Origin of the sequence: Pseudomonas syringae pv. tagetis, from assembly GCF_022557255.1 — a bacterium.
In the GTDB taxonomy this organism is placed as follows: domain Bacteria; phylum Pseudomonadota; class Gammaproteobacteria; order Pseudomonadales; family Pseudomonadaceae; genus Aquipseudomonas; species Aquipseudomonas caricapapayae.
In genome coordinates this window covers 1257361-1488046 of record NZ_CP092923.1, presented here as the reverse complement: position 1 = coordinate 1488046, position 230686 = coordinate 1257361, and the positions used below count along the sequence as shown (strand labels likewise).

210 protein-coding genes, 1 tRNA gene and 4 pseudogenes (2 of these 215 running past the window's edge) are annotated in these 230686 nt (G+C 58.4%); 84 read left to right on the top strand and 131 right to left on the bottom strand.

Features of this window, described 5'->3' with window-relative positions; genetic code table 11:
- The 3 genes from plsB to MME58_RS06640 form a co-directional block, all read left to right on the top strand.
- Positions 1-1216, top strand: the end of a protein-coding gene (plsB, locus tag MME58_RS06650) for a glycerol-3-phosphate 1-O-acyltransferase PlsB (protein WP_055005334.1). The gene continues 1274 nt to the left of window position 1, outside the view; only the last 1216 of its 2490 coding nucleotides appear in the window; its start codon lies off the left edge, out of view; the stop codon is at positions 1214-1216.
- 125 nt (positions 1217-1341) lie between these two features.
- On the top strand, positions 1342-1692 hold the full coding sequence (locus MME58_RS06645) for a YbaY family lipoprotein (protein ID WP_055005333.1): 351 nt from the start codon (positions 1342-1344) through the stop codon (positions 1690-1692).
- A 196-nt stretch (positions 1693-1888) separates the two neighbouring features.
- Positions 1889-2578 carry a DUF4197 domain-containing protein gene (locus MME58_RS06640; protein WP_054986707.1) on the top strand — a complete coding sequence of 230 codons (690 nt, stop codon included), beginning with the start codon at positions 1889-1891 and terminating at the stop codon, positions 2576-2578.
- A 76-nt stretch (positions 2579-2654) separates the two neighbouring features.
- Here the strand turns inward: MME58_RS06640 and MME58_RS06635 are convergent, their stop codons facing one another.
- On the bottom strand, positions 2655-3464 hold the full coding sequence (locus MME58_RS06635; protein WP_055005332.1) for a class I SAM-dependent methyltransferase: 810 nt from the start codon (positions 3462-3464) through the stop codon (positions 2655-2657).
- A gap of 96 nt (positions 3465-3560) precedes the next feature.
- On the opposite strand from MME58_RS06635, the gene MME58_RS06630 reads away from it, so the two are divergent.
- Positions 3561-4184, top strand: coding sequence for a hypothetical protein (locus MME58_RS06630; protein ID WP_055005331.1), 624 nt, complete (start codon positions 3561-3563; stop codon positions 4182-4184).
- Between the two features lie 51 nt (positions 4185-4235).
- On the opposite strand, the gene MME58_RS06625 is transcribed toward MME58_RS06630, so the two are convergent.
- The 6 genes from MME58_RS06625 to ppc all read right to left on the bottom strand — a co-directional run bounded on the left by MME58_RS06625 (position 4236) and on the right by ppc (position 10811).
- Positions 4236-4925, bottom strand: coding sequence for an extensin-like domain-containing protein (locus MME58_RS06625; protein ID WP_055005330.1), 690 nt, complete (start codon positions 4923-4925; stop codon positions 4236-4238).
- Between the two features lie 141 nt (positions 4926-5066).
- Positions 5067-5930, bottom strand: coding sequence for a DUF72 domain-containing protein (locus MME58_RS06620; protein WP_055005344.1), 864 nt, complete (start codon positions 5928-5930; stop codon positions 5067-5069).
- 2 nt (positions 5931-5932) lie between these two features.
- The gene (locus tag MME58_RS06615; protein ID WP_054986703.1) at positions 5933-6244 is read right to left on the bottom strand and encodes a hypothetical protein; all 312 of its coding nucleotides are present in this window, start codon (positions 6242-6244) and stop codon (positions 5933-5935) included.
- 233 nt (positions 6245-6477) lie between these two features.
- A complete protein-coding gene (gene tsaB / locus MME58_RS06610; RefSeq protein ID WP_055005329.1) occupies positions 6478-7152 on the bottom strand; it encodes a tRNA (adenosine(37)-N6)-threonylcarbamoyltransferase complex dimerization subunit type 1 TsaB in 675 nt (224 codons plus the stop codon).
- Between the two features lie 92 nt (positions 7153-7244).
- Complete coding sequence (gene adk, locus MME58_RS06605) at positions 7245-7892, bottom strand: adenylate kinase (protein ID WP_054986701.1); 648 nt, start codon at positions 7890-7892, stop codon at positions 7245-7247.
- Between the two features lie 282 nt (positions 7893-8174).
- Positions 8175-10811, bottom strand: a complete 2637-nt coding sequence (gene ppc / locus MME58_RS06600) for a phosphoenolpyruvate carboxylase (RefSeq protein WP_055005328.1) — start codon at positions 10809-10811, stop codon at positions 8175-8177.
- 380 nt (positions 10812-11191) lie between these two features.
- Here ppc and MME58_RS06595 point away from each other — a divergent pair, with 380 nt between their 5' ends.
- Together MME58_RS06595 and lptF are read left to right on the top strand one after the other, a co-directional pair.
- The gene (locus MME58_RS06595; RefSeq protein WP_054986699.1) at positions 11192-11605 is read left to right on the top strand and encodes a DUF4398 domain-containing protein; all 414 of its coding nucleotides are present in this window, start codon (positions 11192-11194) and stop codon (positions 11603-11605) included.
- 58 nt (positions 11606-11663) lie between these two features.
- A complete protein-coding gene (gene lptF, locus MME58_RS06590) occupies positions 11664-12446 on the top strand; it encodes a lipotoxin F family OmpA-related lipoprotein LptF (protein ID WP_054986698.1) in 783 nt (260 codons plus the stop codon).
- A gap of 80 nt (positions 12447-12526) precedes the next feature.
- Here lptF and MME58_RS06585 read toward each other — a convergent pair whose 3' ends face one another.
- The 13 genes from MME58_RS06585 to MME58_RS06525 form a co-directional block, all read right to left on the bottom strand.
- Complete coding sequence (locus MME58_RS06585) at positions 12527-12847, bottom strand: PA3694 family proteiin (protein WP_055005327.1); 321 nt, start codon at positions 12845-12847, stop codon at positions 12527-12529.
- Entirely contained in the window at positions 12844-13740 is an 897-nt protein-coding gene (locus MME58_RS06580; protein ID WP_055005326.1) for an alpha/beta hydrolase, read from the bottom strand. The genes MME58_RS06585 and MME58_RS06580 overlap by 4 nt, the downstream gene beginning before the upstream one ends.
- A 316-nt stretch (positions 13741-14056) precedes the next feature.
- On the bottom strand, positions 14057-15334 hold the full coding sequence (locus tag MME58_RS06575; protein ID WP_054986695.1) for a flavohemoglobin expression-modulating QEGLA motif protein: 1278 nt from the start codon (positions 15332-15334) through the stop codon (positions 14057-14059).
- A gap of 130 nt (positions 15335-15464) precedes the next feature.
- Positions 15465-16244, bottom strand: coding sequence for a TetR/AcrR family transcriptional regulator (locus tag MME58_RS06570; protein ID WP_054986694.1), 780 nt, complete (start codon positions 16242-16244; stop codon positions 15465-15467).
- 24 nt (positions 16245-16268) lie between these two features.
- A complete protein-coding gene (gene lysS / locus MME58_RS06565) occupies positions 16269-17771 on the bottom strand; it encodes a lysine--tRNA ligase (protein ID WP_055005325.1) in 1503 nt (500 codons plus the stop codon).
- A gap of 69 nt (positions 17772-17840) precedes the next feature.
- Positions 17841-18936, bottom strand: a protein-coding gene (gene prfB, locus MME58_RS06560) for a peptide chain release factor 2 (protein ID WP_122239444.1) whose coding sequence is annotated in 2 segments (ribosomal slippage) — positions 17841-18863 and positions 18865-18936 — 1095 coding nt in all. Because the reading frame shifts where the segments join, the coding sequence is not laid out codon by codon here.
- A gap of 126 nt (positions 18937-19062) precedes the next feature.
- Positions 19063-20067, bottom strand: a complete 1005-nt coding sequence (locus tag MME58_RS06555) for a response regulator (RefSeq protein ID WP_054986692.1) — start codon at positions 20065-20067, stop codon at positions 19063-19065.
- A 45-nt stretch (positions 20068-20112) separates the two neighbouring features.
- Complete coding sequence (gene cheB / locus MME58_RS06550) at positions 20113-21123, bottom strand: chemotaxis response regulator protein-glutamate methylesterase (protein ID WP_055005324.1); 1011 nt, start codon at positions 21121-21123, stop codon at positions 20113-20115.
- Entirely contained in the window at positions 21120-23507 is a 2388-nt protein-coding gene (locus MME58_RS06545) for a hybrid sensor histidine kinase/response regulator (RefSeq protein WP_054986690.1), read from the bottom strand. Before MME58_RS06545 ends, cheB begins: the two co-directional genes overlap by 4 nt.
- The gene (locus MME58_RS06540; protein ID WP_054986689.1) at positions 23504-24193 is read right to left on the bottom strand and encodes a chemotaxis protein CheW; all 690 of its coding nucleotides are present in this window, start codon (positions 24191-24193) and stop codon (positions 23504-23506) included. The genes MME58_RS06545 and MME58_RS06540 overlap by 4 nt, the downstream gene beginning before the upstream one ends.
- A complete protein-coding gene (locus tag MME58_RS06535) occupies positions 24193-25470 on the bottom strand; it encodes a CheR family methyltransferase (RefSeq protein WP_054986688.1) in 1278 nt (425 codons plus the stop codon). Before MME58_RS06535 ends, MME58_RS06540 begins: the two co-directional genes overlap by 1 nt.
- Positions 25467-26003, bottom strand: coding sequence for a chemotaxis protein CheW (locus MME58_RS06530; RefSeq protein WP_054986687.1), 537 nt, complete (start codon positions 26001-26003; stop codon positions 25467-25469). Before MME58_RS06530 ends, MME58_RS06535 begins: the two co-directional genes overlap by 4 nt.
- A gap of 7 nt (positions 26004-26010) precedes the next feature.
- Positions 26011-27633, bottom strand: a complete 1623-nt coding sequence (locus MME58_RS06525; protein ID WP_055005323.1) for a methyl-accepting chemotaxis protein — start codon at positions 27631-27633, stop codon at positions 26011-26013.
- Positions 27634-27923: 290 nt separating this feature from the next.
- On the opposite strand from MME58_RS06525, the gene MME58_RS06520 reads away from it, so the two are divergent.
- Positions 27924-33899, top strand: coding sequence for an NEL-type E3 ubiquitin ligase domain-containing protein (locus MME58_RS06520; RefSeq protein WP_055005322.1), 5976 nt, complete (start codon positions 27924-27926; stop codon positions 33897-33899).
- Between the two features lie 60 nt (positions 33900-33959).
- Here the strand turns inward: MME58_RS06520 and MME58_RS06515 are convergent, their stop codons facing one another.
- Entirely contained in the window at positions 33960-34706 is a 747-nt protein-coding gene (locus MME58_RS06515; RefSeq protein ID WP_055005321.1) for a tellurite resistance TerB family protein, read from the bottom strand.
- A gap of 301 nt (positions 34707-35007) precedes the next feature.
- On the opposite strand from MME58_RS06515, the gene MME58_RS06510 reads away from it, so the two are divergent.
- The gene (locus MME58_RS06510; protein WP_055005320.1) at positions 35008-37095 is read left to right on the top strand and encodes a hybrid sensor histidine kinase/response regulator; all 2088 of its coding nucleotides are present in this window, start codon (positions 35008-35010) and stop codon (positions 37093-37095) included.
- Positions 37096-37154: 59 nt separating this feature from the next.
- Here MME58_RS06510 and MME58_RS06505 read toward each other — a convergent pair whose 3' ends face one another.
- From MME58_RS06505 to MME58_RS06495, 3 genes are all read right to left on the bottom strand, one after another.
- Positions 37155-38261, bottom strand: coding sequence for an NADH:flavin oxidoreductase/NADH oxidase (locus MME58_RS06505; RefSeq protein ID WP_055005343.1), 1107 nt, complete (start codon positions 38259-38261; stop codon positions 37155-37157).
- A gap of 112 nt (positions 38262-38373) precedes the next feature.
- Positions 38374-40089 (bottom strand): single-stranded-DNA-specific exonuclease RecJ, encoded by a 1716-nt coding sequence (gene recJ / locus MME58_RS06500; protein ID WP_055005319.1) that lies wholly within the window; start codon positions 40087-40089, stop codon positions 38374-38376.
- Between the two features lie 63 nt (positions 40090-40152).
- A complete protein-coding gene (locus tag MME58_RS06495; protein WP_054988425.1) occupies positions 40153-40695 on the bottom strand; it encodes a YaeQ family protein in 543 nt (180 codons plus the stop codon).
- A gap of 324 nt (positions 40696-41019) precedes the next feature.
- Between MME58_RS06495 and MME58_RS06490 the strand changes: the two genes are divergently transcribed.
- Complete coding sequence (locus tag MME58_RS06490) at positions 41020-41859, top strand: TIGR02285 family protein (RefSeq protein ID WP_054988424.1); 840 nt, start codon at positions 41020-41022, stop codon at positions 41857-41859.
- Between the two features lie 170 nt (positions 41860-42029).
- Here MME58_RS06490 and MME58_RS06485 read toward each other — a convergent pair whose 3' ends face one another.
- On the bottom strand, positions 42030-42326 hold the full coding sequence (locus tag MME58_RS06485; RefSeq protein WP_054988423.1) for a DUF3509 domain-containing protein: 297 nt from the start codon (positions 42324-42326) through the stop codon (positions 42030-42032).
- Between the two features lie 288 nt (positions 42327-42614).
- Here MME58_RS06485 and MME58_RS06480 point away from each other — a divergent pair, with 288 nt between their 5' ends.
- A complete protein-coding gene (locus MME58_RS06480; RefSeq protein WP_055005318.1) occupies positions 42615-43277 on the top strand; it encodes a response regulator in 663 nt (220 codons plus the stop codon).
- On the opposite strand, the gene MME58_RS06475 is transcribed toward MME58_RS06480, so the two are convergent.
- The 11 genes from MME58_RS06475 to ffh form a co-directional block, all read right to left on the bottom strand.
- Positions 43250-44530 carry an EAL domain-containing response regulator gene (locus MME58_RS06475; protein WP_082427199.1) on the bottom strand — a complete coding sequence of 427 codons (1281 nt, stop codon included), beginning with the start codon at positions 44528-44530 and terminating at the stop codon, positions 43250-43252. The two genes, MME58_RS06480 and MME58_RS06475, sit on opposite strands and share 28 nt — an antisense overlap.
- A gap of 123 nt (positions 44531-44653) precedes the next feature.
- The gene (locus tag MME58_RS06470; protein ID WP_055005317.1) at positions 44654-48229 is read right to left on the bottom strand and encodes an ATP-binding protein; all 3576 of its coding nucleotides are present in this window, start codon (positions 48227-48229) and stop codon (positions 44654-44656) included.
- 174 nt (positions 48230-48403) lie between these two features.
- On the bottom strand, positions 48404-49813 hold the full coding sequence (gene thrC / locus MME58_RS06465; RefSeq protein WP_055005316.1) for a threonine synthase: 1410 nt from the start codon (positions 49811-49813) through the stop codon (positions 48404-48406).
- 132 nt (positions 49814-49945) lie between these two features.
- Positions 49946-51250, bottom strand: coding sequence for a homoserine dehydrogenase (locus MME58_RS06460; RefSeq protein WP_055005315.1), 1305 nt, complete (start codon positions 51248-51250; stop codon positions 49946-49948).
- Positions 51251-51385: 135 nt separating this feature from the next.
- On the bottom strand, positions 51386-52126 hold the full coding sequence (gene dsbC, locus MME58_RS06455) for a bifunctional protein-disulfide isomerase/oxidoreductase DsbC (protein ID WP_055005314.1): 741 nt from the start codon (positions 52124-52126) through the stop codon (positions 51386-51388).
- Positions 52127-52271: 145 nt separating this feature from the next.
- The gene (xerD, locus tag MME58_RS06450) at positions 52272-53168 is read right to left on the bottom strand and encodes a site-specific tyrosine recombinase XerD (protein WP_055005313.1); all 897 of its coding nucleotides are present in this window, start codon (positions 53166-53168) and stop codon (positions 52272-52274) included.
- A gap of 102 nt (positions 53169-53270) precedes the next feature.
- A complete protein-coding gene (gene rplS / locus MME58_RS06445) occupies positions 53271-53621 on the bottom strand; it encodes a 50S ribosomal protein L19 (RefSeq protein WP_002552524.1) in 351 nt (116 codons plus the stop codon).
- Between the two features lie 44 nt (positions 53622-53665).
- On the bottom strand, positions 53666-54418 hold the full coding sequence (gene trmD, locus MME58_RS06440; protein ID WP_002552523.1) for a tRNA (guanosine(37)-N1)-methyltransferase TrmD: 753 nt from the start codon (positions 54416-54418) through the stop codon (positions 53666-53668).
- Positions 54419-54423: 5 nt separating this feature from the next.
- Positions 54424-54963 carry a ribosome maturation factor RimM gene (gene rimM, locus MME58_RS06435; RefSeq protein WP_003314225.1) on the bottom strand — a complete coding sequence of 180 codons (540 nt, stop codon included), beginning with the start codon at positions 54961-54963 and terminating at the stop codon, positions 54424-54426.
- Positions 54964-54968: 5 nt separating this feature from the next.
- Entirely contained in the window at positions 54969-55226 is a 258-nt protein-coding gene (gene rpsP / locus MME58_RS06430) for a 30S ribosomal protein S16 (protein ID WP_002552521.1), read from the bottom strand.
- Positions 55227-55473: 247 nt separating this feature from the next.
- On the bottom strand, positions 55474-56850 hold the full coding sequence (gene ffh / locus MME58_RS06425) for a signal recognition particle protein (RefSeq protein ID WP_055005312.1): 1377 nt from the start codon (positions 56848-56850) through the stop codon (positions 55474-55476).
- A gap of 213 nt (positions 56851-57063) precedes the next feature.
- On the opposite strand from ffh, the gene MME58_RS06420 reads away from it, so the two are divergent.
- The 3 genes from MME58_RS06420 to MME58_RS06410 all read left to right on the top strand — a co-directional run bounded on the left by MME58_RS06420 (position 57064) and on the right by MME58_RS06410 (position 60592).
- Positions 57064-57876, top strand: coding sequence for a cytochrome C assembly family protein (locus MME58_RS06420; RefSeq protein ID WP_054988413.1), 813 nt, complete (start codon positions 57064-57066; stop codon positions 57874-57876).
- Positions 57877-57888: 12 nt separating this feature from the next.
- On the top strand, positions 57889-59136 hold the full coding sequence (locus MME58_RS06415; protein WP_055005311.1) for a CNNM domain-containing protein: 1248 nt from the start codon (positions 57889-57891) through the stop codon (positions 59134-59136).
- A 145-nt stretch (positions 59137-59281) separates the two neighbouring features.
- Entirely contained in the window at positions 59282-60592 is a 1311-nt protein-coding gene (locus tag MME58_RS06410) for an MFS transporter (protein WP_055005310.1), read from the top strand.
- Between the two features lie 49 nt (positions 60593-60641).
- On the opposite strand, the gene purT is transcribed toward MME58_RS06410, so the two are convergent.
- The 5 genes from purT to MME58_RS06385 all read right to left on the bottom strand — a co-directional run bounded on the left by purT (position 60642) and on the right by MME58_RS06385 (position 64067).
- Complete coding sequence (purT, locus tag MME58_RS06405; protein WP_055005309.1) at positions 60642-61823, bottom strand: formate-dependent phosphoribosylglycinamide formyltransferase; 1182 nt, start codon at positions 61821-61823, stop codon at positions 60642-60644.
- A 103-nt stretch (positions 61824-61926) separates the two neighbouring features.
- Entirely contained in the window at positions 61927-62394 is a 468-nt protein-coding gene (locus MME58_RS06400) for a preQ0 transporter (RefSeq protein WP_054988410.1), read from the bottom strand.
- A gap of 264 nt (positions 62395-62658) precedes the next feature.
- A complete protein-coding gene (locus tag MME58_RS06395) occupies positions 62659-62877 on the bottom strand; it encodes a DUF1289 domain-containing protein (RefSeq protein ID WP_055005308.1) in 219 nt (72 codons plus the stop codon).
- Positions 62877-63401, bottom strand: coding sequence for a gamma carbonic anhydrase family protein (locus MME58_RS06390; protein ID WP_055005307.1), 525 nt, complete (start codon positions 63399-63401; stop codon positions 62877-62879). The genes MME58_RS06395 and MME58_RS06390 overlap by 1 nt, the downstream gene beginning before the upstream one ends.
- 69 nt (positions 63402-63470) lie before the next feature.
- On the bottom strand, positions 63471-64067 hold the full coding sequence (locus MME58_RS06385) for a CoA pyrophosphatase (RefSeq protein ID WP_055005306.1): 597 nt from the start codon (positions 64065-64067) through the stop codon (positions 63471-63473).
- 149 nt (positions 64068-64216) lie between these two features.
- Between MME58_RS06385 and MME58_RS06380 the strand changes: the two genes are divergently transcribed.
- Together MME58_RS06380 and MME58_RS06375 are read left to right on the top strand one after the other, a co-directional pair.
- Positions 64217-64768 (top strand): NUDIX hydrolase, encoded by a 552-nt coding sequence (locus MME58_RS06380; protein ID WP_054988406.1) that lies wholly within the window; start codon positions 64217-64219, stop codon positions 64766-64768.
- Positions 64769-64972: 204 nt separating this feature from the next.
- Positions 64973-65395, top strand: a pseudogene (locus tag MME58_RS06375) (L,D-transpeptidase family protein); the annotation flags it as partial.
- Positions 65396-65476: 81 nt separating this feature from the next.
- Here MME58_RS06375 and MME58_RS06370 read toward each other — a convergent pair.
- Both MME58_RS06370 and purL read right to left on the bottom strand, forming a co-directional pair.
- Positions 65477-65788: a YqfO family protein gene (locus tag MME58_RS06370; RefSeq protein ID WP_054988404.1), complete on the bottom strand. Its 312-nt coding sequence runs from the start codon at positions 65786-65788 to the stop codon at positions 65477-65479.
- A gap of 5 nt (positions 65789-65793) precedes the next feature.
- A complete protein-coding gene (gene purL / locus MME58_RS06365; protein WP_054988403.1) occupies positions 65794-69690 on the bottom strand; it encodes a phosphoribosylformylglycinamidine synthase in 3897 nt (1298 codons plus the stop codon).
- Between the two features lie 213 nt (positions 69691-69903).
- On the opposite strand from purL, the gene mltF reads away from it, so the two are divergent.
- Positions 69904-71400, top strand: coding sequence for a membrane-bound lytic murein transglycosylase MltF (gene mltF / locus MME58_RS06360; protein WP_055005305.1), 1497 nt, complete (start codon positions 69904-69906; stop codon positions 71398-71400).
- On the opposite strand, the gene tadA is transcribed toward mltF, so the two are convergent.
- Together tadA and MME58_RS06350 are read right to left on the bottom strand one after the other, a co-directional pair.
- Positions 71397-71906, bottom strand: coding sequence for a tRNA adenosine(34) deaminase TadA (tadA, locus tag MME58_RS06355; protein ID WP_055005304.1), 510 nt, complete (start codon positions 71904-71906; stop codon positions 71397-71399). The genes mltF and tadA overlap by 4 nt on opposite strands.
- A complete protein-coding gene (locus MME58_RS06350; RefSeq protein WP_054988428.1) occupies positions 71906-73279 on the bottom strand; it encodes a multicopper oxidase family protein in 1374 nt (457 codons plus the stop codon). The genes tadA and MME58_RS06350 overlap by 1 nt, the downstream gene beginning before the upstream one ends.
- Before the next feature lie 302 nt (positions 73280-73581).
- Here MME58_RS06350 and MME58_RS06345 point away from each other — a divergent pair, with 302 nt between their 5' ends.
- The 3 genes from MME58_RS06345 to MME58_RS06335 are packed head-to-tail and all read left to right on the top strand — an operon-like array spanning position 73582 to position 77662.
- Positions 73582-74400, top strand: a complete 819-nt coding sequence (locus MME58_RS06345) for a hypothetical protein (RefSeq protein WP_055005303.1) — start codon at positions 73582-73584, stop codon at positions 74398-74400.
- Between the two features lie 5 nt (positions 74401-74405).
- A complete protein-coding gene (locus MME58_RS06340) occupies positions 74406-75494 on the top strand; it encodes an AAA family ATPase (protein WP_158506043.1) in 1089 nt (362 codons plus the stop codon).
- Positions 75491-77662 carry an alpha-ketoglutarate-dependent dioxygenase AlkB gene (locus tag MME58_RS06335; RefSeq protein ID WP_082427175.1) on the top strand — a complete coding sequence of 724 codons (2172 nt, stop codon included), beginning with the start codon at positions 75491-75493 and terminating at the stop codon, positions 77660-77662. The genes MME58_RS06340 and MME58_RS06335 overlap by 4 nt, the downstream gene beginning before the upstream one ends.
- Positions 77663-77726: 64 nt before the next feature.
- Here the strand turns inward: MME58_RS06335 and guaA are convergent, their stop codons facing one another.
- From guaA to MME58_RS06320, 3 genes are all read right to left on the bottom strand, one after another.
- Positions 77727-79304 (bottom strand): glutamine-hydrolyzing GMP synthase, encoded by a 1578-nt coding sequence (guaA, locus tag MME58_RS06330; RefSeq protein WP_054988624.1) that lies wholly within the window; start codon positions 79302-79304, stop codon positions 77727-77729.
- Between the two features lie 105 nt (positions 79305-79409).
- Positions 79410-80879 (bottom strand): IMP dehydrogenase, encoded by a 1470-nt coding sequence (gene guaB, locus MME58_RS06325; RefSeq protein WP_003433443.1) that lies wholly within the window; start codon positions 80877-80879, stop codon positions 79410-79412.
- A gap of 94 nt (positions 80880-80973) precedes the next feature.
- A complete protein-coding gene (locus MME58_RS06320) occupies positions 80974-81522 on the bottom strand; it encodes a hypothetical protein (RefSeq protein ID WP_054988623.1) in 549 nt (182 codons plus the stop codon).
- Between the two features lie 131 nt (positions 81523-81653).
- On the opposite strand from MME58_RS06320, the gene xseA reads away from it, so the two are divergent.
- From xseA to MME58_RS06300, 4 genes are all read left to right on the top strand, one after another.
- A complete protein-coding gene (xseA, locus tag MME58_RS06315) occupies positions 81654-83033 on the top strand; it encodes an exodeoxyribonuclease VII large subunit (RefSeq protein ID WP_162491440.1) in 1380 nt (459 codons plus the stop codon).
- A 7-nt stretch (positions 83034-83040) separates the two neighbouring features.
- Positions 83041-83865, top strand: a complete 825-nt coding sequence (locus MME58_RS06310) for a M23 family metallopeptidase (RefSeq protein WP_054988621.1) — start codon at positions 83041-83043, stop codon at positions 83863-83865.
- Positions 83866-84235: 370 nt separating this feature from the next.
- Complete coding sequence (gene leuA / locus MME58_RS06305) at positions 84236-85906, top strand: 2-isopropylmalate synthase (protein ID WP_054988620.1); 1671 nt, start codon at positions 84236-84238, stop codon at positions 85904-85906.
- A 354-nt stretch (positions 85907-86260) separates the two neighbouring features.
- Positions 86261-87130 carry an isocitrate lyase/PEP mutase family protein gene (locus MME58_RS06300; RefSeq protein ID WP_002552494.1) on the top strand — a complete coding sequence of 290 codons (870 nt, stop codon included), beginning with the start codon at positions 86261-86263 and terminating at the stop codon, positions 87128-87130.
- Between the two features lie 134 nt (positions 87131-87264).
- Here MME58_RS06300 and MME58_RS06295 read toward each other — a convergent pair whose 3' ends face one another.
- From MME58_RS06295 to trmJ, 22 genes are all read right to left on the bottom strand, one after another.
- Positions 87265-87702: a hypothetical protein gene (locus tag MME58_RS06295; protein WP_054988619.1), complete on the bottom strand. Its 438-nt coding sequence runs from the start codon at positions 87700-87702 to the stop codon at positions 87265-87267.
- 58 nt (positions 87703-87760) lie between these two features.
- Entirely contained in the window at positions 87761-88552 is a 792-nt protein-coding gene (locus tag MME58_RS06290) for an amidohydrolase (RefSeq protein ID WP_054988618.1), read from the bottom strand.
- Positions 88540-89688, bottom strand: coding sequence for a pyridoxal phosphate-dependent aminotransferase (locus MME58_RS06285; RefSeq protein ID WP_055005299.1), 1149 nt, complete (start codon positions 89686-89688; stop codon positions 88540-88542). The genes MME58_RS06290 and MME58_RS06285 overlap by 13 nt, the downstream gene beginning before the upstream one ends.
- 110 nt (positions 89689-89798) lie before the next feature.
- Positions 89799-91271: a ribosome biogenesis GTPase Der gene (der, locus tag MME58_RS06280; protein WP_055005298.1), complete on the bottom strand. Its 1473-nt coding sequence runs from the start codon at positions 91269-91271 to the stop codon at positions 89799-89801.
- Positions 91272-91409: 138 nt separating this feature from the next.
- Positions 91410-92564, bottom strand: coding sequence for an outer membrane protein assembly factor BamB (bamB, locus tag MME58_RS06275; protein ID WP_054988615.1), 1155 nt, complete (start codon positions 92562-92564; stop codon positions 91410-91412).
- Positions 92557-93198 carry a YfgM family protein gene (locus MME58_RS06270; RefSeq protein WP_054988614.1) on the bottom strand — a complete coding sequence of 214 codons (642 nt, stop codon included), beginning with the start codon at positions 93196-93198 and terminating at the stop codon, positions 92557-92559. The genes bamB and MME58_RS06270 overlap by 8 nt, the downstream gene beginning before the upstream one ends.
- A gap of 38 nt (positions 93199-93236) precedes the next feature.
- Positions 93237-94526, bottom strand: coding sequence for a histidine--tRNA ligase (hisS, locus tag MME58_RS06265; protein WP_055005297.1), 1290 nt, complete (start codon positions 94524-94526; stop codon positions 93237-93239).
- 22 nt (positions 94527-94548) lie between these two features.
- Positions 94549-95658: a flavodoxin-dependent (E)-4-hydroxy-3-methylbut-2-enyl-diphosphate synthase gene (ispG, locus tag MME58_RS06260; protein WP_054988612.1), complete on the bottom strand. Its 1110-nt coding sequence runs from the start codon at positions 95656-95658 to the stop codon at positions 94549-94551.
- Between the two features lie 3 nt (positions 95659-95661).
- Positions 95662-96663 carry a RodZ domain-containing protein gene (locus tag MME58_RS06255; protein WP_054988611.1) on the bottom strand — a complete coding sequence of 334 codons (1002 nt, stop codon included), beginning with the start codon at positions 96661-96663 and terminating at the stop codon, positions 95662-95664.
- Entirely contained in the window at positions 96663-97421 is a 759-nt protein-coding gene (gene pilW / locus MME58_RS06250) for a type IV pilus biogenesis/stability protein PilW (RefSeq protein ID WP_055005296.1), read from the bottom strand. Before pilW ends, MME58_RS06255 begins: the two co-directional genes overlap by 1 nt.
- Positions 97422-97447: 26 nt before the next feature.
- Positions 97448-98596, bottom strand: coding sequence for a dual-specificity RNA methyltransferase RlmN (gene rlmN / locus MME58_RS06245; protein WP_054988609.1), 1149 nt, complete (start codon positions 98594-98596; stop codon positions 97448-97450).
- 33 nt (positions 98597-98629) lie between these two features.
- Positions 98630-99055 (bottom strand): nucleoside-diphosphate kinase, encoded by a 426-nt coding sequence (ndk, locus tag MME58_RS06240; protein ID WP_002552482.1) that lies wholly within the window; start codon positions 99053-99055, stop codon positions 98630-98632.
- Between the two features lie 96 nt (positions 99056-99151).
- Positions 99152-99352, bottom strand: coding sequence for a Fe-S cluster assembly protein IscX (iscX, locus tag MME58_RS06235; RefSeq protein WP_054988608.1), 201 nt, complete (start codon positions 99350-99352; stop codon positions 99152-99154).
- Positions 99353-99366: 14 nt separating this feature from the next.
- Complete coding sequence (gene fdx, locus MME58_RS06230; RefSeq protein ID WP_054988607.1) at positions 99367-99708, bottom strand: ISC system 2Fe-2S type ferredoxin; 342 nt, start codon at positions 99706-99708, stop codon at positions 99367-99369.
- A gap of 3 nt (positions 99709-99711) precedes the next feature.
- Positions 99712-101574, bottom strand: coding sequence for a Fe-S protein assembly chaperone HscA (gene hscA / locus MME58_RS06225; protein ID WP_055005342.1), 1863 nt, complete (start codon positions 101572-101574; stop codon positions 99712-99714).
- A gap of 44 nt (positions 101575-101618) precedes the next feature.
- Positions 101619-102140, bottom strand: a complete 522-nt coding sequence (gene hscB, locus MME58_RS06220; protein ID WP_054988605.1) for a co-chaperone HscB — start codon at positions 102138-102140, stop codon at positions 101619-101621.
- A gap of 10 nt (positions 102141-102150) precedes the next feature.
- Positions 102151-102474 (bottom strand): iron-sulfur cluster assembly protein IscA, encoded by a 324-nt coding sequence (gene iscA, locus MME58_RS06215; RefSeq protein ID WP_003365093.1) that lies wholly within the window; start codon positions 102472-102474, stop codon positions 102151-102153.
- A gap of 59 nt (positions 102475-102533) precedes the next feature.
- On the bottom strand, positions 102534-102920 hold the full coding sequence (gene iscU / locus MME58_RS06210; protein ID WP_002552476.1) for a Fe-S cluster assembly scaffold IscU: 387 nt from the start codon (positions 102918-102920) through the stop codon (positions 102534-102536).
- Between the two features lie 82 nt (positions 102921-103002).
- The gene (locus MME58_RS06205; protein WP_055005295.1) at positions 103003-104217 is read right to left on the bottom strand and encodes an IscS subfamily cysteine desulfurase; all 1215 of its coding nucleotides are present in this window, start codon (positions 104215-104217) and stop codon (positions 103003-103005) included.
- A gap of 44 nt (positions 104218-104261) precedes the next feature.
- Positions 104262-104753 (bottom strand): Fe-S cluster assembly transcriptional regulator IscR, encoded by a 492-nt coding sequence (gene iscR, locus MME58_RS06200; protein ID WP_054988603.1) that lies wholly within the window; start codon positions 104751-104753, stop codon positions 104262-104264.
- Between the two features lie 158 nt (positions 104754-104911).
- Positions 104912-105688, bottom strand: coding sequence for a serine O-acetyltransferase (gene cysE / locus MME58_RS06195; RefSeq protein WP_055005294.1), 777 nt, complete (start codon positions 105686-105688; stop codon positions 104912-104914).
- Positions 105688-106461, bottom strand: coding sequence for a tRNA (cytosine(32)/uridine(32)-2'-O)-methyltransferase TrmJ (gene trmJ, locus MME58_RS06190; RefSeq protein WP_054988601.1), 774 nt, complete (start codon positions 106459-106461; stop codon positions 105688-105690). The genes cysE and trmJ overlap by 1 nt, the downstream gene beginning before the upstream one ends.
- Before the next feature lie 215 nt (positions 106462-106676).
- On the opposite strand from trmJ, the gene suhB reads away from it, so the two are divergent.
- On the top strand, positions 106677-107492 hold the full coding sequence (gene suhB, locus MME58_RS06185; RefSeq protein WP_055005293.1) for a type III secretion system regulator SuhB: 816 nt from the start codon (positions 106677-106679) through the stop codon (positions 107490-107492).
- Between the two features lie 67 nt (positions 107493-107559).
- Here suhB and MME58_RS06180 read toward each other — a convergent pair whose 3' ends face one another.
- The 6 genes from MME58_RS06180 to queA form a co-directional block, all read right to left on the bottom strand.
- Positions 107560-108099, bottom strand: coding sequence for a glycine zipper 2TM domain-containing protein (locus MME58_RS06180; protein ID WP_002552471.1), 540 nt, complete (start codon positions 108097-108099; stop codon positions 107560-107562).
- 108 nt (positions 108100-108207) lie between these two features.
- The gene (gene secF, locus MME58_RS06175; RefSeq protein WP_054988599.1) at positions 108208-109119 is read right to left on the bottom strand and encodes a protein translocase subunit SecF; all 912 of its coding nucleotides are present in this window, start codon (positions 109117-109119) and stop codon (positions 108208-108210) included.
- Positions 109120-109128: 9 nt separating this feature from the next.
- Positions 109129-110997, bottom strand: coding sequence for a protein translocase subunit SecD (gene secD, locus MME58_RS06170; RefSeq protein WP_054988598.1), 1869 nt, complete (start codon positions 110995-110997; stop codon positions 109129-109131).
- A 62-nt stretch (positions 110998-111059) separates the two neighbouring features.
- Positions 111060-111395, bottom strand: a complete 336-nt coding sequence (gene yajC, locus MME58_RS06165; RefSeq protein WP_055005292.1) for a preprotein translocase subunit YajC — start codon at positions 111393-111395, stop codon at positions 111060-111062.
- Positions 111396-111448: 53 nt separating this feature from the next.
- Positions 111449-112564: a tRNA guanosine(34) transglycosylase Tgt gene (tgt, locus tag MME58_RS06160; RefSeq protein ID WP_122239191.1), complete on the bottom strand. Its 1116-nt coding sequence runs from the start codon at positions 112562-112564 to the stop codon at positions 111449-111451.
- A gap of 14 nt (positions 112565-112578) precedes the next feature.
- A complete protein-coding gene (gene queA / locus MME58_RS06155; RefSeq protein WP_055005291.1) occupies positions 112579-113643 on the bottom strand; it encodes a tRNA preQ1(34) S-adenosylmethionine ribosyltransferase-isomerase QueA in 1065 nt (354 codons plus the stop codon).
- A gap of 117 nt (positions 113644-113760) precedes the next feature.
- On the opposite strand from queA, the gene MME58_RS06150 reads away from it, so the two are divergent.
- The 4 genes and pseudogenes from MME58_RS06150 to MME58_RS06135 all read left to right on the top strand — a co-directional run bounded on the left by MME58_RS06150 (position 113761) and on the right by MME58_RS06135 (position 117572).
- Positions 113761-113845: transfer RNA gene (locus tag MME58_RS06150), tRNA-Leu, on the top strand.
- A 163-nt stretch (positions 113846-114008) separates the two neighbouring features.
- A complete protein-coding gene (locus tag MME58_RS06145) occupies positions 114009-115313 on the top strand; it encodes a tyrosine-type recombinase/integrase (protein WP_055005341.1) in 1305 nt (434 codons plus the stop codon).
- Positions 115314-116319: 1006 nt separating this feature from the next.
- Positions 116320-117300 carry an integrase domain-containing protein gene (locus MME58_RS06140; protein ID WP_054984087.1) on the top strand — a complete coding sequence of 327 codons (981 nt, stop codon included), beginning with the start codon at positions 116320-116322 and terminating at the stop codon, positions 117298-117300.
- A pseudogene (locus MME58_RS06135) lies at positions 117297-117572 on the top strand (hypothetical protein). Before MME58_RS06140 ends, MME58_RS06135 begins: the two are co-directional and overlap by 4 nt.
- A gap of 366 nt (positions 117573-117938) precedes the next feature.
- On the opposite strand, the gene MME58_RS06130 reads toward MME58_RS06135, so the two are convergent.
- The 3 genes from MME58_RS06130 to MME58_RS06120 all read right to left on the bottom strand — a co-directional run bounded on the left by MME58_RS06130 (position 117939) and on the right by MME58_RS06120 (position 120178).
- Complete coding sequence (locus tag MME58_RS06130; protein WP_054984085.1) at positions 117939-118763, bottom strand: class I SAM-dependent methyltransferase; 825 nt, start codon at positions 118761-118763, stop codon at positions 117939-117941.
- A 29-nt stretch (positions 118764-118792) separates the two neighbouring features.
- On the bottom strand, positions 118793-119182 hold the full coding sequence (locus MME58_RS06125; RefSeq protein WP_054984084.1) for an antibiotic biosynthesis monooxygenase family protein: 390 nt from the start codon (positions 119180-119182) through the stop codon (positions 118793-118795).
- A 102-nt stretch (positions 119183-119284) separates the two neighbouring features.
- Positions 119285-120178, bottom strand: coding sequence for an NAD(P)/FAD-dependent oxidoreductase (locus MME58_RS06120; protein WP_055005290.1), 894 nt, complete (start codon positions 120176-120178; stop codon positions 119285-119287).
- A 107-nt stretch (positions 120179-120285) separates the two neighbouring features.
- Here MME58_RS06120 and MME58_RS06115 point away from each other — a divergent pair, with 107 nt between their 5' ends.
- Entirely contained in the window at positions 120286-120933 is a 648-nt protein-coding gene (locus tag MME58_RS06115; protein WP_054984082.1) for a TetR/AcrR family transcriptional regulator, read from the top strand.
- Between the two features lie 74 nt (positions 120934-121007).
- Here MME58_RS06115 and MME58_RS06110 read toward each other — a convergent pair whose 3' ends face one another.
- Positions 121008-121703 carry a glutathione S-transferase family protein gene (locus tag MME58_RS06110; RefSeq protein ID WP_054984081.1) on the bottom strand — a complete coding sequence of 232 codons (696 nt, stop codon included), beginning with the start codon at positions 121701-121703 and terminating at the stop codon, positions 121008-121010.
- A gap of 138 nt (positions 121704-121841) precedes the next feature.
- A complete protein-coding gene (locus MME58_RS06105; RefSeq protein ID WP_054984080.1) occupies positions 121842-122588 on the bottom strand; it encodes an SDR family oxidoreductase in 747 nt (248 codons plus the stop codon).
- A gap of 139 nt (positions 122589-122727) precedes the next feature.
- Between MME58_RS06105 and MME58_RS06100 the strand changes: the two genes are divergently transcribed.
- Positions 122728-123630 (top strand): LysR family transcriptional regulator, encoded by a 903-nt coding sequence (locus MME58_RS06100; RefSeq protein ID WP_054984079.1) that lies wholly within the window; start codon positions 122728-122730, stop codon positions 123628-123630.
- A gap of 295 nt (positions 123631-123925) precedes the next feature.
- On the opposite strand, the gene MME58_RS06095 is transcribed toward MME58_RS06100, so the two are convergent.
- On the bottom strand, positions 123926-126247 hold the full coding sequence (locus tag MME58_RS06095; protein WP_055005289.1) for a type III effector HrpK domain-containing protein: 2322 nt from the start codon (positions 126245-126247) through the stop codon (positions 123926-123928).
- An 85-nt stretch (positions 126248-126332) separates the two neighbouring features.
- Positions 126333-126890, bottom strand: coding sequence for an RNA polymerase sigma factor (locus MME58_RS06090; protein ID WP_055005288.1), 558 nt, complete (start codon positions 126888-126890; stop codon positions 126333-126335).
- Positions 126891-127132: 242 nt separating this feature from the next.
- Between MME58_RS06090 and sctW the strand changes: the two genes are divergently transcribed.
- From sctW to sctU, 12 genes are read left to right on the top strand one after another with little or no spacing between them, the layout of a single operon-like run.
- Complete coding sequence (sctW, locus tag MME58_RS06085) at positions 127133-128242, top strand: type III secretion system gatekeeper subunit SctW (protein WP_054984076.1); 1110 nt, start codon at positions 127133-127135, stop codon at positions 128240-128242.
- Complete coding sequence (gene sctV / locus MME58_RS06080) at positions 128242-130329, top strand: type III secretion system export apparatus subunit SctV (RefSeq protein ID WP_055005287.1); 2088 nt, start codon at positions 128242-128244, stop codon at positions 130327-130329. Before sctW ends, sctV begins: the two co-directional genes overlap by 1 nt.
- Positions 130330-130362: 33 nt before the next feature.
- Positions 130363-131334 (top strand): type III secretion system inner membrane ring subunit SctD, encoded by a 972-nt coding sequence (gene sctD / locus MME58_RS06075; protein WP_055005286.1) that lies wholly within the window; start codon positions 130363-130365, stop codon positions 131332-131334.
- The gene (gene hrcN / locus MME58_RS06070) at positions 131331-132680 is read left to right on the top strand and encodes a type III secretion system ATPase HrcN (protein ID WP_054985900.1); all 1350 of its coding nucleotides are present in this window, start codon (positions 131331-131333) and stop codon (positions 132678-132680) included. Before sctD ends, hrcN begins: the two co-directional genes overlap by 4 nt.
- Positions 132681-132683: 3 nt before the next feature.
- Positions 132684-133130, top strand: coding sequence for a hypothetical protein (locus tag MME58_RS06065; RefSeq protein WP_055005285.1), 447 nt, complete (start codon positions 132684-132686; stop codon positions 133128-133130).
- A gap of 6 nt (positions 133131-133136) precedes the next feature.
- A complete protein-coding gene (locus tag MME58_RS06060) occupies positions 133137-133706 on the top strand; it encodes a type III secretion system HrpP C-terminal domain-containing protein (protein ID WP_054985819.1) in 570 nt (189 codons plus the stop codon).
- The gene (locus tag MME58_RS06055) at positions 133703-134419 is read left to right on the top strand and encodes a hypothetical protein (protein ID WP_054985820.1); all 717 of its coding nucleotides are present in this window, start codon (positions 133703-133705) and stop codon (positions 134417-134419) included. The genes MME58_RS06060 and MME58_RS06055 overlap by 4 nt, the downstream gene beginning before the upstream one ends.
- Positions 134409-134816, top strand: a complete 408-nt coding sequence (locus tag MME58_RS06050) for a FliM/FliN family flagellar motor switch protein (RefSeq protein WP_054985821.1) — start codon at positions 134409-134411, stop codon at positions 134814-134816. The genes MME58_RS06055 and MME58_RS06050 overlap by 11 nt, the downstream gene beginning before the upstream one ends.
- Positions 134813-135466, top strand: coding sequence for a type III secretion system export apparatus subunit SctR (gene sctR, locus MME58_RS06045; protein ID WP_055005284.1), 654 nt, complete (start codon positions 134813-134815; stop codon positions 135464-135466). Before MME58_RS06050 ends, sctR begins: the two co-directional genes overlap by 4 nt.
- A 7-nt stretch (positions 135467-135473) precedes the next feature.
- Positions 135474-135740 carry a type III secretion system export apparatus subunit SctS gene (sctS, locus tag MME58_RS06040; RefSeq protein ID WP_054985823.1) on the top strand — a complete coding sequence of 89 codons (267 nt, stop codon included), beginning with the start codon at positions 135474-135476 and terminating at the stop codon, positions 135738-135740.
- Positions 135741-136535, top strand: a complete 795-nt coding sequence (gene sctT / locus MME58_RS06035; RefSeq protein WP_054985824.1) for a type III secretion system export apparatus subunit SctT — start codon at positions 135741-135743, stop codon at positions 136533-136535.
- Positions 136532-137611 carry a type III secretion system export apparatus subunit SctU gene (gene sctU, locus MME58_RS06030; protein WP_055005283.1) on the top strand — a complete coding sequence of 360 codons (1080 nt, stop codon included), beginning with the start codon at positions 136532-136534 and terminating at the stop codon, positions 137609-137611. Before sctT ends, sctU begins: the two co-directional genes overlap by 4 nt.
- A 262-nt stretch (positions 137612-137873) precedes the next feature.
- On the opposite strand, the gene MME58_RS06025 is transcribed toward sctU, so the two are convergent.
- From MME58_RS06025 to MME58_RS05960, 14 genes are all read right to left on the bottom strand, one after another.
- Entirely contained in the window at positions 137874-138233 is a 360-nt protein-coding gene (locus MME58_RS06025) for a hypothetical protein (RefSeq protein WP_054985826.1), read from the bottom strand.
- Positions 138234-138235: 2 nt separating this feature from the next.
- On the bottom strand, positions 138236-138439 hold the full coding sequence (hrpT, locus tag MME58_RS06020; protein ID WP_054985827.1) for an HrpT family type III secretion system protein: 204 nt from the start codon (positions 138437-138439) through the stop codon (positions 138236-138238).
- Positions 138436-140535 (bottom strand): type III secretion system outer membrane ring subunit SctC, encoded by a 2100-nt coding sequence (gene sctC / locus MME58_RS06015; RefSeq protein WP_054985828.1) that lies wholly within the window; start codon positions 140533-140535, stop codon positions 138436-138438. The genes hrpT and sctC overlap by 4 nt, the downstream gene beginning before the upstream one ends.
- A 1-nt stretch (position 140536) precedes the next feature.
- Entirely contained in the window at positions 140537-140968 is a 432-nt protein-coding gene (locus MME58_RS06010; protein ID WP_054985829.1) for a hypothetical protein, read from the bottom strand.
- Positions 140955-141179, bottom strand: a complete 225-nt coding sequence (locus MME58_RS06005) for a type III secretion protein (RefSeq protein WP_054985830.1) — start codon at positions 141177-141179, stop codon at positions 140955-140957. Before MME58_RS06005 ends, MME58_RS06010 begins: the two co-directional genes overlap by 14 nt.
- A 92-nt stretch (positions 141180-141271) precedes the next feature.
- Complete coding sequence (gene sctL / locus MME58_RS06000; protein ID WP_054985831.1) at positions 141272-141853, bottom strand: type III secretion system stator protein SctL; 582 nt, start codon at positions 141851-141853, stop codon at positions 141272-141274.
- A gap of 35 nt (positions 141854-141888) precedes the next feature.
- Positions 141889-142416, bottom strand: a complete 528-nt coding sequence (locus MME58_RS05995; RefSeq protein WP_054985832.1) for a hypothetical protein — start codon at positions 142414-142416, stop codon at positions 141889-141891.
- Positions 142416-143222 carry a type III secretion system inner membrane ring lipoprotein SctJ gene (sctJ, locus tag MME58_RS05990; RefSeq protein WP_055005282.1) on the bottom strand — a complete coding sequence of 269 codons (807 nt, stop codon included), beginning with the start codon at positions 143220-143222 and terminating at the stop codon, positions 142416-142418. Before sctJ ends, MME58_RS05995 begins: the two co-directional genes overlap by 1 nt.
- An 8-nt stretch (positions 143223-143230) precedes the next feature.
- Positions 143231-143605, bottom strand: coding sequence for a type III secretion system inner rod subunit SctI (gene sctI / locus MME58_RS05985; protein ID WP_054985834.1), 375 nt, complete (start codon positions 143603-143605; stop codon positions 143231-143233).
- Between the two features lie 28 nt (positions 143606-143633).
- A complete protein-coding gene (gene hrpZ, locus MME58_RS05980; RefSeq protein ID WP_055005281.1) occupies positions 143634-144710 on the bottom strand; it encodes a type III secretion system effector HrpZ in 1077 nt (358 codons plus the stop codon).
- A 56-nt stretch (positions 144711-144766) separates the two neighbouring features.
- A complete protein-coding gene (locus MME58_RS05975; RefSeq protein ID WP_054985836.1) occupies positions 144767-145108 on the bottom strand; it encodes a type III secretion system major pilin HrpA in 342 nt (113 codons plus the stop codon).
- 93 nt (positions 145109-145201) lie between these two features.
- Positions 145202-146110, bottom strand: coding sequence for a sigma 54-interacting transcriptional regulator (locus tag MME58_RS05970; protein WP_054985837.1), 909 nt, complete (start codon positions 146108-146110; stop codon positions 145202-145204).
- Between the two features lie 49 nt (positions 146111-146159).
- Positions 146160-147080: a sigma 54-interacting transcriptional regulator gene (locus MME58_RS05965; RefSeq protein WP_055005280.1), complete on the bottom strand. Its 921-nt coding sequence runs from the start codon at positions 147078-147080 to the stop codon at positions 146160-146162.
- Positions 147081-148167: 1087 nt separating this feature from the next.
- Positions 148168-149631 carry a transglycosylase SLT domain-containing protein gene (locus MME58_RS05960; RefSeq protein WP_054985839.1) on the bottom strand — a complete coding sequence of 488 codons (1464 nt, stop codon included), beginning with the start codon at positions 149629-149631 and terminating at the stop codon, positions 148168-148170.
- Here MME58_RS05960 and MME58_RS05955 point away from each other — a divergent pair.
- Together MME58_RS05955 and MME58_RS05950 are read left to right on the top strand one after the other, a co-directional pair.
- Positions 149630-149821: a hypothetical protein gene (locus MME58_RS05955; protein ID WP_147470812.1), complete on the top strand. Its 192-nt coding sequence runs from the start codon at positions 149630-149632 to the stop codon at positions 149819-149821. The genes MME58_RS05960 and MME58_RS05955 overlap by 2 nt on opposite strands.
- A 62-nt stretch (positions 149822-149883) precedes the next feature.
- Complete coding sequence (locus tag MME58_RS05950) at positions 149884-155106, top strand: AvrE-family type 3 secretion system effector (protein WP_055005279.1); 5223 nt, start codon at positions 149884-149886, stop codon at positions 155104-155106.
- Positions 155107-155150: 44 nt separating this feature from the next.
- Here MME58_RS05950 and MME58_RS05945 read toward each other — a convergent pair whose 3' ends face one another.
- The 3 genes from MME58_RS05945 to MME58_RS05935 form a co-directional block, all read right to left on the bottom strand.
- Positions 155151-155540, bottom strand: coding sequence for a type III secretion system chaperone (locus MME58_RS05945; protein ID WP_055005278.1), 390 nt, complete (start codon positions 155538-155540; stop codon positions 155151-155153).
- 76 nt (positions 155541-155616) lie between these two features.
- Entirely contained in the window at positions 155617-157845 is a 2229-nt protein-coding gene (locus MME58_RS05940) for a hypothetical protein (protein ID WP_054985842.1), read from the bottom strand.
- Complete coding sequence (locus MME58_RS05935) at positions 157842-158336, bottom strand: CesT family type III secretion system chaperone (RefSeq protein WP_054985843.1); 495 nt, start codon at positions 158334-158336, stop codon at positions 157842-157844. The genes MME58_RS05940 and MME58_RS05935 overlap by 4 nt, the downstream gene beginning before the upstream one ends.
- 302 nt (positions 158337-158638) lie before the next feature.
- On the opposite strand from MME58_RS05935, the gene MME58_RS05930 reads away from it, so the two are divergent.
- On the top strand, positions 158639-159886 hold the full coding sequence (locus tag MME58_RS05930) for a pectate lyase (protein ID WP_055005277.1): 1248 nt from the start codon (positions 158639-158641) through the stop codon (positions 159884-159886).
- Positions 159887-159974: 88 nt separating this feature from the next.
- Here MME58_RS05930 and MME58_RS05925 read toward each other — a convergent pair whose 3' ends face one another.
- Positions 159975-161444: a hypothetical protein gene (locus tag MME58_RS05925; RefSeq protein WP_055005276.1), complete on the bottom strand. Its 1470-nt coding sequence runs from the start codon at positions 161442-161444 to the stop codon at positions 159975-159977.
- Between the two features lie 329 nt (positions 161445-161773).
- On the opposite strand from MME58_RS05925, the gene MME58_RS05920 reads away from it, so the two are divergent.
- The gene (locus MME58_RS05920) at positions 161774-162718 is read left to right on the top strand and encodes a bestrophin family protein (RefSeq protein ID WP_054985846.1); all 945 of its coding nucleotides are present in this window, start codon (positions 161774-161776) and stop codon (positions 162716-162718) included.
- A gap of 106 nt (positions 162719-162824) precedes the next feature.
- Here the strand turns inward: MME58_RS05920 and MME58_RS05915 are convergent, their stop codons facing one another.
- Complete coding sequence (locus MME58_RS05915; RefSeq protein ID WP_054985847.1) at positions 162825-163742, bottom strand: LysR substrate-binding domain-containing protein; 918 nt, start codon at positions 163740-163742, stop codon at positions 162825-162827.
- Between the two features lie 187 nt (positions 163743-163929).
- Between MME58_RS05915 and MME58_RS05910 the strand changes: the two genes are divergently transcribed.
- The 9 genes and pseudogenes from MME58_RS05910 to MME58_RS05875 all read left to right on the top strand — a co-directional run bounded on the left by MME58_RS05910 (position 163930) and on the right by MME58_RS05875 (position 171828).
- A complete protein-coding gene (locus MME58_RS05910; protein ID WP_054985848.1) occupies positions 163930-164679 on the top strand; it encodes an SDR family NAD(P)-dependent oxidoreductase in 750 nt (249 codons plus the stop codon).
- Between the two features lie 100 nt (positions 164680-164779).
- On the top strand, positions 164780-166081 hold the full coding sequence (locus MME58_RS05905) for an MFS transporter (protein ID WP_055005275.1): 1302 nt from the start codon (positions 164780-164782) through the stop codon (positions 166079-166081).
- Positions 166082-166099: 18 nt separating this feature from the next.
- The gene (locus tag MME58_RS05900; RefSeq protein WP_055005274.1) at positions 166100-166948 is read left to right on the top strand and encodes a transketolase; all 849 of its coding nucleotides are present in this window, start codon (positions 166100-166102) and stop codon (positions 166946-166948) included.
- On the top strand, positions 166945-167967 hold the full coding sequence (locus tag MME58_RS05895) for a transketolase family protein (protein ID WP_054985851.1): 1023 nt from the start codon (positions 166945-166947) through the stop codon (positions 167965-167967). Before MME58_RS05900 ends, MME58_RS05895 begins: the two co-directional genes overlap by 4 nt.
- A 52-nt stretch (positions 167968-168019) precedes the next feature.
- Positions 168020-168973, top strand: coding sequence for an alpha/beta hydrolase (locus MME58_RS05890; RefSeq protein WP_054985852.1), 954 nt, complete (start codon positions 168020-168022; stop codon positions 168971-168973).
- Positions 168974-169029: 56 nt separating this feature from the next.
- Positions 169030-169128: pseudogene (locus MME58_RS27745) on the top strand (YceK/YidQ family lipoprotein); the annotation flags it as partial.
- Between the two features lie 76 nt (positions 169129-169204).
- The gene (locus MME58_RS05885) at positions 169205-169693 is read left to right on the top strand and encodes a P-loop nucleotide/nucleoside kinase family protein (protein WP_054985853.1); all 489 of its coding nucleotides are present in this window, start codon (positions 169205-169207) and stop codon (positions 169691-169693) included.
- A gap of 161 nt (positions 169694-169854) precedes the next feature.
- Entirely contained in the window at positions 169855-171600 is a 1746-nt protein-coding gene (locus tag MME58_RS05880; protein ID WP_055005273.1) for an OPT family oligopeptide transporter, read from the top strand.
- A gap of 66 nt (positions 171601-171666) precedes the next feature.
- On the top strand, positions 171667-171828 hold the full coding sequence (locus MME58_RS05875; protein ID WP_082427169.1) for a DUF2986 domain-containing protein: 162 nt from the start codon (positions 171667-171669) through the stop codon (positions 171826-171828).
- An 84-nt stretch (positions 171829-171912) separates the two neighbouring features.
- Here MME58_RS05875 and MME58_RS05870 read toward each other — a convergent pair whose 3' ends face one another.
- The 3 genes from MME58_RS05870 to hmpA form a co-directional block, all read right to left on the bottom strand.
- Entirely contained in the window at positions 171913-172539 is a 627-nt protein-coding gene (locus MME58_RS05870) for a glutathione S-transferase family protein (RefSeq protein ID WP_055005272.1), read from the bottom strand.
- A 96-nt stretch (positions 172540-172635) separates the two neighbouring features.
- The gene (locus tag MME58_RS05865) at positions 172636-173052 is read right to left on the bottom strand and encodes an ester cyclase (RefSeq protein WP_054985857.1); all 417 of its coding nucleotides are present in this window, start codon (positions 173050-173052) and stop codon (positions 172636-172638) included.
- Between the two features lie 77 nt (positions 173053-173129).
- The gene (gene hmpA, locus MME58_RS05860) at positions 173130-174317 is read right to left on the bottom strand and encodes an NO-inducible flavohemoprotein (protein WP_055005271.1); all 1188 of its coding nucleotides are present in this window, start codon (positions 174315-174317) and stop codon (positions 173130-173132) included.
- Positions 174318-174628: 311 nt separating this feature from the next.
- On the opposite strand from hmpA, the gene MME58_RS05855 reads away from it, so the two are divergent.
- The gene (locus tag MME58_RS05855) at positions 174629-176050 is read left to right on the top strand and encodes a sugar porter family MFS transporter (protein WP_055005270.1); all 1422 of its coding nucleotides are present in this window, start codon (positions 174629-174631) and stop codon (positions 176048-176050) included.
- 48 nt (positions 176051-176098) lie between these two features.
- On the opposite strand, the gene MME58_RS05850 is transcribed toward MME58_RS05855, so the two are convergent.
- Positions 176099-176719 carry a LysE family translocator gene (locus MME58_RS05850; RefSeq protein WP_055005269.1) on the bottom strand — a complete coding sequence of 207 codons (621 nt, stop codon included), beginning with the start codon at positions 176717-176719 and terminating at the stop codon, positions 176099-176101.
- Between the two features lie 171 nt (positions 176720-176890).
- Here MME58_RS05850 and MME58_RS05845 point away from each other — a divergent pair, with 171 nt between their 5' ends.
- The 12 genes from MME58_RS05845 to MME58_RS05790 all read left to right on the top strand — a co-directional run bounded on the left by MME58_RS05845 (position 176891) and on the right by MME58_RS05790 (position 188054).
- Positions 176891-177370: an Lrp/AsnC family transcriptional regulator gene (locus MME58_RS05845; RefSeq protein WP_054985861.1), complete on the top strand. Its 480-nt coding sequence runs from the start codon at positions 176891-176893 to the stop codon at positions 177368-177370.
- Between the two features lie 93 nt (positions 177371-177463).
- Positions 177464-177844, top strand: coding sequence for a glyoxalase superfamily protein (locus tag MME58_RS05840; protein ID WP_055005268.1), 381 nt, complete (start codon positions 177464-177466; stop codon positions 177842-177844).
- Between the two features lie 223 nt (positions 177845-178067).
- Positions 178068-179873 carry an allophanate hydrolase gene (gene atzF, locus MME58_RS05835; RefSeq protein WP_055005267.1) on the top strand — a complete coding sequence of 602 codons (1806 nt, stop codon included), beginning with the start codon at positions 178068-178070 and terminating at the stop codon, positions 179871-179873.
- Between the two features lie 15 nt (positions 179874-179888).
- The gene (locus tag MME58_RS05830) at positions 179889-180998 is read left to right on the top strand and encodes a BMP family ABC transporter substrate-binding protein (RefSeq protein ID WP_055005266.1); all 1110 of its coding nucleotides are present in this window, start codon (positions 179889-179891) and stop codon (positions 180996-180998) included.
- A 9-nt stretch (positions 180999-181007) separates the two neighbouring features.
- A complete protein-coding gene (locus MME58_RS05825) occupies positions 181008-182117 on the top strand; it encodes an ABC transporter permease (RefSeq protein ID WP_055005265.1) in 1110 nt (369 codons plus the stop codon).
- Positions 182110-183030 carry an ABC transporter permease gene (locus tag MME58_RS05820; RefSeq protein WP_054985866.1) on the top strand — a complete coding sequence of 307 codons (921 nt, stop codon included), beginning with the start codon at positions 182110-182112 and terminating at the stop codon, positions 183028-183030. Before MME58_RS05825 ends, MME58_RS05820 begins: the two co-directional genes overlap by 8 nt.
- Before the next feature lie 26 nt (positions 183031-183056).
- Positions 183057-184073, top strand: a complete 1017-nt coding sequence (locus MME58_RS05815) for a formamidase (protein ID WP_054985867.1) — start codon at positions 183057-183059, stop codon at positions 184071-184073.
- Positions 184074-184077: 4 nt separating this feature from the next.
- On the top strand, positions 184078-184764 hold the full coding sequence (biuH, locus tag MME58_RS05810; RefSeq protein ID WP_054985868.1) for a biuret amidohydrolase: 687 nt from the start codon (positions 184078-184080) through the stop codon (positions 184762-184764).
- Positions 184765-184766: 2 nt separating this feature from the next.
- The gene (locus MME58_RS05805) at positions 184767-186302 is read left to right on the top strand and encodes an ABC transporter ATP-binding protein (protein WP_055005264.1); all 1536 of its coding nucleotides are present in this window, start codon (positions 184767-184769) and stop codon (positions 186300-186302) included.
- Entirely contained in the window at positions 186299-186976 is a 678-nt protein-coding gene (locus MME58_RS05800) for a cysteine hydrolase family protein (RefSeq protein WP_054985870.1), read from the top strand. The genes MME58_RS05805 and MME58_RS05800 overlap by 4 nt, the downstream gene beginning before the upstream one ends.
- On the top strand, positions 186976-187371 hold the full coding sequence (gene hpxZ, locus MME58_RS05795) for an oxalurate catabolism protein HpxZ (RefSeq protein WP_054985871.1): 396 nt from the start codon (positions 186976-186978) through the stop codon (positions 187369-187371). Before MME58_RS05800 ends, hpxZ begins: the two co-directional genes overlap by 1 nt.
- Positions 187368-188054 carry a GntR family transcriptional regulator gene (locus MME58_RS05790; RefSeq protein WP_054985872.1) on the top strand — a complete coding sequence of 229 codons (687 nt, stop codon included), beginning with the start codon at positions 187368-187370 and terminating at the stop codon, positions 188052-188054. The genes hpxZ and MME58_RS05790 overlap by 4 nt, the downstream gene beginning before the upstream one ends.
- Before the next feature lie 35 nt (positions 188055-188089).
- On the opposite strand, the pseudogene MME58_RS05785 reads toward MME58_RS05790, so the two are convergent.
- Positions 188090-188794 (bottom strand): annotated as a pseudogene (locus tag MME58_RS05785) (hypothetical protein).
- Between the two features lie 132 nt (positions 188795-188926).
- Entirely contained in the window at positions 188927-190297 is a 1371-nt protein-coding gene (locus tag MME58_RS05780) for a GntT/GntP/DsdX family permease (RefSeq protein WP_054985874.1), read from the bottom strand.
- A 390-nt stretch (positions 190298-190687) separates the two neighbouring features.
- On the opposite strand from MME58_RS05780, the gene MME58_RS05775 reads away from it, so the two are divergent.
- Positions 190688-191965, top strand: coding sequence for a sensor domain-containing diguanylate cyclase (locus MME58_RS05775; RefSeq protein WP_055005263.1), 1278 nt, complete (start codon positions 190688-190690; stop codon positions 191963-191965).
- Between the two features lie 65 nt (positions 191966-192030).
- On the opposite strand, the gene MME58_RS05770 is transcribed toward MME58_RS05775, so the two are convergent.
- From MME58_RS05770 to MME58_RS05760, 3 genes are all read right to left on the bottom strand, one after another.
- Complete coding sequence (locus MME58_RS05770; protein ID WP_054985876.1) at positions 192031-193044, bottom strand: SMP-30/gluconolactonase/LRE family protein; 1014 nt, start codon at positions 193042-193044, stop codon at positions 192031-192033.
- A gap of 17 nt (positions 193045-193061) precedes the next feature.
- The gene (locus MME58_RS05765; RefSeq protein ID WP_054985877.1) at positions 193062-193634 is read right to left on the bottom strand and encodes a cupin domain-containing protein; all 573 of its coding nucleotides are present in this window, start codon (positions 193632-193634) and stop codon (positions 193062-193064) included.
- A 148-nt stretch (positions 193635-193782) separates the two neighbouring features.
- Positions 193783-195522, bottom strand: a complete 1740-nt coding sequence (locus tag MME58_RS05760; protein WP_054985878.1) for a dipeptidase — start codon at positions 195520-195522, stop codon at positions 193783-193785.
- Between the two features lie 131 nt (positions 195523-195653).
- On the opposite strand from MME58_RS05760, the gene MME58_RS05755 reads away from it, so the two are divergent.
- Positions 195654-195881, top strand: a complete 228-nt coding sequence (locus tag MME58_RS05755) for a hypothetical protein (protein ID WP_055005262.1) — start codon at positions 195654-195656, stop codon at positions 195879-195881.
- Between the two features lie 54 nt (positions 195882-195935).
- On the opposite strand, the gene MME58_RS05750 is transcribed toward MME58_RS05755, so the two are convergent.
- Complete coding sequence (locus MME58_RS05750; RefSeq protein WP_055005261.1) at positions 195936-196373, bottom strand: GNAT family N-acetyltransferase; 438 nt, start codon at positions 196371-196373, stop codon at positions 195936-195938.
- 151 nt (positions 196374-196524) lie between these two features.
- On the opposite strand from MME58_RS05750, the gene MME58_RS05745 reads away from it, so the two are divergent.
- From MME58_RS05745 to MME58_RS05735, 3 genes are all read left to right on the top strand, one after another.
- Positions 196525-196734, top strand: a complete 210-nt coding sequence (locus MME58_RS05745) for a hypervirulence associated TUDOR domain-containing protein (RefSeq protein WP_055005260.1) — start codon at positions 196525-196527, stop codon at positions 196732-196734.
- 167 nt (positions 196735-196901) lie between these two features.
- Positions 196902-198137 (top strand): DUF1835 domain-containing protein, encoded by a 1236-nt coding sequence (locus MME58_RS05740; protein WP_055005259.1) that lies wholly within the window; start codon positions 196902-196904, stop codon positions 198135-198137.
- A 198-nt stretch (positions 198138-198335) separates the two neighbouring features.
- Positions 198336-199055, top strand: a complete 720-nt coding sequence (locus MME58_RS05735; protein WP_054985883.1) for a carbonic anhydrase — start codon at positions 198336-198338, stop codon at positions 199053-199055.
- 152 nt (positions 199056-199207) lie between these two features.
- Here the strand turns inward: MME58_RS05735 and sodC are convergent, their stop codons facing one another.
- The 3 genes from sodC to MME58_RS05720 all read right to left on the bottom strand — a co-directional run bounded on the left by sodC (position 199208) and on the right by MME58_RS05720 (position 201336).
- A complete protein-coding gene (gene sodC / locus MME58_RS05730; RefSeq protein WP_054985884.1) occupies positions 199208-199726 on the bottom strand; it encodes a superoxide dismutase family protein in 519 nt (172 codons plus the stop codon).
- A 234-nt stretch (positions 199727-199960) separates the two neighbouring features.
- Positions 199961-200971 (bottom strand): zinc-dependent alcohol dehydrogenase family protein, encoded by a 1011-nt coding sequence (locus MME58_RS05725; protein WP_054985885.1) that lies wholly within the window; start codon positions 200969-200971, stop codon positions 199961-199963.
- 56 nt (positions 200972-201027) lie between these two features.
- A complete protein-coding gene (locus tag MME58_RS05720) occupies positions 201028-201336 on the bottom strand; it encodes an ArsR/SmtB family transcription factor (RefSeq protein WP_082427165.1) in 309 nt (102 codons plus the stop codon).
- Positions 201337-201482: 146 nt separating this feature from the next.
- Here MME58_RS05720 and MME58_RS05715 point away from each other — a divergent pair, with 146 nt between their 5' ends.
- The 3 genes from MME58_RS05715 to MME58_RS05705 all read left to right on the top strand — a co-directional run bounded on the left by MME58_RS05715 (position 201483) and on the right by MME58_RS05705 (position 205179).
- On the top strand, positions 201483-202274 hold the full coding sequence (locus MME58_RS05715) for a transporter substrate-binding domain-containing protein (protein WP_055005258.1): 792 nt from the start codon (positions 201483-201485) through the stop codon (positions 202272-202274).
- Between the two features lie 118 nt (positions 202275-202392).
- Positions 202393-204045, top strand: a complete 1653-nt coding sequence (locus tag MME58_RS05710; RefSeq protein ID WP_082427163.1) for a methyl-accepting chemotaxis protein — start codon at positions 202393-202395, stop codon at positions 204043-204045.
- A gap of 141 nt (positions 204046-204186) precedes the next feature.
- Positions 204187-205179 (top strand): hypothetical protein, encoded by a 993-nt coding sequence (locus MME58_RS05705; protein ID WP_054985889.1) that lies wholly within the window; start codon positions 204187-204189, stop codon positions 205177-205179.
- Positions 205180-205233: 54 nt separating this feature from the next.
- On the opposite strand, the gene MME58_RS05700 is transcribed toward MME58_RS05705, so the two are convergent.
- The 9 genes from MME58_RS05700 to MME58_RS05660 form a co-directional block, all read right to left on the bottom strand.
- Entirely contained in the window at positions 205234-206253 is a 1020-nt protein-coding gene (locus tag MME58_RS05700; RefSeq protein ID WP_055005256.1) for a branched-chain amino acid aminotransferase, read from the bottom strand.
- A 148-nt stretch (positions 206254-206401) separates the two neighbouring features.
- The gene (locus MME58_RS05695) at positions 206402-207043 is read right to left on the bottom strand and encodes a CatB-related O-acetyltransferase (RefSeq protein WP_055005255.1); all 642 of its coding nucleotides are present in this window, start codon (positions 207041-207043) and stop codon (positions 206402-206404) included.
- A gap of 43 nt (positions 207044-207086) precedes the next feature.
- Complete coding sequence (locus MME58_RS05690; RefSeq protein WP_054985892.1) at positions 207087-207971, bottom strand: glycosyltransferase family 2 protein; 885 nt, start codon at positions 207969-207971, stop codon at positions 207087-207089.
- Positions 207972-208226: 255 nt separating this feature from the next.
- Positions 208227-209114 carry a heme o synthase gene (gene cyoE, locus MME58_RS05685; protein WP_054985893.1) on the bottom strand — a complete coding sequence of 296 codons (888 nt, stop codon included), beginning with the start codon at positions 209112-209114 and terminating at the stop codon, positions 208227-208229.
- A gap of 10 nt (positions 209115-209124) precedes the next feature.
- Complete coding sequence (cyoD, locus tag MME58_RS05680) at positions 209125-209457, bottom strand: cytochrome o ubiquinol oxidase subunit IV (protein WP_024643949.1); 333 nt, start codon at positions 209455-209457, stop codon at positions 209125-209127.
- Positions 209457-210089, bottom strand: coding sequence for a cytochrome o ubiquinol oxidase subunit III (locus MME58_RS05675; RefSeq protein ID WP_002552344.1), 633 nt, complete (start codon positions 210087-210089; stop codon positions 209457-209459). The genes cyoD and MME58_RS05675 overlap by 1 nt, the downstream gene beginning before the upstream one ends.
- Before the next feature lie 3 nt (positions 210090-210092).
- On the bottom strand, positions 210093-212105 hold the full coding sequence (gene cyoB / locus MME58_RS05670; RefSeq protein WP_011266851.1) for a cytochrome o ubiquinol oxidase subunit I: 2013 nt from the start codon (positions 212103-212105) through the stop codon (positions 210093-210095).
- A gap of 3 nt (positions 212106-212108) precedes the next feature.
- On the bottom strand, positions 212109-213050 hold the full coding sequence (gene cyoA, locus MME58_RS05665) for a ubiquinol oxidase subunit II (protein WP_054985894.1): 942 nt from the start codon (positions 213048-213050) through the stop codon (positions 212109-212111).
- A gap of 464 nt (positions 213051-213514) precedes the next feature.
- On the bottom strand, positions 213515-214024 hold the full coding sequence (locus MME58_RS05660; protein WP_054985895.1) for a disulfide bond formation protein B: 510 nt from the start codon (positions 214022-214024) through the stop codon (positions 213515-213517).
- Between the two features lie 612 nt (positions 214025-214636).
- Here MME58_RS05660 and MME58_RS05655 point away from each other — a divergent pair.
- The 3 genes from MME58_RS05655 to MME58_RS05645 all read left to right on the top strand — a co-directional run bounded on the left by MME58_RS05655 (position 214637) and on the right by MME58_RS05645 (position 216930).
- Positions 214637-215533 (top strand): chemotaxis protein, encoded by an 897-nt coding sequence (locus MME58_RS05655; protein ID WP_054985896.1) that lies wholly within the window; start codon positions 214637-214639, stop codon positions 215531-215533.
- A gap of 65 nt (positions 215534-215598) precedes the next feature.
- Positions 215599-216060 (top strand): GNAT family N-acetyltransferase, encoded by a 462-nt coding sequence (locus MME58_RS05650; protein WP_054985897.1) that lies wholly within the window; start codon positions 215599-215601, stop codon positions 216058-216060.
- Between the two features lie 114 nt (positions 216061-216174).
- Complete coding sequence (locus MME58_RS05645; RefSeq protein ID WP_054985898.1) at positions 216175-216930, top strand: YkgJ family cysteine cluster protein; 756 nt, start codon at positions 216175-216177, stop codon at positions 216928-216930.
- A gap of 18 nt (positions 216931-216948) precedes the next feature.
- Here MME58_RS05645 and MME58_RS05640 read toward each other — a convergent pair whose 3' ends face one another.
- The 7 genes from MME58_RS05640 to MME58_RS05610 all read right to left on the bottom strand — a co-directional run bounded on the left by MME58_RS05640 (position 216949) and on the right by MME58_RS05610 (position 223835).
- Positions 216949-217173, bottom strand: coding sequence for a hypothetical protein (locus MME58_RS05640; protein WP_054985899.1), 225 nt, complete (start codon positions 217171-217173; stop codon positions 216949-216951).
- Positions 217174-217266: 93 nt separating this feature from the next.
- Entirely contained in the window at positions 217267-218265 is a 999-nt protein-coding gene (locus tag MME58_RS05635; RefSeq protein WP_055005254.1) for a fimbrial protein, read from the bottom strand.
- 1 nt (position 218266) lies between these two features.
- Positions 218267-219052, bottom strand: coding sequence for a fimbrial biogenesis chaperone (locus MME58_RS05630; protein WP_055005253.1), 786 nt, complete (start codon positions 219050-219052; stop codon positions 218267-218269).
- Positions 219049-221592, bottom strand: a complete 2544-nt coding sequence (locus MME58_RS05625) for a fimbria/pilus outer membrane usher protein (RefSeq protein WP_055005252.1) — start codon at positions 221590-221592, stop codon at positions 219049-219051. Before MME58_RS05625 ends, MME58_RS05630 begins: the two co-directional genes overlap by 4 nt.
- Positions 221593-221723: 131 nt before the next feature.
- The gene (locus MME58_RS05620; protein WP_055005251.1) at positions 221724-222476 is read right to left on the bottom strand and encodes a fimbrial biogenesis chaperone; all 753 of its coding nucleotides are present in this window, start codon (positions 222474-222476) and stop codon (positions 221724-221726) included.
- Positions 222477-222539: 63 nt separating this feature from the next.
- Positions 222540-223124, bottom strand: coding sequence for a fimbrial protein (locus MME58_RS05615; RefSeq protein ID WP_055005250.1), 585 nt, complete (start codon positions 223122-223124; stop codon positions 222540-222542).
- A 333-nt stretch (positions 223125-223457) separates the two neighbouring features.
- On the bottom strand, positions 223458-223835 hold the full coding sequence (locus tag MME58_RS05610) for a hypothetical protein (RefSeq protein WP_055005249.1): 378 nt from the start codon (positions 223833-223835) through the stop codon (positions 223458-223460).
- Positions 223836-224128: 293 nt separating this feature from the next.
- Between MME58_RS05610 and MME58_RS05605 the strand changes: the two genes are divergently transcribed.
- The 5 genes from MME58_RS05605 to MME58_RS05585 all read left to right on the top strand — a co-directional run.
- The gene (locus MME58_RS05605; RefSeq protein ID WP_055005248.1) at positions 224129-225295 is read left to right on the top strand and encodes an efflux RND transporter periplasmic adaptor subunit; all 1167 of its coding nucleotides are present in this window, start codon (positions 224129-224131) and stop codon (positions 225293-225295) included.
- Complete coding sequence (locus tag MME58_RS05600; RefSeq protein WP_055005247.1) at positions 225292-228396, top strand: multidrug efflux RND transporter permease subunit; 3105 nt, start codon at positions 225292-225294, stop codon at positions 228394-228396. Before MME58_RS05605 ends, MME58_RS05600 begins: the two co-directional genes overlap by 4 nt.
- A gap of 10 nt (positions 228397-228406) precedes the next feature.
- Positions 228407-229084, top strand: coding sequence for a heavy metal response regulator transcription factor (locus tag MME58_RS05595; protein ID WP_055005246.1), 678 nt, complete (start codon positions 228407-228409; stop codon positions 229082-229084).
- Complete coding sequence (locus tag MME58_RS05590; protein WP_082427161.1) at positions 229074-230438, top strand: heavy metal sensor histidine kinase; 1365 nt, start codon at positions 229074-229076, stop codon at positions 230436-230438. Before MME58_RS05595 ends, MME58_RS05590 begins: the two co-directional genes overlap by 11 nt.
- A 208-nt stretch (positions 230439-230646) precedes the next feature.
- A protein-coding gene (locus MME58_RS05585) for a sensor domain-containing diguanylate cyclase (protein WP_054988040.1) crosses the window boundary here: on the top strand, positions 230647-230686 show its start. It continues 1490 nt past the right edge of the window; 40 of the gene's 1530 nt are visible here — the first part of the coding sequence; the start codon lies at positions 230647-230649; its stop codon lies beyond the right edge, outside the window.

Genomic DNA, 230686 nt, shown 5'->3' with positions numbered 1-230686 from the left:
GGTGTATATCGGCTATGAACGTGTACTGGAAGGACGTACCTATCTGGGCGAGCTGCGCGGAGCCACCAAGAAGAAAGAATCGATCTTCGACATTTTCAAAGTCATCGGTGCACTGAAGCAGCGCTTCGGCCAGGTTTCGGTGAACTTCGGTGCCCCTATCAAGCTGGCCGAGTTCCTCGATGCCGAACAACCGGACTGGCGCGAGCAGGAACTGGCACCGCAATACCGCCCTGAATGGCTGAGCGAAACCACACACCAGCTGGGTGAGCGTGTGGCCCAGCACCTGAATGAAGCAGCTGCCGTCAACCCGATGAATCTGGTCGCCGTAGCGCTGTTGTCGACACAACGGCTGGCGCTGGACGATCAGGCCATGGAACGTGTTCTCGACCTCTACCTGACGCTGCTGCGCGCCGTACCATACTCACCGCACACCACGCTGCCGGAAGGCGATGGCCGCTCACTGATCGAGCACGTCAAAGGCATGGACCTGCTCGCCGAACAGAAAGATGCACTGGGCAAGATTCTGTACCTGAACGAACAGAATGCGGTCTTGATGACGTACTACCGCAACAACGTCTTGCATATCTTCGCCCTGCCCTCACTGCTGGCAAGCTTCTTCCAGAGTTCGTCACGTATGAGCCGCGATCAGATCCTGCGCTACACGCGTGCGCTGTATCCGTTTCTACAATCGGAACTGTTCATTCGCTGGCCGCTGAACGAGCTGGATGAGGTCGTCGATCAATGGCTGGCTGCGTTCGTGGAGCAAGGCTTGCTGCGCTTCAAAAAGGACGTCTACGTGCGCCCGGAACCAAGCTCTCGCGAGTTCGTGCTGCTGACCCTGTTGTCTAGGGCTATCGCGCAGACCCTGCAACGCTTCTACATGGCAATTGCCTTGTTGCTCAACAGCGGACAGAACACGCTGAGCCCCGAGCAGCTTGAAGACCTGTGCACGGTCATGGCCCAACGCCTTTCTATCCTGCATGGCCTCAATGCGCCCGAGTTCTTCGACAAAAGCCTGTTCCGGCACTTCATCCAGACGCTTCTGGACCTGGGCGTGCTACGCAAGGACAGTGCCGGCAAGCTGAGCTATCACCCGATGCTGGGCGAACTGGCAGAAGGTGCGGCCAAGCGGGTATTGCCTGCCGAAATCCGCCTGTCGATACGGCAAGTGGCGCTGCACAGCAACGAAGAAGAGCTGGACGTAGGAAGCGACTAAGGGATTACGTAGGGCTTTTCCGTAAGTGGCCAGGGATCTTTAGACGAGGGTTTTATGCTCTCTGGCACCTGCTAGGGTGTGGTCCGTACCAACGACTGGTACTCACACTCAATAAGGAAATTGAAATGTCCAGCGAACCCCTAGTACGCCTTCAGGGCGAAGTGTATTACCTGCCACGTATTGCGTTGCCAACGGGCTGCAAACTGATTGTCACCCTGAGTGACATCAGTCTTGCCGACGTACCGGCCACTGTCATTGATGTCAGCGAAACAGAAATTACCCGCCAGGTGCCATTGCCTTTTGAACTGGGCTACGCAATGGATCGCTACCCCGTTCAGGGCCACACTTACGCCTTGTCGGCACGCATCGAGCGCGATGGCACCCTTGAATGGATCGAAGATACTGTGCACCGGATCGAACTGACCAACCAAGACCAGAGCGGTCTGAAGATAAAGGTCATTCAAGTGAACGGTTGATTGCCCGTCAAAGCAAAGGCTTTCGCCAGCGGCGCATTTCAACGCGTCGCTGACGTTACGTAAAACATTATCTTCCTCGACGTGAGCGCGCTGTTTCCTTCCGGTTTTGAGTGAGCACCGCAACTTCCTGATACGCTTGATCGTGTACTGCGAAACAGACCCAGATCAGAAACCACTCTCTCACAAGGACGCTATCATGCCTCGCTTTTCGTTCACTCTCGCTGGCTTGTGTGCCGGTCTTTTGCTGTCTGCCAACGTGTTCGCCCTGTCGCTGAGCGACCTCTCACAGTCTGACGCCACCGGAGGGCTCAAGGATGCCCTGACACAGGGCGCTCAGGTTGCGGTCAAACAGCTCGGTGTGCCCGGCGGTTTCAGCAAAAATGAAGAGGTGCGTATCGAGCTGCCGGGCAAACTCGGGCAGGTCGCGAAAAAGATGAAGATGCTGGGCATGGGCACTCAGGTCGACCAACTGGAAACAAGCATGAACCAGGCCGCCGAGGCTGCCGTTCCTCAAGCTCAGGCGTTGTTGATAGACGCAGTGAAAAAGATGAGCGTAACTGACGCCAAGGCCATTCTCGGCGGGGGCAAGGACTCCGCTACGCAGTACCTCAACAGCACCAGCCGTGAACAGATTCGCGCCAGGTTCCTGCCTATCGTCAAGAAGTCCACGGATCAGGTCGGTCTGGCACAGAAGTACAACGCATTCGCAGGCAAGGCAGCAGCGTTTGGCGCACTGGACAGCAAAAGTGCCAATCTTGAAAGCTACGTGACCGAACAGGCGCTGAACGGCCTGTTTGAAATGATCGCAAAACAGGAAGAGAGCATCCGCGCCAACCCGGCAGCAGCGGCTACCGGCCTGGCGAAGAAGGTATTTGGTGCACTCTGAATACAGTTGCTTCCCCATGTCACGATGTCCGCCGGCTTTGACATCTGGCCAAAGGCGTCGGGGTATGGTATGGCCTCTACACGTCCTTCTCGTCTGAAGCCGCCTTGGGCTTCAGGGCTTTCTTCGGATAGATGTCGTAGCGGCTGGATTTGCCATCCAGCGCGTAACCCGGCTTGGGACCGTCGATGCAGGGAGCCTTGCGAGGGCGTTTGACCACCACCCGGTGTGTGGCAAGCGCCAGAGCTGCTTCCAGCAATGCCGGTGCGTCCATGTCATCGCCGACCAGTGGCCGAAACAGGCGCATTTCCTTTTTGACCAGTGCGGTTTTTTCCCGATGCGGAAACATCGGGTCGAGGTAAACGACCTGTGGCGGTTCTTCTGCCCAGCTCCGAATGAGCTCGATGGCATTGCCGGTCAACAGACGCATCCGGGCGACGATCGAGCCGACATCGCGATCACCCTGTGCCCGAGCAAGACCGTCCTCCAGCAGAGCAGCAATGATCGGCTGACGCTCGATCAGGCTCACCTCGCAGCCTAGACTCGCCAGCACGAACGCATCCTTGCCCAGACCTGCCGTGGCATCCAGCACAGCGGGGCGAATACCAGACTGAATACCGACCGCCTTGGCAATCATCTGCCCGGTGCCTCCCCCAAACAGCCGCCGATGAGCAACTGCACCGTCGACAAAATCGACTCGCACTGCGCCGGGCGCGTCATCGCCCAACTGCTGCAATTGCAGACCGCCATCGGTTGATTGGAGAGCAAAATCAGCTTGCGCATCGTGCAGGGGCAGGCCAAGACGCTCTGCCCACTGTGCCGCCAGTTCCTGTCCGCCAACTGCCAGGGCTTCGACCCGGATACGACTGCCTGCTTGCTGCTCAATCATTACGTCTACACACTCAAAAATTGTTAATGATCGGCAAAATCTGCCGATAACCAAGTATCCGGCATTTTGCCAGACCCAAGGCCAGTACTGATCGCTATGTCAGAGATTGTTCAATCAACCATCGGCTATTTGTCGCACTCAGGCGACTTTAGCGTTCGCAACAGCCGCACACTGGGTGGTGTGACGCAGCTGTGGTCGGATGCCTTTGCCCGGGCGATGGCTGATCAGGTCAGTGAAAGCACGCCAGTCCCGGTGCATCCGACGGCTGTTGAAGTGGATGTCGAAACAGGCGAACCGGTCGCTGGCGCAAAAACCCTGAGCAAGATCGTCGAGCAGCGGACATGCCCGGTCACCGACACTGAGGTCAAGCCACCCGAGCCGCTGTTCCTGCCGATTGCCGAGTTTGACCTTGATTTGCTGCCACCTCCTGCTGAACCGTTCAGCATGGCCGAGCTGATCGAACAGCAGCGCGACCTGGAATTCGAAAGCCACTGGGTACGCCCGACCGTTCTCAACCCTTATAACGACAGCGTCAATCCAGGCCCGGGCCCACAGCCTCGTCCGTTGCACTTGCCGATTGCCGAATTCGAATGGGAACTGGCCGACAAGCCCGCCTTGCCTCTGGATGAGCAGACCATCGCAGCCCAGCAACGTCAGTTCGACTACGAAAACGGCTGGGCACGCCCGCTGATCCTGCAAAACCTTAGAATGGCCGCATAAACGGCAAGTCTGCGCGTTGAGCCGGATGCTTGAAGCTTGCTGCTGATTTGCCTACCGGCACACCTGCCATCTGCCCATGTCCACGTGAAAATGATCACGATGCGCCGCGTTGTATTCAGGCCCGAGCACTGTGCTGAAATGCTTGCAGGCACCATCGCGCACCAGCCTTAGAAAACGCCCTTTGTCTCCCTCATCGCTCCAGTCCTTGAGCACTCCGATGCGCTGGCCGTCAGCCAGACGAAAGCCTGCCATGTCCAGCGCATTAGCTGTCGCATGCTGGCTGAGCCGACTGTTGGCACGGTTGTAGATGTTACGGCAGGCAAAGCTGCCCAAGTGGTCTATCCGCACTACCCGCTGGCCGAAAACCGCTTGAGCAGCAGGCTGCAAGGTGTGGATATCGAACAGCGCATAGGCCACCGCCAGCGGACAACTGGCGAGGAAGCTGCTGCTTGGCGCAACGTCGCCGCCCTGGATGCGCAAGATGTTCTCCAAAGGGCAACGAGCAGATGGACCGCTGTCGGCCTGGCGACTGAACCGCAGTCCGGATGTACTCAGCGCCTGATCGCACAGCGCGGTGTCACTCTGCAATCGTGACAGTTTGTAAGGCGTCAAAAAATTCGGTTCGGCCCGCACGTCTAGCGGTGCCCACGGATTCCAGCGTGCAGGTACATCGACCCAGCCTCGCCAGACCGCAAACGCGCCAATCACGCAGAGCATCAGCAACACCAGCAACACGCGCATGCTCAACCCAGGCTCCGAGTAAACCCGGCGAACGAGACAGCCGCTGTGAAAGCATTGGTGTGACAATCAAAACAGCGCGGTCGCGAATCCATCTGCATGCCCTTTAAAAGATAAGGCTTATCGGCCCACACCTGAAAGACCTCAGAGCAAGCCCAACTGTTCCACTTGAGGTCCGCGATCCAGTTCGGACAACGCAGGCAGGCCGGGCAATCGCGCCATCAGTTGCTGGTGAAAACGCATGGCCTGCTCGGCAGCCTTTATGTTGTCAGGGGTGTGCAGGAAGACATAAGGCGTGCGTCCTTCTTCGATCCACACGGCGACTTTTTCTACCCACTGCACCAGAAACCGGTCGTTGGCCTCCAGGTCCGGACCGCCGATGAAGCGGACTTGGGGAAACAGCGTCAACGCTGCCGGACGAGGCGGCAACTTGGGCTTTTTCGATTGGGCGTGCAGCACAGCGGGATCGCTCGACACACAGCTGAACAATGCCCGCGAGTCGAGACAGATGCGCTCGACACCTCGATCCAGCAGCACACGATTGAGCATGCGCTCTTCGTCGCCCTTCATGAAAAACGCCAGGTGGCGTACTTCCACTGCCAAGGGCACGGTGAGCTCATCGAGAAACCCGATCAGCTCGGCGAGACGCTGGGGTGTGAAGCTGGCCGGGAGTTGAAGCCAGAATGGCGCGATCCGGCTGCCCAGCGGTTTGAGCAGGCGGATGAATTCCTCGGCTGCACCTACCTGCTGACGGAGGTCACCGCCATGACTGATGTCCTGATGAAACTTGGCGGTGAAACGAAAATCTTCAGGCATTATTTCTGCCCAGCGCTGCACAGTCGTGGCGGCAGGACGAGCATAGAACGTGGTGTTGCCTTCAACAGCGTTGAAGACCTGGGTATAAAGACTCAGAAAGTCGTTGGGGCGGGCATCTTCGGGGTACAACGACTGTCGCCAGGCGTTTTCACTCCATGACGGGCAACCGAGGTAGTAAGGCAGGTCAGACACAATCAAACGTGAAGATCGAGCCCCGATACTTCAAGGTCCCAATCTACAAAGCTGGCAGTGGTCAGGTAGCTGGCCAGTGCGTGGGCGACACGCGAACTCATCGAGCGCGGGAAAATGATGTCTTGCGGACGCGCGGGAACGTTGGCAGTGCTGCCAATCGGTGAATCACCCGCTTCGCGGCGAGCCTGAGCCGCAGGAGCCGGTAATTCAGCGTCAACTGTGACTTCTTCGAAAGAACCTTCTACGGTCGAAGGCGTTTTCTGCGGCTTTCGCTTGATCGGGTAAGAACGTGATGATGTTCCGTCTATGCGCATCGATTATGTACTCGGCGTCGATAGTGGCAATTTAGCGTTACTGCCTTGTAGTTCGCAAATTGCTTAACGATAACTAGACCACATATATTGCAAATTGTTTTCGCCAAATGAGATTAAAGACCATTCAGACGATAAACGGTAGATGGCAAATTGATATTTTACTGTCAACTACTGGACTATGATTGCCTCGATAACCTTGGCACCCAGCCATTCGTCCGTGCCTGAAGCCGGATTTAACGCGCTTTGGGTGTGGCGACCTTGTCTCGCAGGTAGACTGGCAGCGCATCGTCTGCCGGCAAGGTTTCGCCGCGGTTCCAGGCAAAGGTCGCCAGCGTCAGCAAATCCTGCGCATGTGGCAGCATGCCTGCATCATGCCCTGCCAGACTGACCGGAATACGCTCGGCATAGCCCCACCCCGTACCGGCACCAAACCATTGCCCGCTGGCTTGCACGGGCAATGTTGCCAGTTCCGGAGCCATGACCGCTTCGTCGCCTGACAGACGCATCTCCCCCGCTGTCTCGCGGTAGCATCCCCAGTACACCTCATCCATGCGTGCATCAATCGCCGACGCCACCTGGGAAACACCCTGTTCGCGATACGCGCGCTGCGCCAATACGGCAAGGTTGGAAACGGGCAATACCGGCCGATCGAGCGCAAAAGCCAGGCCTTGCACGACGCCGATGGCGATACGCACGCCGGTGAACGCACCAGGACCGCGTCCGAAGGCGATGGCATCCAGTGCCGACATCGCAATGCCCGACTCGGCCAGCAGATCCTTGATCATGGGCAACAGTCGCTGAGCGTGCAGACGCGGGATCACCTCGTAGTGGCTCAGCACTTTGCCGTCATGCAGCAAAGCAACCGAGCAGGCTTCAGTGGCGGTGTCCAGGGCCAGCAAGGTGGTCATCGGTGTTTCCGTCTTGGTTAAAGTCAAAAAGTGCAGCAGTATAAATGACAAATGGCCCGCAAGCGGGCCATTTATTGATCAGCCTGCATGCCTCAGCTCAAGGCTTGCAGTACTTTTGCCGTGATGTCTTCAACCGAGCCGACGCCCGGAATATGGCTGCACTTGGGCTTGCCATTCTTCGCTTCAAGCTTGCTGTAGAACTCGACCAGCGGCTTGGTCTGGGCGTGGTACACCGACAGGCGATGGCGCACGGTCTCTTCGACATCGTCCTTGCGCTGCAGCAGCGGTTCGCCAGTCACATCATCAATACCTTCGACCTTCGGCGGATTGAAGATGGTGTGGTAGATACGCCCGGAACCTTCGTGAACCCGGCGGCCGGACATGCGCTTGACGATTTCTTCGTCATCAACGGCGATTTCCAGCACATGGTCGATTTCCAGACCGGCTTTCAACAAGGCTTCGGCCTGTGGAATGGTGCGCGGGAAGCCATCAAACAGCACGCCGTTCGCGCAGTCCGGCTCGGCCAGGCGGTCCTTGATCAGGCCGATGATCAGGTCATCGGAAACCAGACCGCCTGCATCCATGACGCTTTTGGCTTTCAGACCCAGTTCAGTACCAGCCTTGACCGCAGCGCGCAGCATGTCGCCTGTCGAAACCTGCGGGATGCCGAACTTTTCAGTGATGAATTTTGCCTGAGTACCTTTACCGGCCCCGGGAGCTCCCAGCAGAATCACGCGCATCGTCATGCTCCTCAAATTTTTTATAGTGAAATCATCGGATTCGCCTCGGGGGCCAATCTAAAAAATGAATCAGGCCAACAGGCCGAAAGGCTGATCAAGATACACAGCAGACCGAGGCCGCACAAGCCGCCGAAAGTCGCAGTCAGCGCAGGCTCACCGGCTTGCGCGCCTTGATTATCGAGTGATGTGACCTGTATCAACGTTCAAGCCAGACCGGCACACACGTCTCGCCCCTGCCGCCGCCGAGCCGAAATAGCGCGGCGACGACATTGCCCGGATCGATCAGCCGGTGTTGCGCAGACCAGCAGCGATCCCCGCCACAGACACCAGCAGCGCCAGTTCCAGAGGACTGTCCAGACTGGCCTCGCGGCTGCGTGAGCGGGACAGCAGCTCCACCTGGAGCAAATGCAACGGGTCGAGATACGTGTTGCGCAGGCTGATGAATTCCAGCGTTTCAGGGCTGTGAGCCAGCAGTTGCGTCTGCCCGGTAAGCCCCAGAACCACATTGCACGCCTGCGACAATAGGTCGCGTAAATGTGCGCCTAAATGTTGCAGCTCAGCGCTGACCAGACGTTCGTCGTAAAGCCGGGCAATATCGGCATCGGCTTTGGCCAGAACCATTTCCAGCATGTCGATGCGGGTTCTGAAAAACGGCCACTGCTCGCGCATCTGGCCCAGCACCTGACCTTCCCCACGCTCCAGGGCCTTGCTCAATGCAGCCTCCCAGCCCAGCCAGGCGGGCAGCATCAAGCGCGTCTGTGTCCAGGCGAAAATCCATGGGATAGCGCGAAGGCTTTCTACCCCACCCTCGCGGCGCTTGGCGGGGCGACTGCCGAGCGGCAGACGGCCCAGCTCCTGCTCGGGCGTCGCCTGACGGAAATACTCTACGAATTCAGGGTTCTCGCGCACCACCGCACGGTAGGCACTGACTCCGTCGCTCGCCATCTGGTCCATCATCGACCGCCATGCCGGTTGCGGAGGCGGCGGTGGCAACAGCGTGGCTTCCAGCACTGCTGCCAGATAAAGATTGAGGTTCTGTTCGGCGATGTCCGGCAGACCGAATTTGAAACGAATCATTTCACCTTGCTCGGTGGTCCGGAAGCGCCCGGCCACAGAGCCCGGCGGTTGCGACAGAATCGCCGCATGCGCGGGGCCGCCGCCACGACCGACCGTACCGCCACGACCGTGAAACAGCAGCAGTTCGACCTGCTGCTCGCGACAGATTTCCACAAGTCGTTCCTGCGCCCGGTACTGCGCCCAGGCTGCCGCCGTAGTGCCTGCGTCCTTCGCTGAATCGGAATAGCCGATCATGACTTCCTGCGGGCCGTGAAGACGAGAGCGATAACCCGGCAAACCGAGCAACGTCTCGATCACCGGCCCGGCGTTATCCAGGTCGGCCAGGGTCTCGAACAGCGGCACCACACGCATAGGCCGTTGCAGCCCGGACTCTTTGAGCAGCAACTGCACGGCCAGCACGTCGGATGCGGAACCTGCCATCGAGATCACATAAGAGCCCAACGACGCTGCCGGGGCTGCTGCCACCTCTCTGCAGGTTGCCAGGACTTCAGCCGTATCGGCCGCCGGTTTGAAGTAGGACGGCAGCAGCGGTCTGCGGTTATTCAGTTCGCGCAACAGGAAGTCGATACGGGTCTGCTCGTCCCATTCCTCGTAGCGCCCCAGCCCAAGGTAATCGGTGATCTCGGTCATCGCCGCACAGTGGCGACTGGAATCCTGACGGACGTCCAGTCGTACCAGAAACAGACCGAACGTGACGGCGCGGCGCAGGCAGTCCAGAAGCGGCCCGTCGGCGATCACGCCCATGCCGCATTCGTGCAGCGACTGGAAGCACAACAGCAGCGGGTCCAGCAGCTCGCGATTGTCTCGCAGCACCGCTTCGGGCGCGGGCAAGGTCTCGCTCAGTGAAGCATTGGCCCAGTTACGCGTGGCACGCAGGCGCTCGCGCAGACGCTTGAGCTCCGCCCGGTAAGGCTCGGCACTGTCGCCGACGCTGGCCCGCAAGGCCGCACTGGCCTGTTGCATCGACAGTTCTGCGGCCAGATTGTCCACGTCACGCAAATACAGGTCAGCCGCCATCCAGCGTGCCAGCAATAGCACTTCACGGGTAACCGCAGCCGTGACATTCGGGTTGCCGTCACGATCCCCGCCCATCCAGGAGGCAAACCGGATCGGCGCTGCTTCCAAAGGCAAATGCAGGCCGGTAGCCGCGTGCAGTGCGTGGTCAGCCTTGCGCAGATAGTTAGGAATGGCGTGCCAGAGGGAATGCTCGATGACCGCAAAGCCCCATTTGGCTTCATCAACCGGTGTGGGCCTGATCCGCCGGATCTCTTCGGTATGCCAGGCTTCGGCGATCAGTCGCTGCAGGCGCGAGGTAATCTGTGCGCGCTCGGCGCTATTGAGGTCGCGATGATCGAGCGCGGCCAACTGCGCAGCGATCGCATCGTACTTCTGAATCAGTGTGCGACGTGCTACTTCGGTCGGGTGCGCCGTCAATACCAGTTCGATTTCCAGCTTGCTCAACTGGCGCGCCAGGGCATCAGGCGTATGGCCTTCCGTTTTCAGGCGATCAAGCAGCTCGGGCAGCACCCGTGATTCGAAAGGCAGGGGCTGTCTATCGTCACGCCGATGCATGAGCTGATATTGCTCGGCAATATTGGCCAGGTTGAGGAACTGATTGAAAGCGCGAGCGACAGGCAGCAGCTCGTCATCACCCAACCCGTCAACGCTTGAGCTAAGTTGCTCGGCACCCTCTGCAGAACCGCGCCTGCCAGCTTTGGCACCCTTGCGAATACGCTCGATCTTGTCGAGAAATTCAGCCCCTCGCTGATCACGAATCGTGTTACCCAACAGTTCACCCAGCAGGTGAACGTCTTCGCGCAGACGCGCATCGATATCGGCCATCGTTCCTCTCCCGGTTTTTGTCTGGGCTCAGTTACGTACCCGCCTGGCAGCACGGGCGCACATGAATTCAAATCCGCATTGCCAACAGTGCACCAAAAGCCTGCAATTCGACAATGCTTCAGCGAAAACCTGCGCGTTGAAAGAGTCATCCATTCTGATTCGAGGGCCATTGATATGACAGCCGACATACTGACCGTTGTCTGAAGGAGGCGAAAAATTCCTGACCGCCCGGTAGATATTTATCTGAACTATTCAAAAACCGCGCAGGTCCGAGCCATTAACCATTACAGGAAAGCCCGTAAGGCAGCAGGCGGTTGTACGACCTCATGCCCGGACTTGATGCAATAACTGTCATGGATAACCACGTTCGGAGTCAGACAATGGAGTTGATCACCATGAACACCTTAACTGCCAAAACCAAGTTCAAAGGCCTGCGCGGTCTCAAGTTGGCTGCGCTGGCGCTCGGTAGCACCTTTATCCTCGCCGGTTGTGCAGGTAACCCGCCATCCGAGCAATATGCAGTTTCGCAATCGGCCGTTAACAGCGCCGTCAGCGCTGGCGGTACCGAGTTCGCAGCGGTGGAAATGAAGTCGGCTCAGGACAAGCTGAAAGAAGCTGATCTGGCCATGCAGGATCACAAGTACGATGAAGCTCGCCGTCTGGCTGAACAAGCCGAGTGGGACGCTCGTGTAGCAGAACGCAAATCTCAGGCCGCCAAAGCTGCCAAAGCTGTGCAGGATGCTCGTCAGGGCGTCAACGAACTCCGTGATGAAGGCTTGCGTCAGGTGCAGTGAACGCCCTGAACACCTTCTGCTTTCATGAATTCGTAACTGATTAAAGGACGACCTTATTATGCGTAAACAATTGATGATCCCTGCTCTGCTGGCCATGAGTGTTGCTCTGGCAGCCTGTGCAACCAAGCCCAACCCTAATCTGGAACAGGCACGCAGCAACTTCACCGCGCTGCAGACCAACCCGGAAGCCACCAAAGTTGCCGCCCTTGAAACCAAGGACGCCAGCGAATGGCTGGCCAAGGCAGAACAGGCTTTCCGTAACGATGATGACGTCAAGAAAGTCGATCAGCTTTCTTACCTGACCAACCAGCGCGTCGAACTGGCCAAGCAGACCATCGCTCTGCGCACGTCCGAAGCAGCGCTGCAGAACGCTTCCGCCGACCGCGCCAAGGCGCGCCTTGAAGCGCGTGACGCTCAGATCGCTGCACTGAAAAACAGCCTGAACGCCAAGCAGACCGAACGCGGTACGCTGGTGACCTTCGGTGACGTGCTGTTCGACTACAACAAGGCCGATCTCAAGCCGACCGCCCAAGGCGACATCGGCAAGCTGGCTGCTTTCCTTCAGGAAAATCCTGACCGCAAAGTGATCGTCGAAGGCTACACCGACAGCACCGGTTCGGCGTCCTACAATCAGTCGCTGTCCGAGCGCCGTGCCAATTCGGTTCGCATGGCGCTGGTGCGCATGGGTGTGGATCCGGCTCGCGTCGTCACCATGGGCTATGGCAAGGAATATCCTGTTGCTGACAACTCCAGCAACTCGGGCCGCGCCATGAACCGTCGTGTGGAAGTCACTATCTCCAACGACAACCAGCCTGTTGCACCACGCTCTTCGATGAAATAATCGACCGGGCTGCTGCACCGAAGCCCCGCCTGCGCATACAGGCGGGGCTTTTTCATGGGCGAAGGTTTTTAACGCTGTTTTTATTGCCGGGGCGTTTGCTGGCCGAGGCAACGCACGGCCTGCCTGCGGTCATCAATCAATACGCCTGACAGGCCTTTTCGCGACGTATCGAACAGCACCAGTACGCCATCAACACACTGCGCAACCTCAACGGCCGGCGTGGCAGCGACCTTGTAATCCTCGCCGGGCACGGTTTTGAGCAGGGTGAATTCACCGAGCAGCAGCGCATCCTCAGGTTTCGCGAAATGCAGATAGCCATAGAACCACAGACAGCCCACCGTGCCGATGACCGCGCCAACAGCGCTGAGGATCATGCCGTTGAGATTACGGTCGCGGCTCATTGCGCTGGCGGTGTTGCAGGGGTCGGGTAGTTGGGCACTTCCGCGAGGCGGCGCAGGCCGTTGAAATGCGTCGGGTCGTCCAGATAACGCAGCATGACCTGACGCCAGAGAGGGTCTGCGAACGTCTGCACATGCTCACCCCGAGTCAATTGCAATACACGCGGTGGAGGCGCGGCCTTGTACAGCTCGATACCGTTGGCGAGCGGCACCAGCGTGTCGTCCATGCTGTGGAAGATCAGCATCGGTGTGCCGGCCAGTCGTGGCAGGCCATTGACGGCGCTGTCGGCCTCCGGGATCAACCAGGACAAGGGCGTTTTCAATGGCCAGGTCAGCCACGATTTGCTCAGCGAGTTTCGCGCGACACTGCGGTAGCTGGCCGGCACGCTGTCCAGCACCAGCGCCTTGAGCCGCGAACGCTCTTGCGGGTGTTCGGACAGGTAATGCACGGCCAGCGCCCCACCAATGCTTTGCCCCAGGACCACAAGGGGTTTGCCTTGCACTTGCGGTGCAGTGTTCAACCAGTCGAAAGCGGCCTGAACGTCCTGATAAACCGCTGGCAGGCTTGGCTGGCCCTGCGACTCGCCATAGCCACGGTAATCCAGCATCAACACCTGATAACCCTGCTCGGGCAGCCACCAGACGCCGCCAAGATGCCACGACAGGTTGCCACCGTTGCCGTGCAGATGCAGCACCGTGCCCTTGACCGGCACCCCTTGCCTGGCAGGCAGCCACCAGCCATGCAGGCGCGTGCCATCGGCGGCGGTGAGGTTTACATCCTGGTAGTGCAGACGCGCCTTGTCAGGCGTGAACGGAACACCCTGCTCGGGGTAGAACAACATCGAACTGCAACCGGTGAGCGCGAAAAGCAGGGTGAAGAGGCCGAGCAGTTTCAAATGGGGCTTCCTTGTTGTTTTCATCGTCACATCACTCCCGTGCCAACGCTCCGCGCCGACACGAGACTCAGGTGTATGCATGTTCTCGTTTCCACGCTCCGCGTAGTAATGCATTTCGTGACGCTCTACGTCACATTGCAGACATGGTGCGCCATTCAATCCGGCCCGGGATACAGACAGCACCGACGCCCGGGACTGTTTGCGCTCGATACCGCGCAAGGCTGCAAATTTGTGACGCGGAGCGTCACACAACGCATGCCAACGCAGAGCATTGGCACGATAGTCAGTTCGACTTGTGCAGGGCGACGATCGATGCCTACAAAATATTCGAGTAATCCGCTTCGATTCGGTCCAGGCTCAGGTGATTGAGGAAGTTGGAGAAGCACATCCAGGCCGACAAGGCGTTCATGTCGCGGAACTGCTCAGGCAAGTATTTGGGTGCTACCACCAGCCCTTCATCGACCAGTTGCCGCAGGGTTCGCATGTCTTCCAGCGTGGTCTTGCCGCAAAACAGCAGCGGCACCTGTTCGAGCTTGCCCTTGCGCACGGCCAACTGAATGTAGTTGTAGACCATGATGAAGCCTTTCAGATAGGACAGGTCTTTGGTGAACGGCAGGCCGTTAGGCACCGAGCCGCGGAATACGCGGCTGGCATTGCCGTAGCTTTCCGACATGCCAAAACCTTGCTCGCGGTAGAATTCGAACACTTGCAGAAAATCAGCGCCCTGCTCCGCCATGTGGATGGCGCGCGTACGATTGGTCAGCTTGCGCAGACGACTGGGGTAGGAAGCAAAGGCAATGACTTCCATGAGAATGGCCAGGCCTTCCTGAGTCACCGTCGATGACGGCGGACCTTTGGACAGAAACGTACAGATCGGCTGGTTTTGCCCGTTCAGCGTGGTGCCGACGTGCACCAGTCCCTCGTGAACCTCCAGCGCTCGTACGTCCCGCTCGTTGAACATCGCGTCAGTGCGGATCTTGATGTAATCGGCACCGGCAGCCGCGTCGGCGACGATCCCGTCGGACTCGAACACCCTGATGGTTTCCTCGGCCTCACCGAACACACGGTTCAAACGCGATTGCAGCAGCGAAACCGCATCCTTGGCCGTAAGGGTTTTCGCTTCGTCCTTCAGGTCACCGCGCCCGGCGATGTTGTTCAGGTAATCCGAAAGCATCAGGCCAAGATCGGCCAGCGTCGGGTCGCCGGCATGGAAGGCATCGGACGCAGCGCCATACAACTCCTGCGAGATCAGCCCGAAGTCGGGCGTGCCGCGCGCTTCAAGCATACGCACCACCATGCGGTATTCACGGCACATGCGACGCATGATCTGACCCACCGGGTTGAACTGCCCCAACTGGCGCGTGACGTCCCGCTCGATGTTCTGAAACTCTTGCTTCAAGGCTACCGAATCGAAGCCCAGCGGACGGTTTTCGTAATACGCACGGTCCACCGCAGGAAGCGCCTTACCCTTGGCGGCCAGAAACTCCTTGCGAACGGTCTCGTCCCATTTAACCGCATCCAGAATGCGAATCGGCGTCTGTGCAACGACGATCCGATCCGATAAAGCACGAATAGTCTGTTGATACTCGTCCACCGGTACTCCTTGGCTGTCTCGCTACTGCTCGATGGCGAAGGAAAGCGCGCCATCGCTGGAAAATATCGAAATTGGCAGGATCGTCAAGCCGTCTGAACGGCCGATCCAGAGCACGTCGAAAAAAGTATAGTCACCCTCGAACCGGCTGCGGCGTGCCCAGCACCAGGCGCATCTGTCGGGTCAGGATACACAGCATTTCTTCGTCTGCCTGACGCTGTGGCCCATGAAGCAGACCTTGATACTCCATGCGCCGGATGAGCCCCGTCAATACCTGAGCATCCTGATAGGGCTGCAGCGAGCCAATGACCTGGAAAAACTGACAGCTGCCCTGCAACAGAATTTCCTGATGGGCCATTACCAGCGGCGTCAGGCGCGGGTTGATCAGTGCTTCGTGGTAGAACGCCTGCTCAGCGATCAGATAGTCGCGACGGGTCAGCAACTGATGCCGGATATGCTCCATTACCATCCGTGCAATGTCATCAGCCAGCCGAAAACGGTCGGTCGGGCTGCCTGAACTGCGACTCATCATTTCACGCAGAATGACTTCGGTGTTCTGCCACAGTCGTGCCAGGTAGTCGGCACTGCGCTGTACATACTGGGCGAAGGCATCGGTGAGCAGGTCATCGATATCCTTGAAGTAATAGGTCGTTGCTGACAACGGCACGCTGGCCTCGGCGGCCACCGCCCGATGACGCACGGCGCGTACGCCATCGCGCACCACGATGCGCATGGCCGCGTCGAGAATCACCTGCCTGCGTTGTTCACTGCCTTCGCGTGCAGCCTTGCGACCCTGATACTTGACGCTTTTGGCCACCGCGCTCGCTACGCCGGCGGCCCCTTCTCTGGCAATCGTCACGACAGTTTCCTTTTTGGGATCGTCCCGAAAAACACCTAAAAAAAAGCCGCCCATTGAAGGCGGCTGTTTTTCCACTGGTTACGCTTGCGGGCGCATGTGCGGGAACAGGATCACGTCCCGAATCGACGGCGAGTCGGTAAGCAGCATCACCAGCCGGTCAATACCGATCCCCTCACCCGCCGTAGGCGGCATGCCGTACTCCAGCGCGCGAACAAAGTCGGCGTCATAGTGCATGGCTTCGTCGTCACCGGCGTCCTTGTCGGCCACCTGAGCCTGGAAGCGTTCGGCCTGATCTTCGGCGTCGTTGAGCTCAGAGTAGGCGTTGGCGATTTCGCGACCGCCGATGAACAGCTCGAAACGGTCGGTGACGCTCGGGTTTTCGTCGTTGCGACGGGCCAGCGGAGACACTTCGAACGGGTATTGGGTGATGAAGTGCGGCTGCTCCAGCTTGTGCTCGACCAGTTCTTCGAAAATCATCACCTGCAATTTACCCAGGCCCTCGAAGCCGAGCACCTTGGCCCCGGCCTTTTTGGCGATGGCACGTGCCTTGTCGATGTCCTGCAGGTCAGCAGCGGTCAGATCAGGGTTGTACTTGAGGATGGAGTCGAACACCGACAGACGCACGAACGGCTCGCCGAAGTGGAACACCTTGTCGCCGTAAGGCACGTCGGTGCTGCCCAGGATCAACTGCGCCAGTTCGCGGAACAGTTCCTCGGTGAGGTCCATGTTGTCTTCGTAATCGGCGTAGGCCTGGTAGAACTCGAGCATGGTGAACTCGGGGTTGTGCCGGGTTGAAACACCCTCGTTACGGAAGTTGCGATTGATCTCGAAGACTTTCTCGAAACCGCCGACCACCAGGCGCTTGAGGTACAGCTCAGGCGCGATGCGCAGGAACATTTCCATGTCCAGCGCGTTGTGGTGGGTTTCGAACGGTTTGGCTGCCGCGCCGCCTGGAATGGTCTGCAGCATCGGCGTTTCGACTTCAAGGAAGTCACGCTTCATCAGAAAGCTGCGAATATGAGCAATGACCTGCGAGCGCACGCGGAAGGTCTCGCGCACGTCCTCGTTGACGATCAGATCGACGTACCGCTGGCGATAGCGCTGCTCGGTGTCGGTCAGACCGTGGTGCTTGTCGGGCAGCGGACGCAGCGATTTGGTCAGCAGGCGAACGCTGGTCATCTCGACATACAGGTCGCCCTTGCCGGAGCGCGCCAGGGTGCCTTCGGCAGCAATAATGTCGCCCAGGTCCCAGGTCTTCACCTCGGCCAGGGTTTCTTCGGGCAGGGTCTTGCGGTTGACATACACCTGGATGCGCCCGGACATGTCCTGAATCACCATGAACGAGCCACGGTTGAGCATGATGCGACCGGCAACCTTGACCGGAATCGCTGCCTCTGCCAGCTCTTCCTTGGTCTTGTCGACGTACTGTTTCTGCAAGTCGTTGCAGTAGCTGTCGCGGCGGAAGTCGTTGGGGAAGGCCTGACCCTTGGCACGGCCTGCAGCAAGCTTTTCCTTGCGCAGGGCGATCAGGGTGTTTTCTTCCTGTTGCAGGGCTTGCGGGTCGAGTTGTTGGTCGCTCATGTCTTTAAATATTCCATCACAGGTTCGCCCTCGTCCTGCGACGAGGGGCTTGAGGTGTCGGCTGACGGTTTACAGCCCTTGCTTGAGGCTCGCGATCAGGTATTCGTCGATATCGCCATCAAGCACCTTGTCGCAGTCGCTGCGTTCGATGTTGGTCCGCAGGTCCTTGATACGCGAGGCGTCCAGTACATAGGAGCGAATCTGATGACCCCAGCCGATATCGGACTTGGTGTCTTCGAGGGCCTGGGACGCTGCGTTGCGCTTCTGCACTTCCTGCTCATACAAACGGGCACGCAGCATTTTCATGGCGGTGTCCTTGTTCGCATGCTGGGAACGTTCGTTCTGGCAACTGACCACGGTGTTGGTCGGAACGTGGGTGATACGTACCGCCGAATCGGTGGTGTTTACGTGCTGACCACCGGCACCGGAGGAGCGGTAGGTGTCGATGCGCAGGTCCGACGGATTGATGTCGATTTCGATGTTGTCATCGATTTCCGGCGAAACGAACACCGCAGAGAACGAGGTATGGCGACGGTTGCCAGAGTCGAACGGGCTCTTGCGCACCAGACGGTGAACGCCGATCTCGGTACGCAGCCAGCCAAAGGCGTATTCACCCTTGATGTGCACGGTAGCGCCCTTGATACCGGCGACTTCACCGGCGGACAGCTCCATGATGGTGGCGTCGAAACCGCGCTTGTCAGCCCAGCGCAGGTACATGCGCAGCAGGATATTCGCCCAGTCCTGCGCTTCGGTTCCGCCGGAACCGGCCTGGATGTCCAGGTAGGCGTTGTTAGGGTCCATGTCGCCACTGAACATGCGGCGGAATTCGAGTTTTTCCAGCGATTCGCGCAGGCGCTCGACTTCGGCAGCCACGTCATCGACGGCAGCCTGGTCTTCTTCTTCGGCGGACATCAGCAGCAGGTCTTTGGCATCGGCCAGCCCCGAGGACATTTCATCCAGGGTTTCCACGATCTGCGCCAGCAGGGAGCGCTCGCGCCCCAGTTCCTGGGCGTAGGCCGGGTTGTTCCAGACGTTTGGATCTTCGAGCTCGCGGTTGACTTCGGTCAGACGATCATGTTTGTGATCGTAGTCAAAGATACCCCCGAATGGTTTCGGAGCGCTCGGACAAATCCTTGATGCTGTTTAGGATCGGGTTGATTTCCATGGTGGGCAGCACTCGCAGGCGAAATTTTCAAAGCCGACGAGTATACCCCAGCCCGGGCCGCTAAGGCAGCCCGTCGGGCAGGCGTTCTGCTGCCTATTTTATCGGCAGCAGGACAGCAGGCTGTCGTCAGCCCGCTGCAACCTGATTGCGTCCGTTGTTCTTGGCCAGATAAAGGCCCTTGTCGGCGTCCAGAATCAGCTGACGGCTGTGCATCCCGACCTGCGGCGTCATGGTCGCGACACCAATGCTCACGGTCAGGCTGGAACCGGGCGTCGGCGCGATGTGCGGGATATTCATGCCCGCCACGCTCTGGCGCAGTTTTTCAGCCAGCAGACGCGCCCCGCCCGGAGAAGTATTGGGCAGAACCATGGCGAACTCCTCGCCACCGTAGCGCGCCGGCAAGTCCGACGGGCGACTGCAACTGTTGCGGATGGCTTTCGCAACCTGACGCAGAGCTTCATCGCCCTCGAGATGCCCGAAGTTATCGTTGTAGGCCTTGAAGTAATCGACATCGATCATCAACAGCGACAACTGCGCCTGATCACGCGTTGCCCGTCGCCACTCCAGTTCCAGATACTCATCGAAATGGCGACGGTTCGACAGCCCCGTCAGGCCGTCGGAGTTCATCAGGCGTTGCAGCACCAGATTGGTGTCGAGCAATTGTTGCTGGCTGACCCGCAGGGCGCGGTAGGCCTCGTCACGCTGCAAGAGCGTCATGTACGAGCGAGAGTGATAACGAATGCGTGCTACCAGCTCGATGTTGTCCGGCAGCTTGACCAGATAGTCATTGGCCCCGGCCGAGAAGGCAGCGCTCTTGATCAGTGGATCTTCCTTGGTCGACAACACGATGATCGGAATATCGCGGGTCAACGGGTTGCTGCGGTATTCGCGAACCAGCGTCAGACCGTCCAGGCCCGGCATCACCAGATCCTGGAGAATCACCGTCGGCTTGATCTGCACTGCCTGGGCAATTGCCTGATGCGGGTCGGCGCAAAAGTGAAAATCGATCGATTCGTGGCCAGCCAGGCCACGCCGGACTGCCTCGCCAATCATGGCCTGATCATCAACCAGAAGCACCATCGCGGTGTTTTCATCCGGGGTCTTGATCTCGTCCGTCTGCAGGTCATGCATGATGTATCTCCTGATCGCCGACCACCGGTGCGGACACCTGAACAGTCATTGAGTGAACACCTCGATCAAGCGAGGTGCAATGGCGGGCAATGGGCGAATCTCCACGGCAGCATCAATGGCTGCAGCAGCCTTGGGCATGCCATACACGGCAGAACTGGCCTGATCCTGAGCGATGGTCAGAAAACCACGCTCACGCATTGCCTTGAGCCCCTGCGCACCGTCGCGCCCCATGCCGGTCAATAGAACGCCGACTGCCTCACCACTCCAATAACGGGTAACGCTCTCGAAAAACACATCGATCGAGGGCCTGTAAACTTCATTCACCGGCTCTGCGGTATACGCCAGCGTACCGTCCTTGAGCAAACGAATATGATGATTGGTCCCGGCCAGCAGCACCACACCGGGTTCTGGCGTTTCGCCTTCTTTTGCCAATCTTACCGGCAGGCCGGAAGCGGAACTCAGCCACTCGGCCATACCGGCAGCGAAAACCTGATCGACGTGCTGCACAAGGACGATTGCTGCCGGAAAGCTCACCGGAAGCCCCTTGAGAAGTATCTCCAGCGCCGCCGGTCCACCCGCAGAGCAGCCGATCGCGACCAGCCTGTCGCGCCTTGAAGACTCCGACCTGGGCGCAGCCATCACGCGCTCAGGGCCGACACGCTGACCGATCAGCCAGTCGATGTTGAGTATCTTGCGCAACAGGGGTGCCGCCGCCTCTCTGGGGTTGGGGCCGCCGATGGCAGGCGTGTCCACGACATCCAGTGCACCGTGGCCCATCGCTTCGAACACGCGGCGCATGTTCTGCTCGCGGTCTACCGTCACAATGACGACAGCGCAGGGGGTTTCGGCCATGATCCGGCGTGTAGCCTCCACGCCATCCATGACCGGCATGATCAGGTCCATCAGGATGAGATCGGGGGTCTGCTCGACGCAACGCTGCACGGCGTCGGCACCATTAGACGCCACCCATATGATCTGGTGCGCAGGCTCGAAAGCCAGCGCACGGCGCAGGGCCTCGATGGCCATGGGCATGTCGTTGACGATGGCAATCTTCATCCTTGCGCGTCTCCTATCAATTCGACAACAGCGTCGAGCAAGGCATCATCATGGAAACTGGCTTTTGCCAGGTAGTAATCAGCGCCGGCGTCCAGGCCGCGACGTCGGTCTTCTTCACGATCCTTGTAGGAAACGACCATCACTGGCAACGACTGCAGACGGGTATCCCGGCGCAACAGCGTCACCAGCTCGATACCGTCCATGCGCGGCATGTCGATGTCCGTGATGAGCAGATCAAAGTCCTCGGCACGCAGTGCATTCCAGCCATCCATTCCGTCCACGGCAACCGACACTTCGTAGCCACGACTGACCAGCAGCTTGCGTTCCAGCTCGCGAACGGTCAAAGAATCATCGACCACCAGCACTCGCTTACGCGACACAGCGTCGACCTGACGGTTGCGCCGGTCAATGCGCTCGAGGCGTCCGGTGTTCAGGAGCTTCTCCACCGAGCGCAAAATGTCTTCCACATCAATGATCAACACGACCGACCCGTCATCGAGCAAGGCCCCTGCCGAAACGTCCTGAACCTTGCCCAGACGCGCATCGAGCGGCATCACCACCAGCGTGCGCTCGCCAATGAAGCGTTCGACGGCTACGCCATAAACGGCGTCACGCTCGCGAATAACCACAACCTTGAGCGACTCGCCGGCATTCTGGGCCGGGGGGCGATTCAACAATTGACTGGCCGAGACCAGCCCCACATGACGGTCTTCGTCCCAGAAGTGCTGACGCCCTTCCAGTTGCAAAATATCATCCGGTTGCAAATCGCGCATGCGCTCGATATGAGCCAGAGGAAAGGCATAGGCTTCCCCGCCTACTTCCACCACCAGGCTGCGCACCACTGAAAGCGTCAGCGGCATTTCAATCCTGAAGCGACTGCCCTCGCCAGCCCATTGCTGCAACTCGACACTGCCATGCATCTGGCGAACCATATGCTGCACCGCATCAAGGCCGACACCACGGCCGGATATCTGCGTGACCTTGTCGCGCATGCTGAAACCCGGCAGGAACAGAAAGCTGAGCAGTTCCTCTTCACTCAACTGCGCGGCGGTTTCGGCAGGCGAAAGCTTGCGGTCGACGATGCTCTGGCGCAGACGCTCCAGATCCACACCGCCGCCGTCATCGCTCAGTTCGACCACCAGCAAGCCAGCCTGATGCGAAGCCTGCAAACGAATCAGACCTTCAGGATCCTTGCCGGACGCCACGCGCTTCTCGGGTGATTCGATGCCGTGATCCACAGCATTGCGCAACAGATGGGTCAATGGCGCATCGAGCTTTTCCAGCACATCGCGATCAACCTGGGTCTTCTCCCCTTCGATCTGCAAGCGGACCTGCTTGCCCAGTTCACGTCCCAGGTCGCGAACCATGCGCGCCTGACCGTTCAGCACATCGGCAAAAGGCCGCATACGACAGGCCAGCGCCGTGTCATACAGCAACTGCGCACGCTGCGCCGACTGCCAGCCGAACTCATCCAGCTCGGCAGTCTGCTGGACCAGCACGTGCTGCGCCTGGGACAACAGGTTGCGCGCATCTTCAAGGGCTTTCTGCACATCGGCCGGAGGGCCTTCTTCGCCAAAGCTGGCACCCAGCACTTCAAGCGCACGGTCGCTGCTGCTTTGCAGGCGTTTGAGACGCTGCATACCGGCCAGCAGCGGCTTGAGTCGCTGGGTCTCGACCAGCGATTTGCTGGACATATCCAGCAGACCGTTCAAACGCTCGGCGGTGACCCGCAACACACGTTCGCCGCCCTCGGCCACCCGACGCTCACGCAGCGGGATAAACGGCGCTTCCGGTTCCCCAACCGGGATGGCGGCTGGGATGGCGGCTGGCATGGCCACAGGATGCGACTCTGCTGCGCGCGGCTCAGCGACGGGCTCGATCGCTGTCGCCGGGGCTTCGGCTGAGGACTCAAGCTGCTGCATCGCGCTGGCCAGCAAGGCATCCGACGCCGGGTCCAGCAGCGGCGTACTGAACGTGCGCGCAGCACCAGCGCTGGATGCCAGAAGTGTATTGAGCCTTTCGACATAACTGTCGATATCGGGCTGAACGACGCTGTTACCGCCGGGTGTGGCAATGCGCATTAACAGATCGGTTCCCGACAGCAGCGCGTCGATATGCTCGGCCTGTAGTAACAGACGCCCTTCCTGAGCGCTGACCAGACAGTCTTCCATCACATGCGCAACACTCACCCCGAAATCGACGCCGACAATCCGCGCCGCGCCCTTGAGCGAATGCGCTGCACGCATGCAGGCTTCCAGTTGATCCGCCTGGGTCGGGTTACGCTCAAGCGCCAACAGGCCCGCACTCAGTACCTGGGTCTGCGCGTCGGCTTCCAGTGTGAACAGTTCAAACAGCGAGGCGTCACGCATTTGATCTGGCGTCATGTGAGGCTCCGATGCACCGCTGACAACAACTCTTCTTCGTCCAGCCAGCGCAGGCTGCGGTCCTTCCATTGCAAAACGCCGCGAGTGAAACGGGCATTGGCATGGGTGCCGGAGGCAGAAGCGGCTTCAAGTTCACGCTCGTCAATGGCGTGAATGCCGTCAACCTCGTCAACCGGCACTACCACCGGACCACCTTCGGCAGCAACGATCAACATGCGCGGCACCACTCTCGAAGACGGGTTACTCGCCGCATTGCTGTCCAGACCGAGCAGTTCAACCAGCGATATGCACGCTACCAGAGCACCGCGTACATTGGCGACACCCAGCATCGCTCGTGAGCGCTGGTGCGGCAGCGAGTGAATCGTCTGGTTGGGGGCGACCTCCGAGAGGCAGCGCGAAGCCAGCCCCAGCCACTCTTCACCGAGACGGAACACCAGAATCGAACGGGTCTTGATGTCGCGCAGCAACACCGAGCCCTGAAAGTGTTCATGCGACTCCTGGGCCAGCGCATAGCGGTCCAGCAGTCGGGTAGCCGCAGCGGAATAAACCGCGCAGTTGCGGCAGTGAATGTGCTCTTCAAGCAACGGACAGGAGCGATCTCCGTGAATGCCGATGCGGTTCCAGCAATCATCGATATCCAGAGCCTGGTCATGGGTAAGACTGGAAAAACCGGACAGCCCCGTCATCAGTGGTTTCCTTGTTTGTTCGCGCCACGTGCAGCACGGTCCTGCAAGCGCCGGGCCCCGGCACTGTCACCCTGAGCGGCCAGCAGTGCGGCAAGTTGGGCCAGCGATTCGGGGTGCTGCGGTTGCAGGTACAACGCCTTGCGATAGAAACCCTGAGCCTGAGCCACGTTGCCTTCCACTTCGCTGAGCAGCCCGAGCCAGTAAAATACCTGTGCGACCGGCTCATGCTGTTGCAGATAGCGTTCACAGGCGGCCCGCGCTTCGGCACTTTTACCCTCATTGGCCAGACCGGCAATCCTGTCCAGAAGTGCTGATACCTCGCCATTGCCAGCCGCAGCGACCGGTTTCACCACAGGCGCAAAGGCTGCAGACGTTCGTATGGCGGGCCGTGGTGGCACAGGTGCCCTGACAGGTGCTTCGACGACTGGACGCGGAGCGGACGGCGTCGCCGTCGGCACCGGTATCGGAGCCGCTACGTCGACCGGCGCATGTCGGAAGGCAAATGATTGCGCAATACCGATCGAGCGCATGCCGATACCTGCCAGCAGGTTGCCCTCGGCCGGACCGATGAACAGCAGGCCGTCTTCACGGGTCAGTTGCTTGAGGACCTTGAATACATGCTGCTGGGTCTGCCGATCGAAATAGATCACCAGATTGCGGCAAAAGACGATGTCATACGCGACCTGTGCAGCCAGTTTCGGATCGAGCAGGTTGCCCGCCTGAAAACTCACACAGGCGCGAACACTGTCGGCGATTTCAAAGCCGTCGGTAACCGGGTTGAAATAGCGCTCTCGATAGCCGATGTCACTGCCCCGGAAAGAATTTTTGCCATAGATGCCATACTCGGCCTTGGCAATGGAGACGGGGCTGATATCGATGGCATCGACTTTGAACTGCCGGGGCTCGACCCCCGCATCGAATAACGCCATGGCTATGGAATAGGGCTCTTCGCCGGTTGAACACGGCAGGCTGAGAATACGCAGCGGGCGGGCGCCGGCAAGGCTCGCGATCCGTTCACGAGCCAGCAGGCCTAATGTGACAAATGATTCCGGGTAACGAAAAAACCAGGTTTCAGGGACGATCACCGCTTCGATCAGCGCCTGCTGCTCTTGAGACGATGACACCAGAAGATGCCAGTAGGCATCGCTGTCGGGGCAATTGGCGGCCGTTGCGCGCTGCCGCAAGGCGCGCTCGATGATTGCCTCACCGACGGAGGTCACGTCCAGCCCGATACGCTCCTTGAGGAAGCTGAAGAAACGCGAATCGTCACCCTTCATGGCGCGTCCTCAAGCAGTGCGAGGTCGACTGGCGGCACCGGGTACAACAGCTCGCGAACCGGCTCGCTCAACAACTCCTGAACGTGAATCCATTGCAGCAGCCCCAGCTCATCCTCGCGAACCGGCCCCAGGTAAGGCGACAGACGATTGTCCAGCCCGTATGCCTTGAATTGCGAGACCGGGCAACGCAGCGTTTCGGTGGCCTGCTCCAGAATCAGCCCGAGCAACTGCGCCGGGTGCGCGTCGTCGTGCCGATAATGCACCAGAACCATGCGAGTGCTGGTGCGCGAGCGCGCTGACTGACCGGAGTTCAGCGCACTGATATCAATTACCGGCACGATCTCGCCACGGTGGGCAAAGATTCCCGCTACCCAGTGCGGTGCCTGGGCAATGGCCTTGAGCTTCACGCGAGGCAGGATTTCAGCGATCTCGGTCGCGTCCAGCGCATAGCGGTCTTCGCCGATGCAAAACAGCAGAAAAAGTTTGCTTGCGGTCAGTGGCGTGCCGTTGCGCCTCGGCGATTGGTCCGTCATTGAATGTTCAGACCTTGAAACGCGAAACGCCGCTGCGAAGCCCGACCGCGACCTGACTCAACTCGTCGATGGCGAAACTGGCCTGGCGCAGGGACTCGACGGTCTGGCTGCTGGCATCCGCCAGTTGCACCAGTGCCTGATTGATCTGTTCGGCGCCCGTAGCCTGGGCCTGCATGCCTTCATTGACCATCAACACGCGAGGCGCCAACGCCTGAACCTGCTGAATGATCTGCGACAATTGCTCTCCGACCTGAGTGACCTCGAACATGCCACGGCGCACTTCTTCGGAAAACTTGTCCATGCCCATGACGCCTGCAGAAACTGCCGACTGGATTTCACGAACCATCTGCTCGATGTCATACGTGGCAACGGCAGTCTGATCGGCAAGGCGGCGTACTTCGGTGGCAACCACGGCGAATCCGCGGCCGTATTCGCCCGCTTTCTCGGCCTCGATGGCCGCATTGAGCGACAGCAGATTGGTCTGGTCGGCCACCTTGACGATGGTGACGACCACCTGGTTGATGTTGCCGGCCTTTTCGTTGAGGATTGCCAGCTTGGCATTGACCAGATTGGCGGCGCCCATTACCTGATGCATGGTGTCTTCCATGCGCGCCAGCCCCTGCCGGCCGGAACCTGCGAGGATCGAGGCCTGATCTGCCGCCGAGGTGACTTCGGTCATGGTTCGAACCAGATCCCGCGAGGTGGCGGCAATTTCCCGCGACGTCGCGCCGATCTCGGTGGTGGTTGCAGCGGTCTCGTTAGCCGTGGCCTGCTGCTGACGAGACGTCGCGGCGATTTCAGTCACCGAAGTGGTCACCTGAACCGAAGAACGCTGGGCCTGCGCAACCAGCGCGGTCAGCTCGGTCATCATGTCGTTGAAGCCGGTTTCGACCGCATTGAACTCGTCCTTGCGGGACAGGTTCAGGCGAGTGCTCAGGTCGCCGGTACGCATGATGTCCAGAATCCGAACGATCAGCTGCATCGGTGCCATGATCGAACGCATCAGCAGCAGACCGCAGGCCGCAGCCGCCAGTACTGCCACCAGCAGCGACAGGATCATACTGATCTTGGCAGCGAGTACCGCGTTGACGATATTGGCGGTGGCCTGATCAGCCAGTTGCTTGTTGGCAACGATAAGGTCGTTGAGCTGTTTGCGGCCAGTGAGCCACACCGGGTTGACCTCGCCATAGAACTCGGCGCGCGCACCGGCGTAATCGCCGCGATCGTACTTGGCGTGAACCTCGGCGAGCATGCGCGAATACACCTCACGACGCTTTTCGAACAGCGCAAAGCTGTCCCGGTCCGCGTTATCGAAAATGGACTTCTTGTAGCCGTCCATTTGCGCCTGCAGGTTCTCGTCGAACGCTTGAAACTGGTCTTTTTCCTGCTTGGTCATCGCACGCGCCTCGCCTTCGGCGATCAGCTCCAGCGTGCGGATGTAGCTTTCTCCCCAGGCGCTACGTACCAGCGTGCTGTAGTAGACGCCGGGCAACGCATCGAGACGGACTTCTTCCTCGCTGGACTCGATGGACAAAAGTCGTGAATAAGATACAACGACCATCAACAGCATGATTGCGATGATGACGGCGAAACTCGCCAGAATCCGTTGGCGCAAGGTCCAGTTCTTCACAGTCAGCCCTCAAGAGTTCAACGACGGCGTCGGGCCGTGTTCAAGAAGCGGACCGACGAGCGGTCCAAGCGGCGTGAGTATAGCCCAGCCGTCAACCGGTACGCGGGGAATGCAAAACCAATCATGGCACTTGTCCATTTACACTCTTTCCCTGCCTGCTTGTCGGCAAGCGCCACCACTACTTGAGCACACGAAGTGAAGAACATGCCCTGCACATAGATAGTTAGCACTTGCAGTAAGGATCACAAACGTAAGCTTTGTTGCCTGTTCACTCATGACAAGGCACTTCAATGCTGGATCAAACGCCGGCGGGCAATGCGTCTGCCACTCCACATGTACACCTTATAAAAGATAAATCACCTGCGTGGCTGCTTGACGCAGAACCGGCAACGCATAAAGCCTTGCGCCGCGCAGCCACACATCCGCTGCAATGGCTGGAGCGCGCGCGCAAGTCCAGCCCGGACGAAGTAGATAAACTGCAGCGGCTTTACACGCGTCAGCGCCAGAACGAACAACAGGTTTGCCCGACGCTCGATCGTCTTTCGACGCTGGAAGACTTTGCAAAGCCCCTGTTGACGGCGGCTATCAAGGATCGCTTCGGGCTGGACGTGGACGTCACTGCGACATGGCTGTTTCACGCCCGCCGGGCACGGATCGACCAGTCGTTCCTTTCTGCGTCCAGAGACCCTGTTATCCAGGCCAACAAAGCGCTGAAGGCCGCCAACCAGAGTCTGCTCAAGGCTGCGCTGCAAAATTTCGAAGCGTGGGAAACAGCGCTTGGTGCGATGGACTCGGAATCGGGTCTCAAGGCTCAGGTGTTTTCTTCGTTTGAAATCATCGGTCAACAGATCAACGGTAAATCCCTGCCGATTTCCCCCAGCGGGTTCGCGGCGATGTGCCGTGATCTGGACTTGGGCGGCCAGTACCAGAGACACCTGGAATCCGTTTTCCGTACACCCTCGTTACCCGAAGAAACTGCGGACGCCGCAGCATCCAGGCTGCGCAGGGACTTTATGCAACTGCAGTCATCGTCCATCCGGCTGCAGTTGCAGATTGCATCGTTGCAGGAACGCGTCAGCCCGACTTTGCAGGGCGCATTACTGGATATTCTCGACGGCAAGCAAAACGTCCGACTCGATAACACGCCCGTCAACTGCAGCCTACTGTGCCTGGGGGATGTCGAACTTGTCGGCCTTCTGGTTATCGGCAAGGACCGGGACAGCGCAACTCAAGCCGAAAAGATTGTCGTCTATATTCCGGATGATCCCGTTGCGCCGCTGAAGGAATACGACTCGGTCGAGGTCTTTATCAACGCGCTGCGTGATCGGATGTTCACTCAGGGGTATCTGGACTTCTTCACGCGTTTCATCCCGGCGCGCCATCGAAGCGCCTTATTCGAAAGGTTGTCTGAACGCCTTTACCCGAACGTCAGGAAAGGGGGGATTTTCGAGCGTCAGTGGCTAGAGCGTGAAGCAGACCGAAACGCACGGCTGGACCTCAGGGAGGTCGCGCTGCAAGGCCCCTTGCTGGACGCTTTGTACGATCGCAAACGTGCAGCCTTGAAGAACGACGCACTGTTTCATGGCGTGCCAACGGCAGCGCAAGATCAGAAAACCTCCGACGAGCGTCTGCAGTACTTCAAGGACAAAGCCTTCGATGTCTTGAATATCGCAGGCTTCGTCGTTCCGGTATTGGGCGAAGTGATGATGGGCGTCACGGCCATTCAGTTGGTCCACGAAGTTTATGAGGGCGTGGAAAGCTGGGCCAAAGATGAGAAACAGCAAGCGTTCGCCTACCTGTTCGACGTGGTGGAGAACATCGCCCTGATGTCGGCGCTTGGTGCGGCGGCGACAGGCGCATCAGGCATCCCTGCGATACAGGTGCCCGAGTTCGTACGCGGCCTCAAACCCGTAGAATTGCCGAGTGGAACCACTCGTCTGTGGAAGCCTGATCTGGCACCGTTCGCCCATGACATCGTGCTGCCGAAGGGACTGCAGCCCGACGCCACTGGCCTGTACACATGGCAGAACAAGCAGTGGCTGCCCCTTGAAGGGCGAACCTATTCAGTCAGACCCGGCTCAACCGGCGAAGGTTATCGGATCGAACACCCTACCCGTCCGGAAAGCTACCAACCCGCCTTGCGCCACAATGGAGCGGGAGCATGGCTGCATGAGGCCGAGCAGCCGCTGGAGATGGAAGGGCTGAGACTGTTTCGACGGCTGGGGTACTCCAGTGAAACGTTTTCCGACAAAGCAGCCAGCCGTATCGTGAAAGTCAGCAATACGTCTGAATCCGTGATGCGCGAGGCGCTGGCCGATCAGCGTCGTCCACCGGCATTGCTTGAGGACACGGCACGCAGGTTCAGGCTGGATCAGGAAATCGAGCGGTTCATCGAGCAGATGGAGGCCAACGAAGTAAACGCAGCGGCCTCTCTTCAACTTGAATTGCTGAGCCAGGACCCAGGCTGGCCAAACACTCATACACTGGTGCTGGTGGATGCCGAGGGCAGTGCGCTGCAGACATTCGCTTCGGCACGTCAGCCGGTCGCAGGCGCTACCCGTAGTAATATCGAAGTTCGTGCCGACCAGCCAGATGCCCTGCGCCAGGTGCTGGAAAAGCTGAGCAACAACGAAATCCGGACCCTGCTCAACGAAGAGTTCGGCGCGGGGCAGCTCGGTCTGTCACCGCGACTGATCAGACTGCGGGCGCAATTGGTGGCGCGGGCCCGAGCTACCCGAACCAGGCTGTTCGAGTCACTTTACCGTGCCTTGAAGGTCACCGAAGCAGACGGCGCGCACACCATTCTGCAGGTGTTTCCCGGACTGCCGCCTTTGGTTGCTCAGGAACTGGCCAGTCATGCATCGCCGGCAGAACGGGTCCAGCTCATGACGGCACGCCGTGTACCGTTACTCATGGCCGAAGAGGCCAGCGCCTATTTACAGCAGGTAAGACTCGCGCGGGCCTATGAGGGACTTTATCTGGCCTCGGTATCCAGCGCCGATACCGATTGTCTCGTGTTGCACAGCCTTGAAGCTCTGCCGCAATGGCCTTCACAGGTCAGGCTGGAGGTCCATGATCGATATTTCGGTGGGCGGTTGATCGACAGCATCGGCCCTAAGGAGGCGACTGTCCGCAAAGTGCTGATCAAAGACGGCAATCGTTACGAGACACGAGACGCTGACGACCAGCACCAGCATGGGCTGGACGATTTGTATTCGTCCGTGCTGCATGCCCTGCCCGATGCGGAACGTAACCAACTGGGCTTTGCCCACACCAGCCAGGGCCCCGCGCTGGCAACGCTGATCCAGGAGAACTCCCTGCCCCGCCAAAACCTTGCGCCATTGCTCAAGATGCAGGCAATCAAGCCAGGCTCGAGATCGCCCATGCGTCTGGCCGACGGTCGACTTGGCTATCCTTTGAGCGGCCGTGGCAGAACCGACTGGCACATGACCGACGAAAGCCTGCTGGACAAGATCCGCATGCTTGAGCTGGAGGACGCATTCCCCGAAGACATCCTCAGTCGACTGCGCCACATCGGCTGGGACAACAGGTCCATCGACGAGCGGCTCAACGCTCTGCTGGGCGAGCAAATGGTACTGCGGGCAAGTCTTGACGCCTGGGCCTATGAAGTCGTGGCCATGCCCGCCATGAGCCAGGCTCACATAGACAGTCGCACGCGCATCAACGAGGCTATCTGGAGGCACTGGCGCCTCTCCAATCTTCCCGAGATCGGGCGAACACTCGAACCGCTGCGCCTGCAATCGGTGTCCCTGACCGATTTCCCGCGATACCTGCCGGAGTTTGTGCATGCCCGTGTTACCGGGCTGTATCTGGAAAACATATCGGTCGAACCCAGAACAAGACCTGGCGCAGGGGACATCACGCCTGCGGGCATGAACCTGCCCCGTCAGTTGACCAACAGTTTCGAGCTTGGGAGATTCTTGCAACGCTTCCCGCACGCTCGCTCACTGAGCCTGGTCAGCGAAGCGGGGGCCGTGGCGGATCCCGAGACCTCAATCTTTCTCAACCTGCCCCAGCAGGTGTCCAGTGTGCTGCCTCAACTCACCGAGCTGTCGCTGATCAATCAGGGAATTTTTCTCGATCAGGCGCAGATGGATCACCTTCGCGCGATGCCTGAGCTGAGGAGGTTGAACCTGAGCGGCAATCGGCTGGTCAGCGTACTGCCCATGGATCTGGGCTGGCTGCATCTCGATCGACTGATACTGGAGCGAGTCGGCATGCATCGCTGGCCTTCATGGCTGACGGACATGATCCCGAATAATATTCGTGAGCTGTCGGTGGCCCACAACAACCTGACCGAACTGCCGAGCTGGATCCTCGACAACCCGCCGAGCCCCGAGCATCAGACCCTGATCGACTTGCGTGGCAACAGCCTGTCCCGGCACTCAGCGATGCACGCGCGAATCAATGAGGCCGTAGACGGCAGTTCCTTCCGCTTTGTCATGGACACTCCGGCGGCTATGCAGGCGGCTATAGACCTGCAACTGAGCGAAGGCAGGGAATTATCAGCAGCAGTCGATCATTGGGCGCAGGCTTCAAGCTCCATGGCCATCCCGGATGAACACTCCGTCGAAGCCCGCCGCCGGATCGGCAGGGCACTGCTCGATCACTGGCGAGCGTTCAGCCTGGGGCAAATCCATCGGCCTTTGCGCCTTGCAGACATTGCACTGAGCGACTTCCCCCGACAGTTGCCGAGCTTCTTCTATCGCCAGATACGCTATCTGCACCTGAGTAGAATCACCGGCACGGTGTCTGATCTGAACCAGCTGTTGCGCCGCATGACCGATCTGAACTCGCTGGAAATGGGGGGACATGTCGCACCGCTGCTGCAACTGCCATCGGCGCTGCTTGAACTTAGATCGCTTCGCTCGTTATCCCTGATCGATCAAGGGATGCTGATCGACCAACAGCACATCGATTTTTTCAGCCGGATTCCGACGCTCGAGCGGCTGGAACTCGATGGTAATCGTATAGGCACTATTCGAGACCCGTCCGCCCTCAACAACACTGCGCTCAACTGGCTGTCGCTGAACAATGTCGAGCTGGCCGAATGGCCTGCCTGGGTTGACGGCTTGATTCCGGCACATTTAAGGACGCTGTTGCTGGACGGTAATCTCATCACCGACCTGCCAGAGAACATCGTCGCCAACCCCCGGAGCGAATTTTCGCACACGGAGATCAGCCTGCTGAACAACCCGCTTTCCGAAGACGCCATGCGTCGAGCACATTTGTCAGAACGTTACGGACGCTCGTTCAGCTTCGACATGGACCTGCCGCCCGATCTCCGGGCGATAGGGTGGACCGAGCAGCATGACTCGGACTCGTCGATTTCAGATTATCTGTCCTCAGAGAGCGCTGAGGCATCGACACCGGAGCCCGTTACTGCCGAACCCTGGCTCGATGACAGCAACGCCCTGAGCACAGCGCGGCGCAAGATCTGGGAACAACTGGAAGCCAGCCAGCATACGCGCAATCTTCTGGATCTTGTCGGATCGCTGCGCCATAGCGCCGACTACCGCAACTCGGCCAGTCGCCCGGCACTGCAGGAACGCGTCTGGCGTGTACTCGCCACTGTGGGACAGGACCCGCAACTGGGGATGACCCTCAACGCTATCGCTGAAGAACCGCTCAGGCTGTTTCGTGACAACAACACCTGCCCGGACGGTATCCTTCTGGAGTTCAACCAGATGGAGGTACTGGTGTTCATTCGCCAGTCATTGCAGGACGTCGTGCCGGAGCAACGAGGTGCCTTGCTGTACCGGCTGACAACCCGGCTCTATCGGCTTTCCGAGCTGGATGCTGCCGCTCGCGAACAGACCGGAAGCCGTGATGAAGCCGAAGTCCGCCTGGCTTATCGCACACACTGGGCAAGCGCGCTGGACTTGCCTGTCCCGCCGGAGGGCATGCTTTACCAGGCCCACGCTGCCATCAGACCGGGCGAGTTCGATGCGGCCCTGCTCCGCGTGCAGACCGGCGAACAAGGCGAGCCATTCCTGCGCTTCGCCGAGCAGCAGGATTACTGGATCAACTACCTGCGCGAGAACCATGCTGGACGATTCGACGCACTCGAGCGCCTGTACCGGACTGACCTGACCCGTCTCACCGACGAGTTCGAGCAACGCAACATCAGCCTCGACAGCGCTGAATACGAAGGGCGTATTCGGGAGTTCGAAGCGAGGTTCAAGCAACAGGAAACTACGTTGATCAGGGAACTGACCAACGCTGAAGGAATGGAAAACCATTGATGGAACAGGTTGCCTGGCTACACACGGTGCGCCAGGCAACCCGCTGGCGGGAGTTCCGGCCTACTGAGCCTGGCGCACCTGCCCTTCCAGTTCGGTCTTCAGGCCGGGCTCCAGTTTCAACTGGCGCGCCAGCTCATCAAGGTAGGCGCGTTCCATGAAATGCTCTTCATCCACCAGCATGACACTGGCGATGTACATTTCCGCGGCCATTTCAGGCGTGGTGGCAGCACGGGCCACCTCTGCCGGATCCAGCGGCTTGTTCAACTCGGCCTGAAGCCATTGCTGAAGTGCCTGATCGTTGTTCAGCTTGCTGAATTCGCCCTCGATCAGTTCACGCTCACGCTCATCCACATGACCATCGGCTTTTGCTGCGGCAACCAGTGCACGCAGGATTGCCTGGCTATGCTGCTCGGCCTCGGCCTCCGGAAGCCGGTCGATGGTCTGCGGTTCGCGCTGACCGGTGAGCCCCTGACTGGCCTGCCAGTTGTTATAAGCCTTGTAGGCCAGTACGCCCAATGCCGCCAGGCCTCCGTAGGTCAGCACCTTGCCGCCCATACCGCGAGAGCGTTTGCCCCGCAGGAGGCTCATGGCACCTGCGGCCAGTGCGCCACCACCGGCACCGGACAACAGACCGCCCAGCCCGCTCTGAGAACCGCCCTGGCCTTTTCCACCACCGAGCAGGCTGCCCAGACCGTTGATCAATGAATCGCTGCCCGACGATGACTTGCCGGATTTGCCATTAGTCTTGTCCTGCAACATGCTTTGTCCGGACTTGAGCAACTGATCGAGTAAACCACGCGTATTCACAGGAAGCCTCCTACAAGGTTTGTCAGATGAGTCATTGACCAACAAGTTGACAGGAAGTCACTGGCTTCTAACTGCCGGTGTGCTTCCGGATGTTACGGGTATCGCCAGGCCCCGTTCGTCAAACTGCACTGCCTGACGCCGAAATGCGTGCAACCGATATCGGGATTCAAGGGTCAATAATGTGCCATCCGGGCGTAAAAGCGGGTATACAGCTCCCTTGCCTGAGTTGTTCGACACACTAAGCACATTCATATGAACACTGCTGCCCCCCTCCATGCAGATTGTCAGGAGCTTGCCTGAAGTGATATCGCCCACTGGTTTCCCGACAGCTAACGGCAAGGCTGCCGGGATTATCCGATCAAAGGACTGGAGCCAGACCTCTCTCGGGCCTATCGAGTACTGGCCGGTATCGCTGAAAAACACCCTTAATCTGATCCTGAACTCGCCAGAGTCCATGTACCTGCTCTGGGGGCCGGAGTTGGTGTTTTTCCATAACGACGCTTACACCCCCATCCTCGGCCCGCGCAAGGATAACGCGATAGGTGCGCTTATCCCGGACCTGTGGGCCGATGTCTGGGATCAGGTCGCGCCACTGGTCATTGACGCATACGCGGGCAAGCCCTGCCATTACAAGGACATGCCGCTGAGCATGGCCCGCTTCGGTGAGATCGAACAGACATGGTGGTCGTTTTCCTTCTCGCCGGTGATCGACGAGCACGGCATGATCGTCGGCATGTTTTGCATCACCAACGAAACCACCGCGCATGTGCTCAATCAGCAAGCCTTGCAGGACAGCGAACGCAAACGCCTGAAGCTGATCGACGACCTGGTCAATCAGGAACGGCTACAGACTGCCAGGCTGGCACAACGGACTCTCGAGCTGGATACGTTTTGGGAGATTTCCCCGGACCCGCTGGCGATACTCGATTTCAACGGTATCTTCCTGCGGGTGAATCCGGCCTGGACGGTGCTTCTGGGCCATACGGAACAAGAGCTGCTGGGCAGTTCGATCATGACTCTGCTGCACCCCGATGATGTCCGTAATACCGAGGATGCCCTGAAACATACCATCAGCCATGTTCTACCGTTGTTTGAAAATCGTTATCAGCATGTCGACGGGACCTATCACTGGTTTGGCTGGACTGCTGCGCCGGGCAATGGAATCATTTTCGCGCTGGGCAAGCACCTGACCCACGAGAAGAAACGCATCGAAGCATTGCGTGCTGCCGAAGAGGCGCTGATCCAATCCCAGAAAATGGAAGCCGTCGGGCAATTGACCGGCGGTCTGGCACATGACTTCAACAATCTGCTGATGGGCGTGACCGGCAATATGGAGCTGCTCCTGTCGAGGATCCGACAGGAACGCTTCTCAGAGCTGGATCGCTATATCAATGCTGCACTGGAAGGCTCGAGACGCGCCGCCTCCCTGACGCATCGGCTGCTGGCATTCTCGCGCCGCCAGACCCTGGCCCCCAAGGCCACGGATATCGACCTTCTGGTCACGGGCATGGACGAGCTCATCCGGCGTACCGTGGGTCCCGCTATCGATATGCAGGTCGTTGCGTCGCGCGGCCTGTGGTCGACTCTGGTCGATCCGCACCAGTTGGAAAACTCGCTGCTCAATTTGTGTATCAACGCCAAGGACGCCATGCCCGATGGCGGACAACTGCTGATCCAGACCGGCAACCGCCATCTGAATGCAGCCACAGCGACAAAGTATCAACTGCCCCCAGGGCGTTATGTAGAGTTATCCGTCAGCGACACAGGCACTGGCATGGACAAGGACGTCATGGCTCGGGCCTTCGATCCGTTCTTCACCACCAAACCGTTAGGCATGGGCACCGGCCTGGGGTTGTCGATGATCTACGGTTTTGCACGGCAGTCGGGCGGCGGCGTTCATATCACTTCAAACGTTGGCGAGGGTTCCAACGTCTGCATCCTGCTGCCGATGCATGAAGGTGAAGCTGAAACAGTGGCACTTGAAGACAGCCCTCTACAAGTGCCCACGCCAAGCGCTGGCGATGAAACCATCCTGGTTGTCGACGACGAGCCTGCTGTGCGCGTGCTGATTGCCGAGCTGCTTGAAGACCTGGGTTATGTCGTTTTGCAGGCCGAGCGAGGTGCCGATGCGCTGACCATTCTGCAGTCCAAGGCGGCCATCGACCTGTTGATAACCGACGTTGGCCTGCCGGGCGGCATGAACGGTCGCCAGGTTGCCGACGCGGCCAGAGAGGTACGTCCCGACCTGAAAATACTGTTCGTGACCGGTTACGCTGAAAACGCAGCGCTGGCCCATGACACACTCGAACCAGGCATGCACGTGCTGCCCAAGCCTTTTGCCATTGCCGAACTGATCGGACGCGTCACCGAGTTGCTGGAGGGGGAATAAAAAAATGAGCGCCTTGCGGCGCTCATTTTTTGATACGTCATCCGTGAACCAGGTGATGATCAGTCGCGCAGGTCAGACTCATGAATCGGCTGATCCCGGTGTGTGGCGCGTTGATACTGCGCAGGCCAGGTCGCCAGCCGTCCACCCAGATCTTCGTCGGCACGCAATGGCCAGTACGGATCACGCAGCAGCTCTCGAGCCAGCAGGATGATATCGGCCTGCCCGGTGCGCAGAATATGTTCTGCCTGAGCCGGATCGGTAATCATGCCCACCGTGCCTGTGGCGATATCGGACTCTTTGCGAACCCGTTCGGCAAATCGCGTCTGATAGCCAGGGCCAACCGGAATTTCCGCATTGGCAGACGTACCGCCTGACGATACGTCGATCAGGTCCGTGCCCAGTGCTTTCAGGCGACGCGCCAGTTCTACCGTTTCATCGGCGTTCCAGCCGTCTTCCACCCAGTCGGTAGCGGACACGCGAACGAATAATGGCAGTTCTTCAGGCCACACCGCACGCACCGCTTCGGTGACTTGCAGCGTCAGGCGAATGCGGTTTTCGAACGAACCCCCATACTGATCAGTGCGCTGATTGCTCAATGGCGACAGGAACTGGTGCAGCAGATAACCATGCGCGGCATGAATTTCCACGACCTTGAAGCCCGCGGTCAGCGCGCGTCGTGCGGAATCGACGAACGCTTTGATCAGCTCCTGAATCTGCGTTTCGTTCAGCTGTACCGGTGCCGTATGTTGCGGATCAAACGCAATCGCCGACGGCCCGACCGGTGTCCAGCCGCCCTCATTGAGTGAGATGCTGCCGTGTTTGCCAAGCCAAGGGCGCCAGGTGCTGGCCTTGCGGCCGGCGTGCGCCAGCTGGATGCCTGCGACGGCACCCTGAGCATTGATAAAGCGGGTGATGCGTTGCAGTGGTTCGATCTGTTCATCGTTCCACAGCCCAAGGTCCTCGGGCGTGATGCGGCCGTCCGGCGTCACCGCCATCGCTTCGCTCATGACCAGGCCTGCACCGCCAACGGCACGACTTCCCAGATGAACCAGGTGCCAGTCGTTGGCCAGACCATCGACACTGGAGTACTGACACATCGGCGACACCGCGATGCGATTGCGAAGGGTCAATTGGCGCAGGGTGTAGGGTTCAAGCAGCAGACTCATGGCAACCTCTCGTAGTGAAAATTCAGGCGTCCAGGCCTCGTTCATTCATTGAACGATCCGGCAGACAGTCTGTTGTCGACAACCCGGTAGCGAGAGGGGTTCCTGCTGATTGTCAGCGTGGCGCGAGATGCACCACCATCAGCTGTACGGTTTCGTTGCCACGAAACTCGTTGAGGTCGAGTTTGTACGCGAGTTCGACCCAGCGAATATTGGGGTTGGGCCAGATGTCACGGTCGACGCTGAACGCAATGCCATCGAGCTTGACGCTGCCGCACTCGGTCTTGAGGACCATTTTCAAATGACGCTCGCCCACCACGCGTTGCTCGACCAGTTGAAACACCCCGTGAAACAACGGCTCAGGAAAGTGCTGCCCCCAGGGACCGGCATTTCGCAACGCGCGGGCCAGTTCCAGATGAAACTCCTCGACCGCCAGCGAACCATCGGACAGCAAGCGCCCGGTCAGGTCCTGCTCATCGAGCTGCCGACGCACTTCCAGATCGAATGCTTCGGCAAACGCAGGAAAGTTTTCCTCGGGCAGGGAAAGACCTGCCGCCATGGCGTGTCCGCCGAATTTGCTGATCAGTTGCGGGTGACCCGCAGCCACGGCGTCCAGCGCATCGCGAATGTGAAAGCCCGGCACCGAGCGGGCCGAGCCCTTGAGCACGCCCTCCCCGGCACTGGCGAAGGCGATGGTGGGTCGGTGGTAACGCTCCTTGAGACGCGAAGCCAGGATGCCGATGACGCCCTGATGCCATTCGGCGTCGAACAGGCAGAGGCCGAATGGCATGGACTCCAGTGGCAGGTCCTTGAGCTGCGCAAGCGCCTCGCGTTGCATGCCCTGCTCGATGGACTTGCGGTCCTGGTTCAACTCGTCCAGTTGCACGGCCATTTCACGCGCCAGTGTCGGGTCATCGCAAAGCAGGCATTCAATGCCCAGACTCATGTCATCCAGACGTCCCGCTGCGTTCAACCGCGGCCCGAGAATAAACCCCAGGTCGGTGGAGGTAATGCGCGAAGGCTCTCGCCGTGCGACCTCGAGAATCGCGCGCAGCCCCGGCCGTGCGCGCCCGGCACGAATACGCATCAGGCCTTGATGGACCAGAATGCGGTTATTGGCGTCGAGCGGTACAACGTCCGCCACGCTGCCCAGCGCGACCAGATCCAGAAGCTCGCCAAGATTGGGCTGTGCACGCTGATTGCTCTCGAACCAGCCGGTTTCACGCAAACGCGCACGCAAGGCCATCAATACATAGAAAATAACCCCGACACCGGCCAGCGATTTACTGGGAAAGGTACAGCCTGGCTGGTTGGGATTGACGATGGCGTCTGCCGCTGGAAGCTCGTGACCCGGCAAATGGTGATCGGTTACCAGTACCTGCAAGCCCGCTGCCTTGGCAGCGGCCACGCCCTCGACGCTTGAAATGCCATTGTCCACGGTGATCAAGAGCTGAGGTTCGCGCTGCAACGCGACTTCGACGATTTCCGGTGTCAGACCATAACCGTACTCAAACCGATTGGGCACCAGATAATCGACGTGCGCCGCACCCAACAGGCGCAGACCCAGAACACCCACAGTGCTGGCGGTCGCGCCGTCCGCATCGAAATCACCGACGATCAGCATGCGCTGACCCTCGCGCAACGCTGTCACCAGCAGGTCTACCGCTGCATCGATGCCCTTGAGTTGCTGATAAGGAATCAGCCGCGCGAGGCTTTTGTCCAGCTCGGCCTCGCAGGCCACGCCCCTTGCCGCGTACAGTCGGGTGAGCAAGGGAGGCAGGTCGCCGAGGAATGGCAAGGTATCGGGCAATAGACGAGGTTCAATGCGCATGCGGGTCAGCTGATTCTCTTTGCAGTGTCGATTTATGTGTCTGCCGGTCGGAACGGGTGGTTATCAACCGCGCTCGCCCGCAAGCCATTGCAACTGGACTTCATGCTGGCCACGGTCGTCGGTGACGAACACAGTCCCCTCACTGATCATCACATCCCACTTGATGACCCGAGGCATGTCTTTGGCCAGCACTTCCAGCACCTCTTGCGGAACGGCGGCAATATTGACGTTCTTCAGATTTTTGATCGCCGGGATGACCTTGCCTTCCCAGACACGCAGACTGCCATAGGCCAGCAGGCTGGTGCGTTCGGTACGGCGCGAGCACCAGGTCAGGCGGTCGGCATCAGGCTGGCCCACTTCGATCCAGTGCAGCACGCGATCATCCAGGCTTTTTTCCCACAGCGCAGGTTCATCTACATCGGACAGGCCGCGGCCGAACGACAATTGCTCGTTGTACCAAAAGGAATAAGCCAGCAGACGTACGGTCATGCGTTCTTCGGTTTCCGAAGGGTGACGGGCGATGGTCTGCTTGACGCTCTCGTACACTCCGCGATCAAGGTCGGTGAGATTGAGTTCGAATTTGTAGGTCGTGGACGGCTGGGCCATGAACGGGCTTCTAGTATCTGGAGGGAAGATGGCAAGTCTAACCGATGCCGGGCCTGTGAACGAACTTGCTCGCACAGGGATGTGTTCGCCCCGATTTGCGGGCTATACAAAAATCGATAGCCTGAAACAAAATTCTGATACAAATCTGTGCTTACAGACGATTTGCAGTGACAGCCTGAATTCCCGGTCGGGGCAGGTGAATGTGACGCCATAGACGCAGGACCACTCAAAGAGCTGCCCCCACACTCCAGATCGTTGAACCATTTTCGAGGATGACACCCGCGAATGCCCCTTCCTGCCTCGTACTGCACAACGGCTCGATTGATGCTCGCCCTCTTGCTGGCGGCCCTGTCATGCGCCAGTCAGGCGAGGGAAACGCTGACCTGGCTGATGCGTGACATACCGCCTTCGACGATTTTTTCCGGGGCCATGCGCGGGCGCGGCGCGATTGATCAGCTCATGCCGTTGCTGACTGCACGAATGCCCGGCTACGATCATGTGCTGATGCGCGTCAACCGCGCCAGAGGCCTGCAGATGCTGAACGACGCCACGTCGCTCAGTTGCGATCCCACCATGCTGTGGACCGCCGAACGAGCCAGAACCCTGCTTTTCTCGATCCCGATCGGCGCCATACTCAGCAGTGGCCTGATTGTACGCAAAGAGGAAATCTCGAGGTTCGAGCCCTATGTCGAGGACGGAAAAATCGACTTTGCCGCATTGATGGCAAGCCGCACGATCAAATTGGGCATGGTTGCCGAACGCAGCTATGGGGAACTGATCGACCATACCCTGCAAACTGTCGACGAAGACGCACTGGTGCTCCATTACGGTAATGACGCGACCGGTAGTCTTCTGCAAATGGAGCGCCTGGGACGTCTGCAAGCTTTTATCAGTTTCTGGCCGGAAGCGCGCTATCAAGCTATGCAACAAGGTATCAGGCCAGATGAACTGACCTTTTTACCGATCAAGGGCAACTCAGCCTATCAATTTGTCTACATCAGCTGCAGCAACTCGCCTGAAGGCAAAAAAGCCCTCGCGCAGATCAACCGCGAGATGCACGAACTACGCGAAACCAGCCTGATGGGTTTTTACGCAGAGTGGCTGGAGCCCGAGCAACGGGCACGCTACCTGGAGGACGTAAGAGCGCTGCTGGAGAACAACTGAGCACACAAAAGAAACCCCGGGCAGAGGGGGCCTGCTCGGGGTAAACATGACCACTATGGTCAGTACGCCAGCCCTTGATCACCGGAGCACAATGATCAAACCTGACGTAATGAATAAGAGTGCTGCGAACCCGTTAGGTTCCGGCATCGTTGACATGGATCAAGCAACTGTTAAGCAAAAGACGGAGTGCCTACAAACGTACGGCCGATTGCAGCATTGCGCATCGCAGCAATGACGCATGGCTCGATTCTGCCCTCAGCGACCATCAAATCCCGGCGTAGCCCGTCTACCACGTCGGTGAGCTGACGTTTGTCGCTCAGCTGATCGGCGCCGAAGGTACGCTCGATCACACAAACGCCCGCTTTATCTTTCAGAGTCACCAGACGTTCACCCCGAGTACCTGCCGGGCCAATACAGGCCTGATAAGGAGCCAGCGCTTCGCTTAGCAGTAAGCTGATATTTTCCATCCGGATCACCACTCAACAGTTTGAATGCAAAGGTGCTAACCAATGACAGTCGGCGATAGCAGAAAGTTCTTTTTATCGCCTGATCGCAGCACCTGTCTGTCATTTCGAGCATGCCTGTTGAATGTGACAAGGAAAAAACCAGAGGTAGAGGGATACGGAAAGCAGGTTCGTAGGAAAACTCAACATAATTCAGCTACGCGTCCTACAGGGTGCCTATGCTATTAATCACTGCTTTAAATCGACCCGTCATCTGTAATACCCGTCAGCCCTTTTTGATGGAGCCACCCCTTGAGCGATTCCAATCGTCGCCCGCTGCGCGTCATCGTGGCTGATGACCACCCTATTTTTTTGATTGGTCTGCGTGTTGTCCTGGAACAGGACGGTCTGGCTACCGTCGTCGCCGAGGCCCGTAATCCGGACGAACTGCTGCAGGTGCTCACGCACCATGTCTGTGATGTGCTGGTGACTGATTTCATGATGCCCGTCGAACGACAGAACGATGGCCTGCGCCTGCTACAGCGTATCCACCGGGACTTTCCGGCGCTGCCAGTGATCGTTGTGACCACGCTGAGCAATGCCGGGCTTTTTCAGTCCATGCTGAACCTTGATGTTCAAGGTCTGTTGAGCAAGGCCAGCCTTGCCGGAGAGCTGCCTGCTGCAATCAGGGCCGTGAAACACGGTAAGCTGTTTGTCGCCGATTCCGTGCGCAGGGCACTGAGAGAAGCCCTGCACCACGGGCCTGACGCGCCGTTACAGACGGAGCGATTGTCGCCAAGGGAGCTGGAAGTGCTGCGCCTGCTGTCGGCCGGTCATACGGTCGGCCAGATTGCAGCCCTGCTCAATCGCAGCAAACAGACCGTCAGTGCCCAGAAGGTGGCTGCCATGCGCAAACTCGGCCTGGCCAACGACGCTGCGCTGTTCATCTATTTGCAGGAAAGCGGCATGTCATGAGGCTGCCGATCTGTCAATGTGGCGAGCAGATGAGGGATATCACGCTCGGCAACCCAGCGCATGAACCCCGATGCGGACATCGGAGGTGCAATGAAATACCCCTGAATGGCAGGATTGCCCAGAGCCGACAGGCTGTGAAAATCTTCAATCGTCTCGACGCCCTCAACCACTACCGGCATCGACATCCGCTGCGCCATAAGCATGGCTCCCGCCACCACAGCGGACTTGCGCGCATCGTCGGCCATGCCGCGCACGAACTCGGTCGGGATCTTCAACTCGCTGAAGGGCAACTGCAGAAGTCTCTCGATATTCGAAGCGCCCATGCCAAAGTCATCAATAGACAGTTTGCAGCCCTGCATGCAAAGCCTCAGCAGGCCTTCCAGTTGCCAGGTTTCCGGGCGGGCGGCGTCCTGCTCGAGAATTTCCAGGGTCAGTGCAGTTGGCGGTACGCTATGACGCGCAAGCGCCTGCATGATCTGCTCGGCGAAATCCGGCTGCTGTAGCACCTGAGGGTCGATGTTGACGGCAATCGAGAGCGCCTCACCCTGCTCGCGCATGACTTGTGCCGAAAACTGCAGAGCCTGATCCAGCACACGCCAAGTCAACGCAATGGTCAGCGCCTCAGCGTCAATGGCCTCCATGAACCGTCCGGGAGCCAGCAGGCCATGCACTGGATGTTGCCAACGGACCAGCGCCTCGGCACCCAGCAACTCGCCTTGCAGACTGACCTTGGGTTGGAAATAGGCAACCCATTGTTCAGCAACGGACGCACCGTCTACAGGCATGCTGCCAGGCGAATCAAATAATTCCACAGCAGACAGTGCACCGAATGCGCCGTTTACCGGCGACCGCGGCGCATGCACGGCACGGCTCTTTACGTACGCCTCGAGCAGATCATATAACGCTGCAGCCGAAGCAGGTTTCTGCACATACCCCAACACCTTCAACCCTTGGCTAAGCGCCAGCTGAGCAACCCCCTCCAGCACGCAAGCAGCGGAACTGCTCACAATTATCAGCGCCCTCGCCAGTCCGTTTTCAGCCATGAAACGGATCAACTCGAGGCCGTCGGGACCTTCCATCTGCAGGTCACAGATGGCAATGTCGACAGGCCCCCGGCTTTGCAGGGAAAGCCGGGCAACCGCAACGCTGTCGGCCGCCAGCACATCGAACACCTGATTGGCGTTGAGCATCTGGTGCAGGGCCATCAGCTGGAAAGGATGATCTTCGAGAATCAGAACCTTGAGTGAGTGCACGGTCATGCCTACAGAGTCAGGGCCAGCGGCCCAGGGGAACACTCACTGTAGCTCGTCCCGAGCGCTCACCCTATAGGACATGTCCTAAACCCGCTGGCGATCCCAGAACTCTGTCAGCAAGACTCACTCGCCTGGCCCCGCAGTCCCGGGCATCGCCGACCATTGCAACTCGATATCAGCACGCAAGCCTGTCATCGCAGCCTCCAGCGCCAACCAGCGCTCTGGCGTACTGGCCACGCACTGCAGACGTACACTTTCATCCAGCGCGGCGCATGCTTTGGCCAAAGGCACCGCGTCAACCAGACTGGCCGCGCCCTTGAGCCGATGCAGACAGGCGCTCAGGGTTTGCCAGTCGTTCGCCAGCACCGCCGGCTCCAGCAAGGCGTGCTCATGCCTGAGGTTCTTCCACAACTCGCCCAACAAGCGCTGCAATTGTTGCGGATTGGCCTGAGTCATGTTTCGCAGCGTGCCGATGTCGAACGTCGGCTCACGCACCAGATCCGCCAGCTCCCGGGCCAGACGCGCCAGTGACAGCGGTTTGATCAACAGGCCATCCATGCCTGCCTGCTCACAACGTGCAGCCTCGTCGCTCATCACGTTAGCGGTGCAGCCAATGACCGGACAACGTCGGCGCTGCTCTTGCGCTTCAATCTGTCGAATGGCTTCGGTCAATGCATAGCCACTGATACCCGGCATATTGCAGTCAGTGATCACCGCGTCGAACGGTTCCTGGCGCCAGCTCGACAGCGCTGCCTTGCCGTCTTCTACCGACGCCACCTGATGGCCGAGAAACTCCAGCTGGCGAGTCAATACCAGCCGATTGGCCGACATGTCATCGACCACCAACAGGCGAAGGCTACGCGTATCCGAGGGGGTATCCGAAACGGCGTCAGAAGGCGAAAGTGCCTCGCTCACCCTGACCAGCGGCAAATCGATGGTGACCAGCGTACCCTTGCCCGGTTCACTGTGCAGACTGATGTCACCCTTCATCAACTCCACCAGTTGCCAGGTGATACTCAGGCCCAGCCCGCTTCCGCCGTAATGTGCTGCAGTGTCATCGTTGGCCTGAGTGAACGGTTGAAATATCTGTTGCTGACGCTCTGGCTCAATACCCTCACCACTGTCCTGAATACCGATCCGCACCCGCGATGAGTCAGCCGATTCAGCCGATACATCCACCCTCAGGGTGATCGCCCCTTGCCGGGTGAATTTCAATGCATTGCCCAGAACGTTATGCAGCACCTGTCGCAACCTCAGCGGGTCAAGCCAGAAATCTCCCCGCGCCTGTTCGGAGAACTCCAGTCGCAGTTCCAGCCCCTTATCCCGAGCCTGCGCCGAAAAAAGCTCAATGACGCCTTCGAAAAGAGCCTGCAAGGATGTGACGGCCAACGCCAGCTGCATACCACCCGCTTCGATTCTCGCCAGGTCAAGACTTTCGCCAATCAGTGCCACCAGCTCCGTAGCCGACCGGTGGGCCACCTGCAAGCCTTGCGACGGCATCTGCCCCTGGCGCACTGCGTATTCGCATTCCAGCTCCAGTAAACCGATGATGGCCCCCATTGGCGTGCGGATTTCATGGCTCATGCTGGCCAGAAAGATACTTTTGGCCTCGTTGGCCTGAGCAGCAAGATGCATTGCTTCCTGAAGCTGCTGCTCAAGCTGCTTGCGCTCTGTGATATCGATCCAGCCACCCAGCAATCCTTGCAACTGCCCGTCGGCGGCGAAAAAAGGGACGGTCCACTGCCAGACGTCCAGACGTTTTCCGGACAGTTCGATCGTGCGATCAGAAAAAACCGGTTGTTGATTTTCCAGCAGATTGAGGTAATCGGCATGCATCTGCTCGGCCAATGCACGCGGGATAAGATTGACATCCGTAAGGCGTCGGCCATTCATCTGCTCGAAACTGATGCTCAGGCTTTGCTCGTAGCTACGGTTGCAGGAGATCAGTCGTCCCTTGAGGTCCCGTACATAAATCGGATTGGGAATACCATCGAACAAGGCATGTTTGAAGGCCAACTGGTCATTGAGCTGCCTTTCAGCCTTGAGACGCTGGCGAATCTGCACCTTGAGACGGCTGCTCCAGGCCAGCGAAACGAGTCCGGTCAGCAAGGCCAGGGCCAGCACCCAGAATACCCATTGCGGTATACGCCCCCAGAGCGAAGGCTGAGGCAGCACCGATCCCAGCCACTTCAGACGGATTGAGCGCAACTCGGCCACCGGAAACTCTTCCAGCGCCTTGTTCAGAATACCCAGCAACTCGGGCTGGGTCTTGATCACCGAAAATCTGTCGGGTGACCATTTGCCATCGACACTGCGGGCCACCTTCAACTGCCCCGAGGGAAACAGGTAAGCGCCCACCTCATTCTGAATGGTTGCGTCGGCAACACCGCTTTCCACCAGAGCACGAGCCTGATCGTAAGTGTCCACCAACCGCAGCTGAATCAAGGGGTGCTCGCGCCTGATCAGGTCCTCGAGCGCATGCCGGGCAGGCAGTGCCAGCACTTTTCCTTGCAGGCTGTCGAGCGATACCCGGGACGAGCGCTCGGAGCGCACCACGAACATCCAGCTGTTGCCGCCGAACGAGTAGGTAAAGTCCAGAAAACGTCGGCGCTCGGCGTTTTCCGCAAGCGAGGTGTTCATCTCGGCAAGACCGGCACGCAGCATCTCGATGCTTTGCTGCGTGGAAGGTACCTCATGATGGACGAACTGCAACCCTGTCATGCGTGAGATACGGGACAGTACATCGGCGTTCAGCCCTACCCAGTGGCCGTTCTTGTCTTTGTAGATGTATGGCGGATGCTGCGTGGTGGCAATGGTCACACTCGGATGCTTCAGCAACCAGCGCCGCTCGGCACCGGTGAGGCGAATGCGCTGCCCTTCTACATCAGCGCCCAGCCCCATGGTCCAGCGACCGAGCACTTCACGACTGATAGAGGGTTCAATGCTGTCCAGCGCACGATTGATGAAAGCCAGCAAGCGCTGCTCATCATCACGCACGGCAAAGGAGAACCCTACCGGAGGCAATCGGCTTTCGAACTTGATCTGTAATCCGAGATAAGGCCGCAGTGCTGTATAGGCACGGACAATGACTTCGTTGCCGATGAACACGTCGACTTCGCCCTGACTCAAAGCCTCGAGAGCGCTGTAGAGGTTAGGCGCGATAATGAGCTCGCTGTCAGGATAAACCCGATGGGCCACATCCGAATCGGCATAGCCATCAAGCAGTACAACCTTTTTGCCGGCCAGGCCCGGCGGCGGACTCAGATCATCACCGCGACCGACGACCACTGATCGGTCGGGCATGTATTCGGTCGAGAATGACAGCCCCTTCACACCCCGTTCAAAACCGTTGGCACTAGTCAGAAGGTCTATCTTGCCGTCGCGCAGCGCCTCGATGGCCTCGTAACGTTTGGCAAACCCCGTCACCTGCACAGGGATGTTCAGCTGATCACTGACCAGCCCGAGGTAGTCGGCACTGATACCCTGATAGCGGTTACGGTCGCTGGTGATATCAATGGGTTCATAGTCGGCGATCGCGATGCCGACTCGAAGCACCTTGCGCTGGTCGAGCCATGCCCGATCCTGATCTGCGAGAGCAAGATCCGCTGAAACCACGAAGGGCGCTGTCAGTGTAAACGGCAAGCTTTGCGCTGCACCGGCCGCTCCGGCAAAAATCAGCGCCCACAACACGCATGCCATGCGCCATGCGCGACACCTCGATGTACTGCCTGTCTCCCTGACTACGCTCTGCATGCTTGCCTGCTTCACTGCAAATGACCCAACCCTATGGTTCGAAAAACCAGCGAAGTTTGGCACGTAGAAACAGAAAGGCCCGCCAAGTGGCGGGCCTAAAGTTGTTACACGACGCTTCTGTCAGAGCGGTTTGCCGCGATTGCCGTGCTGGCTGACAAACGCCTGTATGGCTTTCAGGTCATTTGGCAGCACCGTGCAGCGCTCGTCACGTTCGAATAAATCAGACAAATGTGCAGGCAGTTCAAGCGCTTTTCCTACACCGGCCTTCTCCACGGCTTCCGGAAACTTGACTGGATGCGCGGTCCCCAGAATAACCATTGGCGCGTCCAGGCTGCGACGGCATTCACGGGCCGCCTTGACCCCGATAGCGGTGTGTGGGTCCAGCAGCTCGCCAGTGCTGGCAAACACTTCGGCGATGGTCGTGCAGGTGTCCTCATCGCTGACCGCCAGCGAATCGAACAGTTTGCGGGTCTCGGTCCAGCGTTCTTCTTCGACACTGAAACCGCCCCCCTGCCTGAATGTGCTCATCAGTTCGGCAATGGCAGAGCCGTTGCGACCGTGCATATCGAACAGCAGGCGCTCGAAGTTGGACGACACCATGATGTCCATGGAAGGCGACAACGTGGCGTGCAGGGTTTCCTTGACGTACTGATTACCGCTCATGAAGCGGTGCAGAATGTCGTTGCGATTGGTGGCAACAATCAGTTGATTGACCGGTAGCCCCATATTGCGTGCCAGATAACCGGCAAAGATATCGCCGAAGTTACCGGTCGGAACCGAAAACGATACCGAGCGCGCAGGCCCGCCCAATTGCAGCGAGGCATGGAAGTAGTAGACGATCTGGGCCATTATCCGCGCCCAGTTGATCGAATTGACCGCTACCAGACGTGTACCCTTGAGGAAACCCTGGTCGGCGAAACTGGCCTTGACCATTTCCTGGCAGTCGTCAAAGTTGCCTTCTACAGCGATGTTATGGATGTTGTCGCCGAAGATGGTGGTCATCTGCCGGCGCTGAACGTCCGATACCCGATTGTTCGGGTGCAGAATGAAGATATCGACGTTATCGCACCGGCGGCAGCCTTCGATGGCCGCAGAACCGGTGTCGCCGGACGTTGCGCCGATGATCACCACGCGCTCGCCACGCTCGGCCAGCACGTAGTCCAGCAGACGACCGAGCAATTGCAGCGCGAAATCCTTGAACGCCAGCGTAGGGCCGTGGAACAGCTCAAGTACCCATTCATTGCCATTCAACTGACGCAACGGGGCTACCGCACTGTGGGCAAAGACGCCGTAAGTCTCTTCAAGGATTTTCTTGAAATCGGCATCCGGGATGCTTCCAGACACAAAAGGGCGCATCACCCGGAAAGCAAGTTCGTGATAAGGCAGACCGGCCCAGGAGGCGATCTCTTCCTGAGTGAAGCGTGGCAGGTTTTCCGGCACATAGAGGCCGCCGTCGCTGGCCAGACCAGTCAGTAGCACGTCTTCGAAATTCAATGCAGGCGCTTGCCCGCGAGTACTGATATAGCGCATGGGACCAAACCTTTGGTTTGAGCTGCAAGCTTGATGCTGCAAGCTTGAAACCACAAGCTGCAAGCTCAAGACGGGTGGCGTCTGGCCTGTAGCGTGTGGCGTGAAGCTTGAAACGGATCGCTTGCTGCTGCCTTAATTGAGATGTTCTACGCGAATACGAACGACGGGGCCAACCACGTCCTGAAGAGCTTCCAGGGCTTGAATGGCGTCATTGATGCGCTGCTCCACCACCCGGTGCGTCAACAGGATCATCGGCACCAGGCCATCATGTTCTTCGACTTCTTTCTGCATGATCGACTCTATGTTGATACCGCGCTCGGACAGGATACTCGCTACCTGAGCCAGCACGCCTGGGTGATCCTTGGCCTGGATGCGCAGGTAATAGGCGCTTTCGCAGGCTTCGATCGGCAGGATCGGATGGGCCGACAACGAGTCAGGCTGAAACGCCAGGTGAGGTACGCGGTTTTCCGGATCGGATGTCATCGCCCGGACCACGTCCACCAGATCAGCCACCACGGAAGAAGCCGTAGGCTCCATACCGGCACCGGCCCCATAGAACAGGGTCGAACCGGACGCATCGCCGTTGACCATGACAGCATTCATCACACCGTTTACGTTGGCGATGAGACGGTCAGCCGGGATCAGCGTCGGGTGTACGCGCAATTCGATACCCTGAGCCGTGCTGCGTGCAACGCCCAGGTGCTTGATGCGATAACCCAGCGCTTCGGCGTAGTTCACGTCCGCGGTGGTCAGCTTGGTAATGCCTTCGGTGTAGGCCTTGTCGAACTGCAATGGAATGCCGAAGGCAATGGAGGCCAGAATCGTCAGTTTGTGCGCTGCGTCGATACCTTCCACGTCGAAGGTCGGGTCGGCTTCGGCGTAACCCAACGCCTGGGCTTCGGCCAGCACGTCCGGGAACGTACGGCCCTTCTCGCGCATTTCGGTAAGGATGAAGTTGCCGGTGCCGTTGATAATGCCTGCAACCCAATTGATGCGGTTTGCCGACAGGCCTTCACGGATGGCCTTGATGACCGGGATACCACCAGCAACAGCGGCTTCAAAGGCTACGATCACGCCCTTTTCACGCGCTTTGGCGAAAATCTCGTTGCCATGAACCGCGATAAGCGCCTTGTTGGCAGTCACTACATGCTTGCCGTGCTCGATGGCCTTGAGAACCAGATCACGGGCTATGGTGTAGCCACCGATCAGCTCGACGACGATATCGATTTCAGGGTTGGTCGCAACGGCAAATACATCACTGGTAGTAGGCGTACCGCCGATCTGGCAATTGGGGTTTGGTGTACGAACCGCAATCTGCGCAACTTCGATTCCACGCCCGGCCCGGCGGGCAATCTCCTCGGCGTTACGCTGAAGTACGTTGAAAGTACCGCCACCGACAGTACCCAGCCCACATATGCCTACTTTGACCGGTTTCACTGATGAACTCCCCGAAAAACAGCCGAACCTGAATCGACTGTGGAAAACCGCCGCATGTCGCCATGCGACTACACATTTGACGAAATGCCGAAAGCTGGTGCCCTGCACACGCAAGGCAAGCCTGAACGCGCCGGCTTATTTGGCGCTCAGCGCCAGTTTGGCAACCTGAGCTGCAGGTTGATAACCCGGAATAACCTGACCGTCGGCGAGGACAATTGCAGGTGTGCCATTGACGCCGATCGACTGACCTATTTCATATTGCCTGCTCACCGGATTGTCGCATTTGGCAGCCTTGATATCCTTGCCGTCGACCATGCGGTCCATGGCGCTCTTGCGGTCCTTGGAGCACCAGACGGCCTGCAACTGCTCGTCACCCGGAGACCCCAGGCCCTGACGCGGGAATGCCATGTAACGGACTTCTACACCCATTTTGTTCAACTGCCCGACTTCCTCGTGCAGCTTGTGGCAATACGGGCAGGTGGTGTCGGTGAATACCGTGATGTGCGACTTGGTCTCGCCCAAAGCCGGGTAAATCACCATCTCGGAAGTCGGAATGGCATTGATGGTCTTGGAGATGGCCAGACGCTCGGTCTTCTCGGTCAGATTGACCGGCTTGCCGTTCTGCACTTGAAACAGATAGCCCTGAACCACGAACTGACCGTCGGCACTGGCGTACAGAACACGGCCGCCCTTGAGTTTCACTTCGTAAAGGCCGTTGAGCGGGCTCGGCGAGATGCTCTCGACCGGCAATTGCAGCTCCAGCGAGTCGAGCGTCTTGCGAATAGCCTGATCGGGGGCAGTATCAGCGAAGGCAGAGAGACTGAATGTGCCAGCCAGCATCAAAGCGGCGGCAGCGAAAAACTGGGGCAAACGCATGAAAACTCCTATGACGACGGACAGACCGGCAGCGGTCAGAAAAAGACGCGCCAGCCTTGATATGCGAAACCGGCAAAGCCTACCACAGAAGGCTCACGGGGCCGACTCAGACCGACGTAAGACTCTTCGTAAATTACATCCGATATCAACCACGCGGATGATGCTTCGCATGAATCTCCTGCAATCTCGCACGCGCCACATGGGTGTAGATCTGGGTAGTCGACAGATCGCTATGCCCCAGCAACATCTGCACGACCCTCAGGTCTGCGCCATGATTGAGCAAATGTGTGGCGAAGGCATGACGCAGTGTGTGCGGTGACAGGGACTTGCCGATACCGGCAACCGCCGCCTGATGCTTGATACGGTGCCAGAAAGTCTGACGAGTCATCTGATCGCCGCGAGTACTGGGAAACAGCACGTCGCTGGGTTTTCCACCAAGCAGCTCATCTCGGGCACCCCGCAGATAGCGCTCCACCCAGACGATGGACTCTTCGCCCATGGGCACCAACCGCTCCTTGCTACCCTTGCCCATGACACGCAGAACACCCTGACGCAAGTTGACCTGTTCCAGTGTCAGGCTTATCAGCTCGGTCACACGCAAACCGCAGGCATACAGCACCTCCAGCATCGCCCGGTCACGCTGACCAATCGGCTCACTGAGGTCCGGGGCAGCCAGCAGCGCTTCTACATCAGCCTCGGATAACGATTTTGGCAGCGGCTTGCCCAACTGAGGCATATCGATCTGCAGAGTAGGATCGGTTGCAATCAGCTTTTCGCGCAGCAGATAGCGGTAGAAACCGCGCGCGCCGGACAGAAAACGCGCGGTAGAACGCGGCTTGTAGGCGTTGTCTACACGCCATGCAAGATGATCGAGAATCACCTCTCGTCCGGCGCTCTGCAGCTCAACACCGTGCTCCTGCAGCCAGCCGTTGAATAGCGCAAGGTCACTGCGGTACGAGTCGCGGGTGTTATCGGACAAGCCCTTTTCCAGCCAGAGCGCGTCCAGAAACCGGTCAATCAGCGGATGGTCGATGGTAGCCATGTTTACTCAGTATGTGCGTCGGTAGACAAGGGTGAATCATCAGACGGCAGACAGCAAAAAGGCAGCCCTGAGGCTGCCTTTTTTATGCATCGAAAAACTGTATCAGGACAGTTTTTCCTTGATGCGCGCTGCTTTACCGGACAGGTCACGCAGGTAGTACAGTTTGGCCTTGCGAACGTCACCGCGACGTTTCACAGCCATGCTGTCGATTTGCGGGCTGTAAGTCTGGAAGGTACGCTCAACGCCAACACCGTTGGAAATTTTACGAACAGTGAAAGCACTGTTCACACCACGGTTACGCTTGGCAATGACGACGCCTTCGAATGCTTGCAGACGAGCGCGGTCGCCTTCCTTCACTTTTACCTGAACGACGATGGTGTCGCCCGGTGCAAAGGTAGGGATCTCTTTGGTCATCTGCTCTGCTTCGAGGGCAAGAATGATTTTGTTAGTCATGCTGGTGCTCCTAAGGTAATCCGTCTGGATCGACCATCGATACGTTAACTATCGTCCCGCTCGCGGATGTATTCCGCCAGCAGCTTCTTCTCTTCTCCAGAAAGCGAGCGGCTTTCCAGAAGATCGGCGCGTCGTTCATAGGTCCGCCCAAGGGACTGCTGTAAACGCCAACGCCGGATGTGCGCGTGATTGCCACTAAGCAACACGTCGGGAACACGCTGATCCGCATACACCTCAGGTCGGGTGTAGTGCGGGCAATCCAGCAGACCATCCGTGAAGGAATCTTCCTCCGCGGAGTCCACATGCCCTAAAGCTCCAGGCAGCAGCCGCGTAACCGCGTCAATCAGGACCATCGCCGGCAGCTCGCCACCGGAAAGAACATAGTCACCAATCGACCACTCTTCATCGACATGAGCATCAATAAAACGCTCGTCAATGCCTTCATAACGACCGGCGATGAGGATAATCGCTTCCTCCTGCGCCAGTTCGCGTACCGCAGACTGATTCAACTGGCGGCCTTGTGGCGACAGGTAAATCACCTTCGCCGCATCCCCTGCTGCTTGCCTGGCCTGAACCAGAGCATCTTCAAGGGGCTTGATCTTCATCACCATGCCCGGACCACCGCCAAATGGGCGATCATCCACAGTGTGATGGCGATCAGTGGTGTAATCCCGCGGATTCCAACAAGTAAGCTGCAACAGCCCTTGTTTCACCGCACGGCTGGTAATGCCGTATTCACTGATGGCGGAAAACATCTCGGGAAACAAGCTGATGACTTCTATGCGCAGGCTGGCCATGGCATTCAGAAGTCCGCGTCCCAATCCACCTTCATCTCGCCAGCAGCCATATCGATTGCCAACACGCATTGCTCTGTATAGGGCAACAAGCGTTCACGATCGTCCAGGCTACCCGCGCAGGGCTTTACAACCATTACATCGTTCGAACCGGTTTCGAGCAGATGATCGATTTTCCCGAGCAATTGCCCGAGTTGGTCGATGACCTTGAGGCCTTCAAGCTGGTACCAGTAGTACTCGCCATCATCCAGATCAGGGAACAGATTACGCGGCACGCAGATTTCGTAACCGGAGAGAAGACGTGCTTCCTCTCGATCATCGAGACCTTTGAGCTTCGTGACCAGGAACTTGCTCTGCAAGCGTCCACTGACCAGCTCCACCTGCTTGTCAACGCTGCCTTCGCGCCGAAGCGTCCAGGTTTTGTAGTCCAACAGGTTTCCAATCGGATCGGTAAAGGAATAAACCTTCACTTCGCCGCGAACGCCATGAACCGAGTAAATCTTGCCAATGACGATCAGATCGTCGGCAGATGCAGGCGTCGCGCTCATAAGACTCAGGCCGCGGCCTTGGTCTTGTTGTGCTCTTTGAGCAGCTGGGCAACGCGCTCGGAAGTTTGTGCACCCACGCTCAACCAGTAGTTGACGCGTTCTTCGTTAACGGACAAACGGATTTCCTGACCACGGGCAACCGGGTTGAAGAAACCAACCTGTTCCTTGTGGGAACCGTCACGAGCGTTGCGGCTGTCGGTTACGGTCAGGTGGTAAAACGGGCGCTTTTTGGAGCCGCCAAGGGCAAGACGGATGGTTAGCATTGAACATCGTTCCTGTAGTCGGTGCTGCAAATCTAAGATGCACAGCGGGCATAGGTGCCCGAAAGGCCGCATATTCTAAGGAATATCCCGACTTTTGCAAATGTCTTTTTCCGGCGCCTATCGGCATGCCTTTCAGATTTGCGAGGGAGCTGTCGGTCTGACAGCAGGTAAAAGCCCGTAAAACGCGGGCTGGCCGGGGGGCAACCCCCCGCATGAAAGCGTGCAAGGTACCTTGCACGCGACTCAATTACATTTTCGGCATGCCGCCGCCGGGGAACATCCCCCCCATGCCGCGCATCATTTTTGCCATTCCGCCCTTGGCGGAGAATTTCTTCATCATCTTCTGCATCTGTTTATGCTGTTTGATCAGACGCCCGATGTCCTGAACCTGAGTCCCCGAACCCATTGCAATACGGCGCTTGCGCGAGCCGCTGATCAGGTCCGGGTCACGACGTTCCCCAGGTGTCATAGAGTTGATGATGGCTTCCATCTGCTTGAACTGCTTTTCGGCCGCGCCCTGGGCATTACCCATCTGCGACAGGTTGACACCACCGATGCTTGGCAGCTTGTCCATGAGCCCGCCGAGGCCGCCCATGTTTTTCATCTGTTGCAACTGGTCGCGGAAGTCTTCGAGGTCGAAGCCTTTGCCTTTCTTGAGCTTTTTGGCCAGTTTGTCGGCCTTGTCCTTGTCGAGCGTCTGTTCAGCCTGTTCGATCAGGCTGAGCACATCGCCCATACCGAGGATGCGCGATGCAATACGATCAGGGTGAAACGGCTCAAGCGCCTCGCTCTTCTCGCCCATGCCGATGAACTTGATAGGCTTGCCGGTAACTGCACGGACAGACAGGGCAGCACCACCGCGAGCATCACCGTCGACCTTGGTGAGGATCACCCCGGTCAGCGGCAGTGCGTCGCCGAAAGCCTTGGCAGTGTTGGCCGCATCCTGGCCGGTCATGGCATCGACCACGAACAGCGTCTCGGCCGGCTTGACTGCAGCGTGCAGCGACTGGATCTCGCCCATCATCTCGACATCGACGTGCAGACGACCAGCGGTATCGACGATAACGACGTCAATGAACTTGAGCTTCGCTTCCTTGATGGCTGCCAGGGCGATGTCCACCGGCTTCTGGCTGATGTCGGAGGCGAAGAACGTCACGCCGATGTCGTTGGCCAGGGTTTCGAGCTGCTTGATGGCAGCAGGACGGTATACGTCGACCGACACCACCATTACGGTTTTTTTCTTGCGCTCTTTAAGGAAGCGCGCCAGCTTGCCCGCTGTGGTGGTTTTGCCCGCACCCTGCAGACCCGCCATCAGGATTACGGCTGGCGGCGTGACATTGAGCACCAGATCTTCGTTGGCTGCGCCCATCAGACTTTCGAGTTCGGCCTGGACGATCTTCACGAACGCCTGACCCGGGGTCAGGCTGCGCGACACCTCGGTGCCGACGGCGCGCTCCTTGACGTTGTTGACGAAGTCTTTGACCACCGGCAAGGCGACGTCGGCTTCAAGCAACGCCATACGCACTTCGCGCAAGGTATCTTTGATGTTTTCCTCGTTCAGCTTGGCCTTGCCAGTAACATGGCGCAGCGTCTGCGAGAGGCGGTCAGTCAGGTTTTCAAACATGCGCGATCCTTTCAGGCTCTCGTCGAACCCCGGTTGATGCGGCCCGGCCCGTAATGCAGAAATGACGCTCGGCGAGCCTGCGGCTTGAGCAGGTCGCGGATTATAGCGAAGACTCTGCCGCACGGACACCACGCAGTCTGCTTCTGTGGTCTTTCGTGATTTGCCGGTTCTATGCCAAACTCAGCGTCTTTTCAGGCCCGTCCATCAGGATCTATGTCCCCTTTGCCACCCAGCCTGCTTCCCAGCCTCGCCGCCGCCATCCTTTACGCCGCTGCGACCGTCTATCAGAGCCTGCGCCTGAGCCAGGCCGTCAAGCCCGACAAGCGGCTGCTTTGCCTGCTCGGAACGCTGGCGGTGGTCGCACACGCCATCGGTCTGTTCTCCCAACTGACGCACTCCGCCGGCCTGGGCCTGGACTTTTTCAATTCGGCCAGCCTTATCGCAGCATCCGTGATCGTCGTGACCCTGATCGCCACGTCACGCATCCCGGTGGAAAACTTGCTGGTGCTGTTGTTCCCGCTGGGAATGGTCACCGTCCTGCTCGCCCAGTTTGCCCCAAGCGGCACCGTACAGCCGATCATGGAAGAACCCGGCATCCTGAGTCATATCCTGCTTTCGCTGCTGGCTTATGGCATGTTCACCATTGCGGTATTCCAGGCGCTACTGTTGTTGTTGCAGGATTACCGGCTCAAGCACAAGCACCCTTCCGGACTGATCAAGAACTTTCCACCGCTGCAAACCATGGAAAGCCTGCTGTTCGGCTTCCTCTGGGCCGGCTGGACACTGCTCTCGCTGTCGCTGCTTTCCGGCTGGCTGTTCGTGGAGAACCTGTTTGCACAGCATCTTGTGCACAAAACCCTGCTGGCGTGCCTCGCCTGGATCGTGTTCAGCGTCCTGCTTTGGGGGCGCAACCGCCTCGGGTGGCGTGGGCACAAGGCCATTCGCTGGACTCTGGGCGGTTTCTGCCTGCTGATGCTCGCCTACTTCGGCAGCAAGCTGGTACGCGAATTCATCCTGCACATCTGACGGGCCCTGATCATGGATAATCTGCCCCTAGGCCCGCTGCTCGGCGTCCTCGCCCTACTGATGCTGTGGGCTGGCCTGCTGACATCGGTCGAAGCCGCGCATCATCAGCTCAAGGCAATGCGTGCCTCGGGTCGTCCGGAAAAGGCGATGCCCCTTCCAGAACTGGCGTTCAACCTGAACAGCCTCATCCTGGGCAATACCCTGATCAGGGTACTGATCACTGTCATCGCGACGCTGATTGCTGCCAATTACTGGTTCTACAACGGCCCGACCGTGGCATGGCTCGGCACCGTGAGCATCATGCTGGTCTTTGCCGAATACGTGCCTCGACGCCTGGCGAATCGCCACCCTGTCTCGACGCTGATGCTGGGCAATGGCGTACTGCGCATCCCGATGAAGATCCTCTGGCCGCTGGCCTATGTTTTCAACGTTCTGGCCAAGACACTGCTGCGCCCCTTCCTGTCACCTGCTGTGCAACAACAGGATCAGCATTTCGAAGACGACACGCAGAGCTCAGCCCGACACGACACCGTTCACGAGCATTATCCGCGTGCCAGTGTGCTGTCGGGCATTCGCGCACTGGACAGCATCACGGTCAACGACATCCTGATCCCGCGCAACGAGGTAGATGGCGTCAACCTGGATGAACCGATGGATCTGATCATCGAGCGCCTGATCATTTCACGCCACACACGCCTGCCGGTCTATCACAACGACATCAATCAGGTACAAGGCGTCATCAACACGCGCGACATCAGCCACCTGCTGCCCAAGGGAACCCTGACCAAGGAGCAACTACTAGCAGTTTGCTACGAACCGTATTTCGTTCCGGAAAGCACTCCGCTGCAACTGCAATTGCTGAATTTCCACAAACAACAGCGGCGTCTCGGCGTAGTGGTCGATGAATACGGGGAAGTATTGGGCATTGTCACCCTTGAGGACATCCTCGAAGAGATCGTCGGCGAATTCGAGAGCGAGCAGCGGCTCGATAACCCTCACGTCAAGCAGCAGGAAGACGGACGCCTCGAAGTGGAAGGAGCCGCGTCCATTCGCGAGCTGAACAAGAGCCTTGGCTGGCATTTGCCGTCAGATGGTCCGAAAACCGTCAACGGCCTGGTTACCGAGGCACTGGAAACCATTCCAGAGGCACCGGTCTGCCTGAGAATCGGGCCTTATCGCCTGGAAATCCTTGAGACCGAGGACAATCGCGTCAAGCGCGTGGCCATGTGGCAGAACACCCTCGTTCGCACCTTCAAATAGTTTCCTGCTCCCTGCCATTGCCTCCCGGCCCTTTCGGGTTACTCTGCTCGACGCCGCACCTAAAGCCGTACCTACAATCACAATAATGAATACTTGCCGGAGCACGGTCCTTGCCGCCCGGCGAGTCGACAGTCAGGGAATCCGCATGACCAGCACCCCGTTCTCTCGCGAAGATAATGCCGCGCACGTAAAACCGGTAAATTCGGCGACCCGCGTTGCCACCGCCAGCTTTATCGGCACGGCCATCGAGTTCTACGACTTTTATGTTTACGCGACTGCCGCCGCGCTGGTGATAGGCCCGGTGTTTTTCCCGCAGACCTCGGGCACGGCACAGATGCTGTCGTCGTTTCTGACCTTCGGTATCGCTTTTCTCGCACGCCCCCTAGGGTCGGCGCTGTTCGGTCATTTCGGCGACCGGATCGGACGTAAATCGACCTTGGTAGCATCGCTGCTGCTGATGGGGATCTGCACCACGCTGATCGGCGTATTACCCGGCTATGCCACTATCGGTGCATGGGCGCCGATTCTGCTCTGCGTGCTGCGCTTCGGTCAGGGACTTGGCCTGGGCGGGGAATGGGGTGGCGCTGCACTGCTGGCGACCGAGAATGCTCCGGAGGGCAAGCGGGCCTGGTTCGGCATGTTTCCACAGTTGGGCCCTTCGATCGGTTTTCTGGCCGCCAACGGTTTGTTTCTGGCATTGGCCATGACCCTGACGGACGAACAGTTTCGCTCATGGGGCTGGCGAATTCCGTTTTTGCTCAGCGCCGCGCTGGTCATGGTAGGGCTGTATGTGCGCCTGAAACTGGAAGAGACCCCGGTCTTCGCAAAGGCCATAGCCCGTCACGAACGCGTCAGCCTGCCAATCGTGGAAACCTTCAGCCAGCACTGGAAGCCCATGCTGCTCGGTGCGGCGTCGATGGTCGTTTGCTACGCGCTGTTTTATATCTCGACGGTGTTTTCACTGAGTTATGGCGTGGCCACACTGGGCTACACCCGTGAAACGTTCCTGGGACTTTTGTGCTTTGCCGTGCTGTTCATGGCGGCTGCAACGCCTCTGGCCGCGATGGCAAGCGACCGCTTCGGGCGCAAGCCGGTACTGATTGCGGGAGGGGTGCTGGCGATACTGTCAGGTTTCACCATGGAACCGCTGCTGACCCACGGCAGCACCTGGGCTGTGGCCTTGTTTCTGTGTATAGAGCTGTTTCTGATGGGCATCACCTTTGCCCCGATGGGCGCATTGCTACCAGAGCTGTTTCCGACGCAGGTTCGCTACACAGGTGCATCGGCAGCCTACAATCTGGGCGGAATCGTGGGCGCATCGGTAGCGCCCTTTTTCGCCCAGAAACTGGTGGCGATGGGCGGTCTGAGCTGGGTGGGCGGGTATGTGTCCGCTGCGGCGCTGATCAGCGTACTGGCGGTGTTGAGCCTGAAGGAAACGAAGGATACAGCGCTTTAAGCTGCAAGAAAGAGCAACACCCTCCTTCTTGCAGCCTGCAGCTACGGCCTTACAACCTTACGTCTACCGCTTGCGAGGCTCGGGTCGCTTTGGCCCGAGCGGCTTCGATGGACTCGTCACGCGCCAGGGCAACGCCCATGCGGCGCTGGCCATTGACTTGCGGCTTGCCGAACAGACGCAACGCCGTGTCGGGCTCAGCCAGCGCAGCGCCGAGGTTGGCAAAGGCGGTCTGAGTCGAGTGGCCCTCAACCAGAATCACCGCCGAAGCCGATGGCCCGAACTGGCGAATCAGCGGGATCGGCAGGCCGAGAATCGCGCGAGCGTGCAGGGCAAACTGGGACAGGTCTTGAGAAATCAGCGTTACCAGGCCGGTGTCATGCGGGCGCGGCGAGACTTCGCTGAACCACACCTGATCGCCCTTAATGAACAACTCGACGCCGAACATTCCGCGACCACCCAACGCCTCGGTCACCGCCCTGGCAACACGCTCGGACTCTGCCAGCGCTACCGGACTCATGGCCTGTGGCTGCCAGGATTCCTGATAATCGCCCTTCTCCTGTCGATGACCAACCGGCGCACAAAAGGTAGTACCGCCGATGTGGCGCACGGTCAGCAGGGTGATTTCGTAATCAAAGTCGATGAAGCCTTCGACAATGACGCGCCCCTTGCCAGCACGACCACCTTCCTGCGCATAGTCCCAGGCCTTTTGCACATCATCGGCGCTCTTGAGCAGGCTCTGCCCTTTGCCGGACGAGCTCATGACCGGCTTGACCACGCATGGGAAACCGAGGTCTTCGACGGCCTTGCTGTAAGCTTCGAAGGTGTCGGCAAAGTGGTAAGGCGATGTCGGCAGCTTCAGCTCTTCAGCGGCCAGACGACGAATGCCTTCCCGATTCATGGTCAGTTGCGCGGCGCGTGCCGTCGGGATCACGGTGAAGCCTTCAGCCTCGAGCTCAACCAGCGTAGCGGTGGCAATGGCTTCGATTTCCGGAACGATGAAATCCGGCTTCTCGGCTTCGATGACCGCACGCAGTGCTGCACCGTCGAGCATGTTGATTACATGGCTGCGATGAGCAACCTGCATCGCCGGGGCATTTTCATAACGGTCAACAGCGATCACTTCAACGCCAAGGCGCTGCAGCTCGATCACGACTTCCTTGCCCAGTTCGCCGCTGCCGCAGAACAGTACGCGAGTCGCGGTGGGCGACAGTGGAGTTCCGATTTGAGTCATCTCAGGTCCTCGTGAAGCAGATATCGAGGGCTGCCCGCCATACGCAAGCAACCGCTGTGGAGAAAGGCGCGCAATTTACCACGAAGCCCCGGTAAATGGGCGCTCAGCCCGGACAAGCGTTGTTACGTGCCCGCCACGCCATGATCATCCAGACAACCGTCACGCCAGCGAACTTCGACACCAGCGCAGTGAGCACGACCGGCACGGTCATGGCGTCGATCATGCCGAAGAAGATAAAGGTATCGAGCGGGATGCTGAGCGCCGAGCTGATCCACAATCGATCACGCAACGGGCGCCTGGTGACGCTGAACACCAGCCAGTCGATGCATTCGGATACCGCAAACGCCGTGGCGCTGGCCAGGGCAATGGTCGGATCGCTGGTAACGTACGAAAGCACCAGCGCCACCAGCATGGCGATGATCGCGCCATGGCCGAAGCGAATCTGCACCATATCCCGCAATACGAACACCAGCCCACCCCAGGCAGACCAGATCATGTCCAGGTGCGGCGCACTGGAAAAAGCGAAGTTGATCAGCACGACACTGCTGATGTAGGCGATCAGGAACAGCATGGAGGGTTCGGGCCTGTGCGAGCGGTTGGCAATGATAGCAAACGCGGACAGGAGACGCGCCCAAGCGTGGGCGAAAGCGCTATTTCTGACGAAGATAATGCATCGACTGCACCGGCCTCTTCGCGAACAAGTTCGCTCCCACAAAGCCCACGGATAACCTGTGGGAGCGAACTTGTTCGCGAAGGCTATATTCCAAACGCAGCAAATTCTTCTACTGCACCGGCCTCTTTAAAAGCAAGTTCGCTCCTTTAGGCCATGGGAACGTCAGCGTGCCTCGCCCACTGTCCACATCAGGCCGCTGGCTCTTGCGCGCTCGTCGCAAAGACCGAGTACCACCCGGCGCTCGTCGTTGCTCATCCTGCTCCACTGGGTGATCTCACTCACGGTTCGCTGACAACCGGTGCATATATCCTGCTCATCCAGCGCGCAAATGCTTACGCAGGGAGAGCGGACCGGCTTTTCAATCGGGGCATCGATACTCATCAGTCTTCCTGCACAGCCAGGTCACGGGCGTACCGTCGGGCGTTGTGTACGTAATGGGCGGCGCTGGCTTCCAGCATCTTCTTTTGCACATCGGTGAGTTCGCGTATCACTTTGCCCGGCGACCCCATGACCAGCGATCCGTCGGGGATTACTTTGCCCTCACCGATCAGCGAATTAGCGCCGATGATGCAGTATTTTCCGATTTTCGCCCCGTTGAGAATAACGGCATTGATACCGATCAGGCTGTAGTCATCAACACTGCAGCCATGCAACATGGCGTTGTGCCCAATGGTCACGCCTTTGCCGATACTCAATGGCGAGCCCATGTCGGTGTGCATTACTGTGCCGTCCTGCACGTTGCTGTTTTCACCGATGTGGATAAGCTCGTTATCACCACGCAACACCGCGTTGAACCACACGCTCGCGCCGGCCTCCAGCCTGACATTGCCGATCAACACCGCGTTGGGAGCGACCCAGCTGTGCAAGTCGGTCTGGACACGGGATTCCCCCAGGCGATATTTCATGCAGCCTCCTCAGGCGGGCCGTACTCATGGGTACGAGCTTTTATGGGTGACGCTTCAGATACAGGCTGCTCAGGTGGTCGAGCGTTCGGGCGGATGATGCAGGCTGATTTTGGTGTCGTACAGCACATTCACCAGTTCGACGATCATGATCGCGGTCAGCCCCCAGATCTTGTACTCGCCGTAGCGGTAGCTGGGTACGTACCAACTGCGGCCTTCATAATCGATACGGTGAGTATGCTCACGGGTGTCCTGGCGGAAGAACTCCAGCGGCACACTGAACACCGCAGCGATCTCGTCGTCATTGGGACGGTATTCGACAAAATCGGGTATCACCCCCACGTAGGGCGTGACTTTGATGCCATGTTTGGAAATCAGTGGACTGAGCGGGCCAATCACTTCGACCAGTCCGGGTGGCAGGCCGATTTCTTCCTCGGCTTCACGCAGGGCGGTAAAAATCAGATCAGGATCGCCCGGATCACGGCGACCACCCGGAAAAGCCACTTCACCGCCATGCGTCGACAGGCCACTGGCGCGCAGGGTCAAGATCAGCTCGGGTTGCTCACTGCGGGTGACAGGCACCAGAACGGCCGCCTCGGGGAATCCACGATCCATGTCGAGGGTTTCTGGCGTATGACTGACTACACGGCGAAGTAGCTCATCCAGCATGGGAAATCTCGATCTGTTGCCTGTCTGGCATCATGCACCAAAGCGACGTTGCGCCCAACCCCTTGCACTACAACTCCTGCACACGGAGGGTTGCCGAGCCGCAGCACGACAGGCCAAGATAGCGGCTGCGTTCACTATCGACTGACCCCATGAAATTTTGCAGCCAGTGCGGCAACCCGGTTATTCAGCGTATTCCCGAAGGCGACAGCCGTTTGCGGTATGTCTGCGAACATTGCCACACCATTCATTATCAGAATCCGAACATCGTTGCAGGCTGCCTGGTGACCCACGCAGGCAAGGTTCTGCTATGCCGCCGTGCCATAGAACCACGCCTGGGCTTCTGGACGTTGCCGGCCGGGTTCATGGAAAACGGTGAAACCATCGAACAGGCCGCGCGGCGCGAAACCCTAGAAGAAGCCTGCGCCACCTTGACCGAGCTGCATTTGTATACCTTGATCGACGTGCCGCATATCAATCAGGTGCACGTGTTCTATCGGGCAGAAATGGCCACTGAAGCGTTCGCCGCAGGTATCGAGAGCCTGGAAGTGCAGTTATTCGACGAAGCCGACATTCCGTGGTCGGACCTGGCTTTCATGACAGTCGGACGTACCCTAGAATACTTCTTCAAGGATCGGCGTCGGCAGGCCTACCCGGTTCATACCAGCGCCCTTCCCCCGTCACGTCCGTTGCTGGACACCTGAAAGCCAGGGTCGCACACAACATCGGCGCCTTCTTCAGAAAGAAGCGCCTTCAGGGAAATCGTAATGCGCTGGTTGCTCGCACTCTTTTGCATGTCATTCGTACCGCTTTCGCAGGCTGCGTTTACTCAGACCATCGTGCCCAAAGGCAGCGAACAGAAAATCATCAACAACAAGGTCATCAATACCGAGAGTATCGCCAGCAAGCCGATCGACAAGGTGCTGGTACTCAAGTCGGTGCGCCAGCTGCAATTGATCAGCGGCGGCGAGGCCCTGAAAACCTATCGAATTTCGTTGGGCAAGAACCCCAAGGGCACCAAGCTGCAGGAAGGCGACCAACGTACGCCAGAGGGTTTCTACTGGCTCGACTGGCGCAAGCCCAGCAACAATTACAATCTGTCGATGCACATTTCCTACCCGAACATCTCGGATTCGGCACGCGCACGTCGCGAAGGTGTGAAACCGGGCAGCATGATCATGATTCATGGCACGCCGGTGGATGAGGAGTACCCGGAATGGTATTTCCACACGCTGGACTGGACCAACGGCTGCATCGCGCTCAAGAACAACGATATGAGGGAAATCTGGGATCTGGTGAAAGACGGGACGATGATCGAGATTCGGCCTTGATCATCGGAGTGGATTAACGCACTACCGAGCGTAGTCAAGGGCGTCCGACTGCATGCCGCCGCGAGAGGCCGGTACAGCCCCTCAGAACTCTTCCAGCCGCCACACTTCGTAAGCAGGCGTTTCGTAGGGATGGCTCTGCTTGAGGGCTAACACCACTTGCTGAATCAGCTCGTCAGCGACGACCAGCTCGACCTTCCATTCTTCCACCGACTCGACCACACCGCCCTGCCCGATGAATGGCTGACTGCCATCCAGCGGCCGGAACTGCCCTTGGCCGAGCACCTGCCATGAGCAGTGATCGTAAGCGCCGATTCGCCCTGCACCAGCAGCGAATATGGCGTCTTTGACCTCGTCAACATGACTCGATGGAACAAAGAAGGCGAGCTTGTACATGCGCCTTAGTTAACCCAGGCCCGCGCATTGCGGAACATGCGCATCCAGGCACCGTCCTCGTTCCAGTCTTCGGGACGCCACGAGTTCTGCACTGCGCGGAACACGCGTTCCGGGTGCGGCATCATGATGGTCACGCGACCGTCGAGGGTCGTCATGCCACCAATACCGCGCGGCGAGCCGTTCGGATTGGCCGGATAGGCTTCAGTAATCTTGCCGTGGTTGTCGACGAAGCGCAGCGCTACAGTACCGGACACGTCCGCTTCAAGCAGCGCGTCGTCATTGCGGAACTCCGCATGCCCTTCGCCGTGAGCGATGGCGATCGGCATGCGCGAACCGGCCATGCCCTGCAGGAAGATCGACGCCGACTCCTGAACCTGAACCATGGCCACGCGCGCTTCGAACTGCTCGGAGCGGTTACGCACGAAGTGAGGCCAGAACTCGCTACCCGGAATCAGCTCGTGCAGGTTGGACAGCATCTGGCAACCGTTGCACACCCCCAGCGTAAAGCTGTCGGAACGCTCGAAGAAGCCCTGAAACGCATCGCGGGCGCGGCTGTTGAACAGTGCCGACTTCGCCCAGCCTTCACCGGCCCCCAGGACGTCGCCGTAAGAGAAGCCACCGCAGGCAACCATGCCCTTGAATTCGTTCAGATCGACACGACCGGCGAGGATGTCGCTCATGTGCACGTCGATTGCGTTGAAACCGGCCCGATCGAAGGCTGCCGCCATCTCGACCTGACCGTTGACGCCCTGCTCGCGCAGCACAGCAACCTGTGGACGGACACCGGTCTTGATGTAAGGCGCAGCGATATCTTCGTTGACGTCGAAGCCCAGCTTGACGGTCAGACCCGGGTTGTCTTCTTCCAGCAGCGCATCGAATTCCTGATCCGCGCATTCGGCGTTGTCGCGCAGGCGCTGGATCTGATAGCTGGTCTCGGCCCACTGACGTTGCAGCAGACGGCGCTGGCCGCTGAATACCGGCTCGCCATGGAAGCTGATCGACACTTCGTCGTTGTTGATCGGCTGACCGATCACCGCCACGCAATCTTCCAGACCGGCTGCGCTGAATTGTGCCAGCACCAGCGGAGTCGCGTCCTGACGTACCTGGATCACCGCACCCAGTTCTTCGTTGAACAGAATCGCGCTCAGTTCGGAAACGTTATCGGCCACGCCATCAAGGTGCAGGTTCAGACCGCAATGACCGGCAAAGGCCATTTCCAGCGTGCTGACCAGCAGACCGCCGTCGGAACGGTCGTGATAGGACAGGATATGACCGTCCGAGTTGAGGCCCTGAATCACGGCGAAGAAGGCCTTGAGGTCTTCAGCGTCATCGACATCCGGAGCAACACGGCCCAGTTTGCCGTGCGTCTGCGCAAGAATGGACGCGCCCATGCGGTTCTGACCACGACCCAGATCGATCAGGATCAGGTCAGTGATGCCTTTGTCCATGCGCAACTCGGGCGTAAGGGTCTGCCGAATGTCGAGCACCGGCGCAAAGCCAGTCACGATCAATGACAGCGGCGAAGTCACGGTCTTTTCAGTACCGTCATCGCTCCAGCGGGTCTTCATGGACATCGAGTCCTTGCCCACTGGAATGGTGATGCCCAATTCAGGACACAGTTCCATACCGACCGCTTTCACGGTGTCATACAGACGCGCGTCTTCTCCGGGGTGGCCAGCAGCCGACATCCAGTTGGCCGACAACTTGATGTCCGACAGTTTTTCAATACGCGAAGCGGCAATGTTGGTCAGTGTCTCGCCAATCGCCATACGGCCCGAGGCCGGAGCATCCAGCAGCGCCAGCGGTGTGCGCTCGCCCATCGCCATGGCTTCGCCGGTGTTGACGTCAAAGCTGGTTGCGGTCACCGCGCAGTCGGCCACAGGCACCTGCCATGGGCCGACCATCTGATCGCGAGCGACCAGGCCGGTAATGCTACGGTCGCCAATGGTGATCAGGAAGCTTTTGCTGGCGACCGCCGGGTGGCGCAATACGCGTTGCACGCTTTCTTCGATATCCAGCGTGCTCGGGTCGAAATCATCGCCCAGCTCGGCTTCGCGCTCGACCGAACGGTGCATGCGTGGAGCCTTGCCCAGCAATACTTCCAGCGGCATGTCGACCGGATTGTTGCCGAAATGGCTGTCGGTGACGGTCAGTTGCGGCTCGGCAGTGGCTTCGCCGACAACCGCAAATGGGCAACGCTCGCGCTCGCAGATAGCCTTGAAGCGCTCGAAATCCTCGACGCCCACGGCCAGCACGTAACGCTCCTGGGATTCGTTGCTCCAGATTTCCAGCGGGGCCATGCCCGGCTCGTCGTTGGGCACGTTACGCAGTTCGAAACGGCCACCCCGGTCGCCATCGTTGACCAGTTCAGGGAAGGCGTTGGACAGGCCGCCAGCACCGACGTCATGGATGAAACTGATCGGGTTACGGTCGCCCAGTTGCCAGCAGCGGTCGATGACTTCCTGACAACGACGCTCCATCTCAGGGTTTTCACGCTGAACCGAGGCAAAATCCAGATCCGCCGAACTGGTGCCCGTCGCCATCGAGGAGGCCGCACCGCCACCCAGACCGATCAGCATTGCCGGACCACCCAGCACGATCAGTTTGGAGCCCACGGTGATCTCGCCCTTCTGGACGTGGTCTTCGCGGATGTTGCCCATACCGCCCGCCAGCATGATCGGCTTGTGGTAACCACGAACCTCGTCACCGTGCGGTGTCGTAATGGACTGCTCGAAGGTACGGAAGTACCCGGTCAATGCTGGACGGCCGAACTCGTTGTTGAACGCCGCGCCACCCAGCGGGCCTTCAATCATGATGTCCAGCGCGGTAACGATGCGCTCGGGTTTGCCGTATGGCACCTCCCAGGGCTGTACGAAACCGGGAATCTGCAGGTTGGACACGGTGAAACCGGTCAGACCCGCCTTGGGCTTGGCACCACGACCGGTTGCGCCCTCGTCGCGAATCTCGCCACCGGAGCCGGTCGCGGCACCAGGAAACGGCGCAATGGCGGTCGGGTGGTTGTGGGTCTCGACCTTCATCAGAATGTGCACAGGCTCCTGAACCGCGCCGTACTGACGGGTTTCAGGGTCCGGGAAAAAGCGACCGGCGACATTGCCGACGATCACCGAAGCGTTGTCCTTGTAAGCGGACAGCACGCCTTCGCTGTGCATCTGGTAGGTGTTCTTGATCATGCCAAACAGGCTTTTTTCCTGGCTCTGGCCATCGATGTCCCAACTGGCGTTGAAAATCTTGTGGCGGCAATGCTCGGAGTTCGCCTGGGCAAACATCATCAGCTCGATGTCGTGCGGGTTGCGCCCGAGACCGTTGAAGCTGGTGATCAGGTAATCGATTTCATCTTCAGCGAGGGCCAGGCCCAGATCGACGTTGGCTTTTTCCAGCGCCGCGCGGCCGCCACCCAGAATGTCCACGGCCGTCAGCGGTTTAGGCTGAGCGTGGCTGAACAGGCCGGCAGCCTGCTCGTGGTCGCCCAGCACCAGCTGCGTCATGCGGTCATGCAGGCTGTCCGCGATTGCCTGAGCCTCGACTTCACTGAACTGCCCCTCTACATAGAAGGCAATCCCGCGCTCGATGCGCTGGATTTTTGTCAGGCCGCAATTACGGGCGATGTCGCTGGCCTTGCTCGACCAGGGTGAAATAGTGCCAAAACGTGGCAACACCAGAAACAGACGGCCGCTCGGCTCTTGAACCGGCACGCTGGGGCCGTATTTCAGGAGACGGTCGAGAACCTGCTGTTCTTCGCTGGTCAGAACGTCGTTGACGTCAGCGAAGTGAGCGAATTCGGCGTACAAGCCACTGACAGCTGAAACTTTTTGTTTCAGTTGTTCTAGTAATTTGCTGTGGCGGAAGGCAGAAAGGGCAGGAGCACCGCGCAGGATCAACATCTTCGGGACAGCCTCGAGAAGGGGGTGTGCTTTGAGGCCGGGTATTCTAGCCTAAAGCGGGCCTTTGATCACCCAAAACGGCGGCATCCGGTGCGCCCGAATGTCGCCCCACACCAAAAAAGGCCGGAAATACCTGTAAAACCCCTTCGCCTATCAGACGCAGGCGTCACTGTCGAGATATGGCGCCCGGTGCGCTTTGCGTATACTGCACCGATGTTCTTCAGACCAGATTTCCGCCCACGTTGCGCCAAGTGGCTCATCGCAACCGGACTCTTCCTGATGCTCGGCGCCTGTGTGGAGAAACCCACCACACTGGAACGAGTCAAGGAGGACGGTGTACTGCGGGTGATCACCCGTAACAGTCCGGCGACTTATTTTCAGGACCGCAACGGTGAAACCGGTTTTGAATACGAGCTGGTCAAGCGCTTTGCCGAAGACCTGGGCGTCGAACTGAAGATCGAAACGGCTGACAACCTTGACGACCTTTTCGATCAGATGAACAAGCCAGGCGGTCCGGTGCTCGGTGCCGCTGGCCTGATCGAAACGCCGAAACGCAAGCAACAGGCGCGTTTCTCGCATTCTTACCTGGAAGTAACTCCCCAGGTTGTCTATCGCAACGGCCAATCACGCCCGACCGACCCTGGCGATCTGGTGGGCAAACGCATCGTGGTTCTGAAAGGCAGCGCGCATGCCGAACAGCTGGCGGCGCTCAAGGCGCAGAATCCAGCCCTTGAATATGAAGAATCGGACGCGGTCGAGGTCGTCGATCTCCTGCGCATGGTCGATGAAGGCCAGATCGACCTGACCCTGGTCGACTCCAATGAACTGGCGATGAACCAGGTCTACTTCCCCAACGTGCGTGTAGCCTTCGACCTGGGCGAAGCCCGTGAACAGCGCTGGGCAGTTGCACCGGGCGAAGACAATAGCCTGCTCAACGAAATCAATGCGTACCTGGACAAGGTCGAGAAGAACGGCACACTGCAACGCCTGAAAGATCGTTACTACGGTCACGTCGATGTGCTTGGCTACGTTGGCGCTTATACCTTCGCCCAACACCTGCAGGAGCGCCTGCCCAAATACGAGAAACACTTCCAGACATCGGCCAAGAAAGAACAGGTCGACTGGAGATTGCTGGCCGCCATCGGCTATCAGGAATCTATGTGGCAACCCGCCGTGACGTCAAAAACCGGGGTGCGCGGCCTGATGATGCTGACCCAGAACACCGCTCAGGCCATGGGCGTGACCAACAGGCTCGATGCCCGCCAGAGCATTCAGGGCGGAGCCAAGTATTTTGCCTACGTGAAAGATCAGCTGGATGACAAAGTTCAAGAGCCTGATCGCACATGGCTGGCTCTGGCGTCCTACAACATTGGCAGCGGTCACCTGGAAGATGCGCGCAAATTGGCGGAAAACGAAGGGCTGAATCCAAATAAGTGGCTGGACGTTAAAAAGATGCTGCCGCGTCTGTCACAGAAAAAGTGGTACAGCAAAACGCGTTACGGTTACGCCCGAGGCGGTGAGCCGGTGCATTTCGTTGCCAACATCCGTCGTTATTACGACATTTTGACCTGGGTCACGCAGCCTCAGTTGGAGGGCAGTCAGGTCGCCGATGGCAACCTGCATGTTCCCGGTGTCGACAAGACTCAGCCGCCGGTGCCGCCAACCCCCTCTGCACCCGCTTCCAGCAGCCCGGACAAGCCGGCGCTCTAAACGTCGCCCTGATTTTTGCCTGCGTCCCTGGCCGACCGGCGCATCCTGAAAAACTCACTCAGCATTGCACCGCACTCCTCGCCCAGCACACCGCCCTCAAACAATATGCGGTGATTGAGAAAGCCCTGACTGAAAAACTGCCCCTGGCTTTGGACGATACCTGCCTTGGGTTCAAGCGCGCCGTAAACCACGCGCGCCACCCGGGCGTGCACGATCAAACCTGCACACATACTGCACGGCTCCAGCGTCACGTAAAGGGTGCTGCCCGGCAGACGATAATTGTCCAGCGCCTTGGCGGCATCACGAATAGCGACCATTTCGGCATGCGCACTGGGGTCGCTGCCACTGATCGGGCGATTGTAACCACGGCCGATGATCTCGCCGTTCTGCACCAACACGGCACCGACCGGCACCTCACCCAGCAGCGCGCCTTGCGCGGCAAGCGCCAGCGCCTCACGCATGAAGTCCTGATCCTTGCTGCGATCAATAATTTGCGGCTGGCGCATCACGCCACCTCGATGGCGGCCATCAGGCCGGTTTCCATGTGATCGATCACATGGCAGTGGAACATCCATACGCCGGGATTATCCGCCACCAGCGCCACCCGCGCTCGCTCGTTGCGGCCGAGCAGGAACGTGTCGGTAAAGTACGGAATGATCTTGCGGCGATTGGACGCAATCACCTTGAAACTCATGCCGTGCAGGTGAATGGGGTGCTGATACTGGGTCATGTTTTTCAATTCGAAGATGTAGCTCTTGCCCAGTTTCAATCTGGCGATAGGCCGATCGGCACAGGTCTTGTCGGTAATATCCCAGGCTTCGCCGTTGATTTGCCACAGGCTGGGCGGCTTGCCATTGTCGGTGTTGACCGACATCGAGCCCACCCATTCAAAGTTGAAATTGATCTTCTCGGCGCTATCCATATCAGGCTCAGCCACGGGGTTGGCCGGCAACTCCGGCGGCCACTGGCCAGGCGTATCATTGTTGGCGACCGAACGAAACGTCCCCAGGCGCACCGGACCGTTACGCAGCGAGATTTCCTCGCCCGCCGGCGGGGCCTTGATCGCCAGACAGATGCGCATGCCCGGCCCCAGCCAATATTCGTCGCCAAACGGACGCGGCTTTACAGGGTTGCCATCCAGCGCATAAATCTGCGCTTCGGCGTCCGGCAGGTTGAGTCGATAAGTCACGGTATTGTCGAGGTTGAGCAAGCGCACGCGCGTGATCTGCCCGGCCGGCAATTCGATCACCGCCTGCGGAATGCCGTTCAGCGTTGAAAGCCGCCCCGCCGTACCCTCACGCGCCGCTTCACGCAGCACGCTGAACTCGGTAAATGCGCCCTCTTCGTCCACATGCCAGCTTTTCAGACTGACCGTGCGCTCGTAAGCAAAACCGGTCGGCTCCCTCTCTTCGACGATCAGCGGCCCGACCAGCCCGCGGCCCAGCTCTTCACTGCTGCTGACATGCGGGTGATACCAGTAGCTACCCGCGTCCGGCACACGGAATTTGTAATCGAAATATTCACCCGGCTTCACTGGCAACTGCGAAACGTAAGGCACGCCGTCCATTTCCAGCGGCAAGCGGATGCCATGCCAGTGAATGGTCGTCTCGACCGGCAACTGATTGATGAAGCGCAACCGCAGCCACTCACCCTGGCGTACGCGCAACTCGGTGCCCGGCGCAGAACCGCCGAAGGCCCAGGCAGGTGTCTTGTGGCCAGAAACCAGCTCTATATCCAGTGGCGCGGCGATCAGCACAAAGTCAGAGCCAGCTTCAGACTCGCGCCGCCCCATCCAGTAACGCGAAGCACCACCTGCGCCAAGGCCGACTACAGCAAGACCGGCAATGCCTGTGAGGATCTGACGACGGGTGAAGGACATGAACGGCGGGACCTCGAAAACGACGACTGAGCGCATCTGCGATGCAAATGCGAGGGGCGAATACGATACACCTGCATTTGGGGAAAGATAAGGGTGGGTTGCGGTTGGCAATAAAGAGGTGAGAAATCGAGAAAGGTTCGACGCAGGCCCGATCACTGCCCCTTTCGCCGATCAATCTTCTATCGTCAAGCGCGCCAGCCAGTACAGGTTGACGCGAAAGCCAGACAGTGGCATTTTGATCGCACGACCAAATTTGGATCCAAAATTAACAGCAACCTTCTGGAAATAGGCTAGGGACGACGATGTCATTTTCAAAAGCCTGGCTAAATGCCTTGTACCAATCAGAGATAGAAGATCGCGTTTTAAATGATCACAGGACAACGGAAACGACGTATTTAGGATGGAGTCGAAAAACTATATTTAACGATGTTATCGTCGGCGGCCAAGCTGATTTTGATCAACCTATCGAGCACCTTTCCGCCTACGACAGAGCGTTGCTCTACGCAAAATACAATCAGGTTCGTCATATTGACGAACTATGTTGCGCATTTGATCAATTGCTAGGTGATATAGGCTATGGAAATCCGATAATGTTTGATCTGGGCTGTGGACCATTCACGGCGGGCCTGTCTCTAGCCAATGCGCTTGGTAAAGAAAAGATTTTTAGCTACTACGGGGTAGATTGCTACCAATCAATGCGAACACTTGGCTCACAGATGGCAACGGCTGCTCGCGCGAGCAAAGAACTTCATCCGATGACAACTTATGAATTTACAAATGATATTGATAAAATAAAATTTGAAAACATCAGCGGTAATCTCACGATTTTCGTTGCATCCTATCTGCTGGCCAGCCCTTCAATAGATTCGGCGCTTCTTGCACAAAAAATCAACCGCGTTCATGGAAACGCTAGCTTAGGGCCATCTGCAGTGCTTTACACTAATAGCGCGCGCCCTGAAGCACGGCAAAAATTCCCAATTTTCAAGAAAAATCTTGAGGCCGCTGGCTACAAGACGATTATCGACACTACTGAATTATTTACTGCAACCTCAAAAACTCATATAAAAATACATTATGCGCTCTTTTTCAAGCCCGCCAATTCAAGTATACGAAGGAAATAATGAACATGAAGCTACCGCTACTCGACGACCTAATTGATGAGCAATTAAATGTTTACGAAGCTAGCTTAAAGGAAAATCTTTTTGTCCTAGGGCCGCCCGGCTCTGGAAAAACAACCATGGCCGTACATAGAATAAAAAGACTTCTTGGTATTGGAAGCAGCGCTATTCTCTTAACCAAAAACAGAATGCTTGCAGCTCTCGCTGGTCAGCTAGGCGACAACTCATTCACTACTTTGACAATGAACAGCTTTATCACATCCGAATTCCACAGACGTTTTGGGCGCAACGCACCCGAACCGAAGCCTTTCGTGTACAGCTGGCAAGAAATTATGGATGAGTACGAAAAAGCGAGAGTGACGCCGACTTTAGACCACCTAATAATAGACGAGGGGCAGAATTTGCCCAGCGCCTTTTATGCATGGGCAGTGCGTTTTGGCGCAAAAAATGTAAGCGTCTTTGCAGATGAAGATCAAACAACTCTACCTCAGCGCGCGAGCATTGAGGAGATTTGCGCAGCCCCCATGCCAGAACCAATTCGGCTTTCGGAAAACCACCGAAACACTCAAGAAATTGCTCGTGTAGCAGAACATTTCCATAAATCACGAACTCTCCCCGCCGCAATCGTCAGACGCCCACGTAGCGGTAACATTCCGACCATAGAAAAGGTAAAAATGTGGTCCGAGGTCGTTACTTTGGTCAAAATCCGCCTTAAGAACCGTGGCGAATCGATCGGTGTTATCGTAAGGCTCGCAAATGAGGCGGAAGCTCTGAAAAGCATGCTGCAAAAGGAGCTGCCTTCTTCGCGCATTGATGCGTATACCAGCAGAAATAAATCTGGATCAGAAAAAAATATTCATCTGATGACTCCAGGTGTGACCGTGCTCACCGGGGAGTCAGCGATAGGCCTTGAATTTGAGACCGTCTACTTGCAAGATCTAGCTCGCTCATTGCCTTGTGCCCAGCCTGACCAGTACCGACGGCTCTATATGTTGTGCGCACGAGCTCGCGATAACCTTGTGCTCATTGATGGCCCATCGGCTTTAACCGCTAGTCAGTACGACAGCCTTCCGGACAAGATCCTACTACTACGATGATTCCTAAACCGCCTCAGCCGATGACACTCCCCCTGCAGTTCGATGCCGAACTCACTGCGCCGGGCACTGAAATCACGCCCCCTGCTTCAGAGTCCTTGCCCCAGCTTCTCGCGCTGTCATTTGATCATCGCGCTTGGCTGAGCCTTTTGGCTGAGTCTTGGTGGCCGGTCAGAAGAGAAGCGTGCATGGTCAGGTTGGGATCAGGAAAACCAGTTAAGTCAGCCATACCCAATGGGCGCTATGAAGTTATAGTCTGGCTTGATCCAGAGCTACTTCCGAGCAATGTCAAGGTTTTGACACGACGTAAAGGTAAGTGGGTGAACGTAGCGCTCAGCGGTTTGAACGGAAAAGACCAGCAAATCGTATGGCCTGGACCCATCCCATTATTTGCGGTTACCCACTTTTCTGTTTCAGCCCCTGACATAGCAGAAAATCTGATAGGTCTCGCGCAGGGCTTCGCTAATATTGTACTTCCGCCACAGCCTATCACTGTCGAAGTAGCTAATTACTTTGAGCCGAAGGACTTGGGCGAGCGAGCGCCGAGAGATGCATTCCAGCCACCAGAACATTGGAATTCGCTACGAGGTGCCGCAGCAATGGCAATTTGGGGGGTTCCAAGCATCGCGCCGTGGGTAGATTTGCTGTGCAAATGGCTTGCCAATGAAAAAGCATCAGCAATCGCAACGCATCTGGAAGCCCCATGGCTAGATACGCCGCCTTGGCTACTTTCAAAATCAGAAACATCGACAGCTGAATGTGGCGCCCTTTGGTTAGCGATGATCGATGTTTTCTCTCGTTCGAATATCCGGGAGTCCTGGCGACCGGATGAGCTTCTCGAAGCTGTTTTCGATCTTGCGAGAAAGACTGATCATCGAATCGAACGACTTGATGCTCTACTGCATGAGACAGGTGAAATACTCGAAGACAAACGCACAGTAAACTTAGATCAAGCTAGTACTGACCCAATAGCCCTTGTCTTGCAACTTGTACTTTTACGCCCCAAGCCTGAACACTTCATAACATGGAAAGCTGAATTTCCTGCTTTGCCACCCGCTATTTGGTGGAGCGGTGTAATTTTATCTGGCTTGATTAACGGGTATCGAAATCTGGAGTCTCGCTTCCGCGGGACAATCATTGCGGAAAAAACGGCCTCTATTACGACTTGGCAGGGAGCTTCTACATCTAGTAAATGGCCAGCAGATATGCTCCCTAGCCCCACATTCTCTCGTTCTACAGAAAAAATAAAACTGCAATCAGGTAGCGCTTTAATTTTTGAAAAGAAGCTAGGACGCCGAGGAGCATGGTACGACGCAGACTATTCTCTGCCTGAGGTGACTGCGGCGGCATCCGCTATAGCTGAGGAACAGGGCGTCAAATCTTTTAATTTAATCGTAGCTGTCGAAAACTGTAGGATTGCATTTTCCGGCGATGGAAGCCTTGTAATGCGGGAAATGCCAAAAACGCTGGAAGCCTCAGGAAAAGTTTTTCTGGAGCTTCCAGAGTCAGTAAAGTTTGATCGGCACTTTAGCAGTGACCTCTTCAAAAAATGGATTACAACTGGAAAAATCACAAGAAAACTTCCGCTTCCGCCAGGAGGTGTAGCATCGAAAACAGCAGAATTAATGCCTGTGGGCCTGATTATAGCCGAAGAATTCCTCACAAGTAACGAAGAAGAACGGTTAATCGAACTCGTCGATAAAGCCCCATGGCTAGATACTTTATCAAGGCGAGTACAACATTATGGCTGGAAGTACGACTACTCTTCGAGAAAAGTACTTAAATCAAGCTATCTTGGTGCTCTTCCTGAATGGGCTCAAACCCTTGCAGAGCGCCTAGTTGCCGAGAATCTTATGCCAGAGCTTGCGGATCAGGTCATCGTTAATGAATACCTGAAAGATCAAGGTATAAGTAAGCATGTCGACTGCCCTACATGCTTTAAAGGACCTATCGTTACTATCAGTCTCTGCGAATCGTGGCGAATGCTCTTCCGCCGAGGAAAAGATAAGTTTGAGACGACGCTCTACAGGCGTAGTGCAGCATCACTTAATGGACCAGCCAGACATGAATGGACTCACGAGATTCCTAGCAGGAAATTTGAAGGCGCGAGTCCAAGAGTTCGACGCATATCGCTCACATTCAGAAAAGTGGACGCTTCAAACTTAATCTGATTTTCTACAGTCGATAAAAACCCAGCTTAGCTGGGTTTCTATTACTACCTAAGCAACGCTAAAATCATTCCCACTCAATCGTAGCCGGCGGCTTGCTCGACACGTCATAAGTCACCCGCGAAATCCCTTCGATCTCGTTGATGATCCGACCGCTTACCGTCTCCAGCAGCTCATAAGGCAGGTGCGCCCAGCGAGCGGTCATGAAGTCGATGGTTTCGACAGCGCGCAGCGCGACGACCCAGGCGTAGCGGCGGCCGTCACCGACGACGCCGACTGATTTGACCGGCTGGAACACTACGAACGCTTGGCTGACTTTGTGATACCAGTCGGCCTTGCGCAGTTCTTCGATGAAGATGTGGTCGGCACGACGCAGGAGGTCGGCGTATTCCTTCTTCACTTCGCCAAGGATGCGTACGCCAAGGCCTGGGCCGGGGAATGGGTGGCGGTAGACCATGTCGTACGGCAGGCCGAGTTCGAGGCCCAGGCGGCGGACTTCGTCCTTGAACAGCTCGCGCAGTGGCTCTACCAGTTTGAGGTTCATTTCTTCCGGCAGGCCGCCCACGTTGTGGTGCGACTTGATGACGTGGGCCTTGCCGCTTTTCGCGCCGGCCGACTCGATGACGTCCGGGTAGATGGTGCCTTGCGCCAGGTACTTGATGTTATCCAGCTTGCAGGACTCGGCATCGAATACGTCGATGAAGGTGCGGCCGATGATCTTGCGCTTTTTCTCTGGATCGCTCTCGCCTTCCAGGTTGTTCAGGAACTGCTCTTCGGCGTTGGCGCGGATCACCTTGACGCCCATGTTCTCGGCGAACATGGCCATCACCTGCTCGCCTTCGTGCAGGCGCAGCAGGCCGTTGTCGACGAATACGCAGGTCAGTTGATCGCCGATGGCCTTGTGCAGCAGCGCCGCGACCACGGAGGAGTCAACGCCGCCGGACAGGCCCAGCAGGACGTTGTCAGTACCGACCTGATCGCGAACCTGAGCGATAGCGTCTTCAGCAATCTTCGAGGGGGTCCACAGTGCTTCACAGCCGCAAATGTCGAGGATGAAGCGCGACAGGATGCGACCGCCCTGCTTGGTGTGGGTCACTTCCGGGTGGAACTGCACGCCGTAGTAACCGCGAGCGTCGTCAGCCATACCGGCAATCGGGCAGCTCGGGGTACTGGCCAGAATGTGGAAGTCTTCCGGCAGTTTGGTGACCTTGTCACCGTGACTCATCCATACGTCGAGGCCAAACAGGCCGTCGGCGTCGATATGGTCTTCGATACCATCGAGCAGACGGCTTTTGCCGACTACGTCAACGCGCGCGTAGCCGAACTCGCGCAGCTCAGAACCAGCAACCTTGCCGCCCAACTGCTCGGCCATGGTCTGCATGCCGTAGCAGATACCGAAAACCGGCACACCCAGGTCAAATACCGCCTGCGGGCAGCGCGGGCTGTCGGCTTCGTGTACGGACTCGGGGCCGCCGGCGAGGATCACGCCTTTTGGAGCGAATTCGCGAATCGCTTCGTCGTCCATGTCAAACGGATGCAGCTCGCAATACACGCCGATTTCGCGCACGCGGCGGGCGATCAGCTGGGTGTACTGGGAACCGAAGTCGAGGATCAGGATACGGTGGGCGTGAATGTCGAGGGCCATGACTCATTCTCGTCAAAAAACAGAAACGACACGGGGCTGCGTCAACAGCCCCGGCTATGAAACTTGTTGGCCTGCATCGTGGCACACACCCCGATGCAGTCCGGATCAACCAACGCGATAGTTAGGCGCTTCCTTGGTGATCTGCACGTCATGGACGTGGGATTCAGCCATACCGGCACCGGTGATGCGAACGAACTCGGGCTTGGTGCGCATCTGCTCGATGTCGGCACTGCCGGTGTAACCCATGGAGGAACGCAGGCCGCCCATCAACTGATGGATGATGGCCGACAACGGACCTTTATAGGCCACACGACCTTCGATACCTTCCGGTACCAATTTCTCGGCACCTGCAGACGAATCCTGGAAGTAGCGATCGGACGAGCCTTGCGCCTGGGACATTGCACCCAGCGATCCCATGCCGCGATAAGCCTTGTAGGAGCGCCCCTGAAACAGCTCGATTTCGCCCGGCGCTTCTTCGGTACCGGCGAACATCGAACCCATCATCACGCAGGAGGCACCGGCCACGATGGCCTTGGACAGGTCACCGGAGAAGCGGATACCGCCGTCGGCGATCATCGGCACGCCCGTGCCTTCAAGGGCAGCAGAGACGTTGGCGATGGCGCTGATCTGCGGCACGCCGACACCGGCAACGATACGCGTGGTGCAGATGGAGCCCGGGCCGATACCGACCTTGACGGCATCGGCACCTGCAGCAACCAGCGCTCTGGCAGCCTCACCGGTAGCGATGTTGCCGCCGATGACCTGTACCTGAGGGAAGTTTTCCTTGACCCAGCGAACGCGGTCGATCACACCCTTGGAGTGACCGTGAGCGGTGTCGACCACGACAACGTCAACGCCGGCAGCAACCAGCGCGGTGACGCGCTCGCCAGTGTCCTTGCCGGTACCGACTGCAGCGCCGACACGCAGGCGAGCCTGATCGTCCTTGCTGGCCAGCGGGTAAGCCTTGGCTTTTTCGATGTCCTTGACGGTCATCATGCCCTTGAGCGCGAAGTTGCCGTCGACGATCAGGACTTTTTCAAGCCGGTGCTTGTGCAGCAGTTCGCGCACTTCGTTCTTGTCGGCGCCTTCACGCACGGTGACCAGACGCTCTTTGGGCGTCATCACTTCACGGACCGGGACATCAAGACGGTTTTCGAAGCGTACGTCGCGGGACGTCACAATGCCGACCAGGTCGCCATTGTGCAGGACCGGTACGCCGGAAATGTTGTGCATGCGAGTGAGTTCGAACAGATCGCGGACAGTGGCATCGGCTTCGATCGTGATCGGATCCTTGACGACACCGGCCTCGAACTTTTTGACCTTGCGCACTTCGGCAGCTTGCTGCTCGATGGTCATGTTCTTGTGGATGATACCGATACCGCCTTCCTGGGCCATGGCAATCGCCAGACGGGCCTCGGTGACTGTATCCATTGCAGCAGAGACCAAAGGTATATTCAGCTCGATGCCACGGGTCAAACGGGTTTTCAGACTGACTTCGTTAGGAAGCACCTCGGAATAACCGGGCACAAGGAGAATGTCGTCGAATGTAAGGGCTTCTTGACTGATACGCAGCATCGCGGGGGCTCCCGGGCGGGAAATTGGAAGCGCGCCATTATACCTACAGACCCCGCCCGGCTCAATGTAAACCTCAGCCTATTATCAAAGCTGTTTATAGACGCACATGAACGAAAGACACTGGGCGATCAAGACGTTCGGCGAAGTCGTCCAGAAAGGACTGCGCGAACGAAGCATCCAGCCAGTTATTGAAGATGAAACCCAGGTTGGAAAACCCGCAGGCATCCAGAAAGAGAAAGCCGTTGATGTCATCTTCATGGCGACATTCGGGGCACGTGAAGTTATCCGTGTGGCCGGGCATCCAGTCTTCCAGGCTATCGAACAGCGCCTCCCCCACTTCGCGACGACACTCCGGGCAACCGGCCTCCTCGGCAAAGTCGTTCAGGGGGGTATAGATGCAGCGTTTGGTGACAACTTCCAGACCGTTGACCGTTTGCCCGAACGGCAACGCATCGGGCTTCTTCACCACCCGCTTCGCTCCGGGTGCCACCGCGTAGGCCATCTTGTTATAGGTCCGCCCACAGGTCGTCAGCTCCGGCTCGACCACATCGAGTTTGACCAGCCAGCGCAGGATCAACCGCGCTCGGGCTTCGTGCCCGGGGAACGTGGAGATTTGCGGGACGATAATGCTTTGGGTGTTCATAACGGAGCGTCGCTTAAAACTGTTCGAGGCCGCAGCTTAATAGGCTGATGATTCTGGTCAAGGTGAAATCCTGCTCGAAGCGGCGATACAGACCCGTGCGCCAGACCTGCATTGCCATTATGATGCCCGACATGATCAAAGACCCTTTCGCAAGACTCGGCCTCGACCGGGAAGTCCTTACTGTCAGCCAGCTGAACGGCCGTGCGCGGGTGTTGCTGGAGGACGTGTTCAGCAGTATCTGGGTCGAAGGCGAGATTTCCAATCTCTCGCGTCCGGCTTCGGGTCATGTGTATTTCACGCTCAAGGACTCTGGTGCGCAGGTGCGCTGCGCGTTGTTCCGGCAGAGCGCAGCCCGCGTGCGCCAGGCGCTCAAGGACGGCTTGCAGGTCAAGGTGCGCGGTAAGGTTTCGCTATTTGAAGGCCGCGGCGACTATCAGTTGATTCTCGATACAGTGGAACCTGCCGGTGATGGTGCATTGCGCCTGGCGTTCGATGCATTGAAGGCCAAGCTCAGCGACGAAGGCATGTTCAGCGCCGAGCGCAAGGTCGCTCTGCCACTGCACCCGCAACGTATCGGTATCATCAGCTCACCGACCGGTGCGGTGATACGCGACATCATCAGCGTGTTCCGCCGTCGCGCACCACGGGTCGAGCTGACCTTGATTCCCACAGCCGTTCAAGGCCGCGAGGCGATCAACCAGATTGTCCGCGCACTAAAGCTGGCCGACAGCAGAGGCTTCGATGCGCTGATCCTGGCCCGTGGCGGCGGCTCGCTGGAGGACCTGTGGTGCTTCAACGAAGAAGCCGTCGCCCGCGCCATCGACGCCTGCGTGACGCCGATTGTCAGCGCTGTCGGGCATGAAACCGATGTTTCCATCAGCGACTTTGTCGCCGACGTGCGCGCTCCGACGCCCTCCGCCGCCGCTGAACTGCTCGCCCCGGATTCCAGCGACCTGCATCGGCGCGTCGACAACCTGCACCGGCGACTGGTGAGCCGCATGCAGGATCGCCTGATGCGCGAGCGGCTGCGTCTTGAAGGTATTTCACGGCGTCTGCGTCACCCTGGCGAACGGTTGCGCCAGCAGTCCCAACGCCTGGACGATCTGGACATGCGCCTGCGCCGCGCCTTTGAACAGAACATGCATCAACGTCAGGTGCGTCTTGCCCACATGGAAAGCCGTCTTGCGGCCCAGCATCCAGGGCGAACCCTGGCCTTCCTGCGTCAGCGTCTGGATGCGTTGGCCGAGCGGCTGCCGAGAGCCATTCGCGATCAGATCAAAGCGCGCAAGCTGCAGCTGCAGAGTCAGGTGCAGACCCTCAATGTCGTCAGCCCGCTCGCCACACTAGGGCGCGGCTACAGCATCCTGCTCGACGAGCGCGGTCATGCGATCCGTAACGCCGCACAAACCAGGACGGGCCAGCGACTTACCGCCAGGCTCGGCGAAGGCGAACTGCAAGTACGTGTCGAAGACAACCACCTCACACCCGTGACCCTTTCCCTTCTGGACTGACTGCCTGATGCTACGTCTTATCGCCCCGCTGTTCGCGCTACTGCTATGCCTGCCCGCCCACGCCGACAGCTTTATTACCCGCGCCCTCGACAAACCGGTGCCCGGCGGCGTGGCCGTTATTGATCTGGGCACAGGTGCGCAAGCGCCAAGAGCCACCTATCAAGGCAAACCGGTGCTGGTGGTCCAGGAACAGGGCACGCGCTGGCTGGCGATCGTCGGCATTCCACTGACCGTCAAGCCCGGTACTCAGCAAATCACCTCCGGCGGGCGGGCACTCAACTTTACGGTTGGCAGCAAGAAATACCCGGAACAGCACATCACCCTGAAGAACAAACGTCAGGTCAATCCCAACCCCGAAGACAACAAACGCATCGAAGGCGAACTGGCTGAACAGCTACGCGCCTACCGCAGTTTCAGCCCCGGCACGCCGAGCAACCTGATTCTGGACAAGCCGGTCAACGGCCCGCTGTCGAGCAAATTCGGCGTACGCCGCTTCTTCAACGGCGAGGAACGCAACCCGCATTCAGGGCTGGATTTCGCCGTACCGGCCGGCACACCGATCAAGTCACCAGCAGCAGGCAAGGTCATCCTGACCGGCAATTACTTCTTCAATGGCAATACGGTATTCGTTGACCATGGCCAGGGCTTTATCAGCATGTTTTGCCACATGTCGAAAATCGACGTGAAGGTCGGTGACCTGGTGCCGCGTGGCGGCGTGGTCGGCAAAGTCGGTGCCACCGGTCGGGCAACCGGCCCGCACATGCACTGGAACGTCAGCCTGAATGACGCACGCGTCGATCCGGCGATCTTCATCGGCGCGTTTCAGCCGTGATCCATCCGGTGAGCGAGCGCAGCGGCGCTTGCTCACTGCAACCTGTCTTTGCGCACATCGCTATGAGCCAACAATAAGCGCACTGTAAATCTTGAAATGTCGCTATAAACGATCGATAAAAACGCATTTTCGAGAATTTATCCCAATCTTTTTCAAGTGCTTGCCATCATCCATCTCAATGGTTACGGTTGGCCTCATGAAAAGCTCTCAAACCCTCATTCTGTTGCGCCAACACCGGTGCCTCAGCCTGGTCAGCGCCCGACTGCCAGGCTAGATTGCTGTGCCTCGCCCATATGTTCGTAATTCCCTGTGCTATCCAGAACGGCAGGCCGACCCAACCCCGGCCCCGTGAATACAAAAGGATTTCCTGATGACCATGCTCAAAGACCCCTCGAAGAAGTACCGTGCGTTCCCGACCATTGATCTGCCTGACCGCACCTGGCCTTCGAAGACCATCGATACAGCGCCTATCTGGTGCAGCTCCGACCTGCGCGATGGCAACCAGTCGCTGATCGAACCGATGGACGCGGCCAAGAAGCTGCGCTTCTGGAAAACCCTGGTCAGCGTCGGCGTCAAGGAAATCGAGGCATCCTTTCCATCGGCTTCGCAGACTGACTTCGACTTCGTGCGTACCCTGATCGAAGACGGCCACATCCCGGATGACACCACCATCCAGGTCCTGACCCAGGCTCGCGAAGACCTGATCGCCCGCACATTCGAATCGCTGCGCGGCGCCAAGAAAGCCATCGTTCACCTGTATAACGCGACCAGCCCGTCGTTCCGCCGCATTGTCTTCAATCAGGACAAGGCCGGGGTGAAGGAGATCGCGGTCAACGCGGCCAAGCTGTTCGTCAAATACGCAGCACAACAGCCTGAAACCCAGTGGACCTTCGAATACTCGCCGGAAACCTTCAGTGCGACCGAGCTGGAGTTCGCCAAGGAAGTCTGCGATGCCGTGATCGAGGTCTGGAACCCGACACCTCAGAACAAGGTGATCCTCAACCTCCCGGCTACGGTGGAAGTAGCAACGCCAAACATTTATGCGGACCAGATCGAGTGGTTCGGACGCAACATCACCCGCCGCGACAGCGTGCTGATCAGCCTGCATACGCACAATGACCGCGGTACTGGCGTTGCTGCGACCGAGCTGGGCCTGATGGCGGGTGCGGATCGTGTCGAAGGCTGCCTGTTCGGCAACGGCGAGCGGACCGGTAACGTCGACCTGGTTACGGTTGCACTGAACCTTTACACCCAGGGCATCGACCCCGAGCTGGACTTTTCGGACATCGACGGCGTGCGCAAGGTTGTCGAAGAATGCAACCAGATTCCGGTTCACCCGCGTCACCCCTACGTCGGCGACCTGGTTCACACTGCATTCTCCGGCTCGCACCAGGATGCTATCCGCAAGGGTTTCACCCAGCAGAAGGAAGGCGAGTTGTGGGAAGTGCCTTACCTGCCGATCGACCCGGCCGACATCGGTCGTAGCTACGAAGCGGTGATTCGTGTCAACAGCCAGTCAGGCAAGGGTGGCATCACATACCTGCTGGAACAGGAATATGGCATTTCCCTGCCACGCCGCATGCAGATCGAGTTCAGTCAGGTGGTTCAGGGTGAAACCGACCGTCTGGGCCTGGAGATGACCGCCGAGCAGATCCACTCGTTATTGCGTCGTGAATACCTGCAAGCCAATGTGCCGTATGCGCTGATCAGTCATAAGTTGCAGGAAGAGAACGGCAACAGCTCGGTGGATGCCGAAGTGCATGTCGACGGTGAAACCCAGCATTGGCGCGGCAAGGGTAAAGGCGCGCTGGAAGCGCTGGTGGCCGGTCTGCCGGTGGCCGTGGAAATCATGGACTACAACGAGCATGCGATTGGTTCGGGCACCACGGCCAAGGCCGCTGCCTACATCGAACTGCGAGTGAACGGCGAGCGTGCCGTGCATGGCGTGGGCATTGATGAAAACATTACCACCGCCAGCTTCCGAGCCCTGTTCAGCGCACTGAATCGCTCACTGAGCCAGACACAGGCCAAAGCAGCCTGAGTCGACAGCAGGATGGCGGGTGCAAGTCCGCCATCCTGATGCAAACCGAACCTGCGCTTCCCTCCCCGCCAGCCTCTTGCATTCCACGCATGACCCTGCCTGTTTCGGCATAATCTTTTTCATTTATGCTGTGGTAGCATGCTGCCTTTACTCCTGCGCGGGCGCAATCCAACAGCAATTCATATGCTGACGATGCCCGTCCGGACTTACCTGCCATCTGCATCTTTCCTATAAAACCAAGACGACTATTGCATTGATTTCCGGACGAAAAGAATGCTCGGGCAGACCCACCGTGCATTGAAATTACCATCGGCCTCGGTACGCTGAGCTGATCCAATCACATTTGGAGCGATTATGCCCAAGGCTTCCCATCAAGATTTGCGCCGCAGTTTCCGGGCGCTTACCTCGTCGAATTCGTGCTTTCACACAGCCTCGGTGTTCGACCCCATGTCAGCGCGAATCGCAGCGGATCTGGGCTTTGAAGTAGGCATCCTCGGCGGCTCCGTCGCGTCGCTGCAGGTACTGGCAGCACCTGACTTCGCATTGATCACCCTGAGCGAATTCGTTGAACAGGCCACGCGCATCGGCCGTGTCGCGCAGCTCCCGGTCATCGCGGACGCAGACCATGGTTATGGCAATGCCCTTAACGTCATGCGTACCGTGGTCGAACTGGAACGCGCCGGTATTTCTGCGCTGACGATTGAAGATACCCTGCTGCCTGCGCAATTCGGGCGTAAGTCCACTGACCTGATTTCCACGGCTGAAGGCGTCGGCAAGATCCGCGCAGCGCTGGAAGCACGTGTCGATCCGGAGATGTCGATTTTCGCTCGTACCAATGCGGCAATCATCCCGGTTCAGGAAGCCATCAGCCGGGTTCAGCAGTATCAGGCCGCTGGCGCTGATGGCATCACCATTGTCGGCATTCGTGACTTTGATCACCTGGCACAGATATCCGAAGGCGTGACCGTGCCGCTGATGCTGGTCACATACGGCAACCCGGAACTGCACGACAATGCACGTCTCGCCGAGATGGGCGTCAGGGTCTGCGTGCATGGCCATGCTGCGTACTTTGCCGCGATCAAGGCCACCTACGACTGCCTGCGCGAGCAACGCCAGATACTGGGCAGCGAGTCGAACATGAGCGCTACGGAATTGACCCACACCTATACTCAGCCCGAAGACTACGTAGAGTGGGCCCGCAAGTTCATGAACGTGAATGAGTAACAGGCAGGATGACTGACTCTGGACGCTGCGCCGCCTGACCAGAAGCGGACGCAGTACGTCCAGACAGCCAGACAGCATACCCATGCGGAGCGTGAACGCATCGAGCGTCACTTCAGACGCTCTTGCGGAAAAGATCACGCAGTGGTGTTGACGCCGCCTTCGGTCTGCAGTTGCAACAGCGAGCCTTGCAACGTTTGCAGATTGGCACTGGTGGCCGAGATCTGTGCCTGGATCGCCAAAGCCTTCTGAGCTTTCTCTTCTGGCGTACCTTTACCGCTTTGGGCCGCAGCCAATTGAGCCTGCTGCTGGGCCAATTGCTTCTGAGCTTCCTTGATCTGTTGTTTTATTTTCTCGATCGTTTCTTCAAGTGCCGCTTTAGTTGAACCACCAGCACTGCCCCCGCCTGCTGCAGCGCCTGCCTTGCCACCCTCTGTCGAGGCCTGATCGGACGTCTTTTCGGCTTCCGTTGTGCTCGCAGTGGCGGCCTTGGTTGCCTCGGCATCGGGATTTTTGACTGTTAGGGTCAGTGAACTGGAATAAGTGTTCAACGTGGAAGTGTTGATAGTAGTCATGGCAATCTCCTGAGGGTCTGGACTACCTATCGGCTGCCCCGTAACAATCTGAAGCAATTTAATGAACAATAAATGAATCAGCATCCAGCCCGGCCGGGAACCGGGTGCGATAGGCCTGCAGATCAGCAGCGCTGAGGGTCGCCTTGAATACGCCATCAGCTTCGCCAGCACTCAAGACGCCTTCACCCTGAAAATCCATAACCTGACTGTCACCCGTGTACGCAAAGCCCTTGCCATCCGAGCCCACTCGATTGACTGCAGCTACATAGCAGAGGTTTTCGATAGCTCTGGCAGGCAGCAGGCGATTCCAGTGCAGACGTCGAGCGCCGGGCCAGTTGGCGGTGTACACCAGCAAGTCGGTGCCCTCGGCATCACGGCTCCAGACCGGGAAGCGCAGGTCATAGCAGATCAGCGGACGAATACGCCAGCCGTTGAGCTCAAACATCACCTGACGCTCGCCCGGCGTGTAGTGCTCATGCTCACCGGCCATGCGAAACAGATGACGCTTGTCGTAATGCAGCAACTCACCATCCGGTCGTGCCCACAGCAGGCGGTTGCGATGGCTGCCATCGGCAGCGCGGATGATGACGCTGCCGGTCACCACCGCGTTGATGCGTCTGGCCTGCGCCAGCAGCCATGTTGATGTCGGCCCGGCTTCCGGCTCGGCCAGGGCTTCGGACTCCATCGAGAACCCGGTGGTGAACATTTCCGGGAGGATCACCAGATCAACACCGCGCGCCTGGTCGAGCAGTTGCTCGAAGTGCTCGAGGTTGGCCTCGCGATCATGCCAGGCCAGCGTGGTCTGGATCAGCGCGAGATTCAGGTTCGGCAGTTCACTTATATCGCGCATAGTTTCTCCGCAGCCTGAAGCAAGGTTGCTTCTTGCTTGGCGAAACACAGGCGAATCAGGCGCTGTCCTGCTGGCGGGCTCTGGTAGAACACAGAGATCGGAATGCTCGCCACACCGTGCTCACGGGTCATCCACAGAGCCATGTCCACATCGTTCAGATCAGGCCGAATCTGCGAATAGTCCACCAATTGAAAATAAGTGCCACCGACCGGCCTGAAGCTGAAACGCGATTCAGCCAGATGACCACAGAAAAAATCCCGCTTGGCCTGATAAAAGGCGGGCAACTCATCAACATGCTCAGGGTGCTCAGCCATGAAATCGGCCAGTGCGTACTGCAACGGCGTCACACCACAGAAACTCACGTACTGATGCACCTTGCGCAATTCGGCAGTCAGCGCAGGAGGTGCGACCACATAGCCGGTTTTCCAGCCGGTAACGTGATACGTCTTGCCGAAAGAGCTGACGACAAAAGCGCGCTGATACAGCGCTTCGTGGTCAAGCACACTGACATGGCGTGCGCCGTCGAACACCAGATGTTCGTAGACTTCATCACTGAGCAGGTAGATATCGCGCTCGGCAATCAGTGCGGCCAATCGATCAAGCTCGGCGCGACTGATCAGGGCCCCGCTCGGGTTGTGCGGGCTGTTGATGACGATCATGCGTGTGCGCGGGCTCAGCGCATCGGTCAGCTTTTGCCAGTCAATGGAAAAGTCATCGAGTGCCAGTTGCACGTGAACGCAGCGCCCTCCGGCCAGCTCGACAGCAGGTTCATAGCTGTCATAGCAAGGGTCGAAAATAATCACCTCGTCACCGGTTCGGATAACGCTCTGGATCGCGCAGAAAATCGCCTGAGTAGCACCGGGCGTAATGGTGATTTCGCTGTCAGGGTTAACCTCACGCCTGTAACTGCGGGCGATCTTTGCCGCCACCTGCTGACGAAGCGCAGGCAGCCCGGTCATCGGTGAGTACTGGTTATGGCCTTGAGTGACATGTCGGCAGACCGCATCGCGCAGCGCCGGCGGTCCGTCGAAATCGGGAAACCCCTGGGACAGGTTCATAGCACCGGTTTCGGCGGCCAGCTGTGACATGACGGTGAAGATAGTGGTGCCCACGTTGGGCAACTTGCTGTCGATCATGGAACCCTTTCCCTGCAATCTCCCGACACCGGGCGGCACGGGGTCAGGCAGGATAGCCCATAAAACGGGCACAAAAAAAGGCGCCGAAGCGCCTTTTTCCTGCTGCCGGTTCAGCGCTTGTCGCGGCGCTTCTTGTCGGCTTTCTTGTGGTGCGACATCATTCGACGCTTTTTGTTGACCTGACGGTCAGTCAGCGTGTTCTTGTTGCCTTCATACGGGTTCTCGCCACCCTTGAACTCGATGCGGATCGGCGTACCAACCAGCTTGAGCACGCGGCGATAGGTGTTTTCCAGATAACGGACATAGGACTTGGGTACTTTCTCGACCTGGTTGCCGTGAATCACGATCAACGGCGGGTTGGCACCGCCCAAGTGAGCGTAGCGCAGCTTGATGCGTCGGCTGCCGACCATCGGTGGCGCATGCTCGCTGACCGCATCTTCCAGAATCTGGGTCAGGCGGCTGGTTGGCCAGCGAGTTACGGCAGACTTGAACGAGTTCTGTACCGACTGATACAGGTTGCCCACGCCCGTGCCATGCATTGCGGAAATGAAGTGGATGTCTGCAAAGTCGACGAAGAAAAGCCGGCGTTCCAGCTCGATTTTCACGAAATCACGTTCGCCCGGCGTCATGCCATCCCACTTGTTCAGCGCAATGACCAGCGCACGACCGGCTTCAAGGGCGAAGCCCAGCAGGTTCAGGTCATGGTCGACCACCCCTTCACGGGCGTCCATCACAAAAATCACCACGTTGGCGTCTTTGATGGCCTGCAGCGTCTTGACCACCGAGAACTTCTCGACTTCCTCGTGGATCTTGCCGCGCTTGCGCACACCGGCAGTGTCGATCAGCGTGTACTTCTCTTCGTTACGTTCGAAGGGAATGTAGATACTGTCGCGTGTCGTGCCCGGCTCGTCATAGACAATAACCCGGTCTTCACCCAGCATGCGGTTGACCAGCGTCGATTTGCCGACGTTGGGACGACCGATGATGGCGATCTTGATGCCGTCCTTTTCGCTCGGGCCTGGAATGCGCTTGGCTTCCTGACCTTCGGCGACTTCCTCGACCTCCTCGCCTTCCTCCAGCTCGTCTTCGTCCTTGGGAAAGTCCCGCAGGGCGATTTCGAGCATCTGCGAGATGCCACGACCGTGGGCACCGGCTACCGGAATGGCGTCGCCCAGACCCATCGGGCTGAACTCGGCACGCGCCAGGTTTTCATCGATGTTGTCGATCTTGTTGGCTACCACGTAGGAACGCTTGTTGCGTTTGCGCAGGTGCTCACCAATCATCTGATCAGCAGCGGTGTAGCCTGCACGGGCATCCACCAGAAACAGCACCACATCGGCTTCTTCAATGGCCAGCAGCGACTGCTCGGCCATCTTTTCGTCCATGCCATGCTCGTCACCGGAGATACCGCCGGTGTCGATCAGAATATAGGAGCGCCCTTGCCACTTCGCCTCTCCGTATTGGCGATCACGGGTAAGACCGGACAGATCGCCGACAATGGCGTCGCGAGTCCTGGTCAGGCGGTTGAACATGGTGGACTTGCCGACGTTCGGTCGACCCACCAGGGCGATTACGGGAACCATGCGGCTCTCCACTTCGTTATTTCAGAAAATACAAAAGCCGCTGCAGGGCAGCGGCCGGAGTTCGGGGCAATGCCACAAAGGCACCGCAGCCTTGCCGAAGCAAGGGCACCCAAGGCCATGAGCCTTGGGCATGGACACTTATTGCTTGATGGTCAGGGCTTCCAGTTTGCCGCTGTTGCCATACACGTAAATCATGTCCCCAACCACCAGCGGACGCGCGCGCAGGCCGTCGCTGTCGATACGTTCGCGACCTACAAAGCGACCGTCCACCTGACTCAGCAGATGAAGGTAGCCTTCCATGTCACCGACCGCTACATAGCTGGAATACACTTCCGGCGCGCCCAGTTGGCGACGGGCCAGCGATTCGTTGCTCCACAGTGCCGAAGACGAACGCTCGTCGATACCCTCTACAGTGCCGGAGGCCAGGGTGGCGTAAACGCTGCCAAAGCCCTGGGCTACGCCCGAGTAGCTGGAAGCGTCACGCTGCCAGAGCACACGACCGCTTTCCAGCTCCAGACCTGCGACGCGGCCCTGATAGGTCGCGACATACAGTGTACCGCCTGACAGCAACAGGCCGCCGTCGATGTCAACCACGCGATCCAGTTCCGAGCGACCTTGCGGGATGGCAACACGCTGCTCCCAGATCGGTACGCCGTTGGTGATATCCAGGGCGACGACCTTGCCGGTCGACAGACCCGCCACGGCGAGACGGTTGGTTGCGAGCGGAGCTCCCGTGCCACGCAGCGTCAGTACCGCTGGCGTACTTTCGTAGATCCAGAGCTGCGAACCGGTAGAGGCGTCGAAACCGACAATACGGTCATCCTGAGTCTGGACAACGACCACGGAACCGTTGGTGGCAGGCGGGGCCAGCACTTCGCTGGTCACGCGAGCACGCCACTTTTCCTCACCGGAAGTAGCGTCCATGGCAATGACTTCACCCTTGAGGGTGCCGATCATCACCAGGCCATAACCTACGCCGACTGCACCGGAAACGGGCAGATCGAGGTCTTTCTTCCAGATCACGTCACCGGTCAGACGATCCAGCGAGACGACTTCACCCGTAACGTCAGCCGCATAGATGCGGTCGCCATCAATGGCCGGCACGAGCATGTTGTACGTCTTGCCCTGACCGTCGCCAATGGAACGGCTCCACTGCTTGTGCAGAACCACTTCTTCTTTGAAGTCGGTCAGCTCGGCCGGAGGCAATTCCTTTTTGCTGTTGCTGCTGCAACCCGCGGCCAGAATGGCCAGAGCCAGCAATGCTGCATGTTTCCAACGAATCACGTCACGCATCCCCTTTCGCCAGATCGTCGAGCTTCATTTGCAGGCCACCTACCGCTGCGTCTTCGGACAGCGCGGATTTGGCCTTTTGGTATGCAGCATAGGCCTCATCAGTACGACCCAGCTGTACCAGCAGGTCACCCTTGAGTTCTTCACGACTGGCGAGGAAAGCCTTGTCGGCATCGCCGTCGAGCAGCTTCAGCGCGTCATCGGTCTTGTTCTGCGCAGCCAGCACGCGAGCCAGACGTTGACGGGCAATTTCACCCAGCGTGTCGTTGGCAGGCTTGTCGGCCACGGTTTTCAGCTCGGCTACGGCATCGTCCAGCTTGCCGGCATCGACCGCCACCTTGGCGACGAACAGGCTACCGAACTGTGCGTAGGTAGTGCCACCGAATTCGCTTTTCAGTTTGCCGGATATTTCGGCGACACGGGCGGTGTCTGCCTGGCCACTCGGCGTCAGTGCGGTTTCCAGCAATTGCTGATAAAGCATCGAGGCGCCTTGCGACTGGCCGGCCTGATACCGGTGCCAGAACTGCCAACCCAAGACCACGACCAACGCAAGCAGACCACCGGTCAACAGGGGTTTGCCGTTACGCTGCCACCAGTCCTTCATTACCGCCAGCTCTTCATCTTCGGTACCCGACACCCCAATACTCCTATTCGCTAAACGGCTGTTAATCAGCTTCAACCCTGCACAACGCAGGAGGCCAGGTGCTCCGAGAGAGCATCCCAGGCAATATTTTGTTGTTCACCCTGACCACGCAGAGGTTTGACGCCTATGACCTGTGCAGCAAGTTCTTCTTCACCGAGGATCAGCGCATACAGCGCACCACTCTTGTCGGCCTTCTTGAACTGGCTTTTGAAGCTGCCGGCACCGGCATTGACCTGTAAACGCAGGTTCGGCAACTGATCACGCACCTTTTCGGTGAGGGCCAGCGCCGCCAGCTCGGCCGCTTCGCCAAAGGCGCACAGGTAGACATCGACCTGACGGGCAATTTCTTCGGGGACCTGCTCAAGGGTCTCCAGCAACAGCACCAGTCGTTCGATACCCATCGCGAAACCGACGCCGGCAGTGGGCTTGCCGCCCATCTGCTCGACCAGGCCATCATAGCGACCACCGGCACAGACCGTACCCTGGGCACCCAGTTGATCGGTGACCCATTCGAAAACGGTCTTGCTGTAATAGTCCAGCCCGCGAACCAGCTTCGGGTTGATGACATAAGGAATGCCTGCCGCGTCCAGACGGGCCTTCAGGCCTTCGAAGTGAACGCGTGATTCATCATCCAGATAATCCGCCAGCTTCGGTGCATCGACCAGCACAGCCTGGGTTTCAGGGTGTTTGGTATCGAGGACCCGCAGCGGATTGGTTTTCAGGCGGCGCTGGCTGTCTTCGTCGAGTTGATCAAGACGTGCCGACAGATACTCGACCAGCGCATCCCGATAGCGCGCACGCGCCTCGCTGGTGCCCAAGCTGTTCAGTTCGAGCTTGACCGCATTGCGGATGCCCAGCAGGCCCCAGAGGCGCCAGGTCATGACAATCAGTTCGGCGTCGATGTCCGGCCCATCAAGGTTGAAGACCTCTACACCAATCTGGTGAAACTGGCGATAACGACCTTTCTGTGGCCGCTCGTGACGAAACATCGGGCCGATGTACCAGAGTTTCTGAACCTGACCGCCACCGGTGATGCCATGCTCCAGAACCGCACGCACACAGGCGGCAGTGCCTTCCGGGCGCAGGGTCAGGGAGTCGCCGTTGCGGTCGGCGAAGGTGTACATTTCTTTCTCGACGATATCGGTCACTTCACCGATGGAGCGCTTGAACAGCTCGGTGAATTCGACGATAGGCATACGAATCTGCCGGTAACCGTAGTTATCCAGCAGTCGTGAAACAGTGCCTTCGAAGTGGCGCCACAGCGGCGTCTGCTCGGGCAGGATGTCATTCATGCCACGAATGGCTTGTAGAGACTTACTCACAGAAAATCCTTAGCAATCCTGGTTAGCCGCGCACGATGACCGATGCGTCGGCTTCGGCCTTTTCAGCCGCTTTCTCGCGAATCAAGCGTTCAAGCTCGTCCACAAGATTGTCGTTGGTCAGTTTCTGCGCGGGCTTGCCGTCGATGTAGATCAGGTTCGGTGTACCGCCCGTCAGGCCGATATGCGCCTCCTTGGCCTCGCCTGGACCGTTGACCACACAACCGATCACTGCGACATCGAGCGGCACCAGCAAATCCTCGAGGCGACCTTCAAGCTCGTTCATGGTCTTGACAACATCGAAGTTCTGCCGCGAGCAACTCGGGCAGGCGATGAAGTTGATGCCACGGGAACGAAGGCGCAAGGACTTGAGGATGTCGTAACCGACCTTCACTTCCTCGACGGGATCGGCAGCCAGCGAGATGCGGATAGTATCGCCAATTCCTTCGGCGAGCAGCATACCGAGACCGACAGCCGATTTCACTGTGCCTGAACGCAAGCCACCGGCCTCAGTGATACCCAGGTGCAGCGGCTGGACGATCTGTTTGGCCAGCAGCCGGTAGGCAGCGACGGCCATGAACACATCGGAGGCTTTGACGCTGACCTTGAAGTCCTGAAAGCTCAGGCGCTCCAGGTGTTCGACGTGACGCAGCGCAGACTCGACGAGGGCTTCCGGCGTTGGCTCGCCATACTTCTTCTGCAGGTCTTTTTCCAGCGATCCGGCATTGACGCCGATCCGGATCGGAATACCGCGATCACGCGCAGCATCGACCACGGCCCGCACACGGTCTTCGCGACCGATATTGCCCGGATTGATACGCAGACAGTCGACACCCAGCTCCGCCACACGCAACGCAATGCGGTAATCGAAATGGATATCGGCGACCAGCGGCACCTTGACCAGTTGCTTGATACGCCCAAAGGCCTCGGCGGCGTCCATGTCCGGTACGGAAACACGCACGATGTCGACGCCGGCCGCTTCCAGACGATTGATCTGGGCCACGGTGGCAGCGACATCATTGGTATCGCTGTTGGTCATGCTCTGCACCGCGATCGGCGCATCACCGCCGACCGGTACGGAACCGACCCATATTTTTCGGGATTCGCGACGCTTGATTGGAGATTCGCCGTGCATGACTTATTGCCCTAGCTTCAGGCGAGCAGTTTCGCCGCTGGTAAAAGGTGCCACGTCTACAGGCTGACCGTTGTAGCTGACCTGTGCACCGCGCGCGAAGCCCAGACGCAGGGTCAATGGCGGCTTGCCGCTGACGTCAAGGCTATCGCCCTTGCGCTTTAGACCGCTCACCAGCACTTTGCCGTTTCCGTCGGTAACCTGAGTCCAGCAATCGGCGACGAATTGCACCGTGACCTGACCGGCACCCGCCACGACAGGCGCGGGTTGCTCGGCTGGCGCAGTCGGCATCGAAGGGACGGTCGGCGCAGCAACGGGAGCCTGAGGAGTGCTCGCCGATGGCGTAGCAGCAGGTGTCTGTGGTTGTGTCGTTGCGTGACCTGTGACGTTTGAAGCCGGGGCCGCAGGCGCAGTGGCAGGCGCCTCACTTGCAGGCGCACCGGTATTCAACGGCAGAGAGGTCTGACCGGGGGCGGGCGTTTCAGCCACTGCGGGCTCTTCCGGCTCATCCAGCGGATGGATCTGCGTGGTGCCGTCGGCGCTTTCGACTTCGACGTGCTCCATGTTCAACCCGGACTGATCCTTGCCGCGCAGAGAGGCCTGATCCTGCCACCAGAAGAAACCACCGCCGACCAGTATCACCAGCAACAAAAGACTGACGATGCGCAGAATGTTGTGTGACAGCCTGACCGGCTCTTCAATACGGCCCAGTGCATGAACCGAACTGCCCTTGCCATCGGTGCCGGTGAACTGGTCGAACTGCTCGACCAGCGCCGCCTGATCGAGATCGAGCAATTTGGCGTAAGCGCGTACATACCCCCGGGCGAACGTATGCCCAGGCAGTTTTTCAAAATGGCCGTTCTCCAGATTGCTCAAGGAGGTCACGGTGAGGTTCAGTCTCAAAGCCACATCTGGCAGCGACCAGCTCCTGCTCTCGCGGACCTGGCGCAGGGTTTCTCCAGGGTTCACGCGGGTGGTTGCTACAACTTCGGGATGCGCCGCTTTCATCATTGCTCCGACAGGTATTGCTGATATTCCGGCGTACCGGGATAGAGTCTTTTCAACAGCAGACCAAAACTGGCCGCCTTGTTACGATCATCATAGATCTTCGCCAGACGCGTACCGAGCAATAGACTACGTGCATTTTGCTCGCTGAGCTGGCTAAAACGGTCGTAATAATCACGTGCTGGCACATATTGCTTGTCTTCGTAGGACATCTGCGCCATTTCCAGCAAGGATCGCGGCAACTGGCGGTCAAGGCGCAACGCCTTGGTAAAGTGCTCACGGGCCTGCTCGCGATCACCCAGTTTCAGCGAAGTCATGCCCAGGCTTTCAAAGACCCGTGACCGCTCAGGATACAGGTTGTCGGCAGCCGCCTGTTCAAAACGCTCGTAGGCTTCCTTGTAACGTTTTTGTTCGAACAGAAAACTGCCGTAATTATTGACGATACGTGTTTCGTTGTTGCTGGAAGCCAGTGCCTTGCGAAAATATTGCTCTGCAAGCTCCGGCTCCATCTCGGTCTGAAAAACCAGGGCCAGCGCGGCATTGGCCTGCGCATCGGAACTGTCCAGTTCGAGTGCCTTTTTCAGCGGAACCTTGGCCCGTTCGGTCTGCCCCTGCTGAAAGTAACCCAATCCAAGCTGCACGTAAGCCCTGCGCGCTTCTTCACGTCCCTGCGCTGTCGTCAGCGGGTTGACGTTGCCGGTGGACACGCACGCCGTCAGCAACATGGCAACACACAGCAGCAGCGAGGCACGCACAGACATGGAGTCTCTCTCGATCAGGTTGGCAGTCAGGTTCGAGTTGCCGCAACCGGCACCGTGTCGGCCTCGGCGCTCAACTCACGCACAGCGATGTAGCGTTCACTACGGCGCGTGCGGTCCATCACCTGCCCGACCAGTTGGCCGCATGCAGCATCAATGTCTTCACCGCGCGTGGTGCGCACAGTGACGTTATAACCGGCCTGATGCAACAGGTCCTGAAAACGACGGATCGCGTTGTTGCTGGGACGCTCGTATCCGGAGTGCGGAAACGGGTTGAACGGGATCAGGTTGATCTTGCAAGGCGTGTCCTTGAGCAGTTCGATCATCTCGACGGCGTGCTCGACCTTGTCATTAATGTCCTTGAGCATCGTGTACTCGATGGTGAGTACACGCTTTTCGCCCAGGCTGGACATGTAACGGCGGCAGGACTCGAGAAGCATCTGCAACGGGTATTTCTTGTTGATCGGCACCAACTGGTTGCGCAACGCATCGTTGGGTGCGTGCAGCGACAAGGCCAGGGAAACGTCAATGTGCTTCGCAAGCTCATCGATCATCGGTACCACACCGGAGGTGGACAACGTCACCCGGCGCTTGGATATGCCATACCCCAGGTCGTCCATCATCAGACGCATGGCGGCAATGACATTGTCGAAGTTCAGCAGCGGCTCACCCATGCCCATCATCACCACGTTGGTGATGGCACGGTCGACGGTCGCCGGGACGCTGCCAAAGGATTTGTTGGCAATCCACACCTGACCGATGACTTCGGCGGCGGTGAGGTTGCTGTTGAAGCCTTGCTTGCCGGTGGAGCAGAAACTGCAATCCAGGGCACAGCCCGCCTGGGACGAAACACACAAGGTGCCGCGCTTGCCCTGCGGAATATAGACGGTCTCGACACAGCTGCCGGACTCTACGCGCACGACCCATTTACGGGTGCCGTCGCTGGAGATGTCCTCGCTGACCACTTCAGGACCGCGAACCTCGGCACACGCCTTGAGCTTTTCGCGCAGGGCCTTGCTGACGTTCGTCATTGCGTCGAAATCTTCGACGCCGAAGTGGTGAATCCACTTCATGACCTGACCGGCACGGAAGCGCTTCTCCCCGATAGAGTCGAAGAATTTCTCCATTTCCTGTTGAGTCAGTCCCAGCAGGTTGGTTTTACCAGTCGATGCAATCATGAATTCACCCTTCACTCGTCAGTCAAAAATGACTTAGCGAGCGGTTACTTCGGTAGCGGCGAAGAAGTACGAGATTTCGCGAGCAGCAGCTGCTTCGGAATCGGAGCCGTGAACAGCGTTGGCATCGATGGAATCAGCGAAATCGGCGCGGATGGTGCCGGCAGCAGCTTCTTTAGGGTTGGTAGCGCCCATCAGCTCACGGTTCAGAGCGATAGCGTTTTCGCCTTCCAGAACCTGAACCACAACCGGACCGGAGATCATGAACGCAACCAGGTCGCCGAAGAAACCACGAGCGCTATGCTCAGCGTAGAAACCTTCAGCTTCGGCCTTGGACAGCTGCTTCAGCTTGGAAGCGACAACGCGCAGACCGGCTTTTTCGAAACGAGTGGTGATCTCGCCGATTACGTTCTTTGCAACGGCGTCAGGCTTGATGATGGAGAAAGTACGTTGAACAGCCATGGTGAAACTCCAGAAACAGTGATTTAAGCGAAAAATTAAACCCGCGAATTATACGCGGGTTCTGGTGTATTGCCTAACGGCGTACGTTACTGAACGTCAATCCAGCTCTTCGATCCATAACCCCTGGATCGCTTCGAGAACCTTCTCCCCGCTGCGGGCGGGGTCGTCATCGAACTCAGGCAAGGCAATCACCAGATCGCGCAACCTGGGGAAACTCACCGCGAGCGGATTGATCTCCGGATGGCTTTCAGCCAGTTGGATGGCAATTTCCTGCACATCGACCCATTTGAGACTCATGAGCAATCCTTGAATCAGTGTGGCGCTTCAGCAGCGTGATTGAGCGAATACTTGGGTATTTCGACAGTCAGGTCTTCGTTACCGACGATTGCCTGACAGGAAAGGCGCGATTGAGCCTCCAGCCCCCAGGCCTTGTCGAGCATGTCCTCTTCCAGCTCGTCGGCTTCGTTCAGCGAGTCGAAACCCTCTCGAATGACGCAATGACAAGTAGTGCAGGCACACACGCCACCACAGGCGCTTTCAATCTCGATGTGGTGCTCGTGGGCAATGTCGAGAATAGACGTGCCGGGCTCCACTTCTACAACCAACCCGTCCGGGCAATGCTCGGCGTGGGGCAGAAAAATCACCTGCGGCATCAGTTATTCCTCAATCTCATTCAAGTTGCGCCCGGCCAATGCGGCTTTTACCGTCGAATCAAGGCGTCGGGCAGCAAATGCGTCGGTCACCTGCGACAGACGCTTAGTCTGCTGCTCGATGGCGTAACCATCGGTGCCTTGCATCAATTCACGTAATTCGTCCATCTGCAGGTTGATGACCAGCAGCTCTTCTTCATCGAGGAGACGCTCGCCATCCGCTTCCAGAGCACCTTGAACGGCTTCGAGCAGGCGCTCGGCGTCAACCTGGTGCTCGCGCAGCACACGGGCGACCTTGTCATCACCCGCGTACTCGAAGGAATCCTTGAGCATGCGAGTCACCTCGTCATCGGTCAGCCCGTAGGATGGCTTGACCTGAATGCTCGACTCAATGCCCGACCCCATCTCACGCGCCGAAACGCTGAGCAAACCGTCGGCGTCGACCTGAAAGGTGATACGAATCTTCGCAGCACCCGCAACCATTGGCGGGATGCCACGCAGTTCGAAACGCGCTAGCGATCGACAGTCGCTGATCAATTCGCGTTCGCCCTGCAACACATGAATCTTCATGGCCGTCTGGCCATCCTTGTACGTGGTGAATTCCTGACCACGCGCTACAGGAATGGTGGTGTTACGCGGGATGACCTTTTCCATCAGCCCACCCATTGTTTCCAGCCCGAGAGACAGCGGAATCACGTCAAGCAGAAGCAACTCGCTACCATCATGCTTGTTGCCTGCCAGTGTATCGGCCTGTATCGCAGCACCGATGGCCACCACCTGGTCCGGGTCAATCTGGGTCAGCGGCTGACGGCCGAACAATTCGGCAACTGCCTCACGCACACGCGGAACACGCGTCGAACCACCGACCATGACCACGGCCTCGACCTCGTCAAGCTCGATACCGGTATCACGCACTGCACGACGACAGGCCTTGAGACTGCGTGCAATCATAGGTTCGATCAGCGCATCGAATGCATCACGGGTCAGCGTGCCGCGCCATTCACCGTAGGCAATTTCAACAGACTGGGCGTCGGTCAGTGCTTCCTTGGCCGAGCAGGCTGCCTGCAGCAGGTTACGCTGGGCGGAAGGGTCCAGGTCGGCAGACAGACCGGCATCGGCAACAATCCAGTTCGCGATGGCGTGATCGAAGTCATCGCCGCCCAGCGCGGTGTCGCCGCCAGTGGCCAGCACTTCAAACACACCGCCAGTCAGGCGCAGGATCGATATATCGAACGTCCCGCCGCCTAGGTCATAGATAGCCACCACACCTTCGGCTTTCTGATCCAGACCATAGGCGACAGCAGCAGCCGTTGGCTCGTTGAGCAGGCGCAAAACATTGAGACCCGCCAGCCTGGCGGCATCCTTGGTGGCCTGACGCTGAGCGTCGTCGAAATAGGCAGGAACGGTGATCACCGCGCCCACCAGTTCGCCGCCCAATGCGGACTCGGCTCGCTGGCGCAAGACCTTGAGAATATCGGCAGACACTTCGACCGGGCTTTTAGGCCCCTGTACGGTTTCGATGAACGGCATATGCGACTCACCACCGACGAAGCGATAAGGCAGTTGTTCGCCCAGTTGCTTGACGTCAGTCAGCCCGCGACCCATCAGACGCTTGACCGAAAGAACGGTGTTGAAAGGGTCCTGTGACGCAGCGGATTTCGCTGACTGCCCGACCTCGACACGGTCAGCGTGATAGCGCACGGCAGACGGCAGAATAACCTGCCCTTCTGCATCGGCCAGCGGTTCGGACAGGCCGCTGCGCACTGCAGCAACCAGAGAGTTGGTAGTGCCCAGGTCGATACCCACAGCCAGACGGCGCTGATGCGGTTGAGGACTCAGGCCGGGTTCGGCGATCTGCAGTAAAGCCATGCTGTTCAGAATAATCACTGGCGCGCGACCAAAGCCGCGCGGGGTTAATCGTCGAGGCGCTCTTCTAGCTGGCGCACTTCGTGAGAGAGCTTGTCGAGGAACTGCATACGCCGCATCAGCTTTTCAGCGTGCTCGCGTTGTGCAGCATCGTTCCAACAAGCGGCGAAGCTCTGGTTCAACTCGTCCTGAGCAACCTTGAGCTGGCGCTTGAAGGTCGCCACGCCGGCAAGATCGGCCTCATCCTGCAGATCCTCGAGGTCTTCGCGCAATTGCATCTGCTGCAGAAGAAATTCAGGATCATGCACAGTGACCTCGAGCGGCACCTCGTTACCCTTCATCGCCAGAAGATAGCGCGCCCTTTTCGGCGGGCTTTTCAGGGTCTGATAGGCCTCGTTGAGACTGGCTGAACGTTCGAGCGCCAGACGCTGCTCACGCTCGGAGGCGTCAGCAAAACGATCGGGATGTACGTTGCGCGCCAGCTCGCGGTAGCGCGTTGCCAACTGATCAAGATCGAGCTGAAACTCGGGTTTGAGGTCGAACAGGGCGAAATGACAGGGAGTACCCACAATAAAAGCCTCAGACGTTGAAGCTTTCGCCACAGCCGCACTCACCGCGCGAGTTGGGGTTGTTGAATTTAAAGCCTTCATTCAACCCTTCACGCACGAAGTCGAGCTCGGTGCCATCCAGATAGACCAGGCTTTTCGGGTCAATGATGACCTTGACGCCGTGCATTTCAAACACGGTGTCTTCGCTGGCCGCCTCATCGACGAACTCCAGTACGTAGGCCAGACCTGAACAGCCTGTGGTGCGGACACCCAGACGAACGCCATCACCCTTGCCGCGTCCCTCAAGGGAACGTCGTACGTGGTTAGCGGCAGCTTCTGTCATGCTGATAGCCATCGGAACTCCTCAACTGTATTGCACGTTAACGCTGTTGCGCGCTGCGCTGCAAAGCCTGCTTACAGCAGACCTTTCTTCTGCTTGTAGTCGCGAACGGCGGCCTTGATTGCGTCTTCGGCGAGTACCGAGCAGTGAATCTTCACCGGCGGCAGCGCCAGTTCTTCAGCCAGCTGAGTGTTCTTGATGGTCTCTGCTTCATCCAGAGTCTTGCCCTTCATCCACTCGGTGGCCAGTGAACTGGAGGCAATTGCCGAACCGCAGCCGTAGGTCTTGAACTTGGCATCTTCGATAACGCCTTGTTCGTTGACCTTGATCTGCAGGCGCATCACGTCGCCGCACGCCGGAGCGCCGACCATACCGGTGCCGACATCAGGATCTTCGGCGTTCATCTTGCCGACGTTACGTGGGTTTTCGTAGTGGTCGATGACCTTTTCGCTGTAAGCCATGATTCTGTTCCTCTCACATCAGGGAGCCGCTCTGCAGGTCACGCCGCAATTGCACATGACCTGTATTGGAGGCGGCTTTAAATTAGTGCGCCGCCCACTCGATCTTGGAGATATCGACGCCGTCTTTGAACATGTCCCACAGCGGCGAAAGAGCACGCAGCCTGGTAACAGCCTCGCAGACCTTCTGCGCGGCGTAATCGATCTCTTCTTCAGTGCTGAAACGACCGAAGGTAAAACGAATCGAGCTGTGCGCCAGTTCGTCGTTACGGCCCAGGGCACGCAATACATACGACGGCTCAAGCGAGGCCGATGTACAGGCCGAACCCGACGATACAGCCAGATCCTTGAGCGCCATGATCAGCGACTCGCCTTCGACATAGTTGAAGCTCAGATTCAGGTTGTGCGGTACGCGGGCAGTCAGGCTGCCGTTGACGTACAGCTCTTCCAGATTTTCGACCTGTTTGAAGAAACGATCACTGAGCGCCTTGATGCGCACGTTTTCAGCGGCCATTTCTTCCTTGGCGATACGGAATGCTTCACCCATACCGACAATCTGGTGCGTAGCCAGCGTACCGGAACGCATGCCGCGCTCGTGACCGCCGCCGTGCATGGCCGCTTCGAGGCGGACACGTGGCTTACGGCTGACATACAGCGCGCCGATGCCTTTGGGGCCATAGGTCTTGTGCGCCGAGAACGACATCAGATCAACCTTGAGGCTGGCCAGATCGATTTCAACCTTGCCGGTCGACTGCGCGCCATCGACGTGGAACAGCACGCCACGCGAGCGAGTCAGCTCACCAATCGCGGCGATATCGTTGATGGTGCCGATTTCGTTGTTCACATGCATGATCGAAACCAGAATGGTGTCGTCGCGCAATGCAGCTTCAATCATGGAAGGCGTGATCAGACCGTCTTCACCCGGCTCGATGTACGTGACTTCGAAACCTTCCCGCTCCAGTTGGCGCGTGGTGTCGAGGACAGCCTTGTGCTCAACCTTGGACGTGATCAGGTGCTTGCCCTTGCTGGCATAGAAATGCGCAACACCCTTGATGGCCAGGTTGTCGGACTCGGTAGCCCCCGACGTCCAGACGATTTCGCGCGGATCGGCGTTGACCAGGTCTGCGACCTGACGGCGAGCGTTCTCGACCGCTTCTTCGGCTTTCCAGCCAAAGACGTGGGAGCGCGATGCAGGGTTGCCGAAGTTTCCTTCGACTGTCAGGCATTCGATCATTTTCTGCGCGACACGCGGATCGACCGGGGTCGTCGCGGAGTAATCGAGGTAAATCGGCAATTTCATTGAAGCTCTCCTATCAGGCAGGCGCACCGCTCATTCATCTGCGTTCATTCGACGGCGGACGTTTCGATCTTACCCAGTTGCGAAACGTGGTGATGACCACGACGCATATCCTGGCGCTGAGCGACTTCTTGTACCTCACGGCGAGTGACAAGATCCGCCAAGCTGATACCGCTTAGAAATTCGTGAATCTGCTGGCTAAGGTCGCACCACAAGTGGTGGGTCAGGCATGTATCGCCAGCGTGGCAATCGCCCAGACCCTGGCACCGCGTGGCGTCGACCGATTCATTGACCGCGTCGACAACCTGAGCAACCTGAATGCCTTTCATGTCCCGCGACAGCTGGTAGCCGCCGCCCGGACCGCGAACACTGGAAACCAGATTGCCGCGACGCAGTTTGGCGAACAGCTGCTCGAGGTAGGACAGGGAAATCCCCTGCCGCTCGGAGATGTCGGCCAGAGACACTGGCCCGTTCTGCGCGTGCAACGCCAGGTCAAGCATGGCAGTTACAGCGTATCGGCCTTTAGTAGTCAGTCGCATGGCGTATACCGCAGAGGTTCGGAATGAGAGCGAGTATGCTATTCCCGAGTAAATGAGTCAACTATTAGACCAAGTAAAACAGTCGGGATTAGCGAAAAGTGCGGGCTGCATCATAGCAAAAGTGCGGCGCAATGGCACGCGCCAGACCTCCATGCGGCCTAGCCGACCTTGTCTTCGCGACGATCCTTGACGCAATCGAAAACCTCGTCGCGCAGCTCGGGCAATTCTTTGGCACAGTAATCACTGCCGAGCCTGCCGAGCGCGTCGCACATGCCTTCCAGACGACCGTCGACCGCCTGCAGATGGTCAAGCAGTTGCCCAATGGCGCGAGCGACCGGGTCCGGCATATCGGCGCTCACGCCGTACGCATCGAAGCCAAGCTTTTCAGCCATAGCCTTGCGCTTGGCTTCTGCTTCGTCGTCCGACTTGACGATTATGCGCCCCGGAATACCGACGGCAGTCGCGCCCGCTGGCACCGCTTTGGTCACCACGGCGTTGGAGCCGATCTTGGCACCCGCCCCCACCGTGAACGGCCCGAGCACTTTCGCACCCGCCCCCACGACCACACCGTCCTCCAGCGTCGGGTGACGCTTGCCGGCATTCCAGCTGGTGCCGCCCAGGGTCACGCCCTGATAAAGCGTTACGTCATTGCCGATCTCGGCGGTTTCGCCGATAACAATGCCCATGCCATGGTCAATGAAAAAACGGCGGCCGATGCGCGCGCCCGGATGGATTTCGATACCGGTCATCCAGCGACCGAAGTTCGACACCACCCGCGCAGGCCACTTCCAGCCGTTACGCCACAGGATATGCCCGAAGCGGTGCAGCCAGATGGCATGCATGCCCGGATAGCAGGTCAGGACCTCAAAGGCATTGCGTGCAGCAGGATCGCGATGGAACACGCTTTGAATGTCTTCTCGCAGACGCTCGAACATTACTGATCCTTCCGCTTGTAGGGTTCACCGCGTGCGGCTTTCTGGGTTTCGGTAAGCACGCCACGCAGGATGCTCAACTCGGATCGCTCGACTTCGCTGCGCCCGTAAAGCCTGCGCAATCGCGCCATCAGATGGCGTGGCTTTTCCGGATCAAGGAAGCCGATGGCCACAAGCGTGGCTTCAAGATGCGCGTAGAAACCTTCCATCTCATCCATCGTCGCCAGCTCTGCATTATGTGCCGAGACGGCTCGCGGCACTTCGCGCTGTTCCGACTGCGCAGAAACCGCCAGCCAGGCCATGCGCACCTCATAACTGAGCACCTGTACGGCAGCCGCCAGATTGAGGGAGCTGAACGCCGGGTCAGACGGGATATGCACATGAAAGTGACAGCGCTGCAGCTCTTCATTGGTAAGGCCCGCATGCTCGCGCCCGAACACCAGCGCCACTTCGGCGCCCTTACCGGCCTGCTCGACGACCTTTTCACCCGAAGCACGCGGATCAAGCAAGGGCCACGGCAGGCTTCGGTCCCGCGCACTGGTACCCAGCACCAGACGGCAGCCGACCAGCGCCTCTTCAAGGGTCGCGACAACCTGCGCGCACTCCAGAATGTCGGTGGCGCCAGAGGCGCGTGCATCGGCGTCGGGCGAAGGAAAGATCCTTGGATCGACCAGCACCAGACGCGACAGGCCCATGTTTTTCATGGCGCGAGCGGCCCCGCCGATATTTCCGGGGTGGGTAGTGCCGACCAGGACAACACGAATGTTCTGCAACAAAGCGAACGCTCACTGACACTAATTAGGGGGGCAAATCTTACAGAAACGGTTCGACTTGCGCCATGAAGCTGTGCGGGCCGGAAGATCGGCCCTAACCGCTCTCGCCTGGAAAAAACCCACACGAACCCGACAACCGTAACAACGCAAGGCTGGAAATAATTCGAATCAGCCCATAGAATGCCCGGCTCTCTTTAACAACCTTAGGTGAATTGTCCATGCAGCCCATGCTGAATATCGCGCTGCGCGCCGCCCGCAGCGCCAGCGAATTGATTTTCCGCTCCATCGAGCGCTTGGATACCATCAAGGTTGACGAAAAAGAAGCCAAAGACTACGTCACAGAGATCGACCGCGCCGCCGAGCAGAGCATCATCACTGCGCTGCGCAAGGCCTACCCGACTCACGGAATCCTTGGCGAAGAAAGCGGCCTGCACAAAGGCAGCGGCGAAGGCACCGACTACCTGTGGATCATCGACCCGCTGGACGGCACTACCAACTTCGTTCGCGGCATCCCGCACTTTGCTGTCAGCATCGCCTGCAAATACCGCGGTCGCCTTGAGCACGCCGTCGTTCTCGACCCGGTCCGCCAGGAAGAATTCACCGCCAGCCGTGGTCGCGGCGCAGCCCTGAACGGCCGTCGCCTGCGTGTCAGCCAGCGCAAGAGCCTCGAAGGCGCACTGCTCGGCACCGGCTTCCCATTCCGTGACAACCAGATGGACAACATCGAAAACTACCTGGGCATGTTCCGCAGTCTGGTCGGCCAGACCGCCGGCATCCGACGCGCAGGCGCCGCAAGCCTTGACCTGGCCTATGTAGCTGCCGGCCGTTTCGATGCGTTCTGGGAGTCAGGCCTGTCTGAATGGGACATGGCGGCAGGCGCTTTGCTGATTCAGGAAGCAGGCGGCCTGGTCAGCGACTTCACTGGCGGTCATGACTTCCTGGAAAAAGGCCATGTCGTTGCCGGTAACACCAAATGCTTCAAGGCCGTGCTGACTGCAATTGCACCGCACCTGCCGGCTTCACTCAAGCGTTAAGCTGCAGGCATAAAAAAACCGGCGAAAGCCGGTTTTTTTATGTCTTGCAGAAGCTCAGCGGCTGGCGTTATTGCGCCTGACCCAATATCAGCTGACCATTCTTGTCGACTGGAATCTGGCTGCCCGGATCACGCTCCATCCGAACCTGACCCACTTTCTCGTTCAACTTGTATTTGACGTTGTAGCCCACAACCTTGTCGCTCACATCGTTGACCGTTGTGCAGCGGTTTTGCGTAGTGGTGTAGGTATCACGTTCTTGCATGCCTTCCTGAACCTTGTTGCCCGCATAACCACCGCCTACCGCACCGGCGACTGTTGCGATTTTCTTGCCGTTACCACCACCGATCTGGTTGCCGAGCAAGCCACCGGCTACCGCGCCGATAACGCTACCTACGATCTGGTGCTGGTCCTTGACCGGCGCCTGACGGGTAACGGTTACGTCCTTGCAAACTTCACGGGGGGTTTTGATCTGCTGATTGATCGGCTCTACCGCCAATACATCCGCATACTCAGGACCACCCTTGACCAAGCTATAGGTGGCAACGGCGCCGCCAGCAGTCACGACAGCAGCACCTAACACAGCACCAACAAGCATAGACTTGTTCACTTGAACCTCCTGACCAATCGAAACGCAGCATGGCTGCGCAATGCCTAGCCTTGGAGCATAAAAAAAGGCGCGAGTTCAGCACTCGCGCCTTTTTTATGACGGTCGGATCTACGGAAGATCGTCAGCCTTCTCGACGACCACGGGCGGGATCAGATCCTCGGTGGTCAGATTCAGCCAGATCAGCACCACGTTGGCGATGTAGATGGACGAGTAAGTACCCGCCAGCACACCGATGAACAACGCAATGGAGAAGCCTTCCAGGCTGTCACCACCAAACGCCCACAATGCGGCGATTGCCAACAGGGTCGAAACCGAGGTTGCAATGGTGCGCAGGAGTGTCTGCGTGGTGGAAATGTTGATGTTCTCGATCAGCGAAGCCTTGCGCAGCAGGCGGAAGTTTTCGCGTACCCGGTCAAAGACCACGATAGTGTCGTTCAGCGAGTAACCGATGATCGCCAGTACCGCCGCCAGCACGGTCAGGTCGAAGGTGATCTGGAAGAACGACAGGATGCCCATCGTCACCACCACGTCGTGGATCAGCGAGATGATCGCCCCGACCGCGAATTTCCACTGGAAGCGGAACGCCAGGTAGATCAGAACGCCGCCCAGCGCCATCAGCATGCCGAGGCCGCCCTGATCGCGCAGCTCTTCACCGACCTGCGGGCCGACGAACTCGACGCGCTTGACCACGGCCGGGTTGTCGGCACCCGCCTTGCGCAGCGCGTCAGCAACCTGAGTACCCAGTTGCGGGTCTTCACCCGGCATGCGCACCAGCAAGTCAGTGGTGGCACCGAAGCTCTGTACAACGGCTTCGTGATAGCCCGCCGAAACCAGCTCCTGGCGAACCTTGCCCAGATCGGCCGGACGCTCGTAGGTCAGCTCAATGAGCGTACCGCCGGTGAAGTCCAGACCAAAGTTGAGCCCTTTATGGAACCAGCTGAACAACGCCAGTGCGGTAAGGAGCATCGTGATGGCGAACGCAACATTGCGAACGCCCATGAAGTTGATGGTACGTAACATGGCAGCCCCTTAAATCCACAACTTCTTGAAGTCACGACCGCCGTAGATCAGGTTGACCATAGCGCGGGTCACCATGATGGCCGTGAACATCGAGGTAAAGATCCCGAGCGACATGGTCACCGCAAACCCTTTGACCGGGCCGGTGCCCATCGCAAAGAGAATGCCGCCGACCAGCAGCGTCGTCAGGTTGGCGTCGAGGATCGCCGTGTAGGCACGATCGAAACCTTCGTTGATAGCACGCTGAACCGTCATGCCGTTGGCGATCTCTTCACGAATCCGCGAGAAGATCAGTACGTTCGCATCCACCGCCATACCCATCGTCAACACGATACCGGCAATACCCGGCAGGGTCAGTGTCGCACCCAGCAAGGACATCAGCGCCAGCAGCATGACCATGTTCAAGGCCAGGGCAACGGTCGCGATCAGACCGAAGAAGCGGTAGATCGCCATGATGAACAGCGAAACGAACAGCATGCCCCACAGGGAAGCGTCGATACCCTTGGTGATGTTGTCGGCGCCCAGGCTCGGGCCAATGGTGCGCTCTTCAGCGAAGTACATCGGTGCCGCCAGACCACCGGCACGCAACAGCAGCGCCAGCTCGGAAGACTCGCCCTGACCGTTCAGACCGGTGATTCGGAACTGGCTGCCCAGTGGCGACTGGATGGTCGCCAGACTGATGATCTTCTTTTCTTCCTTGAAGGTCTGAACAGGCACGTCTTTCTCGACGCCGTTGACCATTTGTCTGGTGTAGGTAGTAGTCGGACGCTGCTCGATGAAAATCACCGCCATGCTGCGCCCCACATTACTGCGGGTTGCGCGACTCATCAGCTCGCCACCGTGGCCATCAAGGTTGATGTTCACTTGTGGACGGCCATGCTCGTCGAAACTGGCCTTGGCGTCAGTCACCTGATCGCCGGTAATGATCAGACCACGCTCCACCGCTGCTGCCGGACGTCCGCCTTCGCGGAACTCGAACATTTCGGTGGTGCCTTTCGAGTCATCCGGGCCTGCGCCCAGACGGAATTCGAGGTTGGCAGTCTTGCCCAGAATACGCTTGGCTTCCGCAGTGTCCTGTACACCCGGCAGCTCGACCACGATGCGGTTGGCACCCTGACGCTGGACCAGCGGTTCGGCAACACCCAGCTCGTTGACCCGGTTACGTACGGTGGTCAGGTTCTGCTTGATCGAGTATTCGCGAATCTCGGCCAGTTTGGCCGGAGTCAACGCCATGCGCAGTACGGGAATCCCGTTCAGCTCGGCAGGCGTGATTTCGAAATCGGTGAAGGTCTTGCGCACCAGCGCACGAGCCTGCTCGCGCTCTGTATCATCGGAAAAGCCCAGCTGAATCACATTGCCCAGCTGCGGCAAACTGCGATAGCGCACCTTCTCCTTGCGCAACAGCGATTTGACTTCGCCTTCGTAAACCTTCAGACGCGCATCGATCGCCTTGTCCATGTCGACTTCCAGCAGGAAGTGCACACCACCGGACAGGTCGAGACCGAGCTTCATCGGGCTTGCGCCCAGGTTACGCAACCAGGTCGGCGTGGTACGCGCCAGGTTCAGTGCAACGACATAGTCATCACCCAACGCCTTGCGCACGACATCCTTGGCCGGCAACTGGTCTTCCTGCTTGCTCAGACGCAACAAACCGCCCTTGCCATTCTCGGCCAGAGAAGAAGCCTTGACCGAGATGCCGGCATCGGCAAGCGCCTTGGCTGCACGATCGACATCTGCCTGATTGACTTGCAGCGCAGTGCTTGCACCGCTGATCTGAATGGCAGAATCATCAGGGTAGAGATTGGGTGCGGAATAAATAAAACCGACCACCAGCACCGCCAGGATCAGTACGTATTTCCACAGAGGGTATTTGTTCAGCATCACGCCGCCCGCTTAAAACGCGGGGCGCCTTGCGCGCCCCGTCGATGGGTAAAAGTTGTTGCTCAGATCGCTTTCAGGGTGCCTTTTGGCAGAGTGGCCGCGATGGCGCCCTTCTGGATTTTCAGCTCAACGGTGTCAGACACTTCGATAACCACGAAGTCGTCGGTCACTTTATTGATCTTGCCCGCAATACCGCCGCTGGTGACAACTTCATCGCCTTTCTGCAGGTTGCCCAGCAGGTTTTTCTGCTCTTTGGCGCGCTTGGCCTGTGGACGCCAGATCATCAGGTAGAAGATGACCAGGAAGCCGACCAGAAAGATCCACTCGAAACCACTGCCCGCAAGACCGGCAGCCGGTGCAGCAGCATCCGCAAAAGCGGGAGAGATGAAAAAGCTCATTTGTCGCTCCAGTTACATAATTAGTATAAAAAGCAGGAAAAACTCGTTCTGTTTCAACCCAGAGGCGGCGTTGGAAGGCCGCGTTTGGCATAGAAGGCATCGACGAAGGCGGCCAATGTACCCTGTTGAATAGCCTCGCGCAAACCAGCCATAAGCAGCTGGTAGTGCCGCAAATTGTGGATCGTATTAAGCATGCTCCCCAGCATTTCGCCGCACTTGTCCAGGTGATGCAGATAAGCGCGCGAGAAGTTCTTGCAGGTGTAGCAGTCGCAGGTCGGATCCAGCGGCGAATTGTCATGACGATGGAACGCGTTGCGGATTTTCAGCACACCGGTATCGGTGAACAGATGACCGTTGCGGGCATTGCGGGTCGGCATCACGCAGTCGAACATGTCAACACCGCGGCGCACACCTTCGACCAGATCCTCCGGTTTGCCTACACCCATCAAGTAACGAGGTTTGTCTGCTGGCATAAGGCCCGGCAGGTAGTCCAGCACTTTGATCATCTCGTGCTTGGGCTCGCCCACCGACAGCCCGCCGATCGCCAGGCCATCAAAGCCGATCTCATCCAGGCCTTCCAGCGAACGCTTGCGCAGGTTCTCGTGCATGCCGCCCTGAACAATGCCGAACAGTGCGGCCGTGTTTTCGCCATGCGCAACCTTGGAGCGCCTGGCCCAGCGCAGCGACAGCTCCATGGAGATACGCGCCACGTCCTCATCAGCCGGATAAGGCGTACATTCGTCGAAGATCATCACGACGTCAGAGCCCAGATCACGCTGGACCTGCATCGACTCTTCAGGCCCCATGAACACCTTGGCACCATCGACCGGCGAAGCGAAGGTCACGCCCTCCTCCTTGATCTTGCGCATGGCACCCAGGCTGAACACCTGAAAACCGCCGGAGTCGGTCAGAATCGGCCCCTGCCATTGCATGAAATCGTGCAGATCGCCGTGGCCCTTGATGACTTCGGTGCCGGGACGCAGCCACAGGTGAAAGGTGTTACCCAGAATCATCTGCGCACCCGTGGCCTCGATATCACGCGGCAGCATGCCCTTGACCGTGCCATAGGTACCCACCGGCATGAAGGCCGGAGTTTCCACTACACCACGCGGAAAGGTCAGACGACCGCGACGGGCCTTGCCGTCGGTGGCCAGCAATTCGAAAGACATACGACAGGTGCGACTCATGCGTGATCCTCTGGTGCCGATTCCTGAGGGGCCGTCGGCGCGGGATTGCGGGTGATGAACATCGCATCACCGTAACTGAAGAAGCGGTAGCCGTGCTCGATGGCCGCCGCGTAGGCCGCCATCGTCTCGGGATAACCGGCGAACGCCGAAACCAGCATCAACAGCGTGGATTCAGGCAGATGGAAATTGGTTACCAGGGCATCGACCACATGAAACGGCCGGCCTGGGTAGATAAAGATGTCGGTGTCGCCGCTGAACGGCTTCAACTGACCGTCGCGCGCCGCACTCTCCAGCGAGCGTACGCTGGTGGTCCCGATGGCAATCACACGCCCGCCTCGCGCGCGGCATGCTGCCACCGCATCCACCACGTCCTGGCTGACCTCCAGCCATTCGCTGTGCATGTGGTGATCTTCGATCTGCTCGACGCGCACCGGCTGGAAAGTACCCGCGCCAACGTGCAGCGTGACGAACGCGGTTTCAACGCCCTTGGCGGCAATCGCTTCCATCAGCGGCTGATCGAAATGCAGACCGGCGGTCGGTGCAGCCACAGCACCTGCGCGCTGGGCGTAAACGGTCTGATAGCGTTCGCGGTCCGCACTTTCGTCCGGGCGGTCTATATAAGGAGGCAACGGCATATGGCCGACACGCTCCAGCAACGGCAGCACTTCTTCGGCGAAGCGCAGTTCGAACAGCGCGTCATGCCGCGCCACCATCTCGGCCTCCCCGCCGCCGTCGATCAGAATCGACGAGCCCGGCTTGGGCGACTTGCTGGAACGCACATGCGCCAGTACCCGATGGCTGTCCAGCACGCGCTCGACCAGAATCTCCAGCTTGCCGCCGGACGCCTTCTGCCCGAACAGTCGAGCGGGAATGACGCGGGTATTGTTGAACACCATCAAGTCGCCCGAGCGCAAATGCTCAAGCAAATCAGCGAATTGACGATGTGCCAGCGCGCCAGTCGGCCCATCGAGGGTCAACAGACGACTGCTACGACGCTCGGCCAGCGGATGGCGAGCAATCAGGGAATCGGGGAGTTCGAAAGTAAAGTCAGCGACGCGCATGATCGGGTTCGTTTAGCAGGGCCGGGAAGTTTATCCGGTTTGGCAGCATTAGTAAAAAACCTGCGTAAATCGCTGTTGACCAACGGAAAACTCATCCTTATACTTCGCCGCCATTGAGCCCTGATGGCGGAATTGGTAGACGCGGCGGATTCAAAATCCGTTTTCGAAAGAAGTGGGAGTTCGATTCTCCCTCGGGGCACCATTTGCAGTACATAGACGACTACCAGCGTCTACGCAACACCCCTAGAGCCCGCTAAATGCGGGCTTTTTGGTCTCTGGGGTTCCACCTCCGTCCCTTGCAAGCCAGCCTCTTTTTGGTACATTTTCTGTACATATTCCAGTTCGAGAACCGGAGGTGTACAGCGATGCCATTGACCGCCTTGCAAATCAAAGCGTCCAAGCCTGCCGACAGACCGTTCACGCTGAGTGATAGTTCGGGTCTTGCCCAACTGGTGAAACCCAACGGCAGCAAGTATTGGCACTTCCGGTACACGTATCAGGGTCGGGCGGCGCGCATGTCACTGGGCGTGTATCCGCATATCTCCTTGCAGGAAGCCCGTGAACGAGCTGCGGAATGCCGCAACCTACTCAAGCAAGGCACCAACCCCGGCGCCAAACGCCGCGATGACAAGCTGCGACAGCAGGAGGCCGGGCTCAACACCTTCAGGCGAGCCGCGGAGTACTGGTACCAATTCAAATCGGACTCCGGCCGCAGCAGCGCGACGCTGAAGAAGATCCGCGACTATCTCGATAAGGATCTACTGCCCGCTCTCGGCGAGAAGCAACTGGAGCTCATCACGCGAAGCGACTGCGCAAAACTGCAGGCCTGCATAGAAAAACGAGGCGCCTTCAATGTTGCGGACAAGACCCGGACCTGGCTGAAACAGACTTTCAGTCAAGCCATTGCACGCGGCCTGTGCGAACACAATCCAGCCTCCGAACTCCATGCCATTGCGATCGCCCCACCGCCCACTCAACACTACCCACATCTGCACGAACACGAACTACCTGAGTTTCTCCGGTCCTTAAGCAAGACCACCAGCCGGCTACCAGCGAGGATTGCATCATGGATGACAATTCTGACGGCGAGCCGCCCCGGCATGGTTCGCTACGCAAAATGGGAGGAAATCGATTTTGAGGAAGGGATTTGGACCATCCCGGCCGCCCGCATGAAAATGCGCAGAGACTACGTTAGCCCTCTACCTCATCAATTGATCGCCATGCTTACCAAACTGAACCAAAGCACTGGCCGCAGTCGGTATCTATTCCCAGGCAATGGTGAAAAGCAGCCAGTCATCAGTGAAAACACGATCAACTTGGTGTTCGCCGAGATCGGCTATAAAGGACGACTCGTCAGCCATGGCACTCGTCATACCGCAAGCACGCTGCTGCGCGAACATGGCTGGCTGAAGGACCATGTCGAAAGCCAACTGGCTCACGTCGAGGGCGGCATCTCTGGTGAGTACAATCAAGCCCTATACTTGCCGCAACGTCGGATCATGATGCAGTGGTATGCGGACTATCTCGACGCCCTCAAACTAGGCATTACTGCCAGCCTTCGCGATCAATTTGATACTCGCGTTAATCAGTTTCTCGCACGCCCTTCTGCATCGCCTCTAACAACATCCCACGCACGCATAGATGATAAGTTTTCTATCGAAACAGACTAAGCTGAGACACCGCGATCACGCGATGCCTCACGAATTCGGCCCGGTCGGCGTCAACATCATCGCCTTGTAAAACAACCGTGGCGCATTTCAACACTGCTTAAGCCTGTTAGATCTCCGTAGCCCAGCTTTCCACGCGGGTCCATCCAAGCAGGGCTGCAAAGCCGCCCTGCTTGGATGGACCTCACTTAAAAAATCTAAAGCCCACACAACCGTCTGGGGAAAAACACTGATTTCCACCGGAGTATAATTTCAGCCACAGCCGCAGAATCTCCATAAATTCGAACCTTGACCCGAATTATCCACAGGCGTAGAAAAGATCGGGCAAGGGCTGTCGTTGACAGCAACCCAGGTAGCAAGAACCTTTAAGGCTACGCCACAGCGTGGTGGTTCTCCCAAAGTGCGATTAGCGTCCGGCAGCTTGCACGGTCACTCACCGAGTGATGGATGCCAATTCCAGATCATTGCCATTGCGGCAAATACATCCCCCTCCCCCAACTGCCCTGCAGCAACCTATCCGCTTGGCCATTTCCTTGCGCCAACCTGCGCCCGTCTCTTTCTTCTGGAAAGAGACGGGCGCTCCTACCGCTGCTGCAGCCCAACTCTTACAAGGCTTTGCGGCATTTCCCCTCGTGACAATCGGCGTGACAAACACCGGAGTCACCAGCAACAGCGATGCAGATGATGGTGCCGCAGCCCATGGAATGGACTGCACCTGACTGACAGTCAGGCATACCCCAATCATCGCCTCACTGCCTTCACCTGACTCAGGATCTCGCGGCGCCGGTCTCGTCAGCCAGCGCAGCCTCCACCCTCCCACTTCTGCGGAAGTGTTCAGGAGGCCAGATCATGAGATGCCCAAGCTCCCGGTCGTAAAGAGCCGTCAGTCCCGCGTTAGTGGACAACCCTCACAGGTCGCAGGGACCTTGATCCCTGATAACACTCAACATTCTTGGCGGGATGACGTGGGGAAAGTTTTAAAAGTTTTGGCTTCGAGAGGAGTTTGATCATGGCATTGGTAGGTAGACAGGACGGACGCAATTTTGGATGGGGTCGGCAATTGAGCTATGCCGGGCCTCAGGCATTGAAAGACATGTTCGGCGGCGGACACTACGGCACGGTCAAGGCGCACAGTGACCGCTGGCAGGCGTTAGTGCGCTGGTGTCGGTCGGAGGATGGGCCGGGGTTTAACGATGCGCGAAAAATTGACCGGCAGACCTTGTTGGACTACGCCGGACATCTGCGCCAACAAGTTGAACAAGGTGAGCTGGCCATCGCCACTGCGCAAAACCGGTTGTCCAGTGTGAATCGCACCATGGCCGCGCTTCGCGGTGATCAGTATGTGAAAGTGCAGAGCCAGAGTAAGGCGCTGGGAATGCAGCGCACAACCGTGCGCACAGCAGCCCCGCAAGGCCAGGATCGTGAACAAGTTAAGCGGATCGTCGAGGCGCTTTACGAACACCAACTGCGGCGCGCGGCTGCAATCGTGCAGTTGGCCCGAGCTACCGGCATGCGCTTACGCGAGGCCATCTTAGCCGACCTTCCGCGCCTAAAACGCGAAGCCGAACACTACGGCAAGATCAACATCCAGGATGGCACCAAAGGGGGCCGATCCGGCGCGTCGGCGCCACGTTGGATTGCTGTGGATGACCATATTCGTGACGCGCTTTGGTTCGTAAAACAGGTGTCGCCTACGGGTAGCCGCAACCTGCTTGCACCGAACGAAAGCCACCTCGATTTCTTGCAGGGAATCGTCTGCCCCGCACGGGACATCATCCATAAGCACGACCTCAAAGGCTTCCACGAATTGCGGGCAGCCTATGCTTGCGAACGCTATGAGCAAATCACCCACCATCCCGCCCCCATCAACGGAGGCCATTGCTATCAACTCGACCGACGTCTCGATCAGGAAGCCCGAGTACAAATCAGCTATGAGCTGGGGCACAACCGTATCGTCGTGGTGGCCGCTTACATTGGTGGTCCCACATGAGCACGGCATTCGATATGGATTTGTTCCTGGCGGGCGTCCTGACCGGTTCGCATACCACGCGCCAACGCCACCTGCGTCAGGCGAAGGCCATCCAAACAGCGATCACTGAGCGCTGGTAACGCGACAATCCATGGACTTGGCAGAGAAAACACCTTGCGTGGTTTTTGAATCACCAGCTAAACCAGCACACTGAATCGACGCGCTATTACTATTTGCTGACCATGCAATTACTCACTCATCGCTTAGGAAAATCCTGGCAGTTCAACCTTTAAACGAAGGTCAGAAAACGGGGCCATAAGCAACCATTCGTGATTGGCGGTTTTCGACCGATTCTGTTGAAAAAGTCGGCCCTTGTTTCCACGGTAGAAAAGTACGCGCTAGAGCTTAAAATCTTTGCCTTGAGCAGTGGATTCCGGGTTCAGATTTCGCGTAGCAGCGCGCAAAAAAGGTGTTTTCAGCGGTCAGTATCCGGGCCGTCTGAAAGAATCGACTTTTTCAACAGAATCGACCCAAGGCAGCCGATTGAATACTTACGGCACACCCACGGATAGCCAGCAACTGATGAAATCGGTAAATGGCGATATTTATATCGTCCATGATTTCATCATCCTACTCTTCGATGATTCCCAACTCGGCTTTCAGCTTGCCGAATTGCGTGCCATGACGATCCACGCCGCGCCGTCGATCATCACCGACCGCTCGCCGGGAAGGCTGGCGAAAGCGCCACGAACCGCCGCCGAGGCGCGGGCGCGGATGTCGTCGGGCTGATCGGCGAGCGCAAGCGACAGCGGGCCGCCCTCGAACGCCATCTTCACCGCGCCATCGATCGCCGCGTCTCGCGTCCCGCCCTCACCGAACGGGATACAAGCATCGAAGGGCGCGATAGCGATATCGGTGAAGCCGGCCGCTGTCAGGATGCGCGTCACCCGTCCCCGGTCGCCGAACGAGAACGGGCCGGGCGCTTCGGGACCGGGCGGCGCGGGTAGCGGGACGATGTCCTTGATCGCGCCCATCGGCAGGCGCAGCCAATCGTTCTCGGCCACGCCGCGCCAGCAGACGAAAGCGACCCGCCCGCCCGGCCACAGCGCACGCCGCATATGGGCAAACGCCCCAGTCGGATCGTCGAAGAACATCACCCCGAAACGCGAGAACAGGATGTCGAACGCGCCCTCGGGCAGCTCGGCGCTGCTGGCGTCGGCCACCCGGAACAGGGCCGGCGTATCCTTCGGCGCAAGCGCACGCGCTCGGCAGATCAACGGTTCGGATATGTCCACGCCTAGCACATGGCCGCCCGCGCCGCAGCCGACGTCCAGAACGCGTTCGCCCGTCGCGGGCGCGGCGGCTTCTATCGCGGCCTGGCCGAACACCGCGAACATGGCGTCGAGCCGGGCCTGGTTGGCGGCCCAGTACTCTCCACTTTGGCCATTCCAGTCGGCTACCTGATAGGCATTTTGCTCTGTCATGACATCTCCTCGTTTTGATTCGCTCTTAACTAGGCCGTGCAAAAGCCGGGAACGGCGACCTTCTGGAACAGGTGCGGGCTGCCTACGACGGATGACGGATAGGCCGAAAGCTTCGCGACGAACTCGGGATGGGTGAGGCCGGCGCGGACCGTCTCGGTGGATTCCCATACCACATAGTTCAGGTAAGTCGGGCTATCGCCGATCGCTCGATGCAGTTGCATGGAAATGAAGCCCGGTTGCTTCGTTATGATCTCGGCAGCCGCCTTGAAAGCGTCCAGGAAGCCCGCTTCGTCGGCGTAATCGAGCGTGAAGAGGTTGATGAGCACGACTGGCGCGGCCGCGATGCCGAGTTGGCGCTCAAGCGGGAATTTATCGTCTAGCGGTTTGAATTTACGGTCTTGCGGCTTTTGGTCGGCCATGGTTGCGCTCCTGTCTATTGTGAAATTGAAACTGGCGTGATCGATGCTGCTTCGAAGCAACATTCAGAAACCAGCAACCACCGAAGAAGGGAACCTGTGCTCTCAAACCAACATCGACTGCTGGGCGGAGATACCCGCCGTCGCGCCTTGCCATGATGCCGTGGTGACCGAGGGCATGAGGGGATTGGCGAGGTCGCCGGCGGCGTAGACGCCGGGCATGCTGGTTTCGCGGCGCTCGTCGACCTTGAGGGCGATGCCCAGGGGTGTATCGACCGTGGCGAGGCCCAGCGATTCATGCAGGCTTGCGGACGGCTTGTTGCGCGGATGCGCGAACAGAATGTCGACCGCGACAGGGGGGCCGGCGTCGAGCCTGACGGTGGTGTTATGGCTCTCGTCATGGTCGATTTCGGTGATCCGGCCATCGACGACAGGGATGCCGCGGCGCGCCAGATCGGCCCGGATGTCGGGTGGAATGTCGTGACCATTGGCGAAGACCGTCAATGTGTCGGTCCAGTCGTGGTATAGCCTGACGTAGTTGTGCGACGGCGGGCCGGACCAGACGAGGCCCCAATGCCTGCCGGCAACTTCAAAGCCGTCGCAATAGGGGCAGGGCACGATGGAGGTGCCCCAGCCTTCGGCAAAGCCGGGAACTTCAGGCATCTGATCGGCGACGCCATAGCTCAGGATCAGGCGGCGCGCCTTGAGGCTTTCGCCATCGCCAGTGAGGACGGAGAAATCGTCGATGGCGCCGGAGATACTCTCTGCCCGGGCAGTGACCAGCCTGACCGTGGGATAGCGCGCCAGCTGCTGCCGCGCCTCGGCCAGGATCTCCAGCGGTGGCTTGTGGTCGTGGCCGAGCAGGCCATGCGAGTGGTCGGCGAAGCGATTGCGCGGCAGGCCGGTATCGAGAACGGTGACCTTTCGGCGGGCACGGCCAAGCTGCAGGGCGGCGGCAAGCCCGGCAAAGCTGCCGCCGATGATGATGACGTCATTCATGGTGATGGGCTCCGTGCTGTGGATAAAGGAGATTGGCTTGCAGCTTTAAGATACTTTGAAGTACCCTAATTCAAGAATTAGAATACTGTCAAGTACTGGAATTTTTTATGAGCGAAAACAGTCAAGGCCGGCGCGGCCGGCCCGCCAACGAGGCGCTTGGCCAAACGATAGCCGACGCCGCGTGCGAACTTTTTGTGGAATTGGGTTTTCAAGCGACGACAATGGACAAGGTCGCCCAGCGGGCGAAGATATCCAAGCTAAGCATCTATCGGCACTTCGAGAACAAGGAGGCGCTGTTCAGCGCAGCCATCGCGGCCCACTGCCAGCAGTTTGCACCACAAGCCCTTTTTGAAGGCGTCGGCGGTTCGGCCGAAGATCAGCTCATGGCGGTGGGATCAACCCTGCTTCGCACGCTGTTGAGCCCGGACGTGCGGAGTGTCGAAGCCATGATCATGGCCGACAAGACGAATCAAAAGTCGTTAAGCAAGCGCCAATACGAAGCCGGCCCCGCCTATGTCATCGCCCAAATCGAGGCCCTGTTGCGTCAGTTGCACGCGAAGGCGGTTCTGAACGTGCCCGATCCTCTCCAGTCCGCCCGCTTGTTTGCCGCGCTTTTCAAAGGATCCGATCTCCTGATTATCGCGCGCTTCGATGAGGCGAGAGCAGAGGACGACAACGAAATCGAATCCTATTGCCGGTCGGCCGTCGCCATGTTCATCGCCGCGCACGGCGGCACCGACCACGCTGGCGATTAGGAGCTTAATTGCCCCGGCCAGCCTGGCCAGCGCCCCTGCTGGCCAAGCTAGCGGCGGCGCGATCGCATCGGCATTCATAGGGGATGCGTTTCCGATGCAGTAGCCAAGAGTGCTCTTGCTTCCTGCAAGTGGTTGCGGAACCGGATGGCATAGTCCTCTGCAACTGCCGCCTGAATGCTGAAACGGCTGGCCAGCGCACGGCGCCAATCAGCCACTCGATTCAGTCCATCGAACAACTGATGATTGGGCTCGAATCCAAGTATGTCGAAGTAGCGAAAAACTGGAGCCACGGCGATGTCGACCATGCTGAGCCTCTCGCCGACGAAATAAGGGCCATCCAATATTTCACTGTCGAATCGCTCTAGCTTTCCTCTCAATGCTGCAGATTTGCCAAGGGCTGTCTGCTGGTCGGTGGCGTTCAAAAATCCCCATGCATCCGCCAGTGTGGCAGAGGCGAATTCGATCCATGCACGGTGTTGTGCTCGGATCAACGCATTCATTGGATGTAACGCAGGTTCCGGGTACACCCCCTCCAGGTATTCGCAAATGGCGACGCTCTCGAATAGAACGGACTCGCCTTCATTGCCGTCTGGAACCTTGAGCAGCGGAACCTTACCGCTTGGCGACATCGCCAGAAACCAGTCTGGCCTGTCGCGAAGATCGACATCGATACGCTGAAAGGTAATACCTTTTTCGAGTAACACGATGGCCACTCGCTGAACGAATGGGCATAACGGATGGCTGACGAGTGTGAACTGTGACTGTGGCATTGGAATAGACCCACTGAAGAATCAAAGCCCGCCGCCACGAGTGGGAGCGGGCCGTATAGAAGCTACGTCCGTGACTTCAAGAAAGCCTGAGTGGCAGGTTTTCCGTAAAAGCTCAGTAGACGCTCATACCGTTGGCAGCTAAAGCGAGCGGCCACCGTCAACGATGAGTTCCGAGCCCACCGTCCATCGTGACTCGTCTGACGCCAGGTACAGCACGGCCTTGGCCACTTCCTCAGGCGTACCAAACCGGCCGAACGGAATGGTCGCTGCGATATCATGGTTGAGCTGTTCGCGATAGGCATCGGGAATACCGAGCTTGTCGTAAAGTGGCGTATCTACCGGGCCAGGGCTGACTGCATTGACGCGAATACCACGCGGGAGCAGTTCGCTGGAAAGCGTTTTTGACATGTTCAGGAAAGCGGCCTTGGTCGCGCCATAGACTGATGAACGTGCGTCACCGAGGTGTGCACTGACCGAGGTGTTAAGAACCACTGACGCAGGGTTCGCGAAAACTGGCAGCAATGCCTGGATCAGAAAGTACGGCCCCTTGACGTTGATGTCGAAAGAGCGATCGAACATTTCCTCCGTCCACTCTTCGATCGGCAGCCAAACGGATACGCCTGCATTGAGAAAGGCAACATCGAGTTGGCCATAGTGAGTCTGAACGGCCTGCGCCAGTTCCTTCTGCGCATTGATGCTGGCCGAGTCAGCACGCAGTACCAGTACTTCGCTTCCCAATTCAGTCTGAGCCTTTGTGATGGACTCCGGATTGACTCCGGTAACGATCACGCGCGCGCCTTCGGCGAGGAACTGCTTGGCCGTTTCCAGGCCAATTCCGCTGGTGCCGCCGGTGATGAGAGTGCGTTTGCCTTGCAATCGGGACATGTCAGTTTCCTTTTCGGTTTTTCACGGTCAGTCGATGTACTGACCTGCCTGACGGAAACTATGTATTCATACCTTCAGATTGATAAGATGGGATTTTCGAATAATTTTCATGCTTTTATTGCATGAATCAGAGGCTTGGATGGACCGACTATTGCTGATGACCTGCTTTGTTCGCGCTGTCGAGACAGGAAGCTTCTCGGCTGCGGGGCGTGACCTGGGGCTGGGACAGCCTAATGTCAGCCGCTATGTGGCGGCGCTGGAAAACCATTTGCAAACCAGGCTGCTTCACCGATCCACACGTAAGCTTGCCCTCACCCCGGAGGGAGAACGCTATTACGCAGATGCCCGGCGCATTCTCGATGCCGTGGAAGAATCGGAGTCGTCTTTCAGGGAGAACGTCGCCCCGTCCGGATTGTTGCGAGTCGCCTGTCCGACCGCGCTGGCCCATGCATTCGTGGTGCCGCATGTGTCCACATTTCTGGAGCGCTATCCAGAGCTGACGCTCGACCTGCAGATCAATGATCGCTATGTGAATCTGGTCGACGAAGGGGCTGAACTGGCGATCCGTATCGGACATCTGGAAGACAGCACAATGCGAGCCCGGCCGCTAGGCTGGTTCGAGCGTGTATGCGTTGGCAGCAAGGGATACCTGGCCAAACGCGGAATCCCCACGACGCCCGATGATCTGAGAACGCACGATTGCCTGATCTACACCCTGCTGTCGACAGGCAGCACATGGCACTTTCGGGATATCGATGTGCCCGTTTCAGGCAGGCTTCGGGTCAACTCACCTGAGGCCATACGAGCGTATGTAAACGAAGGACTGGGAATCGCACAAGGGCCCGAATGGCTTTACGACGAAGGGCTGAAAAATGGCAATCTGCAGGTGTTGCTCAGGGACTACGCAGCTCCGGCGGTCCCCGTGCAAGTCATTTACGTTGCCGACCGACTCCTCCCCAAAAGGGCTATTGTATTCATGGATTTCATCGCCGAGGTGTTCGCAAAAAATCCTGCATTTAAGGACCCACCCAGACCCTCGTAATGGCAGTAGTCAGCTTGGCATGCTGATGAAGCCCGACTGATGATAAAAATTCATCAGGTGCCGTTCGGCATCTTCGGCAGACCAGGTAGTCTATCTTTGACCTGTTCGATAAAAATGTTATTTCAAGTTTCCCTCAGGTATCACCAAATTAAAAAAGACCTTGAGTTTCAAGGTCTTTTTTCCGTCTGATGGGAAGTGTTCTGATACAGTCGCCCTCTTCCCCTCCCCAGCTCCGTCACCCTGAAATAGGCTTGCCTCGTCTATCGGAAAGCGCAGGTATTTTGCTGACGAGCAATCAATGCGCCTTCGCAATCCCGAACTGCTCAAGCACCGGATCGACGTTATGATCGAACGCCTTTTGCGCCTTGTGCTTCTTCACCGCATCGACGATAGCGGAGATGCCGAAGCCCAGCGCCATCGCGCCGTCGATGGCCCAGCCAATGACGGGCACTGCAGCGCCCAGCGCCGCACCCGCCGCGAGCCCCGTGGCCTCGCCTGCGACCATACCGATGGCGCGGCCTGCGATCTGGCCGGCCATGCGGCCGAGTCCGGCGGATGCTTCACGCCCCATCAGTTTTGCCCCGGCATCAATGCCGCCCTTGATCGCCTCGCCGCCCAGTTTCGCGCTGTCGATGATGGTTTGTGCGGCACCGACCTTGTTACCCTGGGCGAGCATGTCGGACACCGACGCAAAGCCCATGACCGATTGAAGCGCGCGAGGCCCCATTTCCGCGGCGACCTGACTGACGATTGACGGGCCCTGGTTATCCTCGTTCTTGCCTTCCAGCAGCTTGCGACCCTTTTTCGAATCCTGAAGCTGGGTGACCGTGGCGTTCAGGTAGTCACTTTGCTGGCTCTGGGTAAAATCGCTGGGCAATACGCTGTCGTAAATCGCTTTCTGATCATCAGCCGATTGCAGCGATTCACCGGCGTCGGCTTTCTTTTGGCCGAGCAGTTGTTTCAGTGCGCCGCCTTCGCTGAAATTGCGAACGTACGAATCAGCGATCTTCGATTGAAGCTCGGGACGATTGCCGATGACCTGATCGGCAGTCGGCACATGGGTATCGGGAAACAGGTCTTTCTGTAACTGCAACTGAGCGGACAGGCCGCTGATGGCACCGCTGTAATCGGCATTCGGTTTGTGCTTGTCGACGGCCTTGTCAGCGGTCGCCATATCAGTCTGAAGCGCCTGACCGCTGTTGACGTTCTTCGCCTGTTCGGTCACTGCTTTTCGCAAAGCAGCGTCGCTGTTTACCAGCTTGCGCTCCTGATCAGGTATGGCCTTGTTCAGGTAAGCCTGCACGTCAGGGTCAGACTGCAGCGTTCTGATCCTGTCGTTCAGCTCCGACTCGGTTTTTTCGGTATTGCGCAATTGTCGCCCGGCAATGACGCTCTGCTGGGTTTGCTGCAGCTTGACCATGACTGCGGCTTTTTGCGCGCCACTGTAGGACTTGGACTTGTTGGGGTCGAACACATCCGCGTTGAGCTTGCTGATATCAATGCCTGACACCGCATTCAGCGTCGCGGCATCGCTGAGCATGCTGGCGAACTGGCCACCATTGGTGGGCGCACTGGTCTTGATCCATTCACTGAGGTTTTTGGCGTCGAATAACTGGTCGGGACTGTGCGCCGCCTTTTTGCGCCCCGACATTCCCGCCTCGTCAAGCTGACCGAGAAAGCCGGCTTGCGACCAGGTGCTGCAGGATTGCTTGAGTGTTCCCGACAGCCCCGGATTACCTTGCGCCAGCCCCTTGAGATCGTCGGCGCTGACGTTGCCATCGACCTTGTCTTTATCATTCTCATCGGCGGCATGGTGGGGGTCGGCAGCCCTGACCAGAGGCAAATTGGCCTGCATGACCGAAGCGTTACGAACCATTTCCAGCGACTGGGGATCAGCGTCAGGGTTGTTCTTGATGTAGTCAGCCAGATCGTCGTCGGCCTTGTCTGCGGCCTTTTCCATGTTTTTGGCAAACGCCTTGAGGTCCTTGTTTGTGATCTTGCCGTCGGCATTGCCGCCATCCTTGCCAACGTCCACGGCAGTCTTCAACGCAGGATTGGCATTGATAAACTCCATCGCTTTCGCGGCATTGGGGCCATCTTCACGGGCCATCCATGCTGCTGCGATAGGACGGTTCAGCTCCTTTTCAGCTTGCAGACGTTGCTCGGGCGGCAAGTGCGCGACCATCGGTTCCCAGCGTTTCAAGGCTTCGGGCGACGAGTATTCCGAATCGTCGAGAAACGCTGCATCTGCCGCCTTCGGCGCATTGGCCGGGTCGGATGCATCAGTGCCCTGCGCAGCCTCAGTGGGAGCGACGGGCGCAGCAGGCGCGACTTGAGCGGGCGTTTCGCCGCACGGCTGAGGCTGTGCCTGCGGGCCGGCAGTAACTGGCGTGTTTTCGCCACCGCCCTTCAACAGCAGGGCCAGGATCGATGACGCGGCTTGCTCGGTTCCGGCGGGTGTGCCTGCTGGATTTGCAGCCGACTGACCGAACTGTACTCCGGCTTGAGCACCTCCGGCTGGCGTCAGCAGGGCCTTTGCAAGCGGCGACTCACCAGCCAGTTCGCCAGGGTTGGGTTGATTCACGATACCGCTGAAGGGAGAACTGGAAATACGCATGGTAAGTTGCCATCCGAGAGTGAGCGATGGCAACTGTGTGGCTGCAGGGTCGGGCTGGTTCCAGAAAATTTATCGAAACCGTCAGTCATGCAAACGGATCGATCTGCTGCTTCAACTGCACCCGCGCCCGCGAGAGGCGTGAACGGACGGTACCAATCGGCACACCAAGACTGTTGGCGGTTTCCTGATAGTTGCCGTCCATTTCCAGAGAGACTTCCAGCACCTTCTGCATGTTCGAAGGCAGGCAGTCAATGGCCTGGATGACGCGTGCCAGCTGTCGATGGCCGTCTACCTGATGACTGACATCACGGTGTCCATCAAGCTCGGAATGGACGTCTTCCTCCCAGCTCTCCTGGTAAGGCTGGCGATACATTTTACGAAAGTGATTGCGGATCAGGTTCAACGCAATGCCACACAGCCAGGTCTGCGGTTTGCTGGCGTGCTGAAACTTGTGCTCGTTGCGCAGGGCTTCCAGAAACACGCATTGCAGGATGTCATCGACATCATCGGGGTTCATCACGCGCTTCTGGATGAATGCCCTCAGCATCTGTATCTGATCAGCGGTGAGCTGACGAATGCCGGCTGAGGAGGAGGAGGACTGACGTGGCTGGGTTGCATCAAGGATCACAAGGTTCGGAAACATGGGCTTGTCCTAAGTCAATAGTGTGCAAGCCTTATAGCGATAACTGTGCCAGTTCAAAAAAACGTATAACTTATTGATTTATATAATAATTAACAAATATGTAATTTTTTGTAATACAAATTCTTGCGCAAACCTTTTTTTACGACAACAGCTTTTGGCACAAACCCGCCTCCTCCCTTGCCAAGGGAACCGAACCGGTCTGTGGCCCACTCAGAGGACATGACCCGGCTTAGAACTGCCCTATGAAAATCGTCGCTCCGCCGCCTCCCATGCAGACACTCCCGGTCGCGCCGACCCGCGTCGTGCCGCCTGTTGCGCCGCTGACTCTCGGTGTCGCTGCACAAGGCTCCGGAACCTCTCAACAGCAGGTTTCCCGCTTCGCTGCGGCGCTTATCCAGCACAGCCGCATCCTCCACCAGCGCGAGCTGATTGCCAGCAACAATGCCCTGCAGTCCCGCGCAGTCAAACTGGGGGAGCTCTATCAGTTACTGATGGGAGCCCAGGACACCGGGCTGGATAACGCCGCCAAAATGCTGCGCAAGAAGCTGATGCAGGAAGACTCGTCCAACGATCTTTCGCTGGTCCTGGCTTTTACTGACGGCGATGCCGCCAAGGCTCACGTGGTATTGCAGGCTGCCAGAAAACAGGCCGAAGCCGATGGTGCTACAGGCGAACATGTGGTCCTGACCCAGAAGCTGAAGCTGCTGCGACGGAAATACGGTCCACGTGCGCGCGCGGGGATCAATACCGCAAGAGCTTTCGCCCGTCCGAACATCGATAACAAACGCCGGGCTTCCCTGCGCAATCTCTACAACGTGGCGGTATCCGGGCAGCCGAACATTACCGGCCTGATAGAGGCGCTGCTCAGCGATCAGCAAGAAGCGGGGCAGTTCAACCTCGACCTGCGAGATATGCGTATCGCCATCGCCGATGACCTGTCAGCCATGACCCCGTCGGCCTCCCATGAGCAACTGCGCACACTGATGCACGGGCTCAATACCGCACGTCACGTCACCATATTGCTTAAAGGCTGCGAGCACCTGCTGGGGCGCATGCGCGACAAGAACCCCGATCTGAAAGTCGATCCGCCAGCCTTTCTCAAGCACTTGCTGACCCTGACGGCCAACGGAATGAATGTGAATCAGACCCTGCAATTGACCCAACACATCGGTGGCAAAAAACTCAAGCACCAACTGGCGTTTCTCAACGGCTTGCGGCCGATGTTGCTGCAATTGCCGATTTTGCTCTGGCGCGACATGAAAAGCCGCCAGACCGCGCTGAGTAACCTGCTCGTGCTGATGGCCGAGCTTACCCAGCAGGAACAGAAGCAGCTTTATGTGGGGCTTGCCTGATGAACAGAGTCATCAACGTACTGAACATGGTCGCCTTGTCGGCCATGCGCCGCTCGGAAGTCGTCGGCGCATTCTTTGTGATTGCCGTTGTGTTCATGATGATCACGCCGCTGCCCACCGGGCTGGTCGACGTACTGATCGCCGTGAACATCTGTATTTCCTGTCTGCTGATCATGCTGGCCATGCACCTGCCCAGGCCTCTGGCCTTCTCGACCTTCCCGGCCGTGTTGTTGCTGACCACCATGTTTCGTCTGGCGCTGTCGATTTCCACAACCCGATTGATCCTGCTCAACCAGGATGCCGGGCACATTGTCGAGGCGTTCGGTCAGTTCGTGGTGGGCGGTAATCTGGCGGTAGGCCTGGTGATCTTCCTGATCCTGACAGTGGTCAACTTTCTGGTGATCACCAAGGGCTCGGAACGGGTCGCCGAAGTGGGCGCACGATTCACACTCGATGCCATGCCCGGTAAACAGATGTCCATCGACAGCGACTTGCGGGCAAACCTGATCACTGTTCATGAAGCACGCAAACGACGCGCCGAGCTGAACAAGGAAAGTCAGCTGTTCGGCGCAATGGACGGGGCGATGAAGTTCGTCAACGGCGATGCTATCGCCGGTTTGATCATCGTCGCCATCAACATGATCGGAGGCATCTCGATCGGTGTCGTGCAGCATGGCATGAGTGCTGGCGACGCGTTGCAGTTGTACACCGTGCTGACCATCGGTGACGGCCTGATCGCACAGATTCCGGCGCTGCTGATCTCTGTGACATGCGGCATGATCATCACCCGCGTTCCCAACACCGAAGCCGGCGTGGAAGCCAACATCGGCCGGGAAATCGCCGAGCAAATCACCAGCCAGCCGAAAGCCTGGATCATCGCCGCCGTCGCCATGCTCGGTTTTGCCGCGCTGCCCGGCATGCCGACGGGGGTGTTTATCACCATCGCGATCATCTGCGGCGCGGGCGGGATGCTGCAATTGCAGCGGGCCAGGCCCAAAGCCGAGGAGCAAGGCGCCGTCGCAGTGGCTCCGGAAATGAATGGCAACGAAGACCTGCGCACATTTTCTCCGAGTCGCCAGTTTGTCATGCAGTTTCACCCCGCTCAGGACAGCACGCAGATCGAGGCGCTGATCAGCGAAATACGCCAACGCCGCAACCGGCTGGTGGTGCAGTTCGGCCTGACCCTGCCTTCTTTCATCATTGAGCATGTCGATCATCTGCCACCAGACGAATTTCGCTTCATGGTGTATGACGTGCCTATGCTCAGGGCAACATTCAGCCAGACCCACGTTGCGGTAGATGTCCGCCAGTTGAACGGAGAGACGCTACCTGCTGCCGTGTCCGGCACGACGGATCGCCAGGAAGATCAGTGGGTCTGGCTGCCTGCCGAGCACAGCGACGGCCTTCCCACAGTCGATTCAATGACGCTGATTGTCGAGCGCATGGAGCGCGCACTGCAGGCATGCGGGCCGCAATTCATCGGCTTGCAGGAAACCAAAGCCATTCTCGGCTGGCTGGAGTCCGAGCAACCGGAACTCGCTCAAGAGATGCAGCGGGTACTCACACTGACACGCTTCTCGGCGGTTCTGCAGCGGCTGGCATCGGAGTGTGTGCCGCTGCGCGCCATCCGCGTGATCGCCGAAACACTGATCGAACACTGCCAGCACGAACGCGATACCAGCGTGTTGACCGATTACGTGCGCATCGCGCTCAAGTCGCAGATCTACCACCAGTATTGCGGTGCCGAAGGCCTGCAGGTATGGCTGCTGACGCCGGAAAGTGAAGGCTTGCTGCGCGACGGCCTGCGCCAGACACAGACCGAAACATTCTTCGCATTGAGCAACGAGGTCAGCCAGATGCTCGTGCAGCAAATGAATATTGCGTTTCCGGTGCGCGCGCCCGAGCAGGCGGTACTGCTGGTCGCGCAGGACCTGCGCAGTCCGCTGCGGACCTTGTTGAGGGAAGAGTTCTATCACGTTCCCGTACTGTCTTTTGCGGAAATCAGCAATGCAGCCAAGGTTCGGGTCATGGGTCGATTCGACCTTGAAGACGACCTTGAACCGCTGGACAACGAGCACGCCGCTTGAGCCTTCAAGGGTTGAGCACAGGGAGAGGGTCAGATGTTTGAATTACGCGTACTGAATGGCCTGCATCAGGGCGCCGCTCTGCCACTGGTGGGCGAGGAGTGGTCGATCGGCTCTGCCGAACAGCAGGATCTGGCGCTGGACGATCCGGGCGTGGAAAGCCTGCATTGCCGTCTGCAGCGCCTGGGCGACAGCTGGACCCTGAGCGCTGAAGAGGGAGCGGTGCACGATGAAGATGGCAATGCCCGGCATACCCCTGACTTGAACCTCAATAGCGCCTTCATGCTGGGTTCGGTATGGCTGTGTGTTTCCTCCGCTGACGACGCGTGGCCCTCCGTGCCGGCCGTTATACCCGAGCAGCCGGCACAGCCTGATACCCCACGCAACGACCCGCCCCTGAAGAAGGTCAAGTCGCGCTCGCAATGGCTCAATCGCACCACGGGGATCATCGCCGGGTTGCTGGTCGGTGTGATTGGCAGTGCCTGGAGCCTGACTCGCCCTTCACCTGTCACCCTTGATCAGGGGCCTGCGCACATTGCCTCCGCCACCCCGGCCGCACAGGATAAAACGCACCCTGCGTCAGAGAAGACCGCCCGTCCTGCGACTGATAAACGCGTACGTCTGAGCAGTGCCGATGCCGTCAGGCATCAGCTCAACAGCATGCTCAGCGATCGTCTGCTGACCGACGTGAGCATTGAGGAGACACCGAACGGGTTGATGCTCAACGGCAATCTCAAGGAAGAATCGCTGCTGGTTTACCAGCGCATGCTGCAGCGTTTCAAGGACCGCTACGAATCGCCTGTGACCGTCCTCGACAACGTTTCCGGCAAGCAAAATACCCTGCCGTTCGTGGTCGTGCAGATCATGACCGGGCCACATGCGCACCTTGTCACCGCCGATGGTCGGCGCGTGTATGTCGGCGATGAAGTGGACGGACTGCGTCTGACCAGAATCGACGATCAGCATCTTCAGTTCGACGGTGATCGTCATATAGAGGTGACGTGGTGAACGCCGCGCTGAGCCAATGGAAAGCGACCCATGCAGCACGCTTGAGTCAATACTCCGCAGTTCGCGTCAGCGGGCGGGTCAGCGCCGTACGGGGCATCCTGCTGGAGTGCAAGATTCCCGCCGCCAAGGTCGGCGACCTTTGTGAGGTGAGCAAGGCCGATGGCGGTATGTTGCTGGCTGAAATCGTCGGTTTCACTCAGGAATGTACACTGCTCAGCGCCTTGGGCGCACCGGACGGGATTCAGGTCGGCGCGCCGATCCGCCCGCTTGGCATAGCCCACCGGATTGGCGTTGACGACAGTTTGCTGGGCTGCGTGCTGGATGGTTTCGGACGACCGCTGCTCGGTGATTGTCTCGGCGCTTTCGCCGGTCCGGAGGATCGTCGCGAAACACTGCCGGTGATTGCCGACGCCCTGCCACCCACCCAGCGCCCGCGCATCACCAACGCCCTGCCCACCGGAGTACGCGCCATCGACAGCGCCATCCTGCTGGGCGAAGGTCAACGCGTGGGGCTGTTCGCCGGTGCTGGCTGTGGCAAGACCACACTGATGGCCGAACTGGCCCGCAACATGGGCTGCGACGTTATCGTCTTCGGACTGATCGGCGAACGGGGCCGCGAGTTGCGCGAGTTTCTCGACCATGAACTGGACGAAACCTTGCGCGCCCGCTCAGTGCTGGTCTGCGCCACGTCCGATCGCTCAAGCATGGAGCGCGCCCGCGCAGCGTTCACCGCGACCGCCATCGCCGAAGCGTTCCGCGCACGAGGCCAGAAAGTGCTGTTGCTGCTCGACTCCCTGACCCGGTTTGCCCGTGCGCAGCGAGAAATAGGGATTGCTTCGGGCGAGCCGCTGGGCCGTGGCGGCCTGCCGCCCTCGGTGTACACCTTACTGCCACGTCTGGTCGAGCGCGCCGGTATGAGCGAGAACGGTTCGATCACCGCCCTTTACACGGTCCTGATCGAACAGGACTCGATGAACGATCCGGTAGCGGATGAAGTGCGCTCACTGCTCGACGGACACATCGTGCTGTCCCGCAAGCTGGCCGAGCGCGGGCATTACCCCGCCATTGACGTGTCCGCCAGCATCAGCCGGATCCTCAGCAACGTCACCGGCCGCGAACACCAGCGAGCCAACAATCGTCTGCGCCAGCTACTGGCCGCCTACAAGCAGGTGGAAATGCTCCTGCGTCTGGGCGAATACCAGGCCGGGGCAGACCCGGTGACCGATTGCGCGGTACAGCTGAATGACGCCATCAACGCCTTTCTGCGCCAGGACCTGCGTGAGCCTGTGCCCTTGCAGGAAACCCTGGACGGCTTGCTGCGGCTGACCGCCCAACTGCCGGAGTAGAACATGGACGAAACATTCGAGGAAGACCCGCAGCGGGCGGCGCTGGAACAGGTAATCGGCCTGCTGACGCCCCTGCGCCAACACCGTCAGGCGAGTGCCGAGCGGGCGCATCGCCAGGCGCAGGTGGAACTGAAATCAATGCTCGACCACTTATCAAAGACACGGGCATCACTGGACCAGGAACGTGACAACCACAAACGACGTCGCGAGAGCCTGTCCAGAGCGCACCTGGCAAAGACCATCAGCCTGAACGATGTAGACCGGTGGCACGAGAAGGAAAAAAACATGCTCGACCGCCTGGCCCATATCCGTCAGGACATGCAGCAACAGCAATTGCGGGTAGCCGAACAGCAGGCTGTGCTTGAACAGAGACGCCTGCAAGCCAAAGCGTCTCAGCGCGCAGTCGAGAAACTCGCCTGCATGGAGGAGACGCTCAACGAAGAAGGTTGAGTGACGATGACCGCACCGATCAAAACCCCTGCCAAGGCACCAGCGCCACCTGTACGCGAAAAACCGGCGGAGTCTCTGCCAACAGCATTCAGCGCCAGGCCGGCAGGTGACAAACGCGCCGCCTCTGGCGGTGCTCTACGCAGCGATCTGCAGGCAAGTCGTTCGGCATTCAACAGATCGACGGCGGACACACCGATAAACGCCGATGGCCTGTTCTTTTCACAACTGCTGGTGCCGCCGGTAGTTGCCCAGTCTGATCAACAGAGCTTCGCAGGCGGCGCAATCGCCTTTTCGGTCAGAGCAGAAAATGTACCGACCGAGTTGATCGATGAGGTCGTACAGCGCCTGCCCGATCAGCCCGATGGCCCGCTCGCCTTCACCCTGCTGATGCCTAATCTGGGCAGCGTTCGGGTCAACGCCAGCAAAGCCGACAATCGTTGGAGTATCCAGCTGGGCTTTGCCCGGCGCGATGTGCTCAAGCGCCTGCATGGCCACGCAGGCGCGTGTCGCGAATCGCTCTCGGAGGCACTGGGCCAGGACGTTGACCTGTCGATGCACGAAGACTTTGCAGCATGAGTGCGCTGCTCCTGCGCAAGGTCGCCCCGCTGTTTGCCCAGGCCACACGCGAGCTGGGCGCCGGTCAGCGTCTGGACTTCGACGTTCAGGGCGGTAACGCCGAGCTGACACTTCTCCCACTGCTGGCCGATGTCGTTACACCGCGTGTCGGTGCCTGGTTGAGTACCGCTGCGGGGCCCGTGTGCCTGAGCGATGCCGAGGCAGTGCTGAGCCTGCTCGGCGAGGTGCCTCTTACCCTGGCTGGCGATCAGCACGCCTGGTACTGGCAGTTGTTCAATCAGTGCCTGAGCCCGGTCATTGCCGATCTGCTCGCCCCCATCGAACCGCAGTCCGACAGCACGCAAGCGTCTTTAATGGCTTGCCGGATTCAGGTCCGGCTCGCAGGGCAACAGGTTCATGCCCATCTGCACGCAGCACCAGAGACGCTTATCAGGATATTGCGCTCGGCGCGCTGGCACCCTGTTCAAAAGCCGGTCGATGAAGACTTTTGTGTGGCCACGCCGCTGATCATTGGCGAGCTGTCGCTGACGCTGGAACAACTTGCTTCGCTGCGGCCAGGTGACGTGGTACTGCCCGCCCGCTGCCGGTTCGACAGCGCCGGGCAAGGCGTGCTGAGCCTTGCCGGGCGGCAGTGGGAGGCACAGACCGAGCTTCAGGCACAGCATCTTTTTTTGCGGCTCAGCCACGAGGAACACAGTCACCATGAGTACTGAAGATCTGTATCAGGACGATGTCGAAAGCCTCGACGATTACGACGAACAAATCGGTGAGCAGCAGTGGGCGGATGTGGACGTCGAAGAACAGCCCGGCCTCCCATCCGATGAGCCTGATGAGCCCATTGGACCTGATGAACAGGACGAGCAGGATGAGCACAGTCCATTGTCTGCAGTCGACTCACTGCCACTGGACCTGACCCTGCGCTGCGGAGAACTCAGGTTGACCCTTGCCGAACTGCGCCGACTGGACGCGGGCACGGTCCTTGAGGTCAGCGGCATTGCGCCAGGCTACGCCACACTGTGCCATGGCGAGCGCGTGGTGGCCGAAGGCGAACTGGTCGATGTAGACGGTCGGCTGGGCCTGCAAATAACCCGACTGGCAGCTCAGCCATGATTATGGAAGGGGCCAACCCGCTCCTTTTGGCACTGTTTCTCGGCGCGCTGTCGTTGATTCCGTTTCTGCTGATCGTCTGCACCGCCTTCCTGAAAATCGCCATGACTTTGCTGATCACCCGCAACGCTATCGGCGTTCAGCAAGTCCCGCCGAACATGGCGCTGTATGGCATCGCACTCGCCGCCACGCTGTTCGTCATGGCGCCGGTCGCCCACGAAATGCAGCAGCGCGTGCACGACCATCCGCTAGAGCTGGGCAATACCGAGAAGCTCCAGGCCAGTGCCAGAACAGTGATAGAACCGCTGCAACGCTTCATGACCCGCAACACTGACCCCGATGTGGTTGCCCATCTGCTGGACAACACACAGCGCATGTGGCCCAAGGAAATGGCCGATCAGGCAAGCAAAGAAGATTTGCTCCTGGCAATCCCTGCCTTTGTTCTCTCCGAACTGCAAGCCGGTTTCGAGATCGGTTTTCTGATCTACATCCCGTTTATCGTTATCGACCTGATTGTCTCCAATCTGCTGCTGGCGCTGGGCATGCAGATGGTCTCGCCCATGACCCTGTCGCTGCCGCTCAAACTGCTGCTGTTCGTACTGGTGTCAGGCTGGTCGCGCCTGCTCGACAGCCTGTTCTATTCGTATATGTGAGGCGGTCATGGAAGCATTGGCACTGTTCAAGCAAGGCATGTTTCTGGTCGTCATCCTGACCGCACCGCCTTTGGGTGTTGCGGTACTGGTCGGGGTCATCACCTCGTTGTTACAGGCGCTGATGCAGATTCAGGACCAGACGCTGCCCTTCGGCATCAAGCTGGCTGCCGTGGGCATGACACTGGCGGTTACCGGGCGCTGGATCGGCGTGGAGCTGATTCAGTTCATCAATATGGCCTTCGATCTGATTGCCCGGTCCGGAGTTGCGCATTAGATGCCTCTGCACGCCCAGGATTTTTTCGAATTCATACTGGGCATGGGCCTGGCGATGGCAAGGCTGGTGCCGTGCATGTTGCTGGTGCCGGCCTTCTGCTTCAAATACCTCAAGGGACCGCTGCGCTACGCGGTAGTCGCCGTGGTTGCGATGATTCCTGCACCGGGCATCAGCCGCGCGCTGACGTCACTTAATGAGGACTGGTTTGCCATAGGCGGTCTGCTGCTCAAGGAAGCGGTACTCGGCACCCTGCTGGGCATGCTGCTGTACGCGCCGTTCTGGATGTTTGCGTCCGTGGGCGCCTTGCTGGACAGCCAGCGCGGCGCACTCAGCGGCGGGCAGATAAATCCGGCGCTGGGGCCGGACGCAACGCCGCTGGGCGAGTTGTTTCAGGAAACACTGATCATGTTGGTGATCCTTACGGGGGGGCTGTCGATGATCACCCAGGTCATCTGGGACAGCTACAGCGTCTGGCCGCCGACCTCATGGCTGCCAGGCATGACGGCGAACGGCCTGGACGTTTTTCTCGGCCAGATCAACCAGACCCTGCAACACATGATGCTGTACGCCGCGCCCTTCATTGCCCTGTTGCTGTTGATCGAGGCGGCGCTGGCGATCATCGGCCTGTATGCGCAGCAGCTCAATGTCTCGATTCTGGCCATGCCCGCCAAGAGCATGGCCGGTCTCGCGTTCCTGCTGATCTACTTGCCGACGTTGCTGGAACTGGGCACAGGTCAGCTATCGAAGCTGGCTGATCTCAAGTCGATACTCGGCTTTATGGTGCAGGTGCCGTGAGCGAAAAAACAGAAAAGGCGACGCCCAAACAGATTCGCGACGCGCGGGAAAAGGGTCAGGTCGGGCAGAGTCAGGACCTCGGCAAACTGCTGGTGTTGCTGGCCGTCAGCGAAGTCACCCTGGGCCTGGCCGACGAAAGTGTGAATCGTCTGCAAGCCTTGCTGGGGCTTTCGTTCAAGGGTATCGACCGGCCGTTCATGGCATCGGTGGAACTGATCGCCAACGAAGGCTTTTCCGTGTTGCTCAGCTTTACGTTGTGCAGCGTCGGCCTGGCAATGCTCATGCGCCTGATCAGCAGCTGGATGCAGATCGGCTTCCTGTTCGCCCCCAAGGCCTTGAAACTCGACATCAACAAGATCAACCCCTTCTCCCATGCCAAGCAGATGTTTTCCGGGCAGAACATTCTCAACCTGGTGCTCAGCGTACTCAAAGCCCTGGCGATCGGAGCGACGCTGTACTCACAGGTCAAACCGGCGCTGGGCACGCTGATCCTGCTGGCCAACAGCGAACTGACAACCTACTGGCATGCACTGGTCGAGCTGTTTCAGCACACTCTGCGGGTGATTCTGGGTTTGTTGCTGGTCATTGCCATGGTCGACTTTGCCATGCAGAAGTACTTCCACGCGAAAAAACTGCGCATGAGCCATGAAGACATCAAGAAGGAATACAAACAGTCCGAAGGCGATCCGCACGTCAAGGATCACCGTCGGCAGCTGTCCCATGAAATCCTCAACCAGGAACCCAGTGCTGCGCCCAAACCGGTGGAAGAGGCGGACATGCTGCTGATCAACCCGACCCACTACGCGGTGGCGCTGTATTACCGGTCAGGGGAGACACCGCTGCCGATGATCCATTGCAAGGGTGAGGACGCGGACGCACTGGCGCTGATCGAGCGGGCCAAGAAGGCTGGCATTCCGGTTGTTCAGAGCATCTGGCTGGCGCGCACCCTGTACAAGGTCAAAGCCGGCAAGTACATCCCCCGCACCACACTGCTGACCGTCGCTCATATCTACAAGGTCGTCCGTCAACTGGACGAAGTCACCAGCGAAGTGATTCGCATCGAAGACGAGCAGTAGTCCCGCAGAGCATCACACACCGCAACCCCGCACTGAACGCAGGAATCCACCGGCATGAACACGCGCGTGCAGGGCTATGGTGATTTGCGCTGGTGTGATGGGCAGCTCATGAAGAACCCGCAAGACAGGGCTCAAACCACGAGAAGTGCCGTGACCATACGGGTAGGGACATGAGTGCGAAGAGGCATTACGAAGGGGGGAAATCCGGAAGGCCGTGTTGATGGGCCCTGATCGGGCCCACCCACACGGGTAAATCAGGCGGTCAGTGCAGCTCCTCATTCAAATGTTCAAGCCCCGCCAGCATCAACTCGTGTCGACGGATTTCATCCAAGCTGGCGAACGAGTCGGGCGTGTCGTTCACTGCGTGCCACACCACAAAGTCGCGCCGTACATCCAGAAACAGAAAGTAACGACTAAACCGTTCGGCTTCCATGAAGCGGCGTTGCAGTGCCTCGCGCAATTGCTCGGGGCGCAGCGCGCGGCCTTCGATATGCAACGCGATACCCCAGTCGTGGTGCTCACGCCGGCTGACGAAAGCGACACCCTTGGCGACCGGCCATACGGCCGGGCTCTGGGCGGCGACCTGGGCGTAGAACGCTGCTTTTTCCATTACCTCGATCATCTTCAGTCCTTTAACTGCACAACGGTGTAATCCAGCTCATGATCACGATCATCCAGCCCCTGACGCATGTCAGGCGGCCACCAGATCACCAGCTCGCGGCTGTTCGAGTCGGGACGCTTGCACGCGTACCCGGTGCAACCATGGGTAGCACAACCCGTCAGAGTAGCGACCAGCAAAAACATGACAGCAAGATGACGCATACTCATGGTGTCGCTCCCTTTAGCAACGAAGGTCGGCTTTCTTTGGCCATTTTCGATATCTGTGGCTGGCGTACAGCGATATACACCTCGCTCTCCTCGCCCGGCTGCAGCCATGCGTGAGGCCACGCGGCAACGCCAATGACCCAGCGGCCACCACAGCGACTTTCGTCGATCCGTACCGGCTTGTCGGTGTTGTTGCGTGCGACCACCACTGCAACGCCCCAGTCTTTCTTGACGAACCACTGCGAGCGTTGGCGATCGAGCGTCAGACCTTCGCCCGGGTCACACAGGCTGTCGGTTTCAAAGGGCAGTGTTTCGCCCGTGCGCATGCCTACCGGCGCGGCACCGTCGACCATCTGAGTGAAGACCTTCTGGATGTCACCACGGGTCGGCAACTCTCCCCCGTCACGACGGTCCTTGATCTTCTTCATCTGGTCATCGATGTCATGCGGGTTGCCGTTTTCCACATAGCGGGCCGGGTTGACCTGATCGCCGATCAGACGCGGGGTCAGGATGAACAGACGTTCACGCTGGCTCAATTCACGGCTGCGGGACTGGAACAGCAGCTTGCCGATGTACGGGATGTCGCCCAGCAACGGAATCTTGTGAATCCGGTCATTGGCCTCCAGCCCGTGGAAGCCGCCGACCACCAGCGAGCCATGCTCGGCGATCACCGCCTGGGTGCTGACGTTTCCTCTGCGCACACTTGGCTGCGTGTCATTGATGGTCGAAACATCGATCTGACCGTCTTCGATGTCCACGATCATTTGCACCTGGGGCTTGCCGTCGTGGTCCAGCGAACGGGGGATGACCTGCAGGCTGGTGCCGGCAGTGATCGGCAGAATTTCAGCCGCGCGTTCAGACGTGGCGGTCAGGTATTCAGTACGGCTCAGGTCGATTACCGCTGGCTGATTCTCCAGTGTCAGGATCGACGGATTACCGATGACCGACGCAGAACCATTGCCTTCCAGCGCGTGCAGCTCGGCGGAAAACTTGCTGGCGTTCTGAATGAACATGGTCGAACTGGTCCCGGCGTCAAACAGGCTGGCACCGCCACTTACATTGCCTGCATTGAAATTCCAGCGGCTGGACAGCTCCGCCAGCTCGTTGCGGTCGATGTCGAGAATCACCGCATCGATTTCGATCAGGTTGCGAGGAACATCGAGCTCCTTGACCAGCTTCTCGTACATGGCCTTGCGCTCTGGCAAGTCATAGATCAGTACCGCGTTGTTACGCACGTCAGCGCTTACCCGAATGCTTGTGCGCCCTGCGGAATGACCTTTACCGGATCGTTTGCTGCCGAAACTCAATACGCGGTCAATGCCTTGCTGCAAGGCACCTGTATCGATCCCGTTGGAACCCAGGTTGTAAGGCAAGGCCGCAGCCGAAGCCCCGGCACCGCTCGAGATGCCACCGCCCTGCCCCGGCAGCAGGTTCACACTGTCGATGCTCTCGCCACGTGCACGACTTTCCAGCAGGTCCTGAAGAATACTGGCAACACCGGCCACGACCAGTTGCTGGTCGCGATAACGAATAGTGCGATCGGCGGCGTTGGCGTACCTGAGCGGCAGGACGACAACGTCCTGCTTATCGGCTTTTTTATCCGGCTTTTCGACTTTCTTGCTGTAGTCGCGCACGAACTCCACATATTTGGCCGGACCGCGGACCAGTACCACACCTTCATCGGGCAGAGCGCCCCAGCCGAAGCGTTTGTCCAGCAGGCCCACGTCGGTCAGGGCAGTCTGCAGGTCATCCACGGCGTCGGGAGAAACCTCGATACGCGCCGATGTGCGTTCGCTGGAAGGACTGATGTACAGCGTGTCGTTATAGACGAACCACTGAAAGTGGTATTCCTGACCCAGACGGTCGAGAAATTCCTCGGGGTTCTGGGCGCGAATCCGGCCATCCAGCTTTCCCGGCATCGATGGCATATCCAGTGCCATGCCGAACTCTTTGGCAAAGTCAGCCAGTGCCGTACCCAGCTCAGTCTGCCGGGCATCGTAGGCGTAGGCAGTGTGCTTCCAGGCTTCGGGGGTGACCGCCCAGGTAACAGGGGTCGCCCCGATCAACAGTAAAGGCAACCACATTAAGGCCTTGCGCATTTCACACTCCCGGTTGCCGGTTGTTGAGGTTCGCACGCCCGAGCAGAGTGGGCGCCGTATTGCGAATTGAGGTCTGCATCAGGCTGAGCAAGGCCGCGCGCTGATTGGCCAGGCTTTCCAGGCGACTGAGCAGGTCGTTGAGATGAAAGGGGTCGGGGATCCAGCTGACCAGGACTACACAGCGCGTTTCTGGATCGATACCCAGTGCGCCCTCGCAGGCACACGCCAGGCTCGCCCCGCCTTCACTAAGCAGGGCTTCCAGACGTTGCGGATCAGCGGCATCGTAGGGATCAAGCAGCTCGATGCTGCAACATATACCGTTGACGTGTGCCGCAAGACGCACGTTGGCATCATCGATCCAGCAGTCCAGCGGAGTCGCCGGACGCTGTTCAGCCCACTGGCCGAGGATCTCGGTGAAGTCACTGAATTCCATCGATGATCGCTTTGGTGATGCCGTGTTTGGCGCGCAAGCTTTCGTTGACGGCAATACCTGCGACGTCCACCTGCTGCTGCGCATCGTTGAAAGCCTGAAGGTCTTCGATGGAGCCACTTTCCGAGGCATCCATTGCCGCGTCTTCCATGTGGGTCTGCGCGCGGCTCGCGGAGTTGTCGAGATGGCGTTGCAAGCTGTTGAAACTGATCATGTCCTGGTGCTCCAGCAAAAGGGTTCATACCTTGAGTGGAGCAAACCTGCGGCACGGTTCCATCTTCAACTCTGCGTGCGCTCAAACCTGTGTCAGGCAGACTGTTCGGCCCCCAGCAGGCCATTGCGCAACGTCATCCAGTCGATATCGAAGGCACCGTTGGCGTCGCTCAGGCGCAGGCTGCCTGATGCTACCGATGCATCTCGCTTGAGCTGCCAGTGCTCGGCGAAACGGCTTTCCGCCAGCCACTCGGCGACTGGTTCAGCCATGTCGGGGTGCACGCTGAGCGTTGCGATTGCCTGGTTGAGCTGGCTGGCAGCCAGGTTTCTGGCCAGAGCCCGCGCCCGCTCGGCCAGCGTGGTGTCGTCCAGCAAGTGCCGCAGTGACTCGCTCAACAGCGCCTCCACGGCAACCATCGATTCCTGTTGCAGGGTTTCGCGCTGCTGCTGAAGCTCGCCGAGAAACGCATTGGCGTTTTCCCAGAACTGCGCCAGCGCCTGCTGGTTGAGACGATCGGCCTCCTCCTGCGTGCGGACAAGCAACTGTTCGGCCTGCTGACGGGCGTCAGCGAGGATGTCGTGCGCCAGCAGACTGTCGGCGATGTCTTCGCGACGCAAGATCGGTTCAGGCAGCAGCGACGCGGTCGTCAAGGCAATACTGCGTTTGGCAAGCATGGGCAATTCCTGACGCAGAAGATATGAGGTTCAATTCAGGATGCCGTGACGCGCCACAGGATGGCGCGCCACAGTGTCTGAAGCTTGTTCTCCGGCGCCTCGCAGGGCACATCGGCAACTTCGCCCGGCGGCCAGGCCAGCCGCAGACGCGACCAGTACTGCGACCCGAGCCAGGCACCTAACAGCAAGCGCGCATCGTAGACATCGGCAGGCAGCCATACCGCCGGACGCAGCGCCTTGGCGAGCGCCCAACACCACTGCCCGTCCGGCCCGTCACTCTCATAGCGGGTAAAACAGATCAACTGCGCCAGGCCTATGGCCTGCTCACGCTGAACGGGTGTCAATGTCAGCCAGTCCAGCACCGCCGTGTCGGCAACAGCCGGTTGAGCGGGCGCAATTCCCACGCTCTCCAGGAACACGCTGTGGCGGCAAGCCATGAGCGCGTCGCACTCACCCACCGTCAGTCCGCAAGACTCGGCGAATATGTGCTGCCGGGCCGGATGAGCCCACGACCAGGGATTGCACCACCAGCGAGCCCAGAGCGCTTCGACCGTCGGAGCCATTACGTACGCGCCGGCAGGCCGGTACGACTGCGCGCGCCGAAACCTGTGCGGCGCAGCAGCCCGTTACGCCAGTCACTGCGTACTGCCAGCAAGACAATCAGCAGCAAAAGAGCAAAGCCTGCCGGGATGACCCAGAGCATGACGTTCCAGAATGGCAGGTTTGCGCTGTCCAGCTTGAAAGGCCCGAAACTCACCCATTGGGTGGTTTCCTGAAACTCCACAGCGGGCACGAACACGATGGAGAACTTCTTCGAATCCGCGGACTGGGTAGACATGCCAGGAATACTGCTGGCGACCATCTGTTGAATTCGCCCACGCACACTGTCGGGGTCAAGCGATGCAGAATGCTTGATGAACACGGCTGCGGACGCAGGTTGCACCGGCTCGCCCGGCGCTATGCGCTCCGGGAGCACCACATGCACCCTGGCGACAATAACGCCGTCGATTTGCGAAAGAGTTGCCTCAAGCTCCTGAGACAAGGCATAGATGTAACGAGCACGTTCTTCGAGCGGCGTCGAAATCACGCCTTCCTTCTTGAAGATTTCGCCCAGGCTGGTGCGCGAATGCCGCGGCAGACCAGCAGCGTCCAGAACACGTACGGCACGGTTCATGTCGCTGGTAGCGACAGTGACCACCACACCGGTTTTTTCCAGGCGTTTGCGCGCATCGATATGCTGATCCGCAAGCCGCGCCACGACTTCGTTGGAATCCTGTTCGGAGAGTCCAGTGAACAAATCGGTGTCATCACTGCAGCCGCCGAGCATCAGAATGCACATCAGCAGCAGACCTGCGCTGAGAAATTTCACGTAGACCTCTACTGCAGGTTGGTCAGCTTGTCGAGCGCCTGAGCGCTCTTGCTCACAACTTTGGTTGTCAACGCCATTTGTAACGAGCATTGCGACAGCGCACGGCCCATCTGAACAATGTCAGCGCCGTCTTCGGAACCTGCGACTCTCTTCATCTGGCGCAGCGCCTGTTGGGAAAGTTTTGCGGTATCGCCCAGGCGCTCGGACAGCGCACTGGCAACCTTGTCTGACAGATGAGAAGACGAAGGGCCACTGTCCGGGCGCATGGCCGCCGTAAAAAGATCGACATCCGCCTGAACGGGCTCGGAAACGAGCTCCTGATGCACATTGGGCCCAAGCTCTGAAGACAGGCTCTTGAGGTGGCTGATATGGGAAATGCTCATACAGGTTTCTCCGTCAGGCGGCGGTCGGTCAGGCAACAGCCTGGTTATTGCTGCTTTGCAACAGGGTATTGAGGATCTGGGCGACAGTCTGCGCAGCGCTTGCCTGCAAATCATTGCCAGCGCCGGTAGCATCCTTGAGCGTGGCCTCCAGCCCCTTCTGCAGCAAGCCTTCCAACAACTGCCCCAAGTCCTGATTGGACAGGTTGCCATTGGTGGTGCCCGGCTGCGTAGAGTTGTCAGTCGGCGTACCCAGACCTCCGCCAGACGCCTGCAGACCGCGGTCGATCAGTTGCCCGATCAACTGGCCCACATCGATGTTGCCGTTGCCGTTCGCGGCAGGTCCGGTGTTGGCGTCGATTGCAGGATCACCCAGCGAAGCCGGAGCGCCTGCCGAATCACTCACGGGCGACCCCAGGCCACCGCCGCCACTGCCCGAAAGGCCGCTGGCATCACTCTGTTGCTGGCCAAGCTGCTGACCGAGAATGTCGAGGGCCGAGCGGAATTGGGCGGTTTCCTGACCGTCAAGACCATTGTCTTCCTTCAACTCGTTCATCCAGGAACCACCGTCACGGGTGGGGAACTGGGCCTTGTTGTCGTCCATGAACTGAGCGACTTTTTCCAGAATCGGCATATCGTCGCTGGAGAACGTTGTTCCGCCTTCCCCGCTGGGAGTCAGCAGATTGTCCAGCACGGCTTTGCCGAGGCCATTGAGCACCTGATTCATCAGGTCAGACTGTCCGCCACTCGCGCCGTCCAGCTGGCCGCCACCAGCGCCCGAACCTGAACCCGCGCCACCACCGATGCCTGCGGAAGCGCCGAAATTGTCACCGAGCTTTTCGTGGATCAGTTTGTCGAGCGCTGCCGTGATATCGGCAATGCTACCGCCCGACTTGCCGTCCGCAGCCATGGCCTTGGCGAGCATCTTGCCGAGCGGCGAGGTGTCATCCAGCTGGCCATTTTTGGTCAGGGCCTGAACCAGTTGGTCGATGACGGCCTTGAGTTCCTTGCTGGAGGTGCTGGCGCTGCTGGTTGCGTCGTTGTCGAGCGACACAGGGAACAGTGAAGCCGAGGTTTGCAGGGAATTGAAGCTATTGAGAGCTTGCATAGAAACGCCCGTCCTGAGATAGCGGCCCCCTCTGGCGAGGGGGCAATCAGAAATAATTAGTAACTGATACCCTTAGCGTTCTGCGCTGTGGCACTGATCTTCTTGTTGGTGGAGTCTTCCTTGCCCGCTTCGATGGCGTTCAGCACGTCCATCGTCTGCTTCCTCTGGGCTTCTTCGGCTTGCATGGTAATCAGTTTCGCGCCATTGGCGTCGGTCTCTTTACTGGCCTTGGTCTGTGCGGCAACCGACAGGCTGTCGCCCGTGCCCGAAAGAATACTGCTCTGCAGGCTGGCGTTGGCCGCAACAGTGTTGGCGCCTTGCAACGCGCCACCGACACCGTTGACGGCACCGTTGCCGAGGTTGGTGAGTTTCGAGGTTAGACTTGAAAATGCGACCATGACGTGATGCCCCTTTTATCTACACCAGCGTTATTGCTTGGTACAGCTAGGTGGCAACGACCCGCAGATCGGTTCCAGCGGGTTTGCAAAAAATCAGATCTGCAATTCCTTGATACGTCGATAAAGCGTACGCCGAGGCATATCCAGCTCCAGGCTTGCGGCGTCAATGCAATTGCGGTGACGCTTGAGCGCCTGTTGAATCAAAGCCTTTTCAATCGCCCGCAACTGGGATTTGAGACCGCAGGCCAGGTGTTCTTCACTTTGCGGATCGACGCCCAGCACGGGGAAGCCCAATACATGGCGCTTGGCTGCGGCCTTGAGCTCACGAATATTGCCAGGCCAGTTATGCCCCAGTAACACCTGCTGAAGCAGGGGACAGACATCGGGCGGGACAGCCTCCAGCTCTTTGGCGGCAGCCGCAACGAATCGCTTGAACAAGGGCAGAATACGCTCAGGCTGGGTACGCAACGCCGGCAGCTGGAGGGTCAGCACGTTGAGGCGAAAGTACAGATCGCGACGAAACCTGCCCTGCTCGACGGCATCGTCCAGACACGACTGAGCCGACGCGATCACGCAGACGTCCAGCTTGATCGTCGACGTCGAACCCAGTCGTTCCAAGGCGCGGGTTTCCAGCACCCTCAACAGCTTGGCCTGCAGGCTGAGCGGCATGCTATCGATCTCATCCAGATACAGCGTACCGCCTTGCGCCGCTTCGATGTAACCGACCCTGGAACGGTCAGCACCGGTGTAGGCACCACTGACCACGCCAAACAGCTCGCTCTCGGCCAGTGACTCCGGAATCGCAGCGCAATTCATCGCGACCAGGCGGCCTTTACGGCCAGACATTGCATGAATTCGCTGGGCGATAGTGTCTTTGCCGGTCCCGGTCTCGCCTGACAGCAACACATCGATACCGAGTTGCGAAATGCTTTCAGCAACGATCCCCAGATTCGGCACACACTCCTGGTCCAGATCATCATCAAACCCATCATCAAGCTCCATCCCACAACTCCCTAGACATCAGCTTTTCGGACTCTAGGCGTTGCTGCAATCACGCAGCAACGCCCAACTCCTTCATGCGGTGGTAAAGCGTACGTCTGGGCAGTTCAAGCTCCTGTAGCACGGCGTCTACATTGTGTCGGTGCCGCTTGAGTGCGTCCTGAATAAGCATTTTCTCGATCACACGCATTTGCATGCGCAGACCTGTCGCGGGGTCGCGCGCGTCCACCGGCTCGGCGCCCAGCAGAGGGAACCCCAACACAAACCGCTTGGCCGCGGACTTCAGCTCACGTACGTTGCCCGGCCAGTCATGGCTGAGGAGGATCTGCACACGACCGTTGTCCAGTACAGGAACGGGACGTTGGAACTCAGCGGCAATCTCCTGGGTGAACTGGTCGAACAACGGCAGGATCTGCTCGCGACGTTTGCGCAAGGCTGGCAAGTGAAGCGTCAGCACGTTGAGCCGAAAAAACAGATCGCGACGAAAAAGTCCTTGTTCCACCAGTTCATCCAATGGGCGCTGGGCTGAAGCAATCACGCGCAAATCCAGTGGAATGAACTCGGTCGAGCCCAGCCGCTCGACTCCCCGGCTCTCCAGCACGCGCAGTAATTTGGCCTGAAGACTCAACGGCATGCTGTCGATTTCATCCAGGTAAAGCGTGCCGCCGCTGGACGCTTCGATGTAGCCCTCACGAGCGCGGCAGACACCGGTAAATGCGCCATTGACGACACCGAATAACTGGCTTTCTGCCAGCGACTCCGGAATGGCGGCGCAATTCATGCCGACAAAAGGCCCGGACCGGCTGGACAGCTCATGAACGCGATTGGCCAAGGTGTCTTTGCCGGTTCCGGTTTCCCCGCACAGCAACAAATCCATATCCAGAAACGCGCTGTTCATTACAATTTGATGACCAGCGGATAATGCAGTTACGCCCCAACACTCTCGGGCGTCCTTATCAATGCCTGTGCTCATCGTTCACTCTCACTGTGGGTGGCAAGCGGACTATTAATACCACGTCTTACAAGGCAGACATATAGTAATTTAGTTCCCCAACGAATGAGAAAAAGCTCACAAAGTTGAGAATTATTATCATAGTAATACCATCATCCCATGAGCAGATCTGGCATAGAGCCACTCTGTTGGGATGATTACTTTAATCTATCGTTATTCCATCCTGATCAAGGATTTACGACCAGAAAAATCCGCCTGCCCTCCTGCCTGCGGGCCTTGAGACCGGATGCCCTGTCTTGGAGCCAGGCAAAAAACCATGTAACCGCACGGTTTATTATCTAAAAAAATTACCGATTGAACAGCAGGCTTAATCGAATACATTTAAAAGCCATCACACGCCCCCCCACAAAAAAATCAATTGTCACTTCACTTAAAGAGGCACAAAGAACCTGACGCGCAAAAAAAGTGCATCGCACAAACTAAATAGTTTGAACTGTGCACACGCTTAAATAACAAAGCGTTTACAAAAACTTGCCACTTTATGCGTTAAAACAGAGGGCTTGACCCAGACGTTGAACAGCAAGACTGCAACGGTTTTTCTCATTCGGTTTTCCGAACGCAACTCACCCTTCGCTCTGTAGACCGCACAAAACTCCCGTATTTTGGGCATGAGCCTAGGTGGCGTTACGCCACCCCTTCATTCGGCTATCCGAACGAGTGGGTACAGACGCACACAAGCAAAAAAGACGGCGAGGTAAATAGCCAACTGAAAGGATTCAGTGTAGGACAATCCGTCAATCGCTAACGGAAGCTCCGACAGAAGTGGTGATCATAAAGACCACTGATACGCCGTCACAGCCCTGGAATGTTTCTAAATGTGTGTAAGAACTAGCTTACAAATATTTACAAAAGTTCAGCGAAAATAGGCTTGATGCGAGTAAATAGTTCATGGCGACCTGCCACGAGCGAGAACAAAAAAAGAGGATATCAGGGTAAAGATAGAGCACTTAGACACAGGATCACATGCACTCGAAAACGAGAAAAAGCACCAAAAAAGCGCATTTTTAAGGGGATTTGCGTAGTCGCAGTGCCTCAGGACCGCAGATTTTTAGCGCGATTCGCTGGCGTAGACCACTACTCGCGGTCCGCTCGGCAGCTCGCGCGGACCGTTGCGATCCTCGATATCATCGCGCCTGCGCGGCGACGAACGGTCATCTATGTAATGCCGGGCTTGTACGCCATTTGATACCAATGATGGGTTGCCTGCCGGAACCGGCGGTGTGATCGTCGGCGACTCTTCAGGCTTCACAGCCTGCTCTGGTGGCTGTATCTGCGCTACGGATGCCTGTTCTGCTACCGGCGCGGACTCCACCGGGCGTGGCGCAGGCACCTGCTCAGCCGTTTGTACTGCCTGGACAGGCTTTGGCACAGGTGTTCGTTCGACCACTTGCACCGGCCGTGCAGGTGGGGATGTGGGCAAGCGTTCGATCACAGGCTTCTCAACGCGTTGAGGGCCTGTCGTCACTGGCGACTCACCCGTTATTCGCGCAATACCCGCTGTCAGCACCTGCTTCTGAGTCTTGGGCAGCAGCAACCGCCCCGGTCCATCCGGCGTTTTTTTGCGCAGAAACGCCGAGTTGAGTCTGAGCAGTTGCCCCTCATCCACGCCGGCTGTAGCCGCCAGTTGGGTAAGATCCACTGCATGGTTAAGCTCGACCATGTCGAAATAAGGCGTATTGGCGACCGGAGTCAGCTTTACCCCGTAGGCCTCAGGGTTGCGAACCAGAATCGAGAGTGCCAGCAAACGAGGTACGTAATCCTGGGTTTCCCTGGGTAACGTCAGGTGCCAGTAATCGACAGGCAGACCGCGCCGACGGTTGGCTTCGATCGCCCGCCCGACAGTCCCCTCGCCCGCATTGTAGGCGGCCAGCGCCAGCAGCCAGTCATTGTCGAACTGATCATGCAGACGTGTCAGATAATCCATTGCGGCCTTGCTTGAGGCCACTACGTCACGGCGAGCGTCGTAGGTAGCGCTTTGATTCAGATTGAAACTGCGCCCTGTGGAAGGGATGAACTGCCACAGCCCCGCCGCAGCAGAGGGTGAATTGGCCATCGGGTTGTAAGAGCTCTCGATCATCGGCAGCAGCGCCAGCTCCAGCGGCATGTTGCGCTCGTCCAGACGCTCGACGATGAAATGCAGATAGGGACTGGCCCTGCCACTCGCTCCGGTAATAAAGCCGCGATTGCTCAACAGCCAGTCACGTTGCCGGGCAATACGCTCATTCATGCCCTGGCTATCTGCCAGCCTGCAACGCTGGGCCACCCGCTGCCAGACATCTTCGCCGTTGTAGACGGGCAAGTCGGAGATCTTTTGCGAAGCCCTTGAACCTGGCTGCTCATCGTCCACCCAGGATGTCAGCCCTGCAACGAGACGCGGCATGCGATCCATACGCGGTTGTGCATAGTCGACTGACTGACAGCCCACACACAGCGAGCCCAAAGCGAGGACGGCGATCTGGACCGAGCGAGCGAGCAAGCGTGGACGGGAATCAGGTAAGGCGACGGCGGGCATGGGCGGGAATGTCCTGAACGTGTCCACCCTACGTGGCGTGCTCGCCATTCCGGTTCCCTGTCAGGCAGATATTCCCGAAAAAGCCCCGTATATCCCTAGACGACGAAAAGCTGAATCATTTCAGCTTTTGACTTTCATTACCGCCATTTCTTATGGAACCGGCCTGCACCCCATGACACTCAGCTTGTGAAGGATTTTTCTCAGGGTTACATCAGGCGGCTATCAGCGTCAAAAAGGACAGGGAGATTCACCGTGCAAGCACCACCTATCAACCGGACCACCGGAAACACCCTACAGTCATCAAGCACTGCAAGCACGCACACCGCCACGGGGCTACAGCAGAAAAACGAGCAGCCGACACAACGCGCTTCGCACTCATTGAGCAGCATCGGCAAGCGAGCACTGAAGAGTGTCGGCAAATTGTTTCAGAAGTCCAAGGCACCGCAGCAAACAGCGGCCAGACCGCTCAGCAGCAAAAATACCACGCCTGCTGCATCTGCATCCCATTCACAGACCGCAAAACGCTCTCAACGCGAACCGCGCCTGGCGGAAAACCTGACGCCGCCCTCTGCCACTCCCCTCAAGTCAATCCTGCGTAACAGTCCGAACACGACAGGAAGCGCCGAGGCAGACGCCCATGAAATCGAACACACGTCGCCGCGTATCGACATGGCCAGGCGAAACAATCTTCACGTCATATTCGATCTGCCGGGAGAACACCAGAACGAGGCAAGCAGTTCCGGCACCAAAGCCGGAGACTCCGAAGAAGCGCCGGCCCCTTATGCCCGGCTGGGACCCAGCAACGGCGGCCGCTTTGAACTCAAGGCCGGGGAGCTGGTGCGCAACTCACAGCCACAGGGCACGATTGGACTGGATGCCAAAGGCAAACCCGACTTTTCCACGTTTGATACGCCTGGCCTCGACCCGTTGCTGGAAGACATTCTTGCCAACTCCGGCCAGACCTATCTGGCCCAAGAGAGCAAACAGGGCGTGTATGGCCACCAGTTGTTGCAAACCAACGGGCATCTGTTGCATCTGGCACAGGACGACAGCGCGCTGGCGTTGATCCGCAGCAGCAACGAGGCGCTGCCTATAGAAGGAAGAAAACCCGCAGCCGTAAGCCTGGAACGGGAAGATGGTCACCTTCACATCAGCTCCCCCAGCGGGCGCACAACTCAGGAATTACCGGGCAAGGCCCATCTCGCGTACCTCACCGACATATACCTCACAGAGGCCAGTGATCGCCTGCGCGTGCACGAAGACCGGCTGTATCAGTTCGACCCGATAAACATTCGCTGGAAAGCTCCCGAAAACATGGAGGACATTGCCTTCAATAGTCTTGCCATGGGCGGCAACGGCTCGGTCTATGCAAAAAGTGATGATGCCGTGGTCGACCTTTCGAGTCCGTTCATGCCGCATGTGGAAGTCAAAGACCTGCAGTCATTCTCGGTCGCGCCGGACAACAGAGCGGCGTTGCTCAGTGGCAAAGACACTCAAACGATCCTGCTGACCGACATGACGCCGGTGATTGGCGGGCTGACGGAGAAGAAAATCAAAACCCTGGAACTGGATGGCGGCAAGGCGCAAGCGGCTGCGGTCGGCCTGAGCGCCGACAAGCTGTTCGTCGCAGACACTCAGGGCAGGCTTTACAGCACAGACCGTAGCGCCTTTGACAGCGACGCCGAGCAGTTGACGCTCATGCCCGAGCAGACCGGCTATCAGTTGGCAGGCCTGCCCCTTGGGGGCCACAACAGCGTCACCGGTTTCATCAACGGCGACGACGGTCGTATTCATGCGTTGATCCAAAACCGTCAGGGCGAAGTTCACTCCCACGCCCTGGACGAACAGGGCTCCAGACTGGAAAGCGGCTGGAACCTGACCAATGCACTGGTGCTGGACAACACTCGTGGCCTGACGATACCAGCAGCTCCCGCCGCTACTGACCGGCTCAATCTCGACCGCTCCGGGCTGGTCGGCCTCAGCGAGGGGCGCATTCAGCGTTGGGACGCGACACCACAATGCTGGAAAGACGCCGGGATCAAAGACATTGATCGCCTGCAACGCGGGGCCGACAGCAACGCTTACGTACTCAAGGGCGGCAAGCTGCACAAGCTGACGGTTGTTCCCGAACACCCCAACATGGCCTTTGACCACAATACGGCGCTGGCCCAGACGGCACGCTCGACCAAAGTCGCCATGGGCAAGGAAATAGAGGGCCTTGATGATCGGGTGATTACCGCTTTTGCGATGGTCAGCGATAAACGCTTTGTCGCGCTGGATGACAAGGGTTGCCTGACCGCCCACAGCAAAGACCATAAGCCCATTACGCTGGATATCCCCGGACTGCAAGGCGATATCAAGAGCCTGTCGCTGGATGAAAAGCACAATCTGCACGCGCTCACCAGCACCGGTGAAGTTTACTGCCTGCCCAGGGAGGAGTGGCAGGCGGTGAAGTTCGGAGACCGCCTGCGCGCCCGCTGGACGCCGGTTGCCACACCTGAAGGCCAGCCCGTCAAGGCACTCTTCACCAACGATGACAACAGGCTGAGTGCACAGATCGAGGACGCGCCAGGACAAGGCCTGATGCAACTAAAGGGCGGAAAATGGCAAGCGTTCGAGCCACGCCCCGTGGAAGAAAACGGTTTGAACGATGTGCATGCGCGCATCACACGTTCCAACAAGACCTGGCGAATTCCTAAAACCGGACTGACCGCCAGACTCGACATAAATGTCATGGGCCGCGGTGGGATGGAAAAAACCCATACAGCCAGCACCAGCGAGTTCATACGCGCCAACGTTTATAAAAACACTGCAGAGCCACCACGCTGGATGAAGAACGTTGGTAATCATATTCAGCATCGCCATCATGGTCGTGTCGGTCTGAGAGAGGTATACGAGAGCGAGTCGATCCTGTTCAAGCAACTGGAGCTGATTCACGAGGCAGGCGGCCCTCCCCCGGAGCCGGGTAACGACCTGAAGGCGCGCATCGCCCGACTGAACCTGGGCTCTGAAGGCGCGACGCTGGTCAAGGAACTCGAAGCGTTGCGAGACGAGCTCGAAAACCATACCTACACAGCGCTGATGGCCATCGGTCAGAGTCATGGCAAGGTGAAAAATCTGAGGCAGCAGGACGGTCTGCTCAATCAGCACGGCGAACTGGCCAAATCATCGCTGCGTATGCAATTCGGCAAAAAGCTTGCCGAACTGGGCACAAAGCTCAACTTCAAAAGCTCCGGGCACGATCTGGTAAAAGAACTGCAGGACGCCCTGACCCAGGTTGCGCCATCAGCGGAAAACCCTACCGGAAAACTGCTTGGCACTCTCAAGGACAACGGGCTGAAACTCAGCCATCGCAAAGCGGATATCCCCTTGGGACAGCGCCGTGATGCCAGCGAAGATCAGGGTTTGAGCAAAGCGCGGCTCGCTCTGGATCTGGTCACCCTGAAAAGCCTGGGTAATCTGCTCGACGAGGCCGAGCTGCTGACCCCGCACAGTGACATGAGCGTGATACAGAAAAAACTGACGACGCTGCGTGATATCACCTACGGGGAGAATCCCGTCAAGCAGGTGACGGACATGGGGTTTACCGATAATGCGGCGCTGGAGAGTGGCTATGATGCAGTCAAGTCATTCCTGAAATCGTTCAAAAAGCCTGATCATGCGGTCAGCGTCAATATGCGCGTGGCAACCGGCAGCCCTGACCAGGCCGAGCTTGCCGACAAGTTCAAGAGCATGCTCAAACAGCTGGAGCATGGTGATGATGAAATCGGGCTGCAACGCAGCTACGGCCTGAACCTGACCAGTCCTTTCACGGTTCTGGCCGACAAGGCTACCGGCCCATGGCCGACGGCAGGCGCCACCGGTAACCGCAACTACATTCTCAACGCCGAACGTTGCGAAGGCGGCGTTACCCTGTACTTGATGAGTGAAGCCTCAGGCAACGCAAGTATCGGCGTGGGGGCCGGCAAGGACTACTGGCCGGGCTTTTTCGACGCGAACAATCCGGCCCGCAGTGTCGATGTAGGTAACGATCGTACGCTGACACCCAACTTTCGCCTCCGCGTGGACCTGACGGCCACCGCAGGAGCCAGTCAACGTGCTGGCGTGGTCTTCAATGTGCCGGACGAAGATATCGACGGGTTCGTCGATGATTTGTTCGAAGGCAAACTGAACCCGTTGCAAGTATTGAAAAAAGCAGTGGACCATGAAACCTATGAAGCACGCCGCTTCACGCTTGATATCACGACGGGAGGAACCGCAGACTTACGCGCGGGAGTCAACCTGACAGAAGATGGCAGCAACCCGTTCTCTGCCGTCGTACGCGGCGGGTTTGCCACGAACATTCTGGTTAACCTGATGACATACACCGACTATTCGCTGACGCAGAAAAACGACAAGACCGAATTGCGTGAAGGTGGCAAGAACCGACCACGGTTCATCAACAACCTGACGGGTGGCGGGCAGCTTCGTGGGCAGCTCGGTGCCACCCACACTGATCCAACCAACACACCCGCCTCTGCCGCCGGCCCGACACCGGCCACCCAGACCGCCGCCAACAACCTTGGCGTTGCCGCGAACATGAGCGTGGAAGCGAGAACCGTCAAAAGGGTCAAGTTCCGCTACAACGTGGCGAAACCAATGACTGCCGAAGCCTTGAGCAAGCTGTCCAAAAGCCTGGGGGACGTGTTCAAGGACAGCACTACAAAAGCACGCCTGGCAGAACTGGCCGATCCGCTAAACGCTCGCTACACCGGCAAGAGTCCGGCAGAGGCCATTCAGGCACAGCTCGACGGGCTGAACGAGCTGTTTGCCGGTGTGCCATCGCAGAACGATAACCAGTACAAGGCATTGCGCGGTTTGAAACGGGCAACCGTTGAACAGCAAGCGTCGGTCAACAAGCACAGCGTGCTGGATAACGCTCGCTTCGAGACCAGCAAAACGGATCTGTCGGGCCTGACCAAAGAAAGCATCCTGACCAGGATCATGGCTTCGGTGAGAGAGGCCAGTGCACCTGGCAATGCGGCGCGGGTTGCCGAATTCATGCGCCAGGACCCAAAACTCAGCGCCCTGCTCAAGGAAATGGAAAACAGCCAAGGTACATTGGCACGTGTACGGCTAGAGCCGAAGGACGAATTGATCGACCTGATCGATGAGGGTAGCCGCAACGGCACCATGACTCAGCACGATCTCTCCAGCCATCTCGAAGACCGCAACAAGATGCGGATCAAACGTCTGGTGGTGTTTCATACCGCCACTCAGGCTGAAAATTTCACTTCCCCGTTACCGCTGGTCAGCTACAACAGCGGAGCCAGTCTGAGCGTCACCAAAACACTTGGACGTATCAATTTCATTTATGGCGAAGACCAGGACAAACCGATTGGTTATACATTTGACGGGGAGATGTCACGGCCATCCGAATCCCTGAACAAGGCGGCCGACCAGTTGCAGAAGGAGGGTTTTGAACTGAAAAGCTGACACTCGAAGTATTGAAAAGCGCCGCCTGCGGCGGCGCTGTTCATTCAGGCCATCAGAAACGCGCGTGCGTCACGTGCCTGGGAAATGAAGCCGCGAGTGACGTCACAGAATGCCGGTTCATCAAGCGATGCCAGCTCGCGCTGGGCGCACAGACGCACATCCCCCTGATCGACGGCAAACCAGCAACCGTGCAGGCGGGCAACGTCGAAGTTCAGACTCAACAGGCGCTGCAGATCGGCAGCGCGTTCCGGAGAGCGGCCCACTCGACAGTGAAAGATGACCATCTCGCTGTGCTCGGGTAATTCAATGATTGCAGCTTCGTTGTTATGGCCGTCATACAAGGCACAGACGCCATTCTGCAGTACCAGTGAGGTGCCGAGCTGCGCACCCAGAGAGTGAATGAATCGGCTGAAATCGGGTTTCGGGGTTTTCATCTTCATAGTCCTTTAAGGGTAAAGCGATGTGAATCAGCCGGGCAGCAGACACCTGCGTCTGCACCCGGCATCGCGATCAACGCGGGGCGAGCAAGCCTTCTTCCAGCGCCCTCAACTGATCATCGTCGAGCGGCACGGAAGGTGCTGGTCGCTGCACTGTAGGCGGCGGTGGGTAGGCTTCGGCCACGGTCTCTTCGACAGGCCGGCTCGCCTCGGACGGTTTGGCTGGCGCAAGCGCAGCGCGTGCTGACGACACGCCGTTCAGCACACCCTCCTCTACGACCCGTACGGTATCCACCGCCATCTGGGTCGGCAGTTGCAACGCGCCTCGTGCCACGTGATAAGCACTTTCCAGGGCTCTGGGGATGCCACTCAATGTGCTTGGCTGGAACGTATGTGGCAGTGACGCCCTGTTCGGGTGCCGGATGTTGTTCAAGGCTGTTTCAGTACGCTCCAGCATGGGCGTTGCACCGCCCATGCCCGCATCTTTCAACGCTTTGGCTTCAGCGGTGACCGATTGGTTGGTGTACAGCGTGGACAGGTAGGAAACAGACCCCGTCGCCGCCAGGGCCATGTTGCGCAGGATATTGCCCGCACTGAGCGTGCCGCTTGATCCTGCGGCTTGAGCGGTCACAGGTGGCAGTGCTGAAGTCAGTGCCGAGCTCTGGATACCCGATAGCGCCTTGCTGTAGAACGTGGTGCGTACCGACGGCTCGCGCAGGTCCATACCTTTGGCCAGATCTTTTTTCAGTTCGCTCTTGGCTCGGTCCGGTGTGAAGACCGGGATTTCGCGCCCCTGCGGATCGACATACGTCGACTTCAACTGCAAGAGTGTTTGCGAACTGGCAGACACCGCGCCGCCGAACCCGGATGCCAGGGCTCTGGCACTCAGCGTCTGACCATTGATCTGATGTAAATCGTTGAGCATCTGACGTACGGCCTGAGACCCGCCAAAAGCGCTGTAAGCCATCAGTTCACCCACGGGATGAGTGGATGAACCCTGCACTTTCTTCTGGTTGAAGACCGCCCGTTCGCCCTTGACGAACGCTTTGTCCTGAGTGAGTTCCTCGGGTGTTTTTCTGACCAGCTCACCGTGTTCACTTTTCAGCTCAAAAGGGTCCGGAATGACCGAGTTGGTATCGACAGCCTTGAGTGGAACCATGTTCAGGCGTTCGTTGAAGCCCGTCTTCTGCAAGGCGGCCTGAAACATCGGTTTTACCACGCTGTTGACCGTCTCGTGGGCAATGCCCGCCACCATGCCGGTTATTGCGGCCTTGAGCATGCTGGCGTCACTGCTGGTCTCGGGTACAGCCTCTCGTAGCTTGTCGCTGGTAGACAAACGCACATAACCCAGGTGCGTCATCGAAGACAGGAACTGCGGAACTGCAGCCGCAACAATCGGCCCTGCCCCTTTCCAGCCGCCCACTGAGTTGCGCGCAGTGACAAGATCACTGACAACGGTGTCCAGTTGGGTATGTGCAGCGACCGAAGCAAGGCGTTTGGCCTCTGGCGATTTGACGAAATCGGTGTGCAGATCGGTCAGCGTGGCTTTGGCATCAACCAGCGCTTGCCGGTCAGCGTGCAGGGCCTCCTTGTCGCCTTCCTCAGCACCTTGCAGCCTGACATCCAGCGCAGTGATGTGCTCATCCAGCGAATCGATGCTTTTGCTCAGCCCTTCTCCGATTGCCTTGCTTGCACGGCCTGCGTATTCACCAAGAGCAGCCTGACTGGCAGCCAGAGCCGCTCGGTCCTCGCTCGCGTTCTGGCCTGCGGGAACGGGCGCAGCGTCATGCATCAGTTGAAAGTGCTCCAGTTGATCGGCAACCGATTGAGCAAACCCCTTGATCAGTTGCCCGACTTCGGCCTTGTCGGGTGCCTGACCCGGCTGCGCGAACCTGCTCAGCAACTGCTGCACGTCAGACCCCTGAAACTGCTTCAGTTGATATCGCTCAGGGGAAAGCCTTTCAGCCATGACTTCGAAAGGCAGTTGTTCAGCCTGCAGCAAGCTGCCGATCAACAATGCGGCACGCGAGCTGATCATCGGCGCGCCGCTGACCGGAGCCGTCGCCTGCTCCGCCCTGAATGCCTGCAAAAGCGTCGTATGCCGCGCAGCAACATTCAACCGCGCAGCGCCGGCAGCCGAGCTTTCTGCCGCATGCGGTGCCGACTGAGTGGCAGTCAGCGGCGGGTTCATGCCTGGTGTCACCGCATTCGGATGAGCTGTCTGAGCGGGAGCAGTAACGCTTTGCTGGTTTATCGGGGTGAGCTCGACACTGCCTGACCCACCGACACGCGAACCGATCATTGGAACCTCCCCGGAACCGCCAGGCTCTCGCGTTTGAGCACAGGCGCAACAGACTTGTCTGTCGCGGAGGCCGTCGTTGCGGATGGCCCCATGAAGGCATGATCACGCCATTCTTTCGCCAGCTCGGCAAACGACTTCATCAACAGCAAAACACCTTCGGCGGATGCTCGTTCCAGGCCCACCGAGCCCATCAGCAGCACCCGGCCGGTCTGAGCATTCCAGGAAAAAACCGGGCTATGGGCGCCTGAAAACATATGAAAATTGATGTCCATCAGTGCCAGCAAGGCGGCGTCACGGTTGCGCGTGGGCAACGTGCCCATGTCACCGTAGATCAGGACCGCACGGCCCTCGTCGCGATCCAGGTACTGAAGAGTGAAGTCCACTTCGCTGATTTTGAAATTGGCAGACTCGTAGAAACGTTCAGGCGTGGAGATAAGGCTGAGTGCGCAAATTTCGTTGATCAAGGTGTGGTACGGGTCATTGTTGTTCATTTCACGGCCTCTGAGAGCGATATCAAGCCACACCGTTTCTCTGCCGGTGTGTGCGGACTGAGTCGAAGGCAAAGGCGTTCTGGTTCCTTCCACTCGTCAAGCAATCCACAAGGCGCATTGAAAACACCCCGATCCGATTCAGGCGAAACGGGAACCCATCATCTCGCGCTACCACTCACTTCGAGCAACATCAAAGCGAAGTCCTCGTCGACTTATAGAACTGACAGGGACGCTGCGACCGATACGGGTAAATCCGGAATACGACGCTGGTTCATATGTCCACCCCATCGAGGTAAAGCACCATGAGCATCGGTATCAATCCCACGCCCTACCAACCCTCACCCACCCAGCTGGATTTTTCCGCGCTGAGCGGAAAAAGTCCGCAACAAAACACGCTGGGCGAGCAGAACACTCAGCAAGCCGTAGACCCGGGCGCCCTGCTGTTCAGCAGCGACAGTCAGAAGGACGTCAATTTCGGGCAACCCGACAATACCGTGCAAAACCCGCAGGACAGCAGCAAGACAGACGATAGCCAGTCCAATATCGTCAAGTTGCTCAGCGCGTTGATCATGTCGCTGCTGCAGATGCTGATGAATCCGAATAAAAAACAGAATGCCGACCAGGAACAGAATGATAGCCAGACCCCGTTTCAGAACAATGGCGGGCTCGGCACTCCCTCGAGCACCGATAGTGGGGGCGGTACACCGGATGCAGCAGGCGGCGGAGGCGGCGGTGATGCGCCAGCAGCGACTGGCGGCGGTGGAGGCAGTACACCAGACGCAACTGGCGGTGGCAGTGGCGGTGCGCCGACTACTTCGGGCAACGGAACCGATGGCGGCGATAGCACCTCGCCTCAGATCACACCACAACTGGCCAACCCCGGTCATACCGGCGGTACTGGTCAGGTTTCAGACACCGCAGGCTCTAACGACGACGCCGGCAAGGTCAACGTCGTGAAAGATACCATCCATGTCGGTGCCGGTCAGGTCTACGACGGGCACTGCGCGACCTACACCGCCGACAAGTCGATGGGTAACGGAGATCAGGCGGAAAATCAGAAACCCATGTTCGAATTGGCTGAAGGTGCCGTGCTGAAGAATGTGAACCTGGGTGAAAACGAAGTTGACGGTATCCACGTCAAGGCCGCTGACGACAGGAAAGTCACTATTGATAACGTGCACGCCCAGAACGTCGGCGAGGACATGATCACTGTCAAAGGCGAGGGAGGCGCAAAAATTACCAATCTGGACATCAAGAACAGCAGTGCTGAAGGCGCAGATGACAAGGTGGTCCAGCTCAATGCCAATACCCACCTGAGCGTCAAAGGTTTCAACGCCGATGACTTCGGTACGATGGTCCGTACCAACGGGGGCAAACAGTTTGACGATATGAGCATCGAGCTGAATGACATAGAGGCCAACCACGGCAAGTTCGCGCTTGTCAAAAGCGACAGCGAAAACCTGAAACTGGCCACCGGCAACATGGCCATGACCGACGTCAAGCATGCCTACGATAAAACCAAGGCCTCTACCCAACAAACAGAGATTTGAGTCCGCACACCTCAACCCCAAAAAAGAGGGGGTGAACTCTGCGAGTACGCCCCCTCTTGCTGCTGACTAAATGCCGCTTACAGGTTGTTTACGACCGCCCAGGCTGAAAAGGGGTTTCGCTCGGGGAAAATGCCGCAACACCGCCCTCTTCGATATCGGGTTCACGCACAGGCCGACGACGCAGGTTATCGACTGTATTGCGCAAGGTGGCTCCGGTAGCGGTGATTGCCTCCCCGCCTTTGTCCTTGACTGTTTTCGCCAGCTTGACGGTCTGATCCGCAACGTAGCCGGTCGCACTGGAGGTTGTCGATTTCACCGTGTCCTGAAGGAACGATTCGGCTTTTTTCACGACCGGATCGGTGGCCACCGCAGCCGTTGTCCATCCGACGAAAACGCCTGCCGAACCAGCCAGATTGGTCAGTTGACTGACCGCTGCCTTGGTCGCCGGATAAGTAATGTTCCTGGTCGCCATTTCCTGCAGCTTGCCGACCCCGGCAAAACCGCCCGCCAGTGCCAGACCGTTTTGTACCAGGCTGGTTGCCGAGACAAGACTTCTTACCGCTTTAAGGCCATCGGTCGCGATGTCCAGCGGCAAGCCTGCGACCCGCTTGCCAGCATTCAGCGCAGCACCCGAGTAGCTGGCCGACTGGATCTCCCGGTACGCAGTAAACCAGTCGTTTTCGGCGCTCAGGTCAGCTTTGGGCTCTTTGTCCTTCAAACCGAGCACAAATGCACCACCACGCAAGTGATCGCGCGACTGTACACTGAGCATACGGTTGCCAAAGCCTGCGTTGGCGGCCAGACCGCCCGCCGCCGAGACACCGATGTCGACAGCGCCCTGCACGGCAGGCCGGGACGCCAGCGCCGGAGCCAGCACGGTGCGTACTGCGTTACGCGCAGTGTATGTCTGAACAGCGATCCCCATGTCCACCGCTTGCAGGGCTACGCCGGGGGAATGTCGTTTTACCGACGCAGCCATCGCATCGTGAAGCTTCTCCGGTGCAGTGCTCAGATAATGAAGGTCGCCTGTAGCACGGTTCATGACGCCAGTACCGACTTGATCCATGGCCCCCGACAGTGCTCCGGAAATAAGCGGCGCCAATGGTTTGAGCGGCGTCGGCAGCCAGTCGCCCTTGTTGATGGCAGGCTGCATGTACTGCAGCATCGAAGCCGCTGCGAAAGGCGTAGCGCGCAAGGCGCTGGAGGACAGGGTCGCCATACGGTCGAGCTTTTCAGCTTTGGCAAAGGTTTCGGCAATGGTTGCCCGGGTCTCTCCCTCGTTGCTTAAACGTCTCGCGCGAGCATCGATAAGCGCATCGATTTGCGCGTTATGCGCGTGAATCGCGCTCTGATCACCCGCCGAATCGGTCAACGGAAGCTTGTGTGCAGCAAACACATGGTCTTTCAGGTAATCGATAATAGGTTGCGGGTCGTCCTGCGAGGTCGAACTGACAGACCGTACGGAGCCGGAAGCAAGAGACTCCAGCGCGGACCGAAAGCTCTCACTTTCAATCTCGAGTGGTTGAAGACTGGGTCGATTAGTAATGGTCGGGTGCATGGAAAATCCCTCTCTGTCGGCGGAAGTTCAAGTAGCAACGCGCTGAGACGGGCTTGTCCGGGACGGCTTTCTTGCGTAAAGGCAAGGCATTGGCATTCGATCCCACAGCGCAGAAGTTGCGACCGTCCGGGCATCCGTCAGTTGAGCGGGATCGATAAAGGCTGTGTGGTCCTTGATGGGTTGACGGTTCCACAAGTGGCCCGTGCACACCCCGCTGACGCTGTCGAAAGAGGAATTAAGCGAGTTTTAAGGCAGCCCACGTAAGTTCGCGGCATAGCGTTTCACTGAACATGTGAAGCCATTCTCCAACCCAGCAAGGGAGTGCCGCAATGCCTGGTCTTTTCGAAAAAAAATGGCGGTGCATCAGGAGAACCGTGACCTACGTTGGCTGGTCGCTGTTCTGGCTTCTGCTGTGGGACCTGGCCGTGACCGTGGATGTCATGCTGATCGAAGGCAAAGGCATCGATTTCCCGCTCATGCCACTGACATTACTATGCTCGGCGCTTATCGTGCTGATCAGCTTTCGCAACTCGAGTGCCTACAATCGCTGGTGGGAAGCGCGCACCCTGTGGGGCGCGATGGTCAACAGCTCGCGCAGCTACGGTCGTCAGGTGCTGACTCTTATTGAAGGTAACGCCGATGAGCGTGACAACCCCGTGAAAGAAGTGCTGTTTCGTCGCCATGTGGCCTACCTTCGGGCACTGCGGGCTCACCTCAAAGGTGACGTCAGCAGCGCACAGCTCAACGGTCTGTTGTCGGATTCCGAAATTCGTCAGGCGTCCGACAGCAACAACTTCCCCAACGACATTCTTGGCGGCTCTGCCGCACTTCTTTCGCAGGAGTTTGCGGCAGGACGAATCGACAGCATCCGGCTGGCCCGACTGGAGTCGACCATGGTCGAGTTGTCCAACTGCCAGGGCGGTATGGAGCGAATTGCCAATACGCCTTTGCCCTACCCGTATGTCTATTTTCCAAGGCTGTTCAGCACCCTGTTCTGCATCATCATGCCATTGAGTATGGTGACGACTCTGGGCTGGTTCACCCCGGCAATATCCACCGTGGTCGGTTGCCTGCTGCTGGCAATGGACCGTATCGGCACCGACCTGCAGGCACCTTTCGGCAGCAGCCAGCACCGGATTCGTATGGAAGACCTGTGCAACACCATCGAAAAAAACCTGCATTCGATGTTCCGTGCACCGGAAAGACAAGCGCTGTCGACAGACGCGTCAGGCCAGGAGGGTGGCGCCTGGCAGTCGCATCGGCTAGCCGTCTGAAGGTCGTCTGCCTACCGTGCCAATGCTGCGCATTGGCCGGTAGTTCCTGAAGCTGCGCGGCACATCTCGAATCTGCTTCGCTATGCAAACGCATAAGCACGGTGGCTTAAAACACAAACCCCTGCCTCAGCTCACCTTCCATCCATTCGAGGAATCTTCTGACTCTGGGGAAGCTGGAATGGGCTTTGGGAAACACCAGATGATGCGCCGCGACCGGGGCAGTCAACGCTTGCGGGGCAACTTCCAGCAGTTCTCCAGTGGCGAGGTACTTCTGCGCCAGCAACGTACTTTCCAGGGCAAACCCAAGCCCGTGGCTGGCTGCTTCGAGGGTCATGTATGAGCGATCAAAACTCAGCGCATAAGGCTTTTCCGGGCGAGCCAGACCATGCCGGGCAAACCATTCGGGCCATTTCAATAAAGTGGCTTCGGAAAGAATCAGCTCGCGGTCGAGCAGGTCAGCGGCGCAGGCAACCGGGCGTCGTGCCAGCAAGGCCGGAGACGCCAGCACCGCGAACTTCTCGTCGCGCAGGGTGCGAACTTCATAACTCGGCCAGTTTGGCCTGCCATGCCGAATATCGACATCGATCTTGTCCCGGCTGAAATGCAGCGATTCATAAGAACACGACAGGTTGATCTGGATATCCGGATGGCTTACCCGAAACGCTTCCAGCCTCGGCATCAGCCAGAGCAGCCCGAAACTGGGTGCGGAATGCAGGCGCAGACAATCGAGGCTGACATCGCTGGCGGCACGCTCGGTGGCGACGGCAAGGCTGTGCAGCACGCCCGAGACATCTTTCAGGTACTGCTCGCCGACCGGCGTGAGCGTGACCCCGCGCGCGGCCCGGACGAAGAGCTGGCGGCCAATCAAGGCCTCCAGTCTGGCCAACTGGTGGCTGACTGCCGACGGCGTGAGGTCCAGCACTTCGGCGGCTCTGGCCAGATTGCCGAAGCGGGCGGTCTGCTCGAAGGCCTGAAGCGCTTTCAGCGGTGGCAGGCTAAAGGAGGCATCGTCATCAGGCCGCATTAGCGCTCCAGTGTGTGCGATTTTCCAGGTTTGGTGCATTCAACCATTCACACGCACGATTGACGAGAGGTGAATTTTTTTCAGCATCCAGTGATTTTTGCAGCATTGCTCAGCAGCCGCGTCCGGAACACTCTGAATTGTCGATCACCTGAATCGAACCCATAAAAATAATTCAGAGGTATCCCCCATGCTTCTTCACGGCAAAATCGCAATTGTCACCGGTGCTGCCTCGGCGCGTGGTATCGGCCGCGCAACCGCAGTCACGTTCGCTCAGCATGGCGCGCGGGTCGTTATCATCGATCTCGATGAGTCCGCAGCACGTGATGCCGCCGCTGCGCTGGGCGAAGGTCACCTTGGAGTGTCTGCCAACGTCGCTGACGAGAAACAGGTTCACGCGGCCGTCGCCAAAGTCATCGAGCACTACGGTCGCATCGATATCCTGGTCAATAACGCCGGCATCACTCAGCCCATCAAGACCCTCGATATCCGCCCTTGCGATTATGACAAAGTCCTCGATGTCAGCCTGCGCGGCACCTTGCTCATGTCGCAAGCTGTGATCCCGAGCATGCGCGCCCAATCCTGCGGCAGTATCGTTTGCATGTCTTCGGTTTCCGCTCAGCGCGGCGGAGGCATTTTCGGTGGCCCTCACTACAGCGCAGCGAAAGCGGGCGTGCTGGGTCTGGGCAAGGCGATGGCACGGGAGTTCGGCCCGGATCAGGTACGTGTCAACTCTATTGCCCCCGGCCTTATCCACACCGATATCACCGGCGGCCTGATGCAGGATGAGCGACGTCACGCGATCATCGACGGCATTCCGCTGGGCCGTCTGGGCGCAGCGCAGGATGTGGCCAATGCAGCGCTGTTTCTGGCCAGCGACCTGTCGTCCTATCTCACCGGTATCACGCTGGATGTGAACGGCGGCATGCTGATTCACTGACCGCGCTTGAACGGGCCGACAATCTGCCCGTGTTTGTTCTGGATCTACGATATGCCAGGCGCTCGCCTGGCGGTCTATAAAAACAAGAGATCAGACCATCATGATAACCACCATGACGCTCGACGCGGTTTCGACCACGCGCGCAAATGCCTACCGCAAGACCGCCTGGCGACTGATGCCGTTCCTGATGCTGTGCTATCTGTGCGCCTATCTGGACCGTGTCAACGTCGGCTTCGCCAAGCTGCAGATGATGAACGACCTGGCCTTCAGCGAAACCGTCTACGGCCTCGGCGCCGGAATGTTTTTCATCGGTTATTTCCTTTGTGAAGTGCCCAGCAACCTGATCCTCCACCGGGTCGGTGCAAGGCGCTGGATCGCCCGTATCATGATCTCCTGGGGCATCATTTCTGCTCTGTTCGCCTTTGTCGAAACAGCCTGGCAGTTCTATACCCTGCGCTTTCTGCTCGGGGTGGCGGAAGCCGGTCTGGCACCCGGCCTGCTGCTTTACCTGACGTACTGGTTTCCTTCCTACCGCCGTGCGCGCATGACGGTGCTGTGGTTCATCGCAATTCCGCTGTCCGGCATGATCGGCGGTCCGCTGTCGGGATACATCATGACCCGCTTCGCAGGCGTTCATGGCTGGGCCGGCTGGCAATGGATGTTCGTCCTCGAAGCCATCCCCACGGTCATCGTCGGGTTGCTGGTGCTGAGCTATCTGAAGGACGGCGTGCATCAGGCGACCTGGCTTTCGGATCAGGAAAAGGACCTGGTGCACAAGGAACTGGAGGAAGACAACAGCCAGAAAGTGGTACATGCCTCGATCGGCGCATTTATTCGCGACCGTCGGCTGTGGCTGCTGGCCTGCATCTATTTCTGCGTGGTAATGGGCCAGTATGCGATCACGTTCTGGCTTCCGACGCTGATTCGCAATGCGGGCGTTTCCGACCCGCTGCATATCGGCCTGATGACCAGCCTTCCTTACGTGTGCGCCATCGTCGTGATGGTGTTGATGGGGCGCAGCGGCGACAAGCATCGCGAGCGCAGATGGCACCTGGTCGGCCCGATGATCGCAGGCGCGCTGGGGCTGAGTCTGGCCGCGCTGTTCGGCGGCAATCTGCTGCTGTCAGTGCTGAGTCTGTGCCTTGCCGCAGCGGGCATTCTTTCTGCGTCGTCGATGTTCTGGATGCTGCCCACCACCTTGCTGGGTGGCGTGTCGGCCGCCGCCGGGATCGCCGGAATCAACAGCTTCGCCAACCTCGCCGGTTTCTGCTCACCCTATCTGATCGGCTGGATCACCACCACGACCGGCTCAAGCGCGATCGGCATGTACCTGATCACGGGCGTGCTGTTCATCGGCGCCTGGCTGGTTCTGCGCATCCCTGCCGCCTCGGTCAATCGTTGAGTCAACGGAGTAACAAGCATGACAGCCACTACGTTATCCAACCCTTCCACCTCGCTGGCGCAGCGTGCCCACAACATCCGCCGCCACGCGTTGCGCATGGGCCAGGTTCAGGGCCAGGGTTATGTCGGACAGGCACTGGGCGCCGCAGACCTGCTCGCGGTTTCCTACTTTCACGCCATGCGCTACAGGCCCGAAGACCCTGAATGGGAGCAGCGCGACCGCTTTTATCTGTCGATCGGCCATTACGCCATCGCCCTGTATGCAGCCCTGATCGAAGCCGACATCATCCCTCTCGACGAACTGGAAACCTACGGCTCGGATGACAGCCGCCTGCCCATGTCGGGAATGGCCACGTATACACCGGGAATGGAAATAACCGGGGGTTCGCTGGGTCATGGTCTGGGCATTGCGGTGGGTGCCTGTCTGGGCCTGAAGCGCAAGGCTTCCAGATCTTTCGTCTACAACTTGCTGTCGGACGGCGAACTGAACGAAGGCTCGACCTGGGAAGCGGCCATGTCGGCCTCGCACTGGAAGCTGGATAACCTGATCGCGATCATCGATGTGAACAACCAGCAGGCCGATGGCCACTCCAGCGAAGTGCTGGCTTTCGAACCTGTCGTGGATCGCTGGCAGGCGTTTGGCTGGTTTACCCAGCGGGTCGACGGCAACGACCTGGACGCTCTGGTCGAAGCGTTCGACAACGCTCGCCAGCACACCGGCACTCAGCCAAGAGTCATCATTTGCGACACCAAAATGGGCAAGGGCGTGACGTTTCTGGAAACCCGTGAAAAGACCCATTTCATCCGCGTGGACGAACACGAATGGGACGTCGCCCTGAACAACCTCGACGAGGGGAAATCCGTATGAGTTCGACCCACGACAATTCGACATCGGCAGCCGCTCCTGCGAAGAAAAAGCTGACCACCTCGGCGATGATTGCTTCCATCGCTTCCGAAGGCCAGGCCACCCGCCCGGCACCGTTCGGCCACGCGCTGGCCGAGCTGGCAGAGCAACGTCAGGATATCGTCGGGCTCTCGGCTGACCTGTCGAAATACACTGACCTGCATATTTTCGCCAAAGCGCATCCTGAACGCTTCTACCAGATGGGCATGGCCGAGCAGTTGCTGATGAGTGCGGCTGCGGGCATGGCTCGGGAAGGCTTCGTGCCATTCGCCACCACTTATGCGGTATTTGCTTCGCGGCGTGCCTATGACTTCATTTGTATGGCAATTGCCGAAGACAACCTCAACGTCAAAATCGTCTGCGGCCTGCCAGGCCTGACGACTGGCTACGGCCCCAGCCACCAGGCAACGGATGACCTGGCAATCTTTCGCGCCATGCCCAACCTGATGATCGTCGATCCATGCGATGCGCTTGAAATCGAACAGGCTGTGCCAGCCATCGCCGCGCATCAGGGGCCGGTATACATGCGTTTGCTGCGCGGTAACGTGCCGCTGGTGCTGGACGAATACGGCTACACGTTCGAGATCGGCAAGGCCAAAACGTTACGTACGGGTAACGATGTGCTGATCATCTCCACCGGCCTGATGACCATGCGCGCACTGGAAGCGGCCAGGGAACTGCAGGCCGACGGTGTCGATGTTGCGGTGCTGCATGTACCGACCATCAAACCGCTGGACGAACAGACTATCCTGGCCGAGGCCAGAAAACCGGGCCGCCTCGTGGTGACCGCCGAAAACCATTCGATCATCGGCGGGCTGGGCGAGGCAGTGGCCACCGTGCTGCTGCGCAATGACGTTACGCCAACATTCAGGCAGATCGCGCTGCCGGACGCGTTTCTCGATGCGGGGGCTTTGCCTACACTGCATGATCGTTATGGCATTTCTACACCTGCAGTCTGTGCGCAAATCAAGGCGTGGCTCTAGGTTCTGAGACGCGCAGGGCCATCATCCCGGCCCTGCGCATGGGGGGTAACCGTTGAACGCAAATGAATTGCTGGACCCGGCCTATCGCTCCTTTCTGGACGAACCATCAAATAGCTGGACGTACCAGACCCTCCCCGGGATCAGGGCGCGTGTCGATTCTGCCTGGAAAACAACAGGGGCGTCTCGCAGTGAGCAGCACTGGACCACCGGCGACCCGGCCAGCGGTGTCAGGTTGTGTCTTTACCGGCCTCACCTGCCGCTCGATCACAGCAAACTCCCCGTCGTCCTGTATGTCCACGGTGGCGGCTTTGTTCTGGGCAGCCCGGAAATGGCCGAGGACTACCTCACAAAGCTGGCAATCGAGCTCAAGGCATTGGTGGTTGCCGTCGATTACCGGCTGGCGCCCGAGCATCCGTTCCCGATTCCGCTGGACGACTGCCATGCAGCACTGAAGTGGATACTCTGCAACGGGCCGACGCAGGTCATGAACACCCGCAACGTGGTGGTCATGGGCCACAGTGCCGGCGGCGGGCTTGCTGCCGCGCTCGCCATCCTCGCAAGAAACAAAGGCCTACGGGCAATCGCCGGTCTGGTGTTGGTCTACCCGATGCTGGATCACCGCACAGGCGCGCCCGACGCTCCGCCAGGCAACCCGACTACCGGCACGTTCAGCTGGTCGCGTCAGGCCAATCATTTTTGCTGGGAATGCCTGCGCGGTGCGTACGCACTGGACGATAACCGCTTGGCCTTGTTCTCCCCCGCACTGGCCACCGACTTGAGCGATCTGCCACCCACCTTTATCTGTGTTGGCGCACTCGATCTGTTTCTGGAAGAGGACCTGGCATTCGGGCTGACCCTGTCGCGTTCGGGGGTCCCTGTGGAAATGCACGTTTACCCCGGCGTGCCGCATATGTTCGATCAGTTGCCCGGTGAGCAGACCGCGCAATCAGAGCAAGACATCACCCAGGCTGTGCGCAGGATGCTCGCCGCGGGATTGTGCGATTAGAATGACGCACACGTTGCATCAATCCGGAAGCAAGGGAATGTATGTTCAAACAATGCCTGTTACTTGCCTACGACCTCACCGCTTTTCTGCCGCAAAACCTGGGTGGCGATGATCGAGAATGTCATTTAAATGACGGGCTGAATGTGCTTGGCTGACAGGCTCCCGTAGCGTTCAGGACTCCCCCCTCTCCAGGAGTGCATAGCTTGCGATCCGACAAAAGAACACTTCGTCATGCCTGACACGAAACTTCACCTCTTGTGCGGCAAGATCGCATCCGGTAAATCGACGCTCGCGAAGTTTCTTGCGGCTGAATACTCAGCGATCCTGCTGAGTGAAGATCAGTGGCTTTCACGGCTCTACCCGGACGAGATCGAGTCAGTGTCGGACTACGTGAGGCTGGCACATCGAATTCGCGAGATCATCGGCCCTCTGGTCATCGACCTGCTGAAGTCCGGCACGTGCGTGGTTCTGGACTTCCCTGCGAACACGCTTGCGGATCGTCGGTGGCTTCGCCGCCTGGCTGAGCATGCGCAGGTCATACATCGTTGTTTGCACTACCTCGACGTGGACGATGATACCTGCCTTGCCAGATTGCACGCCCGCAACGAAAAAGCCGAGCATGACTTTGCCGCTACAGATGCCCAGTTCAGGCTGATCACGGGTTATTTTCGTGTTCCCGATGCTGAAGAAGGGCTGGATATTCTGGTTCACCGCCTGTAGTTCATCGGCAAACCGGCAAAACCCTTGCCGCCTTGATCTGTGGGCTCCCGCGCCAGATACCAAAGCCCGCCCATTCCGCAGCCAACCCCGCTCTATGAACCTTCGACCGATATGACGCTCACTTTATAGGTTGCCGTGTCTTATCGCCGAAAGGAACTCGCATGCTTTCAACCTCGCCATCTGTACCTCTTGATAGTCCTGTCGAGCGCGAGCTCAGTCTGCGTGCGGTCGTTACCGGGATCGTGCTTGGCATTCTCTTGACGCCCTCCAACGTATACGCCGGGTTGAAGATCGGCTGGTCGTTCAACATGTCGATCATCGCGCTGTTGATCGGTTATGCGATCTGGCAAGGGCTGTCGAAACGCTCGTCCAGGCACCTGCCGTGGACCCTGCACGAGAGCAACATCAACCAGACTGTGGCGTCGGCGGCGGCATCGATCATTTCCGGCGGGCTGGTCGCGCCGATTCCGGCTTATACCTTGCTGACGGGGCAGCAGTTGAACGCCGTCCCGATGATCGCCTGGGTATTTTCGGTGAGTTTCCTGGGTATCTGGATTGCGTGGTACTTGCGACCGTCATTGCTCAACGACAAATCACTGAAGTTTCCCGAAGGCATGGCCACACTGGAAACCCTGTTGCACATCTACAACCACGGGCGCGAAGCCGCGATACGCTTGAAAGTGCTGCTCGGCACCGCGCTGCTGTCAGCACTGGCCAAGTGGATCGACACGTTCATCTGGGCATTCCCGCGCTGGTCGCCTGGCGCCCAGCTGGAGCGTCTGACGTTTACCGCTGATCCATCACTGCTGCTGGTGGGCTTTGGCGCAATTATCGGTATTCGAGTCGGCATGACCCTGCTGCTGGGTGCCTTGCTGGCCTGGGGCGGCCTGGCACCGTGGCTGCTGGGGCAAGGTCTGGTGATCTTGCCGGCCAACAGCGACGGCCCGCAGTTCGCAGCGCTGGTGGAGTGGTTGTTGTGGCCGGGCGTGAGCCTGATGGTCTGCTCGACGCTGGCCTCACTGGCGATTCGGTTGTGGGCATTGCACGCCTCTACCAGAGCCAGTGGCGGGACGACCTGGTCAATGCCCAAGGCCGGGCCTGCGGCCGGTTTTGCACTGGCTATCGGATTGGTCGTGAGCCTGCAGGCGCTGTTGTTCGGCATTAACGTGTGGATGGCATTGCTGACCATTCCACTGGCGATCTGCCTCGCAGCCGTGGCGGCTCGGGTGGTCGGTGCTACCGGCATTCCGCCCATCGGCGCGATCGGGCAGTTATCGCAACTGAGCTTCGGCATCGTTGCGCCAGGGCAGGTGCCGATCAACCTGATGAGTGCCAACACGGCCGGAGGCTCGGCCGGGCAATGCACCGACCTGATGAACGACTTCAAGGTGGGCCGGGCAATTGGCGCCACGCCGCGCAAACAGTTGATCGCCCAGACGCTGGGCATTTTCGTCGGCAGTATCGTCGGGGTCCTGGCTTACATGGCGCTGATCCCGGACCCGCAATCGATGCTGCTCACCGAAGAGTGGCCAGCCCCGGCGGTAGCGACCTGGAAAGCGGTCGCACAAACGCTGACACACGGTCTGGACTCGCTGTCCGCGAGCATCCGCTGGGCGATTTTCATTGCGGGTCTGGTCGGGCTGTTGCTGGGAGTCCTCGACAGCACCCTGCCCGCCCACCGTGCCCGGTACATGCCTAGCGCCGCAGCCTTGGGTCTGGCCTTTGTCTTGCCGGCGTCGGTGTCGCTGATGATGGCACTCGGTGCGGTGCTCACCTGGCTGGTGAACTGTCGCTGGCCGTCACTGACCGAGCGCTTTGCCATTACTGCAGCGGCGGGACTGATCGCCGGAGAGAGCATCACCGGTGTAGGTGCGTCGTTATGGCAGATGGCTGGAAACGCGGGGTGATCGTCGCTTGTGTGGCCCGATATTCGAGCTGATATCATTGGCGCATCTGCACACGAGTTGATGAACATGAACCGTCGTAAAAAAATACAGCAGTTGCTGAAAGCTCATGCCAAGAAGGCCAGCGCCAAACTGGCCCCGCAAAGCAAGCCTAAATACATCAGTAAAGCCGACCGCCTGAAACTGGCGAATGAGCTCGGCCAGGAACCGGTCAGCACTACCGAGGGCTGATCCAGAACGCTTGCGCACCCACGGCGTCGCTTGTGCTATTGAGTCCGATGGTGCGTATCACGAAAAACCCGTCAACCGCTGGCGTTAGCGGGCGAACGAGTATTCCCCGCCTTTCTCCAGAGCCTTGCGGTATGCAGGCCCGCTCTGGAGCCTTTCAACCCAGGCGGTAACGTTCGGGTATGGCTGCAGCATTCCCTGTGCCTTGGCGAATTCGCCAACGAAGCTCATCTGAATATCTGCGCCGCTCAGCTCTTCGCCCAACAGATAAGGGGTCAAACCCAGGGCCTCGTTCAGATAGCCGAGGTAGTTGGCCAGCTCCGACTGGATGCGAGGATGCAGCGGCGCGCCAGCATCACCCAGGCGTCCGACGTACAGGTTGAGCATCATCGGCAGAATGGCCGAGCCTTCAGCGAAGTGCAGCCACTGCACGTATTCATCGTAGGTGGCACTGGCGGGGTCCGGTTGCAGACGGCCATCGCTATGGCGGCGAATCAGGTAGTCGACAATGGCACCTGACTCGATGACGACATGCGGCCCCTCTTCAATGACGGGCGATTTGCCCAGCGGGTGGATGGCCTTGAGTTCAGGGGGTGCCAGATTGGTTTTCGGGTCGCGTTGGTAACGCTTGATCTCGTAGGGCAGGTCGAGCTCTTCGAGCAGCCACAGAATGCGCTGCGAACGTGAGTTGTTCAGGTGATGGACCGTGATCATGTAAGGCTCCGCCGGGTGAGTGTGTCTAAAAAAGACTGCACTGCCACCGGGGAGTGCCCTGAAATGATTTTACTTCGATGAACGTACCCGACTCGTTCAGGCGCTTCTGTCACTGCAGGCAGCCGCATGCTCTCCACGAAGTTCGCGTTCCACTGCGGCTTTATCGATGACCGACCAGACGCTGACGATCCTGCCTTCGCGAAAGGTGTAGAACACGTTTTCGCTGAAGGTGATGCGCTGACCACGTGCCTCCAGCCCCATAAAGCGGCCTTGCGGCGAGCAGTTGAAGAGCAGACGTGCGGCGACCTGTGGCGCTTCGACCACCAGCAGGTCGATATTGAACTGCAGGTCGGGGATGATTCTGACGTCGTTTTCCAGCATCGACCGGTAACCGGCCAGACTGATCTGCTCACCGTTGTAGTGCACGCCATTGTCGACGAAATCGCCCAGGTCCTGCCAGCGACGTTCATTGAGGCAGGCGATGTAGGCAGCGTACTGCTCGGCCAGGTTCATGTTGCGTCCTCCTTTTGAAAAGATCCGAAGCAGCCTCGTCGAGAAGGCCGCACACATCTGCTGGCTTACTGTAGCGCTTATGCCAACGCCTGCGCTGGCCCAAAAAACTCGTAATGACTTTGCCGGTCCGGCACGCCCAGCTCGTGCAGCGCACGTTTCATGAAGGCCATGAACGGTTGCGGACCGAGAAAGTAGGCCTCGATATCCCGATTGGCAGGCAACCACTGCCTCAGATGCGTCAGCGAAGGAAGCCCGGTCAACCTTCCTGCAGCCCCATCGCCGGGCTTCACGTCGCTGTACACCACATGCGCAGTAAACTGCGGATAGCGCTCGCGCCATTCATCAATGATCGTCTGAAATGCCTGCGCACTGGCGTTACGCGCGTAGTGGATAAACACGACATCGCGATTGCCTGCCTGCAACGCTGTTTCAGCCATGGCCAGCGTCGGAGTGATGCCGACGCCGCCGCTGATCAGCACCAACGGCCTGACACTGTCGATTAGGACGAAGTCGCCCGAGGGCGGAAACAGCTCGAAAGTGTCATTCACCATGATCTGGTCGTGCAGGTAAGCGGAGGCAACCCCGCCTTGCTGGCGCTTGACGCTGATGCGATAGCCGAGTCCATTGGCGGGCGCAGACAGCGAGTAATTTCGACGAACCTCGCCGCTCCTGGTATTCAGACGCACACCGATGTACTGACCGGCCTTGTGCGCGATAACCGGTCTTCCATCCACAGGTTGCAGGTAGAACGAGGTAATTTCGCTGCTTTCCGGAACCTTGCGAGTGACCCTGAACAGCCGTGCGCCACGCCAGCCGCCAGGTGCGGCGGCGATGCTTTCGTACACACTGTGTTCGGCATCGATCAGCATGTCCGCCAGTTGCTGATACGCCGCAGCCCAAGCATCAACCACTTGATCCGTGGCCGTCTCAGCGCCCAATACCTCGCGAATGGCGCGCAGCAGGCAGGTACCGACAATCGGATAATGCTCGGGCAGTATTTGCAGCGCGACATGTTTGTTGACGATCTGACTCGCCAGCGGGCCGAGATTCTCGAGGCGATCGATATTGCGCGCATACATCAAGACCGCGTTGGCCAACGCTCGCGGTTGTGCCCCATTCTCCTGGTTGGCCTGATTGAACAGGGGACGAACCACGGGATAGCCGTCTAGCATGATTCGGTAAAAATGGCTGGTCAGCGCTTCACCGCCCGTCTCCAGGATCGGGACCGTGGCTTTGATGATGTCGCGCTGGGCGGTGGTAAGCATGATCGACTCCAGGGTATTCAGTCAGGTTCCTGTAGTGATAGCAACGTACATGCCAGACAAAAACTGCTTTAAAATCAATGTAAAAATTCCATACACCGTCAAAAAGACCTGGTCTTATTGACGCTAAAAATTAAAAAAAAGAGTCATTATGACCAACCAACGTTAATCGTTTCAGCCGCCTCACGCCCAAGGCTTTTTCCAGGAAAGTAATCCTGAGTGGGTTTGTAGGGAACTCACGCGGCCGACATCGCCCTAAGCCTCACATCTACGTACTGGCGCGACGCTGGTTTCAAGCGAAGGACTTCAGATTCATGTCTTCAAGTAGCACCTCAGCAGCGGCTGATCAGCAAGGTCGGCAAAGCGCTTCACCGAATCGACTCATCTTTATCTCTGTGCTGGTGGCAACCATGGGTGCCCTGGCGTTCGGGTATGACACCGGTATCATCGCCGGTGCATTGCCGTTCATGACGCTACCCGCCGATCAAGGCGGGCTGGGTCTGGATGCTTACAGCGAGGGGATGATCACGGCTTCACTGATCGTTGGCGCTGCATTTGGCTCGCTTGCCAGCGGCTACATCTCCGACCGTTTCGGGCGTCGCCTGACGTTGCGTCTACTGTCGGTGCTATTTATCGCTGGCGCACTGGGCACGGCCATCGCGCCATCCATTCCGTTCATGGTCGCTGCGCGCTTCCTGCTGGGTATTGCGGTGGGTGGCGGCTCGGCAACGGTGCCGGTGTTCATCGCCGAAATTGCCGGGCCGTCACGCCGTGCGCGACTGGTCAGCCGGAATGAACTGATGATCGTCAGCGGCCAGCTGCTTGCCTACGTACTGAGTGCGGTCATGGCTGCGCTGCTGCACACACCGGGAATCTGGCGTTACATGCTGGCCATTGCCATGGTGCCCGGCGTGTTGCTGCTGGTCGGTACGTTCTTCGTACCACCGTCGCCGCGCTGGCTGGCATCCAAAGGTCGCTTCGATGAAGCGCAGGACGTACTGGAGCAACTGCGTACCAACAAGCAAGATGCACAGCGCGAAGTGGACGAGATGAAAGCGCAGGACGAGCAAGCTCGCCATCGCCCGAAAGCCAGAGAGTTGCTGCGTCAGGGCTGGGTCATCAAGTTGCTGCTGATCGGCATTGGTCTGGGCTTTACCGCCCAGCTCACAGGCGTCAACGCCTTTATGTATTACACGCCGATCATCCTCAAGAATACCGGCATGGGCACCAACGCCGCGCTGACGGCCACGATCGGCAACGGTGTGGTATCCGTCATCGCCACCCTGCTCGGCATTTGGGCAATTGGCCGTTATGGACGTCGGCACCTGCTGATGACCGGGCTGGTAATGGTCATCCTGATGCAGGCAGCGCTGGGTTGCGTGTTGCAATTCATGCCGCAGAACCTGACCCAGAGCTACACTGCCCTCGCCTGCATTCTGGTATTCCTGCTGTTCATGCAGATGTGTATATCGCCGGTGTACTGGCTGCTGATGTCGGAACTGTTCCCGATGCAGGTAAGAGGATTACTGACGGGTACAGCCGTATCGATGCAGTGGTTATTCAACGCATCGGTGGCATTCACTTTCCCGATTGCAGTCGATACCATCGGTAACCCGACGTTCTTCATCTTCGCGGCCATCAACGTCGGCTCACTGATATTTGTCTTCCTGTGCCTTCCGGAAACCAAAGGCAAGTCGCTTGAGCAGATCGAGAAGCACCTGAAGAAAGAGCTGTAACGGCGACCGGATGAGGCCGTCAACGGCCTCATCTTCCCTCCAGGCAGATCAGCGCACCAGCATCGAAGCTGCCGCCGCGACCATGATTGCCGCCGCACCGCGAAACAGTTTCCTCTGCGCGCGCTCACTCGACAGCAAATGTCGAATGCGCAAGGCGGCAAATATGAACACTGCCCCAACCCCCAGCAGCACCAATACAGTCAGCGGCACCAGAGCCAGCCCCCACGTCTGCAGAGAGACCGTTTCAAGATTGATGACCAACGGTAAAAGCGCCAGATAAAAAGCGATGGTCTTGGGGTTGCCCAGGGTTATGGTCAGTCCGGATGCGGCTGCAGACAGCAACTCTTTCTTTTTTGCCGGTTTTCCGATTTTTATGGCTTGATGATCTGCGAACCAGAACTGCCAGGCCAGGTAGCACAGATAAATCGCGGCCCCCCAACGCACGACCTGAAACAACGCATTGAAGTGCTCGGCAATCATGGCAAGACCAAATACTGCAAATGAAAGATAGGTCAAATCACCCAGAATCAGCCCGGACAGCAGGCAGAACCCTGACACCGCACCGCCACTGACGCTTCGCGCTACCAGCGCGGCCATACCGGGGCCTGGGATGGCGGCGGCGATGCCCAGCGCTGCCGAATACGTAAGAACCTGGGTCAGATCAAGCATGTCGCACTCCTTGAGACGTGGCGTTGATTGCAGAGCTCGCTTGAGATCCATCAGACAAGCCCTGTGCCGAAAAATACTACGCGTTTCAATGCGGAAAAAATCACCTGTTCTTACTGGCTGAATGGCTAAAACCGGTATAAATTTCCTGCTCCATGCGGAGTAACGGTATTTATGACCAAGCCGACGTTAAGCCCGATTGATGTAAGGATCCTCACGGCTCTGCAGCAGGACGGCCGGATCACCAACCAGACCCTGGCCGATCAGATCGGCATGTCTGCCTCGCCCTGCTGGCGACGGGTCAGGCAGTTGGAAGAACATCGCTATATACAGGGTTACCGAGCCGTACTGGACCGCCGCAAGATCGGGCTTGGCGTCATGGTGTTCATTCGTATAAGCATCGACAGTCATAGTGAGGCCGAAGCCAGAAAATTCGAGAAGGAAGTCATGCAGCTGGAAGATGTCGTGGCGTGCTACAGCATCGGGGGCGATGCGGACTTCCTGCTTCAGGTCGTCGCGCCCGATCTGGATTCCTTTGCTGACTTCGCCATGACAGTGGTCAGACGATTACCCGGCATCAAGGAAATGCAGAGCATGTTCGTCCTCAAGGAAATAAAACCGTTCGTCTCGTTCCCGGTTAAGCAGCCTGCATAGCCATGCCTGCTGTCGCCGCAGATGACCGCCATGTATAAATGTGTGCATGGGCGTCGATGACTGCACGCCAACCATCTCGATAAAGGAATAGCAATGCCTGCAAAGGAGCCAGCCACCGTGACCTTCACCAGTGCCATCCCGATCCTGCGGATGTTCAATGAATGCAAAGCGCGTGAGTTCTACATCGACTTTCTCGGTTTCAGCATCGAGTTCGAGCACCGCTTCGAGGCTGATCTGCCGTTGTACCTGGGGATCAGCCGCAACGGGCTGCACTTGCATCTTTCCGAACATCACGGTGACGCCTGTCCAGGGGCAGCGGTGTTTATCCCCACTCAAAACATCGAACAACTGCGCGATGAATTGGTAGGCAAACAGTACGGTTACGCAAGACCGGAGATTGTTCAGCAGGGCTGGGGACAAGTACTGGAAGTCTGCGACCCGTTTGGCAACCGGCTCAGGTTCTGTGAGAGCTGAGAAACCTGCATTTAATGTCGGTCGCAGGTCGATATATTCGCCCTGCGGCTGACATGACCTATCTTTGTGCACGCAGGCACGTTCAAGCGCAAACATGACGCACGACTGCCACGCAATACCCTGCCAATAGCCAGTAATCCCGCCGTAAATTGCCCTCAGGCTGACCTTGGCCCGTAACGTGCAAACGCGTCAGCTCATCTTGTATACATGAATGAACACCACCATGACCGCACTCGACATTTCTCAACTTCAGTCGGCGTTACGTTCGGGCCAGACTACCCTGACGACACTTGTGCAAACCCTGACAGCGCATATTGACGCGGATGACCGTGCAGAAGTCTGGATTCATCGCGAGCCTCTTCCCGTGCTGCTGGACCGAGCCAAAGCGCTGGAGAGCATTGCCAGCGAACTGGGCGATTCGGTGTATGAGCGACTGCCGCTGTTCGGTGTGCCGTTTGCGGTCAAGGACAATTTCGACGTGGCGCAAATCCCCACGACAGCTGCGTGTCCGGCTTTCGCCTACTTGCCCAAGGAGACGGCTCACGTTGTGCAACTGCTGCTCGACAGCGGCGCAATCCTGATGGGCAAGACCAATCTCGATCAATTCGCCACGGGGCTGGTGGGCGTCCGGTCGCCCTACGGCGCGGTACGCAATGCCCACGACCCCGCCTACGTCAGCGGCGGCTCGAGCTCAGGCTCGGCAGTGGCCGTCGCGCGCGGCTATGTGAGCTTTGCGCTGGGCACGGACACCGCAGGGTCAGGCCGGGTGCCTGCCGGTTTCAACGGCATCGTCGGGCTCAAACCCAGCCTTGGCTTGTTCAGCAGCCGGGGAGTGGTGCCCGCCTGCCGGACGCTGGATTGCCCGTCCATATTTGCCGGTGATGTGCTGCAAGCCTGGCAAGTGGCGCAGGTCATCGCGGCTTACGACCCTCTCGATCCGGCCAGTGTGGCCGTGTCGGCACTGCCGGTGCAGCGCAGGGCTCGGCGTGTCGCCGTCGCGCGACACTGCGAGTTCTTCGGTGACGAGCAGGCAAAGACGGCTTACCTCAAAACCCTGGAAGCCCTGCAAAAAGACCCGCTGGTGACTGTCAGCCAGGTCGAGTTCGACGTCTTCGCCGAGGCGGCTGCCCTGCTGTATCAAGGCCCGTGGGTGGCCGAACGGCGTGCAGCGGCAGGCAAGTTCTTCACAACCAATGCGGCCGATATTCACCCGGTGGTACACGGTATTCTGCAAAATGCTGCTTCGTTTGATGCAGTGGACATGTTCAACGCTCGCTATCGCCTGGCAGAACTGACCCGCGCTGCGCAGCAGTTGCTGACCGACATCGACGTGCTGGTGGTGCCGACCGCGCCGTGCATGCCGACCATCGACGCGGTGCTCGGCGATCCGGTAGCACTCAACTCACAGCTCGGCTATTACACCAACTTCGTCAACCTGATGAACATGTGCGCCATCGCCATCCCGGCAGAGCGCCGTGCCGACGGGTTGCCTGCGGGCATCACGCTGATCGGCCCGGCCGGTGCCGATCAGCGCCTGGCAGAGATCGCCGCTGCCTGGCAGCCGCTGTTCGGCCAGGCCGACCAGCGTGACGCCGTGGCGATGGCTCCCCTGCCCTATAACAGCCCCACCGTGCAGGTTGCGGTGGTCGGTGCACACCTCGTCGGCCAGCCACTCAACTGGCAATTGCTCGAAGGCGGCGCACGTTTGCTGCGCACCACAACTACCAGCGCGGATTACCGCCTGTATGCGCTGGCAGAAACGTCGCCGCCGAAGCCGGGACTGGTGCGCGTAGCTGAACAGGGCGCGAGCATCGAGATAGAAGTCTGGGAAATGCCGCTGAGCCAGTTCGGCGCTTTCGTCGCGGCCATTCCCGCTCCACTGGGCATCGGCTCGCTGCAACTGGCCGACGGCCAGTGGGTCAAGGGTTTCATCTGTGAGCCTGCCGGCCTTGAGGGCGCGCTGGACATCACCGACTACAAAGGCTGGCGCGCCTACCGCGCCGCACACACATCTTCCATCGCTCATTGATCAGGGGTAGTAGGCATGTCGAACGTTGATCGTCGCAGTTTCATCAAGTTGGCAGGCATTATCGGCCTGAGTGCGGCGCTGCCCTTTGGTCGCGCCTACTCAGCCGATGCCCCGCTGGTGGTGGGTTTCATTTACGTCGGTGCTCGCGACGACTTTGGTTACAACCAGGCACACGCCCAGGCGGCCGCCATCATCAAGTCGCTACCCAACGTCAAAGTGATTGAAGAGGAAAATGTTCCGGAAACCGTGGCCGTACAAAAGACCATGGAAGCCATGATCCGTCAGGACGGTGCAACGCTGATTTTCCCGACCTCGTTCGGCTACTTCGAGCCGCACGTGGTCAAGGTCGCGAAAAAGTACCCGGACGTACGTTTCGCGCACTGCGGCGGCCTGTGGCAGAAAGGTCGCGACCCGATGAATGCGGGGAGCTTTTTTGGTTACATCGACGAAGCGCAATACCTCAACGGCGTGATTGCCGGACACATGAGCAAGAGCAAAAAACTTGGTTTCGTCGCCGCCAAACCTGTGCCTCAAGTGCTGCGCAACCTGAACGCGTTCGCCATGGGGGCCCGCTCGGTCGACCCGAGCATTGTCACCACAGTGATCTTCACCGGCGATTGGTCATTGCCGGTCAAGGAAGCGGAAGCGGCCAATGGCCTGATCGACCAGGGCTGTGACGTGCTGACCTGCCATGTCGATGGCCCCAAGGTGATCGTCGAAACGGCTGAAAAACGCGGCGTCATGACCTGTGGCTATCACGCCAGCCAGGCTGCGCTGGCTCCCAAGGGCTACCTGACCGGCGCCGAATGGAACTGGGAGACGCCTTATCGTGCTCACGTCGCGGCAGCCCAGAGCGGCGCGCCGATGATCAACTTCTTGCGCGGCGGGCTGAAGGAAGGCTTCGTCAAAACGTCTGCCTACGGGCCTGCGGTAACAGCCGACGCCAGGCAGAAAGCAGATGCCATCAAGGCGCAGATGATGGCGGGCCAGTTCGTGATTTTCAAAGGCCCGCTCAAGGACAACAAAGGGGCCGTGGTGATTGCCGATGGCGTTGCACAAGGCCAGACCGACATTGCTCTGGAGAGCATGAATTACCTGGTCGAAGGCGTTCTTGGCCAGCTCTGAGGAACGTTCATGAGTTCATCGAGAAGTCTGCGCCGCCTTGCCAGCGCGTTGTTGCCGGGACTGCCGACGGTGCTGGCGGTGTTTTCTTCGTGCGTGCTGTTCGGGCTGTTTCTGGCGGTTCAGGGCAAGCCTGCGTGGCAAGCCCTGCAACTGGTCGGCGAAGGCGCGTTTGGCTCATGGTTCGCGCTGGAAAACACCTTGCAGCGCGCAGCCCCTTTGATGTTGACCGCACTCTGCGTCGCTCTGCCGGCAAGGGCCGGGCTGATCATCATCGGCGGCGAAGGCGCGCTGGTGCTGGGCGGCCTGGCAGCGGCAGTGACGCCCTTGTGTCTCGGCCAGTTGTCATCCGGGCCGATGCTTGTCTGCATGGCCTTGGCGGCGATGACCGTGGGCGCGTTGTGGATCGGCCTGAGTGGCTGGATGCGCCAGCGCCGCGGGGTCAACGAAACCATCAGCAGCCTGCTGCTTTCGTATATTGCGCTGGCGCTGTTCCGGCAATTGGTCGAAGGACCATTGCGCGATCCGGCAAGCCTGAACAAGCCCTCGACCCCGCCGCTGGACGAGCCCTATCTGATCGGCACCATCAGCGAAAGTCTTGAAGTGCACTGGGGTCTGGTGGCAGGCGTGGTCGCCTGCCTGCTGGCGTATGTGCTGGTGCGCCACAGTATCAAGGGGTTTGCCCTCGGCGTGGTGGGCGGCAATGTTCGCACGGCATTGATGATCGGCCTGCCGGTAGACCGTCTGATCCTGCTCAGTTGTCTGCTGGGCGGCGCCGCGGCCGGTCTGGCCGGAATGTTCGAAGTCACTGCCGTGCAAGGCAGCGCCAACGCCGCGCTGATTGCAGGTTATGGCACCAGCGGCATTCTTGTCGCCTTCGCCGCACGCCATCATCCGCTGGCAATCATCGTTTGCGCGGTACTGCTTGGCGGGCTGGAAGCCAGTGGCGGGCTGCTGCAACGACGGCTTGGCCTGCCGGACGCCACCACGCTGATTCTTGAAGGCTTGCTGTTCACCAACCTGTTGCTCTGGGAAGCCCTGAGTGGCCGTATCGCTGACTGGAAGATCAGGCTGGCGGCTGTCAGTACGCCTGCGAGGAAAGGAGCGCTGCAACATGGCTGATATCGACCTGAGCACTTTTCTGCTGGCATTGCTGGCTGGCGCGATCCGCGTCGGTACACCTTTTCTGTTCGTCAGCCTGGGCGAATGCCTGACCGAAAAAAGCGGACGGATCAACCTGGGGCTGGAAGGCATTCTGGTTGCCGGCGCGATGTCTGGGTACGCCGTGGCGTACCTGAGCGGTTCGGCATGGCTGGGCGTCGGCGCAGCCGCCGGAGTCGGCATTCTGTTAGGGCTGCTGCACGGCCTTGCATGCTCGTTGCCGCGGGTCAACGACATCGCATTCGGCATCGCGCTGATTCTGCTCGGCACCGGGCTTGCGTTTTTTCTTGGCAAAGCCTTCATCCAGCCGCAAGCCCCTATGTTGCCCTCACTGGCACTGGGGGCCTGGAGCAACGAAGAACGCGTGCGCTCGGCGCTGAACATCAATGTGCTGTTTTTCGTCGGCGTAGCGCTGGCGTTCATCCTGCACTGGGGGCTGCGCACAACGCGCTGGGGGTTGATGCTGCGCCTGGTCGGTGATCATGCCGAAACGGCCCAGGCGCTGGGCTATCGACCGCTCAAGGTACGCATTCTGGCCACGGCAACTGGCGGCGGGCTGGCCGGGATCGGCGGTGCCTACCTGTCCCTTTACTATCCCGGCAGCTGGAATGAAGGCCTGTCCAGCGGACAAGGGTTGATGGCCGTGGCGCTGGTGATCTTTGCCCGCTGGCGTCCACTGGCGTGCCTGTGGGCATCGTTGCTGTTCGGCGCTGCCGGTGCCATCGGGCCAGCCTTGCAAGCGGTGGGCATCAGCTCCGGTTATTACCTGTTCGCAGCAGCACCTTACGCGCTGACGCTGGTGGTGATGTACGCCACCTGCCGCCGTGGACGCACCCTGAACGGTGCTCCTGGCGAACTCAGCCTGACGCGATGAACTGATCTTTTCGAGGAGGCATGCACATGGCCAGTGGTCTTGGCGGTTTGAACAAGTCGCCCAATGGGGTGGTGATCGGACTGGCGCAACTGGCGCTGCCCGATCCGCATACCCGCGAGGCGTTGTGGGCACAAACGCAGAAAGTGGTCAGCATGGTCGCCAAGGCGCGGCGCAGCAATCCGGGCATGGACCTGATCGTGTTTCCTGAATATTGCTTGCACGGTCTGTCCATGAGCACCGCCCCGCAGATTATGTGCAGCCTCGACGGGCCGGAAGTCATGGCGCTGCGTCAGGCGTGTCAGGAGCACCGGATATGGGGCTGCTTCTCGATCATGGAGGCCAACCCCCACGGCAATCCATTCAACAGTGGCCTGATCGTCGATGACCTCGGTGAGATTCGCCTTTACTACCGCAAGCTGCACCCGTGGGTGCCGGTCGAGCCGTGGGAACCTGGCGATCTGGGCATTCCGGTGTGCGACGGCCCGCGCGGCAGCAAGCTGGCCCTGATCATTTGCCACGATGGCATGTTTCCGGAAATGGCCCGCGAGTGCGCCTACAAGGGGGCCGATATCATGCTCCGCACTGCGGGGTACACCGCGCCGATTCGCCACGCCTGGAAAATCACCAATCAGAGCAACGCCTTCACCAACCTCATGCAGACCGCGAGCGTCTGCATGTGCGGCTCCGACGGCACATTCGACTCCATGGGCGAGGCCATGTTTGTCGACTTCGACGGTACGGTCATGGCCGAAGGCGGTGGCCGGGCGGACGAAATCGTCTGCTGTGAACTGCGCCCCGATCTGGTCCGCGAAGCCCGCGTGCACTGGGGCGTGGAAAACAACATTTATCAATTCGGGCATCGCGGCTATGTGGCGGTCAAGGGCGGCGCACGCGACTGTCCTTACACCTACATGCACGATCTGAGCGCAGGCCAGTACCGTCTGCCCTGGGAAGACGATGTCGTGCATACCGACGGCAGCTCGTGCGGTTTTGCGGCCCCCGAGCGCGACTTCAAACCCTCCCCCGGCAGCTGGAAGGAGTAACGCCATGAGTGAACGTCATATTGCATCGGCGCCCTACCCCTGGCCCTGGAACGGGCAACTGCATGCGCACAACACTGCGCTGATCGTGATCGACATGCAGACCGATTTCTGTGGCGTCGGTGGTTACGTCGACAGCATGGGTTACGACCTGGCGCTGACCCGCGCGCCCATCGAGCCGATCAAGGCACTATTGGCCGCGATGCGCCCGCTCGGGTTTACCATCATCCATACCCGCGAAGGTCACCGTCCAGACCTCAGTGACCTGCCTGCCAACAAACGCTGGCGCTCGCAACGCATCGGTGCCGGCATCGGCGACCCCGGCCCGTGCGGCAAGATCCTGGTGCGCGGCGAACCGGGCTGGGAGATCATCGACGAGCTGGCACCAGTGCCCGGCGAAATCGTTATCGACAAACCCGGCAAAGGCTCCTTCTGCGCTACCGATCTGGAACTGATCCTGCGCACGCGCGGCATCGACAACCTGATCCTGACCGGCATCACCACCGATGTCTGTGTACACACCACGATGCGCGAAGCCAATGACCGTGGCTTTGAATGCCTGCTGCTGGAGGATTGCTGCGGTGCGACCGATCCTGCCAACCATGCGGCGGCACTGAGCATGGTCAAGATGCAGGGCGGAGTATTCGGTGCAGTCGGCCACTCCTCCATGCTTCGCGACCTGTTGGGAGCATGAGCATGCGCGCCCCGAGCCTTGAGACGATTGGTGTCAGCAAGCATTTCGGCACGTTTTGCGCACTGGACGAGGTATCGTTCAAGGTCCGCGCCGGCACCGTTCACGCCCTGCTCGGCGAGAACGGTGCCGGCAAGAGCACGCTGGTCAAAGGCATCATCGGCTACAGCCCGCTGCAATCGGGCAGTATTCTGGTCAACAATCGCGAGCATGCCATCCACACTCCGCGCGACTCTCATCAGTTGCAGATCGGCATGGTGTATCAGCATTTTACCGTCGCACCGGGCCTGAGCGTGGCTGAAAACCTGGTGCTGTCGCGCGGCGATCTGCCGTGGCGTATCAACTGGACCCGCGAGCACGAACGCCTTGAAGCGTTCATGGCGACGATGCCTTTTCGTCTGGATATCCATCGCCCCGTCAGCAGCCTGGCGGCAGGTGAAAAGCAGAAGCTGGAAATTCTCAAGCAGCTGTATCTGGAACGTCGGCTGATCATTCTCGACGAACCCACTTCGGTGCTTACCCCGCAGGAAGCCGATGAGGTGCTGGGGCTGATGCAGTCGATGGCGCATCGCGGCGACATCACGGTGCTGATGATTACCCACAAGTTTCGCGAAGTCAGCACCTATGCCGATGACGTTACCGTGCTGCGCAAGGGGCGCTGGGTAGGGACGGCAGCAGTGGCTGACACTTCTACGCAGCAAATGGCGGCCTGGATGATGGGCGAAGCGCGCGTGCGTAGCGTGAGTAGCGAACGCCCGGAGATGGCACCCCGCCCACCTCAGTTACACATGGAGGCGCTGAATGTGCCCGGTGACAAAGGCACTCTGGCAGTGAAAAACCTTTCTCTGGCGGTCCATCCGGGAGAAATCGTCGGAGTGGCAGGCATCTCCGGCAACGGTCAGCGCGAACTCACCGAAGCGCTGCTCGGCCAGCGTTCTTTCAGCGCCGGACGGCTATCGGTCAACGGCCAGCCCTACCATGCACGGCGTGAAGAGATGCAGCGCCTGCGTGTCTTCAGCCTGCCCGAAGAACCCTTGCGCAACGCCTGCATCGGCAGCTTCAGCGTCGCCGAAAACCTGGCCCTGCGCAACTTCGACCGGCCGCCGTTGTGCCGTCAGGGCTGGCGTCTTGATCGCCGCGCCATAGGCGCACAGGCACGCGCACTGATCGAACAGTTTCAGGTGTCGCCCAACGACCCGGACCGACCGATCGGCACCTTGTCCGGGGGCAATGTGCAGCGCGCCGTCCTGGCCCGCGAACTGACCCGTGATGTCGCGGTACTGATCGTCGCCAACCCGGTGTTCGGCCTGGACTTCGCCAGTGTCGCCCTCATCCACCAGCGCCTGATCGACGCGCGCAACAGCGGCACGGCAGTGCTGTTGCTCAGCGAAGACCTTGACGAGCTGTTGAGCCTGGCAGACCGCATTGTCGTGATTCATGACGGCGAACTGGTCTTCGAAACCCGCGCGGCGACCGCTGATCGAACCGAGCTGGGTCGACACATGGCCGGTGCCGAGCATCTGACCGGAGAATCGGCATGATCAGCGTCAATGCGCGTCCGGACAGTTTCACGTTCGACAGGTCCTGTGCCGCTGTGGTGATCATCGACATGCAGCGCGACTTCCTTGAGCCCGGCGGCTTCGGTGCCGCGCTGGGCAACGATGTCGCACTGTTGCAAGCCATTGTGCCGTCGGTGCAAAGACTGCTGGCGCTGGCCCGTGACCAGGGCATAGCAGTGATCCATACCCGCGAATCACACAGCTCGGACCTTGCCGACTGCCCGCCAGCCAAACTCGACCACGGCTCACCCGGCCTGCGTATCGGCGACCCCGGCCCGATGGGACGTATCCTGATCCGCGGCGAACCCGGCAATCAGATTATCGACAGCCTGACCCCGCTTGCCTGCGAGTGGGTCATCGACAAACCCGGCAAGGGCATGTTCTTCGCCACCGATCTGCATCAGCGATTGAGCGAAGCGGGCATCACCCATTTGATCTTCGCGGGTGTAACCACCGAAGTCTGCGTGCAGACCAGCATGCGTGAGGCCAATGACCGGGGCTATCGCTGTCTGCTGATCGAGGATGCCACCGAAAGCTATTTCCCGGCCTTCAAGCAGGCCACGCTGGAGATGATCACCGCACAAAACGCAATTGTCGGACGTGTAGCGTCCCTGGCTGATCTGCAGCGGGCTGTACGAACGAGGAGTACACCGTAATGGACATCAATCTTCCCCACGTCGTCGCCGAAGTCACCAACGCCTTCATCGATTACGAGCGCGCCCTGCTCGCCAACGAACTGACTACGCTGGACGCGTACTTCTGGAATTCCGAGCAGACCGTTCGCTATGGCGTAGCGGAAAACCTGCACGGTGCCGAAACCATTGCGCGCTATCGACGTGAGTGTCAGCCGGTCGGGCCTGGTCGAAAGCTATTGCGCACCGTGGTGAGCACCTTCGGCGAAGACTTCGCCACCGTCAGTACCGAGTTTCACGAGGATGCTACCCGGCGGTTGGGACGGCAAATGCAGACCTGGGCGCGACTGGATGGCGGCTGGAAAGTCGTTGCAGCACATGTCAGCATTGACCTGAGCAGCCTGGAGCCACGCCCTTGAATTCCCCGAACACCACCAACGCGCTGGCAGAAGACGTCTATCGCCGCCTCAAGCAGGAGATCTTCGATTTCTACCTGCTGCCCTACGACCGGTTTACCGAAACGCAGCTGGCAGATCGTTACCAGGTCTCGCGGACGCCGGTGCGTGACGCGTTGTACCGGCTTCAGCGCGAGGGTTATCTGGACGTCGAGTTTCGCCGGGGGTGGTCAGTCAAACCGCTGGATTTCGACCAGATCGACCAGCTGTACGACCTGCGCATCGTGCTTGAATGCGCTGCGGTCGAGCGCATCTGTGCGTCCCACGAGGTGCATCCGGAGCTCAATGTTCTGCGCCAGCACTGGCTGATTGATCGTGATTGCTGGCAGATCGACATGCAAGTCGTCGCAGACCTGGACGAACAGTTTCACACTCAATTGGTGGCCGCTTCGGGCAATCTGGAAATGGCCCGTGTTCATCAGGAAGTGACCGAGCGTATCCGCATCGTCCGCAGACTGGACTTCTTCAAAAGTGCCCGTATCGAGCACACCTACCTCGAGCACGCTGCGATCCTCAATGCGTTGCAGGCACGCAAACGGGACGAAGCACTGTTATTGCTGCGCTCTCATGTGGAAATCAGCAAGCTCGAAGTACGCAAACTGACGATATCCATGCTCAGCGATGCGCGGCGGCGGCATGAGGCATGAGGCATGAGGTATGAGGCATAACGTACTCATTCCGATCAGTTTCTTTTGCCCAGTTTCCCGGTGAACGGTGCAGATATCTCGCACTTCACGCCACAGAGTTCATAGAAGAACGTCGCCACACCATCAAACGCACTGCTCAGGCTGCCCTTGATCATTGCCGTGCCGTAGCCTTTTCGATCCGGCTGCTCAACCAGCGGACCGTTGCGCTCGGTCCACATCAGTTTGAACGTGGCGTCGAGATCATCGACACCCTGCGCCACGATCAACCACTCGATGTTCAGCTCTCCATTGGGTTGAGACAGTGCGCCGTACTTGGCAGCATTGGTGCCCAGCTCGGGTACGACCAGCGCCAGCGCCGAAGCCGCCTCCTGAGTCAATAGAATATCGGGGCCCGAGAAATGGATGCTGCAGTCTGTTCGATAAGGCGCGAGCATTTCCTGAATCAGCATGACCATGTCGATTTCGCTGGTGCTCAATTTGAGGATGCCCAGCCCGCAGGAACCATGCTTGCCGGTAATGATGTTGCCCGTCAGGGCTTGAGAAAACCCGGAGGGAAGATTCGGAAAAAGAGACTGGCGAAATGTTCTGCCGGCCTTGTCCAGCACATTGATGCCGACGATCATGCCAGGCTATCTGGCCTGCAGTGCAAGGGCAAAGTCTTCAAGAAGCGACTCGGCAGGCAAAGCCGATGACATGACATCCAGTGCGCGATTACGAAAAACCTCAAGAAACTTACGCATGGCAGCCACATCCCGGGGCGAAAAAATACGGACATGGTACACCGGCGCCGCGGGGCATTGTTGAGTGGGACGAAGCGCGTTCGTGACGCGCACTGACTCGTCCTCGCGCTGCGAACCATCAATGTGATGCGCTCATGCCCACCAATGCCACAGCAACAGTGTCCCTGCCAGCCCGACCACCGAGACAATCGTCTGCAACACCGACCACACCCAGAGCGTCTGTTTCAGTTGCAGGCCAAAGTATTCGCGGACCATCCAGAAGCCAGCGTCGTTGACATGACAGAAGAACACCGAGCCGGCACCGATCACCAGTGCGATCAGCGATGCCTGCACCGGTGCCAGGCCGGCCATCATCGGCGCGAGTATGCCTGCGGTCGTGGTGGTTGCGACGGTCGCGGAACCGGTTGCCTGACGCAACGCCACGGCAATCAGCCAGGCCAGCAGCAGATACGGCATGTGTGCGCCTTCCGCCACTTTGCTGATGGTCTGGCTGACCCCGGCGTCCAGCAGCGTTTGCTTGAGGCCGCCACCGGCGCCGATGGTCAGCAGCAGCACCGCAATGGGCGCAAGGCTTTTGCGCAATGTTCCGCCGACCCGTTCACGGGACAGCCCGTTGGCCCAACCCAGGCAGACCGTCGCAGCCAGTACCGCGATGCCCAGAGCAACCAGCGGTTCGCCTAGAAACTTCAACGCCAGGGCCGCACTGCTTTCAGGCTCCATGGTGACCTTGGCCAAGGTGCTGCCGAGCATCAGAATCACTGGCAAAAGTATGATCAGCAGTGAAATGCCGAAACCTGGCTGACGGCGGCTATCAGGCTTGGCACTGAACAACTCGCCCAGCTCGGCGGGCTCTTCAATCTGCATACGCCCGGACAGCCAATTGCCGTAAAGAGGCCCGGCGAGAATCACGGCGGGCACCGCGATGCACAAGCCCAGCAGCATGGTCAGGCCCAGATCGGCGTGCAAAGCGCTGACGGCAATCAACGGCCCGGGATGCGGCGGCATCAGGGCATGTAACGTGGTCATGCCTGCCAATGCCGGAATCGCGATTTTCAGGAGCGGCTGACCGGACTGACGCGCCATGACAAATATGATCGGCACCATCAGTACCAGGCCGACCTCGAAAAACAGCGGCAGACCGATGACCATCGCCACCAGCGCCATGATCCACGGCAACGTCCGGCCCTTGCCCAGCCTGAGCAAGGTAGAAGCGATGCGATCCGCCGCCCCCGATTCGGCCATCAACGCACCCAGCATCGCACCCAGCGCGATGATGATTCCCGCCTCGCCAAGAATGGCACCTGCACCTTTACTGAAGGCTTTTGCAACGGACTCGGCAGGCAATCCGGCGCCTATGCCCGCAATGAAAGTGCCCACGAGAATCGATAGAAAAGGGGGAAGTTTCGTGGCGCTGATCAGTACGATAATCGTGGCGATGGCGATCAGGCAGCAAATAATCAGACGGGTGTCGTGAAACACCCAGACAGTAGACGACAGATCCAACACGGGCCTCCTGGGGTTCGGTTTTTCCAGGCCGCTTTTCAGCCTGCCTTCCGAAAAAACAGAAACAATTGGTTTCAATTGACCGAACAATACCGGAATGCGACATCGCGTCGCAGCTAATATTTGCCGACTCAACCAGAAACGCAGGTCCCTCAGAAAACGTCTTCAGCCTCGGCAACAATCTTCGGCAGAGACGGTCACAGACGCCTTGCAATACGCCGGATGACGTTGTTACGTACGTAATGCACCCTGTGAATCATGTGGGTATAGTGCCTGTGCAACATGTGCTGAGCGCGCGCGGTCTTACGGTATCCATTAACCGTCCGGCATTGCCTCACCCTATCTGATCAGAGCCGCTATCAATTAACGGATCACTCGACAGGAAATCAGATGACCTCATCCAGCCAGCGCCTGGCCTTGCTTGAAGCAGTTGTCGAGCAGTCATTCGATGCCGTATTGATCACCGACGCCAACCTGACGAACGGCGGCCCGTTCATTGTCTATGTCAATCCGGCATTCTGCGCGATGACCGGCTATGCAGCCGAGGCCTTGATCGGCCTTTCGCCACGGATTCTGCAAGGCCCCGACACCGACCCTCAGGTGATCGCGCGTATGCGCCAGTGCCTGAGCGAGAGTCTTTTTTTCGAAGGGTCGACGGTCAACTACCGCGCAGATGGAAGCCCCTACGTTGTCGAGTGGAAAATCTCCCCCGTGCGTAACGATGGGGGCATGGTGTGCAATTTTGTCTCGGTGCAGCAGAATATCAGCCCGCGCATCCGGGCAGAGCGCGAACAACACTTGCTGGCTCAGGCACTCAACGCCGCGCTCGATCCGATTATCATCACCGACTGCAACTCTACTATTGTGTTTGCCAATGAGGCGTTTCAGCACATCACCGGCTACAGCGCGTCGGAAATCATCGGCGAAAACCCGCGCGTGCTGCGCTCGGGTAAACATGACGAGACGTTTTATGCACAATTCAACGAGGCGCTGTCGAGTGGGGCCCCGTTTCGCACGACCTTCATCAACAAGCGCAAGGACGGCTCTCTGTTCTATGCAGAGCACAGTATTTCTCCGCTGTGTAACCTGGAGGGAGCCATCACGCACTACGTCAGCATCAGCCAGGATGTGACCACGCGGCTGGGCCGTGAACAGAAGTTGCTGGAAATCGCTCACCGTGACCCGCTGACCGGGCTGGATAACCGTAGAGCGGCCGAACATGCGCTTGAACGCCTGATCGATACCGCACGGTTATCGGGCAGGCCGTTCAGCCTTGTCATCGGGGACATCGACCATTTCAAGTCGGTCAATGACCGCTACGGCCACCCCGCTGGCGATAGCGTATTGACCAGCGTCGCGGCCATCCTCAAACAACGGATCCGCCTGCCGGATGTCGCTGCCCGATGGGGAGGAGAAGAGTTTCTGATACTGGTGCCCGACAGCTCGCTGAAGCAAGCGGCCGAATTGGCCGATCGCATCCGCAAGGGCGTTGAAAGTCTGGTCATGCCGGAAACAGGCTCCGTGACCATTTCTCTGGGTGTGGCGGAACTTGGCCCTGGGGAAACTGCGGCCAGCCTTATTCAGCGTGCAGACAAGGCGCTCTATCAAGCCAAGCGCCTGGGTCGCAACCGCGTCGAAGGCGCGCAGGCCGACAAGCCGGTTTATTAAGGTTGTCTGCCACCGGGTCATCAGCGGCCCCGGCGGGCTATCATTGTTTGCCCATAGCGCAATCGTTACGGGCGACTACCGCCAACAAGCGCAGGTATTCTCAGCACCTTGTTGGCCGCCGTGATGTAAATCCAGTGCCTTGAACCGGCAGAACAGAACGCAAGATTGCCGGTGTCCTTCGCCGCGACCTGCAGCTTACCCAGCAACTCACCGCTAGCGGAGAACACCTGAACACCCTCTTTGCTGCTGCTCCAGACATTACCCTGCGCGTCGACCTTCACGCCATCAGGGATGCCGGGTGCGATCTTAGCAAACACCTTGCCATTACTCAGCGCACCGTCACGCACCTGATACACCCGGATGCTATGTGCCAGTTCCGGATTCTTGAAGTCGTGCGCCAGTTGTGAGTCCGCGACATACAGCAGGCTCTGATCGGGTGAAAACGCCAGGCCGTTTGGCGAATGAAGCCCGGGGGTGTCCAGCCTCAGCAGTTGGTTGTGCTCCGGGTCATAGCGGTATACAAACTCGCCGCCCTGTTCTGGCTTGCCGCCGTAGCTTTCTGCTTTGTTCAAAACGCCGAACGTCGGGTCGCTGAACCAGATTCCACCACGGTCGTCGACCACGACGTCATTGGGACTGTTCAAGCGTTTGCCCTGATACCGGTCGACCAGTGTGCGCCATTGACCATCTGCCTCCTGCCGGACAATTGCGCGTTCGCCATGAGATGCGGCGACGACGCGCCCTTTGGCGTCCAGAGCATGGCCATTCTGATAATGGGCAGGGTCCAGCCATACAGTGACGCCCTCATGCTCTTTCCAGCTCATGACTTTGTTCGCTTTTACATCACTCCAGATCAACCGACCATCGGGCAAACACAACGGACCTTCCGCCCACTGCGCATCGGCGGCAAGCACTTCGGCCTGCGCACTTGGCTCGACAAGCGAGGCGAACCGGGGATTACTGGCGACCACCGTGACTGGCGATGCGTCCGAAGCCATCACTGCGCCCGCAGCAAGAAGCGCGCTAGCCAGCAAGAACGACGTTGATTTCTTGCCAGGATGACGGAAGACTCGTTTCATGCATTTCGCCCCATTGATCAATAGGCACAGCGGCCAGAGGAACGTTTGGCAGCGGCATCCGGCTTGAGTTTCACGATGAGCTGAACATTGGGCTGATCACCGACAGTACGACTCAGATGCCCGACCCTGTCGTCGCCAGGCCGCGCCCTTGAGTGACTGTCAGCGTTGAACTGCATCTCCCCGGGTCCTTGAACCAGCACCGTGCCGTCAGTGGTTTCCACCGACCACTGGCCCTGCAGGGTAATCACCCACTGAGGGCCGGGAGCATGATGCCAGCTACCGACATAACCCGGCGGCAATACCGCGTAGGCAATACTCTCTATCTCGTCGGGCGACACGCCGATCCACTGCGGTTCGGCGGGTGGCGCATAACTTTTGAATTCCAGCCCCTCGATACGGCAGTGGTCGACATGGGTGGCCCCTGTCTCATCGGCCCAGACGGTGGCGTACGTGACGGGGGGCTGAAGCTTGCCGTTGCTGGTGGTGCTTTCTTGAGAGTTTGCGGGCACAGCCAGCAGCGCAGCATGGGCAGTGTTGCCTGCCGCACAAACCGCAGCACAGGTCAGTGCAAATGCGAAGAACGCTTTCATGGGTTAAATCCTTGTTTACGAGAACACTGAATGGCAAGGCAACGTCAATGTGCGCCTGACGATCATGAAACCGGTCGCACGGGACAGCGCAATGAAACAATGGCTCATCCAGACCGGACCTGCCCTGACAGCAGGCCCGGAGGCTGCATCAGAGTTTTGGCAACTGACCGATGCGTCCCATCATCTCTGTGACGATCTGCAGGTCCAGCAGAAACTGTCCGGTCGTCTTGAACTCGTTATCGGTATGACCGGTGTATTTGACTTCGGGCCGCGCCAGGCCGAACTGCACGCCATTGGGCAACTCATGTACCGATGTCGCACCAGCCGAGGTGCCGAATGCGTGCTTCATATCCAGGTTTTCACTGGCAACAGCGAGCAGCGCCTTGACCCACTCGCCTTCCGGGTTTCGGTACATCGGCTTGGCAATCGAATAGTCGAACGCTGGTTTGATACCGGTCTTGGAGCTCCAGGCAGCCAGTTTTTCGGCGATTGCGGATTTTAGCGCTTCCGGCGACCTGCCCTTAGGCACGCGCAAGTTGACCGCCAGTTTGAACGCTTTCTCATCCATCGCGACGTAGGTAAGGGAAGCGGTCAGCGGCCCCATGAAGTCGTCGGAGAAACCAACGCCCAACTTGCTGCCCAGATAATCAAGTCCCCAGTTGTCGGCAGCATAGCGAGCGGCATCCGTAATCTGGTTATGTTTAAGCGCGACCCTGCCTTGAAGGCTGTCGATAAAGCCCAGCATCCTCGCGACCGGGTTGACGCCGGACTGGGGCGACGATGAGTGCGCGGAAACACCGGTCACTGTCAACTTGACGTCATTGCCGTCGACCTTGGCATCGACGTCGAAATCCCCACCATTGCGTTTCACGTATTCGGCACCGGCCTGTTGCAGGCCGGCGGCCAGTTCTGCAGGTTTATCGGTCACCAGCGTGACAACCGATTTCGACGGAATCTGGTTAGTGGCCATACCACCGGTCATCGAGACGATTTCAGCACCCTCGCCTTCTGCAGTGCGTCGGGCAAAGCTGGCCATGACCGTGCCATAACCTTTTTCCGCGATCACAACCGGATAGCTGCCATCCAGCGCAAGGTTGTAGGCGGGTGTCGGATTGCGTTCAAAGTAATAGGGAATGGCGTCACCGGTGGTTTCTTCAGTTGTATCGATCAGCAACTTGAAGTTTCTGGCCAGCGGCAGCTTTTCTTCCTTGATGACTTTCATGGCATAAAGCGCCACGACGATGCCGTTTTTATCATCTTCGGTGCCACGTCCATACAGGCGGTCTCCGATCAGCGTGACCTTGAACGGGTCCAGTCGAGTGCCATCGGGCAACACCCAGTTCTCAGGCGTGACCGGTACCACATCGGCATGGACGTGAATACCCACGACTTCATCGCCCGCACCGTCGAGCGAGACTTCATAAACACGGTTATCGACGTTGCGGAATTTCAGATTGAAGCGTTCGGCAATGGCTTTGATCGCGTTGGCGATCTTGATGAATTCGGGGTTTTCGTGCTGAGCCACACCGTCGACGCGCGCGGTTGGAATGGCGACAAGTTCACGCAACGTTTCGGTTGCCGCACTGCCATACCTCAACCGGGTATACAGACCGAGCAGGCGATGAATATCGTTTTGTTGCGCTTCGGAAAGTGTTTTGTTATCGAGAAAGGCGGTGATGGCCGGAGCAAAGTCGGCCGTTTTAACACCCTCGGTATCGGACAGGCTTGTCAGAAACTGTCTGAAATCCTTTACCGATGTATCGTTGAACGTCTTGAGGATGACGGCGCTCTGTTGTGCGGTGACATTGGCATTTGCCAGACTGGTGAACGACGAAAGACTGGCGAGTATCAAGGTGGTTGCGGCCAGGTGTTTGAGTGACAGGTTCATTATTGAAGGCATTCCTTGGCAGGCAAAGCGCGAATTTTCTGATCGTTTGATCAGGATGCTTTCCAACTTACACCAAGCGCAATGATGCGAGAATCCCCTTTTAAAACGAAGCAATGCAGTGGAGCGCTCATATGATCAAGCTGCTGATGCGCCTGAAAGCGCGCTTCGACCGAAAGCCCAAGGCGCATCTGCCTGACCGGTTATCGCCCGCGCAGCCTGTCGATCAGCAAGAATCCATGTCACGCGTGCAGGAAAATCAGGCCTGGCTGCCAGTCTACGATGGGCACCACGGCTCGATGATCGAAAAAGACTACGTGCTGAAGATCCTGCGCAGGCTGGCAGTGTTGCGCGAGGATTGAAGCTTGCGAAAGGCATGCAGTGTGCAGGCCCATGACAGTGCACATCTGACTTTTTCACAAGCAGTCCTCTGCTGCGAACGACTTCAATAGCGTGTGCCGACTCCAGGGGCCACAGTAGCGTGGAAGACATGCGATCGACACGTAACCGCAACGCTCGTACCACTTGGCGACATCGTCATCCAGCGTTTCGATCAGGGCGTCAGTACAGCCTCGCTTGATGGCCAGCGCTTCAAGCCTGTGCAGGGTCTGCGCCCCGAGCCCTTTTCCGCGCGACCCGGCATCAACCCAGAGGTAACTCACAAAGAGCCGTTGAAATTCGGTTCGGCCTGTGGTGCCGCCAATCAACAGGCCGTTCTCCATGATCATGCAGGCAATCGGATCAGCCACTCCCCCTTTCGCCTCGGACAATGCACGGCCGTATTGCAAGACGCCGTCAATAACAGCCCGGGTTTGATCATTGGTAATCTGCGTGCCTGTAAGCCACGTCCTCATGTAATCACTTCCTTGATAAGGGACTGCATGTACATGAGCAAGATAAAGGCCAACCACACAACAAACCGCAGTGAATTCTTGCCGCAGCGGACACTCCGAACAGTATCGAGCGAACGCCGCAGATCAGTCGCTCCCTACTCGAGGAAACGAAATGACCACCGCATTCAACGTTGGCGACGCCGTACGCTGGAACTCCGAAGCAGGCGAGATACATGGGAAGGTTAGTAAAGTGCATGTGAAAGACGTCACGTTCATGGGCAAACATCGACCTGCGTCAAAGGACGCCCCACAGTACGAAGTGAAGAGCGACAAGACCGGCCACTCGGCATTGCATCATGAGGGTGCGCTCGAACACGCGTGATCAATGCAAACGGGCAGGTTGAAAACAACTGTCCGATTACCTATATTCCGATGTGGCACCCTCTACGCCACCTCCCGCGGAAAGGGCTGCGCCCAGGATACTGATTCGATATTCCGTCACTACGACTCCCGACCTTCAAGCGGACAAGGTTTTTGCAAGGAGATCGTATGTCCAGCACTGACATGTCCTCGTCTCATCACGGCCGTATCAACCTTGAGCAACAGCGCAAGCGTGCCAAAGAGCTTCTGCTGCGGATGAAAAACGGCACCGCGCCTGATCAGCTCATCCAGCTCGGCAAAACGACGCCACTTTTATCGGATGCCCAATGGTTGATCGCGAGGCAGTTGGGCTTCAGCAGTTGGCCCAGACTGAAAGCTCACGTCGAGGCTGTCGACTTCGCAGCCCGACACCCGGATTTCGACGCTAGCGATGAGGTGCGAACCGTACATTGGCGATGCGGCAGCGACATTGCCCACACTCTGAAACTGGCCGGTTTCAAAGGCTCTTTCAAGACGCTTACGGACCCATTGTGCATGGGTCCGGTTCAGGCTCTGCCCGCAGAGGCCTACCAGGCAGCGCGCAGCCAGTACATCAGCCAGGCATTCGGGCTGGGGCGCGCGGAGGTTGCACGCAGGTTCGATAATGAGTACGCAGATCTAAGGCACATGAGCAGCGCCGATCACAGTGTGTTGTGGTGCGAGGCAGACGCCTACGACCAGCTTTTCCTGATCAGGGCGCTGGCCGCACTTGAGCAATTGCCTCCCAGACTCGAGCTTATTCAGGTGAAGCAGATCCCCGGCGTCGAACGCTTCATCGGCATTGGCCAACTGGCACCTGATCTGCTTGCCTGGCTGTGGCCGCAGCGCCAGGCGGTGACTGAAGAAATGCTGCATCTGGCCCGCCAGGCATGGGCGGCTTACTGCAACCCCTCGCCAGTTGCCCTTGCCGACCTGGCCCACACCCCGCAGCCAGCATTGCCCTTTCTTGCCCCGGCGCTGTTGCGTCAGTTACAGGAATTACCGGGCGTCAATGATGGCCTGTCGCTCACCGAGCGCCTGTCATTGCAGTACATCGGCGAATCAGCTTCAGTGACCTTCGGCGAGGTGTTTGCAGAACTGACCAACAAACGCGAGCCCTTGCCGTTTCTGGGCGATATGATGTTTCACGCAATCATGCGTCCTTTGATTGATTCCCCTACTGCGCTGCTGATCGAGTCAGATACCCAACTCGAGTGGCATCGCCGCTCAATCAGGTTAACGCGCTTGGGGCGGCAAGTACTGGAGGCAGAGGCCTATTGGCCTGATTACTGCCATCAAGTGCGCTGGGTTGGCGGAGTCTGCATTCAGGTTGGGCAGCCTCACTGGACGATAGATGACAACATGCGCCCGCTGTGGCGCACCTGACCTCAGGACGCCAGCTCACCGTGTTCAACGCGCCCCGACAACTGGCGTTGGCAAACTGAAGTGCCTGTATCAAAACAAATACAATTGGAAATAAAATTCCATTAACTGTATGAAGTAAAAGGACTCTTCGCTCAACGCCTGTCGCGCGTTGCGTGCGGGGTCCACGCCCTTCGACAGTTGACCAGCCTGAGGCTTTTTATGAATTCGTCGTTGTCTCGCCGCAAGATCCTTCAGTGTGCCTGCTGCCTTCCCGTCGCCGCAGCGCTGATGGAATTACCTTCAATTGCCAATGCTGCTGCGCCCACCTCTCCTCGCACTTCACTGACTGCTGAACAGGCGCTGAAAGCGCTGCGTGACGGCAATGATGCCTTCATGAAAGACAAGGAAATCAATGTCGAGCGCAACCGTGATCGCCGCCTGGAAATCGCCAAGGGGCAGACGCCGTTCTGCATTCTGATCTCGTGCTCGGACTCTCGTGTGCCTCCAGAACTGCTGTTCGGGCGCGGTCTTGGCGAGCTGTTCATCGTGCGTAACGCTGGCAACACCGTCGACACTGCCGCGCTGGGTTCGATCGAATATGGCGTCAGTCAGTTAGGCGTGCCACTGGTCGTTGTGATGGGTCACGAGAAGTGCGGCGCTGTGGCTGCCGCTGTCTCCGTAGTCGAGGACAACACGGTGTATCCGGGTGCCATCGGGCAAATGATAGAACCCATTTTGCCCGCAGTGCTGACCGCCAAATCCAAAAAAGGCACAAGCCTGCTGGAAGACTCGGTCAAGGCCAATGTCCAGCGCACAGTTGCTCGTCTGCGTACGGCTTCGGAACCCACCCTGATGAACCCGATCAAGGACGGCAAGGTGAAGGTTGTCGGTGCCTATTACAGCCTGGAAAACGGCAAGGTTGATTTCTTCGACGTCTGAGTTATACCCGTACTTCCCTGCAATAAATCGAGCGCATGGACTGCGCTGATCTTCCTCAAGAGCAATGATTCTCTGTTTCCTTGCCACCTCTCGCCCGTCCCGTCGTTACGGGTAGATGTGCCTGCACCCGAAGCGGACACAGGCACGGCGCATCAGATCACACCACAGGCTGCACGATCACCGCCACCGCCCAAGGGCGCAGGATGGTCGGAGTGATTATCGCCACCCGCATGAACCATGAGCGCATGACCTTTGATCTCCGACAGCTTTTTCAAGCGTGGCGCAAGGACCGGGTAGTTAGCGGTGCCATCAGCGTTAACGTACAACGCTGGCAGATCGCCTAAATGGCCATCAGCATAGGGCCCCAAGTGCTTGCCGGTTTTGCCCGGGTCAAAGTGACCGCCTGCGGCCAGCGCTGCAACTTTTTTGCCGTCTTTCGTGCCGGCTTCGCAACTGCCGTTTTCATGTACATGAAAACCGTGGATGCCTGCAGGCAGGTCTTTCAGGTTCGGGGTAAACAGCAAGCCGTACTGCGTTTCGCTCACCGTCACGTTGCCAACAGGCTTGGGCGCGCCGTCTGCGCTGACCAGATTGATTGGAACGTCCAGCGATGCAGCCTGGACACTGAGGGAGAAAACGCCGAGCAGGCCTAGCCAAAGATGAGGTTTCATGATTTCAATGCGTCCCTGATCTGGTAATCGGATTGAACGTCACGGCGGGCAGCGTTAAACCGCATGCCACGCAACGTCCTTGATGTCACATAGGGTGTGACCGCAGAGGCGCGCACTTGATGCAAAAAAATGAACAGGGAACGTTATGCAAAACGTCACGGCTGGCCCGCCAACACAAAGGAAGGCAGGCCAGCGATCCTGACTCGCGGTCAGGAACAGGCGTAACGGTGTAAATCAGATATCCAGGCAGATCTTGCCGAAATGCTGATTGGTTTCCTGATAACGGAACGCTTCGACGATGTCGGTCATCGGGAACGAGCGATCCATGACCGGACGCATCCCGTTGGCGTCAATGGCGCGGATCATGTCCTGTTGCTGGGTACGGCTGCCGACCAGTACGCCCTGCATGCGCAGTTGCTTGACCAGTGCCGGAACGAACTCCAGTTGACCGGCGACACCGCTCAGAATACCGATGACCGAGATATGGCCAGCAACCCGCGCGGCGGTCATGGAATGCTGCAATGTCGAGGGACCGCCAACGTCGATGATGTGATCCACACCACGACCGCCAGTCAGCTTGCGGGCAGTCTCGCCCCAGTTGCTGTCTTTGCGATAGTTGATCAGATGGTCGGCCCCCATGGCTTGCAGACGCTCCAGCTTTTCATCACTCGACGATGTCGCGATGACCGTAGCGCCGACCATCTTGGCAAACTGCAACGCAAAGATCGAAACGCCGCCAGTGCCTTGCACCAGAACGGTATCACCGGCTTTCAACGCGTCATCAACCATCAGGGCGCGCCACGCGGTCAGGCCAGCGGTGGTCAGCGTGGACGCTTCAGCATGGGTATAACCCAGCGGGGCATGAGTGAACGAGGTTGCACGAGCAGTCACCTGCTCGCGGGCGTAACCGTCGACGCCGTCACCCGGCACAGTGACAAAACCTTCAACCTGCGGTTCGCCGCTGATCCATTCAGGGAAAAACGTGCTGACTACAGCGTCGCCGACAGCGAATTCGCTGACGCCCTCGCCTACTGCCGTTACCACACCGGCACCGTCGGCCATCGGAATGCGCGACTCGCTCGGGCCCCACATACCACTGACGACGGCGAAGTCATGATAGTTGAGCGAGTTGGCATGCAGACGCACGGTGATTTCACCGGCCTTCGGAGCCAGCACTTCGCTGTCACCCACAATCACTTGGTCGTAGCCGCCACCGGCCTGCACGTAGATAGTTGTGTTGCTCATGATCAATCTCCTATCAATTCAACATTACGCAAAATGACGAAATGTTTAAGTAAGACTTACAATTCTTTCTTGAGCCGCTCAGCGAACCGGTCAATGGCTTGCTCGTCGCGACGAAAATAAGTCCACTTGCCGATCCTCGTCGCCTGAACCAGCCCGGCGCGTTGCAGGATGGCCAGATGCGCAGACGCCGTGGAAGCCGACAGACTTGCCTTGGCTTGAATGTGCGACACGCACACGCCTATCGCCGGATCACCGTGGTCCTGTGGAGGGAAATGGGCTTGCGGGTTTTTCAGCCACTCCATGATCAACATGCGAGTGTCATTGCCGACCGCTTTGATTTGCTCAAGAATCATGGGGCACAACATTACGCTTTTTTACGAAATGTTCAACCCCTGATTGATGCCCGTACATCTGAACGCATGTTTTCATTACAGCTTCACATCGGCCTGACAAATGAAGCAATCTGTCGACTCCAACAAAACCGACTGCATGGCTGCGAGCACTCATACTCATGATGAACCTTAAATACAGCGTATTCACCGCCCTGCTGCTGGGCATGACAGGTATGGCTCAGGCTCAGGATTCCTCCTCGCACCTGGACAAGGTGCTGCAGGCTGGTCAATTGGCGGTTTGCACGACCGGCGACTACAAGCCTTACACCCTGCTCCGCGAAGACGGTGAGTACGAAGGCATCGATATCACCATGGCCCGCTCGCTGGCCAAAAGCCTGGGAGTGAACGTGCAGTGGGTGCCTACCACCTGGAAGAATCTCATGCCGGACATGGTTGCCGGTAAATGCGACATCGGCATGGGCGGCATCTCGGTCAGCCTGGAACGTCAGAAGAAGGCGTTCTTCAGCAATACACTGGACGTGGACGGCAAGATTCCCTTGGTACGTTGTGAAGACAAGGCTTCCTATCAGACTGTCGAGCAGATCAACCAGCCGTCAGTGCGCCTGATAGAACCTGCTGGCGGCACCAATGAAGCCTTCGCCCGCGCCCATCTGCCAAAGGCATCCCTGTCTTTTCACGACAACAAGACCATCTTTCAGGAGCTGCTGGACAAAAAGGCTGACGTGATGATCACTGACGCCTCCGAAGCGCTCTACCAGCAGAAACGCATGCCGGGCTTGTGCGCCGTCAACCCGACCCGGTACATGCAGTACGGTGAAAAAGCGTACCTGTTGCCACGCGACGATGTGACCTGGAAAAGCTACGTGGACCAATGGCTGCATCTGAGCAAGGCCACCGGTGAGTATCAGCAGGCGCTGGGAGAGTGGCTGGCAGTGCCTGCACAGCTGTAAAAATATCATTTAGCTACTACTTAAAGCTTGGGCCGGGGACGCCGATAGCTTTGAAGCTGTGCCGTATTTCGCACGGTTCCGATTCAGCAGGCGCACAACCCTTAAAGGGAACCCCCCCATGTCCCAAATCCAAGCAGCTACTACCGGCCCTACCATAAAACAACGATTGATGGCTTCCACCTTCGCCATCATCGTTGCGTTTATCGCGCTCTCGGTTTTCATGATCCACACACTCAAGACCTCCACCGAGAATGTCGACGCGCTGTACAACCGGGATTTTCTCGCCACTGAGGCGGTGAACAATATCGATGGCGCATTGACCCGTGTGGACATCAACATCCTGCGCATGATCGCCATCGGCAATCCGGAACAGACTGCAGGCTGGAAGAATGAGAACGAGGCGGCTTTTGCCAGGCTGGACCAACTGACAGTCCTGCTCGGCAAGGACACGGCTGAAACGCTGGATGTCGCGCTGACCCAGCAGTTGCAGCGTGATTACACAAATTTGCGTGATGGCATGCGACACCAGACGAGTGTCATTCAGACGGGTGATATTGCAGCCGCCACCAACATCAACCGCACCGAAGTAAAACCGTTCGCCGAACAGGTATTCAAGACCCTGCAAACCCTGCGCGAGCAGGGCAAACAGAGTGCTGGCGAGCGTTTTGAAGCCCAGGAAGCAAGCGCCGCTCGGGCCAACAATCTGTCCATTGCCGCCACACTGGTGATTGCGGTGCTGGGTGTCGTGGTGACACTGCTGACCATACGCAGCATTCTTTCAGCCATCGGGGGCGAACCGGGAACGGTGGCTACAATCACACGCACCATCGCCAGGGGCGACCTGAGCAGTACAATCAAGGTCAATGCCAATGACACCACCAGCGTCGCCGCTGCCGTGGTTGCCATGCAGACTCAACTGCGAGACACACTTCAGCAGATTTCAAACTCGGCCACTCAGTTGGCCGCTGCGGCCGAAGAGATGACAGCCATCACCGAAGATGGTGTTCAAGGCATTCAGCGCCAGAACAACGAGATTGACCAGGCCGCGACCGCCGTCAATGAAATGACCAGTGCGGTAGAAGAAGTGGCACGTAATGCGGAACACACCGCACGCTCCTCAAGCAATGCAACCAGCGCGGCGCAAGCGGGCCTGGGACTGGTGAAAAAGACTGTCAGCGCAATCAACACCATGAGCACCGACGTACAAAAAACGGCCGTCCTGATCGGCGAGCTGGCTGATCAGTCGCGTGACATCGGCAAGGTTCTGGATGTCATCCGTGGCCTCGCCGAGCAGACCAACCTGCTGGCTCTCAACGCCGCAATCGAAGCAGCTCGGGCAGGTGAAGCCGGACGCGGATTTGCGGTGGTAGCGGACGAAGTGCGCGCCTTGGCGCATCGCACACAGCAATCAACCAGCGAAATCGAGCGTCTGGTGAGCAATATCCAGAATGGTACTGACCGGGCGGTAAATTCCATGCGCGGTAATACCGAACTGGCCAGCGATACACTCAGTATCGCTGAGGGTGCCAATGACTCTCTGACCGTCATCAGTACTGCGGTGAGTGAAATCAACGACCTTAATCTGGTCATCGCCAGCGCTGCGCAACAACAGGCACACGTTGCTCGGGAAGTCGACCGCAATCTGGTGAACATTCGTGATTTGTCTGCGCAATCCTCATCGGGTGCGCAGCAAACCAGCAGCGCAAGCCGTGAATTGTCGACGCTGGCTCTGGACCTGAACAATATCGTCGGACGCTTCCGCCTGTCCTGATGCAACACGCACTCTGCAGGCTGTCAAGACGGTCAGGGTGCGCTGCTTTTCAATCTGGCCGTCACGTCTGTGTACATATTCTGTTGCAAGCGCATTGCGCCTGAAATAGCGTGGTGTTCTGCACGAACAAGGACGGCCCGCATGAAGCCCAGCAAACCTATCACCCGCGCATTCTGCGTCGATTTGCAGCAGGAGCTGTCGATCGCTGCTGCCCGACGTGAATACTTCTCTCAGGAGCAACCCCGCACACGCTTCGAGTTTCTCTGCTCGAACGAGGCCTGCAGGGCAATGGGAGCAAAGGTGACCGGGGTTCGCTACGACGTGAAGCCTCAAGACAACCCGACCTTCGTTGCTGCGCACTTTCGCGCCAACCCGCATTACGATCACCATCCGGGTTGTGAGTGGGTGGACGACAGTGCAGACGAGCAGCCAGACGATCAACTGGTAGAGACCGACGTACAAACACGTCTACGCAAGGCCAAACGCAAGCTGGACGACTACATCGATATATTCGATCCGACGATCAAGGTGCCAGCCAAAGACAAGTCCAGTGTCGAAAACCCTGATGCTGGCAATCAGCGCCCTGCTGCCGCGCTTGCGCCCCAGGAGCCCGCCACCTCTAAAGCCGTTCGCTACAGTGAAACCCGCACCAATAATCTGGAGCGGCTGGTGGACAGCTACCGGCAAGCCAAGGCCGAGCTGCCGCTGGAAGATTTCAAGTTGCTGAAGCTGAAAGTGCCGGGCCAGAGCGAAGTGTCGCTGCGCGCTTATTTTCGCCATATCAAATACGCACAAACAGGCGATAACGGCCGTGTGCTGTTCGGCGGAGGATTGATCGAGCAACGTTACGGACTGGGGTTCAAGTTCAGGTTCTTCGACCGTCTCGACGGTAAACTGGTGACACTCTACGTCTCGCCCGCACAGATGCAGGCCTACCGCTCCAGCCGTTACATCAGCGAGTTGCTGAGCCACGCGGAGGAGGTGAAGTTCTTCACGGTGTACGCGCTGGGAACAGTCACACAAAGCCCCTCAGGCAAGAGCTATGGCCTGGAAGTCGATGACTTGCGGCATCTGGCAATTGTGCTGGGGCCTGCGAAAGAATGGGTTGAGGAAGGGAAGGTGCCTGCCACTTGAGCAGGCAGCCAATGATCGTTCCAGAGTGAGACTGGAACGATCAGCTTCAAGCCGTCAGACCTTGACGATCCAGCCTGCGGGTGCTTCGACGTCGCCGGATTGAACGCCGGTCAATTCCTTGTACAGACGCTGGGTCACCGGACCGACTTCGGTCTGGCTGTAGAACACGTGCAGGTTGTCCTTGTAGGAAATTCCGCCAATCGGCGTAATCACTGCAGCCGTACCGCAAGCGCCTGCTTCCTTGAAGGTGTCAAGCTGGTCGATGAATACGTCACCCTCCTCGACCGTCAGGTTCAGACGGGATTTCGCCAGTTCGATCAACGACAGGCGGGTGATGCCCGGCAATACCGAGGGTGATTTCGGCGTCAGGAACACATCATCCCTGGTGATGGCAAAGAAATTGGCCGAACCCACTTCCTCGATCTTGGAATGGGTCTGCGGATCAAGATAGATGCAATCTGCAAAACTGTGTTTCTTGGCTTCGGATCCGGGCATCAGGCTGGCGGCGTAGTTTCCGCCAACCTTGGCCGCGCCTGTACCGTTGGGCGCAGCGCGGTCGTAGCCGGAGATGACGAAATTGTTCGGCTTCAGGCCACCCTTGAAATAAGCGCCCACCGGGATGCAGAAAATCGAGAAGATGAACTCCGGTGCCGTGCGCACACCGATGTTGTCACCCACACCGATAACGAACGGACGCAGGTACAGCGCGCCGCCGGAACCGTAAGGCGGGATGAAGCGTTCGTTGACCTTGACCACCTGTTTGCAGGCTTCGATGAATACATCGGTCGGGACATGAGGCATCAACAGGCGGGAGCAGCTGCGCTGCATGCGTTGCGCGTTCTGGTCGGGACGGAACAGATTGATCGAACCATCCTTGCAGCGGTAGGCTTTGAGTCCCTCGAAGCACTGCTGACCGTAATGCAGCGCAGTCGAACCCTCGCTGATATGCAGTGTGTTGTCTTCGGTCAGCGAACCCTGATCCCAGGCACCGTCGCGCCAATGAGAAAGGTAGCGCTTGTCAGTCTTGATGTAATCGAAACCCAGAGTGTCCCAGTTGATGCTTTCTTGACTCATAACGCCCTCTATCATTTTAGCGACTGCCTGGACGAGTCAGGCCAATGCCTTATTCTGCCAGATCATTCAGGCTCTGAGGCTTGAAATAAATGCAAACCGACATGGCATTTCTGACGCAGGTCCAGATACGGGCGCTCTTCATGTACCGTCAGTTGGCCAACGAAGGTGGCGCTGTCCGACACTGGCGAACATAGGCAAGAAAAGCTTCCATGTCCGAACTGCAAAGCGTTCGCGCTACCGACTTTACTTCCTCCATAGGCCAGTCCCACCACGCCGTTTGCAACAGCAGGTCGCGAACATCCTCATCGAAACGCCAACGGATGAATTTGCACGGATTGCCACCGACAACCGAATAGGGAGCCACATCGCGCACGACCATTGCACCGGCACCGACGATAGCGCCGTGACCGATGGTGACGCCCGACACGATGACCGCGTTCGCGCAAATCCAGCAGTCACTGCCAATCGTTACGTCGCCCTTGCTGGGCGAGTAATCCTTTATGTCTGATAATTGTTCGACCATCGCGGGAAATGGATAAGTGGTAATCCAGTCTGTGCGGTGCTCGCCGCCCAACAGAATCCTCACGCCTTCGGCAATGGATGTGTACGATCCTACGCGCAACACCGAATCGTCTCCAAACTCGACGATGTCCGGGGTGCCATATGTACCTACTCCCACTTCGGCTCGGGGATAGTGCAACCTGATTTTCTCGGCAAGCCGCTCCAGCTTATCCATCTTGCGAAGCTGCTTGCGTACTTTCCTGGATTTCAGAAGCTCGATGAGTTTCATGGCCACCTTGAATAAAAGGGTTTTACGGACACTCAGGTCACGTTCAGCGATAACTCAGGAGCAAGCGCCTGCAGCGCCGCCAGGTCGTTCGATTGATGTACTTCAGGGGAATGGAAAGCAACAGGCTCCAGGCATGCCGCTTATCCGCGACCGCAGCGTATTTGAGTGCCTTGTTGATGATCTGAGTACGCCCCCGCTGGTAATCAGGATGATCTCGGTAGGGCTCGATGCTTTTCAGGTCGGCCTCGAGCAATACTTTGTATTTGCGTGAGAGGTTGTCGGGGTGACGTCGATAGCGTGTCACGACTTCAGGGATGACATGCATTTCATAACCCAGGCGGGCAATTCTCAGCGTGGCCTGGAAATCCTGAACCTTTATTTCCGGGTCATATCCGTTCGCGTCCCGCATGGCCTGCATCCGATACAACGCCACCGGTGCCCCGACCACGACCGCGCCGCGCAGTATGTCATCGAATGTCAGCTGCTCGACCCTGTCGCGTGACTGGCGCTTGATTTCCCTGCCTTCACAGTCCATGTAGCAGATCAACGCGCCGACGCAGCCCGCCGCAGGATGCTTGTCGAGGTACTCGGCACGGACACGCACCGATGAAGGCAGCATGATATCATCCAGGTCCGGTGTTGAGAGATAGACGCCCTTTGCATAGCGCAAACCATGATTGAGCGCAGCGCTGACACCCTGATTGACCTGACGGTAAAGCTGAAAGGGATAGTGTTCCTGCAAGGACTCGAGCATCGCAATGCTGTTGTCGGTCGAGCCATCGTCAACAACGATGACCTCGAAATTCTCGTAATCCTGAGCAAAAATGCTCTGAATCGCGACCTCAAGAAATCGCTCGGCGTTATAACAAGGCGCAACAATCGATACCAGAGGTTTGGGCGTAAGGTTCTGACTTTCTGAAGACATCATGGGTAGCAGCCGTGATCATGATCAGCCCTGACGGGCCTGGAAACCGGATATCCATAACAGGTCGCTTGAAAACGGCACATCATGCGGCAAACGATCCTGAGTTTCCATGACAGGTCACAATCGCCGTGTAACCAGGCGTATCCAGCCGCTAAAACTCGGTTATCCCGTCATGTCATCATCAAGTGTAGAACTGCGCCCGAAAAAAAACCCCGTGCCTCACAGAACGGGGTTTTTCATGTCGCGCATCAGTTGGCATCAGAAGGCGTAAGTCACCAGCAATTCTTTTGTCACCTGAAAGTCGACCGACATCATCACGCTCAGGGCAGTGATGGTGAAGATCGAGAATACGAACAGCTTGCGAGCCCAGACAGTATCGTCAACGGCCTTGTAGCCCTTCCAGGCCATGTACAACCAGTACATGCCCATACCTGCTGCAACAGCCAGGTAGTTGAGGCCCGCGTAACCACCGACGGTCAACATCAGGGTCGCAACGAGGAACGCCAGGATGTAGAGCATGATGTGGCGCTTGGTGACCAGAATGCCGCGTTTGACCGGCAGGACCGGAATTTTCGCCGCACGATAATCATTGAAACGGAAAATCGCGATCGCATACGAATGCGGCATCTGCCACAGGCTGAACATCACCAGTAGCGTCAGGGCTGCAAAGTCGAAGCTGTTGCTCACTGCGCAGTAGCCAATCACTGGAGGCATCGCCCCCGAGAGACTGCCCACCAGTGTGCCGTGAACGGATCTGCGTTTCAGGTACAGGCTGTAGAGGCCGACGTAGATAACGAAACCGATCACTGCAAACAGTGCGGCCAACGGATTGGCCTCGGTATACAGCAGGCCAACGCCTGCAACACCGAGCAGGGTTGCGTAGAGCAGCGCCAGTTTCAGTGAAACCAGACCCTGCACCAGGACCCGGTTACGGGTCCTTTCCATTCGCTGATCGATATCGCGATCGATGCAGTTATTGAACACGCAACCAGACGCAACGACCAGGGAAGTACCGATGACCGCAGCGAGAAACACGCCGAAATCGATATTTCCCTTGGAAGCCAGAAAAAAGCCACCTGCCACCGAAAGCACGTTACCGAAAATGATCCCCGGCTTGGTGATTTGGATAAAGTGCTTCAGTGACATCTGGTATTCCTCAATGCGCCATCATTTCGCGGTGGACGCTGAAAATGATCCACAGCGACAAGCCGACCAGCAGGACGATAACCATCGTGGTAAAGGCGAAGGCCATCACGTTGTTACGCTGCACGCTCGTGAAGTCCAGATGCAGGAAGTAATGCAGATGCACCAGAATCTGGATGATCGCGAAGACCAGAACGATTGCGATCGTCATGTCCTTCGGCAGCGAAGGTGACATCACCAGGGCAAACGGAATAGCGGTCAGGATGACCGACAGTACGAAACCGATGATGTACGACTTCACGGAGCCGTGACTATTGTCTTCAGCGGAGTGATGCGAATTTGACATTACAAAGCTCCCATCAGATAGACAACGGTGAACACGCCGATCCAGACAACGTCCAGGAAGTGCCAGAACAGGCTGAGGCAGCTCAGGCGCGTCTTATTGGTGTTGGTCAGGCCTTTTTTCTGGACCTGGAACATCATGATCGCCATCCAGATCAGACCGCTGGTCACGTGGGCGCCGTGCAGGCCGACCAGCGCGAAAAACGCTGACAGGAAGCCGCTGCGGCTCGGACCGTAACCTTCGTGGATCAGGTGATGGAATTCATAGATTTCCATACCGATAAACGCAGCACCACACAGGAAGGTCAGCGCCAGCCAGCCCAGTACCTGGCTCTTCTTGCCTTTGTACAGTGCCAGCATGGCGAAGCCGTAAGTGATACTACTGACCAGCAGGAACGCGGTTTCCACAGCCACGAATGGCAGCAGGAAAATGTCCTGGCCCGACGGACCACCCGCGACACTGTTGACCATCACGGCGTACACCGCGAAGAACGAGGCGAACAACACGCAGTCGGTCATCAGGTACAGCCAGAAGCCGTAGACCGTCATTCCACCGCTGTCGTGGTGATCGTCATGCCCATGATCATGGTCGTGACCGTGATCGTGGGCTCCGGAGTTGATTGCAATATTTGACATTGTTTAAACCTGTTCCAGCGAGGACTTGACAGGAGTGTATGCACCGTTGGCCGCCAGGACCTTGTGATGCTCACCTTCAATACGCGCTACATCTTCAGCGGGCACCATGTAGCCCTGGTCGTCACGGACAGCGTGAGCAACGAAGACTGCGATGGTCGCAACCAGGCTTGCGCCTACCAGCCACCAGATGTGCCAGATGAATGCAAAGCCGAAGACCGTCAGCAACATACCCATATACAGGCCGGTCGCCGTGTTGTTAGGCATGTGGATCGCCGAGTAGCGGGCAGGAACCTTGTAAGCAGTGCCGGCACGTTTGGCGTCGGTGAACGGGTCGATGTCGTCAGCTTTTGGCAGCTCGGCAAAGTTGTAGAACGGCGGTGGAGAAGAAGTAGACCATTCCAGAGTATGGCCATTCCATGGGTCACCGGTCAGATCGCGATTGTTGTCACGGTCACGGATACTTACGAACAACTGGATCAGCTGCGAAGCGATACCCATGGCGATCAGCACGGCACCGAACAGCGCGACGTCCAGGTAGATGTTCCACTCAGGCATGTCGGTAGCGTTCAGACGACGGGTCATGCCCAGGAAGCCCAGCGCGTAAAGCGGCATGAACGCGACGAAGAAGCCGACGATCCAGAACCAGAACGCTGCCTTGCCCCACTTCTCGTTCAGGGTGAAACCGAACGCTTTAGGGAACCAGAACGCGAAGCCGGCAATGTAACCGAATACCGCACCGCCGATGATGACGTTGTGGAAGTGAGCGATTACGAACAGGCTGTTGTGCAGCACGAAGTCAGCACCCGGGATCGCCAGCAGAACGCCGGTCATGCCGCCGATCGAGAAGGTGACCATGAAGCCCAGGGTCCAGAGCACTGGCGCAGTGAAGCGCAGACGACCCTGGTACATCGTGAACAGCCAGTTGAACAGCTTCACACCCGTCGGGATCGCGATGAGCATGGTCGCCAGACCGAAGAAGGCGTTGACGTTGGCACCCGCACCCATGGTGAAGAAGTGGTGCAGCCAGACCATGAAGCCCAGGATACAGATCGCACCGGACGCGAAGATCATCGACTTGTGGCCGAACAGACGCTTGCCGGAGAACGTGGAGATGACTTCCGAGAACACGCCGAATGCCGGCAGGATCAGGATATACACCTCAGGGTGACCCCACGCCCAGAACAGGTTCACGTACATCATGGGGTTACCACCCATTTCGTTCGTGAAAATATGGAAGTCCAGGTAGCGGTCAAGGGTCAGGAACGCCAGGGTAGCGGTCAGGATCGGGAACGAAGCCACGATCAGGATGTTTGCCCAGGTGCAGGTCCAGGTGAAGATCGGCATGTCCATCAGTTTCATGCCAGGGGTACGCATCTTCAGAACGGTCACGAGGAAGTTGACCCCCGTCAGCGTCGTACCTAACCCGGATAACTGTAGCGCCCAGATATAGTAGTCAACGCCTACGCCAGGACTGTATTGCAGCCCGGAAAGAGGCGGATAGGCTACCCAGCCGGTCTTGGCGAACTCACCGACACCCAGGGAGATGTTGATCAGCAGCATGCCTGCGACCAGCAGCCAGAAGCTCAGGGAGTTCAGGAACGGGAACGCCACGTCGCGAGCACCGATCTGCAGAGGCAGAACGATGTTCATCAGACCGGTAAAGAACGGCATCGCCATGAAGATGATCATGATCACACCGTGAGCGGTGAAGATCTGGTCATAGTGCTCCGGCGGGAGGAACCCTTCGGAGCCGTTCTGGGCCATCGCCAGTTGGGTACGCATCATGATGGCGTCGGCAAAACCACGCAGCAGCATGACCATGGCAACGACGATGTACATCACGCCGATTTTCTTGTGGTCGACAGAGGTCAGCCATTCAGACCACAAGTACGTCCACTTGCGGAAATAGGTGATCAACCCGACAACCGCAATGCCGCCGAGCGCGATCATGGCAAGTGTCACCATGACTATGGGCTCGTGGAACGGCACCGCTTCCAGACTTAATTTGCCAAACATCGTTTACTCCTCTGCCCCAGCAGCTGAATTTTTGCCTTTTTCCGCACCAGCGTCACCGGCCACTTCCTTCTCACCAGCAACAACCTTCTTGCCTGGATTCATACCTTCATACTTGTCGATGACGATCTGGAACAGGTTCGGGGTGACCGAGGAAAAGAGTTCGACAGGGTTGCGTTCGCTCGGCTTGATCAACTCGGCGTATTCGGCCGTGCCAAGCTTTTTAGGTGAGCTCTTGACTTCGCTGACCCAGCTGTCGAAATCAGCCTGGCTGGTAGCGATAGCCTTGAACTTCATGCCGGTAAAGCCTGCGCCACTGTAGTTGGCCGAAATACCGTTGAATTCATGATTCTCGTTGGCAATGAGATGCAGCTTGGTGTGCATACCCGCCATCGCGTAGATCTGACCACCCAGACCAGGGATGAAGAACGAGTTCATCACACTGTCCGAGGTGACCTGGAAGTTGATCGGAGTCTTGGCAGGGAACACGATCTTGTTGACCGTGGCGATGCCGTAGTCCGGGTAGATGAATACCCATTTCCAGTCAACCGAGATCGCCTGAATGGTGACCGGCTTGACGTCCGACTCCAGCGGACGGTAAGGGTCCAGCGAGTGGGTCGAGACGTAGGTGATGTACCCCAGGAAGACCAGCAACAGCATGGGTACGCCCCAGACTGCGATTTCGATCTTGGTGGAGTGAGACCAGTCCGGCGTGTACTTGGCGGCCTTGTTCGAAGCGCGATACTTCCATGCGAAGATCAGGGTCATCAGAATGACCGGGATCACGACGATCAGCATCAGCAACGTAGCTATTACGATCAGGTTCCGCTGCTCGATACCCACCTGCCCTTTTGGATCGAGCAGAGGTACGCCATCGCATCCACTGAGCAAAAGCATACAGAAAAGGGCCAAGAAGCCAAAAAACCTGGGGTACCTTTTTTTACTCATTTCACGACCTCTAAAAGCAGCTTGCGCGGTGCAGTTGGGTTTCGACCGCCAACACTTCGCCCTGCCAGTGCCGGCTAATTTTTTTGAATTGAACAAGGGCCTGCCAGTACGCACAGCGGCATATCGACAAGTCCGGGTTTAGCTATGGATTCTTGTTTTTTGAGTTGCTGGAACTGCCCAAAATAGCGGGCAGACGCTTTCGACGCGACCATTATACGCCCTCAGAGGCAAGCGTTGCGCTGCCTGTTCAGAGTGCACAGGGGACGCTCCAAGCCTCAAAATGCTGATCGTTCAGCCAGGCTGGACGACAAGTGGTGGGGATTGTAGATACGTAAATTTTCAATGACTATGCCTAATTTTGTAACAGTTATTCTCCATAAGCGTAACAATCAACCTGAAAACATGTCATTCCGTCCAAAAAAAGCCCCGTAATCACGGGGCTCTTTACTGGAAAGCCCCTGTATTTAGTAAGGTTTGCGGCGGTTGCGAATGATGCACGCCGGTACCAGAACGGCCGTCAGGACAAACGCTACCAACGCCCATTGTGCGAGTGACAACCCGAGAACCGGCGGATACGGCGTCGTGCAGAAACCGCTGACCTGGAACCCGACAGGAAACAGTGTAGCCAATGGCAGGCCATCGACAATCGGTTGCAGAATATCGATACCGCAGCTGTCGGACGGATGGGCGAGAATCCATACATGCCGGCCGGCAGCAGCAATCCCGCCCAATGCACTGAGGGTAACCAGCGTTTCAAATACCGTTACGCCACGGCGTCCGGGCATGGCTGCGCCGAGGAATGCGAAAATGGCGATGAACAGCAACGCGTAGCGCTGCAGGATGCACAGCGGACAAGGCGCTTCGCCCAGCACGATCTGCATGTACAGGGCACCGCCGATCAGGGCCAGGCAGATAATCCCCAGCAAAACCAGAAAGCGCTTTTCGCGTCTCAGGTACAACGTGTTGTCGCTCATTCACTTACCTTACTGAACTGATGAGGTGGTTGGCCAACGCCATGAACCCGGGGCCGAAGCCTGATCCAGAGTGTACGGCCCGGCTGCGCCGAAGCGTGCGCGATGATCTTCTGTCTGATTCGGCAACTCAAGCATTCGCCAGCCGTACGGGCGCATTTGCCAGCCGGATGGTCTGCGCAGCCGCACCGATGCGTCGCACCTGAAGATCTTTTGTCAGGAGCCGATGCAAGGCCCTTCTATATATAGAAGGGTGCGTCAGTTTGTCGCACCACTTCTTCTATATATAGCTGCGGTATTTTGCCGCAGGCCCCGAATCTGTCAAAGGGCAGCAGCGTTCGAACCCGCGACGCGATCTGTCGGACCGGGCAGAGCGACAATGTGCCGCTCTCGCCCGGTTTGACGCAACCGAAGCCAGACTGCCACTATCAGCGTCTGCGCAGGCAGCTCATGCAGGCTGCCGGGATGTGCTGAAACGACTTTCCATGATGAGCGAACGGCCAGGTCGGCTGTCCGTTAAAAATCCTCAAGCCTGCTCGCCGCAGGTCGATAACCTGACATAGAAAGTTGTTTGCCGCTTCCAGGCGACGAAACACCTACAGCCAGAAGGTTCATATGTCCAAGAACGTCCGAGCAGATTCACTTTCGCTGCTCCTCTTCACGTTGCGCAGCGGCAAGCTGATGGCGATCAACTTGCTCAAGGTCAGTGAGATCATTCCCTGCCCTCCCCTGACCCATCTGCCCGAATCGCACCCGCACGTCAAAGGCATCGCTACGTTACGCGGCTCTTCGCTGTCGGTCATTGACCTGAGCCGTGCCATCGGTGAGCGTCCCTTGGCCGATCCCGACGGCGGCTGCCTGATCGTTACCGACGTCAGCCGCTCGAAACAGGGCCTGCACGTTCAGGCCGTCAGCAAGATAGTGCACTGCCTGACCACCGATATCCGTCCGCCGCCCTATGGGTCCAGCAGCAAGTCGTTCATTACCGGGGTAACTCAGGTCGACGGCGTGCTGGTACAGGTGCTGGATATCGAAAAAGTCATTCACGGCATTGCTCCGGCGCAGATCGTCGTGCAATCGACAGAACTGGCCAAAGAAGATGCGGAACTGCTGAGCAAGGCGCGGATTCTGGTCGTCGATGACAGCCAGGTTGCCCTGCAGCAGTCGATCATTACCTTGCGCAATCTGGGCATCGAATGCCACACGGCGCGCAGTGCCAAGGAAGCTATCGACGTTCTGCTGGATCTGCAGGGTACTGCAAGGCAGATCAACGTCGTGGTTTCCGATATCGAGATGTCGGAGATGGACGGCTACGCCCTCACCCGTACACTTCGCGACACACCCGACTTCAGCGACCTGTACATCCTCTTGCACACGTCGCTCGACAGCGCGATGAACAGCGAGAAATCCCAGATCGCCGGAGCCAACGCTGTGTTGACCAAGTTCTCGTCGCCCGAGCTGACCAAATGCCTGATCGAGGCCGCACGCACGGTGGTCGCCCAAGGGCTCTGATCCCGGAGTGCACACCGACGCAACGTCCTGACCTGACCGACGCATCTGCCGGACATTACTGGCTGATGCGTCGGCCACTCGCCATACCCGTACCCGCTGCGGTCTGGCCGCCGCGTGTCCTGCCGCAGCCTTTCACCCTTGACCGGGCACAGGAGGTTCACCACCTGCTGGCACTGGGTTATGCCAATGGGCAAGGCAGCGTTCCGGATTATAAGAGCTGGCTGGCCGCCTTCGAGCGAGACCCGGAATTCGACACATCACGCTGCTTTGTGGCCACGCTCGACGAAACGGTGGTGGGCGTGATCGTCTGCTGGACCAGCGCATTCATCAAGGACCTGGTCGTGAATCCTGATGTGCGAAATACCGGGATCGGTTCAGCGCTGCTCAACCATCTGTTCGCCCATTTACAGCAATGCGGCGAAGCGGCGGTCGATCTGTATGTCATGGAAAACAATCTTGCAGCGCGGCACCTTTACGCCAAATCAGGAATGTCCTGCCTGAGGCGTTTCGAGACCTCTGCGCCCTGAATTGTGTATCGCCCACAGGCGGCTGGCGCACAACTTGCTTCCTCAGCTGCATCAGCCCGGCGAACGACCAGTTGTTGTCGGCCGGCGCGCACCTCTGAAAGGGTCATCGAGACAATGGACACGAAGTTTTCCTGTGTGGGTTGTGGCGGTTGCTGCACCGATCACCACGTCCCCCTCACGCTCGGCGAAGCCAGGCAATGGGCGGCAGACGGCGGCAACGTCATTGTCTTGACCGAAGCATTTCTGAGCAATGGCTATGGCGTCTCCGAAACGCAGCTGACCCATGCCAGCCGTCGCTCGACCGAAGTGAGCAGTGGCAGTACGACAGCCTTCGTGGCGATCACCTTCGCGGCCTACAACGTCGGGCGCTGCCGGAATCTTGACGAAAAAAACCTTTGTCGCATTTACGAGCGCCGACCGCTGGTGTGCCGGATTTATCCGATGGAGATCAACCCGCATATTCCGTTACGCCCTGAAACCAAAGGTTGCCCACCCGAATCCTGGGAACAGGGTCCCGACCTGATCGTTGCCGACAGGCTTGTAGATACACAGTTGATGAACCTGATCGAACAGTCGCGTCAGGCCGATCGAGACGAAATAGAGGTCAAACAGCGGATCTGTCAGAAGCTGGGTATTCGTACCACAGCCCTCAAGGGCAACGGTTTCGTGGCGTACCTGCCGGACATGAGCGCATTCGCGGCCGCCATCGAGGAAGTCACGAATTCAGCGCAGAGTATGCTGCCCGAGAGGTCACACTGGGCGTTTCATGTGGCTGGACAGCAGGTACTCAGCACCCTTCAGCAGGAGGGTGCGGACGTCACTGATCGGGATCCGGTGTCCTACCTGTTCATACCGTTGCAGGCAGCCTGAACCGGATCGCTCACGCGATCAGCGTTTACCCATCGATCTGCGCGTACCGGCAGGGGCGACGCCAGGCGTCTTGTGATGGCCATGCTTATTGGCTTTCTGATGCCATGCCGGCTCCTTTTTGGCCTGGGCAAACTCCGAAGGCTTGAACGGAAAGCTGAAAGGCGCGATGACAGCCTTCTTTTCAGTGTCTGCGACGGGCTCGGCTGCGGCGTCTTGAACATGAGGTTGTTCAGGAGTGGTCATGGTGTCACCAGAAAGTCGAATTGGCCGGGCACGTGCCCGCGGTCGCGCAGCATACATCAATCGCCGCGCAACCGCCCGAGCCTCCTGTCGCCGTCATTTGTAGAACAGATCGACCATGATCTCGGCATTGAACGGTCCAGGCCTTGGCGTGTTCGTGTTCCAGAGCAGCTCAGCGTTGAAGTCGGCACTGGCAGCATTGGTTTCACCCAGCAATTCCGCCAGATGGAAGGGCTCGTTGTAACGTAATAGCTGACCATTGACTGCGCTTGCAATGCGAATCCCCAATGAATCGTTACCGGAAGGGACGAGCAGATCGCCTGACAGATTGCCTGTGACCGGCCTGAAACGCGCATCGATGCTGAAGGGCGAGTCACAGGTCCGGCTGGTCAGCAGGGAGAATGTCTGTGCGGCTATCACCTTGCCAATAGCCACCTGGTGTATGGCAACGTCGCCGAACTCCACGGTTTCAGGGAGTACTTGCAGGTCGGCATCGCAGGCCACGAACCGCAGCCCCCGCAAGTTGTTGATCACATAACTGAGGCTGCGCCCCGGCACCCGGTTCGAATCTGTTGCGCCGCCCAGCTGAAAAAACCGGTAGTCCAGTAAATCACTGGCCACGCCTGTAGGCGGTGTGGCACCGAACTTTTGAATGAATACGGAGAACGCCAGAGTGAATCTCACCTTCGAACAGTTATCGACATTGCCGTCGCCTGCATGACAGATCGGCAAGTGGCTTCCGGTACTGATACGTCCACTGCCTTGCAGGTGGTCGATGCCCTGAAGCGTCATTCCGGCCCGGATACCCTGACCGATCACACGATTGTCCGGATTCAGATAGACAAAAATTTCCTCCTCGACAGACTGCAAACCTTCTCTGGCGCATTCGACCTGAATATTCAAGGGTTCGGAACGCCACACCACTTCCCCGTCGGGCGTCGATTCCGGAATCGCCACGGTACTGCTCAGGTCGTTGTGGATTTCGTTTTCGCCAGTCCCCTGAGCGGTACAGACCAACGCAAATACCGCCGTCGGATTCAGTATCAGCAATACGGCCATGGAGTGCAGCCAGCGTCTGGCAGACAGAAATTTCATATCAGCATTCATCCTGAACGGGATTGTTCTCCAGCAGGCGCGCCGTAACGGCCACCTGCCCCTTGAGCGGTGTGCAATAGGTTCGCTGACCGCCATAGTCGGTCAGCGCCTTATAGGAAAAACGATGGGTTGCGGAAGGCAGAAGACTCGTTGGCGCAGCGAGATCAACATGAGCACCCGGTGCCAGCAGCAGGTGCTCGCCGAGTTGAATGCCGTCGATGCGTAACGCGTGCAGAGCGGCGTAGTAAGGCGTCGGGTTACTGACCGTCAGCAAGACCACATCCGCCTGGCCGTGAGTCAGCGTCCACAGCAACCTTGCGGCGGTGTCGGCCGGATCACCTTCGAGACCGGTTGGCCGGTAGAACACATTGATGCGCTGACGCACGGCGACGTTCAACTGATGAAGGCCGTCCTGGCGTCGAGGCACCTCAAGCACATACAAATGCACCAGCGACTCGCGCTCCTGCGGCATCCCGGTGCCTTGATACAACACGCGCAGGGCCTGCCTGCCGCCAACCGGCAGACGTGAAAGTGGCGGCGTGACCACGAACGGCAGCGCGTTGCGCCGGTTCAGGGGAGTGTCGTCATCATCCAGCGGATCACTGAGCCAGGTCTGTAAAAGAGCCTCGGCCTTGCCGCGATTGCGTACCTCAATGCTGACTTCACGATACTGGCCATCGAAGACCAGTCGCGTCCCGGACAGCGAAACCGCCCCTTGCACGCCAACGCCGACGCCCAGAAGCAAAACCGCCAACAATACCTTGCATGGGTAGACAAGGGCGTTCATTGGCAGGTCACTCTGATCCGCTCGTAGGCACGGGCAGGATCTTTGGGCGGCAGAGAGAATGCGGCCTGACAACTCTGATCGGACCAGCGCACCCGCAAACTGCCCACATCCTGCTCACTGAGCACCAACGCCTGACTGTCCGGGTCGACCACCGCCAGCGCCCTGCCCTGCTCATCCTCGACACTGGCACCCAGCGGTAATTTGCTGCCGTCAAAGCGCACCAGCTCAAACTGGACACGGCGACCCACAACAGCCTTGAAGCGTACCACCGGCATCGCTCCCCGGCGCGGCACGACCTGGGTGATAGCGTTTTCCAGGTCGATATCTGCACCCAGTTGCCGGGTGTCGAGGCTGACCCAATTGGTCCGGTAGGGTTGCGCATACGGCAAAATCGCATAGCCGTTGCCTGCCGTCTCGACGTTACTGAACGATTTCAAACGTGCCCCACTGACATCCGGAACCTGAATCAGGGCGAAGGTTTCACCGAGCGCCTGCCCCAGGTTCAAGCCACCGGCATGAGCCACCAGTGAACCTGCCGCAGACAGACTGAATGCATCGTAATCCTGGCCCTGGCTGTAACCGGCCTCGAAGCGACCGAATCCGCTGGTTGTACTGATCTTCCCTGCGCCAAAGCCGCCAGAGCTGCTGTCACGTCCGGTCTGTACCGAATAAAACGTGTCGCGATCCCCCAGCACCTGCCCGTTGAGCCCGGCCTGGGCGTTGTATTCGCCCGTGCTGTCGCGCACCGCATTGAAAGACAGTCGCGAAGAACCCGGACTCGATCCAAGTGGCAGAGTCACGCTCAAGGCGACACGATTATCCGTGCTCGCTTGACCGTTTCGCCCAAAGTCCTCGTTCCGTTCGACGGAAAGGCTGTAATTGACGCTGCGCCAGGCAGCGTTATAGGACAGATAGAGCTGCCGGGTTTTGCCGGGCAGGTTCCAGTAGCGCTGCTCGGAAGCGGTCAGGCTCAGTGATGCGGCCTGGCTCGGCACTATCTGAGTGACACTCAGCTCAAGCCGATCTCGTGCCAGGCCAGCGGACAAGGCACGCCTTTGCGGATCGGTATCGCTGACGTGCTGGCTCAGGGTACGGTAGGCTTCAGTGGAATACCGGTAACCCGCCACCGCCAGGGTGGTGTCGGTGACGTCCAGCGTGTTGGCATAACGTACCCGCAGGCTTTGACCGCTGAGCGACTGCCGGTCTGTCTGGCTGACAGACCGGGTGATATCCAGCGACACCGCGCCCAGCCCGGTATTGACCCCGGCGCCTATATTCCCGGCCTGATAAGCTTCGGCCAACTGCAGGCCTCCGAACCCGGTAATTCGCTCGGAAAGCCCATAGATCAGAGCTGCGCCGACAAAACCGGGGGACGCCTGAAGGTCGTCATTGCTGTCGACCTGGCCGACAGCGAGGCTGTAGCGCAAGGATCCCGAGGGCACCATGATCGGCAGCGAGGCATAGGCCTGAGTGAAGGTTCGTACCCGGCCGTCGGCTTCAATGACCGACACTGACAAGTCCCCATTGGAGCCACTGGGATAGATATCGGAAATTTCAAACGGCCCGGGCGAGACACTGCCGCTGTACAGCAGGAAGCCGTTTTGACGGACTTCCACCGTGGCGTTGGTTTCGGCAATCCCGCGGATGACCGGGGCATAGGCCCGCTCGCTGTCGGACAGCATGCCATCGTCCGAGGCCAGTGCCGCCCCCTTGAAGCGAACACTGTCGAACACTTGCGAGTCGCTGAAGGTTTCCCCCACTGTGAACTGGCTTTTGAGGAACGTGACGTCGCGCTGCGCGAAGGTACGATTGCTGCGGTACAGCCAGGACCGGTCACTGCCACCGACCAGTGATGATTCGTTGCGCAATCGCCAGGCTCCTAGGTTCAGGCCATTTCGCAGACCGAGGTAATACTGGTCAGCGTGCAAATCTTTATTACGGCGTCTGCTGGCATTGGCGTTGTAATTGATAAAACCGGCTGTCTCGCCGTGGTCCCAAAGCTCTGGTGAAACATAACCACGGGTACCGCGCGACATGAAGGCTTGCGGCACACTGATGGTGAGTCGCAACGCACCGGGTTGATAGTCGACGCGTGCAAACTCGATACGCGCAGGCAGATCGAAACAGGCCTGAGCAGGGGCCTCATCTGGAGGCAGGCGACTCAAGTCCAGGCCGAAACTCTGTAACATTTCAAGCGACAGGCAGGGTTCGATCAGGCCTGATATCGGGTTCTTTGAAAAAGTAATATCTCGTCTGCCACTCAGCTTGCGATTGACATAGATATCGACCCGATAAGTGCCGGGCAATACGCTGTTGGTCCGTAGAAACTCCTGCAGGTCAGGTGGCTGATCGGTTCCCTGGATGAACGCCGTATTGAATTTGACGGCCCCCTCGCCACGGGCGCTGCCAGGCTGAGCCGCGAACGTGCCGAGCGAAAATATCAACGTCAACCCAAGACCGATAACCGGCTGGAATCGTTGGAGGTGAGGGGGAGCGAACTGAGCAATGACTCCCTTGTTATCTTTTTTGCGCCATTCCATAGCGGTCTTCACTCTACTTCGGCTGTCGCGCGCGCCGCGCAATCCTTTTACACAGACGCAGGTCTGCCGGGCCGGCTTGTCGCAGAGGCCCAACGGTTTGAACAGTGAACGCTGACGGTTGATGCGGCAGGTTATCGAGGCAAGGCCTTGCGGGCGTAACCCGGTTCTTTATCGGCAAGTGTCGCGTGATAAGACACTTGCCCGCCGAAGTCATTGATACTGACGAAACTCAGCATCAACGGTGCACTTCCCGGCGTGCGCCGCAACGGAATACGCAGACGCTGGTAAGGCGCAAGCATCTGACTGTCGAGACTGGCAAGTTCAGTGTCGTGTTGCTGTATGGATACCTTGAGCATGGAGACGTGATAAGGCCCTGGATTGTCGACCTGCACAGTTGCGTTATCGGCCAGTTGCCAGTTCAGTGTTTCCGGTGCCTGCTGTGGGTCACCGGGCAAACCGTCAGGCCGGAAAAACACTTTGATGCGTTGACGTATTGCAATCTGCAGTGTGTTCTCTGCCGCCGCCTGAGGAATTTCCTGAACATTGAGCCACAACACTGACTCTCGATCGGTGGGCATGTCGGTACCGGAATGAATAATGCGCAACAGTTGCCTGCCACCTCCGGCCATACGTGCCAGTGCGGGTGTCACGATAAAAGGCACAGGCTGCGCGGTGTTTTTGTTAGTGCCTGCCCCTGCCGGAGACTCAAGCCAGGATTGCAACAGAATTTCCCCCCCGCCACTGTTTTGAACACTCAGGCTGGCCTCTTTTTCATTGCCTTGGTATATAACCCGCGTCGTGTTCAATACGATCCCCGCCTGAACAAAGGACGCCCAGCACACCATCGCAACAAGCACCGTGCAGCGAAAAAAATCAGGAAACATACGGGTGTTCGCCTTGAATTCTATAGAGGACAGAGCGAGCCGTGCCCGCTCTGTCCGACACGGTTACTCGTAATCCATCACGAACGGCAGGAAGCCGTCGGCATTACCCGGGTTGGTCGGCGTGCCGTTAAGCACATACACCGCGCCAAAGTTGATTTCAGCAGTTGCACCGCTGGCACCGTCCTTGATAAGAGTGGTATCGATGGTTTCAGCGCCGCTCAGGTCCATCAGGACGCTGGAGGCATTGAGCAGGCCGATGCCGACCCCGTCTGCGGCACCGGTGGTGCGCAGAAGTTTGGCATCGTTGTTGTCCAGGCCACTGCCGTTACGGGCCGTAAGGCGCATCTTCACCATGCTGTACTGCTCTGCGCCCGCGCTGCAGTTGACCAGCAACTGAATAGGCGCAGCCGTTTCAAATCGACTTTCGCTTGAGACACCGATATCAGAGAAGGAAACGTTGCCCAGGTCGACATTGATTTCGCCAGGGTTGGTGCCCGCACTGACGCCCGTGCCCGGTCCCACATCGCAGGAGATATTGGTCAGTGTTCCGTTAAAGACCATTTTTCCGTTGTTCGCCGCACTGGCAGTACCCGCCATGCCAACGCCCATCACGCCCAGAACTGCCAATGTAAGAGAAAGCTTTTTCATGCTAACGACCTTCCTTGTGTTATTTCGTGTGTGCCCGCTATCGGACGGCGAGCACTATAGAGCCCGCTCTTTTTCAGCGCTGTCAGCTTGATAACTTTTAACCCGCAGACAACACAACACGACGCGCAGGACAGGTCTGTAGGAATAACCATAAGTCTTGCGCGGACACGCTAATAAGGAAGTTGCACAGCCTCTGTACGTGCGTCTGCATTCGACACGGGCGCTTTTATAATTCTGCGGCGCGGCTCCGGCATACTGGATGGCTGATCGGGGATTGGACGGCCACTCAATATGACGTGACAGTCCGGACAGAAAAACAATACAGACGTGTTGTTATTGATAGCTTACCGTAATCAATCCGGCACGGACCTGCAGGGCCTCTCCATCACTCTGGGCGGTGGTTAATACCTGATACTGCGCAACGAAGGGCACCGCCTGATCGGTACACGCATTGTGTTCGGTGCTCACCTGCATATCGACCCCTGGCGCAACTTGCAACATTCGTGCATGCGTAACAGGCGTATTCACATGACGCTCGGTCATTGCGCAACTGCTGTTGACGATGCTGCCATGCAACGTGATCGTACCGTCCTTTGCCCAGGAAATAGCAGGCGCAACCAGTAATGGGATTGACACCGTCAAGACCCTCAGCCCCTGACGGAGAAAGACAGATTTCAACATGCCTGTCCAGGTTGATTTTTTACTGTTCATGGCGTTCTCCACTCATAGGCTCATACAGTGAGTTAAGTTGACGGGAGAATTAACTGCCAGAAGCCGGCCTAGGAAAATGTAAGAAAATTCCTAGGACTTTATAAACATCTGGACAAATATCCCTTCAACATAGATATCGTCCGGCACTGACTTTTCTTGACTGGACGCCCTGACAGATGGAGGCTTTCTGACAAACCTGACAGCTGAAAGTCATTCTGCTGACCGGGTTTGCAGGCTATAAGGAAGCTGTAAAAAAACATTACTCCCGTACCGACATTTGGCGTTTTCTTCATATGCGCAGACAGACCCTGACCGTCACCGCCGTAGTTCTGCTGATCACCTGTGCGGCCTTTGCCGGATGGAAACTGACACGCCCTGCCACACTCCCGAAAAATTCAGTTGCGGCGGTGCCGGTCAAGGTGATCACGGTAAACGTTGAGGATGTGCCACGCTTCGTCACAGGGATCGGCTCGGTGTTGTCACTGCAAAGCGTGGTAATTCGTCCTCAGGTAGACGGCGTACTGACGCGCGTGCTGGTCAAGGAGGGCCAACAGGTGAAGGCCGGCGAGCTGCTGGCGACGCTGGATGACCGTTCGATCCGCGCCTCGCTGGAGCAGGCACGTGCCCGACTTGCGCAGAGCAAGGCGCAACTCGACGTCGCGCAGCTGGACCTTAAACGCTATCGCCAGCTCACTGAGGATAACGGCATTTCACGCCAGACCTTCGATCAGCAACAGGCACTGGTCAGGCAGCTCGATGCTACGGTGAAAGGCAACGAAGCCAGCATCAATGCCGCCCAGGTGCAGCTTTCCTACACCCAGATTCGCTCTCCGGTTACGGGTCGGGTCGGCATTCGCAATGTCGATGAGGGCAACTTCCTGCGCGTCAGCGATGCTACCGGGCTGTTTTCGGTCACCCAGATCGACCCGATTGCGGTGGAGTTCTCTCTTCCACAGCAGATGTTGCCGACACTGCAGGGGCTTATTGCCGAGCACACTTCTGCGGTGGTCAAAGCGTATCAGGGCGACGGCGCTGCAAATGGCCTGCTACTGGGCGAAGGCACACTTTCACTGATCGACAATCAGGTGTCGGCAACCACCGGCACGATCCGCGCCAAGGCTCAATTCAAAAACCCCGCAGAACAACTCTGGCCGGGGCAACTGGTGACGGTGAAGATCCAGACCGGCGTAGAGCTCAACTCGCTCAAGGTGCCGCCACAAGTGGTACAGCGTGGCATCGATCAGCATTTCGTCTACCGGCTTGGTGCGGATAACAAAGTGGAAGTCGTACCGGTCAAGGTGCTTTATCAGGACAGCGAGCAGACATTGATCAGCGGGCCAAACGCCGGAGATACGCTGGTCAGCGACGGTCAGTCGCGGCTGCGGCCGGGGGCAACTGTGGAGGTGGTCAGCGCGCCCGTCCCGGATGTGGCGAGTGCACACGTGGAGCATGCACGATGAATGGCCGAGGTTCGGTATCGGCGTGGTGCATCGACCATCCTGTGGCCACATTGTTATTGACCTTCGCGCTGGTATTGCTGGGGGTCATTGCCTTTCCCCGGCTGCCGATTGCACCGCTGCCGGAGGCCGAGTTTCCGACCATTCAGGTCACTGCGCAGCTTCCCGGTGCCAGCCCGGAAACCATGGCGTCTTCGGTTGCCACGCCGCTGGAAGTGCAGTTCAGCGCGATACCCGGCATGACCCAGATGACCTCCAGCAGCGCGCTGGGGTCCACCAACCTGACACTGCAATTTACCCTCAACAAAAGCATCGACACGGCAGCCCAGGAAGTCCAGGCGGCGATCAACACCGCGGCAGGACGCCTGCCTGCCGACATGCCCAGTCTGCCGACCTGGCGCAAGGTCAACCCGGCCGACAGTCCGGTGCTGATCCTGAGCGTGAGTTCAGGCCTGATGCCCGGTACGGAACTGAGCGATGTCACCGAAACCATTCTGGCGCGCCAGCTCAGCCAGATCGAAGGCGTGGGCCAGGTGTTCATTACCGGCCAGCAACGGCCGGCGATTCGTGTTCAGGCCGCTCCTGAAAAACTTGCCGCGCTGGGGCTTACCCTCGCAGACATTCGTGTAGCAGTGCAACAGACCAGCCTTAACCTGGCCAAGGGTGCCTTGTATGGCAAGGACAGTATCTCGACCCTGTCGTCCAACGACCAGTTGTTCAAGCCGCAGGACTACGCGCAACTGATCGTTTCCTACAAAAACGGCGCGCCTGTCCAGCTCAAGGATGTGGCGCGGGTGGTCGCAGGTTCGGAAAACGCCTATGTCAAAGCGTGGTCCGGCGACCAGCAAGGCGTCAACATCGCTATTTTTCGCCAGCCTGGTGCAAACATTGTCGACACGGTAGACCGCATCCAGCGTGAACTGCCACGGTTGCAGGAAATGCTCCCGGCAACCGTTGACGTATCGGTACTCAACGACCGGACCCGCACCATTCGCGCCTCGCTGCATGAAGTGGAGCTGACCCTGATGATTGCAGTGCTGCTGGTGGTGGCGGTCATGGCGCTGTTTCTGCGCCAGCTGTCCGCCACACTGATCGTCAGCGCAGTGCTCGGAGTATCGCTGATCGCCAGCTTTGCGATGATGTACCTGTTCGGGTTCAGCTTGAACAACCTGACATTGGTGGCCATCGTGGTTGCGGTCGGGTTCGTGGTGGACGACGCCATCGTGGTGGTGGAGAACATCCACCGCCACCTCGAAGCCGGACAGGGCATGCGCGAAGCAGCGATAAAAGGCTCGGGTGAAATCGGTTTTACCGTGGTGTCGATCAGTTTCTCGCTGGTAGCAGCGTTCATTCCATTGTTGTTCATGGGCGGCGTGGTCGGGCGGCTGTTCAAGGAATTTGCGCTGACCGCAACGGCGACCATCCTGATCTCGGTCGTTGTCTCGCTGACCCTGGCCCCGACGCTGGCGGCACTGTTCATGCGCGCGCCCACACACAACCCGCATCAGAAGCCGGGGTTCGGTGAACGCCTGCTGGCCTCCTATGAGCGTGGCTTGCGCAAGGCGCTGGCTCATCAGCGGCTGATGCTCGGGGTGTTCGGCCTGACCCTGGCGCTGGCGGTAGTCGGCTACATCCTCATCCCTAAGGGGTTCTTTCCGGTTCAGGACACCGCTTTTGCACTCGGCACTACCGAGGCCGCTGCCGATATTTCCTATCCGGACATGGTGGAAAAGCACCTGCAACTGGCGAAGATCGTTGGCGCGGACCCTGCAGTGCTGGCGTTCTCGCACTCGGTAGGCGTCTCAGGCAGCAACCAGACCATTGCCAACGGCCGCTTCTGGATCTCGCTCAAGCCGCGATCCGAACGCGATGTGTCGGTCAGTGAGTTCATCGACCGCCTGCGCCCCAAGCTGGCGAAAGTCCCCGGCATCGTTCTGTACCTGCGCGCCGGACAGGACATCAACCTCAGTTCCGGTCCGAGCCGCAGCCAGTATCAGTACGTGCTCAAGAGCAACGACGGCGAATTGCTCAATACCTGGACGCAACGGCTGACCGAAAAGCTGCGCAGCAACCCGGCGTTTCGTGACATGTCCAACGACTTGCAACTGGGCGGCAGCGTCACACATATCGATATCGATCGCAGTGCTGCCGCACGTTTCGGCCTGACCACCGCAGACGTCGATCAGGCGCTGTACGACGCATTCGGCCAGCGGCAGATCAGCGAATATCAGACTGAGGTCAATCAGTACAAGGTGATCCTTGAACTGGACGCTCAGCAGCGTGGCAAGGCCGAAAGTCTGGCTTACTTCTACCTGCGCTCGCCGCTGACCAACGAAATGGTGCCGCTGTCGGCGCTGGCCAAAGTCAGTGCGCCGCGCATGGGCCCGCTTTCGATCAGCCATGATGGCATGTTCCCGGCAGCGAACCTGTCGTTCAACCTTGCGTCCGGGGTCGCGCTGGGCGATGCCGTGCGCATGCTCGATCAAGCCAAAAACGAAATCGGCATGCCAGCCTCGATCATCGGCAGCTTTCAGGGTGCGGCACAGGCCTTCCAGAGTTCGCTGGCCAATCAGCCGTGGCTGATCCTCGCGGCGTTGGTGGCGGTGTACATTATTTTGGGTGTGCTCTATGAAAGCTTCGTACACCCGTTGACCATCATCTCCACGCTGCCCTCCGCAGGCATCGGGGCATTACTACTGCTGTGGATGATGGGGCAGGACTTCTCGATCATGGCCCTGATCGGCGTGGTATTGCTGATCGGTATCGTCAAGAAGAACGGCATTCTTCTGGTGGACTTTGCCCTGCAAGCACAGCGCGAGCAGGGCCTTACGTCACAGGAGGCCCTCTATGAGGCCTGCATCACACGTTTCAGGCCGATTATCATGACCACCCTCGCCGCCCTGCTCGGCGCATTGCCGCTGATGCTGGGTTTCGGGGTCGGTGCCGAGTTGCGTCAGCCGCTGGGTATTGCAGTGGTCGGCGGTCTGTTGGTGAGCCAGATGCTGACCCTGTTCACCACGCCAGTCATTTATCTGCAACTCGAGCGCCTGTTTCATCGACGCCACCCTGCGCCTGCCGCCCCGGCGCTGGCCCTTCACAAGTGAGAGTCGCCCGATGCGCGTGCTGATTATCGAAGACGAAGAAAAAACCGCTGACTACCTGCGTCGCGGCCTGACCGAACAGGGCTATGCCGTCGACGTCGCCCGCGACGGCATCGAAGGCCTGCACCTGGCGCTGGAAAACGATCACGCAATCATCATTCTTGATGTGATGCTGCCGGGCCTCGACGGTTTCGGCGTGCTGCGTGCATTGCGCGCACGCAAGCAGACGCCCGTCATCATGCTGACCGCTCGCGAGCAGGTCGATGACCGCATTCGCGGTCTGCGCGAAGGTGCCGACGATTATCTCGGCAAGCCGTTTTCCTTTCTGGAACTGGTCGCCCGTCTGCAGGCGATGACCCGTCGCAGCGGCGGTCACGAGCCGGTGCAGATTACCATCGCCGACCTGTGGATAGACTTGATCAGCCGCAAGGCGACACGCGCCGGCATGCGTCTGGACCTGACCGCCAAGGAGTTCTCGCTGCTCAGCGTGCTGGCCAGACGTCAGGGCGACATCCTCTCCAAGACCTCAATCGCCGAGATGGTCTGGGACATCAACTTCGACAGCGATACCAATGTCGTCGAAGTCGCGATCAAACGCTTGCGCGCCAAACTCGATGGTCCTCACGAGCACAAACTGCTGCACACCATTCGCGGCATGGGCTATGTGCTGGAGAACCGCAGTGCGGGTTGACTCGATTGCCCTGCGCCTTAGCGGCCTGTTCGCGCTGGTGGCGCTGGTGGTGTTCCTGCTGATCGGCTGGGCGTTGTATCTGCAGGTCGACAAGAGCCTGGACCTGTTGCCGCGCGCCGAGGTCGATGCGCGCTACAGCGTGCTGGAATCGGCGGTGAATCGTTTTGGCAACCCGGAGCATTGGGGCAAGATCAAGGCAAAACTCGCGTTGCTCAGCGAAGAAGACAAACGCCTGCGCTTCTGGGTGGTGAGTGACAATCCGCTCTACGAGTTCGGCAATCCCGGCGCGGACATTCGTCGCTTTGCGCAGGGTCCGCTGGGCATGCACGACCTGAAACTGGCTGACCACCCTTTTGCGTTCAAAGTGCTGGTCAGCGAGTTCCCGGCCAAGGAGCAGCGCCCGGCGTTACGCTTTCTGACCGCCATCGACACCGAGACGTTCTGGCACACACAGCACTCGCTGCTGGTCGCACTGATCAGCCTGGCTACGCTGGGCATTCTGCTGGCTTCGGTGCTGGGTTACTGGGTCACGCGCATTGGCCTGCGCCCGCTGACCAGCCTCTCGCAGGAAGTCCAGAAGCTCGCCCCGCCACGGTTGTCGGGGCGCTTGCAGCTGTCGCCGCTGCCACCCGAGCTCGAGCAGTTCGTGGCCTCGTTCAACTCCACGCTGGAACGGGTCGAGCAAGCCTACTCAAGACTGGAATCGTTCAATGCCGATGTCGCGCACGAGCTTCGCTCACCATTGACCAACCTGATCGGTCAGACCCAGGTGGCGCTGACTCGCGGTCGCTCTGCCGAGCATTATTTCGAGGTATTGCAATCGAACCTCGAAGAACTGGAGCGTTTGCGCTCGATCATCAACGACATGCTGTTTCTGGCCAGCGCAGATCAGGGCACCAAGGTCAAGGCACAGACCTGCGCGTCACTGGCAGATGAGGTGGCTACCACGCTGGACTACCTGGACTTCATTCTGGAGGACGCGCAGGTGAAAGTTCAGGTAGCGGGCGACGCCAGTGCGCCGATTGAAAAACCTCACCTGCGCCGCGCCCTGATCAACTTGCTGCATAACGCTGTGCAGCACACCGATGCCGGCAACGTCATTCAGGTCACTATCGAATCCTGCGGTGCCCATATAAGTATCGGCGTAACCAATCCGGGCGCGCCAATCGCTCCGGAACATTTGCCCAGACTCTTCGAGCGCTTTTATCGGGTCGATGCGTCACGCAGCAACAGCGGTGCCAATCATGGCCTGGGGCTGGCCATCGTCAAGGCGATTGCGCTGATGCATGGCGGCACTGTATTCGTGAATAGCGGCAAGGGCGTCAACACATTCGGTATCCACCTTCCTCGCTGATACTTGAAGACGTCAAGTGGGCACAACCTGTTTTGCGTGTCCTTTCATGTGCGTCTGTTCGCATCCTTTTAAATACACTTGCTTTATTCACATTCCATTCATATGAGGCTATAAGGAGCGTGCTATATACCCAGCCGCAACACCCGGAAAACAATTTAACTGTCTTAACCATTTCTCAAGACTCAACCGTCTGCAGGTAGAACAACCAATGATGTTGTTTGCGTTATCTCGGCGCGCCCGGCTCGCGT

Coding starts and splice junctions, on each gene's coding strand:
- MME58_RS05925 (WP_055005276.1), bottom strand. CDS start 161,444: ATGCACCCGACCATTACTAATCGACCCAGTCTTCAACCACTCGAGATT.
- bamB (WP_054988615.1), bottom strand. CDS start 92,564: ATGCGTGACGTGATTCGTTGGAAACATGCAGCATTGCTGGCTCTGGCC.
- sctS (WP_054985823.1), top strand. CDS start 135,474: ATGGAAGCATTGGCACTGTTCAAGCAAGGCATGTTTCTGGTCGTCATC.
- purL (WP_054988403.1), bottom strand. CDS start 69,690: ATGTTGATCCTGCGCGGTGCTCCTGCCCTTTCTGCCTTCCGCCACAGC.
- MME58_RS05935 (WP_054985843.1), bottom strand. CDS start 158,336: ATGAACAACAATGACCCGTACCACACCTTGATCAACGAAATTTGCGCA.
- cyoD (WP_024643949.1), bottom strand. CDS start 209,457: ATGTCAAATTCGCATCACTCCGCTGAAGACAATAGTCACGGCTCCGTG.
- atzF (WP_055005267.1), top strand. CDS start 178,068: ATGACCGCACTCGACATTTCTCAACTTCAGTCGGCGTTACGTTCGGGC.
- MME58_RS06140 (WP_054984087.1), top strand. CDS start 116,320: ATGGCATTGGTAGGTAGACAGGACGGACGCAATTTTGGATGGGGTCGG.
- MME58_RS05605 (WP_055005248.1), top strand. CDS start 224,129: ATGCGCAGACAGACCCTGACCGTCACCGCCGTAGTTCTGCTGATCACC.
- MME58_RS06320 (WP_054988623.1), bottom strand. CDS start 81,522: ATGAACACCCAAAGCATTATCGTCCCGCAAATCTCCACGTTCCCCGGG.
- sctC (WP_054985828.1), bottom strand. CDS start 140,535: ATGCGCAAGGCCTTAATGTGGTTGCCTTTACTGTTGATCGGGGCGACC.
- MME58_RS05930 (WP_055005277.1), top strand. CDS start 158,639: ATGAGCATCGGTATCAATCCCACGCCCTACCAACCCTCACCCACCCAG.
- ppc (WP_055005328.1), bottom strand. CDS start 10,811: ATGGCCGATATCGATGCGCGTCTGCGCGAAGACGTTCACCTGCTGGGT.
- MME58_RS06400 (WP_054988410.1), bottom strand. CDS start 62,394: ATGCTGTTCCTGATCGCCTACATCAGCAGTGTCGTGCTGATCAACTTC.
- hmpA (WP_055005271.1), bottom strand. CDS start 174,317: ATGCTTACCACCGCCCAGCGCGACATCATCAAAGCCACGGTCCCGATC.
- MME58_RS06415 (WP_055005311.1), top strand. CDS start 57,889: ATGGATAATCTGCCCCTAGGCCCGCTGCTCGGCGTCCTCGCCCTACTG.
- mltF (WP_055005305.1), top strand. CDS start 69,904: ATGTTCTTCAGACCAGATTTCCGCCCACGTTGCGCCAAGTGGCTCATC.
- MME58_RS06535 (WP_054986688.1), bottom strand. CDS start 25,470: ATGAAGGGTGACGATTCGCGTTTCTTCAGCTTCCTCAAGGAGCGTATC.
- MME58_RS05640 (WP_054985899.1), bottom strand. CDS start 217,173: ATGACCACTCCTGAACAACCTCATGTTCAAGACGCCGCAGCCGAGCCC.
- MME58_RS06490 (WP_054988424.1), top strand. CDS start 41,020: ATGCTCGCCCTCTTGCTGGCGGCCCTGTCATGCGCCAGTCAGGCGAGG.
- rpsP (WP_002552521.1), bottom strand. CDS start 55,226: ATGCTAACCATCCGTCTTGCCCTTGGCGGCTCCAAAAAGCGCCCGTTT.
- cyoA (WP_054985894.1), bottom strand. CDS start 213,050: ATGAGTAAAAAAAGGTACCCCAGGTTTTTTGGCTTCTTGGCCCTTTTC.
- MME58_RS05705 (WP_054985889.1), top strand. CDS start 204,187: ATGAAGCCCAGCAAACCTATCACCCGCGCATTCTGCGTCGATTTGCAG.
- xseA (WP_162491440.1), top strand. CDS start 81,654: ATGATCAAAGACCCTTTCGCAAGACTCGGCCTCGACCGGGAAGTCCTT.
- sctD (WP_055005286.1), top strand. CDS start 130,363: ATGTTTGAATTACGCGTACTGAATGGCCTGCATCAGGGCGCCGCTCTG.
- xerD (WP_055005313.1), bottom strand. CDS start 53,168: ATGGCTACCATCGACCATCCGCTGATTGACCGGTTTCTGGACGCGCTC.
- pilW (WP_055005296.1), bottom strand. CDS start 97,421: ATGTCTGTGCGTGCCTCGCTGCTGCTGTGTGTTGCCATGTTGCTGACG.
- sctL (WP_054985831.1), bottom strand. CDS start 141,853: ATGCTTGCCAAACGCAGTATTGCCTTGACGACCGCGTCGCTGCTGCCT.
- sctV (WP_055005287.1), top strand. CDS start 128,242: ATGAACAGAGTCATCAACGTACTGAACATGGTCGCCTTGTCGGCCATG.
- MME58_RS05880 (WP_055005273.1), top strand. CDS start 169,855: ATGCTTTCAACCTCGCCATCTGTACCTCTTGATAGTCCTGTCGAGCGC.
- der (WP_055005298.1), bottom strand. CDS start 91,271: ATGGTTCCCGTAATCGCCCTGGTGGGTCGACCGAACGTCGGCAAGTCC.
- hrpT (WP_054985827.1), bottom strand. CDS start 138,439: ATGAGTATGCGTCATCTTGCTGTCATGTTTTTGCTGGTCGCTACTCTG.
- MME58_RS06290 (WP_054988618.1), bottom strand. CDS start 88,552: ATGCGCGATATAAGTGAACTGCCGAACCTGAATCTCGCGCTGATCCAG.
- MME58_RS05895 (WP_054985851.1), top strand. CDS start 166,945: ATGAGTTCGACCCACGACAATTCGACATCGGCAGCCGCTCCTGCGAAG.
- MME58_RS05960 (WP_054985839.1), bottom strand. CDS start 149,631: ATGCCCGCCGTCGCCTTACCTGATTCCCGTCCACGCTTGCTCGCTCGC.
- MME58_RS05995 (WP_054985832.1), bottom strand. CDS start 142,416: ATGGCTCCGACGGTCGAAGCGCTCTGGGCTCGCTGGTGGTGCAATCCC.
- recJ (WP_055005319.1), bottom strand. CDS start 40,089: ATGCGCATTGAACCTCGTCTATTGCCCGATACCTTGCCATTCCTCGGC.
- lptF (WP_054986698.1), top strand. CDS start 11,664: ATGCGTAAACAATTGATGATCCCTGCTCTGCTGGCCATGAGTGTTGCT.
- MME58_RS06595 (WP_054986699.1), top strand. CDS start 11,192: ATGGAGTTGATCACCATGAACACCTTAACTGCCAAAACCAAGTTCAAA.
- MME58_RS05630 (WP_055005253.1), bottom strand. CDS start 219,052: ATGAACGCCCTTGTCTACCCATGCAAGGTATTGTTGGCGGTTTTGCTT.
- MME58_RS06520 (WP_055005322.1), top strand. CDS start 27,924: ATGCTGGATCAAACGCCGGCGGGCAATGCGTCTGCCACTCCACATGTA.
- MME58_RS05690 (WP_054985892.1), bottom strand. CDS start 207,971: ATGATGTCTTCAGAAAGTCAGAACCTTACGCCCAAACCTCTGGTATCG.
- MME58_RS05915 (WP_054985847.1), bottom strand. CDS start 163,742: ATGCGGCCTGATGACGATGCCTCCTTTAGCCTGCCACCGCTGAAAGCG.
- hscA (WP_055005342.1), bottom strand. CDS start 101,574: ATGGCTTTACTGCAGATCGCCGAACCCGGCCTGAGTCCTCAACCGCAT.
- MME58_RS06105 (WP_054984080.1), bottom strand. CDS start 122,588: ATGTCCCGATTGCAAGGCAAACGCACTCTCATCACCGGCGGCACCAGC.
- MME58_RS06120 (WP_055005290.1), bottom strand. CDS start 120,178: ATGAATGACGTCATCATCATCGGCGGCAGCTTTGCCGGGCTTGCCGCC.
- MME58_RS06585 (WP_055005327.1), bottom strand. CDS start 12,847: ATGAGCCGCGACCGTAATCTCAACGGCATGATCCTCAGCGCTGTTGGC.
- MME58_RS05965 (WP_055005280.1), bottom strand. CDS start 147,080: ATGAGCACAGGCATTGATAAGGACGCCCGAGAGTGTTGGGGCGTAACT.
- cyoE (WP_054985893.1), bottom strand. CDS start 209,114: ATGTCACTGAAGCACTTTATCCAAATCACCAAGCCGGGGATCATTTTC.
- MME58_RS06625 (WP_055005330.1), bottom strand. CDS start 4,925: ATGCGCGTGTTGCTGGTGTTGCTGATGCTCTGCGTGATTGGCGCGTTT.
- MME58_RS06380 (WP_054988406.1), top strand. CDS start 64,217: ATGAAATTTTGCAGCCAGTGCGGCAACCCGGTTATTCAGCGTATTCCC.
- tsaB (WP_055005329.1), bottom strand. CDS start 7,152: ATGACCACCTTGCTGGCCCTGGACACCGCCACTGAAGCCTGCTCGGTT.
- MME58_RS06530 (WP_054986687.1), bottom strand. CDS start 26,003: ATGACGGACCAATCGCCGAGGCGCAACGGCACGCCACTGACCGCAAGC.
- MME58_RS06420 (WP_054988413.1), top strand. CDS start 57,064: ATGTCCCCTTTGCCACCCAGCCTGCTTCCCAGCCTCGCCGCCGCCATC.
- MME58_RS06470 (WP_055005317.1), bottom strand. CDS start 48,229: ATGGCATGCGTGTTGTGGGCGCTGATTTTTGCCGGAGCGGCCGGTGCA.
- MME58_RS06005 (WP_054985830.1), bottom strand. CDS start 141,179: ATGATCAGTTTCAACAGCTTGCAACGCCATCTCGACAACTCCGCGAGC.
- MME58_RS06350 (WP_054988428.1), bottom strand. CDS start 73,279: ATGTCCTTCACCCGTCGTCAGATCCTCACAGGCATTGCCGGTCTTGCT.
- tadA (WP_055005304.1), bottom strand. CDS start 71,906: ATGCGCCAGCCGCAAATTATTGATCGCAGCAAGGATCAGGACTTCATG.
- MME58_RS05650 (WP_054985897.1), top strand. CDS start 215,599: ATGCGTCGGCCACTCGCCATACCCGTACCCGCTGCGGTCTGGCCGCCG.
- MME58_RS05695 (WP_055005255.1), bottom strand. CDS start 207,043: ATGAAACTCATCGAGCTTCTGAAATCCAGGAAAGTACGCAAGCAGCTT.
- MME58_RS06095 (WP_055005289.1), bottom strand. CDS start 126,247: ATGCGTATTTCCAGTTCTCCCTTCAGCGGTATCGTGAATCAACCCAAC.
- MME58_RS06025 (WP_054985826.1), bottom strand. CDS start 138,233: ATGATCGAGGTAATGGAAAAAGCAGCGTTCTACGCCCAGGTCGCCGCC.
- sctT (WP_054985824.1), top strand. CDS start 135,741: ATGCCTCTGCACGCCCAGGATTTTTTCGAATTCATACTGGGCATGGGC.
- MME58_RS06255 (WP_054988611.1), bottom strand. CDS start 96,663: ATGAAAGCGGCGCATCCCGAAGTTGTAGCAACCACCCGCGTGAACCCT.
- MME58_RS06100 (WP_054984079.1), top strand. CDS start 122,728: ATGGACCGACTATTGCTGATGACCTGCTTTGTTCGCGCTGTCGAGACA.
- MME58_RS06370 (WP_054988404.1), bottom strand. CDS start 65,788: ATGTACAAGCTCGCCTTCTTTGTTCCATCGAGTCATGTTGACGAGGTC.
- iscR (WP_054988603.1), bottom strand. CDS start 104,753: ATGCGACTGACTACTAAAGGCCGATACGCTGTAACTGCCATGCTTGAC.
- MME58_RS06110 (WP_054984081.1), bottom strand. CDS start 121,703: ATGCCACAGTCACAGTTCACACTCGTCAGCCATCCGTTATGCCCATTC.
- MME58_RS05945 (WP_055005278.1), bottom strand. CDS start 155,540: ATGAAAACCCCGAAACCCGATTTCAGCCGATTCATTCACTCTCTGGGT.
- cysE (WP_055005294.1), bottom strand. CDS start 105,688: ATGTTCGAGCGTCTGCGAGAAGACATTCAAAGCGTGTTCCATCGCGAT.
- iscX (WP_054988608.1), bottom strand. CDS start 99,352: ATGAGTCTCAAATGGGTCGATGTGCAGGAAATTGCCATCCAACTGGCT.
- MME58_RS06145 (WP_055005341.1), top strand. CDS start 114,009: ATGCCATTGACCGCCTTGCAAATCAAAGCGTCCAAGCCTGCCGACAGA.
- iscA (WP_003365093.1), bottom strand. CDS start 102,474: ATGGCTATCAGCATGACAGAAGCTGCCGCTAACCACGTACGACGTTCC.
- lysS (WP_055005325.1), bottom strand. CDS start 17,771: ATGAGCGACCAACAACTCGACCCGCAAGCCCTGCAACAGGAAGAAAAC.
- MME58_RS05875 (WP_082427169.1), top strand. CDS start 171,667: ATGAACCGTCGTAAAAAAATACAGCAGTTGCTGAAAGCTCATGCCAAG.
- MME58_RS06390 (WP_055005307.1), bottom strand. CDS start 63,401: ATGAAATATCGCCTGGGGGAATCCCGTGTCCAGACCGACTTGCACAGC.
- MME58_RS05870 (WP_055005272.1), bottom strand. CDS start 172,539: ATGATCACGGTCCATCACCTGAACAACTCACGTTCGCAGCGCATTCTG.
- MME58_RS06090 (WP_055005288.1), bottom strand. CDS start 126,890: ATGTTTCCGAACCTTGTGATCCTTGATGCAACCCAGCCACGTCAGTCC.
- MME58_RS05840 (WP_055005268.1), top strand. CDS start 177,464: ATGCCTGCAAAGGAGCCAGCCACCGTGACCTTCACCAGTGCCATCCCG.
- MME58_RS06060 (WP_054985819.1), top strand. CDS start 133,137: ATGACCGCACCGATCAAAACCCCTGCCAAGGCACCAGCGCCACCTGTA.
- MME58_RS05900 (WP_055005274.1), top strand. CDS start 166,100: ATGACAGCCACTACGTTATCCAACCCTTCCACCTCGCTGGCGCAGCGT.
- fdx (WP_054988607.1), bottom strand. CDS start 99,708: ATGCCGCAGGTGATTTTTCTGCCCCACGCCGAGCATTGCCCGGACGGG.
- MME58_RS05595 (WP_055005246.1), top strand. CDS start 228,407: ATGCGCGTGCTGATTATCGAAGACGAAGAAAAAACCGCTGACTACCTG.
- MME58_RS06125 (WP_054984084.1), bottom strand. CDS start 119,182: ATGGCCGACCAAAAGCCGCAAGACCGTAAATTCAAACCGCTAGACGAT.
- MME58_RS05805 (WP_055005264.1), top strand. CDS start 184,767: ATGCGCGCCCCGAGCCTTGAGACGATTGGTGTCAGCAAGCATTTCGGC.
- MME58_RS06340 (WP_158506043.1), top strand. CDS start 74,406: ATGAAGCTACCGCTACTCGACGACCTAATTGATGAGCAATTAAATGTT.
- MME58_RS05645 (WP_054985898.1), top strand. CDS start 216,175: ATGGACACGAAGTTTTCCTGTGTGGGTTGTGGCGGTTGCTGCACCGAT.
- sctW (WP_054984076.1), top strand. CDS start 127,133: ATGAAAATCGTCGCTCCGCCGCCTCCCATGCAGACACTCCCGGTCGCG.
- sctR (WP_055005284.1), top strand. CDS start 134,813: ATGATTATGGAAGGGGCCAACCCGCTCCTTTTGGCACTGTTTCTCGGC.
- MME58_RS05710 (WP_082427163.1), top strand. CDS start 202,393: ATGTCCCAAATCCAAGCAGCTACTACCGGCCCTACCATAAAACAACGA.
- MME58_RS05735 (WP_054985883.1), top strand. CDS start 198,336: ATGAATTCGTCGTTGTCTCGCCGCAAGATCCTTCAGTGTGCCTGCTGC.
- MME58_RS06555 (WP_054986692.1), bottom strand. CDS start 20,067: ATGCATGACCTGCAGACGGACGAGATCAAGACCCCGGATGAAAACACC.
- MME58_RS05970 (WP_054985837.1), bottom strand. CDS start 146,110: ATGGAGCTTGATGATGGGTTTGATGATGATCTGGACCAGGAGTGTGTG.
- MME58_RS06640 (WP_054986707.1), top strand. CDS start 1,889: ATGCCTCGCTTTTCGTTCACTCTCGCTGGCTTGTGTGCCGGTCTTTTG.
- MME58_RS05740 (WP_055005259.1), top strand. CDS start 196,902: ATGTCCAGCACTGACATGTCCTCGTCTCATCACGGCCGTATCAACCTT.
- MME58_RS05755 (WP_055005262.1), top strand. CDS start 195,654: ATGATCAAGCTGCTGATGCGCCTGAAAGCGCGCTTCGACCGAAAGCCC.
- cyoB (WP_011266851.1), bottom strand. CDS start 212,105: ATGTTTGGCAAATTAAGTCTGGAAGCGGTGCCGTTCCACGAGCCCATA.
- MME58_RS06645 (WP_055005333.1), top strand. CDS start 1,342: ATGTCCAGCGAACCCCTAGTACGCCTTCAGGGCGAAGTGTATTACCTG.
- MME58_RS06495 (WP_054988425.1), bottom strand. CDS start 40,695: ATGGCCCAGCCGTCCACGACCTACAAATTCGAACTCAATCTCACCGAC.
- MME58_RS05625 (WP_055005252.1), bottom strand. CDS start 221,592: ATGGAATGGCGCAAAAAAGATAACAAGGGAGTCATTGCTCAGTTCGCT.
- MME58_RS06295 (WP_054988619.1), bottom strand. CDS start 87,702: ATGACTACTATCAACACTTCCACGTTGAACACTTATTCCAGTTCACTG.
- ispG (WP_054988612.1), bottom strand. CDS start 95,658: ATGCACGGCGAATCTCCAATCAAGCGTCGCGAATCCCGAAAAATATGG.
- MME58_RS06050 (WP_054985821.1), top strand. CDS start 134,409: ATGAGTACTGAAGATCTGTATCAGGACGATGTCGAAAGCCTCGACGAT.
- rplS (WP_002552524.1), bottom strand. CDS start 53,621: ATGACTAACAAAATCATTCTTGCCCTCGAAGCAGAGCAGATGACCAAA.
- rimM (WP_003314225.1), bottom strand. CDS start 54,963: ATGAGCGCGACGCCTGCATCTGCCGACGATCTGATCGTCATTGGCAAG.
- secD (WP_054988598.1), bottom strand. CDS start 110,997: ATGCTGAACAAATACCCTCTGTGGAAATACGTACTGATCCTGGCGGTG.
- MME58_RS05920 (WP_054985846.1), top strand. CDS start 161,774: ATGCCTGGTCTTTTCGAAAAAAAATGGCGGTGCATCAGGAGAACCGTG.
- MME58_RS05830 (WP_055005266.1), top strand. CDS start 179,889: ATGTCGAACGTTGATCGTCGCAGTTTCATCAAGTTGGCAGGCATTATC.
- hrpZ (WP_055005281.1), bottom strand. CDS start 144,710: ATGCAAGCTCTCAATAGCTTCAATTCCCTGCAAACCTCGGCTTCACTG.
- biuH (WP_054985868.1), top strand. CDS start 184,078: ATGAGTGAACGTCATATTGCATCGGCGCCCTACCCCTGGCCCTGGAAC.
- MME58_RS05700 (WP_055005256.1), bottom strand. CDS start 206,253: ATGAGTCAAGAAAGCATCAACTGGGACACTCTGGGTTTCGATTACATC.
- MME58_RS06385 (WP_055005306.1), bottom strand. CDS start 64,067: ATGCTGGATGAGCTACTTCGCCGTGTAGTCAGTCATACGCCAGAAACC.
- MME58_RS06010 (WP_054985829.1), bottom strand. CDS start 140,968: ATGGAATTCAGTGACTTCACCGAGATCCTCGGCCAGTGGGCTGAACAG.
- MME58_RS06410 (WP_055005310.1), top strand. CDS start 59,282: ATGACCAGCACCCCGTTCTCTCGCGAAGATAATGCCGCGCACGTAAAA.
- MME58_RS06055 (WP_054985820.1), top strand. CDS start 133,703: ATGAGTGCGCTGCTCCTGCGCAAGGTCGCCCCGCTGTTTGCCCAGGCC.
- cheB (WP_055005324.1), bottom strand. CDS start 21,123: ATGAAGATTGCCATCGTCAACGACATGCCCATGGCCATCGAGGCCCTG.
- MME58_RS06310 (WP_054988621.1), top strand. CDS start 83,041: ATGCTACGTCTTATCGCCCCGCTGTTCGCGCTACTGCTATGCCTGCCC.
- MME58_RS06205 (WP_055005295.1), bottom strand. CDS start 104,217: ATGAAATTGCCGATTTACCTCGATTACTCCGCGACGACCCCGGTCGAT.
- MME58_RS06395 (WP_055005308.1), bottom strand. CDS start 62,877: ATGAGTATCGATGCCCCGATTGAAAAGCCGGTCCGCTCTCCCTGCGTA.
- MME58_RS05750 (WP_055005261.1), bottom strand. CDS start 196,373: ATGAGGACGTGGCTTACAGGCACGCAGATTACCAATGATCAAACCCGG.
- suhB (WP_055005293.1), top strand. CDS start 106,677: ATGCAGCCCATGCTGAATATCGCGCTGCGCGCCGCCCGCAGCGCCAGC.
- secF (WP_054988599.1), bottom strand. CDS start 109,119: ATGTTACGTACCATCAACTTCATGGGCGTTCGCAATGTTGCGTTCGCC.
- MME58_RS05850 (WP_055005269.1), bottom strand. CDS start 176,719: ATGCTTGATCTGACCCAGGTTCTTACGTATTCGGCAGCGCTGGGCATC.
- MME58_RS05610 (WP_055005249.1), bottom strand. CDS start 223,835: ATGAACAGTAAAAAATCAACCTGGACAGGCATGTTGAAATCTGTCTTT.
- hpxZ (WP_054985871.1), top strand. CDS start 186,976: ATGGACATCAATCTTCCCCACGTCGTCGCCGAAGTCACCAACGCCTTC.
- tgt (WP_122239191.1), bottom strand. CDS start 112,564: ATGTCTTTCGAATTGCTGGCCACCGACGGCAAGGCCCGTCGCGGTCGT.
- MME58_RS05815 (WP_054985867.1), top strand. CDS start 183,057: ATGGCCAGTGGTCTTGGCGGTTTGAACAAGTCGCCCAATGGGGTGGTG.
- MME58_RS05825 (WP_055005265.1), top strand. CDS start 181,008: ATGAGTTCATCGAGAAGTCTGCGCCGCCTTGCCAGCGCGTTGTTGCCG.
- yajC (WP_055005292.1), bottom strand. CDS start 111,395: ATGAGCTTTTTCATCTCTCCCGCTTTTGCGGATGCTGCTGCACCGGCT.
- purT (WP_055005309.1), bottom strand. CDS start 61,823: ATGACTCAAATCGGAACTCCACTGTCGCCCACCGCGACTCGCGTACTG.
- MME58_RS05910 (WP_054985848.1), top strand. CDS start 163,930: ATGCTTCTTCACGGCAAAATCGCAATTGTCACCGGTGCTGCCTCGGCG.
- MME58_RS06345 (WP_055005303.1), top strand. CDS start 73,582: ATGTCATTTTCAAAAGCCTGGCTAAATGCCTTGTACCAATCAGAGATA.
- trmD (WP_002552523.1), bottom strand. CDS start 54,418: ATGGCCAGCCTGCGCATAGAAGTCATCAGCTTGTTTCCCGAGATGTTT.
- ndk (WP_002552482.1), bottom strand. CDS start 99,055: ATGGCTGTTCAACGTACTTTCTCCATCATCAAGCCTGACGCCGTTGCA.
- guaA (WP_054988624.1), bottom strand. CDS start 79,304: ATGGCCCTCGACATTCACGCCCACCGTATCCTGATCCTCGACTTCGGT.
- MME58_RS06130 (WP_054984085.1), bottom strand. CDS start 118,763: ATGACAGAGCAAAATGCCTATCAGGTAGCCGACTGGAATGGCCAAAGT.
- MME58_RS05955 (WP_147470812.1), top strand. CDS start 149,630: ATGGGCGGGAATGTCCTGAACGTGTCCACCCTACGTGGCGTGCTCGCC.
- MME58_RS05940 (WP_054985842.1), bottom strand. CDS start 157,845: ATGATCGGTTCGCGTGTCGGTGGGTCAGGCAGTGTCGAGCTCACCCCG.
- MME58_RS05770 (WP_054985876.1), bottom strand. CDS start 193,044: ATGAAACGAGTCTTCCGTCATCCTGGCAAGAAATCAACGTCGTTCTTG.
- MME58_RS05855 (WP_055005270.1), top strand. CDS start 174,629: ATGTCTTCAAGTAGCACCTCAGCAGCGGCTGATCAGCAAGGTCGGCAA.
- MME58_RS05905 (WP_055005275.1), top strand. CDS start 164,780: ATGATAACCACCATGACGCTCGACGCGGTTTCGACCACGCGCGCAAAT.
- MME58_RS05760 (WP_054985878.1), bottom strand. CDS start 195,522: ATGAACCTGTCACTCAAACACCTGGCCGCAACCACCTTGATACTCGCC.
- MME58_RS06635 (WP_055005332.1), bottom strand. CDS start 3,464: ATGATTGAGCAGCAAGCAGGCAGTCGTATCCGGGTCGAAGCCCTGGCA.
- MME58_RS05720 (WP_082427165.1), bottom strand. CDS start 201,336: ATGTTGTGCCCCATGATTCTTGAGCAAATCAAAGCGGTCGGCAATGAC.
- MME58_RS06300 (WP_002552494.1), top strand. CDS start 86,261: ATGCCCAAGGCTTCCCATCAAGATTTGCGCCGCAGTTTCCGGGCGCTT.
- MME58_RS06115 (WP_054984082.1), top strand. CDS start 120,286: ATGAGCGAAAACAGTCAAGGCCGGCGCGGCCGGCCCGCCAACGAGGCG.
- MME58_RS05620 (WP_055005251.1), bottom strand. CDS start 222,476: ATGTTTCCTGATTTTTTTCGCTGCACGGTGCTTGTTGCGATGGTGTGC.
- MME58_RS05820 (WP_054985866.1), top strand. CDS start 182,110: ATGGCTGATATCGACCTGAGCACTTTTCTGCTGGCATTGCTGGCTGGC.
- MME58_RS05775 (WP_055005263.1), top strand. CDS start 190,688: ATGACCTCATCCAGCCAGCGCCTGGCCTTGCTTGAAGCAGTTGTCGAG.
- MME58_RS06485 (WP_054988423.1), bottom strand. CDS start 42,326: ATGGAAAATATCAGCTTACTGCTAAGCGAAGCGCTGGCTCCTTATCAG.
- MME58_RS06540 (WP_054986689.1), bottom strand. CDS start 24,193: ATGACGGGGCTGTCCGGTTTTTCCAGTCTTACCCATGACCAGGCTCTG.
- MME58_RS06505 (WP_055005343.1), bottom strand. CDS start 38,261: ATGAGTCTGCTGCTTGAACCCTACACCCTGCGCCAATTGACCCTTCGC.
- dsbC (WP_055005314.1), bottom strand. CDS start 52,126: ATGCGTTTGCCCCAGTTTTTCGCTGCCGCCGCTTTGATGCTGGCTGGC.
- leuA (WP_054988620.1), top strand. CDS start 84,236: ATGACCATGCTCAAAGACCCCTCGAAGAAGTACCGTGCGTTCCCGACC.
- MME58_RS05715 (WP_055005258.1), top strand. CDS start 201,483: ATGATGAACCTTAAATACAGCGTATTCACCGCCCTGCTGCTGGGCATG.
- MME58_RS05615 (WP_055005250.1), bottom strand. CDS start 223,124: ATGAAAAAGCTTTCTCTTACATTGGCAGTTCTGGGCGTGATGGGCGTT.
- MME58_RS05655 (WP_054985896.1), top strand. CDS start 214,637: ATGTCCAAGAACGTCCGAGCAGATTCACTTTCGCTGCTCCTCTTCACG.
- iscU (WP_002552476.1), bottom strand. CDS start 102,920: ATGGCTTACAGCGAAAAGGTCATCGACCACTACGAAAACCCACGTAAC.
- MME58_RS05845 (WP_054985861.1), top strand. CDS start 176,891: ATGACCAAGCCGACGTTAAGCCCGATTGATGTAAGGATCCTCACGGCT.
- rlmN (WP_054988609.1), bottom strand. CDS start 98,596: ATGATTGCATCGACTGGTAAAACCAACCTGCTGGGACTGACTCAACAG.
- MME58_RS06630 (WP_055005331.1), top strand. CDS start 3,561: ATGTCAGAGATTGTTCAATCAACCATCGGCTATTTGTCGCACTCAGGC.
- ffh (WP_055005312.1), bottom strand. CDS start 56,850: ATGTTTGAAAACCTGACTGACCGCCTCTCGCAGACGCTGCGCCATGTT.
- MME58_RS06335 (WP_082427175.1), top strand. CDS start 75,491: ATGATTCCTAAACCGCCTCAGCCGATGACACTCCCCCTGCAGTTCGAT.
- MME58_RS05800 (WP_054985870.1), top strand. CDS start 186,299: ATGATCAGCGTCAATGCGCGTCCGGACAGTTTCACGTTCGACAGGTCC.
- MME58_RS05975 (WP_054985836.1), bottom strand. CDS start 145,108: ATGGTCGCATTTTCAAGTCTAACCTCGAAACTCACCAACCTCGGCAAC.
- MME58_RS05600 (WP_055005247.1), top strand. CDS start 225,292: ATGAATGGCCGAGGTTCGGTATCGGCGTGGTGCATCGACCATCCTGTG.
- sctI (WP_054985834.1), bottom strand. CDS start 143,605: ATGAGCATTTCCCATATCAGCCACCTCAAGAGCCTGTCTTCAGAGCTT.
- MME58_RS06065 (WP_055005285.1), top strand. CDS start 132,684: ATGGACGAAACATTCGAGGAAGACCCGCAGCGGGCGGCGCTGGAACAG.
- queA (WP_055005291.1), bottom strand. CDS start 113,643: ATGCGCGTCGCTGACTTTACTTTCGAACTCCCCGATTCCCTGATTGCT.
- MME58_RS05765 (WP_054985877.1), bottom strand. CDS start 193,634: ATGAAAGCGTTCTTCGCATTTGCACTGACCTGTGCTGCGGTTTGTGCG.
- guaB (WP_003433443.1), bottom strand. CDS start 80,879: ATGCTGCGTATCAGTCAAGAAGCCCTTACATTCGACGACATTCTCCTT.
- MME58_RS05675 (WP_002552344.1), bottom strand. CDS start 210,089: ATGTCAAATATTGCAATCAACTCCGGAGCCCACGATCACGGTCACGAC.
- MME58_RS06285 (WP_055005299.1), bottom strand. CDS start 89,688: ATGATCGACAGCAAGTTGCCCAACGTGGGCACCACTATCTTCACCGTC.
- MME58_RS05885 (WP_054985853.1), top strand. CDS start 169,205: ATGCCTGACACGAAACTTCACCTCTTGTGCGGCAAGATCGCATCCGGT.
- MME58_RS05635 (WP_055005254.1), bottom strand. CDS start 218,265: ATGAAATTTCTGTCTGCCAGACGCTGGCTGCACTCCATGGCCGTATTG.
- MME58_RS05725 (WP_054985885.1), bottom strand. CDS start 200,971: ATGAGCAACACAACTATCTACGTGCAGGCCGGTGGCGGCTACGACCAA.
- MME58_RS06615 (WP_054986703.1), bottom strand. CDS start 6,244: ATGCGCATAGACGGAACATCATCACGTTCTTACCCGATCAAGCGAAAG.
- adk (WP_054986701.1), bottom strand. CDS start 7,892: ATGCGCGTGATTCTGCTGGGAGCTCCCGGGGCCGGTAAAGGTACTCAG.
- MME58_RS05660 (WP_054985895.1), bottom strand. CDS start 214,024: ATGAGCGACAACACGTTGTACCTGAGACGCGAAAAGCGCTTTCTGGTT.
- thrC (WP_055005316.1), bottom strand. CDS start 49,813: ATGCGCTATATCAGTACTCGCGGGCAAGCGCCTGCATTGAATTTCGAA.
- MME58_RS05865 (WP_054985857.1), bottom strand. CDS start 173,052: ATGAACCTGGCCGAGCAGTACGCTGCCTACATCGCCTGCCTCAATGAA.
- MME58_RS06570 (WP_054986694.1), bottom strand. CDS start 16,244: ATGGGCGGCTTTTTTTTAGGTGTTTTTCGGGACGATCCCAAAAAGGAA.
- MME58_RS05745 (WP_055005260.1), top strand. CDS start 196,525: ATGACCACCGCATTCAACGTTGGCGACGCCGTACGCTGGAACTCCGAA.
- MME58_RS06545 (WP_054986690.1), bottom strand. CDS start 23,507: ATGACGCCAGATCAAATGCGTGACGCCTCGCTGTTTGAACTGTTCACA.
- sodC (WP_054985884.1), bottom strand. CDS start 199,726: ATGAAACCTCATCTTTGGCTAGGCCTGCTCGGCGTTTTCTCCCTCAGT.